Source organism: Streptomyces sp. NPDC101234 (genome assembly GCF_044767525.1).
GTDB lineage: Bacteria > Actinomycetota > Actinomycetes > Streptomycetales > Streptomycetaceae > Streptomyces > Streptomyces sasae.
This window is the reverse complement of record NZ_JBIWOA010000014.1, coordinates 1-223,699: the sequence shown is the minus strand read 5'-3', so window position 1 is coordinate 223,699 and position 223,699 is coordinate 1. Positions and strand designations below refer to the sequence as shown.

The following is a 223,699-nucleotide window of genomic DNA, read 5'->3' as shown; positions in this document are numbered from 1 at the left end:
CCTTGATCGGGTGATCATCCGGTTCGCGGGGGACTCGGGTGACGGTATGCAGCTCACCGGCGACCGGTTCACGTCGGAGACCGCATCCTTCGGCAACGATCTGTCGACCCTGCCGAACTTCCCCGCCGAGATCCGCGCACCCGCCGGGACCCTGCCCGGCGTCTCCTCGTTCCAGTTGCATTTCGCCGACCACGACATCCTCACCCCGGGTGACGCGCCGAACGTGCTGGTCGCGATGAACCCGGCCGCACTGAAGGCGAACATCGGGGATCTGCCGCGCGGCGCGGAGATCATCGTCAACACCGACGAATTCACCAAACGGGCGATGCAGAAGGTCGGCTACGACGGCTCGCCCCTGGAGGACGGGTCACTCGACGGCTACAGCCTCCATCCGGTGCCGCTGACCACACTGACCGTGGAGGCACTGAAGGAATTCGACCTCACCCGCAAAGAGGCCGAGCGCAGCAAGAACATGTTCGCGCTCGGCCTCTTGTCATGGATGTACCACCGGCCGACCGAGGGCACGGAGAAGTTCCTGAAGCAGAAGTTCGCCCGCAAGCCCGAGGTGATGAACGCCAACCTGGCGGCCTTCCGGGCGGGCTGGAACTTCGGCGAGACGACCGAGGACTTCGCCGTTTCCTACGAGATCGCCCCGGCGACCACCGCGTTCCCGGTCGGCACGTACCGGAACATCTCCGGGAACCTGGCGCTGGCCTACGGCCTGGTCGCCGCGTCCCGGCAGGCAGATCTGCCCCTGTTCCTCGGCTCCTACCCGATCACGCCGGCCTCCGACATCCTGCACGAGTTGAGCAAGCACAAGAACTTCGGTGTGCGCACCTTCCAGGCCGAGGACGAGATCGCGGGGATCGGTGCGGCCCTGGGCGCGGCCTTCGGCGGCTCGCTGGCCGTGACGACGACGTCCGGTCCGGGTGTGGCGCTGAAGGCGGAGACGGTCGGGCTCGCCGTCTCGCTGGAGCTGCCGCTGCTGGTCGTCGACATCCAGCGCGGCGGCCCGTCCACGGGTCTGCCGACCAAGACCGAGCAGGCGGATCTGCTGCAGGCGATGTTCGGGCGCAACGGCGAGGCGCCGGTCCCGGTGATCGCGCCGCGGACCCCGGCCGACTGCTTCGACGCGGCGCTGGAGGCGGCGCGGATCGCGCTGACGTACCGGACCCCCGTGATGCTCCTGTCCGACGGGTATCTGGCCAACGGCAGCGAGCCCTGGCGCATCCCGGAGCTGGAGGAGCTCCCGGATCTGCGCGTGCAGTTCGCGAGCGGCCCCAACCACACCCTCGAGGACGGCACCGAGGTCTTCTGGCCGTACAAACGCGACCCGCAGACCCTGGCCCGGCCGTGGGCGGTCCCCGGCACACCCGGTCTCGAACACCGCATCGGCGGGATCGAGAAGCAGGACGGCACGGGCAACATCTCCTACGACCCCGCTAACCACGACTTCATGGTCCGCACCCGGCAGGCCAAGATCGACGGCATCGACGTGCCCGACATCGAGGTCGACGACCCGGACGGGGCGCGGGTCCTGGTGCTGGGCTGGGGCTCGACGTACGGGCCGATCACCGCGGCGGTACGGCGGCTGCGCGGGGCCGGTGAGGCGATCGCGCAGGCGCATCTGCGCCACCTCAACCCCTTCCCGAGGAATCTCGGCAGCGTCCTGGCGGGGTACGACAAGGTGGTGATCCCCGAGATGAACCTCGGTCAGCTCGCCCTGCTCATCCGGGCGAAGTACCTGGTGGACGCGCATTCGTACAACCAGGTCAACGGCATGCCGTTCAAGGCCGAGCAGCTCGCCGCGGCGCTCAAGGAGGCCATCCATGACTGATGCCATGACCGACGCCACCAACCAGCTGCTCCAGCTCGTGCCGAAGGCCGAGGGCAGGCAGTCCATGAAGGACTTCAAGTCCGACCAGGAGGTGCGCTGGTGCCCGGGCTGCGGCGACTACGCGATCCTCGCGGCCGTGCAGGGGTTCATGCCGGAACTGGGGCTGGCGAAGGAGAACATCGTCTTCGTCTCCGGGATCGGCTGCTCCTCCCGCTTCCCGTACTACATGAACACCTACGGGATGCACTCCATCCACGGGCGCGCCCCGGCGATCGCCACCGGGCTGGCGACCAGCAGGCGGGATCTGTCGGTGTGGGTGGTCACCGGTGACGGTGACGCCCTGTCCATCGGCGGCAACCACCTCATCCACGCCCTGCGCCGCAACGTCAACCTGAAGATCCTCCTCTTCAACAACCGCATCTACGGGTTGACGAAGGGGCAGTACTCACCGACCTCCGAGGTCGGGAAAATCACCAAGTCGACACCGATGGGATCGCTGGACGCCCCCTTCAACCCGGTGTCGCTGGCGATCGGCGCGGAGGCGTCCTTCGTCGCCCGCACCATCGACTCCGACCGCAAACACCTGACCGAGGTGCTGCGCCAGGCCGCCGCCCACCCGGGCACGGCCCTGATCGAGATCTACCAGAACTGCAACATCTTCAACGACGGTGCCTTCGACGCGCTCAAGGACAAGCAGACGGCGGAGGAGGCGATGATCCGCCTGGAGCACGGGCAGCCCATCCGCTTCGGCGCCGGCCTCGCCCGCGGTGTCGTACGCGACCGGCTCACCGGCGACCTGAAGGTGGTCGACGTGACACCGGACAACGAGTCCGAGATCGTCGTCCACGACGCCCACTCCCCCTCCCCCACCACGGCGTTCGCGCTGTCCCGGCTGGCGGACCCCGACACCCTGCACAACACGCCCGTCGGCGTCTTCCGCTCGGTGGAACGGCCCGTCTACGACACGCAGATGTCCGAACAGCTCGACACCGCGGTGGAACAGCAGGGCAAGGGCGACCTCGCGGCGCTGCTGGCCGGCGGGGACACCTGGACCGTCGTCGGCTGACCCCGGCAACCACGCGGCAGGGCCCGGACACCACGTCCGGGCCCCGCTTCGCGTTCCGGGCGTGCCCCGTGTCTCAGGCGCGCTTCGCCTCGTCGTAGGCCTCCCGGGCCCGTTCCACGTCCGTCATCCGCCGCTCGGTCCACAGCGCGAGGTCCCGCACCTGACAGGCCGCCTCACGGCCGATGCCGGTGAGGGAGTAGTCGACGCGGGGCGGGATGACCGGCTTGGCGTCGCGGTGGACGAGACCGTCGCGTTCGAGGGTCTGGAGGGTCTGGGTGAGCATCTTCTCGCTGACCCGGCCGATCGCGCGGCGCAGTTCACTGAAGCGGTGGGGGCGGTCGAGCAGCTGGATCAGGACCAGTACGCCCCAGCGGCTGGTGACGTGCTCCAGGACCAGGCGGTACGGGCACATCGCCTCACCGACGACGTAGTTGTTCCACTTCTCGCGCTTGTCGGCCGCCCCGGCATGGGTGTCGGGGCGCTCCTCGACCTCATGGGTACTTACTGGCATGCAAGTACCTTACTTCAAAGTGGGTACTTTCATTCAGTTAGCGCACCTCCTAGGGTTAGTGACATCGGAACCCCACAAGGAGATCGCACACCATGAGCATCGTTGTCACCGGAGCCACCGGACACCTCGGCCGTCACGTCGTGACGCAGTTGCTGGAGAAGGTCCCGGCCGAGCAGATCACCGCCGTCGTGCGCGACGAGACCAAGGCCGCCGACTTCGCCGCGAAGGGCGTGAAGATCGCCGTCGCGAACTACAACGCCCCCGAGACCTTCGACGGCCTGTTCGCCGCCGGCGACAAGGTGCTGCTGATCTCCGGCAACGAGTTCGACAAGGGCCGCCCCGCCCAGCACAAGGTCGTCATCGACGCCGCCAAGGCGGCCGGCGTGGCCCTGCTCGCCTACACCAGCGCCCCGGGCAGCCTGCACGCCTCGCTGGTGGACGACCACCGCGCCACCGAGGAGGCGCTGCTCGCCTCCGGCCTGCCCTACACCCTGCTGCGCAACGGCTGGTACCACGAGAACTACACCGAGAACCTCGCCCCGGTCCTGGAGCACAACGCCGTCGTCGCGGCCGCCGGTGAGGGCCGGGTCTCCTCGGCCTCCCGCGCCGACTACGCGGCCGCCGCGGTCGCCGTGCTGACCGGTGAGGGCCACGAGAACCAGACGTACGAGCTGGGCGGCGACGTCGCCTGGGGCTTCGCCGAGTACGCGGCCGAGATCGCCGCGCAGACCGGCAAGGACATCGCCTACAACTCCGTGCCCGGCGAGGTGCTCCAAGGCATCCTCACCGGCGCCGGCGTCCCCGAGATGTTCGCCGGGATCCTGGTCGAGGTCGACGCGTCGATCGCCAAGGGCGAGCTGGTCGTCGACTCCGGTGACCTCTCCCGGCTGACCGGCCGTCCGACCTCGCCGATCTCCGAGGCCGTCGCCGCCGCGCTCAAGGGCTGACCTGCGCGGACACCCCCACCCCTGTCTGTCATGACCGTATGCCGATACGGCCATGACAGACAGGGGTTCGCGGCGCTACCTTCGTCCCGAAGTGCTGAAACAGGGGACGAGGAGGGCCGATGGCCGACATATCGAAGGTCGAGCAGCGGGCAGGGCTGCTGAACGGCTTCGCGGCCTACGGCATGTGGGGCCTGGTCCCGCTCTTCTGGCCGCTGCTGAAGCCCGCCGGTTCGGTGGAGATCCTGGCCCACCGGATGGTGTGGTCCCTGGCCTTCGTCGCCGTCGCGCTGCTCTTCGTACGACGCTGGGCCTGGGCCGGCGAACTGCTTCGGCAGCCGCGCAGACTGGCTCTGGTGACGGTCGCCGCCGCCGTGATCACCGTCAACTGGGGCGTCTACATCTGGGCCGTGAACGCCGGGCACGTCGTCGAGGCCTCGCTCGGCTACTTCATCAACCCCCTGGTGACCATCGCCATGGGCGTGCTGCTGCTGAAGGAGCGGCTGCGGCCCGCGCAGTGGGCGGCGGTGGGCGTCGGTCTCGCCTCCGTGGTCGTACTGACCGTCGGCTACGGGCAGCCGCCGTGGATCTCCCTCACCCTCGCCTTCTCCTTCGCCACCTACGGACTCGTCAAGAAGAAGGTCAACCTCGGCGGCATCGAGTCACTCGCGGCGGAGACCGCGATCCAGTTCCTGCCCGCGCTCGGCTATCTGCTCTGGCTGACCACCCACGGCGAGTCCAGCTTCCTCGACCACGGCACCGGGCACGCGGCCCTGCTCGCCTCCACCGGCATCGTCACCGCCGTCCCGCTGGTCTGCTTCGGCGCCGCCGCGATCCGCGTCCCGCTCTCCACGCTCGGCCTGCTGCAGTACCTCGCGCCGGTCTTCCAGTTCCTCTGCGGCATCCTCTACTTCCACGAAGCCATGCCCGCTGAGCGCTGGGCCGGTTTCGCGCTGGTCTGGCTCGCCCTCTCCCTGCTCACCTGGGACGCGCTGCGCACCGCCCGCCGGTCGGCGCGTGCCCTGGCGACGGCGCCCGTACCACGTCCGGCCGCGCCCGCCACGGAGACTCCCGCAAGTCAGGTGTGAGGTCCCCGGCCGTCGGCTATAAGTGGGCGGCATGACGCAGACGCCCGCACCCCTGCACTGGAAGCTCGTCATCGACGCCCGCGATCCGCACGCACAGGCCGACTTCTGGGCCGCCGCGCTGCACTACGTGGCCGAGGACAACAGCGTGTTCGTCGAACGCCTGCTGGAGCTGGGCGCGCTGTCCGGCGCGGCCACCGTCGAGTACCACGGCCGTGCCGCCTTCCGTGACCTGATCGCCGTACGGCATCCGGACGATCCGTACGACGAGGAGCGCGGCATGGGCCTCGGGCGGCGGCTGCTGTTCCAGCGGGTGCCTGAGGCCAAGTCCGGCAAGAACCGGCTCCATGTCGACCTGCACGCCGGGGAGGGGCAGCGGGCGGACGAGGTGACACGCCTAGAGGGGCTGGGGGCGGCCGTGGTGCGGCATGTGTCCGAGCCGGCCGGCGCATGGACCGTGATGGCCGACCCGGAGGGCAACGAGTTCTGCGTGCAGTGAGCGCCTAACCGTTCTCGGCCGCGCGGCGGGCGCGTTCCGTGAGGCGGGTCATGCGGGCCCGGGCCGACTCCAGTTCGTCCATGTCACCGGCCGCCGGGCCGTCCTCGGTGGTGAGCTGCGTCCACAGGTCGATCAGGTCGCGGCCGAGCCGCAGCCCGTGCTCCGGGTCGCGCACCGCGCGCCAGGCGGTGGCCGCGCTGCGCACATTGCCGTACGCCCCCTCGCCGTCCCGCGCCTGCCGGCGCTGCCGGGCCAGGTCGAGGGAGAGATGGAAGGCGCGCAGCGGGTCGCCCGCCAGATAGGCGATGTACGCGGTCAGCTCACGCAGGTGCAGCACCTCGGTGTGGCGGTCGCCGAGGACCGCGGACGCCTCGGCGACGGTTCCTTCCGCGAGCTCGGCCGCCGCCTCGATACGGCCCGCCCGGACGGCCTCGTTGATCCGCGCCATCGGCTCGGTGAGCAGCGCGGCCCCCTCCGCCGTCACGGTGACGGGCTCGTCCCCGAGCACCTCCTCGGCGACCGCGTCGAACCCGCGGGCGGGGGTGGGCCTGGGGTCGGGGTCACGGTCGAGGACCGGCTCGTCGGGGGTGACGGGGGCTTGGGCCGGGACTGAGGCCGGAGCCGGGGCCGGGACTGAGGCCGGGATGCTCATGACAGGCGGCGGGCCGAAGACACCGGTGGGCACCTGGACGGTGCCTGGTGCGGGCGGGGCCGGCACGGGCGATACGGGCAGCGGGGCCGGCGGTCCCGGTACGGCCGGGACGGACGAGGCGGGCGGTGCCGGTACGGCCCGCAGGGGGAACGCCGGAGCGGGTTCCTTCGGTTCGGCCGGTGCGGCCATCCGTACCGGGTCACTGGTGAAGGTGCTGGAGCCGTCCAGGTTCACCTGAAGGGAGACGACATAGCCGATGCGGGTGTCGTGGACGGTGGCGAGGACCGGGCGGCCGGTGGTGCGGGCAAGGTGGTGGAGGTGGTTGAGGACCGCGTGCTGGGGTTCCTCACCGGGACCCGTCAGCAGCGGTACGCCGTCCACGGACGCGGCGCGGTCGGCCACCCGGACGTCGACCGGTACCGGGCACCCCGCTTCCTGGACTTCCCGCTGCTCCTTGCTGCTGAGTCGGGACATCGGCCCTCATTCCCCCGGCGTCGCCGTCCGGTCGTACCCGTGCGTACGCCCCAGTCTCTCCGCTCGGCGCGGCTCCCGCGTCACCGCGACGTCACAGCCTCGCACCAGGAACGAAGGAGGGTGAGTCGCAGACCCCCTTGGAGATTTAGTTGCACGCACATATAGTGCATGCGTATTCATTTGCGCACGTCGTTCACCGTGGGGGATTCATGACGCGCCGTTTCCTGTTCGTGCTGGGCAGCGCCCGGACGGACGGCAACACCGAACTCCTGGCCCGCAGAGCCGCCGAGCAACTGCCCGAGGACGTCGAACAGCGGTGGATCAGCCTCGCCGAGTATCCGCTGCCGGACTTCGCCGACCTGCGGCGCGACAGCGACCATGTGCGCGCCCCCTCGCACACCAACGCCGGTCTGCTGCTCGACGCCACGCTCGCGGCGACCGACATCGTGATCGCCTCGCCGGTGTACTGGTACTCGGTCTCCGGCCTCGCCAAGCGCTACCTGGACTACTGGTCGGGCTGGCTGCGCACCCCCGGCGTCGACTTCAAGGCGACCCTGGCCGGGCGCACCCTGTGGGGCGTGGCCGTACTGGCCGACCGCGAGCCGTCGGTCGCCGACCCGTACACCGGCCTCCTGAACAACTCCGCCGCGTACATGGGGATGCGATTCGGCGGGGTGTTGCTGGGCAACGGCAGCGCACGGGGGGACGTACTCAAGGACACCGAGGCGCTGGCGCGGGCCAAGGAGTTCTTCACCCAGGACGCGCCCCTGGCCCGCTTCCCCCACCAGCAGGCCGGCTCCGCTACGCGGTGATGTCCTTCGTCGTGAACCGCGCCCAGGCCGCCGAACCGAACACCGCCGCGTACAGGGCCTGCAGCTCCAGGTTCTTGACCAGGTCGTCCCAGTAGACGGGGTCGCGCATCAGGTCGGCGAAGGACAGCCAGTAGTGGGAGAAGAAATACGGCTGGAGCGCGTGCAGCTGGGGGATCTGGTCGAGGATCTGGACGGTGATGAGCAGACCGACAGTGGTCGCCATCGCCGCGATACCACTGTTGGTGAGGGTGGAGACGAACAGGCCGAGGGCGGCTATGCCCGTCAGGGACGCTGCGACCACCAGGGCGATCAGCAGGGCGCGGCCGAGGCCCTCGGTGAACGAGATCTGGGTGCCCGAGATCGTCGTCAGCCCGCCGAGCGGGAAGAGGAGCGCGCCGACGGCGAGGGCGGAGGCGGCCACCACCAGGGTGGCGAGCAGGCAGAAGGCCATCGTCGTCGCGTACTTGGTGAGCAGCAGGCGGGTGCGGCCCGCGGGGGCGACGAGCAGGTAGCGCAGGGTGCCCGCGTTGGCCTCGCCCGCGATCGCGTCCCCGGCCACCACGCCGACGGCCATCGGCAGGAAGAACGGGAGGGTCGCGGCCAGTGCCGTGAACACCAGGAACAGTCCGTTGTTGGTGATCTGCGAGATGAACGCCGGGCCCCCGCCGCCGCCCCGGCCCGCCTGGCCGTCACCGCTCGTCTCGATCTTCACGGAGATACCGACCAGGATCGGCACCGCCGCCAGCACACCCAGCAGTGCGAGGGTGCGCCAGCGTCGGAGGGTGGTGACCAGTTCGCTGCGCAGCAGACCGAGAGTCCACAGCGGGCTGGGCCGTACGGCCGTTCCTGCTGCTCCTGCCGCTCCTTCTGCGACCGCCACGTCAGCCTGCGACATCGAAGCCCTCCCCGGTCAGCGCCACGAACGCGTCCTCCAGCGAGGCCCGTTCGAGCACGAAGCCCCGGACCCGGACGCCGGCCGCGACGAGCGCCGCGTTCACCTCGGCGAGGTCGCGCTCGGGCGGCTCGCCGGTCACCCGGTCCTCGGCGGCGACGACGTCCGCGACGCCTTGTTCCTTGAGCACCCGGGCCGCCTCCCCGGTGTCCGGGGTGGTGACCACGAGCCGGCCGCGCGCCCCGGCCGCCAGGTCGGCCACCGCGCCCTGGGTGATCAGGCGGCCCTGGGCCATCACGGCCGCGTGGGTGCAGACCTGTTCGATCTCGTCGAGGAGGTGGGAGGAGAGGAAGACGGTGGTGCCGTCCGCGGCCAGCTCCCGCACCAGGGAACGGATCTCCCGCATGCCCTGGGGGTCGAGGCCGTTGGTCGGTTCGTCCAGGACCAGCAGCTTACGGGGCTGGAGCAGTGCGGCGGCCAGGCCCAGGCGCTGCTTCATGCCGAGGGAGTAGGCCCTGGCCTTCTTCGCGGCGGCCGCCGTCAGGCCCACCCTGTCCAGCGCGGTCTCGACGCGGGCGCGCCGGGTGCGCGGGTCGGCGGTCGGGTCGGCGGCGTCGTACCGGAGCAGGTTGTCGCGGCCGGAGAGAAAGCCGTACAGGGCCGGGCCCTCGATGAGGGCGCCGACGTGCGGCAGTACGGCACGGGAGGCGCGCGGCATGGGGCGGCCCAGGACGCGGGCCGTGCCCGAAGTGGGCTCGATCAGGCCCATCAGCATGCGGATGGTGGTGGTCTTGCCGGAGCCGTTGGGGCCGAGGAAGCCGAAGACGCTGCCCGCCGGGACGGTCAGGTCGAGACCGTCCACGGCGAGCTGTCCGCCGCGGTAGCGCTTGGTGAGGCCGCGGGTGTCGATGACGCTCGCGCTCGCCGCTGCGTCGTCCCCGGAGCCCCCGGATTGCTCCGAGTCCCCCGGTTCCTCCGGCTCCCGTTCCGTGGCGGACGGTTGGTCCATCGGCTCCCTCGATTCGTCCTGCGGCAAAGGGTACGTGCGGTACCCGCGCCGCCCTGCGCTACCCCGCGTTCGCCGCCTTGACCAGCGCGGCCTTGTCCACCGCGCCGACGTACACCTTGCCGTTGTCGGTGATCAGGGCGTTGATCAGCCGGGTGGAGAAGACGGTGCCCTTGCCGAACTTGCCGGAGACCGGGTCGCCGAGCGAGCCGAGGATGCCGCTCAGGTCGCCGCTGCCGGAGGCGGAGCCGGTGGGCAGGCCGCCCTTGCTGCCGCTGTCGAGGACGGCTATGGAGTTCCAGCCCTTGCCGAGGACGTCGAAGCCGTCCTTGCCGAGGCCCTTCGCGGAGCCGTGGTCGGGTGCTTCGGAGGGCTTGCCGCCCTTGTCCCACCCATCGGCCTTGCCGTTCCCGCCGGCCTTGCCGGTCTCGTCGCCCTCGGTCACCTTGGCGCCCTTGGGCGGGGTGAACTCGAAGGTCGAAGCTGCCGGCTCGGCGAAGCTGACCTGGGTGTAGCCGGCGTCGATCACGGCCGCACCGCCGCTCGACGGGGTGAGGGTGAACTTCAGCGGGGTGCCGGTCTTGGCGTCCACCGCGATGCTGATCGCGCCGACCGTCGTACCGGACTGCTTGGGCTTGATGACCAGGCGGTAGGCGTCGCGGCCGGCGACCTGGGCGGTGCCGTCGACCGTCACCGAGGTGGTGTCGTCGACCGACTTGAGGATCTCGTCGGCGAAGTCCTTGGGCGTGGCCGGGGGTTCGTGCCGCTCGGCCTTGCCGGAGTCGGCGACGGTGGAGTGGTAGACCTCGTTGGACTTGCTGTCGTAGCCCCACACGTTCGTGCCGTTGTGGATGAGGCTGTACTCGGCGCCGCTCTCCAGCAGCGACACCTTCTGCTTCTCGGGGCCGTCGGCGGCGACGCGCAGCGTGTGCGTGCCGGAGGCCAGCTCGGTGAGCTTGGCCGACGGGTCGGCGGACGAACCGTCGCCGCTGCCCTGCGTCGCGCCGGACAGCAGGCTGCTCTCCAGACCGCCCAGGTCGGGCAGGCCGAGGTCGGTGCTGATCTTCACCGTGCCGGACAGCTGCTGCACGTCCGACTTGGCGATCTTGTTGATGAGTTCCTGAGCGGTGATCTTCGGCAGGTTGGGGTCACCGGAGTCGGCGAGCGCCGGAACCAGGCCGATCGTCGCCGCGGCCACCCCCACTACCGCGACCGGGACGACGTACCGCGCGGCCTTGCGCCGCCGCTCGGCACGCAGCTCGTCGTCGGCCTGCGCGGCCCCCGTGCTGTCGTCGGATTCGTACGGTGCCATGTGTGCCTTACCTCCGTCGTCGGCGGCGGCCGTCCTCGCACGTGTCCCACCCTGAGCCGCCATTCTCACCCGAATCGGTGAGTGGTGGTGATTTCCGTGGTTTCCATCTCACCAAATCCGAGGCTCACAAGCGTCAGACCGGGGAGCCAACTCCACGTACGACTGCGGTATGACACGAGGGTGGAGACGCCCCCTCCGACCCGTAGGGGTCGTGCGGCGAAGGCGCCTCCTGCGGCTCGTCCGTTTGCTCAGTACTGCTGCACGAACACGTAGTCGGCGCGGTACGGAACGGCGGTGACGGCACCCGGGGTGCAGGAACCGGCCGGGGCGACGCCGCCGACGGTGTTCAGGCGCAGGATCTCGCCGGTGTGCGCGAGCAGTCCGTGCTTCTTGCCGGACCGGGTGGCCTTGAGGTCGAGCTCGGGGATGTTGCCGTCACCGTTCGGCGTCTTGGTCAGGACGGCTCCGGTGACCGCACTGCCGTCGGGTGCGTTCCACTGCGGGGTGCCGGAGTTGGGCGCGACGAAGGAGTGCCGGATACCGCCGCCGAGCTTGGCGCTGACGTCACGCTGGGCGAAGGCGTAGCTCCCGTCGGCGGCGGCCTTGCACTCGTAGATCTGCTTGCCCGTGACGACGGAGGCCTGGAAGGCGCCGTCCTTGAGGTCGGAGACGGTGGTGACGGCGTGCAGCTGGCCGCGGACGGCTCCGCCGGGGAACCCGGCGGTGTGCAGGTTGGCGTAGAAGGCACCGGGGTCGGTGGTGAGCTGCTTGAGCAGGGCCTTGTCGGTGACCTTGACGCTGCCGGTGACACTGTGGCCCTTGACCTTCTTCAGCAGCTTCCCGAAGTCGATCTTCACGCCGCCGTTGGTGCCCTTGGCGCCCTGATGGATGTGCAGGTCGGTCGGCCTGCCGGTGCCGCGCCAGGTCACGGCGACGGTCACCTTGTCCCCCTTGACCTGGATGAGCTCCAGCGCCGCGCCGTCCTTGTCCCCGACGGCGGGGCCGCCGGCGACGGGCACCTCGTTTGCGCCGCGCAGGCCGGCGGCGAGAACGACGGAGTCGGTGGAGCTGTGGCCGGCGTAGCTGTGGCCGGTTGCTGCGGATGCCGGGACGGCGACACCGCCGAGAGCGGTCACGGCGATGGCGGCGGCGACGAGGGACCTGCGACGCGTTGCGTTGACGACCATGATTCCGTTTTCTCCCCCTGTGGCAGCCGACGCCCCCTGCGTCGGCCTCTGCGGTGAGATACGGAACAGGTCCCAGATTGGACTCAGTCCAGGAATGTGACGTAGGTCACAAAACGCCCATCGTGTTCCAACTCGGCGAGGCGGGCGGCGGGCGGCGGGCGGCGGGCGGCGGGCGGCGGGCGGCGGGCGGCGGGCGGGATCAGCCTGCCCGGTGCACCACCGCGTCGCACAGTTCCAGGAGCGTCGCCTTCGCGTCGCACTCCGGCAGGGGCGCCAGCGCGGCCCGCGCCTCCTCCGCATAACGGACCGTGTCCCGGCGCGCATGCTCCAGTGCCGGGTGCACCCGCAGCGCCGCCAGGGCCTCCGCGTGCCGCGTGTCGTCCGTGAGGTCGGAGTCCAGCAGCTCGCACAGCGCGATGTCCTCGGCCAGCCCCAGCCGCGCCGCCTGCTCCCGCAGCCGTAGCACCGGAAGCGTGGGGACGCCCTCACGGAGGTCCGTGCCCGGGGTCTTGCCGGACTCGTGGGAGTCGGAGGCGATGTCCAGGACGTCGTCGGCGAGCTGGAAGGCGACGCCGAGTCGTTCGCCGTACTGGGTGAGGACGTCCACGACCGTCTCGTCGGCTCCGGACATCATCGCGCCGAAGCGGCAGGAGACCGCCACCAGCGAGCCGGTCTTGCCGCCTAGCACGTCGAGGTAGTGGTCGACCGGATCCCGGCCGTCCGACGGGCCGGCCGTCTCCAGGATCTGGCCGGTCACCAGCCGTTCGAACGCGAGGGCCTGGACCCGGACCGCCTCGGGCCCGAGGTCGGCGAGGATCTGCGAGGCCCGGGCGAAGAGGAAGTCACCGGTGAGGACGGCGACCGAGTTGCCCCAGCGCGTGTTGGCGCTGTCGACACCACGCCGCACGGAGGCCTCGTCCATGACATCGTCGTGGTACAGCGTGGCCAGGTGGGTGAGCTCGACGACGACGGCCGACGGCACGACGCCCTGCGCGTACGGGTCGCCGAACTGCGCGGCGAGCATCACGAGCAGCGGCCGGAACCGCTTCCCGCCGGCCCGCACGAGGTGCTGCGCGGCCTCCGTGATGAACGGGACCTCACTTTTGGTGGCTTCTAGCAAGCCTTCCTCGACAGCCGTCAATCCGGCCTGGACATCGGCTTCCAGAGCCTGGTCCCGCACGCTCAGCCCGAACGGCCCGACGGTCACGAGGGGTCTCCTGTCTGCTGGTGTCCACTGGCGCTTACACGGTTTGTCGATAGGTCGCTGCCATCACTCAAGTCAGCGTATCCGGTCAGGTTTCGATCACCGATAGCGCCCACGGTTACACCCCGGGCGCTATCGGATCACGACCGGTATGTTTCTGATCATCCGATATGACATGACATCCACTGACTTAACAGGAAGTGCTGATAGTTGTCTCGAACCGAGGCATAGGCCGTGTCCCGATCCGGTACCGGATCCGGCACCGGCACCGGCACCGGCAGGGGCACATGACACCCATCCGCACGTCCTTCCTCTACGGGATCACACACAACGACCTCCGCCCCCATTGGCCGACGGAACCTCGCCCCTACGCGCGCATGGCGCGCACGGACGGAGGAATCCGCATCCGCTCCGCTCCAGCACCTCCCCCGCCGACTCGCCGAGCACCGAGAGCCCCGCGGACGGGAGCACGGCCGCCGAGCGGCCGCCGGCACACCGGTCGCGCATCGGTGGCGCGACAGGACTGCCGGCATCCCCCGGGAAGGCCGCACCCCCTCCGGATTGCGGCGCCGACACCCGAAGCGGTCGAGCCCGTCGAGACGGTCGCCGCAGGCCGGTCCACGGGCGACCGCCATGAGAACGACCCGCACGACGACGGAGGTTCCGCCCTCACGGTGGACTTGCGAGGACGGGCAGCCACCCCGCCCGGCGGCCGTGCGAACGGAGGGGTCGACGAGCCCAGCCCCGAACGTGACCAGAATCACGCACGCATTCGAACTCCCTACACCCTTCCGGACCTTGGCCCCATCAGCCACCCCGAGAGCCGGCGCGGCCGAAGCCGTCGGGCCGGGCGACACGCGCGCGCACCGGAGAGCACGGTGTTCACGGAGGACGCGCTGGAGACGTAAGCGATCGACGAACGGCCATTCGTCACCGATCCGCACCCGAGCGAGGCGACCCACTCATCCCCATTGGTCCGAAATTCACCTTAAAATGACAATTCGGACAATAGGTGAACTCTCCCGCATCGCGGGCCACTTCGACACCCCGAGCGGGGTGACCCGCAGAGGGCGCGACAGGGATGACGGCGGGGCGCTTTTCTGTTGATGTCTGGAAAAACGGATTTCCAGAATCCGTCATGTCTGATTTGCCGTAATTGCGATTTAGTGAAGTGGGTCACGTGGGCCCAATGCCGCAGATATCGCAACTCGCCCCTTTCTTTCCTTCCCCCGTGGGTGAGTTGAGGCTTGGCAGCCGCAAAGGATCAAGCACCCCATACGCCTCAGAGGGAGGTCAATGGGTGTGTTGTGTGATTCCAGGGCTTGTTTCGGACATGTGCTCTCGCATACGTTCCGGCTCGCCGGGCGGACGCCTAATCCTGCCGCCGCCCGTCGTAACCCATCGACGAGTTCATTCGTACGGCAGGAGCGGGGGAACCAGGTAAGTCGCCGGACCGGGCGGCCGACGTCACTGACAGACGTCGTTCCGGAACGGCTAGGGGTGAAGTCGCATCGCCTTCGGGCGGCGCGGCCGGGCACTCCCCGAGCCCGAACCCGACAGCTCACCTCGCAGGCGACGGAGAGGAACTTCGACATGCCTGCTGCCGCCCAGTCCCGCCGCACCCGCATTGCCCGCACGCTCACCGTCGTGGGCACCGGCGCCGCCGTGCTCGCCCTCCCGCTCATGGGTGCGACCGCCGCCTCCGCCACCACCGCAACCTCCGGCACGACGGCCTCGACGACACTCGCCGGGTACCCGAACAACCTCGACGGCTGGATCCGCGAGTCGCTCGCGATCATGGCCGAGAAGCACATCCCCGGCTCCTACAACGGCATCTACCGCAACGTGATCCGCGAGTCGTCCGGCAACCCGCAGGCCATCAACCTCTGGGACTCCAACGCGGCCAAGGGCATCCCGTCCAAGGGCCTGCTCCAGGTGATCGACCCGACCTTCAACGCCTACCACGTGGCGGGCACGTCGTACGACATCTACGACCCGGTCGCGAACATCACCGCCGCCTGCAACTACGCCGCCGCGCGGTACGGCTCGATCGACAACGTCAACGGCGCCTACTGATCGAGGCCGAAGGGCCGCCGACGGCTCACGGCGGCTCGTTCGACGGCTCAATGGCCGTGAACGGCCTTACGGAAACAGTCTTTCGAGGACGACGGCGATGCCGTCGTCCTCGTTCGACAAGGTGATCTCATCGGCCACGGCCTTGAGTTCGGGGTGGGCGTTGGCCATCGCCACCCCGTAGGACGCCCAGTCGAACATGGGGATGTCGTTGGGCATGTCACCGAAGGCAAGGGCCTGTTGGGGGCTCAGCCCCAGCTGGTCGGCGGCCAGTGCGAGCCCGGTCGCCTTGGTCACCCCGCACGGCTGGAGCTCCACGGTTCCCGGCCCCGACATGGTGACCGTCGCCAGTGACCCCACCACCGAGCGCGCGGTCGTCGCCAGTTCGTCGTCGGACAGGGTGTGGTGGCGCAGCAGCACTTTGCTGATGGGCGCGCACCACAGGTCGTCACGCCGGTCGACGCGCAGCGCGGGCAGCGTGGGGTGGGGCATCAGATAGCCCGGCTCGATGAGCGTGAGCCCGTCCACGCCGTCCTGGTCGACGGCCGCGTACACCTGGCCGACCTCGGCCTCGATCTTGCCGAGCGCGGTCTCCGCCAGCTCCCGGTCCAGGGTGACCGACCACAGCAGCCGGTCAGCTCCGGCGTCGTACAGCTGCGCGCCCTGGCCGCAGACCGCGAGTCCCGTGCAGCCGAGGTCGTCGAGAAGCGGGCGCACTCTCGGCGCGGGGCGGCCGGTCACCACAAGGTGCCGGGCGCCGGCCCGGCCGGCCCGCGCGAGCGCCGCGAGCGACCGTTCCGAGAGGGTGTCGTCGCCGCGCAGCAGCGTGCCGTCCAGGTCGGTGGCGATCAGTGAGTACGGGGAGGGAGCGACCATGATCAGAGAATACGGACAGCACGCCCCTGGGACTCACTGTGCGTTTCAGCCTCAAGTGGCGCCCGCTGCTTCGGTGATGGGGATGTTGTCAGTGGGGCGCGTTACGTTTTCGGTGAGTTGATTGCACCGATCTGACGGGGGCGTGCGTGGTGACGGACGAGCGGGAGGACTTCCGGGCGCATCTGCTGGAGGCGGCGACCGGTGTGCTGGAGCGGTTCCCGCAGGAGCTGCGGTCCGAGATCTACGCGCTGTCGTTCCGTATCTGGCGTGTCGACGACGACTACCGCAGACCGTATGTGGCGATCGGCTACAACACCGAGACCCAGTACGAGGCCGAACTGTCTCCCGAGGATCCGGGCGAGGCCCGCTGGAACTACGCGTGCTGGCTCCTCGACGGCTTCGAGATGCTCGGCAACTGTCCCGAGGACCCGGTCGGCGGCACGCTGTACACCGAGGAGGTCCGGCGGCTCGGACTCTGGTTCGACGGGGACGGCGACGACGCCGAACTGGACGTCAGGACCGACCTGTTGGTGCTCCACTTCGCGGACACGTGCATACAGCTGGCCCGGGACCTGCACACCGGGGGCCGGATCGAGAGCGCCCTCGGGCGGCCGCTGCCGGTGGTGGTCTTCGACATGTACCGCCCGGGCTGGGAGGTCGAGGCCACGGAGGCGGCCAATCCGCCCGAGCCGATCGAGGAGTTCGTGGCCTGGCAGCGGGCGGCCGAGGAGGCCTAGGGAAAGCGCAGGGGCCGGGTGGCGGCCCGGCCCGGGGCGTCAGGCGTGGGCTGCCGCCAGGTGCTTGGCCAGGCGCGGTGAGGCGAACTCCGTACCGCACACGAACCGCATCACCGGACCGTACGACGCCGCCGCCGGCAGGCCGGTGAAGTACAGGCCGGGCACGGAGGAGACGTATCCGGCACCGAGTTTCGGGGCGCCGCGGCTGACCGCGACGCGGGTGCGCAGTTCGGGGCCGAGGAAGTCCATCGCCGCAATGTCGACGCGGTAGCCGGTGGCGGCGATGACATGGTCGGCGGTGAGGCGGTCGGTGCCGCCGTCGTGAGTGCGGACGGTGAGGACCGGGGCGCCGTCAAAGATGTCGGCGCCGGTCACGGCGGCGACCTCGTGCACCTGGACCTTGCCTTCGAAGCGGTCGCGCAGCCACCAGGCGCCGAGCGGGCCGAGGACCCGGCGGACCAGGTAGTGGCGGGTCTTTGCCGGGAGGTAGCGGTAGGGGTGCGGGTAGTAGCTGAGCGCCCACAGTGACCAGGCCCGGCCGAACGGCGACTCCGGGCGCAGCTTCGGCTGGTCCCAGGGCGGTGCGCCGAAGGCGACCTTGCCACGCCCGCGCGAGACCACCCGGACCTGGGCGCCCGCCTCGGCCGCCAGGGCTGCCGTCTCCAGCGCGGACTGCCCGGCGCCGACGACGATCAGTTCCCGGCCGGAGAAGCGGGTGAGGTCGTGGTGCTGGGAGCAGTGCGAGACCGGCCCCGCGGGGCCGTCCACCGCCGCCTTGCCGAGCTCCGCGGGGAGGCGGGCGAGACCCGACAGGCCGGTGGCGACGACGACCGCGCGGGCGGTGAACAACTCCCCCGAGTCCAGCTTGAGTTCGAAGCCGGTCGGCTTGTGCCGGCCGACGGAGACCACCCGGACCCGTTCCAGCTCGGGCACCAGCTTCTGCTGGTACCACTCGCCGTAGCCGATGAAGGTCTCCACCGGAATGATGTCCTCGTCGGTCACCAGTCTGCGGATGCCCGCCGCGTCGCAGTAGTCGGCGAGGGTGTGCCCGCGCTGCGGGCAGTCGAGGCTGGAGGCGGCCGGGGTGGACTTCAGGATCATCCCGGCGGGCATGTGGTCGCGCCAGCTGACCATGGGGTCGCCGAAGACCCGGACGGGGATGCCGCGCGCCCTCAGATGGGCGGCGGTGGACAGGCCGAAGGGTCCGGCACCTATGACTGCCACCGGTTCGATCACGAAGTCCCTCCCCAGGACGTGATGCCTACTTCGTGGAGGTGCTGGAGCCGCGGCGGTTGGTGCGCCACAGCTGGTAGAGGTGCTTCGCACCCGGACGCACGAAACGGGCGAGCATCGTGACGAACGGCAGCGGGTCGTCACCCGCGAGCCAGGCCAGCTCGGTCCCGCTCGGCCGCCGCGGCGCGTGCGGTGTCGTATAGCCGCTGCGGCGGTAGGCGAGGAGGGCGGGCAGGTCGATGTTCTCCACGACGTACCGGTGGCCGGCGCGCTGTTCCCCCTCCGGAACGCGGCGCCCGGTCAGGTCCAGGTGCATGGCGCGGACGACGTCCACCCCCGACTCGCTCTCGAAGAGCCGGAACTGGGCGCCCATGCGCGGGTTGAAGTCGAGCAGCTTGTACTGCCCGTCGCGCCGGTCGAAGCGCAGATCGAGGTCGATGATGCCGGTGAAGCCGATCTGTTTGATGAAACGTGCGGCGAGGTCGGCGAGTTCCGGGTTGTCGACGACGTATGCGTTCGCGGTCATGCCCGCGTGCGGCGGCCAGGAACGCACCTTGACGCCGGTGAACAGGGCGCGCGGGGTGGAGTCGGCGTCGAAGTAGGCGTGCACGATCCAGTCCTCGGCCTCCTCCCTCGGCAGGTACTCCTGGAGGATGACACCCGGATGGGTGCCCCAGTCACGGGCGAGCGTGAGCAGACCCTCGCGGGTGGCGATCCGCGTCGTGCCGTTGACGGCGGGCTGTTTGCGCCGGACGAACGCCTCACGGTTCTTGGCCACGATCGGGAAGCGGGCCTTCTCCGCGAAGTCGACGATCTCGTCGTACGACTCCGGGAAGGCCGCCGACGGGCTGGGGATGCCGTGCTCGACGCACAGTTCGTGCAGGCCCTGCTTGCTCGCCAGGCGGCGGGGCAGTTCCGGCTCCACGCGCGGGAAGAGGAAACGGTCGCCGAGCGCGTCCTGATGCTCGGCGATCAGGACGGCGGCCTCCTCGTCGGTGGGGATCAGCACGGTCGGACGGCCGATGCGGCGGCCGATCCGCAGCAGTCCCTCGACCAGGTGATCCGGTTCCTCGGCGCCTGTTGTCGGCCACACGAACGCCCGTTTGAGATAACGGGACGAGGCCGCCGGTGTGTACGGATCCTCCGTGATCGCGTACATGGGAATGCCCAGACGGCCCAGGCTGCGAATCGCGCCGACCCCGCCGTGGTGCAGCGGATAGTCGCCGAATTTGACGATCAGGCCGGGCACGTCGCGGTCCGCCTCGAACGGCACGCTGACGGTGTTCCTGGCCACGGGTCCCCCCACGTGTCCCCCTCTACGGACCGGACCCACCCCGTCCGTGTCCCCCAAAGGACGCTAAGCCGGAATTGCCCCCTCCGACAAGGCCTATTCGGACATTGCGAACTCTTTAGACACTGCCACGACAGCCAACTCACCCGTAACGTGTGGCGCGACCACATGGAACGCCGCGCAACGCCATGGCAATGCCGCCACATGGGCGGCCCTGCGCGGCACGGATGAGAGCGAGGCAGCCACCCCATGCCCCCCTTGCCCCCCTTCGAGGTCCCCGAGGACGACCCCTTCGGCCCGCACAACCTTCCGTATGGCGTGTTCTCGACCTCCGAGAGCACCGACCGGAGGGTCGGCGTCCGCCTCGGCGACCACATCCTCGACGCCGGCGCCGCAGCCCTCTCGCTCGGCTCCCCGTACGCCTCCCTGCTGGCCCGGCCCACCCTCAACCCGCTGCTGGCCGCGGGCCGCACCACCTGGTCGGACGTACGGCGTGCCCTGACCGCCTGGGTGACGGTGCCCGCGCACCGCGAGGCCCTCGAGCCCCTCTTCCACCCGCTGTCGTCGGTGGCCCTGCACCTCCCCTTCGAGGTCGCCGACTACGTCGACTTCTACGCCTCCGAGAACCACGCCCGGAACGCCGGCCGCATCTTCCGCCCCGACGCCGCCGAACCGCTCACCCCCAACTGGAAGCATCTGCCGATCGGCTACCACGGCCGCGCGGGCACGGTCGTGGTGTCGGGCACGGACGTCGTACGGCCGTCGGGGCAGCGCAAGGCGCCCTCGGATCCGGCGCCGGTGTTCGGCCCGTCGGCGCGGCTGGACATCGAGGCCGAGGTCGGCTTCGTCGTGGGCACGCCGTCGCAGCAGGGGCGGCCGGTCGCACTCGGCGACTTCAGGGATCACGTCTTCGGGCTCACGCTCCTGAACGACTGGTCCGCGCGGGACATTCAGGCCTGGGAGTACGTCCCCCTCGGCCCGTTCCTCGGCAAGTCGTTCGCCACCTCGGTCTCGGCGTGGGTCACCCCGCTGGAGGCGCTGGAGGACGCGCGGGTCGCCCCGCCGAAGCGGACCCACCCGCTGCTGCCGTACCTCGACGACTCGGCGGAGGAGCCCTCGGGTTACGACCTGCGGATGTCGATCGCGATCAACGGTGAGGTGGTGTCCGAGCCGCCGTTCTCCACCATGTACTGGACCGCCGCCCAGCAACTCGCCCACATGACCGTCAACGGCGCCTCGCTGCGCACCGGCGACCTGTACGGCTCCGGCACGGTGAGCGGCGCGGAGCCCGGACAGCGCGGGTCGCTGCTGGAGCTGACCTGGAACGGGCGGGATCCCCTCGAACTCCCTAACGGGAAGCGGGCCTACCTGGAGGACGACGACGTGGTGACGCTGTCGGCGTGGGCACCGGGGCCGGGCGGGAGCCGGGTGGGACTCGGCGAGGTCAGCGGGCGGATCGTGGCGGGGTGACGACGGTGGGATCCAGGGCCGAGGAGGTGCACGCGACGGTACGACAGTCGTTGCGGAGGCAGGGACGGGCGAGTTCGCCGGGGCCGGAGGACAAGGGCGCCCGGATCGTCGTCGACACCTGACTCACAGCGCCCCGCGCCGTCATACTGACGGGACACGCACCATGCGATGTGCCCGCACGCGCACCGCGTGATGCGTCGGCGCCCGCACCTTCTGGCGCAACGGCGCATCACCCCGCACCACGCATCGCCCGCACGCCTCTCCGATCAGGAAACGGAGCCCCGGCATGACCGTCTGCCTGCTCCTGCTGAGCGCCGTCGCTCTGACGGCCGCGGTGCCCGCGCCGCGTGCGCTGGTGCGTGCCCTGTGGCCCGAGCGGGAACCGGTGGTCGCGCTGTGGGTGTGGCAGTGTCTGGTCGCGACCGTGCTGATGTGCTGCCTGGCCGCGCTGGTCCTGGGCGCGGCAGCCGTCTTCCACACCGTGCGCGACCGGGTGTTCGCGCCGGCGCCGCCGGCGGTCACCGCCGCGTACGACCTCTCCGTCGCACCCGCCTGGGCGGTCGCCCTCACGGTCCTGCTGGCCTGCGGGGCCGCATGGACGACGGCGATGCTCGCCCGGGAACTGGTCGAGGCCCGGCGGCGCCGCGACCGGACCCGCGCCCACCTGCGTGAGCGGGCACCGGAGCTGCCGGCCGGGCTGCCGGCGACCCGCGGGCCCATGCTGGTACTGGAGGACGAGTACCCGGACGCCTGGTGGATGCCCGGACACCCTCCGCAGCTGGTCGTGACGACGGGGGCGCTGCACCGCCTCACCGACCACCAGCTCGACGCCGTGCTCACCCACGAGCGGGGCCACGCCCGTGCTCACCACAACTGGCTGCTCCACCTGTCCACCGCACTGGCCACCGGCTTTCCGCGCGTGCCGCTCTTCTCCCACTTCTGCGACCAGACCCATCGGCTCGTCGAACTCGCCGCGGACGACACGGCATCCCGGCGCTGCGGCCACCTCACGACCGCACTGGCCCTGATCGAACTGAACCAGCACCGCGGTGTGCTGTCCTGTGCGTCGAGCCGCCGGCTGCTCGGTGAGCGGGTCGACCGACTGCTGGAGCCGCCACCACGACTGCTGCGCCACCAGCGGGCCCTGACGACGACGGTGGCCGCGCTGGTGCCCCTGCTGCCGCTGCTGATCACGTTCGCGCCGGGACTGACGGCGCTCGGCTAGACCCCTCCCGGCTCGCAGGCGGCGGGCCGGAGGGCCGACTGCGTAATTGTTCAACTCCGGTCGAAGGCAGGGGGATAGCCTCGGCACTGCCATCGTCCGACGGGGAGGGGTAGCGGATGCACGGGCAGGAGTGGGCCGAGCACGCGGGGGAGCTGTTCGAAGCGGCGATGTTCGGCGGGGACACCTCTGCGCTGAACCGGTCCGATGATGTGCTGGACGCGGTCGAGGCGCCGCTTTCCATGGCGCGGGGCAAGGTACTGCACGTGCGCTTCCTGAACGACCGCGAAGAGAACAGCCGGGAACTGACCCTGTTCGAACACGCGGCCGAGTTGTACCGGCGGCTGGGCGACGTGTCGGGCGAGGCGGACGCCCTGTTCTGGATCGGCTGCTGGCACCAGGTGGTGAAGGGCGACGGCCCCACCGGCAGGCCGTACTTCGAGCGGTCGTACGCGCTGGCGAAATCCGTCGACGACCGGAGGACGATGTCCTACGCGGTACGCCATCTCGGTTTCGCCGACAAGGACGCGGGCGACTTCGATCAGGCCCGTGAGCGGTTGACCGAGTCGGTGTCGTTGCGCCGGGAGATCGGCTTCAGGCCCGGGGAAGCGGCCGGCCTGGTGGCCCTGGCCTACCTCGCGGCCGAGACCGGGAACCTACCGACGGCACTCCACCACCTCGACGAGGCCCAAGCGGTCGCCGAGAGCTGCGGCGCCAAGGCGGTGTCGGGGTGGATCGAGCAGGCCCGCACGTTCATGCGCTCCTAGCCCCGCCTGCGGGCAAGGCCCCGGCCACGACAACTCGATCGCCACACGGACCGAGCACGAACATCCGAAACCGGCTCCCGTGACAGACCGCGGGGGCGCGGGTGAACAAACCCGCCCCCGGTGGCAGATCTTCCCCGCACCGCCCCGAAGCCCCAGCTCAGCTGCTTGTCCGACGAAGCCTCAAGTGGCGCAACAATCCCGCAACACCCCATTCCCTACCCCATGGGTATGGTTCGAGCCATGCCAGCCGCCGACCGCATCCGAGACCACGCCGGACAGGGCGCCGCCACCACGGTCGCCGCCCACCGGACGCGTCGCCGGCTGCGCGCGGACCAGGCCCGGCAGCTCGCCGACCTCCTGCGCCACCAGATCCTCACCGGCGCCTGCCCGGACGGCACCCTCCCCCACGAAACCAACCTCGCCACCGACTACCGCGCCTCCCGCAACACCGTCCGCCAAGCCCTGGACCTGCTACGGGCCGAAGGTCTGGTGGACCGGCTGCCCGGCGTGGGCACCGTGGTCGTCGCCCGGAAATACCCCCACGGGCTCGACCGTCTGATGGGCCTCGCGGAAACCCTCCACGAACACGGCCAGGTCACCAACGAGGTCCGCACCATGGGCCCCGCCCCGGCGCCCACCCCTGTCGCCGAACGCCTCCGCGTCCCGTCCGGCGCGGACGTCCTCTACATCGAACGCCTGCGCCGCCTGAACGGCCTCCCGCTCTCCCTCGACCTCACCTACGTCCCCCTCGACATCGGCACCGCTCTCCTCGGCGCCGACCTGGAGAACAACGACGTCTTCAGGCTCCTGGAGTCGATCACCGGACAGCCCCTGGGCCACGCCGAGATCACCCTGGAAGCGGTGAACGCGGACGCCCACTCCGCCGCCGTACTCCAAGCCCCACGGGGCGCGGCCGTCCTGATGCTGGAACGACTCACGCACCTCGCCGACGGCCGGCCCGTCGACCTGGAGTTCATCCGCTTCCGCGGCGACCGCATCACCATGAGCGGCCTGCTGCACCGCTCCCTCTGACCTCTGCTGACCCGTTTCCTGGAGACAGCCATGCCCTTGGCGCCCCAGCGGGCCGACGTGCCCGTGACCATCGACGAGTCGAAGTGCATCGACGGCTGCACCCTCTGCGTGGACATGTGCCCGCTGGACTCCCTCGCCATCGACGAGAGCAACGGCAAGGCCTACATGCACGTCGACGAATGCTGGTACTGCGGCCCGTGCGCGGCCCGCTGTCCCACCGGAGCCGTCACGGTCAACATGCCCTATCTGCTCCGGTGAGAGGCCCACAACTCCCATGAAACGCACGGCAATCGCCGCATCCGCAGCTCTCCTCCTGCTGTCCCTGTCCGCCTGCGGCGGCAGCGCCCAGGCAGGGGACGGCAACACGGTCACCATCACCGTCGGCTACCAGTCCAAGACCATCAACACCGTCACGGCAGGCACCCTGCTGTGCTCCCTCGGCTACTTCGAGAAGCAGCTCAACGCCCTCCACGACGGTCACACCTACAAGGTCGACTGGCAGGACTACGCCACGGGCGCCCCGATCACCGCCCAGATGACCGCCGGGAAGATCGACATCGGCTCCATGGGCGACTTCCCACTGCTGCTCAACGCCGCCCGCGGCAGACAGCTCGGCCAGCCGACCCATCTGGTCTCCGTCACCGGCTACAACCTGCGCGGCGGCCTGAACACCGTGGTCACCGCGTCCGACTCCAAGCTCACCTCGCTGGCGGACCTGAAGGGCAAGAAGGTCTCGACGAGCATCGGCTCCGCCGCCGACGGCACCCTCGTCCGCGCCCTCCAGCGTGCCGGCATCGATCCGGACAAGGGCATCTCCAAGCTCAACCAGCAGCCCGCGGTGGGCGCGTCGGCGCTGTCGGCGGGCAGCGTGGACGCACTGTCGCAGTTCGTGGCCTGGCCGGGTCTGCTCGCCTATCAGGGCAAGGCGAAGGCGCTGTACGACGGCGCCCAGCTGAACCTGCCCACCTTCCACGGTGTCACCGCCCGCGAGGCCTTCGCCAAACAGCGGCCCGCCGTCCTGGGGGCCTTCCTCAAGGCGCAGGCGGAGGCCACCGACTACCTGAACGCCCACCCGGTGACAGCTGCCGAGAAGGTCGCCGAGGCCACCGGGCTGCCCGCCGAGGTCGTCTACCTCTACAACGGCGCCCATGGCATCGCCACCTTCGACCCCGCCGTCAAGCCCGCGCTCGTCTCCGCACTCAAGCAGGACGTGTCGGTCCTGAAGGCCGCCAAGCTGACCGGCGATGTCGACGTGGACTCGTTCGTCGACGACCAGTACGTGAAGAGGGCCCTGGGCAGCTCCGGCTACGCCAAGCGGCTCGCCGCCTCGCCGGCGGCGTCCGCGAGCGAGGTGTGGCCCAAGGGGAGCGAGAAGACGACGAGCTTCAGCTCGCCCAAGGAACTGCTCGCGTTCGTCGCCGAGCACACCGGCGACGTGCGCGCCGCGTATGTACCCGACGCCACCACCGGCACGCTCTGGTTCGCCGACAAGGCGGTGTGGGTGGCCGATGGTGGGCAGTTGCTGCCGTTCGTGACTCGGGCGACCGCGCAGGCGTACGTCGGCGCCCACGCCGGCGCGCAAGTCGTCAGCTACGCCGACGCGCTGCGACGGGCGTCGTGAGCCGGTATGTCCTGCGGGTGGCTTCGCTGGCCGCCGCCCTCGGGGCATGGCAGTTGCTGACCAGCCTGAAGGTAGACCTGTGGCTGCGCTTCTCGCAGTTCCCAACGGTCATCGACGTCGCCCGTGCCTTCGCCGGCCGGGTGTCCGGCAGCGACTACTGGACTGACCTCACCGACAGCGTCACCCGCATCCTCACCGGTTTCGCGCTGGCTGCCGTTCTGGGTGTGGCGACAGGCGTGCTCGTGGCCCGCTCGCGCCTCGCCGAGGATCTGCTCGGCCCGGTCCTGGAGGTGATCCGGCCGATCCCGGCGATCGCTCTCGTGCCTGTCGCGATCCTCCTGTTCCCGTCCGATGAACAGGGCATCGTCTTCATCACCTGCACAGCGGCCTTCTTCCCGGTGATGGTCTCCACCCGGCACGCGGTGCGTGCTCTCACCCCCGTGTGGGAGGAGGCGGTGCTCACCATGGGCGGTGGCCGGTGGCGGATCCTGGGGTCGGTCGTGCTGCCGGGGGCGCTGCCGGGCATCTTCGGCGGCCTGTCGGTCGGTATCGGTGTCTCGTGGATCTGTGTGATCTCCGCCGAGATGATCTCCGGCCAGTACGGCGTCGGTTACCGCACCTGGCAGGACTACACGATCGTCAATTACCCGGGGGTGTTCGTCGGGATGGTGACGATCGGTGTGCTCGGCTGGGTCACCTCCACGGCTGTGGAGCTTCTCGGCCGGTGGCTGACCCGGTGGCTGCCCCGCACGTCGTACGTCCCCGGCGGTCGGGCCCGCCCTGTGGTGCCCGGCGTCGCCGCCCCGGTCGCAGTAAGTGCCGAGGGCGAGTCCCAGAAGCAGTCCGATGCCCAGCAGCAGAGCCGCGGTGGCACCGAGCAGGAGGCGCGCGATGAGCATTTCGTCTGAGGTCGCCGCACCGGAGATCGCTCGCGGCGCCCGGCTCACGCTCGGTGAGGCCGTGCTCGGCCGTGCGGACGCGCCGGTGCTGCACGATGTGGTGCTGGACGTGCGGCCGGGCGAGATCCTGACCGTTGTCGGCCCGTCGGGGTGCGGCAAGTCGACGTTGCTGCGGACGTTCGCCGGGCTGTTGTCCCCGTTGGCGGGGTCGGTGGAGCAGGACGGGAGCCCGTTGACGGGGCCGTCGGCCGATCGGGCGCTGGTCTTCCAGGAGGATGCGCTGCTGCCCTGGCGGACGTTGCGCGGCAATGTCGAACTGCCGCTCGCGATCAGGGGAGTTGCGCGTTCCGAGCGTCGTTCCCAGGCCGGGTCCTGGCTGGATCGGGTCGGGCTGGCCGCGCAGGCCGGGCAGTTGCCGCACCGGGTGTCCGGCGGGCAGCGCCAGCGCGCGCAGCTGGCCCGGGCGCTGGCCGGTTCACCGCGGGCGGTGCTCATGGACGAGCCGTTCGGGGCGCTGGACGCCCAGACCCGTTCCGGCATGCAGGACCTGTTGGTGGAGGTGTTGCGCGGTACGGGTGCGACCGTCGTCTTCGTCACCCATGACGTGGACGAGGCGCTCTTCCTCGGCGACCGGGTCGCCCTGCTCGCCGCCGGCCGGGTGGCGTCCGTGCGGGATGTTCCGCGTCCGCGTGAGCGCTGTGCCCTCGACGACCCGGCCCGCGTGGCCCTGCGCCGCGCCGTCCTCTCCTCGCTCGGCATCTGAAAGGCATCCCGGTGACCGCCCCCGCGCCCACTCCCCTGGAGATTCCCGCCCTCGCCGACGCCGAGGAGCTGACCTGCGACGTGCTTGTCGTCGGTGGCGGTACCGCCGGCACCATGGCGGCTCTGACGGCCGCCGAGCGCGGTGCGAACGTGCTGCTTCTGGAGAAGGCCCACGTCCGTCACTCCGGCGCGCTCGCCATGGGTATGGACGGTGTCAACAACGCCGTCGTCCCGGGCCGGGCCGAGCCCGACGACTACGTCGCCGAGATCACCCGTGCCAACGACGGGATCGTCGACCAGTCCACGGTCCGGCAGACGGCAACGCGTGGCTTTGCCATGGTCCAGCGCTTGGAGTCGTACGGGGTCAAGTTCGAGAAGGACGAGCATGGCGCGTACGCGGTCCGCCAGGTGCATCGCTCCGGTTCGTACGTACTGCCGATGCCGGAAGGCAAGGATGTCAAGAAGGTCCTGTACCGGCAGTTGCGGCGTCGTGAGATGCGGGAGCGGATCCGTATCGAGAACCGGGTGATGCCGGTTCGGGTGCTGACGGCGGACGGGCGTGCGATGGGGGCGGCGGGTTTCAACACCCGTACGGGGGCCTTTGTCGTCGTCCGCGCGGGCGCGGTGGTTCTTGCGACCGGTGCGGCCGGGCGGCTGGGGCTGCCCGCCTCCGGGTACCTGTACGGGACGTACGAGAACCCGACCAACGCCGGTGACGGTTACGCCATGGCCTACCACGCGGGTGCGGAGCTGACCGGGATCGAGTGCTTCCAGATCAATCCCCTGATCAAGGACTACAACGGGCCCGCCTGCGCGTACGTCGCCAACCCTTTCGGCGGTTACCAGGTCAACCGGCACGGTGAGCGGTTCGTCGACTCCGACTACTGGTCCGGGCAGATGATGGCCGAGTTCGCCGCCGAGGTCGCCTCCGACCGGGGCCCGGTCTACCTGAAGCTGAGCCATCTGCCCGAGGAGTCGGTCTCCGCCCTGGAGTCGATCCTGCATTCCACCGAGCGGCCCACCCGGGGCACGTTCCACTCCGGGCGGGGGCACGACTACCGGACTCACGACGTCGAGATGCACATCTCCGAGATCGGTCTGTGCGGTGGCCACTCCGCCTCCGGGGTCCGGGTCGACGACCATGCCCGGACGACCGTCCCCCGCCTGTACGCCGCCGGTGATCTGGCCTGTGTCCCGCACAACTACATGATCGGCGCGTTCGTGTTCGGTGACCTGGCGGGTGCGGACGCCGCGCAGTACACGGCGTACGAAGGGGAGTTGCCGGTCGGCCAGGTGCGTGAGGCGCACGAGTTGATCTACCGTCCGCTGCGCAACCCGGACGGCCCGCCGCAGCCCCAGGTGGAGTACAAGCTGCGCCGCTTCGTGAACGACTACGTGGCCCCGCCGAAGTCCGGTGCCCGGCTCTCCCTCGCCCTGGAGTCCTTCGAGCGGATGCGTGACGACATCGCCGCGATGGGTGCCCGGACCCCGCACGAACTGATGCGCTGCGCCGAGGTGAGCTTCATCCGTGACTGTGCGGAGATGGCCGCCCGCGCCTCCCTGGCCCGTACGGAGTCCCGCTGGGGTCTCTATCACGACCGGCTCGATCACCCCGAGCGGGACGACGCCTCCTGGTTCCACCATCTCGATCTGCACAAGTCCCCCTCTGGTGCGATGGAGTTCACGGCTCGTCCCGTGGCTCCTTATCTGGTTCCGGTCGAGGAGTTCACCCCGGTCGGCGGCCCCTCCCGGCATATCGGGGAGGTTCGTCCGCTGGACGTGGCGACGGCGGGTGCTCGTGATGTGCCGCCGGTCGCCGCCGGGCCTGTGACGGCTGTCGTACGGCCCGTCGAGCTCGACCGGACCGAGCCGGCCTCACCCCGTCTGCTGAAGCTCCTCGCCCTCGCCGAGGAGGAGCCCGAACTCTCCGCCCTCGAGCCCTATTTGGCGGACGGAGACCCCGCGGTTCGCCGTACCGCCGTGTCGGTTCTCACGGAGACGGCTCCGGCGGGTACCGGGCAGGCGCTGGCCGGTGCGCTGGCCGACCCCGATGCCGGGGTGCGTTCGGCTGCGGCTGCTTCACTGCGGGAGCTGGTCGAGACGCTTCCGCCCGAACCGGCGCTGCGCGTCGCCCTTGCCGGTGCGCTCGCCGTGGCCGACCCGGTTGTCCGGGCCGCCGCGCTCGACGTGCTGCGGGCGCTGCGTCTGGGCGACGTCGGCCTGTTCGCCGCATCCCTGTCCGATGCCGATCCGGCGGTGCGGATCGAGGCGGTACGGGCGCTGGTCTCGGTGGATGCCGGCGACGCCCTGGCCCGTGCCGTCACCGACCCGTCCCGGGAGGTACGGGTGACGGTGGCGAAGGCCCTGGGGACGGTGGGGACCTCCGGAGCCGCCCTTCAGGAGGACGGCGTCCTGGATGCCCTCGCCGCTCTCACCGCTGACGCCGATGTGCTGGTCCGAGGCGCCGCGTACGAAGCCCTCGCCGGTGTCGGCTGCCCAGCGCCGCTGGCCGGTAGTGCCGTGGCAGCGCTGGCTGACACCGCCTGGCAGGTGCGTGCCGGTGCCGCGAGGGCGCTGGGTGCCGCCGAGGCCGCCGTCGCGGTGCCCGCCCTGGCCATGTCCCTCGCCGACCCGAACGCCGACGTCCGCAAGGCGACCGTCCTCGCCCTGACCCGGCATACCGGCGTCGAGGAGGCCCGCGCGGCCCTGGCCACGGCGACGGCGGACTCGGACGCGGATGTCAGGGCCTATGCGGCGAGGGGGTTGTAGTCGGCTGCCCAGCCGTCCCCCTCATAACCGGTCCTCTATATCCAGTCCTCGGGCTCCGGCTCCGCGTCCATCTCGGGCCAGTGGTCCTCGTCCCCGGACCCTGACGCCGCAGAGGCCGGGGCCGGGGTGTTCAGGGAAGCCAGCACTCCGAGTACGCCTTCCCCGTACGTCATCAGCTTCTTCTCACCGACGCCGCCGACCGTGCCCAGTTCGGCGACCGACTCCGGCCATCGGCTGACGATCTCCCGCAGCGTGGCGTCGTGGAAGATGACGTACGCGGGGACGCCCTGCTCGCGGGCCTGTTCGGCGCGCCAGGCACGGAGTGCCTCGAACGCGGGGAGCAGGTTCTCGGGCAGCTCTGCCACAGCCGCCTTCGTCTTCCCCTTGCCGGAGGACCCTGACGTCCCGGAGGACGCGGACCGCGAGACCGCGGGCTTCTTCGGCTCTTTCCGGAGCGGGACTTCCCGTTCCCTGCGCAGTACCGTCCCGCTGGTCTCGGTGATGACCAGCGTGCCGTACTCGCCCTCGACCGCGAGCAGCCCCTGGGCGAGCAGCTGCCTGACGACGCCTCGCCATTCGCCTTCGTCGAGGTCGGTGCCGATTCCGAAGACGGACAGCTGGTCGTGGTCGAACTGTATGACCTTGCCGGTGCGCTTGCCGAGCAGGATGTCGACGATCTGGACGGCGCCGAACTTCTGGCCGCGCTCGCGCTGCAGGCGCACCACTGTGGAGAGCACCTTCTGGGCGGCGACGGTGCCGTCCCAGGTCTCCGGCGGGGTGAGGCAGGTGTCACAGTTGCCGCAGCCCACCGGGTCGGGGTCCTGGCCGAAGTAGTTCAGCAGCTGTCCGCGCCGGCACTGGGCGGTCTCGCACAGGGCGAGCATGGAGTCGAGGTGGGCCTGGGCACGGCGGCGGAAGGCCTCGTCGCCCTCACCGGTCTGGATGAGTTTGCGCTGTTGTATGACGTCGTTGAGGCCGTAGGCCATCCAGGCGGTGGAGGGCCGGCCGTCGCGGCCGGCGCGGCCGGTCTCCTGGTAGTAGCCCTCGACGGACTTGGGCAGGTCGAGGTGGGCGACGAAGCGGACGTCGGGTTTGTCGATGCCCATGCCGAAGGCGATGGTGGCGACCACGACCAGGCCGTCCTCGCGCAGGAAGCGGGACTGGTGGGCGGCGCGGGTGCCCGCGTCGAGGCCGGCGTGGTAGGGGACGGCCTCGACGCCGTTGCGCGAGAGGAATTCCGCCGTCGACTCGACCGACTTGCGGGACAGGCAGTAGACGATGCCCGCGTCGCCCTCGTGTTCCTGGCGGAGGAAGGTGAGCAGCTGTTTCTTGGGGTCGGCCTTGGGGACGATCCGGTACTGGATGTTGGGCCGGTCGAAGCTGGCCACGAAGTGCCGGGCCGTCGGCATGTGCAGCCGCTGGGTGATCTCCTGGTGGGTGGCGTGGGTGGCGGTGGCCGTGAGCGCGATGCGCGGAACGTCCGGCCAGCGCTCGCCGAGGAGGGAGAGGGCGAGGTAGTCGGGGCGGAAGTCGTGTCCCCACTGGGAGACGCAGTGCGCCTCGTCGATCGCGAAGACGGCGATCTTTCCGCGGGCGAGCAGGTCCAGGGTGGAGTTCAGACGGAGCCGTTCCGGAGCCAGGTAGAGCAGGTCGAGCTCTCCGGCCAGGAACTGGGCTTCGACCACGCGCCGCTCGTCGAAGTCCTGGGTGGAGTTGACGAACCCGGCGTTCACGCCGAGGGCGCGCAGGGCGTCCACCTGGTCCTGCATGAGGGCGATGAGAGGTGAGATCACGACGCCTGTACCGGGTCTGACCAGGGCGGGGATCTGGTAGCACAGCGACTTTCCGCCGCCGGTCGGCATGAGGACGACGGCGTCGCCGCCCGCCACCACATGCTCGATGATCGCTTCCTGCTCGCCCCGGAAGGCGTCGTATCCGAAGACCCGGTGCAGTGTGCCCAGTGCCTCGCTGCCCGCCGGTCCGGGTGGCTGCGGTGCCCCTGGCGTCTCGGTCGTCCCTGCCATCTCGTCGGTCCCGCCCGTCCCGCCCATCGTCGTGTCCCCCGTACGTCGTCCCTCGACCACTGCCTCCACGATAGAGGTCCGGACCGACAGCGCCGGAGTTATCCACAGGCTGCCGTCCGAGCGAGGCGGCTAGGGTGCGGGTCCCCCTCCCGTCCGGCAGGGGGATGCGGGTGCAGCGTCCCCCGTTCGACGGTGTTCACGCGTTCGGCGGTGTCCCCGCGTTCGACGGTGTCCTCAGTCCTTTGGCCGACTCCGCGTGGCGGCCCGGACACGGTGCGGGCCATGCTGCACGGGCGGGACCGGGGAGGCCCGCGTCGTACGGAGGTGCCGCACTCACGGGCCTCTTCCCCCCCCCAAGGAGCACCAGGATGTCTCTCAGGTCCCGCACCGCCGGCGCCGTTCTGGCGCTGGCAGTGCCGTTCGCTCTGGCAGAGGTTCCCGCCGGTGCGGCTCCCGTCCCCGATGTCGACCCTTTCGTGTGGACGGATCTGACCCCGGCGTACACGGCGACGGCGGACTACCGGTACGAGCCGTTCGCGATCACGGACGGGTACACCCGCACCGACGCGTGTGACGCCCAGGCCAGCCAGGGAGGCGCGGGCCATCACTACGTCAGGTCCGCCGATGTCGGCAGCCTCGACCCGGCCGAGCCCGCGGGTCTCCTCTACGAGACGGACACCGGCGGCAACCGCGCCCTGGTCGCGGTGGAGTGGATCGTGCCCGCCGGGACCGGTTCCACCGCGCCGACGTTGTTCGGGCAGACGTTCCAGGGGCCGACGACGGTTCCCGGTGTCATGGGGGCCGTGTACACGCTGCACGCGTGGATCTGGAAGGACAATCCGAGTGGTCTGTTCGCACGGTGGAACCCGACGGTGAAGTGCCCGTAGCCGTGACCGGCACGGTGGCGTGACCGGCACAGTGGCATGTCCGCGGCCCTGAACTGCGCACGTTCATGGCCCTGGGCTGCGGACCCACACGCGTCGGCCCCGGTTCCTCGCGAGGAACCGGGGCCGACGGCGGGACGGACGACTCAGCGCACGAACACGCCCGCCTGGCTCGCCAGGTTCAGGAAGTACTGCGGTGCCACACCGAGCACCAGCGTGACCGCGACGCCCACGCCGATCGCCGCCATGGTCAGCGGTGACGGCACGGCGACCGTGGGGCCCTCGGGCTTCGGCTCGCTGAAGAACATCAGGACGATCACACGGATGTAGAAGAACGCGGCGATCGCCGACGAGATCACACCGATCACGACCAGCGGGGCCGCTCCGCCTTCCGCCGCCGCCTTGAACACGGCGAACTTACCGGCGAAGCCGGAGGTCAGCGGGATGCCGGCGAAGGCCAGCAGGAACACCGCGAAGACGGCCGCGACCAGCGGTGAGCGGCGGCCGAGACCGGCCCACTTGGACAGGTGTGTGGCCTCGCCGCCCGCGTCGCGGACCAGGGTGACCACGGCGAAGGCGCCGATGGTCACGAAGGAGTACGCGGCCAAGTAGAAGAGCACGGACGACACGCCGTCCTTCGAGGTCGCGATGACACCCGCGAGGATGAATCCGGCGTGGGCGATCGACGAGTACGCGAGGAGCCGCTTGATGTCGGTCTGGGTGATCGCGACGATCGCACCGCCGAGCATGGTGATGATCGCGACGCCCCACATGACCGGCCGCCAGTCCCAGCGCATGCCGGGCAGGACGACGTAGAGCAGTCGCAGCAGTGCGCCGAAGGCGGCGACCTTGGTGGCGGCGGCCATGAAGCCGGTCACCGGGGTGGGTGCGCCCTGGTAGACGTCGGGCGTCCACATGTGGAAGGGGACCGCGCCGACCTTGAAGAGCAGGCCCATGACGACCATCGCGGCGCCGATGAGGAGCAGGGCGTCGTTGCCCGTGGTGTTGGCGAGGGCCGGGTCGATGTTGGCGACCCTGCCGTCGACGACCTGGGCGATCGTGGCGTACGACACCGAGCCGGCGTAGCCGTAGAGCAGGGCGATGCCGAACAGGGTGAACGCGGAGGCGAAGGCGCCGAGCAGGAAGTACTTGACGGCGGCTTCCTGCGACATGAGGCGCTTGCGGCGGGCCAGGGCGCACATCAGGTAGAGCGGGAGGGAGAAGACCTCCAGGGCCACGAAGAGCGTCAGCAGGTCGTTGGCCGAGGGGAACACCAGCATGCCCGCGACCGCGAAGAGCAGGAGCGGGAAGACCTCGGTGGTGGTGAAGCCGGCCTTGACGGCGGCCTTCTCGGTGTCGCTGCCGGGGACCGCCGCGGCCTGGGCGGCGAAGGAGTCGACGCGGTTGCCGTGGGCCTCCGGGTCGAGGCGGCGTTCGGCGAAGGTGAACAGGGCGAGGAGGCCGGCCAGCAGGATCGTGCCCTGCAGGAACAGGGACGGTCCGTCGACGGCGATGGCGCCCATGGCGGCGATGTGCGCCTTCGTCGTGCCGTAGCCGTCCGCGGCCAGCGCGACGACCGCCGCGAAGGCCGCGCACAGCGCCACGGCGGAGACGAACACCTGTGCGTAGTAGCGGGATTTGCGGGGGACGAACGCCTCGACCAGGATCCCGACGAGCGCCGCGCCGACGACGATCAGGGTGGGTGACAGCTGTCCGTATTCGATCTTCGGCGTCGGGATCTTCGAGATCGGCTCGGCCGCGGTTGTCCACAGGCTGTGGACGGCTGTTGCGCTCACTTGGCCGCCTCCACCTCGGGCTTGGGGTCGGTCTTGTGTACGTCAGACATGGTCTGTTTGACCGCCGGGTTGACGATGTCCGTGACGGGCTTCGGGTAGACGCCCAGGAAGATCAGCAGAACGATCAGCGGGGCGACCACGACCAGTTCGCGCGCCTTCAGGTCGGGCATCGCGGAGACCTCCGGCTTCACCGGGCCGGTCATCGTCCGCTGGTAGAGGACGAGGGTGTACAGCGCGGCGAGGACGATGCCGAAGGTGGCGACGATCCCGACGGCCGGGTAGCGCGTGAACGTGCCGACCAGGACGAGGAACTCGCTCACGAAGGGTGCGAGACCCGGCAGGGACAGCGTGGCCAGGCCACCGATCAGGAAGGTGCCGGCGAGCACCGGGGCGACCTTCTGCACACCGCCGTAGTCGGCGATGAGCCGGGAGCCGCGCCGGGAGATCAGGAAGCCGGCGACCAGCATCAGCGCGGCCGTGGAGATGCCGTGGTTGACCATGTAGAGGGTGGCGCCGGACTGGCCCTGGCTGGTCATCGCGAAGATGCCCAGGATGATGAAGCCGAAGTGCGAGATCGACGCGTAGGCGACCAGGCGCTTGATGTCGCGCTGGCCCACGGCGAGCAGTGCGCCGTAGATGATGCTGATCAGGGCGAGGACGAGGATGACGGGCGTTGCCCACTTCGACGCCTCCGGGAAGAGCTGGAGGCAGAAGCGGAGCATCGCGAACGTGCCGACCTTGTCGACGACCGCGGTGATGAGGACGGCGACGGGGGCGGTGGACTCCTGCATGGCGTTGGGCAGCCAGGTGTGCAGCGGCCACAGCGGCGCCTTCACCGCGAAGGCGAAGAAGAAGCCGAGGAACAGCCAGCGTTCGGTGCTGGTCGCCATGTGCAGTGAGCCGTTCGCGCGGGCCTGTCCGATCTCCTGGAGGGAGAAGTTCCCGGCGACCACGTAGAGGCCGATCACGGCGGCCAGCATGATGAGGCCGCCGACCAGGTTGTAGAGGAGGAACTTCACCGCGGCGTACGACCGTTGCGTCGACGCCGCTTCCTCGCCCTGCGCGTGGGCGCGGTCGCCGAAGCCGCCGATGAGGAAGTACATCGGGATCAGCATGGCTTCGAAGAAGATGTAGAAGAGGAAGACGTCGGTGGCTTCGAAGGAGATGATCACCATCGCCTCGACAGCCAGGATCAGGGCGAAGAAACCCTGGGTCGGCCGCCACCGCCTGCTGCCGGTCTCCAGGGGGTCGGCGTCGTGCCAGCCCGCCAGGATGATGAACGGGATCAGCAGGGCGGTCAGCGCGAGCAGGGCGACCGCGATGCCGTCGACGCCCAGCTCGTACCTGACCCCGAAGTCCGCGATCCAGGGATGCGATTCGGTGAGCTGGTAGCGGGCGCCGCCCGGGTCGAAGCGGACCAGGACGACGATCGCCAGCACCAGGGTGGCGAGCGAGACCAGCAGCGCGAGCCATTTGGCGGCGGTGCGCCGGGCGGCCGGTACGGCGGCCGTGGCGACCGCCCCGACGGCAGGGAGTGCCGCCGTCGCTGTCAGCAGAGGAAAGGACATCGGTATCAGACCGCCCTCATCAGCAGGGTCGCGGCGACCAGGAGGGCCGCGCCGCCGAACATCGAGACCGCGTACGAGCGTGCGTAGCCGTTCTGGAGCTTGCGCAGCCGGCCGGACAGTCCGCCGAAGCCCGCCGCCGTGCCGTTGACGACGCCGTCGACCAGGGTGTGGTCGACGTACACCAGGGAGCGTGTGAGGTGTTCGCCGCCGCGGACCAGGACGACGTGGTTGAAGTCGTCCTGGAGGAGGTCACGGCGGGCCGCGCGGGTGAGCAGCGAGCCGCGCGGGGCGACGGCCGGGACGGGTCGGCGGCCGTACTGGAGGTAGGCGATGCCGACGCCGATGATCAGGCAGACCATCGTGGCGCCGGTGACGACGCCCGCGCTGATCGGGGAATTGCCCTCGCTGTGGCCGGTGATCGGCTCCAGCCAGTGCAGGAAGCGGTCGCCGATGCTGAAGAAGCCACCGGCGAAGACCGAGCCGACCGCCAGGACGATCATCGGGATGGTCATGACCTTCGGGGACTCGTGCGGGTGCGGCTCATGACCGTGCTCGTCGGGCTGCCAGCGCTTCTCGCCGAAGAACGTCATCAGCATCACGCGCGTCATGTAGAAGGCGGTGATGGCCGCACCGACCAGGGCGCAGGTGCCGAGGATCCAGCCCTCGGTGCCGCCCTTGGCGAACGCCGCCTCGATGATCTTGTCCTTGGAGAAGAAGCCGGACAGACCGGGGAAGCCGATGATGGCGAGGTAGCCGAGGCCGAAGGTGATGAAGGTGACCGGCATGTACGTGCGCAGGCCGCCGTACTTGCGCATGTCGACCTCGTCGTTCATGCCGTGCATGACGGAACCGGCACCGAGGAACAGGCCGGCCTTGAAGAAGCCGTGCGTCACCAGGTGCATGATCGCGAAGACGTAGCCGATCGGGCCGAGGCCGGCCGCGAGGACCATGTAGCCGATCTGCGACATGGTCGAGCCGGCGAGGGCCTTCTTGATGTCGTCCTTCGCGCAACCGACGATCGCACCGAAGAGGAGGGTGACGGCGCCGACCACGGTGACGACGAGTTGTGCGTCCGGGGCGGCGTTGAAGATGGCTCCGGAGCGGACGATGAGGTACACGCCCGCGGTCACCATGGTCGCCGCGTGGATGAGGGCCGAGACCGGGGTCGGGCCCTCCATGGCGTCCCCGAGCCAGGACTGCAGCGGGACCTGGGCGGACTTGCCGCAGGCGGCGAGCAGCAGCATCAGGCCGATCGCGGTGAGCTTGCCCTCGGAGGCGCCGGTCGCGTGAGCGAACACCGGGCCGAAGGCGAACGTCCCGAACGTCGCGAACATCAGCATGATCGCGATCGACAGGCCCATGTCGCCGACACGGTTGACGATGAAGGCCTTCTTCGCCGCCGTCGCCGCGCTGGGCTTGTGCTGCCAGAAGCCGATCAGCAGGTACGAGGCGAGGCCGACGCCCTCCCAGCCGACGTACAGCAGCAGGTAGTTGTCGGCGAGGACGAGCAGCAGCATCGCCGCGAGGAAGAGGTTGAGGTAGCCGAAGAAGCGGCGGCGGCGCTCGTCGTGCTCCATGTACCCGATCGAGTACAGGTGGATGAGCGAGCCGACGCCGGTGATCAGCAGGACGAACGTCATCGACAGCTGGTCGAGGCGGAAGGTGACGTCCGCCTGGAAGCCGCCCACCGGCACCCAGGTGTACAGGTGCTGCATCAGGGTGCGGTGTTCGGGGTTCTTGCCCAGCAGGTCGGCGAAGAGGATCACGCCGAACACGAACGAGGTCGTCGACAGGAGCGTGCCGATCCAGTGGCCCACGCCGTCCAGCCGGCGGCCGCCGACCAGGAGAACGGCCGCTCCGAGCAGGGGCGCCGCGATCAGCAGCGCAATCAAATTCTCCACGATTCAGCGACCCCTTACAGCTTCATCAGGCTGGCGTCGTCGACCGAGGCCGAGTGGCGGGTACGGAACAGCGACACGATGATCGCGAGCCCGACCACGACCTCCGCGGCGGCGACGACCATCGTGAAGAAGGCGATGATCTGGCCGTCGAGATTGCCGTGCATGCGGGAGAAGACGACGAACGCGAGGTTGCAGGCGTTGAGCATGAGCTCGATGCACATGAAGACGACGATCGCGTTCCGTCTGATCAGCACACCGGTGGCGCCGATCGTGAACAACAGGGCGGCGAGATAGAGGTAGTAGACGGGGTTCACTTCGACGCCTCCTCGGACCGCTTGAAGTCCACCGGCTCGATCGGGGTCCGCTCCAGGCGTTCCTCGGCCCGCTGTTCCAGGGCCCGCAGGTCGCTCAGCGCCTCCGCGGACACGTCACGGAGCTGACCGCGGTCGCGGAGCGTCTTGCTGACCGTGAGCTCGGACGGGGTGCCGTCGGGCAGCAGGCCGGCGATGTCCACGGCGTTGTGCCGGGCGTAGACGCCGGGAGCGGGCAGCGGCGGTACGTGCTTGCCCTCGCGGACGCGCTGTTCGGACTGTTCGCGCTGGGTCTTGGGGCGCTCGGTGCGCTCGCGGTGGGTGAGCACCATGGCGCCGACGGCGGCGGTGATGAGCAGGGCGCCGGTGATTTCGAAGGCGAAGACGTACTTGGTGAAGATGAGGGCGGCGAGGCCCTGCACATTGCCGTTGGCGTTGGCCTGGCCGGTGCCGTCGAAGTCCTTGAGGGAGGCGTTGGCGATGCCCGCGAGGAGCAGGACGCCGAAGCCGGCCCCGCAGAGAAGGGCCAGCCAGCGCTGGCCCTTGATGGTTTCCTTCAGGGAGTCGGCGGCGGTCACGCCGACCAGCATCACCACGAAGAGGAACAGCATCATGATCGCGCCGGTGTAGACGACGATCTGCACGATCCCGAGGAAGTAGGCACCGTTGGCGAGGTAGAACACCGCCAGGACGATCATGGTTCCGGCGAGGGAGAGGGCGCTGTGCACGGCCTTCTTCATGAAGACGGTGCTCAGGGCGCCGAGCACGGCGACGGTGCCGAGGACCCAGAACTGGAAGGCCTCACCGGTGGAGGTGGCGTAGGCGGCGAGTTGCGGGCTCATGCCTCCACCTCCTCTTCCTCCGGCGTCTCGCCCTTGGAGACGGCGACCTGGCGTACGGTCCCGGGCGCGGCCTCGGTGACCAGGCCCCGGTAGTAGTCCTGTTCGTCGGTCCCCGGGAAGATCGAGTGGGGCGTGTCGACCATGCCCTCTTCGAGGCCGGCGAGCAGTTGTTCCTTGGTGTAGATGAGGTTGGCGCGGCTGCTGTCGGCCAGTTCGAACTCGTTGGTCATCGTGAGCGCGCGCGTGGGGCACGCCTCGATGCACAGGCCGCACAGGATGCAGCGGGCGTAGTTGATCTGGTAGACGCGGCCGTAGCGCTCGCCCGGCGAGTAACGCTCCTCGTCGGTGTTGTCGGCGCCCTCCACGTAGATGGCGTCCGCGGGGCAGGCCCAGGCGCACAGTTCGCAGCCGACGCACTTCTCCAGGCCGTCCGGATGGCGGTTGAGCTGGTGCCGTCCGTGGAACCGCGGAGCCGTGGTCTTCTTCTGCTCCGGGTACTGCTCGGTCAGCCGCTTCTTGAACATGGCCTTGAAGGTCACGCCGAAGCCGGCCACCGGGTTCTGGAAACCGGGTTTGGTCTCCTTGGGCTCCTCAGCCATCGGACGCCTCCTTTCCATCCGTAGATCCGTCACTGACAGTGTCCGGTCCGCCACTGACAATCAGCTCCCGTTCCCGGCGCGAGCTGCGTCGGGGCACCGGTGGCAGTTCCTGTCCGGGCAGCGGCGGTACGGGGAATCCGCCCGCCATCGGGTCGAATCCGGCCGGCTCCGCGGCGGGCTGCGCGGCCTCCTTGCCCTTGTCGCGGAAGATGTCGGCGACGAAGGACAGGAGCAGCAGGGCGAGGACTCCGCCGCCGACGTAGAGGGCGATGTCGGCGAAGTCGTAGTTCTGGTTGCGCAGGGTCCGTACGGTCGCGACGAGCATCAGCCAGACGACGGAGACCGGGATGAGGACCTTCCAGCCGAGCTTCATCAGCTGGTCGTAGCGCACGCGCGGGAGCGTGCCGCGCAGCCAGATGAAGAAGAACAGGAGCAGCTGGACCTTGATGACGAACCAGAGCAGCGGCCACCAGCCGTGGTTGGCGCCCTCCCAGAAGGCGCTGATCGGCCAGGGGGCGCGCCAGCCGCCGAGGAAGAGGGTGGTCGACACGGCGGAGACGGTGACCATGTTGACGTACTCGGCGAGCATGAACATCGCGAACTTGATCGACGAGTACTCGGTGTTGAAGCCGCCGACGAGGTCGCCCTCGGACTCGGGCATGTCGAAGGGGGCGCGGTTGGTCTCGCCGACCATGGTGACGACGTAGATGATGAAGGAGACCGGCAGCAGCAGGATGTACCAGCGGCCCTGCTGCTGTTCGACGATCGTCGATGTCGACATGGACCCCGAGTAGAGGAACACGGAGGCGAACGCGGCGCCCATGGCGATCTCGTAGGAGATCATCTGTGCGCAGGAGCGGAGGCCGCCGAGGAGCGGGTACGTCGATCCGGAGCTCCAGCCGGCCAGCACGATGCCGTAGATGCCGACGGAGGCGACCGCGAGGATGTAGAGCATCGCGATCGGCAGGTCGGTGAGCTGCATCGTGGTGCGGGTGCCGAAGATGGAGATCTCGTTGTCGGCCGGGCCGAAGGGGATCACCGCGATCGCCATGAAGGCCGGGATGGCCGCGACGATCGGTGCGAGGACGTAGACGACCTTGTCCGCGCGTTTGACGATGACGTCTTCCTTGAGCATCAGTTTGATGCCGTCGGCGAGCGACTGGAGCATGCCCCAGGGGCCGTGCCGGTTGGGGCCGATGCGCAGCTGCATCCAGGCGACGACCTTGCGCTCCCAGACGATGGAGAACAGGACCGTCACCATCAGGAAGGCGAAGCAGAACACCGCCTTGACGACGACCAGCCACCAGGGGTCGCGGCCGAACATCGAGAGGTCTTCTGCGGCAAGGTACGGGCTCATGCCTCCACCTCCTTGGGGGCCTCACCGGCGGTGGCCGCCGGGCCGATGCGGACGAGGGAGCCGGGCAGGGTTCTGGTGTCGGAGGCGACGCCGCCGCCCACGGAGTTCAGCGGGAGCCAGACCACACGGTCGGGCATCTCGGTGATCCGGAGCGGGATTTCGACCGTGCCGGAGCCTGCGGTGACGGCGATGAGGTCGCCGTCGGCGACGCCGGCCTCGGCGGCCGTCGCGGCGGACACGCGCGCGTGGGCCGCGTGCCGGGTGCCGGCCAGGGCCTCGTCGCCCTCCTGGAGGACGCCCTGGTCGAGGAGGAGCCGGTGCCCCGCCAGTACTGCCTCGCCGGCCGCGGGCCTGGGCAGCGACACCGCCGTCTCCGTCGGTTCGGAGGCCTTCGGCCCGTCCCAGGCGCCGAGCCGGTCCAGCTCCGCGCGCGCGGTGCGCAGATCGGGCAGGCCCAGATGGATGTCCATGGCGTCGGCGAGCATCTGCAGCACGCGCGCGTCGGTGGGTGCGAGCCGCCTGGTCATCTGGTCGGGCTTGAGCGCGGCCTCGAACATGCGCGCCCGGCCTTCCCAGTTGAGGAACGTGCCGGCCTTCTCGGCGACGGCGGCGACCGGGAGGACGACGTCGGCGTGCTCGGTGACCTCGCTGGGCCGCAGCTCCAGGGAGACCAGGAAGCCGACGGCTTCGAGTGCCGCACGCGCGCGTGCCGGGTCGGGCAGGTCGGCGACCTCGACGCCGGCGACCACCAGGGCGGACAGTTCGCCCCGGACGGCGGCCTCGACGATCTGGCCGGTGTCGCGGCCGTAGCGGAGCGGGAGTTCGGCCACGCCCCAGACGGCGGCGACCTCTTCACGCGCGCGTGGATCGGTGGCCGGGCGGCCGCCGGGCAGCAGCGACGGCAGCGCGCCCGCCTCGATCGCGCCGCGCTCCCCGGCCCGGCGCGGGATCCACACCAGCCGGGCTCCGGTGGCGGTGGCGGCCCGTACGGCGGCGGTGAGGCCGCCGGCGACCGACGCCAGCCTCTCCCCTACGACGATGACGGCACCGTCGGCGCGCAGTGCCTCGGCGGCCAGGGTGCCGGGCTCCTCCAGGCCGACGCCGCTCGCGAGGGCGTCCAGCCACTCGGTCTCGGTGCCGGGTGCGGCCGGCAGCAGGGTGCCGCCGGTCTTCTCCAGACCGCGCGTGGCGTACGTGGCGAGCGAGAACACCTTCTGCTTGCGTTTGCGCCAGGCCCTGCGCAGCCGCAGGAAGACGCCGGGGGCCTCCTCCTCCGACTCGAACCCGACCAGGAGGACGGCGGGCGCCTTCTCCAGGGAGGTGTAGGTGACGCCCGTACCGTCGAGGTCGCGGCCGCGGCCGGCGATCCGGGCGGCCAGGAAGTCGGCCTCCTCGCTGCTGTGCACGCGCGCGCGGAAGTCGATGTCGTTGGTGTCGAGGGCCACGCGCGCGAACTTGCTGTACGCGTAGGCGTCCTCGACGGTGAGCCGGCCGCCGGTGAGGACGCCCGCCCGGGAGCGGGCGGCGGCCAGGCCCCGCGCGGCGGCGTCGAGGGCCTCCGGCCAGGAGGCGGGTTCGAGGACGCCCTGTGCGCCTCGGACCAGCGGTGTCTCCAGGCGGTCCTTCTGCTGCGCGTACCGGAACGCGAAGCGTCCCTTGTCGCAGATCCACTCCTCGTTGACCTCGGGGTCGTTGGCGGCGAGCCGCCGCATGACCTTGCCGCGCCGGTGGTCGGTGCGGGTGGCGCAGCCGCCCGAGCAGTGCTCGCACACGGACGGCGAGGAGATCAGGTCGAAGGGGCGGGAGCGGAAGCGGTACGCCGCCGAGGTCAGCGCGCCGACCGGGCAGATCTGGATGGTGTTCCCGGAGAAGTACGACTCGAACGGGTCGCCCTCGCCGGTGCCGACCTGCTGGAGCGCGCCGCGTTCCAGGAGTTCGATCATCGGGTCGCCGGCGACCTGGTTGGAGAACCGGGTGCAGCGGGCGCAGAGCACGCACCGTTCGCGGTCGAGGAGCACCTGGGTGGAGATCGGGAGGGGCTTCTCGTAGGTGCGCTTCCTGCCGTCGAAGCGGGACTCGGCGTTGCCGTGCGACATCGCCTGGTTCTGCAGCGGGCACTCGCCGCCCTTGTCGCAGACCGGGCAGTCCAGGGGGTGGTTGATGAGCAGCAGCTCCATCACACCGTGCTGGGCCTTCTCGGCGACGGGCGAGGTGAGGTGAGTCTTCACCACCATTCCGTCCGTACACGTGATCGTGCAGGACGCCATGGGCTTGCGCTGGCCCTCGACCTCGACGATGCACTGGCGGCAGGCGCCGACCGGGTCGAGCAGGGGGTGGTCGCAGAAGCGCGGGATCTCGATGCCGAGTTGTTCGGCGGCGCGGATGACCAGGGTGCCCTTGGGCACGCTGATCTCGGCGCCGTCGATCGTCAGCGTGACGAGGTCCTCCGGCGGGACCGCCGCCGTTCCCCCCGAGGAGGGGGAACTCGTGGTCACGGTCATGCGTTCACCTCCGGGCGGTCCGCCCAGGCCGTCGACTTTGCCGGGTCGAAGGGGCAGCCCCGGCCCGTGATGTGCTGCTCGTACTCCTCGCGGAAGTACTTCAGCGAGGAGAAGATCGGGGACGCTGCGCCGTCACCGAGGGCGCAGAAGGACTTGCCGTTGATGTTGTCGGCGATGTCGTTGAGCTTGTCGAGGTCGGACATGACGCCCTTGCCGGCCTCGATGTCGCGGAGCAACTGCACCAGCCAGTAGGTGCCTTCGCGGCAGGGGGTGCACTTGCCGCAGGACTCGTGGGCGTAGAACTCGGTCCAGCGGGTGACCGCGCGGACGACACAGGTGGTCTCGTCGAAGCACTGCAGGGCCTTGGTGCCCAGCATGGAACCGGCGGCGCCCACCCCTTCGTAGTCGAGGGGGACGTCGAGGTGCTCGTCGGTGAACATGGGCGTCGAGGAGCCGCCGGGCGTCCAGAACTTGAGGCGGTGGCCGGTGCGCATTCCGCCGCTCATGTCGAGGAGCTGGCGCAGGGTGATGCCGAGCGGTGCCTCGTACTGGCCGGGGCTGGCGACATGGCCGCTGAGGGAGTAGAGCGTGAAGCCGGGTGACTTCTCGCTCCCCATCGCCCTGAACCATTCCTTGCCCTTTTGCAGGATGGCGGGAACCGAGGCGATGGACTCGACGTTGTTCACAACAGTCGGGCAGGCATAGAGCCCTTCGACAGCCGGGAAGGGGGGACGGAGCCGCGGTTGACCGCGGCGGCCTTCGAGCGAGTCGAGCAGTGCGGTCTCCTCACCGCAGATGTACGCGCCGGCGCCGGCGTGCACGGTGAGGGTGAGGTCCAGTCCGCTGCCGAGGATGTTCTCGCCGAGGTAGCCGGCCGCGTAGGCCTCGCGCACGGCCTCGTGCAACCGCCGCAGGACGGGGACGACTTCACCCCGCAGATAGATGAAGGCATGCGACGACCGGATGGCGTAGCACGCGATCACGATGCCCTCGATGAGGCTGTGCGGGTTCGCGAAGAGGAGCGGGATGTCCTTGCAGGTCCCGGGCTCCGATTCGTCGGCGTTGACAACCAGATAGTGCGGTTTGCCGTCTCCCTGCGGGATGAACTGCCACTTCATCCCGGTCGGGAACCCTGCGCCGCCGCGGCCGCGCAGCCCGGACTCCTTCACATAGGCGATCAGATCGTCCGGTGACATCGCGAGCGCCTTGCGGAGCCCCTCGTACCCTTCGTGCCTTCGGTAGACGTCCAGCGTCCAGGACCGGTCCTCGTCCCAGAAGGCGGACAGCACGGGTGCGAGCAGCTTCTCGGGGCTGGTGTCCTTGAGGTCGGGTACCACCGTCATCACTCCCCCTCCTCTGCGGACGGCGCGTCCTGGGATCCCTGGGCGCGCGGATGGACCACGCGCGCGGGTGCGGTCTCTCCCTTGGCCAGGCGGAGGCCCACCAGCGATGCCGGTCCCGCGCTGCCGCTCTCCTCGACGGCTCCTGGCCGTTCGTCGGGGAAGCCGGCGAGGATCCGCGCGGTCTCCTTGAAGGTGCACAGTCGCGCCCCGCGGGTGGGCTCGACGTCCCGGCCCGCGCGCAGGTCGTCGACCAGTCGTGTGGCGCTCGCCGGGGTCTGGTTGTCGAAGAACTCCCAGTTGACCATCACGACCGGGGCGAAGTCGCAGGCCGCGTTGCACTCGATGTGCTCCAGGGTGACCTTGCCGTCGTCGGTGGTCCCGCCGTTGCCGACGCCCAGGTGCTCCTGGAGGGTCTCGAAGATCGCGTCACCGCCCATGACCGCGCAGAGGGTGTTGGTGCAGACACCCACCTGGTAGTCGCCGGAGGGCCTGCGGCGGTACATGGTGTAGAAGGTGGCGACGGCGGTGACCTCGGCCGTGGTCAGCTCCAGGATGTCCGCGCAGAACTGCATTCCGGTGCGCGTGACGTGCCCCTCCTCCGACTGCACGAGATGCAGCAGCGGCAGCAGGGCGGACCGGGAGTCGGGGTAGCGCGCGATGACGTCGCGCGCGTCCGCTTCCAGACGGGCCCGGACGTCGTCCGGGTACGCGGGTGCGGGCAGCTCGGGCATGCCCAGGCTGATACCGCGCTCCGAAGAAGAGGTGGTCACCGGTCGACGCCTCCCATCACGGGGTCGATGGACGCGACGGCGACGATGACGTCGGCGACCTGGCCGCCCTCGCACATCGCCGCCATGGCCTGCAGGTTGGTGAAGGACGGGTCGCGGAAGTGGACCCGGTAGGGGCGGGTGCCGCCGTCGGAGACGGCGTGCACACCGAGCTCGCCCTTGGGTGACTCGACGGCCGCGTAGACCTGGCCGGGCGGGACCCGGAAGCCTTCGGTGACGAGTTTGAAGTGGTGGATCAGGGCCTCCATGGAGGTGCCCATGATCTTCTTGATGTGGTCGAGGGAGTTGCCGAGCCCGTCGGGGCCCAGGGCGAGCTGGGCGGGCCAGGCGATCTTCTTGTCGGCGACCATGACCGGGCCGGGCTGCAGCCGGTCCAGGCACTGCTCGACGATCCTGAGCGACTGGCGCATCTCCTCCAGGCGGATCAGGAAACGGCCGTAGGAGTCGCAGGTGTCGGCCGTCGGGACGTCGAAGTCGTACGTCTCGTAGTCGCAGTACGGCTGGGCCTTGCGCAGGTCGTGCGGGAGGCCGGTGGAGCGCAGGATCGGCCCGGTGGCGCCGAGGGCCATGCAGCCGGCCAGGTCGAGGTAGCCGATGTCCTGCATACGGGCCTTGAAGATGGGGTTCCCGGTGGCGAGCTTGTCGTACTCCGGGAGGTTCTTCTTCATCTTCTTCACGAACTCGCGGATCTGGTCGACCGCGCCGGGCGGCAGGTCCTGGGCGAGTCCGCCGGGGCGGATGTACGCGTGGTTCATGCGCAGGCCGGTGATGAGCTCGTAGAGGTCGAGGATCATCTCGCGGTCGCGGAAGCCGTAGATCATGATCGTGGTGGCACCGAGCTCCATGCCGCCGGTGGCGATGCACACCAGGTGGGAGGACATACGGTTCAGCTCCATCAGGAGCACCCGGATGATCTTGGCTCGTTCGGTGATCTGGTCCTCGATGCCGAGGAGTTTCTCGACGGCGAGACAGTAGGCGGTCTCGTTGAAGAACGACGTCAGGTAATCCATGCGGGTCACGAACGTGGTGCCCTGTGTCCACGTGCGGAACTCGATGTTCTTCTCGATGCCGGTGTGGAGGTAGCCGATGCCGCAGCGGGCCTCGGTGACCGTCTCGCCGTCGATCTCCAGGATGAGCCGGAGCACTCCATGGGTGGAGGGGTGCTGAGGCCCCATGTTGACGACGATGCGTTCGTCGTCCGCGCGGGCCGCGGACTGGACGACCTCGTCCCAGTCGCCACCGGTGACCGTGTATACGGTGCCCTCGGTGGTTTCGCGGGCGGCTGCTGACTGCGTGCTCACGAGTACGACCTCCGCTGGTCCGGAGCCGGGATCTGGGCGCCCTTGTACTCGACGGCGATGCCGCCGAGCGGGTAGTCCTTGCGCTGCGGATGGCCCTGCCAGTCGTCCGGCATCATGATCCGCGTCAGGGCCGGGTGACCGTCGAAGACGATCCCGAAGAAGTCGTAGGTCTCGCGCTCGTGCCAGTCGTTGGTCGGATAGACGGAGACCAGGGACGGGATGTGCGGGTCGGCGTCCGGGGCGCTGACCTCCAGGCGGATCAGCCGGTTGTGGGTGATCGAGCGCAGGTGGTAGACGGCGTGCAGCTCGCGGCCCTTGTCGTGGAGGTAGTGGACGCCGCTGACACCGGTGCACAGTTCGAAGCGCAGGGCGGGGTCGTCGCGCAGGGTGCGGGCGACGCGCGGCAGGTGCTCACGCTCGATGTGGAAGGTGATCTCGCCGCGGTCGACGACCGTCTTCTCGATCGCGTTGTCCGGGAGGAGTCCTTGTTCCTCCAGGGCGCCCTCCAGCTCGTCGGCGACCTCGTCGAACCAGCCGCCGTAGGGGCGGGTCGCCGGTCCCGGGAGTCGGACCGAGCGGACGAGGCCGCCGTAGCCGGAGGTGTCGCCGCCGTTGTCGGCGCCGAACATGCCGCGCTGGACGCGGATCTCCTCACCGCCCTGGCCGCGCTGGCCGGGGAGGTTGTCGGCGGCGAGGTCCTTCTCGGGGTTGACCCCGTTGTGGCCGTTCGCGTCGCTCACCGCAGCAGCCCCTTCATCTCGATCGTGGGCAGGGCCTTGAGCGCTGCCTCCTCCGCCTCGCGGGCCGCTTCCTCGGCGTTGACGCCGAGCTTGGAGGACTGGATCTTCTGGTGGAGCTTGAGGATCGCGTCCATCAGCATCTCGGGGCGGGGCGGGCAGCCGGGGAGATAGATGTCCACGGGGACGATGTGGTCGACGCCCTGGACGATCGCGTAGTTGTTGAACATGCCGCCCGAGGACGCGCAGACACCCATGGAGATCACCCACTTGGGATTGGGCATCTGGTCGTAGACCTGCCTGAGCACCGGTGCCATCTTCTGGCTGACCCGGCCGGCGACGATCATGAGGTCGGCCTGGCGGGGTGAGCCGCGGAAGACCTCCATGCCGAAGCGGGCCAGGTCGTAGCGGCCGGCGCCGGTGGTCATCATCTCGATGGCGCAGCAGGCGAGGCCGAAGGTGGCGGGGAAGACGGACGCCTTGCGCACCCAGCCCGCGGCCTGCTCGACGGTGGTCAGCAGGAATCCGCTCGGCAGCTTTTCTTCGAGTCCCATGTCAAAAAGCCCCTCAGTCCCATTCCAGGCCGCCGCGCCGCCATACGTACGCGTAGGCGACGAAGACGGTGAGCACGAAGAGCAACATCTCCACGAGCCCGAAAACACCCAGGGCGTCGAAGGTGACGGCCCAGGGGTAGAGGAAGACGATCTCGATGTCGAAGACGATGAAGAGCATCGCCGTCAGGTAGTACTTGATCGGGAAACGCCCGCCGCCGGCCGGCGTGGGGGTCGGCTCGATTCCGCACTCGTAGGCTTCGAGTTTGGCGCGGTTGTACCGCTTCGGACCGATCAGCGTGGCCATGACCACGGAGAAGATCGCAAAGCCTGCCCCGAGGGCTCCCAGTACGAGGATGGGCGCATACGCGTTCACCGCTCCTCGCTCCTCTCAGTCGGCACTGACTGGTGGCGGTTCGGCTGGACTCACCCGCCTCGTCCGTCGCACGAACCCCGCGCGTCCCGGGCGAAGATCGCGAACATGTGAAGCAGGTCACAAGCCCAACTGCCTCGCATCTTATGCCCGCCGCTCTGTGATCTGCGACACGGGGTATTACACAAGCTTTGTGATCTCCACCACCTGACGATCGATCATGAAGTCGGATGAGTGGTGATCTTCACACGCGAAGCGTTCAGCTGATCACCAGAAGTGACATTTTCGACCGTAGGCGCAGGCCGGAGGGGGTTCGGAGCGGGCATCTCAATATCAAGAGAGTTCCCCTGCATGCAAATTGGCGATGGACGGGGCGCCCTGATAGAGGACCGCATTCACACATCAGAGGGAGGCGTGGGAGGTGGTGTGGACGCGTGCACGCGTTCACGAACTCGGAGGGCTCCGCTTCTGCCCCGATCTCCGCGCGAGACGCACCCCTCCCCGCGACCGTTCCGTGACCTCCGCCACATCGATGAGAGGCGCCTAAGAACGGGGCTTGGCCAACGACCGCAAGCGATGGTAGGTGGCGGGCAATTCGGGCGTAATAGCGAAAGAACGTGATCACAGGCGTGATCACGGACGTCCGCAATGTCCGTTACGGCGTCAATAAGGAACGACACGCGCAGGATTTACGGTCTCGATTGAGCAACTGTGGCGGAGCACACGTTTCTTGTAGATATGAAGGAGCCCCTGATACCGGTTGTTCCCATGTCCCACACCGCTCACATACGCAGCCACCGGAAGCCCCGCCGCAGCGCGACGACAAACATCGCCGTGCGCGCCGGAGTTGCCAGCGGCGTCCTCGGCATGGCAGCGGCGGGCGCGGCCTCGGCGAGTGCCGCCGAACCCGTGACGCAGACGCTCGAACTGCCCATCCTGACGGCCGATGTGGCCACCCAGGTGGCTCAGTCCGCCGACGCCACGCAGCAGGTCGCCGCGAACTACTCGCTCCAGGCCGAGCGCGACGCGGCAGCCGCCACGGCCGCGAAGCAGGCCAAGGCGGACCTCGCCGACGCGCAGAAGAAGGCCGAGGCCAAGAAGAAGGCCGAGGCGGCCCGCAAGGCCGCCGCGGAGCAGGCCACCTCGCGCAGCGCCGAGCGCACCGCTCTCAGCGCCACCTCGGCCGGCTCCAGCACCTCCACGAGCTCGTCCACGGCGACGGGTTCGGCCGCCGCGGTGGTGGCCTTCGTGAAGGCGCAGATCGGCGACGCCTACGTCTCCGGCGGCACGGGCCCCAACTCGTGGGACTGCTCGGGTCTCGTGCAGGCCGCCTTCAAGTCGGTCGGCGTCAGCCTGCCGCGCGTCTCCCAGGACCAGTCGACGCAGGGCACCCAGGTCTCGCTGAGCAACCTGCAGCCCGGCGACATCCTCTACTGGGGCAGCGCCGGCAGCGCGTACCACGTGGCGGTGTACGTGGGCGACGGCATGTTCGTCGGCGCGCAGAACCCCTCCAGCGGCGTCGGGGAGCACCCGCTGTCGTACGACCCGCCGACCGGCGCGGTGCGGGTGCTCTGACCGACCCGATCAATCCCGATCAAACCGGTCAACCCGGATAACTCGGGCACCATGCAAGCACGGTAGGGCCGCAGCCGCTCGGGGGCAGCGGCCCTTCCGGCGTTCCACGGGCCCTCCGGCGCTCCTCGGGGCCCGCCGTGGACTTTTCCGCAGGCCCGCCATGGATGTTTTCCACAGGCCCGCCCGGCACGTTTTCCACAGGCTTCCCACGAAGCCGGTGACTCCTGGGATCCTCGACGCAGGCCGCTCGCACGGAGCGGTCCGAGACCCACGAAGGAGACACCGCGATGCCACGCGTCTTCGTCCAGGGAAACCCCATGGACCACTACCCCCGGCACGCCCCCGAGGCCGGGCGCGGTTCGGTGCGCCGGATCACCGAGACCGGTGAGGACGTCCTGCACAAGCCCTGCCGGGACGTCACCGAGTTCGGACCCGACCTCGCCGCGCTCGTCGACGACATGTTCCTCACCATGTACATCGCCGAGGGAGCCGGCCTCGCGGCCAACCAGGTCGGAGTCGATCTGCGGCTGTTCGTGTACGACTGCCCCGACGACCAGGGTGTCCGTCATGTCGGACACATTGTCAATCCCGTGCTGGAGTCGCAGGATCCGGCCGAGCGCCGGCTGCTCGACGACAGCGAGGGCTGCCTGTCGGTACCGGGTGCCGTCATGGACGTACCGCGACCGGACCGGGCGGTCGTGCACGGACAGGACAAGGAGGGCAATTCGCTCACCATCGAGGGAACGGGGTATTTCGCCCGCTGCCTGGCGCACGAGACCGACCATGTGAACGGACGCGTGTATCTCGACCGGCTCTCCAAGCGGGAGCGGAAGGAAGCTCTGCGGCAGGTGGCGGACCGGCGGGAGGACGTCCACACCCGCCGGGCCGCCAACATCGAGGCGATCGCCGGCATCGAGGCGATCGGCTCCTAGGGGCGGTCAGGCCTTCGGGGTCATCTTGCTGAGCCCGTTGATGATGCGGTCCATCGCGTCGCCGCCGGTCGGGTCGGTGAGGTTCGCCAGGAGCTTCAGGGTGAACTTCATCAGCAGCGGGTGGGTCAGGCCGCGCTGGGCCGCGATCTGCATGACCTTCGGGTTGCCGATGAGCTTCACGAAGCCGCGGCCCAGCGTGTAGTAGCCGCCGTAGGTGTCCTTGAGGACGCGCGGGTAGCGCTGCAGGGCCAGTTCGCGCCCGCTGGGCGTGGCCCGCGCGTGCGCCTGGACGATGACGTCGGCGGCGATCTGGCCGGACTCCATGGCGTAGGCGATGCCCTCGCCGTTGAAGGGGTTCACCAGGCCGCCGGCGTCGCCGACGAGCAGCAGGCCGCGCGTGTAGTGGGGCTGGCGGTTGAAGGCCATGGGGAGGGCGGCACCGCGGATGGGGCCGGTCATGTTCTCGGGGGTGTAGCCCCAGTCCTCGGGCATGGAGGCGCACCAGGCCTTGAGGACCTCGCGCCAGTCCAGTTCCTTGAAGGAGTCGGAGGTGTTCAGGACGCCGAGGCCCACGTTGGAGGTGCCGTCGCCCATGCCGAAGATCCAGCCGTAGCCGGGAAGGAGGCGGTCCTGGGGGCCGCGGCGGTCCCAGAGTTCCAGCCAGGACTCCAGGTAGTCGTCCTCGTGGCGGGGGGAGGTGAAGTAGGTCCGGACGGCCACGCCCATCGGGCGGTCCTCGCGGCGGTGCAGGCCCATCGCGAGGGAGAGCCGGGTGGAGTTGCCGTCGGCGGCCACGACGAGCGGCGCGTGGAAGGTGACCTCTCGCTTCTCCTCGCCGAGCTTGGCGTGCACGCCGGTGATCCGGCCGGTGCGGTCGTCGATGATCGGGGCGCCGACGTTGCAGCGCTCGAACAGGCGGGCGCCGGCCTTCTGCGCCTGGCGGGCGAGCTGTTCGTCGAAGTCGTCGCGCTTGCGGACCAGGCCGTAGTCGGGGAAGGAGGCGAGATCCGGCCAGTCCAGTTGGAGGCGGGTGCCGCCGCCGATGATGCGCAGGCCCTTGTTGCGCAGCCAGCCGGCCTCCTCGGAGATGTCGATGCCCATGGCGACCAGCTGCTTCACCGCGCGCGGGGTGAGTCCGTCGCCGCACACCTTCTCGCGGGGGAACTCCGTCTTCTCCAGCAGCAGTACGTCTAGTCCGGACTTGGCGAGGTGGTACGCCGTCGTGGAGCCGGCTGGCCCCGCGCCGACGACGATGACATCGGCGGTGTTTTCGGAGAGGGGCTCGGTCACGACGGGGGCTCCCCAAGGCTCGAAATCTGCGTGCCGACCGGCACTGGACATGGGCAGTCTATTCAGCGGTACTGATCACCCGGCTGAAGGGCTGCCCCTGTGAACCGAGCTCTCCCCGCGGTACGACTGCGTGTGCCCACGCACGAGGACGCGTTCGCCTGGCATCGGGTCTTCGACGACCCGGAGGTCATGGAGTTCCACGGCGGCAGGTCCGCGGAGCTGTCCGTCTACGAGGAGCTCACCGCCCGCCAGCGCCGGCACGACGCGGAGCTCGGCTTCTGCCTGTGGACGATGGTCGACGACGCCGGGCAGGTCATCGGCTTCACCGGCGCCCAGCCGTGGCCGCACGAGTGGGGGCCCGAGGGCGAGGTCGAGATCGGCTGGCGGATCGCACGGGAGTACTGGGGCAAGGGGTATGCCACGGCGGCAGCGCTGATGACACTGGAGCGGCTGCGAGCGGCGGGCGTGCCGAAGGTGGTGGCGATGGTGCGGCCGGGGAACGAGCGGTCGGTCGCGGTCGCCCGGCGCCTCGGCATGGAGCAGGCGGAGACGTTCCCGCACCCGCGGTTCGCGGAGAACGCGCTCTGCTTCCGGCTCGACCTGCACGACGGCAGCACAGACCGGTGACGCAGACCTGCAACACAGGCCGGTAACGCAGAGTGACGATCTGTTACAGAAAGACACTTGGCGCTTCCGGTCACCGTGCGCCGGGAGTTACCCTTCCAGTACCGCTGGGGGTGACATCTGTGCGTATAACACCCAAAACACCCGAAGTGCGCGTACCACGGCTGGTCGGACTGATGGCCGTGGACGCGCGTGAGACCGCCTACGCGCGAGGGCTGTCCCTCGACGCGCCGGACCGGCCGGACTTCCATCTCGCGGTCGTCGACTACGTCGTACGCCAGTTCCCGCAGCCCGGTGCCGAGGTGCCGCGGGACTCGATGGTGTACGTGTGGTTCGACTTCGGCGAGGGCGAGGGAGGCGGGGGCGTGCGCGAGCCACGCATCCCACGGCCGCCGAAGGGCGGGCTGCAACGGGAGCTGGACCGGCCCGGAGACCGGCCCGGGGACGCCTTCGAGGTGAGCAGCCTGTGAGTTCCCGGCCGGGGCTCAGGCCGCCTTGAAGCCCCGGTGCAGGGCGACGATCCCACCGCTGAGGTTGCGCCAGGCCACCTTCGACCAGCCCGCCTCGCGCAGCCGTCCGGCCAGCGCGGGCTGGTCGGGCCAGGCGCGGATGGACTCGGCGAGATAGACGTAGGCGTCCGGGTTGGAGGAGACCGTGCGGGCCACCGGCGGCAGCGCGCGCATCAGGTACTCGGTGTAGACGGTCCGGAAGGGCGCCCAGGTCGGGTGCGAGAACTCGCAGATCACCACCCGGCCGCCGGGCCGCGTCACCCGGTACATCTCGCGCAGGGCCGCGTCGGTGTCCTGGACGTTGCGCAGTCCGAAGGAGATCGTCACGGCGTCGAAGGTGTCGTCCTTGAACGGCAGCTTCGTCGCGTCCCCGGCGGTGAAGGGCATCCATGCGGTGCGCCGCTTGCCGACCTGGAGCATCCCGAGGGAGAAGTCGCAGGGCACGACGAAGGCGCCGGCCCGGGCGAACGGCTGGGAGGAGGTGCCCGTGCCGGCCGCCAGGTCCAGGATCTTCTGCGCGGGACGTGCGTCGACCGCCTTGGCGACCTCCTTCCGCCAGTGCCGGTCCTGGCCGAGCGACAGCACGTCGTTGGTCAGGTCGTACCGTTCCGCCACGTCGTCGAACATCGAGGCGACTTCGTGCGGCTGCTTGTTCAGGGAGGCGCGGGTCACGCCCGCCATTCTTGCAGCACGCCCTCAGGGAAGAAGCTTGGGCTTCTTCTTCGCGGCCACGTCCTCCACCCAGCCGCACAGCACGACGAAGACCGCGATCAGGATCCAGCCGACGCCGAACATGAACCACTGGCTGTCCAGCGGGAGCCACTTCTCGAACGCGGGCACGTTCCACATCTGGTCGATCAGCGGGACCGCGAGGATCAGCGCGATCTCGTGCCAGAGGTAGATCGTCACCGCGCGCGCGTTGAAGATCGTGACCGTCCGGTCCAGTCGCTTGAACCGGGTCAGCCAGGCGAAGTCGATCCTGAAGTAGGCCTTCGCCCACATCAGCAGCATCACGAACCCGGCCGACCAGAAGGCCTGGGCCAGGGGGTTCTCGTCCAGGTCGTACGTCCCGAAGTCGGCCTGGTGCGAGAAGGCGTACCAGCCGCCGTAGCCGAGCGCGGCGAGCGAGCCCACGACCACCAGGGCCGGCTTCATCCGCTGGAGCACGCCGTCGCGGTGGGCGAAGCCGAGGATCCAGCAGAAGAGGTACGTCGACAGGTCCCACAAGGCGCTGCCGAAGCGGTTGTCCGGGCCCGACCAGACGAAGTTCAGGACCAGGATCGGGGCCAGCGACCCCAGCAGCACCGGGATCGGGGCCTTGCGGAAGACCCACAGCAGGGCCGGGGAGAGAAGGACGAACCAGAGGTACGTCCTCAGGTACCAGAGGATCTCCCAGGCCTGCTCGCCCCACGCGTTGCCCGGCGGGTCGCCGAGCGGCACGACCCAGTAGACGATCTGCCAGCCGGGCAGCCAGTCGTGGATCAGCATCGCCATGACGACGAAGAAACCCCAGAACCAGAACGGGGGCAGCAGGCGGCGCAGGCGGCTCTTCACGACCTTGAGCGCGGGGCGCTCCAGGGACTTCGCCATGAGCGTGCCGGCGAGGCCGAACATGATGCCCATGGAGGGGAACACCATCCCGCACCAGGCCCAGCCGAAGGTGTGGTAGGTGACGACCCTGATGAGGGCGACGGCACGGAGGGTGTCGAAGTACCGGTCGCGTCCGGCGGACCTGGGCTTGGGCTCGGACGGAGGCTGGGACGCGGACTCGGACTCGCACCGCGGGTCGGGGGCGGACCTCGGCTCCTCGACGACGGCCACCGGTTCCCGTACGGGCTCCGGCTCCACCGGCGGGAGCGGGGCGGTCTGCTCGGGCGCCGGGGTGTAGCCGTAGTCGACGTACTGCTGCTGTTGCGGGTACTGCTGCTGTTGCGGATACGGATGCTGCGTGTACTGCTGCTGGCCGCCGTACGGGTTCTGGTCGTAGCCGTAGCCGTGCTGGTACGGGTTCTGCTGGTCCCAGCTCATCAGCCGCTCACCCCCGCCGGGGTGCCGACCTCGCCCGTGCGCTTGAGCTTCTGCCAGCGCAGGCGGCCGCCGGTGAGGGCGGTGATGCAGGAGTGGATGAGGACCAGGTACATCATCTGACGGTAGGCCAGTTGCTGGAGCGGCATCATCAGGAGGTAGCGGTACTGCTCCTTGTCGAGCCGGAACGCGTAGGCCGCGCAGCCGAGTTGGATGCCGAGGACGGCGAGCCAGGCCAGCAGGGCCGCCTCGAAGTCGACGAAGATCATGGAGTAGACCGTGAAGACGTCGATGAGGGGGGCGAAGACCGGGGTGACGATCTGGAAAAGGACCACCAGGGGCATGCCCACTCGGCCGAAGCGGCCCGAAGGACCCTTGTCGGTAAGGGACTTGCGGTGCTTCCAGAGGGCCTGCATGGTGCCGTACGACCAGCGGTAGCGCTGGGACCACAGCTGCTTGAGCGAACCGGGCGCCTCCGTCCAGGCCTTGGCGTGCTCCTGGTAGACGACCCGCCAGCCCGCGCGGTGCATGGCGATGGTGATGTCGGTGTCCTCGGCGAGGGTGTCCTCGCTCATCCCGCCGACCTGGAGCACCGCGTCGCGGCGGAACGCTCCGATCGCACCGGGGATGGTCGGCATGCAGCGCAGCAGGTCGTACATACGGCGGTCCAGGTTGAAGCCCATCACGTACTCGATGTGCTGCCAGGCGCCGATGACCGTGTTGCGGTTGCCGACCTTCGCGTTGCCGGCGACCGCGCCGACCTCGGGGTCGGCGAAGGGCTGCACCAACTGGTGCACCGCGTCCGGCTCGAAGACGGTGTCGCCGTCCATCATGATGACGATGTCGTAACTGGCGTTGCGCACACCGTTGTTGAGGGCGGCCGGCTTGCCCGCGTTCTCCTGGCGGACGACCCGGACGTTGGACATGCCCAGCTTGTCCGCGGCGGCGCGGGCGATCTCCGAGGTGCCGTCCGTCGACCCGTCGTCGACGACGATGATCTCGATCGGGTGGGTGCTCTGCGCCAGTGACTCCAGGGTGTTGGCGATGCACTCCTTCTCGTTGTACGCCGGGACGATCACGCTCACCGGCCGGGTGACCTCGGGCCCCCAGCCGAACCGGCGTTTGTTGCGCTGTCTGTAGTGGCGGCGGGCGATGAGCAGCATCATCCCGAAGCGGCCCATGACGGCGATGCCGACGACCAGCAGCAGGTAGGAGAGGACCGGGAGGGCCCATTCGGCGATCGCGACCGCCACGATGAGGGCCTTGCCCTCGTAGAGGGTCATGCCGGTGGCCGTGCGGTGGGCCGCCTGGAGACGCCGGATGGCGGCGACGGAGCCCTTCCCACCGCTGTTCGGAGCGGTGCCGCTCTCGCCGTTCGGGGCGTTCTCACCGTTCGGGGCGGTGCCGCCGGGCTGGGAACCGGTGCCGGTGCCGGCGGTGCTGCCACCGGCGGCGCCGGTGAGCGTGCCGGCCTCCGTGACCCCGGTACCGGTCGTGCCGGTTGTGCCGGTCGTAGCGCTCGTGCCGTTCGTGCCGCTCGTGCCGTTGCTCGCGGCTGCGGCCTCCCGGTTCGCCGCGCTCCGCTTCTCGACGACGCCGCTGATCGTGGTGAAGGTGTAGCCCTTCGCCTTCATCTTCTTGATGTACTGGGGCAGCGCCTTGATCGTCTGCGAGCGCTCGCCACCGGCGTCGTGGAAGAGCACCGAGGCGCCCTGGTTCTTCTTCGGCGTGGCCCACTTGATGATCTTCGAGACGCCCGGCTTCTTCCAGTCGTCGCTGTCGGTGTCGACGAAGACGCTGGTGTAGCCCTCCTTGCCGAGCTTCTCGTAGACCGGCCAGCTGTAGTTGTCGATGGCGTCCGTCTCGGAGGAGTACGGCGCGCGGAAGAGGGTCGTCGTGATCCCGGCCGCGCCGGCGAGCGCGAGCTGGGTCTGCTGCATCTCGCGGTTGATCCGGGCATCGCTCTGGTACGACAGGTCGACGTGCGTGAAGGTGTGGATGCCGACCTCGTTGCCCTGCTCGACCATCGACTTCACGATGCTCGGGTAGCGCGACACCATGGAGCCGACCAGGAAGAACGTGCCGGGCACGTCGTACTGGTCGAGGATCTTGAGGACCTGCGGGGTCCAGGTCGGGTTCGGGCCGTCGTCGAAGGTGAGCGCGATGGTCTTGGAGGGGACGGAGACGGTGGTCGCCTGGCCGCCCCGGAAGGTCAGGATCGGCCCGCCGTCGAGGATCTTGTCGGGGGCCTTGCTGGCGCTGGCGCCGGTGCGGACCCGGTTGTCGCCGCCGACCTCTGCGCGCAGATAGCCGTCGAGCAGCATCACGCAGGTCAGCGCCAGCAGGAACAGCAGGGCGAGGATGACACGTGGTTTCTGCAGCGCCGCGGCCCGGCCCGCCGCCCGCTCGATGCGGGAGGGGGCGCGCCTGCGGCCGCGCGAGGACGTCGGTGTAGTCATGGGGAGAGGCCTGCGTTTCCGGTCAGTTGGCGGTGGCGGATGCGGAGGCGGACGGGGTGGCAGTGGCCGAGGGCGGTGCCGACGGGCGCCCGCTGGGCGCGCCGATCTGCCGGCCGATGCCGCCCTGCGGGCGTTCGCCGCCGGGGGCGCTGCCCCCGCGTGCGAAGTCGGGGATCAGTGAGGACGGGGTGAGTGAGGTGCCCCAGCCCATGAAGGCGGCGCCGAGCACTCCCGCGTAGGCGAGGCAGACGACGCCGAGAAGGACGCCGACGCGGCGCAGCACCTTGGACCGGCGTCCGGAGGAGTCGACGAAGACGGGCCCCTCGGCAGACCCGTTGCCTTGTTTGCGGCGGCGACCGCGCACGGTGGCGTGGCTTTCGATGGCAGGCTCGGATTGCATTGCACAGACATTAGGGAGTCTTTATGTGACCGCCTTCGGAGTTCATGTGAGGCCCCCATGAGAAACGCCTTAACCTGTCTTTTCACTGAGAGATTCTGTGAACACCTGCGGCGGTCACCGGGTGTGGGAATCTGCCCGAACACCCCTTTTACGACGCACCATTGATCCGATTCACACCCTTCCTTCCATGAGTTTTCTATGTATTCGCTGGACCTTTGAACACCAGGTCCGTGTGAGACGTTTCCCTTTCGAATCAGGCTTTGTTTCGAGGCTGAGACACAAATCACGAGAGCGGGTGCATCTTAATGCGGGGTTTCCTGAGGCCGGCCGCTGGGCTTAGCTGCCTGTTTGCCATGGCAGTGACGGGGTGTTCCTCGGGCTCCGGCGGCACGTCGGACGCGGCGCCCGCGCCGCCCGGGCGGGCCTCGTCCTCACCCACGGCGGCCGACGGATCGAACGGGTCGAGCACGTCGTACGCGCCCTACGTCAGCGCGACGGAGGCCGCCGACACGGACGGCGCGGGCTCGCCGTCGACGTACAACCTGGCCTTCGTGATCGCGAGTGGCAGCAGCTGCACGCCGAAGTGGAACGGGACGGCCGCGATCGGGAGTTCGGTGGTGAAGTCGCGGATCTCCAAGCTGAAGGCGGACGGTGCGACGGTCCGGGTGTCCTTCGGCGGAGCCTCCGGGAAGGAGCTGGCGACGACGTGCTCCAGCGCCTCGAAGCTGGCCGCCGCGTACGGTGCCGCGCTGGACGCCGCGGGCTCCACGCAGGCCGACTTCGACATCGAGGGCGACACGCTGACCGACTCCGACTCGGTCGCTCTGCGGTCACAGGCGATCGCGCAGCTCCAGAAGGAGCGGTCCGGCCTGCAGGTCTCCTTCACGCTGCCCGTGATGCCGTCGGGGCTGGACTCCGACGGCCTCGCGCTGCTGGAGTCCGCGAACAAGTACGACGTACAGGTCTCGACGGTCAACATCATGACCATGAACTACGGCGAGTCGTACGACGGGGACATGGGCGACTACGCGGTCACCGCGGCGAAGGCCACGCAGAAGCAGCTGAAGAAGGTGTTCGGGCTGTCGGACGCGGACGCGTGGGGCGGGATGGCACTGACCTCGATGATCGGGGTGAACGACGTGGACGGGGAGACGTTCTCGCTGTCGGACGCGGCCGATGTGCGTTCGTTCGCCGAGGAGAAGGACATCGCGTGGGTTTCGATGTGGTCGACGTTCCGGGATGTGCAGTGTGCGAGCGGGAGTTCGGGGACGGATGACGCCGCGACCGACTGCAGTGGGGTGAGTCAGAGTTCGGGGGCGTTCGGGAAGGCGTTCGCGGGTTGAGTGTCGTCTGCGGGTGAGTGGGGGTTGATCGCGCCCACGCGGCGGAGCCGCAAATCGATACAGCCCCGTGCCCCTATAGGGGCGCTCACTACCTGCGTCTATGAACAAGGCGCCCGGCGCACACCGTCGCGATGCACTGACCCGCCTCGTCGAACACCGCCAAGTCGGCCCGGCCGGTTTCTACGATCGCCGGCTTCCGGGCCGTCCCCGGGAGTACCGCCACGTCGTTGCGCTCCGCCGCCGCCCGTAGTTCGGGCGAGTCGACGTACTGTGCCAGGACCGCCACCGCCCCCAGCTTCAGCACCGCGTGCACGCGCTCGCGCGGGCTGGGGGCGGCCGGGAGGGGGCCGTCGTGGATGCGGGCGGGGCCCAGGTCGCCCGGCCAGGTGCGGACCCGCGCCCGGGGGAAGCGGGCGCGCAGGTCGTCGTACGGCCCCACCGCGCCGATCCGGTCCCCTCCGACCACCACGGCGCCGTGCTCGACCGGCTCGGCGTCCCAGGTGACGAAGACCCGGTCCGCCGTGTGAATCGTCTCCACGGGCGGGTCAGTTGGTGGTGAGGAGCTTCAACTCCGGGTGCGCCGTGCCGCCTTCGATCGCCGTCGACGAGATGTGGGACATCACCCGCTCGTCGACGGGGTCGTTCGCCGGGTCGTCGTGGACGACGAGGTGCTCGTACGTCGTGGCGCGCTGCGCCGGGACGCGGCCCGCCTTGCGGATCAGGTCGATGATCTCCAGGCGGTTGGAGCGGTGCTTGGCGCCGGCCGAGGAGACGACGTTCTCCTCCAGCATGATCGAGCCGAGGTCGTCCGCGCCGTAGTGGAGGGAGAGCTGGCCGACCTCCTTGCCGGTGGTGAGCCAGGAGCCCTGGATGTGGGCGATGTTGTCCATGAAGATCCGCGCGATCGCGATCATCCGCAGGTACTCGAAGAGCGTGGCCTGCGTGCGGCCCTTCAGGTGGTTGTTCTCGGGCTGGTAGGTGTACGGGATGAAGGCCCGGAAGCCGCCGGTGCGGTCCTGGACGTCCCGGATCATGCGCAGGTGCTCGATGCGTTCGGCGTTGGTCTCGCCGGTGCCCATGAGCATCGTCGACGTGGACTCGACGCCCAGCTTGTGCGCCGTCTCCATGATCTCCAGCCAGCGCTCGCCGCTCTCCTTGAGGGGCGCGATGGCCTTGCGGGGGCGCGCGGGGAGGAGCTCCGCGCCGGCGCCCGCGAAGGAGTCCAGGCCCGCCTCGTGGATGCGGGTGATGGCCTCCTCGACGGAGACGCCGGAGATCCGGGCCATGTGCTCGACCTCGGAGGCGCCGAGGGAGTGGATGACCAGCTGCGGGAACGCGTCCTTGATCGCCTTGAAGTGCTTCTCGTAGTACTCGACGCCGTAGTCCGGGTGGTGGCCGCCCTGGAACATGATCTGGGTGCCGCCCAGCTCGACCGTCTCCGCGCAGCGGCGCAGGATGTCGTCGAGGTCGCGGGTCCAGCCCTTGTCCTTGTCCTTGGGGGCCGCGTAGAACGCGCAGAACTTGCACGCCGTGACGCACACGTTCGTGTAGTTGATGTTCCGCTCGATGATGTACGTCGCGATGTGCTCGGTACCCGCGTACCTGCGGCGGCGTACGGCGTCGGCGGCTGCGCCCAGCGCGTGCAGCGGAGCGTCGCGGTAGAGGTCGAGTGCCTCTTCCGGGGTGATCCGCCCACCGGCAGCGGCACGGTCGAGAACGGACTGAAGGTCGGCCTTCTCGGTCACCGGCGCGTCCCTTTCGTAATGGCTCGTCATGGCTCGGAGTGGCTCGTAATGGCTTGTGGGCGGACCGAACCAGCCTACGCCAGCCCTCCGGACGGCCCGACCTCAGGCTGTGTACGCGCCGGCCAGCAGCCCCGCGAACGCCCCCGCGATCAGGAACGGGCCGAACGCGATCGCCGTCTTGCGCCCGGCCCGCCGTACGACGACGAGCGCACCGCCGTACAGGGCGCCCAGCAGGAAACCGGCGAAGGTACCGAGGAGCACGGTGGGCCAGCCGTACCAGCCGAGGACGGCGCCCGTGCCGAGGGCCAGTTTCACGTCGCCGAAGCCCATGCCGCCGGGGTTGACGAGGAAGAGGACGAAGTAGGCGGCACCGAGGGCGAGGGCCGCGTAGAGGGAGGTGAGCCAGTGACCGGCGTGCTCGGGGAGCAGCGCGGCCACGCCGAGCAGGGCGAGGGCCGCGGCGGCGAAGGGGAGGGTGAGGGGGTCGGGGAGCCGCTGAACGCGGAAGTCCACCACCGCGAGCAGCACGCCGACGGGGGCCAGAAGCAGCCAGACGGCCAGTTCGGGCCGGGTGCCGGCGGCGAGGGCGAGGGCCGCACAGACGAGAGCGGTGGCCAGGGCCAGGGGGGTGGCTCGGGGGGTGCGGGGGGCAGGTGCGGGTTCGCCGTCGGGGGTGGTCGCGCAGGCGCGGCAGTGTGTGCGGCCCAGCCATCCCTCGATGGGATGGCTCGCCGGGCACTCCTTTCGCCACTCCTCCCCCGCCGGTACCGAGAAGCGGTACGCGGCGCGGGGCAGCAGGGCGCCGGCCGCCGTGCCCCAGAGGGCGGCGGCGGCCGGCAGGGCGAGGTCCAGGGCGGTCATCCCGTGGCGGCGGCGCCGTCGCGCCAGGTCGGGAGGAGCTCGTCGAGCAGGGCCTCGGTGCGCGGGGGCAGGCCGCGCGCCCCGCTGCGGGCGATCAGGTCGGCGGCGAGGGCGCGGACCCGGTCCGGGTCGCCGGTGGCGTGGGTGGCCCGCAGCAGCTCGTGCCAGAGGCGCTCGTCGGCCGGGGCGGTCCGCAGCGCCGCGCCGAGCGCCTCGATCGCCTTCTCCGCGCGGTCCTTCTCCAGGTGGAACGCGGACAGGGCGAGACCGATGTCGGCGACCAGCAGCGGAAGCTGGGCGTCGATGATCTCGTGGGTGAGCCAGCGGTAGCGGCCCTCCGCGCGGTCGGCGAGCAGCGGTCCGCGGACGAGGACGAGTGCGTCGGTGAGGAGGCGGCCACGGACCGCGCGGCTCTCGACACCCTTGCCCTGGGTGGCCTCGTGATAGAGGGAGCGCAGGACGTCCAGGTCGGAGACGACCGTCTTGGCGAGCACGAGCCGGCCGGTCCCGTCCGTCCGCAGGCGCGCGCTGCCGTCGGGGTCGGTGCCGAGCCAGCCGCGCAGCCGGTCCAGGAGGGCGTCACGGACGTCCTCCGTCACCCCGCGCGGCCACAGCGCGGACGACAGCACACGCGGGTGCACACCCTCGCGGTGCAGGAGCAGCAGGGCCAGGGCCTCGTGGAGCAGGGCGCTGCGGTCCCCGTCCGGGGTGTCCAGGCCGATGATCTCGTACGGCCCGACGAGCCGCGCGTACACCGCGGGGCGGCCCTGTTCGCTGATGTCCACTAGGAACGGCGGGGTGTTGGTCGGCCCCTCCGGGTCGTGCTCGGGGTCGGCCTCCACGAACAGCTCGACGACCGCGCGCTGTTGCACGGCGGGCAGCAGCTGGGCCTGGAGTTCGAGGCCGAGGAGCGGGGCGAGCAGCCTGCCGTCCGGGGTGACCTCCATCGCCCAGGCGGCGCCGGGCAGGTCGTCGTTCTCGCTGCCGACCATGTAGCCGATGCCCAGCCGGGCGGCGTCGGCGGCGAGTTCGGCGAGCCGCAACGCGTCCTCGGCGGACGGCTGGGTGGCGAGCAGCACCAGGTGCGGGGCCCAACGGGTGTGCTGGACCGGGCCGGTGCGGCCGGTGAGGACCGAGTCGTGCCCGGCGGCGCCCAACGCGCCGCGCCGCTGCCGGGTCTCGGCTGCCATCGTCTCGAACAGCGCCTCCACGTCGTCGAGATGGCGCAGCCGGTTGGGGGCGAGCGGGGTGAGGTCCGCGCCGAAGCCGACGAGGGTGATGGTCATCCGGTCCGACCAGCCGTTGGTGGCGAGTTCGGCGGCGACGGAGGCGAACACGGCGGCCCGGTCGGCCTCCCGGCCGCTCAGCGAGACGATGCCGGGCACGGCCTCCAGGTTGAGCAGCAGCCGCGAGTCGTCCATGGTGCCGAGGCTGACCAGACCGGGGTAGGGCGCGGCCGCGTCGGTGTCCTCGTACTGCTCGGCGTCCGTGCGGGACAGCGTCCAGAACGTCTGGTCCTGGCCCAGCTGCCAGGGCGCCGGGGGTTTACCGGCCGGCTGGGCGAGTTGCAGATGCAGATCGCCGTGGCTGAGCCAGGCCGCGTAGACGACGGGCAGCGAGCGGGACTCTGCGGTCAGGGCGGCGGCCAGGGCGCGAAGCGACCGGTCGAGCAGCCGTACGCCCTCCGGGTCCGCGCCCACCAGCAGCGCGTCCTGCACGTCCTGGGCGTCGCCGGTCGGGGTCGGCGGCTCCATGCCGCGCCGGCCGCCGACGGCACCGAGCGCCGACTGCCACAGGGCCTGCCGGCGCCGGCGGCCGAGGGCGGCGAGCAGGCCGGCGGCGAGCAGGGGGGCTCCGAGGAGGGCCTCGGGCAGACCGAAGGAGTGACCGGAGGAATGAGCGGAGGACTGGCTGGAGGAGTTGGCGCCGGACTCCTGCGCGTGCGTCGCGGGAGTGGCGGTGCCGCCGGCCGCGCGCTGGCTCGGCACGGTGATCTGGGCGGTGGCGCCGTCCTGGTCCGCGTGCTGCCCGCCGCCCTGCTCCTGGTGCTGCTGCTGGTGCTGGGCGATGTCGCCGGTCTTCGCGTAGTCGCCGATCTGCTGCCGGACCTCCGGGGAGACGTGTGCGTCGGGGTTCTCGACGAGTTCGCCGCCGTGCGCGTCGCCGGGCATCTCCATGATCCAGCCGGGGCGGATGAGGCTGGCCTCGGAGAGGCGGGAGCCGTCGGGCTGGATGCGGTCCTTGTTGAGCTCGTAGATCTCCTTGTAGCGGCGGCCGTCGCCGAGGTGGCGTTGCGCTATCTCCCACAGGGAGTCGTGGTGGCGGCCCTCGGGGGGCTGGATCCGGTAGTACTTCGTCGCCCCGTGGGTGGCGGTGGAGCCGTGTTCGGCCTGGGCCGCGACGTGGCTGGCCTGTTCGGCGAGGGCGGCGGCGGTGCTCTTCGCCTGCTCCTGCTGCTGGGCGAGGATGCCGGGGGTCGCCTGGGCGGCGGCGACCGTGCCCTTCTGGTTGCCCTCCAGGCTGTGGCCGAGCTGCGAGAGGCCCGGGGTGAGGCTGGCGGCGGTGGCGCCGACGAGCAGCAGCGCGGCGACGAGCTGCCGTGCGAGCAGCTGGCTGGGGCCGGCGCCGGGGACGCGGCTGGGCAGGCCGACACCGGAGACGGCCGCCTTGACCTCGACCAGCACACAGGCCGTGAACTGGGCCCAGGCCAGCCAGACGACGGCCGTCAGGGCGTTCAGGAACGTCTCGACGCCGATCGGCTGCGACAGCCACTCCATGCTGGGCGCGCTGTGCGGCAGCGGCCAGCCGACCGTCACGGCGAGGGCCCCGGGGACACCGACGACGAGCACGAGCAGCGCGACGAAGGCGAGGAACGCCTTGACGAAGTCCCCGAACGTACGCCGACGTACCCGCACCGGCTGCGGGGTCCGGTTCCGCGGACCCGACGGATTCCCCGTCGGTCTTCCCGTCGAGCTTGATGTGCTGCGTCGCGCCATGGCGGGTGTCCTGGGTCGTCGTGTGTGGAAGGGGTGGGCCGGGGGCGCATCGAGCCTATCGAGGTCCCCTTGACGATCCTATTGACTGGCACCGACACCGTCGAAGGGGGGAGAACGGCGAACGGCCGCCCGGTTTCCGCCGTTTCGTCAATCGAGGCCCAGTTGGCCGGAGTTACCGTCACCGCGCCCACACACCACCCCTCCACACACCCCACACAACCCCCCAGGAGCACCCGAGGGACCGTCACACCCCGCTGATAGCTTCGTTCCCAGCTGCACACATGACGAACTCCGGGGGAGACTCGACCGTGGCCCGCCGTACCCTGCCCCTCACCACACTGACGGCCACCACGGCCCTGCTGCTGACCGCCTGCGGCGGCAGCGGCGGTGACAGCGGTGCCGGGACGGGCGACATCAAAGGCGCGGACACCGGGTCCGGCGGCCCGTCCGCGGCCGCGTCCGCCTCTGCGTCGTCGGCCGCGTCCGGAGTCAAGCGCCCGGCGATCAGCCTGCCGAGCAGTTTCCGGTTGACGTTCGAGAACTGGACGAGCGCCGACGCGGTGAAGCAGGCGGTGCTCGACGACGCCAGGGAAGAACTCAGGGCGGGGTACGCGGCGATCATCGCGGACAACCCCGACAGCACGGCCGTCACCTTCTACGACAGCGCGGGCGTCGCCCCGCAGACCAAGGCGTGGATCAAGACGTACACGGACAAGGACCTCACCGTCATGGGCAGGCTGCCCGTCTTCGGCCCCAAGGCCGTCGTGGGGAGCGGCGGGAGGGGAGCATCCGTCAGCTACTGCACGGACGAGAGCAAGGCGTACACGAAGAACCGGAAGACGGGCAAGGAAACGGGCAGTCCCGCGGGCACGAACCCCTATGTCGTCTACACGGTCTCGATGGCGAAGAACGCCCAGGGCGTCTGGCAGAACACGTCCGTCCACTCGACGCGGGGCGGGTGCTCCCGGTGAGGCCGCACCGGCGCGGCATATCCGTACTCGCCGGCTCGCTCGCCGTGGCCCTGCTCGGCGCCACGCCCGCCGTCGCGATCGGGGACGAGGGCACCGGCACACGTGGCGAGGCCAAGGGCAACCAGCTCTCCGCGTCGGCGGGTCACTCCCGTATCGAGGTCACCCGGATCAGCGGTCCGAGCGGCGGCAGGCTGGGCACCGTCTCGTCCACGGACGTGAACTGGAAGCCGCCGCCGTGCTGGTACGAGCCGGTGTTCACCCCCGCCCAGCTGAAGGACTTCGCCGAGAACGACGGTGTCGGCGACGCCGGTATGCGCGACTGGTGGAGCGGAACGCAGCTCTGGACCGGCCACTTCAAGGACGGCAAGGACTCCGTCACCATCTTCACCGAGCCGCAGAGCGTCGCCGGCTACAAGAACTACAACCTCGGCAAGGACGGCTATTTCTGGCGCGGTGTCGCTCCGGACGGGATCAATTCCATCGAGAACACCGCGCGTTGCAGCAAGCTGATGTTCTGGGTCCCGGCCGGCCAGGTCCCCGACGACCCGGACGCGCCCACCCCCGAGACCCTCGCCGACTACGCCTACAACAGGATCAAGGTGCCCACCACCTCGGTCGAGCTGAAGCCGGCGGCCAGGTCCACCGTCAACCTGCCGACCTGGGCCTGGCTGGACAAGGGCCGCTTCCAGGAGGTCAAGGTCCGCGCCGAGCTGCCCGGCACGGGGCTGTGGGCGGAGACCACCGCCGAGCCCGTCGCCCTGCACCTCGACCCGGGCACGAGTGACGCCGAGACGTTTCCCGCCTCGGGCGACTGCACGATCGGCAACGACGGTTCGATCGGGGCGGAGTACCGGCCCGGCGACGGGGACGAGGACCCGCCGTGCGGCGTTCGCTACCTGCGGGCCACGCACGGCACGCCGTACCGGCTGACGGCCTCCGTCACCTGGCGGATCAGCTGGCGCGGTTCCGACGGCAGCGGCGGCGACCTGCCCGACGGGGTCTTCGGCGAGACCCAGGAGATCACCGTCCAGGAGATCCAGTCCGTCAACCGCTGACGCGGAGCGACGACAGCAGGAAGCGGGTCAGGGCGGACGTGGCGAAGCTGATCGCCGCCACGCCCTCCTGCGCCCGGAGTTCGACGACCGTGCGGGCGTCGCCGTAGGGCCGCACCTGTACGTTGCCGAGCGCGGCCGGGCCCGCCAGGCCCTCCTCCAGCAGGGCTCGTGCGAAGGTCCAGGTGACCTCCTCGCCGTCCAGCGAGATCCACGGCGGGAAGACGAAGTGCACGGCCTGCGGGTCGGCCGAGGTGTAGCGGAGGGTCGCGGGCACCGCCACCTCCTGTTCGTCGGCGGTGAGCAGGCGGGCGCCGGTGGGCTGCTCGAGCGTGATGGGCACGGGTCTTCTCCGGGGGTGCGGTGGGGCCGTCGTAGAAGTGAGAGCAGCCGTCGGCGGCCTCATTACGCGGGAAACGCAAGCAACTTGAGTGACTTGTATCACTTTCTTATGTGCTTGAAACTGTGCTTGAAAGTTTTGCCATCTACCCTGACAAACCCCTTCCCCGCCCCACAGCCGGCAACTGGAGCGTTCCGCCATGCACGACGGTTCCTCTGCAGTGATCAGCACGACCGCCTACGCCCGGATCTACGAGGAACAGCAGCCGCGGCTCGTCGCGTACGCGCGCTCGCTCACCCGTAACACCTGGGTCGCCGAAGATCTCGTCGCCGAGGCGCACTTCCGGGTCTGGCGACGGCTGGCCGAGGGGCACGAGATCGACAACGTGTCCGCGTATCTGACGACGACCGTCCGGCATCTCGCCATCGCCACGGCCAAGGGGGCCCGCGAGACGCCCAGGGACCCGCAGGGCGGCGACGATCCCGCCGAGCCCGGCCGCCACGGCGACGACCCCGCCGAACAGGTCTCCTCCGTCGATCTGCTGGTGCGCGTACTGGCCCAGTTGCCCGAACGGTGGGTCAAGGCCCTCTGGCTGGCCGAGGCCGAGGGACAGCCGCTCGCGCAGATCGGGCCGCAGCTGGGCACCAAGGAGGGTGCCACCGCCGTCCTGCTGCACCGCGCCCGGGAGGGCATGCGACAGGCCTTCCTCGGCACCCAGACCGGCGCCCCGGACGACCCCGCCTGCCAGGTCCATGTGAGCCGGATGCCGGCGTATGTGCGCGGCACCGCGACGGAACGTCAGTCCGACCGGCTGCTCGGTCATGTGGACACCTGCGACGACTGCCGGTCCCGGCTCGCCGCGCTGATGAGCGCCAACGACCGGCTCCCCGCGCTCGTCGGCCCGGCACTGCTGGTGTTCGCGGTCGGCGGTACGGCCGGCAAGTTCCTGCTCACCCTGACCGCGGCCGGGGCCTCGGCCGGCGGCCACGGCAGCGGGCTGCTGCACGGGATACGGCAGGCCACCACCGTCGGCGGGACGAAGACGCCCGTCGCGGTCGCGGCCGGCGCCGTGGTGGCGGGGGCGGCCGCGCTGGTGCTCGTCCTCGGCCCGGGTCAGTCCCCCTCCCTACCGAGCCAGCGAACGCCGGTCGCCGACGCACCGGTGGGCAAGGTGCCGGTGACCGGGCCGGTGGCGCCGGAGGAGTCGCCCGCCACGACGCCGGTGGCGGTGGCCGTCAAGGCCGGGGAGGGCAGCGGCGAAGGAGCGGCCCCGGGTGGTTCCGGGGGTACGGGCGACGGAGTCCGTACGGTCGTGTCGCCGCCGTCGGACGGAGCTCCGGCCACACCGGATCCGGGCGGGACGGCCTCCGGAAGCGGGAACGGGGACGGGGATGGCGGCGGCGGCACCGCTCCGCCCGTGACGGCCGAGCCGTCACCGTCCGAACCGTCGCCGTCCCAGCCCGCGGACCCGGACCCCTCTCCCCCGGCGGAACCCACGCCCCCTGCCCCGTCGGAGGACCCCACGCCCCCCGCCGGGCCGACGGACCCGACTCCCGTGGACACCCCGCCGGCCGACGACCCCACCCCGGCCCCGGTCACCCCGCCCGACGACGACTGCCCGCCCCCGCACGGCGACAACGCCGACAAGGCGAAAGGCAGGACGAACGGCAAGACGAACGGCAAGACGAACGGCGGGAACGACAACGGCAATGCAACCGGCAACCGCGACGGGCGAGTCCCGAAGCAGCGGTAGCAGCCGTCGGGCCGGTGGTGACCGTCAGCCGACCTCGTTCTCGGCGGTCGCCTCACCGTGCACCACGATCGCACCGCCGTAGAACATGCCCGTGAAGACCGGCTCGTAGGTCAACTGGACCTCGACCTGGACCTGTTGGGCATCGGCGGCGGTGCAGTGCGTGCCCGCGATGTCCGCGGTGGACATGTCCATCTCGCGGGCGAAGGTCTTCACCCGGGCGTCGCAGTCCTGGAAGTTGATCGGCGCGGCGCCCTGGTTCTCGTACAGCGCTTCCTTGTCGATGTCCTGGGCCGCGTAACGGGCCGCCTGCTCCGCGATGTCGGCGGCCCGTTCGCGCTTGGAGATGGACAGGCCGCCGTCGATGACGAAGGCGGACAACGACAGGAAGACCAGGGCGAAGATGATGACCGCGCCCGCGCCCGAGCCCCGGTCGTCCATGCGGAGCCGGCGCGCGGCCCACCAGGTGCGTAGCAGTGCGATGCTCACGCCGACCTCCGGAACGGGTCGAGCGGTGAGGAGAAGCTCGCGGAGAGGGTGGTCGGGATGTCCAGGCCCAGCATGGCCAGGCCCCGGACCTCGCAGCTCACCTCGACCGTGAAGATGGTGTCGGGCGCGAAGCCCTCGCTGGTCTGTACGACGGAGACCGGGCCGGAGCAGACGTCCGACAGGTCCGCGTCGGCGGCCTTCTGGGCCTCCGACATGGCCGTGGCGTGGTCCTTCTGGATGGAGCCGGCGCGGGCCGCGTCACGCGCGGCGCCGTCGATCGCGCCCCGCCCGTTGACGAGTTGACCGAAGGCGACCAGGACGAGGATGAAGAGGATCATCACCGGGGCGAGGATGACGACCTCGACGGTCGACAACCCCCGGTCGTCCGGGGTTCTTTCCTGAGCGGAGTACTGCGGGGAGGACATCTAGTTCTTGTCCTCCACGAACCGCTCCACCGGCCCCGACGACTGTGCGTGCACCGTCAGGTCCAGGCCCGGGAACACCGTCGGGATACGGGCCGAGATCTCGACGCCGACCGTGTTCTGTTCCGGCTGGAGCATCTTCACATCGGGCGCCAGCACCAGCTGCGGCCCGAGTTGGCTGATGTAGGAGTCGACCACGTCCTGCGCCTCGCCGCGCCAGGCGCCGGGCTCCGCGTCGGCGGTGGCGCGGGCCTTGCGGGCGCCCGCCTGGGCCGCCGCCTGGGCCACGTGGTCCGCGAAGAAGTACAGCGCGAACTGCACGGTCGCGAAGATCATGAAGAAGAGGACGGGGGTGAGGAACACGAACTCGATGGCCGTCATGCCCGAGTCGCCCGAGTCGCCGCGCGCGGCGGCCGCCCGGCGGCGCACCCAGCCGCGCAGGCCGCTGCCCACAACGCCCACGCTGCCCACGCCGCCCACAGACATCCCCGTCGTCACCCCGTCACCCCCGTCACCCCGTCGTCGTACGTCCGCCCGCTCAGCAGGTCTTGCTCGCGCTGGCGCCCTTGATGCAGTCGCCGACCTTGTTGGCGCCGTCGCTCAGCGCGGCGTTGATGATGGCGGCCACCACACCGACGATCGCGACGACGACCGCGGAGATGATGACCCACTCGACGGCGGAGGCACCGCGGTCCAGTTCGCCGGAGCGGGCCCGCTGCACACGGCCCTGCAGGAAGGTGACCAGGAAGTCCATCGCCGGGATCCCGGTGCTGAAGTTCCGTCGGTTCATGATGACTTGTCCTCTCGATACAGCAGTTGGCGAAGGTTCTCGAATCAGCTCGTCCGGAACACAGAACATCAGCCCACCTGGAACACCCGCATCGCCGCCGGGAAGATCAGGAAAACCAGGAAGCCGGCGCACAGCAGCAGCTGGGCGACGAGCATCGACTGGGACTTCTCGCCCGCGCTGCCCTCGATCTCGGCGAGTTCGCGGTGGCGCATGGTCTCGGCGCGGGAGGCGAGGGACTCACGGACCTTGGCGCCGTCGTCCGCGACCAGGGCGAGGGAGGCGGAGAGGTCCTTGAGCTCCTCCACGCCCAGTTCCTCGCCGAGCGCGCCCAGCGCCTGCCACTGGCTGACGCCGGTGATACGGGCGTCGGCGAGGGCGTTGCGGATGCGCTGGTTGGCCCAGCCGTCGGAGACCTCGGCGGCCGCCATCAGGGCCTCGGGCAGGCCGCGGCCGCCGGCGAGGCTCATCGAGACCAGGTCGAGGTAGGCCCCGATGACCCGCCTCAGGTCCCGGCGCTTGTCGGCCGCGTCCCGTCGTACCTCCAGGTCGGGCAGGAAGAAGAACAGGGCCGCGCAGACCAGGGCCAGCCAGACCGGGATGACCGGGCTGCGGCCGAAGCCCATCGTGTAGACGACGGCGAACAGGAAAGGGCCGAAGATCAGGCCGGCCGCGGCGAGCAGGACCTTGGTCGCCAGGAACTTCTCCCAGCTGCGGTCGAGGACGGCGAGGTCGGCGCGGAGCGAACGCTGTTCCCAGCCCTGCTGCCGGTAGAAGTCGGCGACGCGCTCGCCGACTTCGGCGCGCAGCGAGCCGAACCTGCCGGTCTCCTGCTTCTGCCGGGCGGACTCGTACGCGGCACCGCGCGCCCGCATCGCGTCGATCCGGGCGACCTGGGCGACCGCGCTGCGCTTGGCCGGCATCAGGGCGCGGATCAGGGCGTAGACGCCCAGACCCAGGATCACGCCGACGACGATCGGCATCGTGAGACTCATCGGCGTGCCCCTTCCTCGGTGGGCAGCGTCTGCTGACCGGGCTGCCCCGGCTGTCCGGCCTGTCCCGGCTGTCCGGGCGCGGTGCGGGGCGGCCGTACGAACTGCACGGACGACTGGTCGCGGACCAGGAACCGTTCCGGCGTCTCGATGGTGGACAGCTTGCGCAGCCACCAGAAGCCGAGCGCGAACAGACCGCAGACCAGGGCGAGTACGAGCTGTCCGACGGCGGTGCCGTACGGCGCCACGAACTCGCGGTTGAAGACGGAGAGGCCGAGGACGAACGCGATCGACACGGCGACGACGATCTGCACCGAGCGCCGGGTGGAGGCGCGTTGGGCCATCACGCGCTGGCGCATGTCGACCTCCTCGCGAGCCGACTTGGCCAGCGCGCCCAGTACCTGGCGCAGACCGGGGCCGCGGAGGCGGGCGTTGAGGATGAGCGCGGCCACGATGATGTCGGCCGAGGCGTCGTTGATCTCGTCGGCGAGGTGCTGGAGCGCGTCGGGCAGCGGGGTGCGGGAGCGCAGCCGGTCGACGAGGGCGTCGAGATGCGGCCGCAGGATCGGTGCCGAGGCCCGTGCCGAGGCGGGGATGGCCTGCTCCAGGCCGACCGCTCCGGCGATCGTGTCGCGCAGCGACTCGGTCCAGGAGGCGAGGGCCTCCACCCGCTTCATCGCGGCGCGTTCCTCACCGGCGCCGCCGAACAGCTTGTCCCAGAAGAAGACGAGGACACCGGCGGCGACACCGGCCACCGCCCAGCGGGTCAGCAGCAGTACGGCGAGGCCGATGATGGCCGCGAGGGAACCGCGCCGGCCGGCGAACCGGATGAGCTCGGCGGCCCGTTCGTTGGCCTTCTGCTTCTCGTGGTCGGGCTTGGCGGGCAGGCCGCGGATCGCCAGGACCAGCAGCGCGAGTCCGCCGCCGACGGCGAGTCCGCAGCCGAGGGCGTAGAGGACCGAGGTGGAGAAGAGTCCGCCCATGGAGCCCAGGGAGTCCAGGTTCATGTCACGTCACCCCCAGGACCCGTGCGGCTGGTAGCCGTAGGCCATCAGGTCCTCCAGGCAGGCTATGGGCGCATGCGGTACGACCCGGCCGTCGTGTGCCTCCGCGAACACCTCGCTGGACAGCACCCGGCCGTCGACGCCGTTGACCTCGCGGACGGAGGTGACCATGCGTTGGAGGCGGCCGCCGGTCTGGTAGTTGTTGCGCCGCTGGATGAAGACGACGAAGTTCACCGCGCCCGCGATCAGCATCTGGCTGGCCTCGATGGGCAGCCGCTCGGAGGCCTGGAGCGCGTAGGTGGAAATACGGTTGAACACTTCGCTGGAGCTGTTGGCGTGGATCGTGGACAGCGAACCGTCGTTGCCCTGCGACATCGCGTTCAGCATGGTCACGATCTCGTCGCCGAGGACCTCGCCGACGATGACCCGGGAGGGGTTCATGCGGAGCGACCGGCGGACCAACTCGGCCATGGCGATGGCACCCTGGCCCTCCGAGTTGGGCAACCGCTCCTCGAACGCGACCACGTTGGGGTGCAGGTCGTGGAAGGTGTCGAGCCCGAGCTCCAGCGCCCGTTCGACGGTGATGAGCCGCTCGTGCGGCGGGATCTCATTGGCCAGCGCTCGCAGCAGCGTCGTCTTACCGGCGTTCGTCGCACCCGCGATCATGATGTTCTTGCGGGCGCGGACCGCGCAGGCCATGAAGTGCGCGACCTCGGGCGTCAGTGTGCCGTTGCCGACCAGGTCGGAGATGAAGACCTTGCCCATGCGGGCACGCCGGATGGAGAGCGCGGGGCGCCGGGTCACGTCCATGACGGCCGACAGCCGCGATCCGTCGGGCAGCCGCAGGTCGAGCTGCGGGTTGGCGGAGTCGAACGGGCGGGACGACAGTCCCGAGTACGCACCGAGCACCTGGATGAGCTCGATGAGCTCCTCGTCGGTCTCCGCGACGGGGTCCCCCTTGACCTCCCGTCCGTCGCTGTAGCCGACGAAGACCTGGTCGCTCCCGTTGATGTCGATGTTCTCGACGTCCGGGTTGTCGAGCAGCGGCTGCAGCCGCCCCACGCCGAACAGCGCCGCGTGCACGGCGGCGGCGTACTGCTCCTCGGTCTCCGCGTCGAGCGGGGTGCGCCCGGCGTTGATCTCCGCGCGGGCGTACTCCTCCAGGATCTGGGCTATGACCGCGCGGGCGTACTGCCGTTCGTCCTCGGTGGACATCGGCGTCACACCGGACGCCTGGTCCTGCCGGCGCTGCTCGGCGATCCGGTCGCCGGCGTCCTGCCGGAACCGCTTGACCAACTGGTGGTCGACAGCCGTCATCGGCCGGCCCCCGCGTGGGGCGCCTGCGTCGGTACGGTCCAGGAGGCGCCGTACTGCTGGTGGAGGTCGGCGGTGACCTTGCGGGCCGAGCGGATGAGCAGGGACTTGTCGAGGCGCCCGCGCTTGCGGCCGGCCAACTGGTCGGCTCCGGCCGGGTCGTCGGCGATGGTGCCGACCACGCGGGCACCCGTCTGGGCGTGTACGAGCATGTCGTTGACCTGGTTGACCAGCTTGCCGGAGCTCGACGGGTCGGCGATCAGGACGACACCGATCAGCGGGGTCGCGAGGGCGGCGGCACCGCGCGGACCGCCGTGCAGCTTCTGCGCGAGGGCACCGGCCCGGTCCCGGACCCGGGCGAGCGCCTCGGGTTCGGTGCGCGAGACGAGCAGCACGAGCGCGGCGTGCGGGAACATCTCCACGGCCGGGGTGTCGCCGCTGATCCGTCCGCAGTCGGCGATGACGTCGGCGGGGGTGTTCGGGGAGTCGGCGAGGGCGGCGAAGGCGTGCCCGAGGGTGGGCCACAGCCCCGCGAGACCGGCGGCGTGCTCGGCGATCCCGAGCCCGACCAGCACCTCCAGCCCGCCGCTCAACGGCTGGACATGGTCCCAGAGTTGATCGGGCACGAGTCCACGTCGCGCCGTAGCGGCAATGGACAGCATGCCTGTGTTGGGGTTGAGCGGTCCGCCGTGCGCGGCGGCACTGCGGTAGACGAGGTCGCCGCCGGCCGGGTCGGCCTCGGCGAGCAGGACCCGGCGCGGCCAGACCGCGGCCAGCGCGACGGCCGCGGTGGTGACGCCGGGGGAACCCTTGTCGGCGGCGATTGCGATGAGCGCCATGGGGTGGAGGCCGCCTTCTAGTTGCCGGGTACGAGAACGAGGGCGACCGAGCCGGTCGCGGCGGCCTGGGCCAGCGCGGCGGCGGCGTCACTGTTCACGGTGAGCGTGACGGCCAGGTTGGTGCTGCTGACGAAGTCGCTGCTGCTCTTGCCGTCCGGCACGTAGCTGACCTTGGCCTGACCGACGATCGGGGAGCTGCCCCCGGACGACGAGGTACCCGATGAACTGCCGGTGGTCGTCGAGCCGTTGCTGCTGACGCGGTAGGCGGCGACGACGTCACCCACCTTGAGCCCGGCCGGGTACTGGCCCTCCTTGAGGGAGAGGCCGACGGTGGCCTTGCCTGCGGCGAGCGTGGAACCGCTGCCGAACATCTCGCCGACGGCGACGGCACCGGCGGGGATGGTGCTGACCGCCTTCAGCTTCTTCAGGGCGTCCAACTGGGTCCACTTGATGTAGTGGATGCTGCTGTCGTCCGCGACCAGCACGGAGGTCACGTCGTCCTTGGTCACCGAGGCCCCGGCGGGGATGTCCTGGGTGATCTTGATGACCTCGATCCGGTTGCCGGCCTGCAGCACGAGCGTCGTCGCACCGAGCGCACCGAGCAGGATCAGCAGGACCGCGAGCGCCGCCAGCGCGGGCTTGCGCTCCCGGGGGGCGGTGGGAAGCCGGTCACCGGCCGAAGGCTGAGCCGGACCGGCGGAACGACCGGCGCCCGCCCCCGTACGCTCCTGGATCTTCACGCAACCGCTCCCCGTTACACCCAAGACATGTCTGTCAAGAAATCTGAAACTCTGTCAACGCTTATCAATAATTCGAAAGCGGACACTCCACACCAACCCATCCCGACTCGGCCGAATACTCGGCCGGGGGGTGAGTGTCAAGCGATCGCACCGTATCAGCCGCACATAAGCCCCTCAAGGCGCGCCCGGACTCCTTGACCTCACCGAAATCGTCGTTGCGATCTGCAACGCCGGTGACCTGTGCGACGGTTGGGAATACGGGGACACGGCAGCAGGCCGAACTGTGCGCCGGCGAATCCCGAACTCCCCATCCACGCACGGTCCGCGCTTGCGACCGTCACCACGCGCCCATGAGGCCTGCACGAATTGCTCACGCCGCGCCACCCGCCCCACGCCATGGTCGTCGCCATGGCCGCCGCCGCGGTCGCCGCCCGGAGCACGCGAGGGCCGGCGCCGTCGCCACGGCGGTCGCCGAAGGAACCGTCCGAGTAGGATCACCCGGCCGGGTGAAGGTTCGCTGCCGTGAATGACACAGGGGGACACCAGACCGTGACCGTGCCGCAACGCCATGCCTGGAAGCCGCCCGCGGGCGAGGAACTCGTGGCACGTGCACCGGTGTCCTTCGCAACGGGCGCGGCGCACCGGGTCCAGGGGCGGCGCTGGTTCCGCGACCCCGAACGGCGGGACATACAGAACGAGTTGACGGGCTGGCCGGCAGGCCCGACGTATCGGTTGAGGTCGAGATTCGGGCCCATCGCCTGGGCCGTGCTGACGGCCGCGTTCCTCATCGGGCTCTTCGTGCTGGTCGTGGCCTCAGGAAGTAACACCCCGAGCGGCGGCCCCGGCGGCTCGGACTCCCTCGGCAACAGCGAGGACCCGGAGAACGAGGAGAAGGACTTCCCGGTGCTGTGGGCCGCCCTCGGCACGATCGCCCGTACCCTCCCCTGGGAGCTCGACCCGGCCCGCCGCCCCGACACGGACGTCACGCACCTGGTCGTGACCGACCGCCGGCTGCTGGTGCTCGGCGGGCTGCAGGACCCCAGGGAACCATGGGAGGAAATCCTCTGGGAGACGGACCTGGACACGGTCGCCACGGTCGAGCGGCGCCCGTTCAGCGTCGGCAAGCGGGACTTCAGGATCACCTTCACGGACGGCTCCTGGTGCCGTCTGACTTCCCTGGAGGGTGAGGCCCTGCTCCTCCGGCTGACGGCAGCCTGACCGAAGGAGACGCACCGTGGGCGGATCGGCCAGCCCAGACGCCCGAAGGCAGCCGACTGCCGCGCTGCGAATCGGTGGAGCCGGCAAGGCGTGTCAACAGCTCCGGCGCGCCCTACGGGAGGTGGGCGCCGTCCCCCGCGAGCACGTCGCGGGAGGGGATGGTGGCACTCTGCACTTTCTCTTCACCGTGTCGTGGCGGAACATCGCCGGGGCCCCACGTTCGGTGAGGCGCGGCACAAACGGTGGCTACAGCCGAGCACCTTGCCCATGTCGAGTACCTGGACCTGCCCAGCGGACCGACGGCCATGGATGAGAGCACGCGCGCACCATCCCTATCCAGCCTTTCACCCATCCCACTTCCCCAGATCCACGCCTACCCCCACCCGGATCACAGGCGCATGGCGGTCCTCACACTGAGCGCCACAGCGGTGGAACGACGTGCCCGATACCGTCCGATCCTGCACAACACCGCGGAGCTCACCAGCTGCGAATCGCCCTTGGACGAGGCATAGACAGACCCCCACGCCGGTCTCATAGCCACGTTCACCCCAGCCGGCGGAACACCACCCTCCTGATACCGTCGGCCTGTCGCGCGAACAGCTTGCCGATTCCGTCAAGCCGGCGGCGTACGGGAACAATCAGCCAGCTGTCGGGAGGGTTCACCGCATGGGGGACGAAACGCCTCGCACCGCCTTCGATGATCCGGATACATTGCGCGCGTGGCAGCGTACGCTACGGCGGTCCACCACTGCTCTGACCTTTTGGAGCCTCTCCCTACCGGGTTTCTTCGTGGTGGCCACACTTTTGTGGGAGTCACTGGTCGGCGGGTCACTCCCCGTCTACGTCATCGTTCCGCTGGTCCTTGTGTCGGCTGTTGGAATCGGACTGTCGGAACGCCGCCGGTCACACGTCAAGCAGATGAAGGGCATCCTGTCGGTCTACGCCTGGCAGGACCATGCGCCGCTCAAGAGCGTTCATTCCGGGGACATCGCACACTTTCAACTCCCCGATCCGGATGCCTCAAACCAGAGGGTCAGTGTCGTCGCACTGCGATATGGACTCGGTAAGCAGTGGCGGGCCGCCATGACCGAAGCCCGAGACCAGGGATTCGCGCTCGCCGGAGACCCCCGCTTCGGCATAGTGATCACACCGCGAGGGCAACGCGAGTTGATTGCCGTGCGCCCCAAGCACCCGCCGCTCAGCAGCGGGCGCCCGAATGGAGTGGACGAAGCTTCTTGGCAACAGGCGCAAGCGGCTGGAATCGCCCACTAGCCATCGCTTGCCGAGCGGTCCAGAGAAATCCGATGACAACAAGGTGCGATTCCCATGCCTGAATTCCTGTACACCGCACTCGACGATCAAGATGATGTACTCGACGGAATGTTTCAGGGGCATATCGACGTCAAGGGAAGTTCAGGAAGTGCCACTTCACGGAACCCTCGCCACGCAGACGGCGGCGTGGGGATCATCCTCTTCCCAGCACTGGTCGATCTGCTCGACGGTGTGAGCGAGCTGCTGCAGCGCGGACGCGGCACATTCAAGTGCTCCATAATCGGACTGCCGCTGAAGTTCAAACTCAAGGACGGTCGCATGACGATCAGCCATCGCTGGACGGTCATCGACAATTCACCGCCACAGTCCACGGCCACCGCCATCTGGACGGCGGCTCAGCAACTGACGGGCAGCCTCCTCGGACGTGTCACTGAGCCCACGAGGTACATCGAAAAGACGGCGGACGGCTCCGATCGGTACATCGACTTCCGCGTCCAAGTGAAAGAATCTCTAACGCGGTTCAATGAAGCGAAGGCACAGATCACCTACTAAAAGCAGCCCTAGCAGACAAAATGCCGGGCTTGTATCCCACACCAGTGTCGCCGTAGCCCCCAACCGTGTCCATAAATACGCCGGTGGTATCAAACTTGGCTCCAAAGAACGCGCTGTTGACCGTGGCTTTGGTGATGCTCGTGAGAAATCCCTGAGTAGCGCCCACGACAGCTGCCCCCATAGGGGTTTTCCCGGTCAAGGTCATACCTAGCGCTCCATATTGGCGACGCGTCATGTTCATCACGCTGTTCTTGTACATGGTCTGCCCGATCTTATTGAAGCCCTTACTCACGAGCGAGCCGGTGCCCACACCGATGGCGTTACTGACGGCGTTGCCCAGAGCGTTCTTCTTGACATCCCCCCAGCCACCGTTCAAGGCATCCTTGAGCGTGTTCTTGAACTCCCCCTTGGCGAATGCGAAACCGACCTTTCGGAATCCCTTGAGGTCCTCGCCCATATGCCACAGCTTGATCAGGCGGGCGCAGGCGACCTCCGCCTTCCTGACCTTGATAGCCATACTGATCCCCTTCACAAGTCGGCCGGCTTTCGCCAACATGGCCAACTTGCCCACCACCGGGATACAATCCAGTACCGCAAAGAGAACGTCTCCCCAGCCGGCCTTCCCCTGGGCGAACTTCGCAATCGTGTCGGCCAGTACGATCAAGGCTGCAGCCAGGACGATCAAGGCGAATATCGGACCGCCGAAAAAGAGCAGCAGAATACCGGCGACGGCAACAAAGACCTTGCAGACGGTAACAAAGCCGTCCCAGTTGTCTGCAATCCAGTCCCCGACCTTCTCGTACCACTTCTTGTTGTGAATCCCGGCGTCGGAAGCGCTGTGGATGTCGTGGACGAGCTTCGTCGCGGCCTTGTCCTGGTCCTTGCCAGCGTTCTCCGCCTTGGTCCTCAGCTCCGCCAACTGAGCGTTGAGGCTGTCAACCTGACCCTGCGCCGCCTTCTGATGCTCGTTGGCGTGCTGAGCATCGCGTGTAGCCTTACGGACCTTCTCCGGGTCCGGTGCGGGCGCGCTTTCAGTGGGGTTGTCGAGCTTGTCCTGCGCGGACTTGGCGCTGTTTGCCGCCGTGGTGGCGCCGGCCAGCCGGGACTGCGCCTTGGACAGGTCGCCGCGCAGTATCCGAGCCTTGGCGAGTGCGTGATCCGCCGTGGTCTGGGCGTGTTCCAGGTTCCCTGCGTAGGTCAGCAAGGCGCCTGAGACCAGCTCGTACGAGTCGTGCAGCTTCTGCAGCTGGCCGGGCAGCTTGCCGATCTGCTCCTTGAAGGCATCCATGGCCTTGCCGGCCGACTCCTTGAGGACGGAGTCCTTCGAGGCGGAACGCATGCCCCTGAGTACCGTGGCGACGTCTTCGACGAAAGTCTTGTACCGCTGCCCCTGGAGCTTGACCTCGTGCGGATCGCCGGGCGTCGGGTCGTCATGCAGATCGAGGTTGTGCCAGTCGGTGGGGCGGACCATGGGGCTCAGCTCTCCGTGTCGAGGTCGGCGCGGTAAACGAAGCGGAAGGTGCTGGTGATGAGATCGAAGAGCTCCAGCATGGGCTCGACCAGAGCCAGTTGGGGTGTGCTGGCGCTGATGACGGCGACCTTCGGGTCGCTACCCGGGAAGGGGATGAGGGTCTGCATCATCACGGCGCGGTAGCTGCGGTTGTCGTCGGGGATCTCGATGTCCTCGATGCCTTCGGTACGCGCGGCCTGGCCTGCGTCCGGCAGTTCCACGAGATGCACGCGACGCCATGGGTCCGTGGGTCGGCGGCCGGGCTCGATCGGTGTGAGGACGCCCATGAGCGTGTCGAGTCCGGTCGTGGCGGTCTCGCCCGTGGTCTCGTTCACCGCCGCCCTCACGCTGACCGTGAGGCTGGCGACCATCGGCTCGTCGTCGACGATCTCGCACATGGAGCCGGAGTAGACGACGTTGCTCTTCCGGGCCTCGCGGGCCACCTTCTTCAGGGTCCTGACCAGATCGGCCTGATGCTCGGCCAGTTCAGGCCTCTGCTTGACCCGTTCCGCCACCACTTCACGGATGGAGCGGTTCACGGTGGCCGGATGGACGTCGAATTCGTACCAGGTGCTGGGGACTTGGATGTTGATGCCGATGACGTCCCCCTGGGCCGCTCCGGCGAACGGATTCTCGGCCGTGGGCTGATCAGCAAGGGGAGCCTCAGTGTCCACCCTTGCCCTCCTTCTCGTGCTTGCGAAGCTCGTTGCGGAGATCGGCGTCGAGCTTGGTCATCTGGTCGACGATCCCCTGGGCCATCTTCGCTACGTTCTCAAGGCCGACGTCGATCTCTTTACGGCCGTCCTTCCAGCCGTGCATGAAATCTTCCATCGCGTCAAAAGCCGCGCTCGATCCCAGCTCTCCGTTGCCCAGCTTCCGGTCGACCTGCCCGGTGTCGTCCATGCGTTGCTTGATCGACCGCAGTTGACCGGCCAGGTCGTCGAGCCCGGCGAGGCTCAGGACGAGATCGCCCTTGGACATGTCTGGTATCCCCCAATAACCCAGAATGCGTTGCCGTAGTGCGCCGTCGCTTCTGCAATGCGACCGTCGGAGCCTACTGCTTGTCGCGAGCACGACGACTGCCGGCCACCCTCATTGCAGCACACACGTTACAAGCCGCGACCGTGCCAGATCCGGCCGTGGCGGGGGCCGCAGGGGCGGCACCTAGCACAGGACTATCGCCCCACCTCGCACAGCCGACCGAACGCAAAGTGCGACAAAAAAGCACGGATACTCCCGGCCGGCTACCCCGCTGCCGTTCACCTCGGCGAACCCACGATCACGCGAACCCCACCCACCCACCTGGCGAAGTCTTTACCGTAAGGAAGTTCGATCTTGGGGCACTCCGTCGCGTCCGAGGCCCCGAGGTTTCCGAACTCGAAAGGTACGGCCACCCGCCCGCGCCTACCACGAAAACTCGCCATCACCCGTCGTCAGGGCTCCGCGACGAACGATCCCATGCCCGGCGTCGTGGTGATGAGGCCTTCCCCCCGCAGAGCGGCGGTGGCCTTGCGCACGGTCACACGAGACACCCCGAACTCCTGCTCCAGCTTCACTTCTGAGATAAGTCCGCGCACGGGGTACTCGCCGTTGGCGATCCTCTCCCGGACCACCTCCGCGATCTGCTGCCACTTGGGCCTGGTGGGATCAAATTCGAACACGGCCAGACTGTACGTAGGGGCAGAGCTACACGCATAGCAACCCCTTTAAGTACATAGCTATAGACAGGTATCTACCAGTGCTCTACGGTAGGGAAGAAAAGACCCCCGCGACCGCTGGAACGGCCCGGGGGCATGGCCAACGCTGACAAGGAGCGTCGACATGCACGACCTTATCCCCCGCGCCCTCCAATGGCTCCGCCTCCTCTTCGCCCCCGGCACCGGGAAACGGCGCCGCCGCCCTCCCTTCCCCCACGTCCACCTCACCCTCGTACGCTGCCCTCTCACCGCCGAGCCCCCGCATCTCTCCAGCCACCGGTCGCCGTACGGCCTGGCCGCTCATCTCGACGGGGCCGAGTCCGCCCTCGTCCGTCCCTACCTCACCGCCCACGAGCGTGAGGCCGCTCTCCAGCAGCGCCGCCGCCTTGCCCTCGTACTCGCCGCCGACTTCGGAATCGACCTCGACCAGCACGTGATCGGCGCGCCGGAGGTGGCAGCGTGATGGAACAGGCAGACAGTCGCGCAAGCGGGACCGCAAGCAGCCATCTGCACACCCCAGCAGCCCCCCGCCTCCTTCCCTGGCCCACCCCGGAAGGCAAGCCCTCCTACCTGGTCACGGACAACAGCGGCGGATACCTTTCCCGCCTCGCCGACGACCTGGAGGCCGCCCAGCTCGCAACCAGCACCGACGTCCTCGACCGAGCCCGCCGGGTGCTGGACGACCCGATGTCGCCTTACACCGAGGTCCGCTACGCCGGCATCCGGCTCGCCGAGTGCCTCAATGACACGCTGCGCGTCGCCGAGTCCCGAGGCATGCGCCTGGTCCTACCGGATGACGAGGGGGACCCCGTCCGCTTCTGACCGAGGGTCGGATCGAACCGGAGCCGTACACGTCGGCACACCCTCCGTGCGCCTGCGCGAGATGCACAGCACAGCGATAGCGAAACGGAACTCGCACCTCACGCGCCCTGGGCGGTGCGCACCAACACGCCTGGTGCCGCCGCCCGTTCAGGCACGATCAGGATTCAGGTCACACCTTCGAGCACCCCATACGCCCAGAATTGTCCCCACTCACAGTGAAGTTCGCGCTGGCGAAACCGAGAACCGCCCCGATACCGTCAGACCTCTTGAATGGACTTTTGTCTCACGGGGAGTTCACTGTGAAGCGCCGTACTTTGCCCGCCGCTGCCGCGGTGGCGGCAACCGCAGCACTGCTGTTGACCGCCTGCGGCAGCGGGGACGACAAGGCCAGCGACAACGGCAAGATCGCCGGGTCCGACCAGGGTACGAAGACGCCAACGGCTTCGGCATCCGCTTCGGGCGCACCGGCAGCGGACAAGCCGGACGGCGTGGACGTGTCCCTGCCCAAGGACATGAACCTGGTCTTCGACTGGGACAAGCCGAAGGACAAGAACGAGGCGGCGGCGATGGAGGACGCGGCGAACTACGTCCGCGCCATCTACCAAGGCATCGACAAGCGCACGACGAAGACCGCAGCCGTGACTACCTACTCCACGGGCGATGGACTGCGTTACGCAAAGGCACAGATCAGCAGCAGGCTCGACGGCGACTGGACGGCCATCGGGACCAGGCGTCACTACGACGCCACCACCCGGTCCGCCTCCAACGGCAGTTCGGTGGAGGTCGACTTCTGCGTGGACTCCAGCAAGTTCTACAGCAAAGAGGTCAAGACCGGGAAGGTCCTGAAGAGCGCTCCCAGCATCGCGGACTACGACTTTTTCAAGATCATCATGGTCAAGTTCCCCACAGGCGAGGCCCTATGGCAGGCGTCGAAGGTGTACGTCGAGGCGAAGGCGGCGAAGTGCCAGTGAGCAGGTCACTGCGCACGACCCTCACCACCGGCACGGCCGCCCTGACGTTGGCCTTCGGCGCCCTCGCCCTCGCGGAGCCAGCCCACGCAGCAGAGGAGCCGGGCAACACCACAGGTTCCGACAAGGAACAAACAGGCGGTAGAGACAACTCCGGCATCTACGCCGCCGCCAAAATCCAGTACTCCGGCGCCGTAACCAAGGACGGCAGCACCGGCAACGTAACGTCGTCGGACGTCAACTGGACGCCCCCGCCCTGCTGGTACGCCCCCTACCTCGGTGCCGAGGACTTCAAGAAGAAGATGTCCGGGGAGATCGAGAGCGCCAAGAACACGCCCGGTATGGGCGGCACCGCGGGCGCGGCGATCGGCGAGATGCAGCGCCACTATGAGGACGGGTACGGCTGGACCAACACCCCCGGCTACAAGGACTACAACGTCGAGAACGACGGCAAGGGGATGTTCTGGGCCGCCGTCGAGAATCCCGATGAACCCGACATACTCAAGCGGAGCTCGTGCAACGACCTCCCCTTCTGGGTCGACAACGGCAAGGCCCCGCCGGCCCAGTACGAAGAGGCCGTCAAGCCGGAGATCCTCGCCGCCCTCGCGTACCAGCGCATGCAGCTTCCCGACACCAAGGTGACCCTCGCGCCCGAGGCCACCACCAAAGTGAACCTGCCGACATGGGCCTGGCTCGACAAGGCCGTCTTCGACGAGGTCCAGGCCACGGCGGCCATCAACGTGCCCGGTTTCGGCATCCAGGCCACTACCACTGCGAAGCCCGTCGCCCTCAAGCTCGAACCAGGCACTGCGGATGCCGAGACCTTCCCCGCCTCCGGCGAGTGCGCCATGAACGCCGACAACTCCATCGGCGAGGCCTACGCCAAGGGAGACGCAAACAAAACGCCGCCCTGCGGAATCAGGTACCTGCACTCTTCCGGTGACGGCGTCTTCAAGCTTCGGGCGACGATCACCTGGAAGGTCTCCTGGACGGGTACCGGCGGCGCGGGAGGAGACCTGCCCGACGGCACCTTCGGGACCACTCAGGACATCACCGTTCAGGAAATCCAAGCCGTCAATCGCTGATGCCAAAGAGGCGGCGGCTCTGGGTGACGCGGAGAACTTCGTGCGTGCCATCAACTACGGCGTCGTCCTGCAGGACCCGGAGGACGCCGCGTACAAGTTCTGCTCCACAGTCGGCAGTACGGCTCAGTCCTACGCCAAGACGCAGATCAAGCAGTACCTCGACGGCGGCTGGACCGTCACCGGAGTCCAGCGTTACTCGCGGGGCAAGGTCGACCTGGCTGCCGACGGTCAGCGCGCGTCCGTCTCCTTCTGTGACGACGACTCGAAGTTCTACGGCAAGGAAGTCAAGTCCAAGAGGATCCTCAAGACGAGTCCCAGCGACAAGGACTACTACTACTTCGAGATCGTCATGGCGGCGTCCCTGGAGGCCAAGGGCCTGTGGACCGCGGAGAACGTCAAGGTGCAGACGAAGGCCATTCAGTGCAGGGCGTGAAGCGTCACTGGGTCGGTGTCGCCGGGTTGACGGCTGCCTCGGCATCGACCAGGACGTCAGGGTCCAGCAAACTCAAGCCGTGAATCACCGGCTGGAAGGGAATGCCACCGCAGATGGGCAGGATAAGCCTGACCGAACGGGTACAGAGTCGTCTCGGTGTCCCCGCCGAGTGTGCCGTCTGGTGCAGGATCGGCAAGATCCCCGAACCGCCCACCGAGGTGCACCGGGCGGCCGGATCGGCGCCCCTTCGTCCTGCCTTCATCAGGCCACTCGGCATGCTCGGTGTCGCTCTGGGCGCGCCCGTGCTGTGCGTCATCACGTTGCTGAGTCTCCTCTCCGATGGCGAGGAGGCTCTGAAGCGCATGCTGTCGACCACCGGCGAACAAGAACGGCATCGCGCCGCGAAACTCGATGAGAAGCGCCGAGACGAGGCCATAGTCGATCTCGGTCTCGACAAGACCTTCGACGGCGACTGGAACGGTGCCGCCGGCCAGTTCCTGCTCCGCTGGTACAGCCGCTCGTCACACCACAACCGACTCCTCGTCCTGGCCCAGGACCACATCGTCCTCGCGGCCCCGCCCAAGCGCGTCGCCATTCGGCAGGAGGCGCGGATTCAGGTCGCCACCGTGATTCCGGCCGCGGAAGCGGTGGTCGAGGATCCTTTCGCCGGGCAGTACACGAGCGATCGGCTGCGTATCCGGTTCAACGACGGATCGTGGCTCGCGGTCGTCACCGAGGAGTCCGACAGCGAGGTACACCGGCACGTGGCTGGACGCCCCCGGACGGGCAGCCACCGACGCACCTCCGCCGATTGAGCACATCGCGACGCCATCCCCAACGCGCCCCGTCGGCCCCGCGATACACGCATCCGCGGGGTCGTTCGCGCTGGCGAACCGGAGCCCTTGAAGACAACGTGGGATTCCCTTGACGAATTACTGACTCACGGGGGAGTCCGCTCTTGAACCGCCGCCACCGCCGTTGTCGTCGTCGAGCACTGCCGCACGCGCGCCGCAGCGAAGCACACGCCACGACCACGATGAAGGCCGGGCAGCCGACCGCGGTCGGCTTTCCGGGCGGCGGGACGTCGCATGGCTGACCGACTGGTCGTGGACGGCGGTGCACTCGCCCATTTCATGAAACTCCTGAACAAGTCCAGCAGTTCGCTGAAGGGGCTGCGCAACGCCCTGGCGACGCCACCGTCACGGGCCTGAGCACCACCGCGGTGGAACGACGCGTGCAATACCGCGCGATCCTCCACAACATCGCGGAACTCACCAGCTTCGAATCGCCTTTGAGTGAGGCATAGAACAACCGCACGGCCTCAGAACCATCCATCCCGTTGGCGGAACCCACGGCCCTCAGGTACTCGACCCCGCCCGAAGCCAGCCGAAGAGGCCGCGCGACACAATGCGCGGCCTCTTCAGATGTTCGATTCGGTCTCTTCCTGGGTGTCCGCAGTCGGCCGTTCGACTACGTAGGATCCCTTGCCGCGCACCGTGACGACCAGGCCGCGCTCGCTCAGTTCCTGCCGAGGTCCGCTACGTCGGCATCCGCCTCGCCGACGCGCTGCGCGTGGCCGAGTCCCGCAGCATGCGCTGGGTTGTACCGGACAATGCAGAGCGGGCTCGGCGTCCCCACCGAGCCCGCTGCCTGGTGCAGGATCCGCAGGATCCCCACGCCCTCGCTGCGGTCAGGCGCGAGGCGCGCGACGGTCCTTCCGCTCCTCGAGTTCCTCCGCGCTGACCGGGATGAGCATCGGCTGGCCGGGGGCGCAGAACATCGTCACGACGAACTGGGACTCGGCGTCGGTGAGGGCGTTGCCGTCCTGGTAGTGGATGACGTCGCCGCCCGGCTCCCAGAAGGTCTCGCCGGCCTTGAGGACACGCGCCGGCTCGCCCTCCAGTTCGAAGACCATCGAACCCTTGATGACGTAGCCGTACGCCGGGCCGGAGTGGCGGTGCGGCGGGGCGCCCTCGCAGCCCGGCGGGAGGGTGACGAGGATGGTCATCGCCTCGGCGCCGTCGGGGATCTGCCGTGCGTTGGGCACCGAGCCGATCATGTCGATCTGGGGCGGCGGTGTGGTCGCGTTGGGATTCTCGATGTGGTGCGAGTGGTCGGCGCTCATGGGAAACCTCACCGTTTATAGACGATCAAGAACTTCTTTCGTCATCAAGACAAGATGAAGTCGCAATATGTGACAGCCCTCGTCGCCGGATGGCGACGACGGTCCGCGGCCTGACCACCAGCCGTCGGGATGTGTCGGTCACCGCCTCGCTCCGCCAAACCCGTTTCCCTGAGGCTGGAGCCCGACGCCCAAGATGCAAGACTGCCCCTTCGGGACCGAACGCATGGCGCGACACAGAAGAAAGAAGTGCGAGTGGTCCTGAACGAAACGTCCCCGCAAAACCCGTCGGTGCGATGGCCGACCGCTCCATCGCACCGACGTGAACCGTCCTCATGCCGAGGCGGTGATCAGCCCTTGGCCTGCTTCGCCAGCTGTTCGTCCAGCTGCTCGTACGCTTCCTTGGCCTTCTTCAGGAAGTCCGAGAGGCCGTGCAGGCCCTGGATGGTCTTGGACGCGCCCTTCGTGAACTCCTTCATGGAGTCGTCGTACGCTCCCGAGGCCTTCTGGGTGGTGAAGCCGTTCTCCACCAGGGCGCTGACCCGCTTCTCCACGTTCTTGATCTTGTCCTCAAGCTCGTGCATGTCCTTGATCAGGTCGCCCGCGACCTTCTCCATCTCGGCATAAGTGAGATCCGTGTCTTTGCTGGCCATGACGGCTTCCTCCCGTTCGTGTGGCCGCAGGGCCTTCCCCCGTGGCATCGTTCGCGCGGATCGTGGCCATGACACGGCCGTCCGCACGAGCAAAGATCCTACGGGGGTGACGCGTGGGACCGCACGGCCCTTGTGCGGTGGAACTGTGAACCGTGCAGATCCCGTTGCACCCGGGAAAGAACCTGCGGCTAAGGTCACTTCCACTGTGTTGGGTGCTATCGCTGTGTTGGGGGACGGAACGTGCGCCTGAGTCTGACCGTCGTCGATCCGGTCGGCGGTGCCACCGCCGATGTGGTGCTCGACGCGGATCCCGAGTCCACGGTCGGTGACGTCGCCCGGGAGCTGGCCCGGCAGGTCGGTCCGGGTTTTCCCGACAGCAACGAAGGGGCCCAGGTCATACCCATCGGTGCGCACCGGCAACAGGCCGCCGTCGCCCAGGCCTCCGGACCGCACGCCTATGTCGACGGGTACGCCCTCGACCCCGCCGCCACCGTCGTCGGCTCGCCGCTGCGCGACGGTGTCGTCGTCTCCCTGCACGATCCCGCCGGGTGTCTGCTCGGCGAACCCACCGGTGTCGTGGAGTTCCGGGTCGCCGGCGGCCCGGCCGCGGGTTCCGTGCACCGGCTCGGTGTCGGGCGGTACGACATCGGTACCGGAGCCGCCTCGCACATCCGCGTCGAGGACCCGGAGCTCGCGGCCCGTGCCGCCACCCTCACCATCGCCATCGACGGCACCTGCAAGGTTCAGGTGCACGGAGAAGGCGCGCGGTTGGACGGAGAGGAGTTCAAGGGCGACGGGGACTGGCCGCTCGGGTCCCAACTCGCCCTCGGCAACACGCTGTTCGAGATCGCCGCCTACTCCGCGCCCAACGCCGCCCTCAAGTGGTCCGACGACGGTGCCGGACTCGACTACAACCGGCCCCCTCGACTGCGTCCCGCCGAACGGCAGACGCACTTCTCGCTGCCCAACCCGCCCGGCGACTACGAGGCCCGGCCGCTGCCCTGGCTTATGGCCCTGCTGCCGCTCGTCGGCGCCGTCGTGTCCGTGTTCATGTTCCATCGCTGGTACTACCTGGTGATGGCCGTGATGAGCCCGATCATGCTCTTCGGCAACTACTTCATGGACAAGAAGCACGGCCGGAAGTCCCACGCCAAGCAGCTCAAGGAGTACAAGGAGCACAAGGAGCGGATCGAGGGGGAGGCGCAGGAGGCGCTGGTCGCCGAGCGGTCGGAGCGGCGCGGTGCCGTGCCGGACCCGGCCGCCGTGCTGACGTACGGGACCGGGCCGCGTACCCGGCTCTGGGAGCGGCGGCGCACCGACGCCGACCACCTGCTCGTCCGTTTCGGCACCGGGCGCGTCCCCTCCGAGGTCGAACTCGACGACCCCGAGCAGGACGAGCACAAGCGCAAGGTCCGCTGGTACATCGAGGACGCCCCGGTCGCGCTGTCGCTGCGCGATCTGGGGGTGATCGGGGTCGCCGGGCCGGGGGATTCGGCGCATGCGCTGGGTCGGTGGGCCGTCGCCCAGACCGCCGTGCTGCACAGCCCCATGGACGTGCAGTTCTACGTCCTCACCGACCACGACGCCGGTACCCGCTGGGACTGGGTGCGCTGGCTGCCGCACTCCCGCCCGGGCGGCGGCCAGGACGTGAACGTCCTCATCGGCACCGACTCCGAGACCGTCGCCGCCCGCGTCGGCGAGCTCACCCAGCTCCTCGACGGCCGGCAGAAGGCCCTCCAGCAGGGCGGGCGGAGCAAGACCGACGGGCCCGCGTTCAGTGATCCGGACGTCGTGGTGGTGTGGGACGGGTCGCGGCGGCTGCGGTCCATGCCCGGTGTCGTACGGCTGTTGAAGGAAGGGCCGGGCGTCGCCATCCGCTCCATCTGCCTCGACGAGGAGGAGCGCTTCCTTCCCGGTGAGTGCCAGGGTGTCGTCGTCGCCGAGCCGGTCGCGGTCGAGGGTGCCCCGGCAACGGCCGTTGCGCAGCAGACCGTTGGTGGTTTTCCCTCCTTCCAGGCCTGGCATCCCGACCAGCAGGTCGAGAAACAGGCCCCGCAGGACCTGGAGTTGCGGCTGCGCGTCGAGCAGAGCGGGGCGCTGCGCAAGCGCAACGTACGGCCCGACTTCGTCACCGCCGCCTGGTGCGGCCGGCTCGCCCGCTCCCTCTCCCCGCTCCGGGACATCAGCGGCGAGACCGAGGACTCGGCGCTGCCCGGCTCCAGCCGGCTGCTCGACGTGCTCCAGCTGGAGCCGCCGTCGCGGGATGCCATCGCCGCCCGGTGGCGGATGGGCGGGCAGTCGACCATGGCCGTCATCGGCGAGTCGTACGACGGGCCGTTCGGCATCGATCTGCGGCGCGACGGGCCGCACGGGCTGATCGCCGGTACGACCGGTTCCGGCAAGTCCGAGCTGCTGCAGACCATCGTGGCCGCGCTCGCCGTCGCCAACACCCCCGAGAACATGACCTTCGTCCTCGTCGACTACAAGGGCGGCTCGGCGTTCAAGGACTGTGTGAAGCTGCCGCACACGGTGGGTATGGTCACCGACCTCGACGCCCACCTCGTGGAGCGGGCCCTGGAGTCGCTGGGTGCCGAGCTGAAGCGGCGCGAGCACATCCTGGCCGCCGCCGACGCCAAGGACATCGAGGACTATCAGGATCTGGTCAGGAGGGATCCGTCGCATCCGCCGGTTCCCCGACTGCTCATCGTCATCGACGAGTTCGCGTCCATGGTGCGCGATCTGCCCGACTTCGTCACGGGACTTGTCAATATCGCGCAGCGAGGGCGGTCCCTCGGCATTCATCTGCTGCTCGCCACGCAGCGGCCCTCCGGCGTCGTGTCCCCCGAGATCCGCGCCAACACCAACCTCCGGATCGCGCTGCGCGTGACCGACGCAGGTGAGTCGACCGACGTCATCGACGCGCCCGACGCCGGGCACATCGCGAAGAGCACGCCGGGCCGGGCGTATGTCCGGCTGGGGCATGCCTCGCTGATCCCGTTCCAGTCGGGGCGGGTCGGCGGTCGGCGGCCGGGTGCGGCCGACCCGGCCACGCTCGCGCCCTGGGCCGGGGCGCTGAGCTGGCAGGACCTGGGGCGGGCCGCGCTGCGCAAGCCCAAGTCGGAGGCTCGGGAGGACGACGAGATCACCGACCTGCAGGTGCTCGTCGACGCCGTGCGCGAGGCCAACACCGCGCTCGGCGTCCCGGCCCAGCACTCGCCGTGGCTGCCCGCCCTCGACGACACTCTGCTGCTCGACGACGTCCCGGCCGTGCAGGCGCAGGGCTCGCTGCCCGCCGCCCCGTACGGTGTCGAGGACCTGCCGTCCGAGCAGGCCCGTCGTGCGGTCGCCGTCGACTTCGCGACCTTCGGGCATCTGATCATCGCCGGTGCGCCGCGCACCGGGCGTTCGCAGGTGCTGCGCACCATCGCCGGTTCGCTGGCCCGCACCAACTCCTGTGCCGATGTGCACATGTACGGCATCGACTGCGGCAACGGCGCCCTCAACGCGCTGACCCGGCTGCCGCACTGCGGTGCCGTCGTCGGCCGTAACCAGACCGAGCGCGTGGAGCGCCTCATGGCGCGCCTGTCGGGCGAGTTGAGCCGCCGTCAGGAGCTCCTTGCCGACCGGGGGTTCGCGGACATCGGCGAGCAGCGGGCCGCCGTGCCGCAGGCGGAGCGGCTGCCGCACATCGTGCTGCTCCTCGACCGCTGGGAGGGCTGGCTGCCCACTCTCGGCGAGCTGAACCACGGTGACCTCACCGACAAGATCATGGTGATGATGCGGGAGGGCGCCAGCGTAGGCATCCATCTCGTCCTCACCGGCGACCGGCAGATCCTGGCCGGCCGGATCTCCTCCCTCACCGAGGACAAGTACGGACTGCGGCTCGCGGACCGCGCGGACTTCTCGATGCTGGACATCAACTCCCGCAAGGTTCCGGAGGAGATCCCGCCCGGCCGCGCCTTCCGCAGCGAGACGGCCGCGGAGACGCAGTTCGCGCTGCTCGCCGAGGACACCACCGGTCAGGGGCAGGCCGCCGCGATCGCCGCGATCGGCGAGGCGGCCGATGTCCGGGACGCGCAGGTGCCGCGCTCGCGGCGCCCGTTCCGGGTCGACGTGCTGCCCGGCCGGATCTCCTTCGAGGACGCCTGGGCGATGCGGGATCCGGCCGCCGCCTCGTCCCGGCTGTGGGCGCTGGTCGGTGTCGGTGGCGACGAACTGACCGCTTTCGGGCCGGACCTGTCGCAGGGCGTGCCCGCCTTCGTCATCGGCGGTCCCGCCAAGTCCGGCCGCTCCACGACCCTGTTGGGCTTCGCCCGCTCCTACCTGGCCAACGGCGTGCGGATCGTCGTGGCCGCGCCCCGGCAGTCCCCGCTGCGTGAACTCGACGGCCAGGACGGTGTGGTGAAGGTCTTCACCGGGCGGGACGTGGACGAGGACGAGCTGGAGGAGATCGTGAACACCGCCACCCCGGCGGATCCGATCGTGGTCCTCGTCGACGACGCCGAGGTCCTGGACGACTGCGACGCCGAGGACGTCTTCAAGCGGATCGTCGAGCGTGGCGCCGAGGAGGGGCTCGCCGTCGTCATCGCCGGTGACGAGGACGAGATCTGCGACGGCTTCTCCGGCTGGCAGGTCGACGCCAAGAAGGCCCGCCGGGGCATCCTGCTCTCCCCGCAGGAGTCCGGCTCCGGCGAGCTGATCGGCATCCGGACCACCCGGGCCATGGTGGGCGGGCCGGTCCAGCCCGGCAAGGGCATGCTGCATCTGGGCAGCGGGGAGCACATCACGGTGACCACCCCGCAGTAGCCGTACGGCGGGGGGCCGGACCCCGGAAGGTCCTCAGTCCCCCGTCCTCGACATCACCGCGACCGGATTCCCCTCCGCCGAACTGTCCGACGTGTACACCAGGTCGCCGTGGCTCGGCGTCAGGTACACCGTGTTCCGGCCGGGATCGCAGCCGTCGTGGTTGCCCTCGACGCCCTCCGAGGACGCGACGATCTTCGTGGCCGTCACCGACTGCAGGGTGAGGACGTCCGTGCAGACCCCGCCCAGCTGGTCGGTCTGCCGCAGGCGGCCCAACTCCGCGCCGACCGCCGCCTGTTCGACGGTGACCCGGAAGGTGCCGATGGGCAGGTTGCCGGACAGCGCGGTGGCCGAGCCCTCCCAGGTGCCGAGGTAGGCGGCCGGGACCGCCCCCGGCTTCTTGACCGTCCCCGGCTCCTGGGAGGAGGCGGTGCCACCCGCGCTGTCCGTACCTCCCGCGCCCTCGATGTACGGCTTCACCAGGAACCCCACGCCCACGGTCACCGCCGCCAGCGCCCCGGCCACGGCCAGCGCGACCGTACAGCTCACCCGGCGGCCACGGCCGCCCTCGCCGGGTACGGCGGTCGCCGCGACGCTCACCGACACCTTCCCGGGCGGCACGGCATCCCGCGGCTCCGCCACGGTCGGCGAACCCGACGGCATGGCAGGCGGAGCGGCAGGCGTGGCGGGCGGAGCCACAGGCATGGCAGGCGGGGCCGCAGGCATGGCAGGCACAGCCCCGGAGACCGCAGGCGCAGCCCCGGGAACCGCGGGCGGCACGGTCGGCGGCGGCCCGAACTCCCCCGCCACCGCAGCGCCGGCCACCGCGCCGGCCTCCACCGCGTCGGCCGCGGCAGCACCCACCCCCGAAGCCCCCACGCTCGAAGGCCTCACCCCCGAAGCCCCCACCGAAGGACTGCTGAAACCCACCGGCCCGGACGCGGGTACCGCCCCCTGCGCCCCCTCCGCCGACTCCGCGCCCTGCGCCGCCTCAAGGTTCAGCACCTGTACGGCGCTTCGGCTCACCCTCTCCACCAGCGCCCCCGGCAGCCACCCGCCCGTCACCAGCCGCGCGGCCCCCTGCGGGGCCAGCCGCGCGGCCACCTCCGCCGGGCCCGGCCGGGCCCCCGCCTCCTTCGCGAGGCACGCCTCGGCCACCGATCGCAGCTCACCGCTCAGCGTGCCGAGTTCGGGTTCCTCGTGGACGACCTTGTAGAGCAGGGCGGCGGAGGAGTCGCCGGGGAAGGGCGGTTCGCCGTTCGCCGCGTACGCCAGCACCGCGCCCAGCGAGAACATGTCCGCGGCGCCCGTGACGCCCTTGCCGAGGATCTGCTCGGGGGACATGTAACCCGGCGAGCCGATCGAGACCCCCGAGGAGGTCAGTGACGCCGTACCGTCGATGGCCCGGGCGATGCCGAAGTCGATGAGCAGCGGCCCGTCGAGGGTCAGCAGGACGTTGGACGGCTTCACGTCCCGGTGCACCAGGCCCAGTTCGTGCACCGCCGCCAGCGCCTCCGCAAGGCCCGCGCCCAGCGCCCGTACCGTGTGCGCGGGCAGCGGACCGCCGTCGGTCACGGCGGCCGCGAGGGACGGACCGGCGGCGTAGGCCGTGGCGACCCAGGGCACGGCCGCGTCCGGGTCGGCGTCCAGGACGGGGGCGGTCCAGGCGCCGCCGACCCGTCGGGCCGCCGCCACCTCGCGGCGGAAGCGGGCCCGGAACTCCTCGTCCAGCGCGAAGTGCGGGTGCACGATCTTCACGGCGACGGTCCGGCCGCCGGCCGAACGGCCCAGATAGACCCGGCCCATGCCGCCGGAGCCGAGGCGGCCGAGCAGCCGGTACGGTCCGACGACGGCCGGTTCGTCACCCGCGAGCGGCTGCATGCGCCCTCACCCCCCAGAGAGTCCGGCCCCCTGAAGAGCCCACGCAGCAGAGTAGGGGCTAGGGCGCCAGCAGATCGACCTTCACGTCCGCCGGGAATCCGGTGGTCGGGCCGACCCGTCGTGCGAACTCCGTGACCGCCGCCAGCTGCGGTGCGCCGAAGCTGAAGTCGAGGGTGGTGAAGTACTGGGCCAGGGTCGCCTCGTCGAACGCCTCCCAGCGGGCGGCCTGTTCGGCGACCTTGGCGACCTCCTCCAGGGAGAGGTTGCGGGATTCGAGGAAGGCGCCGTGCACCTCGCGGGTGATCTGCGGCTCGCGCTCCAGGTAGTCCCGGCGCGCCGCCCACACCGCGAAGACGAAGGGGAGGCCCGTCCACTCCTTCCACAGCGCGCCGAGGTCGTGGACCTCCAGGCCGTAGCGGGGGCCGTCCAGCAGGTTGGCGCGCAGGGCCGCGTCGCCGATCAGCACCGCCGCGTCCGCCTCCTGCATCATCAGGCTGAGATCGGGCGGGCAGGTGTAGTAGTCGGGCTGCACGCCGTAGCGGTCGGCGAGCAGCAGCTGGGCGAGGCGGACCGAGGTCCGGGAGGTGGAGCCGAGGGCGACCCGGCGGCCGTCCAGCTGGTCCAGCGGGACCTGCGAGACGATCACGCAGGACATCACCGGGCCGTCGCAGCCGACGGCGATGTCCGGGAAGGCGACCAGGTCGTCGGCGTTGCGCAGGAACTCGACGAGGGTGATGGGCCCGATGTCGAGGTCGCCGCGCACCAGTCGCTCGCTGAGCTTCTCCGGGGTGTCCTTGGTGAGCTCGAAGTCGAGGAGGGTGCCGGTTCTCGCGAGCCCCCAGTAGAGGGGCAGGCAGTTCAGGAACTGGATGTGGCCGACGCGCGGCCGGGTGCGAGAAATGTCCACATCGCGAGACTAGACCCCATGGGGTACGGTGCTGAGACCGCCCCCGCCGTCAGCTCCGCGCAGTCAGCACCGCTGCAGGCACCCCTCAGGGCGTCAACCCACGCTTGAGGCCATTCAAACCTCCGGGTGACATGATCTTGGCCTCTGTTGCTTTCGGCTGCCCACATGCTAGGCTCGCCGCAAGTTGCAGTTTGGTTTCCCTTGCAGTACAGAGCCTGCGGAGCATGTAACCGTGGGCTCTCGTCGTTTTCAGACATATGCAGTTGTGCGGCACTTAGTTTGTTTTCACACTTGCAGGTTCTGGAGCAGGGCGACCCTTTTGAGCCCAAGGAGGGCTTATGGCTACCGGAACCGTGAAGTGGTTCAACGCCGAAAAGGGCTTTGGTTTCATCGCCCAGGAAGGCGGCGGCCCCGACGTCTTCGTCCACTACTCCGCGATCAACGCCAACGGGTTCCGCTCCCTGGAGGAGAACCAGCAGGTGAGCTTCGACGTCACGCAGGGCCCGAAGGGTCCTCAGGCGGAGAACGTCACCCCCGTCTGATCACGGAAATCCCAAGTCTGATCGCAGACTGAGTGCAGTACCCAAGGAGCCCCGCGCCGTCAGGCGACGGGGCTCCTGCCTTTTCTCCGCCGCCTAAATGTGCTGCATGACGAGGACGAACGTGGTGCCGGGCACCAGCGCCTCGTAGGAGTGCGGAACATCCCCGCGGTACGTCAGGTAATCCCCGGGGTTCAATTCGACGGTTTCTCCGCGTGGCCCCGCCTTAACCTGCCCGCCACATACGACAAGGTGCTCGACGGTCCCCGGAATGTGCGGCTCGGACTCGCGCGCCACGCCCGGCTCCATCCGCAGGTGGTAGATGTCCCGGCGGGTGCCGGGCGGGCAGGCCGAGAGCAGGGTGGCGGCGAAGTCGGCCCGTTCCGACGCGACGGTGGGCCCCTGCCCCGCACGGATCACCTGGACGGCGGACACCGGCGGCTCGACCAGCGCGCTGAACGGCACGCCCAGCGCGACCCCCAGCGACCACAGCGTCTCCACGCTCGGGTTGCCGCTGCCGGCCTCCAGCTGGGACAGCGTGGACTTCGCGATACCGGCCCGCTTGGCCAGTTCGGACAGCGAGAGCCCGGCCCGGGCCCGCTCCCGCTTCAGCGAACCGGCGATCCACTCCATCGGGAGCCGGTCGGGTGCCTCGGACATCTGATTCGTTCGCTCCATCGGTACGACCGTTCGCCTTGACGAACACCATCCTGCTTGTTCATTGTAAAGAACATGCGTTCGCCACACCGAACCAGCCCCCGAACCAGTCCCCGAACCGGTCACCAAGCCAGTCCCCGAACCAGTCTCCGAACCGGTCCTCCGCCGAACACCCGCCCCCGCGCCTCCCTCGCCCGGGACAGTTCCCTCGTCTGGCTGGCAAGCGGCGTCGTCGGCGTCTCCTTCGGCGCGGTCAGCGTCGCCGGCGGCCTCCCCGTATGGGTCCCGGTCCTGATGTCCCTCGTCGTCTACGCGGGCTCCGCGCAGTTCAGCGCGGTCGGCGTACTGCTCGCCGGCGGCGGTCCGCTGGCGGCCGCGGCCACCGGACTCCTCCTCAACACCCGTACGGCGGCCTTCAGCCTCGCCGTCGCCGACCTGCTCGGCCCCGGCCGCGCCACCCGCCTGCTCGGCGCGCACCTGGTGACCGACGAGACGGTCGCCTTCGCCCTTGCCCAGCCGGACCCGGCCCGCCGCCGCGCCGCGTTCTGGATCTCGGGGCTCGGCCTGTTCGCCGTATGGAACGCGGGGGTGCTGATCGGCGCCCTCGCCGGCACGGCCCTCGGCGACACCGCCCGTTACGGCCTGGACGCGGCGTTCCCGGCGGTGCTGGTGGCACTGGTCCTGCCGTCCCTCCGCAAGGACGCGGGGGTACGGCGCTCGGCCCTGCTCGGCGCGGCGATCGCCCTCGCGGTGACCCCGGCCGTCCCGGCCGGGGTCCCGGTCCTCCTCGCCCTCCTGGGCCTGTTCGCACATCCGGGGGTACGGCGATGAACGCGACGGTGGTCATGATCCTGGTCCTCTCGCTCGGCACCTACGCCTTCCGCCTGGTGGGCCCGGCGCTGCACGGCCGGGTGGAGATCCCGGCGCGGGTCCAGGAGCTGGCGTCGGCGGGTGCGGTGGTCCTGCTGGTCGCGCTCCTGGCGACCGGCGCGCTGACCGAGAACGGCGGCTTCGCGGGCTGGGCCCGCCCGGCCGGGGTGCTGGTGGGGGGCGTACTGGCGTGGCGCAAGGCGCCGTTCGTGGTGGTGGTCGTGGGCGCGGCGGCGGTCACTGCCGCGCTGCGGGCGGTGGGGCTCGGGTAGGGAGCGTTGTCAGTGACGGCCGTTAGGGTCCGCAGGCATGACCGCCGACTTCCTCACCGCCACCCGTACCTTCTACGACGCGATCGCGTCCGACTACGCCGAGCGCTTCCGCTCGGAGTACGACAAAAGGCCGGTGGAGAGGGCCATGTTGGAGGTGTTCGCCGAGCGGGTGGGTGCGGGCGGCGAGGTGGCCGACCTGGGCTGCGGCCCCGGCCGGGTCACCGGCCGGCTGGCCGGGCTGGGCCTGTCGGTGTTCGGCCTGGACCTGTCCGCGTCGATGCTGGCGATCGCCCGCCGCGAGAATCCCGAACTGCGCTTCGTGCAGGGCTCGATGCTGGAGCTGGAGGTGGCGGACGAGGTGCTGGACGGGGTGCTGTGCTGGTACTCGTCCATCCACACCCCGGACGACCGACTGCCCGACCTGTTCCGGGAGTTCAGGAGGGTGCTGAGGCCGGGCGGGCACCTGCTCCTGGCGTTCCAGGTGGGGGACGTGGCGCGTCGGCACGAGAACCCCTGGGGGCATCGGGTGACGCTGGACTTCCTGCGGCGGCGGCCGGAGGAGATGACGGCACTGCTGGCCGACGCCGGGTTCACGCTCTACTCCAGCACGGTGCGTGAACCGGACCCGGAGCTCAATGAACTGAGCCCGCAGGCCTTTCTCCTGGCCGAGCTCTGACGGGTTGGCATAGACCCGCGACCAGGCGATCAGCCCGTCCTCCCGTGCCCACGGCCAGGTCGGCACCGGGACCGGCACCGGCACCGGCCGAACCGGCCGACCGTTCAACCGGCCGCCCGCCGGCGCAGCACAGTGCGCAGGGAGACGGGCTCGCGGCCGATCAGCTCCGCCAGGGCGGGGTCGACGGTCGCGACCGATATCAGTGGAAACATCTTCACGATAACATCGGCACTAACGATGGAAGCAAGAAAGCGATATCGTTGATATATCGTTGATGCATGGGCTCGGAAGCACGTGACACGGACACCCGGCAGCGCGTCGTCGACGCCGCCATCGGACTGCTGTCGCGGGAGGGGCGGGACGCCGTCACCACCCGGGCGGTCGCGGTCGCCGCGGGGCTGCAGCCCCCGGCCATCTACCGGCTGTTCGGTGACAAGGACGGGCTGCTGGAGGCCGTGGCGGAGCACGGGTTCGCCACGTTCCTCGCCGGCAAGCGGGTCGATCCGGACCCCGAGGACCTGATCGAGGACCTGCGGGGCAGCTGGGACCTCGCGGTCGAGTTCGGGCTGGAGAACCCCGCGCTGTACATGCTGATGTACAGCGACACCTCGCACAGCGGGTCGGCCGCCTTCCGGGCCGGGCTGGAGATCCTGCGGGGGCGGGTGCGGCGGCTCGCCGCCGGCGGGTGGCTGCGGGTCGGCGAGGACCTCGCCGTCGACGTCATCCACGCCACCGCCCGGGGCGCCGTCCTCACCTGGCTGTCCGCGCCCGAGGCCGGCCGCGACCCGGCCCTGCTGAGCACCCTCCGGGAGGCCATGGTCACGGCCGTCACCAGCGAGAAGCCCGCCGTACGGACCACCGGTCCCGCCGGTGCCGCCCGCGCGCTGCGCGCCACCCTCCCCGACCGGACGGCCCTCAGCGGCGCGGAGCAGCACCTGCTGCGGGAGTGGCTGAATCGCCTTGCCGAGGACGCCTAGCGTGCTACGGTTGAGGTGTTGCAGTTGTGGTACCCATGAACCTGTGTGCGCCTGATGGGATTGCTTCTCCTTCAGGCGCATTATCTGTTTTCCGGCATCTCCGGATGGGGCCATTGCCTACAGAAGGAGAAAGTCATGGCACAGGGAACCGTGAAGTGGTTCAACGCCGAAAAGGGTTTCGGCTTCATCGCGCAGGACGGCGGCGGCCCCGACGTCTTCGCCCACTACTCGAACATCGCGACGCAGGGCTTCCGTGAGCTCCAGGAGGGCCAGCGCGTGTCCTTCGACGTCACGCAGGGCCAGAAGGGCCCGCAGGCGGAGAACATCGTCCCCGCCTGATCGCCGGACGCTCATCCGCGCACCGGGGTCCGCACCGTCATGGTGCGGACCCCGGTTTGTGCTGTTTCCAGGAAGGCAGACCACCGCATGTCCCGCAGGCCCCAGAGATCGAACCGGCGCACCTCGTCAGCCCCGCCGCCGTCCACGTCGGCGCCGACGGAGTTCCGGCTGCCGGAGAACACGACGCCCGCGCTTCCCGCCGTCGAGGACTTCGCCGATCTGGACATGCCCGCGGGGCTGCTGAAGACGCTCACCGCGCAGGGCGTGACCACGCCGTTCCCCATCCAGGCCGCCACCCTGCCCAACTCGCTCGCGGGCCGCGACCTGCTGGGCCGGGGACGCACCGGCTCCGGGAAGACCCTCGCGTTCGGGCTGGCGCTGCTGGCCCGTACCGCCGGACTGCGGGCGCAGCCCAGGGCGCCTCTCGCCCTCGTGCTGGTGCCCACGCGTGAACTCGCCCAGCAGGTGACGGACGCGCTGACCCCCTACGCGACCGCCGTGAACCTCCGGCTGGCCACCGTGGTCGGCGGGCTCTCCATCACCAAGCAGGCCGCCACGCTCCGGCGCGGCGTGGAAGTGGTCGTGGCGAGTCCCGGCAGGCTCAACGACCTCGTGGAGCGCGGGGACTGTGTGCTCGACGACGTCCGCATCACGGTGCTGGACGAAGCCGACCAGATGACCGACATGGGCTTCCTGCCGCAGATCACCAAGCTGATCGAGAAGGTACGGCCGGACGGGCAGCGGATGCTCTTCTCGGCCACTCTCGACCGGAACATCGACCGTCTGGTGCAGCGGTTCCTGACCGACCCCGTGGTGCACTCCGTGGACCCGTCCGCGGGAGCGGTGACGACCATGGAGCACCACGTGCTCCACGTCCAGGACGAGACCGACAAGAAGGCCGTCACCACGCGCATCGCGGCCCGGGACGGCCGGGTCATCCTCTTCCTCGACACCAAGAGGTCCGCCGACCGGCTCGCCAAGCGGCTGCTGGCCGTCGGTGTCCGCGCGGCGGCACTGCACGGCGGCCGCTCCCAGCCGCAGCGCACCCGCACCCTGGAGCAGTTCAAGAACAACGAGGTCACCGCGCTGGTGGCGACGAACGTCGCGGCCCGGGGCATACACATCGACGACCTCGACCTCGTCGTGAACGTCGATCCGCCCACCGACCACAAGGACTATCTCCACCGGGGCGGCCGCACGGCCCGTGCCGGGGGCTCCGGCAGCGTGGTCACGCTGGTACTGCCCGACCAGAAGCGGGATGTCAGCCGGCTCATGTCGGACGCGGGCATCCGCCCCCGGACCGCGAGTATCACGTCGAGCGACGCGGAACTGGCCGCCATCACCGGCGCCCGCGAGCCCTCCGGGGTGGCCGTCACCATCGCGATCCCCCAGCAGGCGGCACCGGCGGAGTCCCGGGACGGCAGCACCGGCGCCAAGCCCGGCAGACGCTCCGGCCGCCGCCGCGGAACCGGCGGCAGCCCCGACACGGCGACGGGCCGCCGAGCCGCCAACCGCCGGTCCGGCTCGGGCTCCGGGACGCCGGCGCCCGACGGCACCGCCGCATCCGGCAGGCGTGGCACCAACGGCCGAGCAGCGGCCGACGCCGGATCAGGCGCCCCTGCTGCCGGCCGCCGCGCCACGACCGCCGCTGGCACCGCCAAGGCCGCCCGGGGATCCGGCCGCCGCCCGACGGCCGACGGCACGGGAGGCCCCGCCTCCGACCGCCGCACCACGGCCTCCGGCACAGCCGCCGGCGGGTCCCGACGCCGAACGGCGACCGACGGCACCACCGGTGGTGCCGCCGACAACAACACCCGAGGCCGAGGCAGCGTCCGCCGAACCGGCCGCCGCCCCTCCGCCGCCTGAACCGCACCGAACGGCAGCCGGCGGCACGGAAAACCCCGCCGCCGGCACAGCTGCTTGTGAGCCCGGGCGCCGAACAGCGGCCGCCGCTCCCCCGCCGCCCAGACCGCGCCGAACGGCGCCCGACGGACTCGGGCGCTGCCGGGCGATGCCGGTCGCCGGCCGGGCTGTGTCGGTCGGGCCCGTTCCTGCCGGGGGCGTCGGTCCCGGCGGGGCGTGGTGTGGCGGAGATTCGGTGGGGTGGTTACTTCGTGTAGAGGCTTTCGATCTCTGTTGCGAAGTCCTTCATGATCTCCTCTCGGCGGAGCTTCATCGAGGGGGTCAGATGGCCCGCCTCCTCGGTGAAGTCGACGGGGAGCATGGTGAAGCGGCGGATGGATTCGGGGCGGGAGACCAGTTTGTTGGCCTCGTCGATCGCCCGCTGCAGGATCGCCTGCAACTCGGCGTCGTCCAGGAGGAGTTCCGGCGGCACCGGGTGCTTGCCGTTCATCTGGCGCCAGTGGGTGAGGCCGTCCCGGTCGAGGGTGACCAGGGCGCTGACGTAGGGCAGTCCGTCGCCGACCAGCATCACCTGGGAGATCAGGGGGTGCGAGCGGAGCCAGTTCTCCAGCGGGGCGGGGGCCACCGACTTGCCGCCGGCCGTGATCAGCATCTCCTTCTTGCGGCCGGTGATGGTGAGGTAGCCCTCGTCGTCCAACTCGCCTATGTCGCCGGTGGCGAGCCAGCCGTCCCGGGTCGCCGGGACGACCCCGCCGGCCGCCGGGTCCCAGTAGCCGCGCAGGACGTGGTCACCGGCGACCAGGATCTCTCCGTCGGCGGCTATCCGGACCTTCGTGCCGGGCATCGGCCAGCCCACCGTGCCCAGGCGGGGCTTGAGGGGCGGGGTGCAGGTGGTGGCGGCGGTGGTCTCGGTCAGGCCGTAGCCCTCGTAGATCTCGATGCCGGCTCCGGCGTAGAACGCGGCGAGGCGGCGGCCCAGCGGGGAGCCGCCGCAGATGATGTGGCGGACCTTGCCGCCCATGGCGGTGCGGATACGGCGGTAGACCAGCGGGTCGTAGAAGGAACGGGCGGTCTTCAGGGCGCGTCCGGGACCGCTGCCGGTACCGGTCTGCTTGGCCTCCAGCGCCTCGCCGTAGCGCTGCGCGACCCCGGTGGCCCGGTCGAAGACGCTGACCCGGCCGCCCGACTCCGCCTTGGCCCGCGCGGTGTTGAAGACCTTCTCCAGCATGTAGGGGATGGTGAGCAGACAGGTCGGTTTGAACGCGGCGAGATCCGGGAGCAGGTCCTCGGCCTTGAGGCTCGGGGCGTGCCCGAGGCGGACCCGGGCGCGGATGCAGGCGACCGCCACCATGCGCCCGAAGACATGGGACATGGGGAGGAAGAGGAGGATGGAGACCTCCTCGTCGTTGCGTGCCTTGAAGATCGGGTAGAGGAGTTCGATCGCGTTGTCGACCTCGGCGAAGAAGTTGCCGTGCGAGAGGGCGCAGCCCTTGGGGCGGCCGGTGGTGCCCGAGGTGTAGATGAGGGTGGCCAGGGTTTCGGGGCCCAGCATGCCTCGCCGTACGCCCACTTCGGCGTCCTGGACGTTCGGGCCGGCCTCCGCGAGCCGGTCCACATGTCCCTTCTCCATCACCCACAGGTGCCGCAGGTCGGGCAGCCGGTCGAGTTCGGGGCCGAGTGCGGCGGCCTGCGCGGCGGTCTCGGTGACCAGGGCGACCGCGCCGGAGTCGTGCAGGATCCACCGGGTCTGGAAGACGGACGAGGTGGGGTAGATGGGGACGGTCACCAGGCCGGCCGCCCAGGCGCCGAAGTCGAGGAGCGTCCACTCGTACGTCGTCCGGGCCATGACCGCGATCCGGTCGCCCGGCATCAGCCCCTCCGCGATCAGGCCCTTCGCCACCGCCTGCACCTGCGCCGCGAACCCGCCCGCCGTCACGTCCTCCCAACGGCCCCCGCCGTCCGCCGGTTTACGGCTGAGCACGACCGCGCCGGGATCCCGCTCCGCGTTCTCGAACGGCAGGTCGGCGAGCGACCCGTGCCGTACCGGCGGCGCGAACGGCGGTACGTACGCCTCCCGCACCACCCCGCTCAGCCGCTGCACGAGGGGCTCGACCAGGACCGGCTTGCCGTCGTAGTCCGTGGCGTTGACGGTGACACCGGGGGACACCGGCGGGGCGTTCTGGAAAGAGGAAGTGGACACGGAGCGGCTCCTGGGGCGTGCAGCGGGTGAACTGCTTGCTGCATGACGTACGCGCCTCGCGCACCGAGGCGTTCACCGGGACCGGGCCTCAGAAAGGGGTTACCGGCAGTTAGACAGGAGAGCGTACGGGCCCGCTGTGGCGGGGTTGTGAGGTTTCCGGGTTGGTCCGGGGCCGGGCCTGTGCAATCCCGGAGGTTACGTGAGGGTCTCTCACCTTAGGCCCGACTCCTGAACCTTGACAGCTGTGACGTAGGCTTACCTACGGTAACCTTACTTGAAAGTCAGAAATCGGGCGAGCCTGAGGACGGACATGACGGACCGCTATCTGAGCTTCACCGCCACCGCGCCGGGCCGCTTCCTCACCCGACGACTCGGGCTGCCGCAACCGGCGAAGCTGCTACGGCCGTCGCAAACGCCTTCCCTGCACGGCGGGTTGCTGCATCTCACCGCCGGCAAGTCCGATCTCGACCTGGCTCCGGTGCTCGCCCGTACGGGACGTGCGGCCGACCGCTCGGGCACCCCCGTCGCCGTCGTCCTCGACGCCACCGGGGTGCGGGACATCGACACGCTGGCCGAGGTGCACGCGGCCCTCCGCCCCGTCGTACGGTCCGTCGCCGCGAGCGGGCGGGTGGTGGTGCTGGGCGCTCCGCTCGACCCCGCCGACCATCACCAGGCCGCCGCCCAGCAGGCGTTGGAGGGCTTCACCCGTTCCCTGGGCAAGGAGATAGGGCGGGGCCGGACCGTCAACCTCGTACGGCTCGGCGGGGATGCGGGGGCCGCCGAGTCCACGCTGCGGTTCCTGCTCTCGCCGCGGTCCGCGTACGTCAGCGGACAGGTCGTCGAGGTCGGGGCGGGCGGCTTCACCGTGCCGGACGACTGGGAACGACCGCTCGCGGGGCGCACCGCGCTGGTCACCGGGGCGGCCCGCGGGATCGGGGCCGCCGTCGCCGAGACGCTGGCGCGGGACGGGGCGCGGGTCGTCGTCCTCGATGTGCCGGCCGCGGAGGTGGAGGCGCGTGCGCTGGCCGAGCGGCTGGGCGGAAGTGCGGTGGCGCTGGACATCACCGAGGCGGACGCGGGGGCGCGGATCGCGGATGCGCTGCCGGAGGGGCTGGACGTCCTCGTCCACAACGCGGGGATCACCCGCGACCGGAGGTTGGTCAACATGCCCGCCGAGCGGTGGAGTTCGGTGCTGGAGGTGAATCTCGGGAGTGTGCTGCGCACGACGGACGCGCTGCTGGAGCGTGGTGCGCTGAAGGCCGGTGGACGGATCGTGGGTACGGCGTCCATCGCCGGCATCGCCGGTAACGCGGGGCAGACGAATTACGGGGCGAGCAAGGCGGGGGTGGTGGGACTGGTGCGGTGCCTGGCGCCACGGGCGGCGAGTGAGTTCGGGGTGACCGTGAACGCGGTCGCCCCCGGGTTCATCGAGACGAGGATGACCGCCGCGATTCCCTTGTTCATACGGGAGGCCGGGAGGCGGATGAACTCGCTGGCGCAGGGTGGGGTGCCGGGGGATGTGGCGGAGACGGTGGGGTGGTTGGTGGAGCCGGGGTCGGGAGCCGTGAACGGCCAGGTCGTGCGGGTTTGCGGACAGAGCCTTTTGGGGGCGTAGCGGTTGTTCGGTCGCTGTGGGTGCGTTGTGGCTGGTCGCGCTCACGCGGCGGTAGCCGCATATCGAACAAGGCCGCGCGCCCCTGATGGGGCGCTTCCCTCAACGGTGTCGGAAGGCGAACCCTGTGATCGTCCTCAGTAATGCCCCCTCCCTCGGGCCCCTGCTGGCGCGAGGCGCTCTGCTCTCCCCCTTCAAGAAGCCCTCCCCCGACGCCGACTTCCCCCGCGCCCGGCTCGTGCTTCCCGCCCTCCGGCCCGATCTCCGGAAGCTCGCCGCCTACGAACGCGTCTGCGGTTTCGCCACCGGGGACGACGGGCTGCCCGTCACCTACCCCCATGTCCTCGGGTTTCCGCTGGCCATGCGGCTCATGAGCGGGCGGGACTTTCCGTTGCCGCTGCTGGGACTGGTGCACACCTCCATCGAGATCGTGCGCCACGCCGAACTGCCCGGCGACGCGACGTACGAGATCTCCGTGCACATCGAGAAGTTGAGTCCGCATCGGCGCGGGACCGAGGCCACCGTCGTGACCGAGGTGCGGGTCGCGGACGACATGGTGTGGGAGTCGCGGAGCACCTATCTGGCACGGCACCGGACCGGAACCGCACCTGCGGACGGGCCCCGGGAGCAGGAGCGCGCTCCCCTGCCCGCCGTCGAGGAGTGGAGGATCGCCGGGGACGTCGGGCGGCGGTACGGTGCCGCCTCCGGGGACCGCAACCCCATCCATCTGCACCCGCTGACCGCCCGGCTCTTCGGCTTTCCCCGTGCCATCGCGCACGGCATGTGGACCGTGGCCCGGTGTCTCGCCGCCCACGGTGCGCCCGAACGGGCGCGGGTGACGGCGGAGTTCAGGGCGCCGGTGCTGTTGCCGGGGACGGTGACGTACGCGGAGGACGACGCCGGGCGGTTCGAGTTGCGGGACGGGGACCGTGTGCACGTCGAGGGACGGGTGGAACGGCTCGGCCCGGGGCCGCTCCAGGGCCGCCCGGGTTCAGTACCTCTTCCAGGCGATCAGTGAGTTCTTCTTCCCTCCCGGGTTGTAACCCAGGTCCAGGTAACCGGAGTTGGCGCGGGGGGTGGTGAAGCCGGTCGCCTCCGTGCTGAAGGTCAGGCCGCTGTCGCTCGGGGTGTCGTACTGGATCCACGCGTTGTTGCTCGCGTAGCCGTAGAGCACGATCGCGTGGTACCCGTAGTAGCCCTCCGCGCTCCAGATCGGCAGGTCTCCGCCCTGGATGGCCGCGATGAGCGGGGCGCCCCAGTTCTTGACGTCGACCTGGACGCGCGCGAAGAGCAGCTTGGCGCTGTCAGGGCCAGTTGAGGCCGCACCCGTATCGTCCGCGGGCCACACAGAGAATAAATGACCCCCTTGTCCGCCTCCGACGGCTTTCGCACCACCCTCTCGCGGCGGCCTTTTTACTCAACCATTCCGATACCCGGAGCGTGACATCAGGATTGCTTAACCTCGAAGCCACCTCGGCCAGGCAGGCCCGGACCGCCCGGCTTTCCCAGATTTATTTTCGATGTCAATTCACTGTGGGCGTTCTGTGCGCGGAAAACGCCGCGAAATCAATCAGAAGACACCGTCGGCTGGGACCAGGGACGCCCCTCCATCAGGTTGCCCAGACCCGCCCACGCGAAGTTCATCAGGGTCGCCGCCGCCTGCCTGGCGGTGACTCCGGGGGTCGCGTTGGCCCAGTCGGCGAGGGACTCGGCGGCGCCGACCAACGCCTCGGCGAGCCCCACGACCTCGCGTTCGGGCAGGTCGGGATCGCGGTGCGCCTCGCGCGCGGCCACGACGATCAACTGGGTCACGAACTCCACGATCTCCGTGCGCATCGCCGCCGCCTGGGAGGCGAACCGCTCGCCGTGCGTGCGCGCCTGGAGGTGCAGCACCGACCAGCCGTCGGGATGTTCGGCGGTGTGCGCGAAGAACGCCTGGAGCCCGTCCCAGAGCTGGCGGTCGGCGGGCAGCTCGCGGTGCACGCCGGCCCGGACCGCCTCGGTCAGCGCCTTCGCCTCACGGCGGATGCACGCCGCGAACAGGTCGTCCTTCGAGTTGAGATACAGGTACACCAACGGCTTGGAGACACCGGCGAGTTCGGCGATCTCGTCCATCGACGCGGCCATGTAGCCGCGCTGCCCGAAGGTCCGCACGGCGGCGTCCAGCATCTGCTGCTCACGCACCGCGCGCGGCATCCGCTTGGTCTTCACGGTCCCCATGGAGACCAAGCCTAGTTGGGTCCGCAGGCGCGGGCGTCGCTCAGGAAGAGGTCTGGGCCTGGCCCTGGGTCTGGGCCTCCGCCTCGTCGACCGCGTCGTCCTCCTGGCTGCGGTTGGCCTCGATGTTGGCCTTCATCCGGTCGACCCGCTGCGAGACCTGCACGGAGGCGCGGTCCCGCTCCTTGCGCAGCACGATGAAACTGATCGGCGCGGACAGGACGAGGGAGAGCAGCAGGACCCACAGGAGATTGGAGTCGCCGAAGCCACGCGGGAACGCGCCGGCGTAGACGAGGCCCCAGACGACGAGGAGGCAGCCCGCGAAGATACCGAGGCGCATCAGCGTGTAGCGGAGCATCTCAATCCAGTCTTCCGATGACGAAAAGGGGCACCGTCCAGTGAAGCACGGCACGGGACCGATCTTGCACCGGGGTCAGGTGAGCGGAAACAGCATGGTGATGTCGTCGCGGTCGTCCCCGGGCGCGACCCGGATCGCGCCCGGGACCCGGCCGACCTCCTTGTAGCCGCAGGAGCCGTAGAAGCGTTCCAGGCCGTGACCGCCACGGCAGGTGAGCCGTATCGCGTCTATCCCGTCGAAGCGACGGGCCTCGTCGGCGGCGGCCGCGAGCAGGTCCCGTCCGTACCCGCGCCCCTGGTGCTTCGGATGCACCATCACCGTGTACAGCCACACCCAGTGCGTCATCAGCCGGTGGGTGTTGAAGGAGAAGAAGGCGGTGGCGGCGACGTCACCGGTCTCGTCCTGCCCGACGAGCAGCCGGTTGCGGCCTTCGGCCATGGCCACCATGTGCTTCACCAGCTCCGGACGGATCTCCCCCCGGGTCACGGGCGCGACGAAGCCGACGGCTCCGCCGGCGTTCGAGACGTCCGTCCACAGGTCGAGGACACCGTCGCGGAGGGCGGGGGTGACTGCGGGGTCGAGGGTGAAGGTAAGGGGCATGGCGCGATCGTATCTATTACACGGGGGCGTGTGCGACGACTATTCGCCATGCGGACCAGGGTGCGTTGTCGGGTACGGGTGCATGGGGGCTGATCGCGCAGTTCCCCGCGCCCCTGAAGGGGCGCACTGCCGCGCCCCTTCTTTTAGGGGCGCGGGAAACTGCGCGACAAACCACGACGCGCCCGCACCCGATAACCGGGCCCACTCACACACGCATCGGCTGCGGGGACTCGCGGCGCGCCGGGTCCGGGCCGTCGTACTCGCGGATGATCTCGTAGCGCGTGTTCCGTTCCACCGGGCGGAAGCCCGCGTCGCGGATCAGGTCCAGGAGGTCCTCGCGGGTCAGCTTGTTCGGCGTGCCGTAGTTGTCCGCGTCGTGGGTGATCTTGTACTCGACCACCGAGCCGTCCATGTCGTCCGCACCGTGCTGGAGGGCCAGCTGGGCCGTCTGCACGCCGTGCATGACCCAGAAGACCTTCACGTGCGGAACGTTGTCGAACAACAACCGGGAGACCGCGAAGGTCTTCAGGGCCTCCGCGCCGGTCGCCATCTGGGTGCGGGCCTGGAGGCGGTTGCGGACCTTGCCGTCCTTCATGTCCACGAAGTCGTGCTGGTAGCGGAGCGGGATGAAGACCTGGAAGCCGTTCGTCTCGTCCTGGAGTTCACGCAGGCGCAGGACGTGGTCGACGCGGTGGCGGGGCTCCTCGATGTGGCCGTACAGCATGGTGCTCGGGGTCTTCAGACCCTTCTCGTGCGCCAGGCGGTGGATCCGGGACCAGTCCTCCCAGTGGGTGCGGTGGTCCACGATGTGCTGGCGGACCTCCCAGTCGAAGATCTCCGCACCGCCGCCGGTCAGGGACTCCAGGCCGGCGTCGATCAGCTCGTCGAGGATCTCGGAGGCGGACAGACCGGAGATCGTCTCGAAGTGGTGGATCTCGGTGGCGGTGAACGCCTTCAGCGAGACGTTCGGAAGGGCCGCCTTCAGCTCCCGCAGCGAACGCGGGTAGTAGCGCCACGGCAGGTTCGGGTGCAGGCCGTTGACGATGTGGAGCTCGGTGAGGTTCTCGTTCTCCATCGCCTTCGCGAGCTTCACCGCCTCCTCGATGCGCATCGTGTACGCGTCCTTCTCGCCCGGCTTGCGCTGGAACGAGCAGTAGGCGCAGGACGCCGTGCACACGTTGGTCATGTTGAGGTGGCGGTTGACGTTGAAGTGGACGACATCGCCGTTCTTCCGCGTCCGCACCTCGTGGGCGAGGCCGCCCAGCCAGGCCAGGTCGTCCGACTCGTACAGCGCGATGCCGTCCTCGCGGGACAGCCGCTCGCCGGAGCGGACCTTCTCCTCCAGCTCACGCTTGAGCCCGACGTCCATACCTCAACCTTTCTACGACAGCTCGACCAACCGTACTCCCCCGCCCTTCGGGCGGGAGGTGCCCCCAAACGGCGCTCCGCGCCTAGGACTCTTCGGGCAGCTCACCCACCCGGTTCTCCCACTTCGTGGAGAGAACGATCGTGGTGCGGGTCCGGGACACGCCCTTCGTGCCGGACAGCCTCCGGATGGTCTTCTCCAGCCCGTCGACGTCCGTGGAGCGCACCTTGAGCATGAAGGAGTCGTCGCCGGCGATGAACCAGCAGTCCTCGATCTCCGGCAGGTCCCGCAGCCGCTGTGCCACGTCCTCGTGGTCGGCCGCGTCGGAGAGGGAGATGCCGATCAGGGCGGTTACACCGAGGCCGAGCGAGGCCGCGTCGACGGTCGCGCGGTAGCCGGTGATGACCCCGGCCGCCTCCAGCCGGTTGATGCGGTCGGTGACGCTCGGTCCCGACAGTCCGACGAGGCGCCCCAGCTCCGCGTACGAGGCCCGGCCGTTCTCCCTCAGGGCCTGGATGAGCTGCCTGTCCACGGCGTCCATGCGATCGAAGCCTTCCGCTGAAAGTTCCCGAAGTAGATGAGAGGTACTGCAGAGGTGGTGCCGGTGCTGCCAGTGGTGCCGGTAGTGCCGTTGGTGCCGAGTACTGCTACTTGCTGCCGCCCCCGAGGTCGCCCTCCCAGCGGCGGTAGAGCCGGTGCCCGACGCCCACCGCGTCCAGCGCCCGCCCGGCGACGAAGTCGACGAGGTCCTGGATGTGGGTGGCGCCCGCGTAGAACGCCGGCGAGGTGGGGACGACGACCGCACCCAGGTCGTCCAGGGTGACCAGATGGCGCAGTGTCTGGCCGTTGAGGGGGGTCTCGCGGACGGCGACGACGAGCGGGCGGCGCTCCTTCAGCGTCACACTGGCCGCCCGCTGGAGCAGGTCCTTGGAGAGCCCGAGCGCGACCCCGGCGACGGCCGCGGTGGACGCCGGCACGATCAGCATGCCCTTGGCCGGATACGACCCCGAGGACGGCCCCGCGGCCAGGTCCCCGGCGTTCCAGTACCGCACCCGCGTCAGGTCGGTCTCGAAGGTCCCCGGCTTGCCGTCGGCGCCCCTCGCCAGCCATTCCCCCAGGTCTTCCTGCCAGTGTGCGTCCCGGAAGGAGATCCCGGTCTCGTCCAGCAGGGTGAGCCGTGAGGCCCGGGAGACCACCAGGTCCACGCTCTCCCCGGCCGCCAGCAGGGCGCGCAGCACAGCGGCGGCATACGGCGTACCGGACGCCCCGGACACCCCCACGATCCAAGGCACGCGCTGCGATTCTCCTGCGTTCACACCACGAGCGTACCGGCGCGCCCCATCGTGTTCAGGACGGGGCGGCAGCCTGGGCGCGATCCCCGCGCAGCCGGGGCGCAGTTGACCGTGAACGGATGCATGGGAATCGCCCTCGGATCATCCCCGCCGCGGCGGGGACTTCGGACAACGTAACCCGTGGAGGCCCCCGGGACCGGCCGTCCGATCGCCGCCACTCGAAGGGGCTAAACCGAGAGCCCTCGCACCAGCAGGTCGATCAGGGCGCAGACGAAGAGGCTGATGCCGATGAAACCGTTCGTCGAGAAGAACGCCCGGTTCAGACGGGACAGGTCGTGGGGGCGGACGATCGTGTGTTCGTAGACGAACGCTCCGGCCACGATCAGCAGGCCCAGCCAGAAGAACGCGCCGGCGTGCGTGGCCAGGGCGTACCAGACGAACAGCGCCGTCGTCAGCGCGTGGCACACCCGGGCGCCCCAGATCGCCGCCGGGATGCCGAAGCGGGCCGGGACCGACAGCACGCCGATCTCGCGGTCGGTCTCGACGTCCTGGCAGGCGTAGATCAGGTCGAAGCCGCCGATCCAGATACCGACGGCGAGGCCGAGGATCACCGCGTCCCAGGACCACTCACCGGTGATCGCCAGCCAGCCGCCGATCGGGCCCATGGCCTGGGCGAGGCCGAGGATGGCCTGCGGGAAGTTCGTGAACCGCTTGCCGTAGGGGTAGACGACCATCGGGATCACGGCGACCGGCGCGAGCGCCAGGCAGAGGGGGTTGAGCAGGGCCGCCGAGCCGAGGAAGACCGCCACCGCGATCAGCGCGCCGGTCCAGGCGTGCTTCACGCTCATCGCGCCGGTGACCAGCTCACGGTGGGCCGTGCGCGGGTTCCGGGCGTCGATCTCGCGGTCGATGATCCGGTTCACCGCCATCGCGAAGGTGCGCAGGCCCACCATGCAGATGGTGACCAGGAGCAGCCGTCCCCAGTGGATGTTCCGGTCCAGCTCGAACATCGCGGTCAGCGCTGCGATGTACGCGAAGGGCAGCGCGAAGACCGAGTGCTCGATCATCACCAGGCGGAGGAACGCCTTGGTGCGTCCCGGCTGCGGGAGTGCTGCGGAGGCGGAGCTCACAGGCCGTACTCCTTCCAGCGGCGGTCCACGAGAGCCGCCGTATCCGGGTCCGACAGGACCATGTCCGGCCAGCCCCCGTCCCTGGTGTAGCCCTCCTCGGGCCACTTCTTCGTCGCGTCGATGCCCGCCTTGCCGCCCCAGAACTGCTGGTACGACGCGTGGTCGAGGTGGTCGACGGGGCCTTCCACGATGCTGAGGTCACGGGCGTAGTCGGTGTTGCCGAGGGCCCGCCAGGCGACCTCGTGCAGGTCGTGGACGTCGCAGTCGGAGTCGACGACCACGATCAGCTTGGTGAGCGACATCATGTGCGCCCCCCAGATCGCGTGCATGACCTTCTGCGCGTGCTTCGGGTACTTCTTGTCGATCGAGACGATCGCACAGTTGTGGAAACCGCCGGCCTCGGGGAGGTGGTAGTCCACGATGTCCGGGACGATGATCTTCAGCAGCGGGAGGAAGAAGCGCTCCGTGGCGCGGCCGAGCGGGCCGTCCTCCGTCGGGGGGCGGCCGACGACGATCGACTGGAGCAGCGGCCGCTTCCGCATCGTCACGCAGTCGATGGTCAGCGCCGGGAACGGCTCCTGCGGGGTGTAGAAGCCGGTGTGGTCGCCGAAGGGCCCCTCCGGCAGCATCTCGCCCGGCTCCAGCCAGCCCTCCAGGACGACCTCCGCCTGCGCCGGGACCTGGAGCGGAACGGTCTTGCAGTCGACCATCTCGGTCCGCTTGCCCGCGATGAACCCGGCGAAGAGGTACTCGTCGATGTCACCGGGGAGGGGTGCGGTGGAGGCGTAGGTCACGGCGGGCGGGCAGCCGAAGGCGATCGCGACCGGGAGGCGCTCACCCCGCCGCGCCGCCACCTGGTAGTGGTTGCGGCTGTCCTTGTGGATCTGCCAGTGCATGCCGATGGTGCGCTTGTCGTGGCGCTGCAGCCGGTAGAGGCCCAGGTTCCGGATGCCGGTCTCCGGGTCCTTGGTGTGGGTCAGCCCCAGGTTGAAGAAGGAGCCGCCGTCCTGCGGCCAGGTGAACAGGGCCGGGAGCTGCTCCAGGTCGACCTCGTCACCGTGCAGGACGACCTCCTGCACCGGAGCGTTGTCGGACTTCACCTTCTTCGGCGGTACGTGCGTCATCGCGCCGAGCTTCCCGAACGCCTCGCGCACCCCGACGAACCCGTGCGGCAGCTCGGGGCGCAGCAGCCCGCCGATCTTCTCGGAGATCTCGCCGTACGACTTCAGGCCGAGGGCCTTGAGCAGGCGCCGGTCGGTGCCGAACACGTTCATCGCGAGGGGCATCGACGACCCCTTCACGTTCTCGAAGAGCAGCGCCGGTCCGCCGGACTTCTGGACCCGGTCGACGATCTCCCCGACCTCCAGGTACGGGTCGACCTCGGCCTTGACACGCTTGAGGTCTCCCTCGCGCTCCAGTGCCCTGAGCAGGGAGCGAAGATCGTCGTAAGCCATGTGTCCCAGTATCGGCCACCCGGGGTCCGGGCCCGGTCACCGCCCCCTGCGATACTCGACGGCCGTGACACCTCACCGCCCGTTACCGCTGCTCGCCCTGCTGCTGCTCACGTGCTCGCTCGCCGCCTGTGCACCGCGGCAGGAGACCGGCGGCTCCCCCGCCTCGCCGCTGACCCGCGTCCCGGCCGCCGACCGGAAGACAGCACCCGACCTCACCGGCAGCAGCCTCGACGGCAGGGCGGTACGGCTCGCCGACTACCGGGGCAAGGTCGTCGTCCTGAACGTCTGGGCGTCCTGGTGCGGCCCCTGCCGGGCCGAGGCACCCGAACTCTCCAAGGTGCAGCAGGAGTTGGCCGCCAAGGGCGTCCAGGTGCTCGGCGTGGACACGGATGCGGAGCGGGCCAGGGGGCGGGCGTTCCAGAACGAGCACAAGCTGGTCTATCCGAGCCTGCACGACCCCGCGAGCCGTCAGCTCCTCCGGCTGCCCAGGGGCTACAGGGCGCCGGCGCTGCCGTACACCCTCTTCATCGACCGCGACGGGAAGATCGCCGCGAAGTACGTGAGCCGGCTGACGGGGGCCCAGATCCGCGCCATCACACGGCCACTGCTGGCGGAGCGGGCGTCCGGCTGACGCCCGGCGCGCAATGTCCAGTACTCATTCCCCGCCGCTCGATCCCCGTCACTCAATGCCCGCCGCTCTCAAGGCACTTGGCGCCCTTCCTGATCGGCGCGACCAGGTTGCTCAGGTCCACCAGCAGCGCGTCCGGGCGGGTCGCCGAGTCCGTGACCGAGACCTCCACAGCCGGGCTGCGGCCGTAGGTGACCAGCTTCTTGCGGCCGTCCGTCGCCGACTCCCGCCACACCCAGTCCACCCCGTCCACGCTGACGCACGCGTCCGTCGTGGGGCCCGGCTGGGCGACACCGCAGCGCAGCTCCACCTCCCCGTGGCCCCACACCGCGAGCCCCTCGAAGGTGACCCGGTCGCGGGCGGCGCCGTCGAGGCGGTCGGGGTAGCGGTCGGCGAGCCGCGCGCACGCCGGGTCCCCCGCCAGCGGCCCCTGTGCCAGCCCGAACACCGGTGAGTCCAGTTCGCCCGCCACCAGTACGGCGCCGGCCGTCAGACCGGCCACCGCGACGGCCGTCGCGGCCCAGCGTCTGCGAGACAACCCCCACACCCCCACTGATCCCCTCCCGGCCGAGGGAGACCATCATGCCCGCGCCCCCCGTCGCCGGCAGCGCCCACCCGCTACCCTGGCCGCCATGCTCAGGTATCTGCCCTACCTGCTGGTCCTCGCCCTGTGGATCTACACCTTCGTGGACTGCCTCAACACCCCCGAGGACGAGGTCCGCGGCCTGCCGAAGCTGGCGTGGGTGTTCATCATCCTGCTCTTCGGCGAGGTCCTGGTCGGCCCGGTGGCCTGGCTGATCGCGGGCAGGTCCCGACAGCCGCGTGAGCGGTGGGTCGCGCCGGACGACAACCCCGAGTTCCTGAAGTCGCTCAAGCCGGACGATCCGCGCACCGACTGAACCGGGCGACCGGCCGCACCTCCCGCGCCTTTCCGACGGCCGAGGGCGTTCCGTTCCGTCGGCGCGTCTGCTGATCGGGGTGCAGAACGGCCAGCCACCGGTCGAGAACCTCGACGGCTTCCGGGCTTCGCCTTCCTCGCCGCGCGTTTCGGGGTACGCCTGGACGTCGCCGTCATCCACCACACGCAGTGCGGAACCGGCTTGCTCGCCGACCCCGGATTCCGCCGGTCCTTCGCCGACCTGGCGGGACTGGACGACGCCGCCCTGAAGGCGAAGGCCGTGACGGACCCGGTCGAGACCGTGCGGCACGACGTCGCGAAGCTCCTCGGCAGCCCGCTGATGTCCGACGACGTCGTCGCCTCCGTCTCCGGCCATGTGCTGCGACTGGAGACGGGAACCGTCGAAACGGTCGTCGAGGCCACCACACCGGCTGAAGCACGGAGGGCAACGGCCTTCTAGAGCAGCATCTTGATCTGGGCCGCGCTCAACGCCCGCTGGAACACCTGGACTTGTTTGATGGAGCCGGGGAACCAGTCGGAGGGGCCGGTGCTGCCGGTGGCGCGGCCGATCGTCAGGGGTCCGTGGGCGGCGACGGGGTTGCTGTCGTTGATACCGGCCTCCTGGACTCCCCCGACGTACAGCAGGAGTTGGCCGCGTGCCGCGTCGCAGACGCCGACCAGGTGGGTCCAGACGTCCGGCTTCGGGACGGTGTACGACAGGGCGCGCAGGCCGGGACGGGCGAAGGCCCAGCGGTTCTCGGCGGGCGAGTACTGGAGGTAGAAGCCGCTGACGTCACCGGCGTCCTGGCCGACGGCGGTGGCGAAGAACGACGGCCGCCCGCTCAGGCTCACCCACGCGGAGACGGTGAAGCTACGGCCCTTGCCGGTCCTGAGCACCTGCCCCCGGGTCACGATCTGGCTGGACCCGCCGTCGAAGAGAGCGGCCCCGTCCTTGCCCCGCCCCCAGCCCACCGCGGTCGCGGTGCCGGGGTACTGCCCGGTGTCGTCGGCGGCGACCGTCCCGGAGGTCTCGTCCAGCGGCCAGGCGTCGAGCGGCGAGGGTACGGAGACGCCGCCGGCGGCGGCGTGCGGGCCGGGCTTCCCTCCCCCGCCCCGGTTGACGTAGTGCGCGACCGGTACGGCCGCGACCGCGGCGAAGGCGAGCACTCCCCCGGAGACGAGGAAGGCACGGCGACTCGCACCCGGCTTCGTCCCGGGCCCTGCTCCTGCCCCTGTCTCGGGTCTCGTCTCGTACGGCAGCTGCTGGGCCGTGTCGAGCCGGGTGATCGGGCGGGTCGGGACGGCGGGCGGCGCCACAGTCCGTACCGACTCCCCTGCCGGGTCCTGTGCCAGGTCGGCCCGGGGATCCGGATCCGCGACCGCGACCGGGCCCGAACGCGGGAGGAAGGTGGTGGCGTCGGCCGTGGGGCCGATTCCGGCCAGGATCTCGCGCGGAGTGGGCCGCCGGGCCGGGTCCTTGGCCAGGCAGGCGGCGATGAGGGAGGCGAGGGCCGGATCGGTGACGGCCCCGATGTCGGGTTCGTCGTGGACGACGCGGTAGAGCAGCGCCGGGGTGGGGCCGTTCCCGAAGGGGTTGCCGCCGGTGGCCGCATAGGCGAGGACCGCACCCAGCGAGAACACGTCGCTCGCGCCGGTCACCTCACCGCCCGCGACCTGTTCCGGCGACATGAAACCGGGCGAGCCGACCATCAGCCCGGCCCGTGTGATGGTGGCCGACTCGACACTGCGGGCGATGCCGAAGTCGATGACCCGCGGCCCGTCCTCGGCGAGCAGCACGTTCGACGGCTTGAGGTCGCGGTGGACCAGCCGGGCCGCGTGGACGGAGGTGAGCGCCTCGGCCAGCCCGGCGGCGAGCGCGAGCACGTCGGCGGCGGGCAGCGGCCCCCGCTCGGTCACCGCCTCCTGCAACGAGGGCCCGGCGATATAGCTGGTGACCAGCCACGGCAGCGAGGCGTCCGGATCGGCGTCCACGACCGGCGCCGTGAACGCACCGCTGACCTTGCGCGCGGCCTCCACCTCGCGGCGGAAACGGGACCTGAACTCCGGTTGCCCCGCGACCAGTTCGGCGTGCACGACCTTGACGGCGACGGCCCGCCCACCCGGCGAGCGCCCCAGATAGACGCGGCCCATCCCGCCCGCGCCGAGCCGCCCCAGCAGCTGGTACTCCCCGACGGAGCGCGGATCGCCCGGCTCCAGAGCTGCCACGATCCCTCCCGCGCCACCGGCCTCAGCAGACCCGGTCAGCATAGGACCGGCGGCCCCGCGGGATGGCCAATTCCCGCCCCTGTAGGGCAAGTTGCCCCCTGGTCTGCCCTTTCAGGGCGCCGCGTCGAACCAGGGCGGTGCGGGGGCGTACCGCGACGGCCCTGCGGCTGACCGGCGAGCGCATCGTCGGCCGGCGATGAACCCCCGTCCGTGACGGTGCACACCGTCACGGACGGGGAAGCGGAGGCGGTCAGATGAAGGTCACGTCCCAGTGGACGCCGCCGCGCTTGGGGGTCTCGTAGACGTACTCCAGGGAGATGCGGTCGAGGGTGCCGTACCAGCGGGGGTCGTTGCCGCGCGACGTGCCCTTGTGCTGGGTCGTCTTGATCCACTTGGTGAGGCAGGCGCCCTCGTTACGGGTACGCAGGTCGAGCTTGTATCCCTTGGCGTGAGAGCGGGGGCCGGCACTGTGGCCGGACTCGGTGCCGCCGGTGATGGTGATCGTGCAGCGGCTGGCCTTCTTCAGGGCGATGACACCCTGGATGGTGCGGGCGCGCACACCTTCGAGGGAGGTGTGGCCGACGGGGCGCTTGATGCCGGCGGCGGCGAGCTGCGCGAGGGCCTGCCGATTGGTCAGCCGGGCGTTGCCGACCGGGGTGCTGGTGCCGGCGGAGTGCCACTGCACGGGGTTCGCCTGGGCGGACGCCGGCAGGGCTCCCGGCAGGATCGCGACGCCCGCGAGCGCCGCACCGAGCATCAGGCTCTTGATCGTATTTCGCATGACCCGCTTAACGACCTTGAGCGCGGGCAGGTCACTGGGCCTACGCCCGATCCACCTCAAGGGGGACCCCCGCGACGAAGACCGACCAGACCGAGCGTTCGACGACGATGACCGGGCCGTCGGGGGTCTTGCTGTCACGGATGGGGACGACCGACCTGAACTCGGGCGCGAATTCGCGGCAGTTGCCGCCGTCGTTGCCGCTGTAGCCGCTTTTGATCCATCTGGCTGCGCTGAGCTCGTGCCTGGTCATGGGTGCGCTCGTACCGTGAAAGCCGGATCGAAGCGGGAACGGTCGTCTACGACCCCCGTTCGGACAAGGCCGGCGAACACCGCGGCACCGCGGGCCCGTACGCGCTGCTGCGACCGGTCGGCGGCGGCCGGGAGTGGGAGGCGCGGCCGGAGTCGCTCCGGGCGGCGACGGCCGAGGAGCGGCTGAGTGCGGAGGTGCGGGCCGTCAACCGGCGTTCCAGTACGCCGGGTTACCCGGCCCTGGAAGAACCGGCACCGGAACCGGTGCCCGGCTGTGCCGCCTGCGCGGAGTTCGCGGCGCAGCGGGCGGGCGGGCGGGCGCCGAGGCGCGGTGCGACGCAGGTGCGGCGACCGATGCCTGTGTACTGCTGCGCAGGCATCTGCGGAGCGACCACCGGGGCACCCGACCGCGCCGGACGTTCCGGTTCGTGCCGTATCTGATCACGCAGGACGACACCGCCGAGCCGGAGTACGAGGCGTACTGCGTGTCCGGGGAGGAGGCGGTGTGGGGCGGCGTCGGGGCCGTGCGTGTCGCCGGCGGCCGTGGAGGAGTGGCAGCGCGGGCACACCCGGGACACCCGGCATGTGCGCTACCGCCGCAGCTTCACGGACTACGCCGTCCTGGAGCCGGAGGGCACGCGGCGGTCCTGACGTCGGTCAGCAGGGCCGGTCCGGCAGGTGTTCCTTCGCCCACTCGCCGAGTTCCTTGAGCGAGGGCTCCAGTGCGGCCCCCGCGGCGGTCAGGCGGTAGGCGACCCGCAGCGGCGGCCCTTCGTCGACCTCGCGTACGACGAGTCCCGCGGCGGCGAGTTCGGCGAGGCGGTCGGAGAGCATGCGCTCGCTGATGCCGGGGATGGCGCGGCGCAGGTTGGCGAAGTGCGTCGGCTGGTCCAGCAGGACGGACAGGATCGGGCCGTTCCATCGCTTCCCGAGCACCTGGAAGACGCGCGTGATGCCGGCGTCCACGCCTTTGCACTGTTCCGGGTCATGGGCCTGCTCCAACGCCATGGGATCAGGGTACAGCCCCACCATGGGATGGGGCTGAAAAAAAGTAAGCACCTGTGTTATCTATAGCTGAGTACGAATTCTCAGCCACAAACTTTCTGGAGCCCCCCATGGCCACCCTTCTGCACATCGACTCGTCGCTCCTCCCGGGCCAGGCCTCCGCCTCCCGCGCCGTCACCGACGCCTTCCGCAAGGCGTGGCAGGAGCAGCACCCCGACGGCACGGTGATCTACCGCGACCTGGCGGCGGAGCCGGTGCCGCACATCACCGCGGACGCCCACCTCGCCGGTTTCGTCGACCCCGCCGACCACACCCCCGGGCAGGCGGCCGCCTTCGCGGACCGCGTGAAGCTGATCGAGGAGCTGGAGCAGGCGGACGCGGTGCTCATCGGCGCCCCGATGTACAACTTCACGATCCCGTCGACGCTGAAGGCGTGGCTGGACAACGTGGTGCTGTTCGGCCGCACGATGGGCGAGAACCCCTCCGCCAAGGGCACCCCGGTCACCGTCGTGGCCAGCCGCGGCGGCTCCTACGCGCCGGGCACCCCGCGGGAGCCGTTCGAGTACGTCCAGAACTACCTGTCCGCGGCTCTCGGCGACGGTCTCGGCCTCGACGTCGACTTCATCGTGCCGGAGCTGACCATGGCTCCGCAGAACCCGGCCATGACCGAGCTCGTGCCGCTCTACGAGGCCTCCCGCGAGCGCGCCCTCCAGGAGGCGGCGACCAAGGGCAAGGACCTGGCGGAGCGGCTCGCCGCGTAACCCCGGTCCGGGCCCCGATCAGGCCGTGGATTGGGCCGAACGGCCCAGCGAGGCGTGCGGTTGCGGTGTCGGGCGGGATGTTCTGGGTCACACATCTCCCCGACACCAAGGAGGCTTTCATGCGCATCCGCGTTCTCGCCGCCACCGGCGCCCTCGCCACGGCCCTCGTCCTCACCGGCTCCACCGCCGCCTTCGCGGGCGACGGCGGTGGCGCCGAAGCCCACGGCGCCGCGATCGGCAGCCCGGGCGTACTGTCGGGCAACGTCGTCCAGATCCCGATCGACATCCCGATCAACGTGTGCGGCAACAGCATCGGCGTCATCAGTCTGCTCAGCCCGTCGATCGGGAACCACTGCGTCAACAAGTAACGGACCCGTCGGTTCCTGACGATCCGTTCGAGGGAGCTTCCGGAGGACACCGGCCCTCCGGAGCTCCCCGACCGCGTGCGGGGCGTGCAGGTTGTACGCCGGTGAGCCGTCCGAAGCGGACAGTGCGCCCCTGGGCCGGACCGGGCGCGATCCCGACACTTACCTCGTATGACGACTGCTCCCGCCGGTTCCACCACCAGTGTCGCCCCCGAGTACGGCGACCGGGTCATCGCCGTGGAGGCGGCGGGCTCGGAACCGATCCCCGACGCCGAACGCCACGGCGGCCCGCTCCAGTTGCTGTGGACCTGGGCATCCCCCAACATCGAGTTCGCGACCGTCTACATCGGCGTGATCGCGGTCCTCTTCTTCGGCCTCGACTTCTGGACGGCGACCGCCGCGATCCTGCTGGGCTCCGCGATCGGCGCGGTCACCCAGGGCCTGCTGTCGCTGGACGGGCCCCGGTTCGGTGTCCCCCAGATGGTGATCGGCCGCTTCTCCTTCGGCTTCCTGGGCAACATCCTGCCCTCCGCCGCCAACGGCCTGCTCGCGGGCGTCGGCTGGTTCGCGGTGAACAGCGTGAGCGCGGCCTTCGCCCTGAACACGCTGACCGGACTGCGGCCGCTGCCCGCCCTCCTCCTGGTCGTGGTCGCCGAGATCCTGATCGGCTTCATCGGCCACAATTTCGTGCACACCTTCGAGAAGTACGCGTTCCCGGCGCTCGCGGTGATCTTCCTGCTGGCCGGGGTGTGGACGTTCAAGGACGCCGACCTCGGCGGGGGCGGCTCGGGCGGCGGCATCGGCGGCTTCCTGCTCGCGTTCAGCGCGGCCTGGGGGTACGCGGCGGGCTGGAACCCGTACGCCTCGGACTACTCGCGCTATCTGCCGCGCACGGCGAACAAGGCGAAGACGGTCCTGTGGCCGGCCGTCGGCCTGTTCGTGTCGGTGTCGATCGTCGCCGTCATCGGCGCGGCCTCGGCCACCATCGTCGCCCCGAAGGACGCCACCCCGACGGCGGCCTTCACCGGTCATCTCCCCGGCTGGCTCGGCGACCTGGTGCTGATCGCCATCATGCTCGGCGGGGTCTCCGCGAACGCCCTCAACGTGTACTCCGGCGCGATCTCGATCGCGTCCTTCGGACTGAAACTCCCCACCTGGCTGAGCCGCGGCGCACTGGTCGTGGTGTCGGGCATCGCCGGTACGGCGGCGGCCTGGGCCTCGCTGGACGACGCGGGGGCGGCCTACGAGGGGTTCCTGCTGGTCATCGCGTACTGGGTGGCGCCCTGGCTGGGCGTGGTCCTGGTGGAGCGGTGGCTCCAGGGCCGTACCGCGACGGACCAGGACCTGGCCGCCCGGCTGACCGACCGCTCCTTCACCAACTGGCCGGGCCTCGCCGCCCTGCTGATCGGCGTGGCGGTGTCCGTCCCGCTCTTCTCCAACCAGGAGGACTACGTCGGCTGGGTACCGAAGCACCACCCCTCCTTCGGCGACATCACCCCGGTCGTCGGGTTCGCGGTGAGCGCGCTGCTGTACGCGGCGCTGCGGAAGCGGGCACGCACCTCCTGATCGTCCTATTCGTCGTCCCGCAGCCGGCGCCAGATCCGGCTGCGGTGCAGCAAGAAGAGCGAGCCGACCACGGCGACCATCTGGAGTCCGACGGCGAGCAGCCAGAACTCGTCCCTGGTCTCCAGCCGGTTCGTCAGGAACTCGAAGTTCATGCCGAAGAACCCGGTCAGGAACGACAGCGGCAGGAAGATCACCGACACGATGGCCAGCCGGTTGATCACGCCGTTCTGTTCGCCCGCGACCAGCGAGCCGTAACTGGCGAAGGCCCGGCGGGTGGCGTCCTGGAGGGACTCGATGTCCGCGAGGACCAGGCGCGCCGCGCGCTGGAACTCCTGGGCGAGCCGCTGCCGGTCCTCCGGGAAGTCGCGGCTCATCATCCTGCGGGTGATCACCTCGTCGACCCCCTGGAGGTAGGGCAGCAGCGCGTGGTGCAGGACGGCGGAGTGGCGGCGCAGCTGGGACAGCCGGTAGATCTGCTCGGGACGCCGCCCCTGGAACATGTCGTCCTCCAGCTCCTCGACCTGGAGCAGCGCGTGCACCGCGGCACGGCGGAACGTCGTGAGCGCCTCCTGGAGCAGCAGGAACAGCGTGGCCACGGCGTCGTGGGGCCGTTCCCGCCGCACCTGGGCCGTGATGTCCCGCTCCAGGCCGGCCCGGCGGCCCCAGTGGGCGATCACCAGGAAGCGCTCGGTGGCCAGGACGTGCACATGGACGACCTGTTCGTCACGGACCACCGGCACGACGAACCCGGCGGTGCCGCCCAGGAACTCGGCCCGTGCGGACGCGTCCCTCGTGCCGAACCACTCCAGGTCCTCGTCGTCGAGTCCGAGCCGACGGGTCGGCGGTTCCTCCGCCGGGCCCTCCGCCGGGCTCTCCTCCTCGGGCAGTTCGACACCGAGGATCAGGAACGGATCCGTGGCGAGCCGCCGGCGCGCCTCCGCCACGGAGATCCGCGCGGTGCCCCCGTCCGGCACCGACACCATCGTCACGATCATCGCCTCACCGCCCGTGGCCCACGGTCCCAGCGTGCGGGCGCTCCGCGGCCCCCGCACCCGGGTGCGCTCGTGTGCCGCGCGGTACGACCCCGAACGGGTGAGGTCCCGGTGCCCTCAGGCCACCGTCCGCAGCCCGCCCGCCGCCGCCGTGCCCGTGCCCCGCACCACCCGGTGCGCGCAGGCCGCCGTGAGCAGTTCGCCCAGCAGGTCCGGTTCGTCGATCTCCAGGCCGAGCAGGGACTCGATGCGTTCCAGGCGCTGGTAGAGGGACTGGCGGCCGATGTGGAGGAGGGCGGCCGTGCGGGTCGGGGAGCAGCCGTGGCGCAGATGGGTCTCCAGGGTGCGGACCAGGTCGCTGGGGTGGGCCGCCTCCCAGTCGAGCAGCGGGCCGAGGGTGTGCCGGACGAGGGCGGCGAGGCGTTCGCGGTTGGCGGCGACCCCGCCCCGGGTGAGCTCGCGCTCCAGGGCGAGGGCGCGGGCGGAGGTCACCAGCGGGCCTTCGGGGGCGGCGGGTTCGGCGGGCGGCACGGTCAGCGCGAGTTCGAGGGTGGTCCGGGCCGCGCGCAGCGTCTCGCTCCAGTGCAGCCAGCCGCCGGCCGCCTCGACGGCATGCCCGACGGCGACGGTGAGCCCGGGCCCGGCGACCGCACGGAAGGCCTCCTGGACGGCACGGACGGGGTCCCCGCAGCCGAGGCCCCCACCCGCACCCGCGCCGACACCCGCACCCCTGCCACCCCGCCCGCCGCCGGCACGAGCACCGTCGGCAGAGCCACCCCGCCCGCCCGGCAGCGCGACCAGTGCCAGGACGTCGCCGGGGAACGCCGCCCGCAGCACCGCCGTTCCGCCCAGCAGCCGTACCGCCCGGTCCACCGGTCCGGTCTCCCGTGTCCCGTGCACCGACACCCCGATCAGCCGTGCCCCGGGCCCCGGACGGAACCCGGCGAGCGCTGAGCGGGCCTCCACCTCGGGCTGGTTCAGGGCGGCCCGGTCGGCCAGGTCGGCCAGCAGGGCCGCCGTGTGGTCGTCGCCCCAGGGCCGTAGCACCGACCGCCCGGACAGTCCGCGCGCGACGATCGCCCGGTTCGCGGCCTCGGCGATCCGGACGAAGGGCACCACCCGGTGCAGGGCCAGCAGGGGCAGGCCCAGCCGGCGGGCCTCGTCGGTGACCTCCGTGGGCATGGCCGGCAACGAGCGGCCGACCTCCACCGCGAGCCCGGCGGCGCCGCGCGCGGCCAGCTCCCGGACGTACCGGCGGCGGACCTCGTCACCGGCGTCGGTGAGCCCGAAGCCGTTGGTGAGCAGCAGTTCGCCGCCGTCGAGGAAGTTGGCGCCCTCGTAGACCTCGCTGGAGTGGACCCAGCGCACGGGGCGGTCCAACGCGCTCTCCCCGGCGAGCAGTTCGGGGCGGGCCGCCCGCACCGGATCAAGAGCGAGGACTTCACGGAGGGTGAGTGCGGGCACGGGGACCTCCAGGGTGCCGGTCGCGGCGCTGACATTTCGTCCGGCCGCGGGTTGCCCGGAGGCTACTTTCCGCACGTTGCCCTCGTGTTTCGACCACAGGAGAGTGGAGACATGAAGTCTTTGGATCAGTCGCAAGCCCGCGCCTGGCTCGCCACCGCCGTCGCCGAGGCCCGCGCCGGACTCGCCGAGGGAGGCATCCCGATCGGCGCCACGCTCTACGGCGCCGACGGCGCACCGCTCGGCCGCGGGCACAACCGGCGGGTACAGGACGGCGACCCCTCGATGCACGCGGAGACGGCCGCCTTCCGCGCGGCGGGCCGGCAGCGGACGTACCGGGGCACCACCATGGTGACCACCCTGTCGCCGTGCTGGTACTGCTCCGGACTGGTCCGCCAGTTCGGGATCTCCCGGGTCGTGATCGGCGAGGCGGCCACCTTCCACGGCGGCCACGACTGGCTCGCCGAGCACGGCGTGGAGATCGTCCTGCTGGACGACCCCGAGTGCGTCGCCATGATGCGCGACTTCATCAACGACAACCCGGCCCTGTGGAACGAGGACATCGGTGAGTGACACCAACAGCCCCAGCCCCCGTATCCCCACCGTCGACCTGCGCCCCTGGCTCGACGGTGACGAGGACGGCCGGCGGGAGACCGCCCGTACCGTCGACGCGGCCCTGCGGACCGCCGGCTTCCTGCTCGTCACCGGGCACGGGGTCGAGGACGAGCTGCGCAACGCCGTACGGGAGGCCGCCCGCGCGTTCTTCGCGCTGCCGCCCGAGGTGAAGGCGGCGTACGAGGTGAAGGTCGGCGGGCGCGGCTGGCTGGGCCCGAAGGCAGAGGCCAACGGCTACTCGGAGGGCACCGAGACCCCGCCGGACCTGAAGGAGTCGCTGACCTTCGCGACCCACGAACCCTTCGACGACCCGGCCGTCAACGCCGAGTGGTACGCGCCCAACGTGTGGCCGGCCGAGGTGCCGGAGCTGCGCACGCTCTGCGCGGAGTACCTGGAGCGGATGGCCGGGCTGGAGAAGGAGCTGCTGTCCCTGCTGGGGTACGCGCTCGGGCTCGAACCCGACTTCTTCTCCCGGCACATGGACCATCCGACGTACGGCTTCAACATCAACTGGTATCCGGGCACGGACGTGATCGGCGAGGCCGAGCCCGGCCAGTTCCGGATCGGGCCGCACACCGACTTCGGGACGGTGACCATCCTGGACCGGCAGGCCGGCAAGGGCGGGCTGCAGGTGTACACGGACGACGGCGGCTGGGAGGACGCGCCCTTCGACCCGGCCGCCTTCACCATCAACATCGGTGACCTGATGGCCCGTTGGACCGGCGACCGGTGGCGGTCCGGACGGCACCGGGTGCTGCCGCCGCCCACCGACGCCCCCGCCGAGGAGCTGATGTCCCTCGTCTACTTCGGCGAGTGCACCCCGGGCACGATCGTCGAGTCCGTACCGGCACCGGTCGGACGGGTCGCGTACCCGCCGGTCGACTCCCATGTCTATCTGCGGGAGAAGCTGGACTCCATCACCGTCGGCTGAGCGGCCGTCGCCTGATCGACCGGCGACTGGTCGACCGGCGACTGGTCGACCGGCGACTGGTCGCTTCCGTGTTTGAGCCGCCATCCGTTCCGTTGAAAAGCACGGACACGGCATGTCCCGGCCGGACCGCCGTCCTTCCCTAGTAAAGGGCCCACGGCTCCGTGGGCCCTTCACCGTGATCGGAGACGGCGTGCGCATCACCGACATCCAGCGCTGCGAGGTCCGCCCGGGACGGCTCGTCGAGTGGACGCTCAGCCCGGCGACCGTCGAGACCGCGCGGACGCTGCCGGACGACTCCCGGCCCCCGGCGTACATCCAGGAGTCGCACATCCGCACCGCCAGGTCCGTGCGCGAGGACGGGCTGTCCGTGCCGACCTGGCTCGGTACGGCCTTCGACCTGCCCTTCCGGGCCGACCTCGACACCCTCCAGGAGGCCCTGCGCGCCTGGACGCTGCGGCACGAGACCCTGCGCAGCGGCTTCCGCTGGGCCGGGGACGAGCTGCGCCGGTTCACGCTCGCCCCCCACTCCGTGGCACTGCACCGCGAGGTGGTCGGCGACTTCACCGACGCGGACGCCCTGGTCCGCCACCTCCAGCACCGCTTCGACGCCGTCGCCGACGCCCTGCGCTGGCCCAACCTCATCTACGCGGCCGTCGTCCGCGCCGACTCCACCAGCGTCTATCTGGCCTTCGACCACAGCAATGTCGACGCCTACTCGCTGCAGGCGCTCCCCGCCGAGATCCACGGCCTGTACACGGCCGGGGCCGACTCGGCACACGGGCCGGCGGCCAGCTACGTCGACTTCTGCGAGATGGAGCGGGCGGACGCGGACCGGCTCGACGACGGTCACGACATCGTCGCCCGCTGGCGGGAGTTCATCCGGCGCTGCGAGGGGACGCTGCCGCGCTTCCCCGTCGACCTCGGCGTGCGCCCCGGCGACCCGCTGCCCCCGCAGAAGATGCTGTGCGAGCCGCTCGTCGACGCGGCGACGGCCGCCGCCTTCGAGGCGTACTGCCGGCCCTACGGCGGCAGCCTCGTCGGCCTGCTCGCCGCCACCAGCCTGATCGTCGGGGAGATCGGCGGGCAGTCCGTGTACCGCACGGTCGTGCCGTTCCACACCCGGATGAAGTCCCGCTGGTCGGAGTCGGTCGGCTGGTACGTCGGCGGCGCGCCCCTGGAGGTCCCGGTGGCCGCCGACCTCCCGGCCGCGCTGCGCTCCGTACGCGCCGGGCTCCAGACGGCCCGGCCGCTCGCCCGGATACCGCTGGCCCGGGTGCTGCAGCTGCTCGGCACCGACTTCCGGCCCACCTCGCCCGACCTGTACTCGATCGTCTCCTACGTCGACACCCGAGGCGTCCCGGGATCCGAACGGTGGGCCGAGCTGAAGACGTACGGACTGCTCCGGGTGTCGTACGGCGACCAGCTCTGCGCATGGGTGCAACGGCTGCACGAGGGGCTGTGGTTCGCGAGCCGCTTCCCGGACACCGACATCGCGTACAAGAACCTGCGGCTGTACGTCGAGCGGCTGCGCGACGTCATCACCTCTGTCCCTGCGGCCGTTCCGGGGCCCGTTTCGTAACCATACGGACATCACTCGATCTGGCCCGAAGCAACTCCCTCTTCCTACACTGGCGTTGAGGGGGAGATGCCTTGCACAGACGGTTGCACGGGCGTGGGGCGCTGTTCGACGTCGAGCCGGCCGGGCTCGTTCCGAGAATCGTCGGGTTACGGCCGTACCAGCACCGTGCCCATCCCCTCGAACACCCCGGCGAGCTGCCCTTCGTGGTGCTGACCGGGGCACGGGGACTCGGCAAGAGCGCGGTGCTCGGCGAGTTACGGGAGGCCTACAAGGGCCACACCCCGGTCGCCCTGGTCGACTGCGCGGAGGCGCAGTTCGCGGGGCCGCCCGCCGAGCGGCCCGCCGAGTCCTGGTCGCCGGTCGCGCAGGCGCTGCTGGTCGTCGCCGAGCAGCTGGCGGAACCGGTGACCGGGGCCGGGCGGATCACGTTCCCGCGCCTCATGTCGGGGCTGGTCGCGGTGGCCGCCGGCGGCTGGCGCGACGCCGACTCGGAGCGGATCCGGCGCGAGGTGGAGCGGATCCTGCTGTTGAACGAGAGCGGCTCGTGGATCAGCGGGTTCGCGGGGCGCTGGGCCGGAAAGGTCACGGCGAAGGTGGTCGCCGCCGCGACCGGCACCGGCCCGCTGGTCTCCGGGGCCATCGAGGCCACCCTGGAGTCGATCGCCGAGGGCTTCACCAGCCGCAGGCACCAGAAGGCCTCCGTCTGGTACCGGACCTATCCCAACGCGGGCGGCCACGCCCAGCGCGGACTGATGCTCCTCTCCGGGCACTTCCGCGCGGGCGGCACCTCCCGCGAGCACGCCGAGCGCTATCTCGTACGGGCCTTCCTCGCCGACCTGACGGAGGCGTACGCGGGCGTGCTGCCGCGTATGCAGCGCCTGGGCCGCCCGCTGGTGCTGGTCGACAACGTGCAGACCGGGCCGGGTCCGGGGCTGGTGGAGGCGGTGCTGCGGGACCGTGCCGACGGGGTCGCCGACCAGGTGGCGTTCGTCGCCGGGCTGCGCGGCGACGGCCGGGAGCTGCTGCGGGGCGGGGTACGGCGGGAGCTGGCCGAGGTCGCCCGGCGCAGCGAATGGACGCCGGACCCGGCCGTGCCGTCCTCACGGGCGCTGCTGGTCGCGCTCCGGCCGCTCTCCCCCGATGACACCCTGCACCTGGTCGCCGCCCCGGCCGCACCCCAACTCCCGCACGCCGTACACCGATTGACCGGCGGGAATCCGCTGGGCATCGCCCTGCTCGCGGAGGCGGCCGCGCAGCACCCGGACCGGACCGGCTCACTGGGCGAGCTGCTCACGGCCGAGGTACGGCTGGCCGAGGACGGTCCCGCCGCCCCCGTGTACGTCCAGCTCCTCGACCGGCTGGTCCCGAAGGACCGCCTCGACGAACTGACCGTCCTCGCCGCCGCCCACGACCACGACTCGGCGTGCGCGCTGGCCGCCGCGCTCCTCCCGGAGGACTTCGGCCCGGCGGACGTACGGGCGCTGCAGAGCCGGCTCGTCCGCGAGGGCCTGCCGGTCGTGCCGGGCCAGTTCGTGGGCGACCCCTTCGTCCGGACCCTGCTGCTGCTGCGGCTCCATCTGCGGGACGCCGACCACGGCGGCTGGCGCACCGCGCACGAGACGCTGATCGCGCACTACGCGGAACACCTGGGCACCGACCGGCTCGCCCGCTTCCGGCTGCACCACGAACTGGCCCTGGGCCGGACCGAGTCCGCGGTCGCGCACCTGCGCGACGGCTTCGCGCTGCTGGACGCCCGCAGCTGGCTGGACACCCTGCGCTTCATCGCCTCGGCGCCCTACTTCCACGCCCATGACGCCGAGGGCCACGACTTCACCGGCCACGGCGACCGGCGGACGGCGGTGGCACTGGGCCGCACGGACGCGCGGCAACGGGTGCCGGGCGGCGTGGACGCCGTACTCCAGCTGCGGGTACGGCGGTTGCTGCACGCGGTGTGGCAGCTCGCCGATCCGCTGGTCCTGCCCGACCCGCGGGTGGCCGACCGGCTGCGCTTCGAACTGGAGCAGCTGTCCAACCTGCGGCCGGCCGGCAACGCGCTGCTGTGGCGGGCCTCCCGGGACTGGCCGGCGGCGGCGCTCGCGGGACGGCCGCCGGCGGATCCGGACGACGACGAGGGTGACGACGAGCGGAGCGGGGTGGCGTGATGGCGCGGCGGGGCGTGGGCACGTGGTTACGTGAGGGCGTCTGGGAGATCCCGCTGCGCCGGTATCTGGCCCTGCTGGTCACGATGGGGCTGCTGGCCGGCCTGTTCTTCGGGGTCCGCGCCCTCACCCACGACGACCGCTCCTGCGCGCCCGGGGTGGCCCGGCCGGAGGGCAGCGACGAGTGCGTGGGCGTGGCGACGACGGCGTACGACTTCGGGCATCCGCAGCTGCGGGCCACCGTGCGGGCCATCGCCAAGGAGAACGCCCGCCTGAAGGCGGGGAGTTATGTGACGGTGGCGGTGATGCTGCCGTACACCTCGACGGCGGCGGCGAACCTCGCAGACATCCAGCACGAGCTCCAGGGCGCCTATCTGGCCCAGTACCAGGCCAACCACGCTTCCAACGGACAGTCCCCACAGATCCGGCTGGTGATGGCCAACCCCGGGGCGACCAGCCAGTACTGGCAGCAGATGGTCGCGCAGCTCGCGAAGATGACCGGGGGCACGGACCGGCTGCGGGCGGTGTCCGGGGTCGGGCAGAGCACCGACAACAACAAGAAGGCCGTCAAGGAGCTGACCCGGCTGGGGATTCCGGTGGTGGGGTCGTCGATCACGGCGGACGACCTGGCCAACGGGCAGGGTGGCAAGGACCCTTACCCGGGGCTGGCCAGGGTCTCCCCCACCAACACCGACGAGGCCCATGCCCTCGCCTCCTTCGCCAAGGTCAACGCGGGCCGGGCGCTGCTGGTGTACGACAAGCCCGGCGACCCGTACACGCGAACGCTCCAGACGTCGTTCGCGGCGCTGATCAAGGGGTCGCCGTACGAGTCCCAGCCGTTCACCCCGCCGGCCGACCGCAGTCAGGAGGGGACGACCGCGAACACGTTCCGGCAGATCACCAACCTGATCTGCGACACCTCGCGGACGACCGACACGATTCTCTTCGCCGGCCGGCACACCCAGTTGGGGCAGTTCATCAACGCGCTGGGCGGACGGGGTTGCCAGGACCGGAAGTTCACGGTGCTGACGGGGGACGAGGGGTCGTATCTGACGGGTGAGAAGAACCTGGACCGCGATGCGCTGCGGCACAACCTGGCGGTCCGGTACACCGCCCTCGCCCATCCGGACGCGTGGGGGAAGAACAGTCCGAGGACGGGGGGTTCCACGGCCGACACGGAGACGCTCACGCAGCTGCTGCAGAGCGCGGCGAAGTCGCCGGTGGGGCCGATCGGGTCCTACGCCCTGGAGGACGGGCAGCTGATCATCGCCTACGACGCGATGCGGCTCGCGGTGCACGGGATCCGCGAGGCGGTGCCGGAGGGGAAGTCCGTGCCGGCGTTGGCCGATGTGGGGTTGCAGTGGCCTCAGGTGAAGGGGTCGCTGCGGGTGGACGGGGCGAGTGGGTGGATCTGCCTCGATGTGCACGGGAATCCGTACGACAAGGCGGTGCCGATCGTGGAGTTGCGGCCGGGGGGTGGGTCGAGGTTCGTGACCATCGCGTGGCCGGAGGGGAAGCCGCCCAGTGCGGAGTGTCTGCCGCCGTCTTAGGGTGCGGGCCCGGTGGGGGCTGAGCGCCCAAGCGGCGGAGCCGCAAATTGACACAGCCCCGCGCCCCTGAAAACTCGGCGCTTCGCGCCTTGTCTTCATGCCACGGATGCGACCAGACGTTCGAATCGGTGCCGCCAGTCCCGCTCCGTCGCCGTCTCCCCCGGGAACTCGTGCGTGAAGCGCAGGATGCTCGCCGTCTCGCCGTCCGGCTCCAGGTGGAAGCGGATTCTGCCGCCGGGGTCGACCGTGTACTCGGCCATGCGGTCGACGTCCCATGCCGTGATCGTGCCGGTGCCCAGGTCGCCGAGGGTGATCGTGCCGCCCAGTCTCGGTTGCAGGACGTCCGCGGGGGTGAACCAGGTGGCCAGGCCCTCCGGGGTGGAGAGGCTGGGCCAGACCTGGTCCATCGGCCTCGGCAGTCGTATCAGCAGCTGAAGGACGGCCATGGGACCAGTGTGGCCCCTGGACGGGTCAGACGCCCGCGTAGGAGTGCTTGCCGGTGACGAAGATGTTGACGCCGTAGTAGTTGAAGAGCCAGCAGCCGAAGGCGATCATCGCCAGGTAGGCGGCCTTGCGGCCCTTCCAGCCGGCGGTGGCGCGGGCGTGCAGGTAGCAGGCGTAGGCGACCCAGGTGATGAAGGACCAGGTCTCCTTGGGGTCCCAGTTCCAGTAGCGGCCCCAGGCGCTGCCCGCCCAGATCGCGCCCGCGATGATCGTGAAGGTCCACAGCGGGAAGACGGCCGCGTTGACGCGGTAGGCGAACTTGTCGAGGGACGCCGAGGCGGGCAGGCGCTCCAGGACCGAGGTGGCGAAGTTGCCGGGCTTGCCGCCGTTCTCCAGCTTGCTCTCGTACGAGTCCTTGAACAGGTAGAGGATCGTGGCGACCGCGCCCACGTAGAAGACCGCGCCGCAGAAGATGGCCGTCGAGACGTGGATGTAGAGCCAGTACGAGTGCAGGGCCGGGACCAGCGGCTCGCTCGCCGTGTAGAGGACGGTGACCGCGAGGCCGAGGTCGAGCAGGACCGAGGTGATCAGGAAGAGGCCGAGCCAGCGGACGTTCTTCTTCAGGGCCAGCAGGGCCAGGTAGACGGCGACCGCGACCGTGGAGAACGTGATGTTGAACTCGTACATGTTGCCCCACGGCGCCCGCTGCACGGAGGCCGCGCGGGTGGCCACACCCGCCAGCTCCACGAGGAAGGCGAGGACCGTGAGGGAGATCGCGATCCGGCCGTAGAGGTCGCCCTGCTCGTCGCCGCCGTGCGCGCCGGGACCGTCCGGGACGTCCCGCGCGCCCGCCGCGGACCGCACGACGACCTGCGGACGCTCCAGTACGGCGGTGCCGCCGGCCTTCTTGACCGTGACGGCGGGCGCCTTCTTCGCCGCCGTGTCGGTGGTGAGCGCGTTGGCGGTGCGCGCGACCCGGCTGCGGCTGCCGAGCAGCCACTCGAAGATGTAGGCGAAGAAGGCCAGCGTGTAGACGGCCATCGAGGAGTAGATGAGCGTGTTGCTCATGCTCGCGAGATGCTCGTTGGTCGCGGCGAGCGTGGTCACGGCTGGGGAAGTCATCGCTTCTCAGGCCCTTCGGCAGGTACGACTTCGGGGTTGGGGGAGGTGACGGATTCGTCGTCTTCGGCGTCGGGGGCCCCTGGCGCCTGGTCGTAGAGGATTCCCGCGAGGTCGCCCAGTTCCTCCGGCACCTTCGCGGACTCGCTGCGGCCCAGCCCGGCCATCTCGACGACGGTGACGCCGTCGGGGCCCGGTACCGCGCGCACCCAGACGCGGCGGCGCTGGATGAACAGCGAGGCGGCGAGGCCGAAGATCGCGGCGATCGCGCCGGCCAGCGCCCAGCTGCTGCCGGGCTCCTGGACGATCTCGAAGCCGGCCCATTCCTTGACGTCCTTCTCGAACGTCACGGACCCGGCGCCGTTCGGCAGCTGCATGGTCTGGCCGGGCTTCAGGTTGTCCCGGAGCTGGGCGCCCTTGGAGTCCTTGAACTCCTTCATATGGGTCTTGTCCAGCTGGTACACGCTCTGCGGGATGCCCGAGTCGATGCCGAGGTCGCCGTGGTACGGCGTGAGGTTCAGCACCGGGTTCTGCAGCGACGGGAAGGCGGAGAGCACCGAGGAGCCGCCGCCGTAGGTCGGCAGGAAGAACAGGGAGATGCCGAGCTGTTCGCTGGTGCCCTGGGCGTTCTTGTAGCCGTCCAGCACCTTCACCACACCCTGGGAGGTGATGTTGGCGTCGAGCGGGAGCAGCGGGACCGCGTCGCGGTAGACGATGTCGCCCTTGCCGTCGCGGACCGTGATGACGGGCGCGTAGCCGTGGCTGACGAGGTAGACCTTGGCACCGTCGATCTGCAGCGGCTCGTTGACCTTGATGGTGGTCCGCGTCGACTTGCCGTAGGCGCCCTTGCTGTAGTCGATGTCCGCGTCGAAGGTGACCGGCGTGCCCTTGCTGGGGCCGCTGGTCTGGTAGCTGGCGCTGAAGTTCCTCAGGTTGAAGCTGAACGGCACCAGGTCGTCGGTGCTGAACATGGAGCCGGACTTGAAGTCGTCGTACTGGCTGAGGGTGTTGGCGAACCCGTCGCCCTCGACGACCAGCTTGGTGCCGTCCGACTTGTACATCTGGCCGGAGGCGAAGGCGACCAGCAGCACGATCAGCGCGATGTGGAAGATCAGGTTGCCGAACTCGCGGACGTAGCCCTTCTCGGCGGCGACCGCGTTCCCGGCGATGTGGGAGCGGAAGCGGCGCTTCTTCAGCAGCCTGAGGGCGGCCTCGCGGACCTCCTCGGGCGCCGCGGTCGTCCGCCAGGTCGTGTACGCGGGGAGGCGGTCGAGGCGCTTGGGGGCGCCCGGCGGGCGGCCGCGCAGCTGGCCCACGAACTGCCAGGCGCGGGGCACGATGCAGCCGATGAGGGAGACGAACAGCAGGATGTAGATCGCCGAGAACCACACCGAGCTGTAGACGTGGAACAGGCCGAGCTTGTCGTAGACCGGCGACAGCGTCTTGTGGGCCTTGCGGAAGTCGGCGACCTTGGAGATGTCGGCGCCGGTCTGCGGGATCAGCGAGCCGGGGATCGCGCCCAGCGACAGCAGCAGGAGCAGCAGCAGCGCGACCCGCATCGAGGTGAGCTGCCGCCAGAACCAGCGGGCCCAGCCGATCACCCCGAGGCCGGGGACGATCGACGGTTCCTCGACGGGGGCGGTGGAGAGCTGGGAGCCCGCCTCGCCGAGTTCCCGCCGGTCCTGCTCGGTGTTGTCGGTTTCGGTCTTGCTCATGGATCAGATCCCCACAGTGAAGCCGGCGGACCAGGACTGCATGTCCTGTACGAGGCGGTCCCAGGCACCCGTCAGGAGCAGCAGACCGGTCACGATCATCATCGTGCCGCCGATCCGCATCACCCAGACGTAGTGCCGCTTGACCCAGCCGAACGCGCCGAGCGCCTTGCGGAAGGCGACCGCCGCGACCACGAAGGGCACGCCGAGCCCCAGGCAGTAGGCGACGGTCAGTATGGCACCGCGGCCCGCGCTCGACTGCTGGGAGGAGAGGGCGAGCACGGAGGCGAGGGTCGGGCCGATGCACGGGGTCCAGCCGATACCGAACAGCGCGCCGAGCAGCGGAGCCCCGGCCAGTCCGGCGGCGGGCTTGCGGTGGAAGCGGAACTCGCGCTGGGTCATCCAGGGCATCAGGCCCATGAAGAAGATCCCCATGAGGATCATGAGGACGCCCAGCACCTTGGAGAGCACAGGGCTGTTGGCCTGGAGCGTGTCCCCGAAGTAGCCGAACAGGGCCCCGCTGGAGACGAAGACGGCGGTGAAGCCGAGGACGAAGAGGGAGGCACCGGCGACCATCCGGCCGCGCCGGGCCTCGCCCAGGTCGGTGCCGGTGACCCCGGTGACGTACGAGAGGTAGCCGGGGACCAGGGGCAGGACGCACGGGGAGAAGAAGGAGACGAGGCCGCCGAGCAGGGCGACGGGCAGGGCGACCAGCAGCGCGCCGTGCAGCACGGTCTGGTTCGGGTCGGTCCCCGCGGCGAGCGTGGTGAGCGCGCTCACGTCACTTCTCCGCGAGGACCGGGTCGATCATCTCGCGCAGCCGGTCCTCGCTGAGCGGGGACAGCGAGCGTGCGGCGATCTTCCCTTCCCGGTCGAAGACCAGGGTGGAGGGCACCGTCTGGAGGTTGAGGGTGCCCTTCTTGAAGCGCAGCAGCATCCGGCCCGTCGGGTCGTACAGGCTCGGATAGGTGACGCCCTGCTGCTTCTCGAAGGCGACCGCGTTCTGGACGCTGGTGTCGCGGGTGTTGATGCCCACGAACTGCACGCCCTTGGCGCCCAGGTCCTGGTAGACCTTCTCGAAGTTCGGCGCCTCGGCACGGCAGGGGGCACACCAGGAGCCCCAGACGTTCACCACGACGACCTTGCCCTTGTAGTCGGCGACGTCGAGCTGCTTGCCGTCGACGGTCTTGCCGGACAGGTCGGGTGCCGCGGCCCGCTCCCCCTTCTTCGCGGTGGAGATGCCGTCCGAGCCCATGACGAAGTTGGTGTCACCACCGCCGCCGGAGGTGCCGCCGTTGCCGCACGCGGACAGGGTCAGGGCCGCCGCGGCGGCCGTGGCGCCGAGCAGGACGGCGCGGCTACGGGTACTCATGTGAAAAGTTTCGCATGCCCGTTCTGGGGATCTTGCGCACCCCCCTCGGTCCGGGAAAGGTCCAGGAAAGGTCCGGGAATGCCGCCTTTCAGGCCGCGGCGCCCTGCTTGAGGAAGGTGTTCCAGCCGCCCGCCGGCCGCTGCCCGACGTCCAGCGTGCGCAGCTTCGCCAGCACCGCCGGCTTCTGTACGTCCATCCAGTCCACGAACTGCCGGAAGGAGACCAGCCGGACGTCGGCGCCCTTCTCCTTCTCCTGGGCGATGTGCTTGAAGGCCGCCTCGACGGAGTCCATGTAGATGCCGCCGTTCCAGTGCTCGAAGTGGTTGCCTATGAAGAACGGCGCCCGGTTCGTCGTATATGCACGCTCGAATCCCGCTATGTACGCACCTGTCGACTGCTTCCGCCAGCCCGGGTAGTTGTAGGCGGGGGCCTTCGTCGAGTTGACCGACTGGTTGGCGAGCATGTTGTAGTCCATGGAGAGGACCTCGAAGCGGCGGCCGGGGAACGGCACCTGCTGCAACGGCAGATCCCAGACGCCGAGCTTCTTGTTCGGCCACACCTGGCGGCCGCCGGGCGAGGAGGCGTCGTAACGCCAGCCGAGCGAGCGGGCGGTGGGGAGCAGGTTGTTCTGGCCGAGGAGGCAGGGGGTGCGGCCGCCGACCAGTTCCCGGTCGTAGTCGAAGGGGAGGGAGGGCAGGTCGGTCCAGCCGGTGTTGGTCCGCCACTCCTTCACGAACGCCTTGGCCTGCCGGATCTCGCTGCGCCACTGGGCCGGCGTCCAGTTGCCGACGGTGCCGTGGCCGGAGCAGAAGTGCCCGTTGAAGTGGGTGCCTATCTCGTGGCCTTCGAGCCAGGCGCGGCGGACGTTGGTGAGCGTCGACTTGATGTGCTCGTCGGTGAGGTAGCCGATGTCGGAGGCACCCCGCGGGTTGTTCGGGGGCTCGTAGAGCCGCTTCTTCGACTCGGGCAGCAGGTACAGCCCCGAGAGGAAGAAGGTCATCGACGCGCCGTGCTCCTTGGCCAGGTCCAGGAAGCGCGGGAAGAGGCCGTTGCCGACCTCGCCGGCGCCGTCCCAGCTGAAGATCACGAACTGCGGCGGGGTCTGGCCGGGCTCCAGCGGCTCGGGGGCGGCGGGCTGGTGGGGCTGTTTGCCGCTGCGGGAGGTGGAGCCGTCGCCGAGGGGGTGGGCGGTGACGGTCGGCTTACTGCTTGACGGCTTGCCGGCACCCTTGGCATGGGCTCCGTCGGACGGTGTGGCGGTGCCGCAGCCGGCCAGGCCGACTCCGGCCGCGGCCCCCGCACCGATGCCGAGCATTCCCCTTCGGGTGAAGGTCCCCATGGTTCCCCGATTCGTCACGTTCTCTGGTGGTCACCCAGTCAGAGGGCGTGACGATCGGATGGGTTCCTAGGCTTGTCAGATAAGCAGCAGGAACAGGCCGGAACTGGCTGAAGTTCCGCAACTCGCTTGCGACTCAGGCGCCGAAGGCCTTGTCCTTGCCCTTCACGGGCTTGGCACCGGCGCGGAGATGGGCCGGCACCAGGTCGATGGCGGGCTCGCTGTAGCCGACGGAGACGATCTTGTCCCCCTGGTAGGTGAACGTCGTCAGGGAGGCGAGCGTGCACTGGCGCTTGCGCGGGTCGTGCCAGAGCCGGCGGTTCTCGACGTAGGACCGCAGGATCCAGATCGGCAGCTGATGGCTGACCAGCACGGCCTCGTGACCGCGCGCCTGGTCCCTGGCCGTGTCCAGCGCGCCCTTCATCCGAACGACCTGGTCGACGTACGGCTCGCCCCAGGACGGCTTGAACGGGTTGACGAGGTACTTCCAGTTGGCGGGGTTCTTCAGCGCCCCGTCACCGACACCGAAGGTCTTGCCCTGGAAGATGTTCTCGGCCTCGATGAGCCGCTCGTCGGTGCCGAGGCCGAGCCCGTGCGCCTTGGCGATCGGGGTCGCGGTCTCCTGCGCGCGCTCCAGCGGGGAGGCGACGACATGGGTGACGTCCCGCGCGGAGAGGTGCTCGGCGACCCGGTCGGCCATCTGCCGGCCGAGCTCGGAGAGGTGGTAGCCGGGAAGTCTGCCGTAGAGCACCCCCTCCGGGTTGGCGACCTCCCCGTGCCGCATCACATGGACGACGGTGATGTCCTGGCTCTTCTCAGTCATGCTGCCGTGGCCTCCGCGGCCGCTCGGGCCGCCGCCGGGAGGGCGTCGGCGATCTTCTGAATGGCCCGCTCGTCGTGGGCCGTGGAGACGAACCAGGACTCGAAGGACGACGGCGGCAGGTAGACGCCGTTCGCGAGGAGAGAGTGGAAGAACGCGGTGAAGCGGAAGGACTCCTGCTTCTTGGCGTCCTCGTAGTTCCGCACCGGGCGGTTGGTGAAGAAGACGGAGAACATGTTGGAGGCGGTCTGCAGCTGGTGCGCGACGCCCTCCTTGCTCAGCGCCTCGCCGACGAGCCCCTGGATCTGCTCGGAGACGGCGTTGACCTTGTCGTACGCCGCGTCGTCGAGCAGCCGCAGCTGGGCCAGGCCGGCGGCGGTGGCGACAGGGTTCCCGGAGAGGGTGCCGGCCTGGTAGACGGGCCCGGCGGGCGCGAGGTGCGCCATGACGTCCGCCCGGCCGCCGAAGGCCGCCGCCGGGAACCCGCCGCCCATCACCTTCCCGAAGGTCATCAGGTCGGGTACGACCCCGTCCACCCCGAACCATCCGGCCCGGCTGGTCCGGAACCCGGTCATCACCTCGTCGGAGATGTAGAGGGCGCCGTTCTCACGGCAGGCGTTCTTGAGCCCCTGGTTGAACCCGGGCTCCGGCGGCACGACCCCCATGTTCCCGGGCGAGGCCTCGGTGATCACACAGGCGATCTCCCCGGGGTGCCGGTGGAAGGCCTCCTGCACGGCTTCGAGGTCGTTGTACGGCAGCACGATCGTGTCCCCGGCCTGGGCGCCGGTGACACCGGGGGTGTCGGGCAGCGCGAAGGTGGCGACGCCGGACCCGGCGGCGGCCAGCAGGCTGTCGACATGCCCGTGGTAGCACCCGGCGAACTTGATCACCTTGGTGCGCCGGGTGAAGCCGCGGGCGAGCCGGATGGCGCTCATGGTGGCCTCGGTGCCGCTGCTGACGAGCCGCACCTGCTCCAGGGGCGCGATCCGGGCGACCATCTCCTCCGCGAGGGCGACCTCGCCCTCGCCGGGCGTACCGAAGGAGGTACCGCGGGAGACGGCGTCCTGGACGGCGGCGATGACCTCGGGGTGGGAGTGGCCGAGGATCATGGGCCCCCAGGAGCACACGAGGTCGACGTACTCGCGCCCGTCGGCGTCGGTGAGGTAGGCCCCCTTGCCGGAGACCATGAAACGGGGGGTGCCGCCGACGGCACGGAAGGCGCGCACCGGCGAGTTCACGCCCCCGGGCGTGACGGCGGAGGCGCGGTCGAAGAGCGCCTGTGAGACGGGCGCGTCGTAGGGATAGGGCGTTTCGCTCTGGGCACTCATGACGTGCGCTTCTCCGACTTCTCGGACTCCGGTTGCTGGGTGACCTTCTCAGGGTAGGCGCAGCGGGGCGTGTCCCGGTCGGGGCCACCCTTCTCCTCGCAGTGCCTGAGGCATCCGTGCGGTATCTGCGAGACTGTGACCCGATACACGCAGCTCATCCGGTCCGTCGGCGGCCGGACGCTGTAAAGATCCTGCGGACTGATGTTTCGACGCACGTTTCGGCGGGCGGCCGTGGGGGAGGTCACTGACACGATGATCGGGTTGCGCGGCGGGGGCCACGCGTCCTAGAAAAGCAGTCGGGTGGAGATATGCATCGCGGTGGCGGACTGGGCGAGGGGACTGACGACCTGGGTCCTCGACGTGCCCGGCAGGGGAAGCACCGGCGCGACGCGGAGGAAGCGGCCGAAGCAGCACGTCATGAACAGAGCGGCGTACCGAGTGAGTCCGAGCGGCGCGACCGACGTATCGATCAGTGGGACCAGCGCGACCAGCGGGCCCGGCGGATCGATCGCGGAACCGACCGTCTCGAGACCGGTAGCAGGAATGGTGGTCGGGTGGGGGTGACGTACAAATACTTCGGCGCACCGGACGGCGCGACCGCGGCCCGTGTCCCGATCTCGATGCGTCCCGAGGAACTCGGCGGCGACGAGCTCGGGATGAACGGCATGTTCACCAAGATCAAGCCGGAGACGATGGCCGCGATGGTGCTGACGGGCATCGAAGGCGTGCCGCTGCACAAGGTGCCGCCGCTGGAGCTGGTCGTCCTGCACCCGGACTACGCGGTCGTGAAACTCCCCATGACGGTCGTCGACCCGCTGCGTGGCATAGGCGAGGAGGCGGTCGGCGCGGCGGCCTTCATCTGGTCGACGGTCCCGGACCGGGGCGGCCCGAGGGACGCGTTCAACGTGTACCAGCTGCTGCACGAGTGGCAGGACTTCAGCCACCGGCTGCATGAGGCCGGGCACCAGCCGTACTGCCTGGTGTGGCCCTGATCTGGGGTTTCCTGCGGAGCGGGCGAGGTCTTCGGGCCTCGCCCTTTTTGGTGCCGGAGAGCGGCCGCCGGGCGGGGCACCGTTGTCTTCCGCCTCGGTCTCCTCATCGATCGCCTTGTGGGAGCGGGCGCGGGAGGCAGACGAGCAGGAGAGCGGCCGTCGCGAGGAACGTGGCCAGACCCGCGCCGAGCGTGAGGGCGGCCATGGCCGGGACGGAGGTGAGCGATCCCGTCCCGAACACCGGCCACAGCGCGTCGCGGAACGCCGTCGCCGCACTGATCGCGACGCATCCGGCGACCAGCGACGCCTCGGCGACACGGCGGCGCCGGGTGCGCGGCGGACGGGCGACGAATCCGGCGACCGCGTTGCCGATCACGCAGAAGGCGAGGTAGGAGGTCGCCGCGACGGTCAGGAACCAGGCGGTGAGCAGCGGATCCGTCCAGCCTTCGCCGATGGCCTGGGCGCCGGTCACGGCCAGCGCCGCGAGTGTGCTCAGTACGACGAAGACCGTCATCGCGTGGCGGCGCACCCAGACCGCGCTCTCCGGTCCGACCCGGCGCCGCAGCACGGGAACCCTCCGGCACAGGTGGACGGCGTCGTCGAGCCAGTCGTGCCGCCGGCCGCGGGACGCGCCGTGCCGCCGGCTTTCCCGCACCAGCGACACGGCCACCGCCACGGTGAGTACGGAGCCGGCGACGAGTCCGCCGATCAGCACCCGGATCCACGTCCCCGCGAGCGAGGAAGGGGTCCGGGCGGCGGCCGCGGCCCACTCGGTCGCCAGCGTGAGTCCGACCAGCGTGATCATCGCGCCCGCCGCGCGCACCGTCTGCCGTGCCCGGTCCGCGCTGCCGGGCGCCCGCCACACGAGCAGCCGTAACGCGATCACCAGCGCGAGCATCGGCACCGCGAACCGGGTCAGGGAGACCACCACGTCATACGGGTCGTCCTGCCACGGGCTGACCGCCCTGACCGTCTTGTCCTGGGTCTCCAGCACCGTCAACGCCTCGAAGACACCGGCGACACCGAGGCTCGCCCGGACCACGGCCGCCGAAGCCCGGCCGTTCCCCTCATCGGGTTCCATGGGTTCCATGGGCTGTTATAGTACGCGTCTCGTACTACGTGACAAGTAGTATCGAAGCTCGTATCATCCGAAGCCGGTGGCAAGGAGGCCCATGCACAGCAACGACGCCCAGATGCTCGTACTCACCGTCCTCGCGGACGGCCCGCTGCACGGCTACGCCATCAACACCGCGATCGAGGAGCTCACCGGCAGCAGGCTCGGCCCCGGCAGCCTCTACGGAGCCCTGTCCCGGCTGGAGGCGCGTGAGCTGATCCGGCCCGCGGACGAGGCGGCCGAAGCCCAGGAGCGCCACCGCACCATGCGGATCACCGACACGGGCCGCGATCAACTGCGCGTCGAACTCCAGCAGATGGCCCGTATCTCCGCCGCCGGCCTGCGTGCGCTGGGGATCGCCCCGGCATGAGCGCGGCCACGCTCCTGACCCGGCTCTACCCACCGGCCGTGCGCGAGCGCTGGGGCGAGGACATCATTCACGAGGTGTCCGCGTCGGGAATCCGGTCCTGGCCCGACACCCTCGCGGGGGCCGCGCGACTCTGGCTCCACCCCGCCGACTGGCCCGAGACGTTCACCGGCCAGACCCGCCGCGTCCTGACCGTCGCCCTCTTCGCGCTCGCCGCGGTCACCGGGCTGCTGCTGCGCTCGGCCGAACCCTCCGCCGCCCTGACGGCCGGCATCCGCCATCCCGCCGCCGGCCTGTGGCTCGTCCCGCTCCTGCTCGGCATCGGCCTCGCCGCACCGCTGCCACCGCTGAGCCGCGAGGCACTGCGCCGCGTGACCGCCGCGGCGGTCCGCACCCTGGCCGCCCCGGCCATCGCGGTCGCGGCCATGTGCCTGACCGCGTGGAGCGGTGCCGCCGAACACCTCACAGGCTTCGCCGACGCCGCCATGGTCCTCTCCTACTGGCTCACGCTCGGCTTCGTCGCGTTCCGTCTGTGCACCCTCGTGGCCCATGTCGCCCGGACCGCCGCCCTGCCGACGACGCGCCGGCTGTCGACGGCCCTGCTGTGCGTCGGAACAGGACTGGCCCTCGCCGCGAGCCAGAACCTCCTCGCCGTCGTCCGCACCGCTCCCCACCCGGGCTCCGTCTCCGAAACCCTGGCACTGGGTCTCCTGGCCGCCACGGCCATCAGCACCGGCCGCGATCTGCGGCGCAAGCGGGTATAGGCCCCGGCGTGGCCGGTGCTCCGCGATCGCCAGGTGACCAGCACCGCCGAACCCCTGACGACCGCTGCCCCAGGAGTTGCCGATGACCGTCGTATCCCCGAAGGTCGTTGTCGTCGTGCCGACCTACAACGAGCGGGACAACCTGCCCGTCCTGGCCGGCCTGCTCGCGGACCTGCCGGTGCCGAACCTGCACCTGCTCGTGGTCGACGACAACTCACCCGACGGCACGGGCGAGGTCGCCGACGGACTCGCCGCCCGGTCACCGGACACGGTCGGCGTGCTGCACCGCACCGCCAAGGACGGACTCGGCCGCGCCTACCTGGCCGGAATGACCCGTGCGCTGGACGACGGCGCCGACGTCGTGCTCCAGATGGACGCCGATCTCTCGCATCCGGCCTCGGCGATCCCGAGCATGGTCGACACGCTGCTGACGACGGACGCCGCCGTCGTCCTCGGCTCCCGCTATGTGGCCGGCGGCTCGACCGCCACCGACTGGCCGTGGCACCGCAAGGCCCTGTCCGCCTGGGCCAACCTCTACGTCAACGCGATCCTGCACCTGCACGTGAAGGACGCCACCGCCGGCTTCAAGGCATGGCGGTCCGAGACGCTGCGCGCGATCGACCTGCCGTCGGTCCACAGCAACGGGTACTCCTTCCAGGTCGAGATGAACCACCGCACCGTCAGACGGGGGTTGACCATCCGCGAAGTGCCGATCCGGTTCGAGGAGCGCATTCAGGGGACATCGAAGATGAGCCTGGCCGTACAACTCGAATCCGCACTCACCCCATGGAGGCTGCGCTTCGGCAGGACCCGGCCGGACGATTCGCCCGCCCCGCGGCGGCCGTCGGCTCGGGGGCATTCCTAGATGCGCTGCGAGGTGCCACCGAGAAACCTTCAGCTCCCCTGGCCTCACGGGCCTCACGGGCCTCACCGGGTGTGAAACGGCCCGCTCGCTCTCACTCGGTGTCGTAGCGGCGACGCGCGCGTCCTCGATCTCTTCATGGTGGTCCGTGACCCACTGGGCGAACGCGTGGACCGTGGCGCGCAGGCTCTCGCCGAGCGGAGTGAGCTGGTATTCGACGCGTGGGGGCACCTCGGCGTAGACGGTGCGCGTGACGACTTCGTCGCGTTCCAGGTGGCGCAGGGTGAGTGTGAGCATGCGCTGGGAGACGCCCGGGACCCGCTGGTGCAGGGTGCCGAAGCGGAGGGGGCCGTTGCCGAGGATGCCGATGACCAGGACCGACCACTTGTCGCCGATCCGGTCCAGGGTCTCCCGGAAGCCGCGGCCGTTGTCGGGCCAGGTCTCGCAGGGGTGCGGGGCCGGTGTGACGTCGTCGGTTTCGGCGGTGTGCTTTGCGTACATCGATGTGCCTTTTGTGAGGTTCTCGACCCGCGATGCCGACAATCTCCTGGGCATCACCGGCTCCCTGGCGGCCGAGGGCATCACCGCCCGCGCCTACCCTGCCGACGTCACCGACGCCAAGGGCCTGACCAGTGCCCTGGAGAGGGCCGCCGCCGAACTCGGGCGGATCGGCGTGCTCGCCTACAGCCCGGCTCCCACCTTCCTCAGCCAGGCCGGCCAGGTGCCCGACCCGAAGGCGCTGGGGTTCACCCCCGCGGCCGAGACCACCCCGGATTCCGTGCGCCCCATGTTCGACATGCTCGTCGCCGGTGCCCTCACCGCGACGGCCGCGGTTCTCCCGGCGATGCGCGAGGCCGGTGACGGCGCCCTGCTGTTCACCACCGGCACCACCGCCCTCACCCCGCTCCCGGGCATGGGCGACTCCGGCATCGCCCTGGCCGGTCTCCGTTCCTGGGCCCAGGGTCTGCACAACGACCTCGCCGACGAGGGCGTCTACGTCGGCCACCTGTCCATCGGCGTGCCGATCATCCCCGGCTCCGGCGAGGGCGACCCCGATTCCCTCGCCGACCGCTGGTACCGGCTCGCTCGGGAACGCCGCACCTTCGAGACCACCGTCGGCATCTGACCGCCGGTGATTCGACACCCGGCCCGCGGCGGGCAGCAGTCCTGGACGGACGCTTCCGGGTCAGCGGATGCGGGCCACTCCCGTGTAGATGCCGGCGTCCGGTTCCGGGGTCGGGGGTGGGGTGGAGCCGGGCCACCGGGTCGCCGTGACCAGGCCGGGGGGCACCAGGTCCATGCCGTCGAAGAAGCGCTCCACCTCCGCGCGCGGGTGGAGGGCCAGTTGGATGCCGCCCTTGGCGTACTCGGCGACGACCAGTTCGACGAGTTCCGGGAACAGGTCGGACGCGGCGTGCGACAGGATCAGACAGCTGCCCGACGGCAGGGTGCCGACCAGGTTGCGGACGATGCCGTGGGCGTCCTGCTCGTCGGTGATGAAGTGCATCAGGGCGATGAGGGAGAGAGCGACCGGGCGGTCGAAGTCCAGGACGTGCCGGGCGTGCCGGACGATCGCCTCCGGGTCGCGGACGTCCGCCTGGATGTAGTCGGTCGCTCCCTCGGCGCTGCCGACCAGCAGCGCCTCGGCGTGACGCAGGACGATCGGGTCGTTGTCGGTGTAGACGACCCTGGCCGACGGCACGACGTTCTGCACGATCTGATGGAGGTTCGGCTCGGCGGGTATCCCGGTGCCTATGTCCAGGAACTGGTCGATGCCCTGGGTGGCGAGCCATGCGGCCGCCCGGTGCATGAACTCCCGGTTCTGCCGGGCGGCGTTCCTCGCCTCGGGCGGCAGCTTCTCGACGACCGCCTCGTCGGCCGGGTAGTTGTCCTTGCCGCCGAGCAGCCAGTCGTAGACCCGCGCGGGGTGTGCCCTGCCGGTGTCGACCGGCGGAGACGGCTGCGGGTTCGTCGTCATGGCAACTCCATCGCACCGGTGGGAGATCCGGAGACCGGAAGATACGGACCGAGGTCGCGGTGATCGCAGTCGGGTATCTCATCTGCCTTGCGTACAGGTGGACTTGGACGCCAGAGCGGGGCGGGGCGGGTGAGGTCACCCGCCCTGCCCCGCTACCGGGAGTTCACACCGTGGCCCGGCTCCATCCGCACCGCTGAGCGAGGAGGATGTCCGCCGATCCGGACACCCTCCTTGCTCCCGGTTCCGGCCCGGAGCCCGCGCTAGCTGGTGTAGCCGGTCACGGTGCCGATCCAGGTGATGAAGTCACCCGGGTCCTCGTCGGCGCCGTGGGCGGCGTCCCAGTACATGGAGGAGTTGACGGTGTCCCCGAGGTTCTCCAGGCTCAGGGCCAGGTTGCCGACGATCGTCAGCGCGGTGTCGCTGTCCTTGGTACCGGTGCGGATCCACCAGTACTTGGCCCGGTCGTCGTTGCTCTGGCCGATGAAGTACATCGGGTTCATCATTTCGAGCTTGGCGGGGATGTCGCTGTCGAGTGACGAGCCGCCGCTGCCGCTGGTGTCGTTGGCCAGGCTGTAGTCGGTGAAGTGCCGCGCCTCGGTGGTGTCGAGGCCGAACTCGTTGTTCTCGGCCGCCGACAGGTCGAAGGCGTCGAAGGCCGGGATGCTCTTGGTGCGGGTCCCCACGTGGTCGAGGTAGTCGGACCAGGTGAACGTGGCCGCCGAACCGTCCCAGGTGATGAAGGTGTTGGAGGACAGGTAGGTGGTCCGGTCGTCGTCCGACAGGTCCGTCAGGTAGCTGGTGGCGGCCGGTTCGAGGTAGGTCGCCAGCAGGTAGTCGTCGAGGTTGTCCGTCGTGATGGTGCCGTAGTCGTCCGCCGTCAGACCGAGTGAGGACTGGTACGTCTTGAACAGGGCGATCAGGTCCGCGGAGGTGGTCTGGTCGACCTCGGAGCCGCTGCTGGCCGCATTGGTGCCCCAGTTCCACTCGTAGGCGCCGTCGGCGTTCTCCAGGTCGGTGATGGGGCACCAGGCACCGGTCGCGTAGACCGTGTCGGTGGCGTCGGCCGCGCCGAGGTCGCTCAGGTAGTCGTCGTAGAGCGAGCTGCCGCCGGAGGCCCCCAGCAGGGCCGACAGGGCTCCGCCGGCGCTGGTGCCGGCGGTGACGATCTTGTCGGTGTCGCCCGGGATGGTGCCCGCGTTGTAACGGACGTACCGGATCGCGGCCTTGAGGTCCACGATCGCCGCCGGTGCGGTGCCGTAGTAGTCGCCGCTGGAGTCCACCAGGGTCCGGCCCCGCGCGCCCGGCTCCACCGCGACGTACCCGGCCGCGATCGCCAGCTGCGCCCGGCTGCTGCTCACGGCCGTGTTGGACGACACCGAGGAGGGGAGGTAGCCGCCGACCGAGTTGGCGAACAGGATCGGGGCGTCGGTGGCGTCCACGGTGGTGCCGTCGATCGACACCGGGACGCTGACGGTCAGGCTCTGGTAGGTCTCGTCCACCGGGTCGGTGACGTAGGTGATCGCGCTCCAGAAGTGGTAGGTGACCTCCTTGTCGCCGTCGTCGGTGGAGATCGTCGTCGTGATCTCGGTGTACGCGTCGGGGTCGAAGGTCAGGGAGCTGGACGACGAGTCGGACGACGTGGTCGCACCGAACGCGTGCGTGCCGACGACGAGTCCGGCCGCCGGTACGGCGACGGCGGCCGCGGCGATTCCCTTGATCAGGGACCGGCGCTTCATCTTGTGCTTCATTTCCTGTCTCCTTCGCATGGCGCAGCGGTGTCCGGACCGCCGTCGATGGGGTTACACCTGCAATGGATCGCAGCGCACACCCGTCCCGGCCGACCGGCTCGGGGCGCATGGAGATCAAGGGGCTGCTTCGCTGACGGGAGCGTTGATGCGGGTGCCTGGAGCGTTCTGGAAGTGCTTCACATGGCGCTTATCTCGATCTCGGGAGCGAACGTATTTCACGGTCCACAATATCGTCAACAATTTCGTGGACTTCACCGTGAACCCATAGACACCAAAAGGGACCCATAGAGACGGGTCCCGAGTCTGAGATTTCCTGGGTGTTCCCGGGAATTCCTGAGAAACCAAAAAATGCCCGTCCTCCCGAAGAGGACGGGCACTCTCGGTCTGCGCTCAGTCCGAGTTGGGCCGGGCCAGGCCGTGGTCGTACGCGAAGATCACCGCCTGGATGCGGTCGCGGGCGCCGATCTTGGCCAGGACGCGGCCCACGTGGGTCTTGACGGTGGACTCGGACACCACGAACCGGGTGGCGATCTCGCCGTTGGTCCAGCCCTTGCCGATGGCGACGAGGATCTCGCGCTCGCGCTCGGTGAGGGAGCCCAGCCTCGGGTCCCGCACGGAGTCCCCGGGGTGGGCCGGGACGTAGCGGGTGAACTCGTCGAGGATGCGGCGGGTGAGGGCGGGTGCGATGACCGCGTCCCCGGCGGCCACGGCCCGGATGCCGGCGAGGAGTTCCTCGGGGCGCACGTCCTTGAGGAGGAAGCCGCTGGCCCCGGCGCGCAGGGCCGCGTGGACGTACTCGTCGAGGTCGAAGGTGGTGAGCACGAGGACACGCGAACGGTCGCCGGCGGCGACGATACGGCGGGTGGCCTCGATGCCGTCCATGCCGGGCATCCGTACGTCCATCAGGACGACGTCGGGGCGCAGTTCGGCGGTCTTGCGGACGGCCTCGGCGCCATGGGCGGCCTCGCCGACGACGTCGGTCTCGGGGACGGAGTCCAGGAGGATGCGGAAGCCGTAGCGTTGCAGCGGCTGGTCGTCCACGACGAGCACGGTGGTCACCGGACATCTCCCTGGGGGGTCAGGTCGAGGACGGCCTCGACGCTCCAGCCTCCGCCGCTCGCCGGTCCGGCGCTGACGGTCCCGCCGTAGAGGGCCGCCCGTTCCCGCATACCCACCAGGCCATGTCCTTCCTCGTGCGGTCCCGGCGGCGCGGCCGGGCCGGTGTCCCGGACCCGGATGGTCAGCCGGGTGTCCCTCTCCACGACCGCCAGGTGCACACGGGCATCGGGGTCGGCGTGCTTCAGGGTGTTGGTGAGGGCTTCCTGGACGATCCGGTACGTCGTCAGCTGCACCCCGCTGTCCAGGGCGTCCACGTCTCCGGAGGTCCGGTAGACGATCTCCAGCCCGGCGGCGCGCACATTGGCGCACAGGGCGTCGATGTCCGCGATACCGGGCTGCGGACTGAGTTCGGGCCCGCCCGGGGAGGCGCCCGCCGTCTCGCGCAGCACACCGAGCACGCGCCGCAGCTCGCCGAGGGCCTGCCGGCCGGTGTCGCCGATGAGCTGGAGGGCCTCCTTGCCGCGTTCGGGTGCGAGGTCGCTCGCGTAGGCGCCGGCGTCGGCGAGGGTGATGATGACGGAGAGGTTGTGGCCGACGATGTCGTGCATCTCGCGGGCGACCCGGGTGCGTTCGGTGGCGGCGGCGAGCCTGCTGCGCTGGTCGCGTTCTATCTCCAGCCGGGCGGCGCGCTCCCGCAGTCCGGCGAGCTGGGCCCGGCGGATACGGACCACCAGGCCCAGCGCCAGGGCCGCGGTCGCCGTGCTCAGCAGGAAGAACAGCGTGTCCCAGACCGACACGGCCACGGACGCCCGTACGGCGACCAGCACCAGGGCGGCCGCCGTGGCGGCGCAGGCCCACGGCAGCTGCCGGAGCCGTCCGTGCAGGGCCAGGCTGTACAGCGCGACGAACAGGGCGACGTCCGCGCGCAGCGCCGCGCCGAGGGACCACTGCAGGACGAACACCGCGGCGACGGCCGCGAAGGCCGCCGCGGGCCTGCGCCGCCGCCACAGCAGGGGCAGCACCAGGCCCGCCTGCAGGGCGAGCATGCCCGCGAGGGGCAGCCGGGCGAAGGCGAACCAGAAGGGGTGACTGCCGTGCCGGTCGCCGTCCCGGTCGCCGGGACCGCCATGGACCAGGTCGGGCAGGCAGAACATCAGGAAGACCAGGAGCACGACCGCGGTGTCCAGCACCCACGGATGTGTCCGGTCGGCCTGCCGCAACCGCCGGCCGCCCCGGGAGAGCCGGGCGACCAGCGGTCCCATCCCGCTGAGGTCATCGGTGGTCACGGACGTCACCTGTCCATGGTGCGGCAGAGGTCAGACGTCACTGCGCGCGAGCCGGTACGCCGCGCCGCCCAGGGCCAGCACCGTCCAGCCGAGGAAGACCAGCAGTCCGGCACCGGGCGACAGGGTGGTGCTGTCGTGGGTCAGGGCGAACATCGACTCGCCCGCGTTGCTCGGCAGGTAGGGGCTGATGTTGTCCTGCCAGGAGCTGGGCAGCAGGGAGATCAGTCCGGGGACCAGCATCAGGGAGGCGACCAGCACCGAGATGCCGCCGGCCACCGACCGCAGCAGGGCGCCCAGCGCGGTACCGATGACGCCGACCAGGCCGAGGTAGAGTCCGGCGCCCAGCAGGCTGCGCACGACACCGGCGTGCGTCAGGCCCATGGCCGCGGCCGTACCCGAGACGATCCGGCTTCCGAACAGGAAGGCCACGAACGCCCCCAGTGTCCCGACCGCCAGGGCGACCAGGCCGAACACCGCCGCCTTGGACCACAGCACGGGCAGCCGGCGGGGCACCGCCGCGAGCGTGGAGCGGATCATGCCGGTCGAGTACTCCCCCGCCGTGACCAGCACGCCGAGCACACCCAGGGCCAGCTGGGCGAAGTTCGTACCGAAGAGGGACAGGCTCACGGCCGTCGCGGTGGCGAAGTCCCGGTCCCGGTGCGGGGAGCCGATGCCGGACTTGTAGTGGTTCGCGGCGATGAGTCCGAAGGCGACGAGGAACAGCAGGCCGAGGCCCAGGGTGATCCAGGTCGAGCGCAGGGACCACAGCTTGGCCCACTCGGAGGACAGCACACGCCGTCCGGTCACCCGGTAGGCGGGGCGGGCGGGGGCGGTCCGGGTCTCTTCCGTGGTCGCGGTGAGGGTGGTCATGCGGGGCTCCCGACGGTCTCAAGGGTCTCGACGGTCGTGGAGCCGTGGTACTCCACGGAGTCCCTGGTCAGGTCCATGAACGCCTCCTCCAGGGACACCGTCCGCGAGGTCAGTTCGAACAGGGGGATCCCGTGCTCGGCCGCCTTCAGCCCGATCTGGCGGGCGGTCAGCCCGGTCACCTGCAGTTCCTCGGAGCCGACGCGTCCCGTGACGTCGACGCCCGGCCCGGCCAGCACGTCCCGGAGCCGTGCCGGGTCCTCGGTCGCGACCTTCACCGTGTCACCGCCGGCCTCGCGGATGAGGTCCCCGACGGTCGTGTCGGCCAGCAGCCGTCCCCGCCCCACGACGATCAGGTGGTCCGCCACCAGGGCCATCTCGCTCATCAGGTGCGAGGACACGAACACCGTGCGGCCCTCGTCGGCGAGCGCCTTGAGCAGGTTGCGTATCCACAGCACGCCCTCCGGGTCCAGCCCGTTGACCGGCTCGTCCAGCATCACCGTCTGCGGATCGCCGAGGAGCGCCGCCGCGATGCCCAGCCGCTGACCCATACCGAGGGAGAAGGCACCGGCCCGCTTATTGGCCACGCTGTCCAGACCGGCGAGGCCGATGACCTCGTCGACCCGGCGGCGCGGAATGCCGTGGGTCAGCGCGAGGGCCCTGAGGTGGTTGTAGGCCGAACGGCCCGGGTGGATCGACTTCGCCTCCAGGAGGGCGCCGACCTCCTGGAGCGGTGCCCGGTGCTGGGCGTAGTGGCGGCCGTTGACGGTGACGGAGCCGCTCGTCGGGGCGTCGAGCCCGACGATCATGCGCATGGTCGTGGACTTTCCCGCGCCGTTGGGCCCCAGGAAGCCGGTCACCGTGCCCGGCTTCACGGCGAAGTCCAGCCCGTCGACGGCCGTCTTCTCGCCGTATCTCTTGGTCAACTGCCGTGCGTCGATCATGGGCGCTGTCCCTGTCTGCCGGTGGCACCGTCGGTTCCGGCGCCTCACAACCACGCTAAGAGCCGGATCACCCGGATCCCTCGTACCGGAAGGCCGACCTGCGCCCGGCACGTCGTACCGCGGTACTACGACCACACGGCTACCGGCGGCGCATGGAAAACACACAGGCTCCACGGCGTCCGCGGCAGGCGTCCGGCGGCCGATCGCAAGGCCCCCAGCGCCCTCACCCACCCCCACCAGCGGATCTACTACATGTTGTAAGAATCTACCTACTACATGTTGTAGAGTGCGGCCGCCCACTCCACCTGCGGAGGAAACGAGCCCATGCCTTACCTCGGAAGTTCGGTGCATCTGCGCGCCCTGGCGACCGCCGCCCTGCGCCCCGAGCCGGTGCCGCCGACAGTGCGGGCCGAACGGGTGGCGCCGACAGCGCGCGCCGAGCGGGTGGCGATCGTCTCGGCGAGCATCGGTGCCGGTCACGACGGCGCCGCCGCCGAACTGGACCGCCGGCTCGCGGCCCGGGGCCTCACCGTCGACCGGTTCGATCTGCTGGACCTGCTGCCGGCCCGCATCGGACGGCTCGTCCGGGACGGCTACCACCGCATGCTCGTCCAGGCTCCCTGGGCCTACCAGCGGATCTACCGCAGCACCGAACGCGCGGGGGGCGGCGGGCCGTTGGCGAGGGCGCTGCTGCGCACCGCGGAACAGCGCATGCTCGGCGCGCTGCGTCCCGGCACCGGTGCGGTCGTCTCCACCTACCCGGGTGCCAGCCGTGTGCTGGGCGGCCTGCGCCTCGACGGACGGCTCGCCGTGCCCGTCCTCACCTACCTCACCGACTTCTCCGTGCACCCGCTGTGGGTGGCCGACGGCGTGGACGTCCACCTCGCCGCCCACGCCGTGCCCGCCGCCCAGGCCCGGGCCGCCGGGGCGCGGGACGTCCGGGTGTGCGGACCGGTGGTGAACCCGCGCTTCCGTCCCGGTACCGAGCCGGAGCGGGCGGCGGCCCGGACCCGCTTCGGGCTTCCGGCGAACGCCCCGCTGGCCCTGCTGGTCGCGGGTTCGTGGGGCGTCGGACCGGTCCGGCAGGTCGCCATGGAACTGCGTGACTGCGGCGCCGCCGTCCCGGTCGTCGTCTGCGGCCGCAACACGGCGCTGGCCGAACGGCTGCGCGCCGACGGCATCGAGCACGCCTTCGGCTGGGTCGACGACATGCCCGCCCTCCTGCACGCCGCCGACGTCCTGGTCCAGAACGCGGGCGGGCTCAGCTCCCTGGAGGCGTTCGCCGCGGGGCTGCCCGTCGCGAGCTACCGGTGCATACCGGGCCACGGGCTGACCAACGCCGCCGCCCTGGAGGAGGCCGGCGCCGCGGTCTGGATCCGCGAACCGGCCCGGCTGAAGGCCGCGCTCCACGACCTGATCGACGGCCCGCCCGGACTGCGCCAACGCACGGCCGGGCTCGGCCTGTTCGCCGCCGAGCCCGAAGGCGGACCCGCCGCGGAGATCGCGCGCGTCCACGCCGCGGGCCCACCACCACCGCCGCCGCCCCACACCCCCGTCCGACGCCGCCGCCTCGCCACCCGCCGGCTGGTCGCCACCACCGCAGCGGCAGGCGCCGTCTGGGCGAGCGCGGTCGGCACGGGGATCGCGACGGCGTACGACGGCCCGGACGTGCTGCACGCCATCGGACACGGACTCGACCTGGAAGACACCGCCCCGGACCGGGCCCCCGGCGCGGAAGGCCACCACTCGTGAGCACCGCCCGGCTGGTCCGCACCGCTGCCGCCGTCACCCTGCCCGTCCTCGCGGCCGCCCACGCCGCACCGGTGATCTCCACCCTGGGGCCACTGCGCAACCGGACCATGCCCCGCCTCGCGGGCCGCGGCCGCCCGGATCACATCGCCCTCACCTTCGACGACGGACCCGACCCCCTCTCCACCCCGTTCTTCCTGCGCCTCCTCGCCGAGCGCCGGGTGCACGCGACCTTCTTCCTGCTCGGGCGGGAGGCACGGCGCTCGCCCGGCCTGGTCCGCGAGATCGCCGCGGCGGGCCACGAGATCGCCATCCACGGCTGGCTGCACCGCCCGCTGCTGCTGCGCGGCCCGCGCGCCACCTACGACGACCTGGCCCGTGCCCGCGACACCGTCGCCGGCATCACGGGCCGCCGGCCCACCCTGTTCCGGCCCCCGTACGGCGTGATGTCGACCGCGGCCCACCTCACCGCCCGCCGCCTCGCCCTCACTCCGGTGCTGTGGACCAGCTGGGGCGAGGACTGGACCGCCCGCGCCACACCGGAATCGGTCCACCGCACGGTCACGTCGGACCTGGACGGCGGTGGCACGGTCCTGCTCCACGACTCCGACTGCACATCCGCCCCGGCCGCCTGGCGCTCGGCCCTCGGCGCCCTCCCCCGCATCCTGGACACCTGTGAACAGCGGGGCTACGAGGTCGGCCCCCTGCGGGACCACGGCTGGCCCCGCCCGGCCTGAGGCGCCGAGCCGCACGGACCCCGGCGGCCACCCGGCGCGGGCGGCCCCCGAGAGCGGCCGCCCCGGGACGAACCGGAACCGCCGGGGCGGACCCGCGCGGAGCGCACGGCCGTCGTGCGGCCAGTCGGGCCGGTGCGCAGGGCCGCAGTGCGGTCAGCCGGTGCGATGCCCACGGCCGCAGTGTGGTCAGCCGGTCATCGCCTGTCGGACCAGTGCCGTGTCCACGAACTGTTCGAAACGGACGATCAGGCCGCCGCGCACGACGAAGTGGTGGGCGACGCGGACGTCGATCGCCTTCCCGGTGGCCTTGTTGACGGCCGTGTAGCGGGCCAGGACGACGACGTTCTCGCCGTCGACGACATAGCTGTCGTCGTGCGCGGTCCAGCCGTCCCAGTCCCGGCCGAGCCTCTCCATCACCTGGGAGGTGACGCCTTCGGGCGTGCGGTAGGTGCCGGCCAGCGGGAAACCGGCCATCTCCGTCCACTCCACGTCGGGGGCGAGGGTGGCCCGCAGGGCGTCCAGGTCACCGGCCGCCGAGGCCAGGTACTGACGTCGTACGACGTCGGCGGGGGCGGTGGAGTCGGCGAACTCGGCCTGCTTCAGCCCCACTTCATCTCCCCCTTGGCGACCTTCGCACCGATCTGGGCGGCGATCTGCATGCCGTTGCCGGGGTAGCGGGCCACCAGCGCCTCGGTGAGCGCGGCACCGTCCGCGGCCTTGCCCAGCTCCTCCTCGAACGCGACCAGGTACTCGCGGGTGGCGGTCACGGCGGAGACGTCGGCCGGAGTGCCGGGCAGCCGGTGTCCGGGGACGACCAGGTCCGGCTCCAGGGCCGCCATCTCGTCGAGCAGCCCGAGCCAGGCGGAACGGTCCTCGGGGGTGGGGGTGTCGGCGACCCACACGTGCTCCTGCTGGAAGAGCAGGACGCCACCGAGGATCGCGCGCCGCTCGGCCTGCCACAGGTAGTGCCGGTCGGGCAGCTCGGCCGGGCCGCCCCTGAGCTCGAAGCGATGCCCTTCCAGGGCGAGTTCGCCGGTGAGCGGCTGGAGGTCGACCAGCCGCGTGGGGAGGTTCGGGCCGAGGGCCGCCCATGCCTTGAGCTTGCCCTCGTAGGAGTGCCGGATGTGCTCGATGGTGATCGGGGTGGCGACGAACCGGGCGTCGGGGAAGGCGTCGGCGAGGACTTCGGCGCCGAAGTAGAAGTCGGGGTCGCCGTGGCTGACGAAGACGGTGGTCAGCTTCTTGCCCGAGTCGAGGACCGCGGCGGCGAGGCGGTGGCCGTCGGCGCGGGTGAAACCGGCGTCGACGAGCAGGGCCTCGTGCTCGCCCGTGACCAGGGTGGCCGTCTTGTTCCTGACCCCCGCGGGGAAGTCGAGATCGAGGACCGTGAAGGAGAGGGCGGGGCTGCTCATGAGGTGCTCCTGAAGAGAAGGGCGAGCGATTCACCTGACAGAACAGTAACTGACGAGTCAGATATTTCCTCGCGCGTGTGACCCGCACCACAACCCCCTCCGGACTCAGGGCAGCCGGGGCAGCACATCCCGCGCCGCATGGCTCAGGATCCGCAGATCCTCGGCGAACCGGTCACGGTCCTCCGGCGGCAGCGGCGCCAGGAAGAGGCGGCGGATGTTCTCCACATGCACACGGGTAGCGGCGACGGCGGTCTCCGCACCCTTGGGCGTCAGCCGTACGAGCCGTCCGCGCCGGTCGCCGGGATCCTCGGTCCGCTCGACCAGCCCGGCCGCCTCCATCCGGTCCACCAGGCGCGTCACACCCCCCGTGGTCAGCACCTGCTCCTGCGCGACGGCCCGCATCGACAGCCCCGGCTCACCGGCACGCCCCAGGATGAGCAGCACCTCGTACATGAGGTGGCTGATCCCGCACTCCTGCTCCAGGGACCGCCCGACGATGTACTCCAGCCGGTTCGCGGCCCCCTGCAGCCGCCCGAAGGCCAGCACCAGCGGGTTGTTCGCGGCCTCCTGCGGTGTCGAGATCTCCGCCTGCTCGTCCACGGCCCCGGGACCCCTCTCGTCGTACCCGCACCCCATGCCGTCCGATCATCCCCGAGCGGGGCCCGACCGGCTAACGTATGGAGTCACAGTCGTTGCAAAACAGGGCAATTCACCCTGCCCGCTCCTCCCGTGAGGCGGCCCGTCATGAGCCTGAGCATCCGCAACCAGATCCCCGGCACCGTCACCGCCGTCACCCCGGGCGAGGTGATGGCGACCGTGAAGGTGCGCCTGGACGGCGGGCAGGACCTCACGGCCGCGATCACCCTGGAGGCGGTCGAGGACCTGGGGCTCGCCGCGGGCTCGGCCGTACGCGCGATGGTGAAGTCCACGGAGGTCGCGCTCGCCACCGGCCGCGTGGCGGGCGTCTCCATCCGCAACCAACTGCCCGGCACGGTCAGCGAGGTGGCCACCGGCGGAGCGATGGCCACGGTCAAGATCGCGGTCGACGGGGCAGAACTGACGGCGGCGATCACCAAGGACGCGGCCACCGACCTCGGCCTGACCGCGGGTTCACCGGTCGTGGCACTGATCAAGTCGACGGAGGTCTCGCTGGCCACGGCCTGACCGGGAGCCGACGGCCCCTACTCGCCGCGCTGCCGACGGATCCGTGCCGCCACCTCGTTCTCCTCCGTCTCCCACCAGGGGCGGACACGGTCGGCGGTGGAGGCGGAGGCGGAGGTGGAACCGGCGGGGGCGGGAGACGGGACCGCGGAGGCGGGGGCGGCGGCAGTGGCGGCGACTTGCTGGTCCAGGTGACGGTCCAGGGCCGCCGTCTGGATCCGTTCCGCCCTCGCCCACTGGTACAGGATCGTCAGCAGGAAGGGCAGGGCGACCAGCTCGGCGATGCTCAGCATCGCGCCGCCGCCGATCTGCTGGTCCTGCCGCACGTCGGGGGACCAGGACGGATGGTGGTGCAGATACCAGGCGCCGGCGATCAGCGTGCCGTGCGTCATCACGACCACACCCGGGACCGCGTCGATCACGCCGTCCAGGAAGACCAGGCCCGCCCGGACCGGGTGGGTGCACCAGGCCGGCAGGGTCTCCTCACGCGTCAGCACCGGTACGACGAACAGCGAGCCCGCCACCAGCAGGTGCAGGTACATCAGTTCGTGCAGCCAGCCCACCCGCAGCGCGGTGGCGAAGTACGGGGTGAAGTAGATCGTCAGCTCGGTGGCCAGCACCAGCGCCGTGCTCACCAGGGGGAAGGTCAGGAGGCGGATCAGGCGGCCGGTCATCGCCCGGCGGAGCCGCGCCGCCGCGGGCTCCGGCAGCGCCTGCACCGCGAGCCGGAGCGGGTCGCCCAGGGCGAGACCGAGCGGGGCCACCAGGTCGAGCAGGATGTTCTGTACGGCCGCGGGCCAGAAGACGACATGGTCGTAGACGGCGAGGGCGGACATCGTCGCCACGACCAGCGTGCCCAGGCCGAGCAGCATGAAGGCGGCGGTGCGCAGCGGTGACCAGGGCTCGCCCTTGCGGCGCAGCCGCAGCACCCCCCAGCCGTACAGCCCGCCCAGGGCAACGACCAGCAGCAGCGCCGGCACGTCCGGCTGCCACGACGTCAGCAGCCGGCCCGTGGTCAGCTCGGCCATCCGGCTCACGGCTCACCCTCCTTCGGTCCGGGACGAATCGGTCAGGTCACGTCCACTGCGCGACGCTATACCCGGCCCGCCCCGGCCTCGCACCGGGGTCGCGTGGACAACCCCCGGGATCGTCGGCACGTCCACCGGACGGGGGAACACCCTGATCACCGCGGAGGTCACCGGAGCTGCCGCGTCACAGTTCTGTGCCGAGCCAAGGTGATCCTTCTCCACTTTCGCTGACCCGTACTTAAAGTGATCAACTCACAGAGGTCGTCTTCATCACGGGGGAACGAATGAGGGAACGATCCGGCATGCCCTGGCGCATACCGGCGCGGCCCGGCGCCGCGCTGCTCGCCGCCGTCGGGATCGTCGCCGGGGTACTGGTCGGCGCACCCGGACTGGAGTCGGTGCCGGGGTGCGGGGCGTCGGGGGACGCCTACCCGTCACAGACCGCGGAGGACTGGGTGTCGTACGCCGATCACGTCGTCGTCGCCAGTCCGACGGGGGAGCGGGAGACCAACCGGCGCACCTACCAGAAGGGGTCGGTCGCGTACGCGACGGACCGGCTGGTGAGCTTCCGTACCGACAGCCGGCTGTGGTCGCGTACCGCACCCCGGCACGCCCTCGACACCGGCTTCGACATGGTCGCCCCCGGCTGGCAGGTCTACCGGTCCAGCGGCACCCGTGTCGCCCAGATGGCCACCGACGCGCCACGCCTGGAGGTCGGCCACACCTATCTGCTCGCCCTGCGGTGGCAGGAGAGCGGGTGGGTGGTCCTCGGCGAGGGCGGGGCCGTGCCGTTCGACGACCACACCGGCGACCAGGGCGAGTGGTGCGGGCGGGTGCTGAGCAAGGAGGACGTCGCCGAGGGCGAGCGCTTCTCCCGGCACGACGACCACAGTCTGGAAAAGGCGGTACTGGGCCAGGACGAGCAGGCCGTCAAGCGCACCCTGGAGCGCACGAGCCGCAAGTAAGTTCGCCCCTTCGGACCCTCCAGTACACAGGCACCCACATCTCCCCCACTGAAATGGCATGAGCAGTTCACCTGTTCTCCACATGTGAAGCTCTGGAGCGCAAGGAATCGGCCATTGACTCTGCGGCGCGGCACCCCGATTCGGAGCCGTGTTGGGGAGAAACGCTTCCGTATAGGGGGGGCACAGTGGTGTCCGCGCTCGAGGGTTCCGCCGGGGCGGAATCCGAAAGACCCGTGCCCAGGCGGCTGTCGACCGCCCGGGGGCTCGGGGACCGGATCTTCCGGTACCAGTTGACCGCCACGGGCGGCATCGTCCTCGCCATCATGGCCGCCGTAGGGCTGTTCCTGCTGCTCCGGGCCGGGCAGGCGCTGCGGACCCGGGGCGTCTGGGCCTTCCTCACCACCGCCGAATGGCAGCCGGACGTCCACCGGTTCGGCATCGCGGCCGTGCTCACGGGCACGCTGCTCATCGCCGCCGTGGCCGTCACGATCAGCGTGCCGCTGGCCGTCGGCACCGCGCTGTTCATCTCGGACGTGGCACCGCGGGGACTGCGCCGCACGCTCGTCACCATGGTCGACCTGATGGCCGCCGTGCCGTCCGTGGTCTACGGCCTGTGGGGGCTGTTCTTCCTCCAGGAGCACGTCATCGGGCTGTCCCGGTGGCTGTCGGACTGGTTCGGATGGATCCCCTTCCTGCACGTCGACGGCACCCAGCCGGGCGAACCGCTCGCCTCCCAGAGCGTCTACACCGCCTCCACCTTCGTCGCCGGGATCGTCGTCGCGCTGATGGTCGCGCCGATCCAGTGCTCGGTGATGCGCGAGGTGTTCGCCCAGGCACCGGCCGGTGAACGGGAGGGCGCCTACGCGCTCGGCGCCACCCGCTGGGGCATGATCCGCGCGGTCGTGCTGCCGTACGGCATGGGCGGGATCATCGGCGGCACCATGCTGGGCCTCGGCCGTGCCCTCGGCGAGACCATCGCGGTCTACCTGATCATCTCGCCGGTCTTCACCATCCAGCCGCACATCCTGCAGACCGGCTCGAACTCCGTCTCCTCCCTGATCGCCCTGCACTACGGCGATGCCTCCACGTTCGGCATGTCGGCGCTGATGGCCGCGGGCCTCGCGCTGTTCCTGCTCACCCTGGCGGTCAACTTCACCGCCTCCTCGATCGTGGCCCGGTCACGGTCCGGCGCACAGAGCGAGGCGTGACGATGACCGTCGTAGACCTTGAGAAGGACGTCCCGAAGGACGTCCCCCAGGACGCTCCGGCGCCCGTCGCCGAGGCCGAGACCCCCGACGTACCCCGCCGGATCGGCGGGCTCACCCGCTCGGGCGTGCTGTCCCTGTTCGGCGCCGCCGCCTCCGGCCTCTGCACGGCCATCCTGCTCTTCGGCGAACTCGCCCCGTTCTCGGGCGCATTGGGGTTCTTCGTCACCGCCTACCTTTCATTCCTAGGTATCTACGCGGTGTTGACAGGCCTTGAGGAGGACGGACAGGCCGTACGGGACCGATTGATGACCGTCGTCCTGTGGACCGCGGGCGGGCTGATGTTCTGCGCGCTCGCGATGGTCGTCGGCTTCACCGCGTGGCGCGGCCGCGAGGCCCTGCCGCACGGCAACTTCTTCACCCAGGACATGCAGGCGGCGGGCCCCCTCGACCCGCTGTCCAACGGCGGTATCGCGCACGCCATGCTCGGCACGCTCATCATGATCACCATCGCGCTGGCGATCACGGTCCCGCTGGGCCTGGCCTGCGCGGTGTACCTCAACCAGATCCCCGGCCGCTTCTCCCGGTTCGTCCGCACGATCGTCGAGGCGATGACCGCGCTGCCCTCGATCGTGGCCGGCCTGATGGTGTACGCCGTCTGGATCCTCGGCCTCGGCATGCAGAAGTCGGGTCTGGCGGCGGGCTTCGCGATCAGCGTGATGATGCTGCCGATCGTGATCCGCGCGTCGGACGTGGTGCTGCGCCTCGTGCCCGGCACGCTCACCGAGGCGTCCGAGGCGCTGGGCGCCCCGCGCTGGCGGACGGTCTGGCACGTGGTCCTCCCCACCGCCCGCTCGGGCCTCGCGACCGCCGTCATCCTCGGCACCGCGCGCGGCATCGGCGAGACCTCCCCGGTCCTGCTCACCGCGGGCTTCACGGCGGCGCTCAACGCCGACCCGACGAGCGGCCCGATGATCTCCCTCCCGCTGGCCGTCTTCAACTTCGTCAAGTCACCCGAACCGACGATGATCGCCCGCGGCTTCGGCGCGGCGGCGGTCCTGATGGCCCTGGTCCTGGTCCTCTTCGCGATCGCCCGCGTGATCGGCGGCCGCGGCCCCGGCCACCAGAACAAGCGCCAGGCGAAGAGGGCGGCACGCGCTTCGCGCAGGGACGCGCAGAGGTTCGCCGAACTTCACACGCCGGGCCTCCAGCTCTTCGAGACCGGTGACAGCAACGAACCCAGGGGCGCGGGACTCCATCAACCAGCGGCTCCGCCGCGGAGCGCGCCCAGCCACGACGAGCCCGCACCCACCGACGGCGAACAGCCCCCGTCCTCCACAGGAGACGTGCACTGATGTCCAGCCCTGTCATCAACGCCCTCAGACGGCTGGGCATCCTGGCCGTGCTTCTCAGCATCCTCAGCCCCCTCACCGTCCTCGGCATCGCACAGAGCGCGTCCGCGGACAGCTACACCCCCATCGCCGGCGCCGGCTCCACCTGGGCCGAGAACGCCGTCGACGAATGGCGCCGCGCCGTCAACCAGTACGGCATGCGCATCAGCTACGCCGGCAACGGTTCCTCCGACGGCCGCCGCCAGTTCCTGTCCGGCACCGTCGACTTCGCCGTCTCCGACATCCCGTTCCAGACGAACCCCACCGACGGCAGCGCGGCCGAACGCCCCGCGTCCGGCTCCTACGCCTATATGCCGATCGTGGCCGGCGGCACCGTCTTCATGTACCACCTCACCGTCAACGGCAAGCGGGTCACCAACCTGCGCCTCTCCGGCGACGTGGTCACCAAGATCTTCACCGGGGCCGTCAAGACCTGGGACGACCCGGTGATCAAGGCCGACAACCCCGGCATCCAGCTGCCGCACCGCACCATCGTCCCGGTGGTCCGCTCCGACGGCTCCGGCTCCACCGCCCAGTTCACGATGTGGATGGCGAACCAGCACACGTCGCTGTGGAACGCCTACTGCGCCAAGGTCGGCCGCTCGGGGGCGTGCGGGCAGACGTCGTACTACCCGACCGTCTCCGGCATGATCGCCCAGTCCGGTGACCTCGGTGTCGCCGGTTACATCGCCCAGAGCTACGGCGAGGGCGCGATCGGGTACGTCAACTACTCGTACGCGCTCAACGCGCACTACCCGGTCGCCAAGGTCCTGAACCACGCGGGCTACTACACCGAGCCCACCCCGCAGAACGTGGCGGTCTCGCTGCTCAAGGCGAAGATCAACACCAACAAGAGCTCGTCCGACTACCTCACCCAGCAGCTCGACGGCGTCTACAACGACACCGACAAGCGCAACTACCCGCTGTCCAGCTACTCGTACATGATCCTGCCGCTGAAGGTGCAGGGCACCTTCACCGCGGCCAAGGGCAAGACGCTCGGCGCGTTCTCGTACTACTTCATGTGCCAGGGGCAGCAACAGGCCCCGAAGCTCGGCTACTCGCCGCTGCCCATCAACCTGGTGCAGGCCGGCTTCGACCAGATCCGCCGGATCCCGGGTGTGCAGACGCAGAACATCAACATCAAGAACTGCAACAACCCGACCTTCACCGCGAGCGGCCAGAACAAGCTGGCGCAGACCGCGCCCTACCCGGCCGCCTGTGACAAGAAGGGCGCAGCGCCCTGCACCAGCGGCAGCGGCGGTGCCACGACGGGTTCGGGCAGCGGCAGCGGCGGCTCCGGCACCGGCGGTACCTCGGGCGGCACCGGCGGCACGGACGCCTCGACCGGCGGCTCCGGCGGCAGCGCCCAGCCCTCCGTCGACCCCGACACCGGCCAGACCATCAGCCCCGGCGGCGGCACGGGCACCAGCACGAGCGCCGGCGGCACCGGTACGGCAGCCGACAACACCGTCGCCCTCGCCCAGCCCGTCGCCGTGGCCACCGCGCACGGCTGGAGCGGCACCCAGACGCTGATGCTGCTGGCCGCGCTCCTGGTGTTCGGCCTGCTCCTGCTGCCCTCGCTGGTCTCCCGCCTGGTCGGCAGCAAGAGCGACGACCGCTCGAACGACGGGAGTTCGCGATGAGACGGGCCCGGATCCGCAACGCGCTGATACGCCTCCTCGCCGGCGCCACGGTCGGTGCCCTCGCCGGACTCGCGGTCGCCCAGACCGCGCCGACCGCCAGCGCGGCCACCGGCGACGACTCCGCCGTGACCGTCTCCGGACGCGGTGAGTTCAAGGACATGAAGTTCACGGTCATCCAGACCAGGAACCTCACCAGCCAGGCCGTCACGGTGAGCTGGAGCGGCGGTACCCCGACCACCTTCGCGGGCACGCAGTTCAACACCGACTTCGTGCAGATCATGCAGTGCTGGGGCGACGACGACGGCACGGTCCCGTCCAACCCGGGACCGGCGCGCACCCAGTGCCAGTACGGTGCCTCCCCGACCACCAGCCGCACCAGCTGGCCGGGCAACAGCCTGGACGACACCCGGCAGGTCTTCTACAACGCCGACCCGACCAACTACGGCCAGGACAACCGGTACGGCGCCGCCAACCCGAACGCCGGCGGCGAGGTCCCCTTCAAGTCGGTAGACGGCACCACGATCACCACGAACACCCAGAACAACCAGTTCTACAGCTACAACACCACCAACGAGATCGACTTCGGCCGCACCGGCGCCGACGGCTCCGGCAAGGAGTTCTTCGAGGTCCAGACCGCCAACGAGGCGCCCCACCTCGGCTGCGGCATCCCCGTCGCCACGGACGGCGTGACCAAGCCCCGCTCCTGCTGGCTGGTGATCGTCCCGCAGGGCCATCTCGACCTGGACGGCAAGCCGTACGCGGACAAGAGCCAGGTCAACGCGGGCTCCCCGGTCTCCTCCACCAACTGGAAGAACCGGATCGCGGTCAAGCTGGACTTCAACAGCGTCGGCAACAACTGCGCCCTCGGCGCCGACGAACGCCCGACCACCGGCAGCGAGCTGGCGGCGGACGCGATGACCAGCTGGCAGGCCCAGCTCTGCTCGGTCGGCAAGGTGTTCGGCTACACCGAGCTCGGTGAGCCGGACACCCGGTCCCGGCTGATCGCGGACGGCACCTCCGGTCTCGCGTTCACCACCCGGAAGCTGGGCGCCGACACGGGCACGACAGCGCCCTCGGGTACGACGACGTACGCGCCGGTCGCACTCTCCGGAGCCGTCATCGGCTTCACGATCGAGCGCAGATCCGCGTCCGGGGCACCGGAATCCGTCGAGAAACTCAACGGCACCAAGATCGAGTCCATCAAGCTGAACGCCCGCCTGGTCGCCAAGCTGCTCACCGAGTCCTACCGCAGCTCCACCTGGGGTTCGGTCCTCAACGGCACGGCCGCCAAGGGGTACGGCTGGGCGAGGAAGAACCCGGCCGGGCTCGCCTCGGACCCGGAGTTCCAGGCGCTGAACCCGGAGTTCGCGTACCTGTCGGTCGCCGAGACCCCGGCCACCGACACCGACCTGATGACCTCGCTCGGCCACTCCGACACCGCCCGTGCGATCTGGCAGTGGATCTACGCCGACAAGGACGCCCGTCAGTTCCTGGCCGGAGTCCCCGACGACGACGGCATGCGGGTCAACCCGTACTACAGCACCAACGCGGACCTGAACCCGATGGGCATCGCCTTCGACCCGTCGAACACCGACGAATACCCGAAGAGCGACCCCTGGTGCACGGTCCCGCCCGGCTCGGACGCACCGGCCACCAACAAGCAGTGCATGATCGACTTCCACCCCTACGTGGAGGACATGCACGCCGGCGCCCTGCACACCCGCCGCGCCGACACCCTGTGGAAGTCCACCTGGGACGCGCTGGCCACCCCGCCGGTGTACAAGAGCTCCGGCCCGCAGATCGTCGGTTCGCGCTTCGTCATCACGATCACGGACGCGGCCTCCGCCGCCCGTTACGGCCTCCAGACGGCCGAGCTGAAGAACTCCGCGGGCAAGTACGTGGCCCCGACCGCGGCCGGCCTGACCGCGGCCGCCGCGACCGCCACCGGCTCCGGCGTCGCCGAGATCACCCCGGCGAACGCCACGGCGAAGGGCGCCTACCCGCTGGCCGAGCTGGTGTACGCGGCGGTCCGGCCCGGCGAGGTGACCAAGGCGGCCCGCCAGGACTACGCGGCCCTGCTGCGCTACGCCTCGGCCACCGGCCAGACCCCGGGTGCCGACCCGGGCCGCCTGCCCGAGGGCTACGCCCCGCTCTCCACGAAGCTGCGCGCCCAGACCGTCAAGGCGGCGAACGCGCTCCTCGACTACACCGGCCCGACCTCCGCGGGCGGCGGCACCGGTTCGGCCGACGGCGGCGGCGCCTCCACGAGCGGCGGCGGTGCCCCGGGTACCACCGGGGACACCGGTGGCACGGCGGGCGGCGCCGGTACGGGTGCCGGAGCCGGCGGCGCCAGTGCCGCGCCCAGCGCCAAGCCGTCGTTCGACGGCGGCAAGGCGCTGCAGACCACCGCGGCCGGCAACACCCCGGCCGACCCCGCGAATCCGCTCCGCTATGCGGTGCCGGTCGGTGCCGCGCTCGGGGCGGTCGCCGGAGTGGGCGCCCCCTTCGCGGGCGGCAACCGGCTCCGACTGCCGCTGCGCCTCCCGCTGCCCGGCGGGCGGACCGTGACCGTCGTACCCGAACTACCGGAGCTGTCGCGGCGGCTGCGGCGACTGCTCCCGTAACCCCCGAGCGCCTCGCGGCGCTCCCCCGGACCGGAGCGCCACCCGGTGCTCCCGCAGACGGCCGCCCGCCCCGAAAGGCAGTCGGGGCGGACGGCCCGTACCACCCTGCCAGATCCTCTGGCAACACCCCAGCTAGCAAGCTCTCGTCAGGAGACTCTCGATGCGCAGACTGCGCTCTCAAGCGGCGTTCGTCGCCGCTGCCGTGGTGGCCGGTGGCATCGCCCTCGCCACTCCGGCGGTCGCCGACCCGGACGCCGGATTCCGCCAGCTGGTCGGCGTGGGTTCGGACACGACCCAGGACGTCCTCAACGCCCTGGCCGGTGACACCATCAACGGCACCAGCTACTCCGCCACCGCCGTGAAGTCGACGAACGGCGCGGGCATCGCGTCGTACGACGCGATCCAGCCCGGCACCGGCGCCACCGGCACGAAGATCACCACCCGCTCCGGCGGCACGACCTTCCTGCGCCCGAACGGCTCCGGCGCCGGCCGCACCGCCCTGAGCGAGTCGCTGACCGGCGACCTGGACTCCTCCGGTGCCTCGGTCAAGGGCCAGGTCGACTTCGCCCGCTCCTCCGGCGGTCCGTCCAACTCCGGCAGCGCGCTCACCTACATCCCGATGGCGCGTGACGCGGTCGGCGTCGCGGTCAAGGGCTCGGCTCTCGACACCCTGACCGTGAGTCAGCTGCACGACATCTACACGGGCACGCTGACCGTGGTGAACGGCCAGACCGTGCACCCGAAGATCCCGCAGACCAGCTCCGGCACCCGCAAGTTCTTCCTGAACGCGATCGGCGTCACCAACGACACGCTCTCCGCGAACGTCGCGGTCGTCCAGGAGAACCAGGCCAACTCGGCCCTCACCGAGGACGGCGCGCTCGTCCCGTTCTCCGTCGGTTCCTGGATCGCCCAGGTCAACGGCGTCTCCCCCGACTACAGCCAGACGGCGGCCGCCGCCGGCGGTCACCTGGCCTCCGTCCAGCTGCCGGGCGACACGGGCGCCACCAGCCCGGTCACCACGGTCAACGGCAAGGTGACGCCGGTCAACGCCTACTACGAGAACTCGACGTTCGGCCGTGACGTGTACAACGTCGTGCCGAGCCGGGCCATCGACCCGACCAGCATCTTCTTCGACAAGGACCTGTACGACGTCTTCGTCACCAGCGGCAGCCACACGGCGCAGCTGGCGTCGGACGCCGCCGAGGCGGTCATCGCCAAGTTCGGCTTCGTCAACGAGTCCTACAACGGCTCCGTCTCCGTGGCCAAGCACGCCAAGCTCGGCGGCCTGGAGGAGTCCAGCTCCTTCGACAGCTCGGTGCCGAACGCGCCCGCCCTGAAGACCACGGTCGGCGACGCGAGCCTCAACCTCAGCTGGACGCCGAGCAGCACCGTCCCGGCCATGCCGGTCACCGACTACCGGGTCACGCTGTTCGACGCGGACGGCGGCGTCGTCGCCACGAAGGACGTCGCGACCACCACCACGTCGGCCTCCTTCACCGGCCTGGCCACGGGCACATACACCACCCAGGTCACCGCCAACAACGTCAACGGCACGGGTGCGGCCGCGACCTGGACCGGCGCGGTCCAGTACAAGAGCACCACGACCGCGACGGCCGCCACCACCGCCTACGGCAAGGTCCCGAAGGTCGTCGTCGCCGTCGCCGGCTCGCACGGCGTCACCGCGGCCGGCAAGGTCACCGTCAAGGAGGGCGCCACCACCCTCGGCACCGGCACCCTGGACGCGTCCGGCAAGGTCACCATCGGCCTGTCGAACCACCTCAAGGTCGCCACGCACTCCCTGACGGTGTCCTACGGCGGCAGCACCAAGCTGAACGCGTCCTCGGCGACCGTCTCCCTGAAGATCACCAAGGCGACGGCGTCCGTGGCCTCCTCGGCGCCCACCTCGGTGAGCCACACCGCCAAGGCCAAGGTCACCGTCAAGGTCACCGCGTCCGGCACCACCCCGACCGGCACCGTCCGTATCTACGAGGGCTCCAAGGTCATCGCCACCGGCACCCTGAGCGGCGGCAAGGTCGTCGTCACCCTGCCGAAGCTGGCCAAGGGCAAGCACACCCTGCACGCCTTCTACGTCGGTTCCTCGACCGTGAACTCGAAGGCCGGCGCCAACTTCACCATCAAGTCCACCTGACCGGCTGACAGGCCCGCCGGGAGCCTCGTACGGCTCCCGGCGGCCCTCATCTACCTTCCCGAAGGAGGCGGGCCGCCGTGACCGTCGCCGTACCCACTCCGAAAGCTCTGGCTCCGGCCGTGCCGCGCAGGCCCGTCCGCAGCCTCACCTTCGTCCGCCACCTCTCACGCGGCGGACTGCTCAGCCTCGCCGCCCTGCTGCTCGGCATCACCGTGCAGCTGCTGGTGGTCAGCGGCGCCCAGCAACACTCCGCACAGCACGCCGACTTCGACCAGCTGCGCGAGCAACTCGCCCTCGGCACCGCCCCGGTGGCCCAGACCGGCCAGGACGGCAAGCTGCTGGCCCCGGGCACGCCGGTCGCGCTCATCGACGTACCGAAGCTGGGCCTGAGCCAGGTCGTCCTGGAGGGCACCGACTCCTCCGTGATGACGGACGGCCCCGGGCACCGCCGGGACACCCCGATGCCCGGCCAGGCCGGCACCAGCGTGCTGATGGGCCGCGCGGCGGCGTACGGCGGCCCGTTCGGCAAGCTCTCCCAGCTCGCCACCGGCGACACGTTCACCGTGGTCACCGGGCAGGGCAAGGCCAGGTTCCAGGTCATCGACGTACGACGGGCCGGGGACCCGGCGCCGACCGCGCTCGCCGCCGGCAAGAGCCGGATCGTCCTGATCACCGCGACGGGCCCGAAGTTCATGCCCTCGGGCATCCTGCGCGTGGACGCCGACATGGTCTCCGCGCCGTTCCAGACCCCGTCGGCCGTGATCCGGGCCGGCACGCTGCCGTCGTCCGAGGAGCCGCTGGCCCGCCCCTCCGGGGTGCCGTGGCCGCTGGTGATGTGGCTGCAGGCGCTGCTGCTCTGCGCCGTGGCCGCCGTCTGGACGTGGCACCGCTGGGGCCGCCACCAGACCTGGATCGTCTTCGCCCCGGTCGTCGCGGTGCTCGGCCTCCAGGTCGCGACGCGCACCACCGAACTGCTGCCGAACCTGCTGTGACCGAGGTGACTGAAATGACCGAGACAGTTGAGATGACCGACACCGTCGTACTGCCCGCCGCCACGGTGGACGGCCCCGCTCCCGCCACCCTCGAAGCCCGTGCCGTCTCCGCGTGGTTCGGCTCCCACCAGGTGCTCAGCCGGGTGTCGCTGACCATGCCCGCGGGCGAGGTGACCGCGCTGATCGGCCCGTCCGGCTGCGGCAAGTCGACGTTCCTGCGCACCCTGAACCGGATGCACGAGATGATCCCGTCGGCCCAGTTCGGCGGCGAGGTGCTGTTCGAGGGCGAGGACATCTACGACGCGTCCTGGCGGCTGACCGACGCCCGCCGCAGGATCGGCATGGTCTTCCAGAAGCCGAACCCGTTCCCGGCGATGTCGATCTACGACAACGTGGTGGCGGGCCTGAAGCTGACCGGCACCAAGGCGGGCCGCCGGGAGAAGGACGAGCTGGTCGAGGAGTCCCTGACCCGCGCGGGTCTGTGGAAGGAGGTCCGCGACCGGCTCCGGCAGCCCGGCGGCGCCCTCTCCGGCGGCCAGCAGCAGCGTCTGTGCATCGCGCGGGCGCTGGCCGTCCGCCCCCGGGTGCTGCTCATGGACGAGCCGTGCTCGGCCCTGGACCCCACCTCCACCCGCCGTGTGGAGGAGACGATCCACGACCTGGCCGGCCAGGTGACGATCGTGATCGTCACCCACAACATGCAGCAGGCCCACCGAGTCTCGCAGCAGTGCGCGTTCTTCCTGGCCGAGCAGGGCACCCCGGGTGGCATCGTCGAGCACGGCGCCACCGAGGACGTCTTCGGCTCCCCGCAGGACCAGCGGACGGCGGACTACGTGGCGGGCCGGTTCGGCTGAGTCCCGCCGAGCGGGCTCAGCAGTACGGCGGCTGGTTGGTCAGCGAGGAGGCGACCCGCATCCAGACGCCGAACTGGCGGTAGAGGGCGGGGAGCGGCCCCCGGGCCTGGACGGTACGGCTGTCGACCGCCGTCACTCCGGGGATGCCGAGGAGCACGGCGGGGACCGAGGCGGACTGCCAGCGCACGGCGAGGGCCGACTCCCCCTCGGGCGCGGCGGGCCGCTTCGGCACGGGCGAGAGCGCCCCGGTGACGGCCTCCTCGATCGCCCGGCGGGCCTCCTCGGCGGGACGCAGCTCCGCGGCGAACCGGTCCCGGGCGTACTTCACGGGGACGGTGGCGACCGATTCGTCCCATGCCGTCATCTCGGCGCACGCCGCGTCGTCACCCGTGAGGGCCACGACGGGGACGCCGAGCGCGGCAGCGGTGGCGTGCGCGAGCCCGATCTCGCCGGCGGGCCTGCCGTCCAGCCAGATGTCCTCGATCTCGTGGCCCATGAAGCTGTGGCTGAGGACGCCGAGGGCACCGGCCCGGGAGTGATAGCCGACGCAAATCGCCGCGTCGTACTCCGCCGTGAGGCCCTCCAGCATGAGCATCTTCTTCGGCTTGCCGCGCACCAGCCGGGCGGCGGGGTGCAGGGCCTCGGGGAGCAGGTTCCGCATCGGCCCGTGGGCGTCGTTGACGAGCACCTCGGTGGCCCCGGCGGCCACCGCCCCGCGTATCGCCGCGTTCACGTCCTCGGCCATCATCGACCGGCCGCGCTCATAATCCCGCCCGCCGGGCTGTACGTCGTCCCTGTCGACGAGCCCGGTGATGCCTTCCATATCCACGCTGATGTAAATACGCACGTCCTGAGGCTATCCGGACCCTACGTATTGTAGGTTCCCCATCGGCCACGGCGGCCCGTCAGCTCACGGGGGTACTCATGCAGGGCACGGACACACAGGAGGCGCGGCGCAGCCTCGCCCCCACGGTGGCGGTGCTGGTGGCGAGCCTGCTGGTCGCGGCGGTGGGCGTGTACGAGCTGTCCGGCTTCGGTCTCCAGGCCCTGGACCGGCGTCCGCACCTGTTCAGCGACGGGCTGGCCACGGGCGGGGTGATCGTCGCGGCGGTGCTGGCGGGCGCGGCGATCGGCAACCTGGCGTGGATGCTGGTGGCGCGCCGGCGGGCCGAGCGGGAACGGTCGTAGGCCGAACGGGAGCGGCCGTAAGCCGAACGGGTGATCTCGAACCGACCGGATGATCTCGAAGCCGACCGGAAATGATCGTAAGCCGAGCGCGAGGGTCGCGTAAGGACCGCCCTCGCTTTCACACCTTTTTCCGTACCACGAGGGATCTCGCCCGCGCCTCCCACAGCTAACCTACAGGCTGTAGGGTCAGCCCCTCTGTCATCCCGCCGCCGTTCCGGCTGCCGTCCCCGCTGTCATCGTCCCCCGTCCCCCGTCCCCAAGGTGACCGGTCACCATGCCCCCACAGCCGTCGACCCTGAACCCCCCGCGGGCCTCCGCCGCCCGCCGCGCCCCCGGCACCGACCGCGGCGGCGCACTGCGCAGACGAGCCGCCGACGCCACCGTCTGGTACCTGCGCGTGATCGCCGTACTGAACATAGCGGCAGTGCTGTCCCTCCCGTTCCGCGAAGAGGTCGACGAACACAACAACGGCCGTATCACTCTGCACCTCCACCGGCAGCACGCGCACCACTCCGGCCAGTTCTTCACGCCGTACCTGGCGACCGCGGGCCTGGTCTCGGCCGCCCTCGCGATCTTCTTCGTCCTGGTGATGCGGCGCCGCAAGCGCGCGGCCTGGGTGGTCAACATCGCGCTGTCCACCCCGCTCTTCGCGCTCTACGTCCTCGCGCTCACCCAGCACGAGTACCGCGCCCATGTCTTCAACTGGGTCTCGGCGGCCGTGACCGGCCTCTTCGTGGCCGCGCTGCTGATCAGCCGCCGGGAGTTCAACGCGGTCGGCGACCCGTCCAACCCGAAGACGGCCGTGGCGGTGGCCGCGGGCGGTGTCCTGGTCACGGGCGGCCTGGGCACCCTACTCGTCCACGCGACGAACAAGCTCCCCGGCGCCACCCTCCCCGACGAGATCGCGTACACCCTCCTGCGGGGTGTCAGCGTCGGCCCGCTCGCCGACCACGTCACCGCGGTCCACGCCCCGCGCTGGACCGACATCATCATCAACATCCTGCTCGCGGCCGCCTTCTGCCTGGTCCTGTACGCCGGCTTCCGCTCCCCGCGCGGCCGCCGTCTGCTCAGCCCGGAGGACGAGACCCGGCTGCACGAGCTGCTGGACAAGCACGGCGCCCGTGACTCCCTGGGCTACTTCGCCCTGCGCCGCGACAAGGCGGCGATCTTCTCCCCGACCGGCAAGGCCGCGGTCACCTACCGGGTCGTCGGCGGCGTCAGCCTCGCCTCGGGCGACCCGATCGGCGACCCGGAGGCCTGGCCCGGCGCGATCGACGCCTGGCTGACGGAGGCGCAGCGCCACGCGTGGACCCCCGCCGTCATGGGCGCGAGCGAGGAGGCGGGCACGGTCTACGCCCGCCACGGCCTGGACGCCCTGGAACTGGGCGACGAGGCGATCGTCGACATCGCCGACTTCACCCTCGAAGGCCGTGCGATGCGGGTCGTCCGCCAGGCCCACAACCGGGTCCGCCGGGCCGGCTACACGGTCCGTGTCCGCCGCCACGAGGACATCCCGGACGACGAGATGGCCAAGCTCATGGAGAAGGCCGACCACTGGCGCGACGGCGCCACCGAGCGCGGCTTCTCCATGGCGCTCGGCCGCCTCGGCGACCCGGCGGACGGCCGCTGCATGATGCTGGAGTGCCGGGACGCGGACGACACCCCCCGCGCCCTCCTCAGCTTCGTGCCCTGGGGCGAGCACGGCCTCTCCCTGGACCTGATGCGCCGCGACCGCGACTCCGAGAACGGCCTGATGGAGTTCATGGTCGTGGAACTCCTCCTCCAGGCGGCCGAGTTGAAGATCGACCGGGTCTCCCTGAACTTCGCGATGTTCCGCTCGGTCTTCGAACGCGGCTCCCGCCTCGGCGCCGGCCCGGTCCTGCGCCTGTGGCACTGGATCCTGACGTTCTTCTCCCGCTGGTGGCAGATCGAGTCCCTGTACCGCGCGAACGCGAAGTACCGCCCGGTGTGGGAGCCCCGCTACCTGCTCTTCGCGAGGAGCAGCGACATCCCGCGGATCGGCCTGGCGAGCGCCCGGGCGGAGGGATTCCTCACGGTTCCCTGGGGGGCGTGAGAAGGGCCGGGGTTTTCCGGCCCCGGCCCCGCGCTGTTCGTGACGTCACCGCCCCGGCCCTTCACCGGTGGCGCGGCGGAAGGCCGCCTCGACGTCCCGGAAGACCACCAGGAAGTCGTCGGCCACCTCCGCACATCCGCCGAGGCGTGTGCCGACGCCCGCCGCACCAGCACCGCCAGCACGTCCCACGCCCGCATCTCCTCAAGAGCTTCGGCGAGCCGCCGATAGGTGTCGTAGGCGTCCTCGTCCGCGTCGTCGGCGTCGAGCAGGTCCCGGACGATGTCCGCGAGGTGCTCGGCGACGACCCGTCCGGGAGTCCGCACAGCGACCTCGCGCGCCTGCCCGCACCACCGGTGGGAGAGGCACAGGTCCATGACCTGGCGCAGCAGCGGCCCGTCGAGGTACTGCGGGTGGCCGCGCAGGATCTCCAGCGCCTCAAAGCGGTAGGGGCTGCCGCGTCCGAGCGCCCCCGCCAGCGCCCGCTCGGCGGAGCCCGCGCCGTGGAGCAGGTCGTACTGCGTCCGGCGCAGCGCGGACGCGGCCTCCTCGACCCGCTCCCAGTCGCTCCGGCGGATCCTCAGGCCGTCGTCGTCCGGGTTCATCCCCTGCCCGCTCGTTTCCACGGCACCCCCTGGTCGGCTTCTGCCCAGCCCCTTCGGCTCGAAGGCGCCCCCGGGCGGCACACCGCCTACTCGCCCCCCACCGTCCGCAGCACCGTCACCACCAGCGTCCGGGCCACCGCCACCACCTCCGCCACCGACACCCGCTCCTGCGCGCTGTGCGCCACCCGGACGTCCCCCGGCCCGTACTGCAGCGTCGGGATCCCGGCCCCCGCGTACAGCCGCAGATCGCTGCCGTACGGCGCCCCGCGCTCGCGGGGCCGGGACGACCAGCCGTTGGCGTCCGCGCAGGCGTCCCGCACCACGCCCCGCAGCGGATGGCCTTCCTGGAGCCGCCCGCTCGCGAACTGCCCGCCCGGCCAGGTCACCGTCGCCGGATGCGCGCGCAGCCACGGGTCGGCGGCGCACACCTCGGCCACGCACCGCTCCAGCCCGGCCCGCGCCTCGGCCGGGTCCTCGTCCAGCCGGACGCCCAGCCGCCCCTCGGCGGTCAGCAGGTCCGGGACGCTGCTGGCCCAGTCCCCGGCACGCAGGGTCCCGACCGAGAGGGCGTACGGGATCGGGTACTCGGCCATCAGGGGAGAGGGCGCGTGGTTGCGGGCGTTCTCCAGTTCCGCCAGCGCCCGGTGGATCGCCAGGTATCCGTCGATCGCGCTCACGCCCGCGTCCCGGGAGCTGGCGTGCGCCGCCTTGCCCGGCACGGACAGCCGGAAGGTCAGCGCCCCCGCGTTGGCCGTGATCAGCGTTCCCGCCGTCGGCTCGGTGATCACACAGGCGTCGCCGGTGTGCCCGCGCCGCAGGGTCCCGAAGGCGCCGAGCCCGCCGTCCTCCTCCCCCACCACGAAGTGCACCGCCACCCGCCCCCGCAGCCGCACCCCGGCCGCCCGGACCGCGGCCAGGGCGGCGAGGTGCGCCACCAGGCCCGCCTTCATGTCACACGCCCCGCGCCCGTGTACGACGTCGCCGGTCACCCGCGGCACGAACGGATCGCCCTCCCAGGCGGCCCGGTCCCCAGGCGGAACCACGTCCACATGCCCCTGGAGGATCAGCGTGGGCCCGTCCCCCTCGCCGGTCCGCCCCACCAGTCCCCACGCCTCGTCCCGCGCCGCCTCCATCCCCGGGAACTCCGGGTCGGCCAGCAGGGCGGGCAGATCCATCGACCACAGGTCCACGTCGAGGCCCAGCCGCTCCAGCCGCCCGGCCAGCAGGTGCTGGAGCTCCGACTCCGCCGGGCTCCCGGTCACGCTCGGGACGGCCATCAGCTCCAGCAAGGTCCTGCCGACGGCCGCCTCGTCGACGCACGCGAGCGCCGCGGCCTCCTGATCGGTCAGCATGGCATCCTCCCCAAGGTCACCCGGTGCCCCGATCATCACCCGACCCCGGCCGCCCCGAACAGGTACCCGCGCATTCCCACCCGCTCGCACACCGCGATCGCGGCCGGGTTGCCGGCCGGAGAGGGCGGGGACGGCCACGGCGGTCGCGGTGCCGTACCGGAAGACGCGGGCGCGGGGCCGGCCGGTGGCCCAGAGCACGTGGTTCACATCGGCGGAGGGCCCGCCGGCGGCCCGGAGCACGTGGTTCACGCGCGCGGGAAGCCGCCTCCCACGATCCCGCCGCCCACCGTGAAGCCGATCACCGAGCCGCCGCCCTCCCGCCGGAAGGCGAAGGGGGTGCCGCCGTGGGCCATGGCGACCTCGCGGACGATGGAGAGGCCGAGGCCGGAGCCGGGGAGGGACCGGGCGTCGGCGGCGCGGTAGAAGCGGTCGAAGATACGGATCAGGTCGCCGTCGGCGATACCGGGACCGCGGTCCAGGACCTCGACGCGGACCGTGCCCGGCCGGGCGGGGCCGGTGACGCTGATCTCGATGGGCGCCTTGCCGCCGCGGTCGAACTTGGCGGCGTTCTCGACGAGGTTGGAGATGGCCCGCTGCAGCATCCCGGGGCGGCCGTCGGTGCTCGTGTCGCCGCTGTAGCGGACCCTGATCTCACGCCCGGTACGACGGCGGGCCAGCCCCGCCACGTCCTCCGCGATGTCGGCCAGGTCCACCTGCTGCGGGGGCTCCGTGTCGGACTGCCCGGCCGCGAGGTCGACCAGTTCGTTGACCAGGTCGGTCAGCTCGCGCGCCTCCTGGCCGAGGTCGGCGACGAGTTCGTCCCGGGTGGCGGGCGGCAGCTCGTCGATACGGCGCAGGAGGGAGATGTTCGTACGCAGGGAGGTCAGCGGGGTGCGGAGTTCGTGCCCGGCGTCCTGGACGAGCCGCCGCTGGTCCTCCTCCGACTGGGCGAGGCGGCCGAGCATCCGGTCGAAGGCGCGGCCGAGCCGGCCCACCTCGTCGAGCCCGGTGACCGGGACCTCGATGCCCAGCTGCCGGGTGCGGGCCACGTCCTCCGCGGCCGAGGTGAGGATCACCAGCCGCCGGGTGATCCGGCGGGCCAGCCACCAGCCGAACAGCCCGGCGGCGACCACGACCGCCGCCATCAGCGCCAGGGTGCGCTGCTGGAGCGCCTTCAGCAGGTCCTCGGTGTCGCTGAACTCCTGCGCCACCTGCACCGCGCCCCGCCCGTCGCCGAGCGCGACCGTGGCGATCCGGAACAGGTCGTCGCCGACCCGGACGTCCTTGTGCTGGACCGTCCTCCCGGCGTGCCTGGCCATGGCGGCCGCCCGGTCCGCGACGGTGACGGGGAGCACCGGGTCGCCGTGGTCGACGATCTGGCCCTGCGCGCCGAGCACCTGGACGTCGGTACGGGCCGGGCGGACCAGATCATGTCCGGGCCGGGAGGAGGAGAAGTCGTCCGGCACCATCTTGTGCGTCTTCACCTCGTCCTGGACGTCGGAGACGACCTGCGTGAACACCGACTGCTGGTCGACACGGACCAGGCGGGCGGCGGCGTTGTAGGACAGGATGCCGACGACGATCGTGACGGCGGCGGTGACCGCCGCGAAGGAGACGACGAAGGTGGTGCGCAGGGAGACCAGTTTGGGCCGGCGCTGGGCCAGCACCCGCCTGAGCCGCTCCAGCCGCCCGAGGCGGCCCACTCAGTCCTCCCGCAGCACGTAACCCACGCCACGGACGGTGTGGATCAGCTGCGGGGCGCCCGGCTCGTCGAGCTTGCGGCGCAGGTAACCGACGTAGACGGCGAGGTTCTTGGAGCCGGGTCCGAAGTCGTAGCCCCAGATCCGGTCGTAGATGGTGGAGTGGTCGAGGACGATTCCCGCGTTCCGGGCGAGCAGTTCAAGGAGCTCGAACTCGGTACGGGTCAGCTCCAGCTCGCGCCGGCCGCGCCAGGCCCGGCGGGCCTGGAGGTCCATACGCAGTCCGGCGGCCTCGACCTGGCGGTCGGAGACCTGCGGTTCCCGGCCGGGGTCGGTGGCCACGGAGCCGCCGCCGCTGCCGCCGCCGGTGGTCACCGGGGAGGTACGGCGCAGCAGCGCGCGGAGCCGGGCGAAGACCTCTTCGACGTCGAAGGGCTTCACGACGTAGTCGTCGGCGCCGGCGTCCAGCCCGGCGATCCGGTCGGCGGTCTCGACGAGCGCGGTCAGCATCAGGATGGGGGTGCGGTCGCCCTCCGCGCGCAGGACGCGGCAGACCTGGAGACCGTCGATCCCGGGCATCATCACGTCGAGGACGAGGACGTCGGGCTTGTCGCGGTGGGCATGCGCCAAGGCTTCCACGCCGTCCGCGACCGCCGTCACCTCATAACCCTCCAGGGTGAGGGCACGCTCGAGGGCGTGGCGGATGGCGCGGTCGTCTTCGGCGAGCAGCACAGTCTGGGGCACGGACCCAGTCTGCCAAGGCCTCCGGCGGTTCCGCCGTGGTGAGCGGGCCTACGATCACCCTTTTTACCTGCCTCTCACCGTCACAGAGGCAACCGGGCGGTCGAATTTCGGCTGCCGCCCGGTGGGGGACGGGCGCGCAGTCCGGTTGATTTTCGGCTGCCGCCCGGGTAGGGCTGGGCGCCCCCACGCGGCGGAGCCGCATATCGATACGGCCTCGCGCCCCTTACGGGGCGCTGAGCCTCGCCAGCTGCTCCGCGAACGGGATCACCGCCACGTCGTCGGGCTTCTGCGGCTTCGTCGCCGCCAGCCCCGACATCAGCCGTGCCAGCTCCTCCGCCGCCCGCTCGATGCGGTCCTCCAGGCCCTCCGCGCCCCAGTCCTCCGACGCCGCGTACACGCCCGTCGGTACGACCACGGCCCGCAGGTACGCGAACATCGGCCGCAGCGCGTGCTCCAGCACCAGCGAGTGCCGGGCCGTACCGCCGGTCGCCGCGACGAGTACCGGCTTGCCGACCAGCGCCTCCTTGTCGAGCACGTCGAAGAACGACTTGAACAGCCCGCTGTACGACGCCGTGAACACCGGCGTCACGGCGATCAGGCCGTCCGCCTCCGCCACCGCCTCCAGGGCGGCCGCGAGCTTGCGCCCCGGAAACCCGTTGGTGAAGTTGTGCGCGATCTCGACGGCGAGGTCGCGCAGCTCCACGACCTCGACCTGCACCTCGGTCTCCCGCCCCACCGCGGCGGCCAGCCGGTCCGCCAGCAGCCGCGTGGACGACGGCACGCTCAGCCCCGCCGACACGACGACGAGCCTCATGCCCGGTCCTCCTTCGTCTCCGTCTTCTCGGCAGCGGCGGCGGCCAGCAGCGACGCGTGCGTCGGCGCCTCGGGAACGTCCGCCGGACGGCCGTTCGCGAACTCCTTGCGCAGCACCGGCACGACCTCCTCGCCCAGCATGTCGAGCTGCTCCAGGACCGTCTTCAGCGGCAGCCCCGCGTGGTCGACGAGGAACAGCTGACGCTGGTAGTCGCCGGCGTACTCGCGGAAGGCCAGCGTCTTCTCGATGACCTGCTCGGGCGTGCCGACGGTCAGCGGGGTCTGGTCGGTGAAGTCCTCCAGGGAGGGCCCGTGGCCGTAGACCGGCGCGTTGTCGAAATACGGCCGGAACTCGCGCACCGCGTCCTGCGAGTTCTTCCGCATGAACACCTGGCCGCCGAGACCGACGATCGCCTGCTCGGGCGTGCCGTGCCCGTAGTGGGCGTACCGGGCCCGGTACAGCTCGACCATCCGCTTGGTGTGGTCGGCGGGCCAGAAGATGTTGTTGTGGAAGAAGCCGTCGCCGTAGTAGGCGGCCTGCTCGGCGATCTCGGGCGAGCGGATGGAGCCGTGCCAGACGAACGGCGCTATCCCGTCCAGCGGGCGCGGGGTGGAGGTGAAGCCCTGCAGCGGGCTGCGGAACTTGCCCTCCCAGTTCACGACGTCCTCGCGCCACAGCCGGTGCAGCAGGGCGTAGTTCTCGATGGCGAGGTTGATGCCCTGCCGGATGTCCTGCCCGAACCAGGGGTAGACCGGGCCGGTGTTGCCGCGGCCCATCATCAGGTCCACCCGGCCGTCGGCCAGGTGCTGGAGCATCGCGAAGTCCTCGGCGATCTTCACCGGGTCGTTGGTGGTGATGAGGGTCGTGGAGGTGGAGAGGATCAGCTTCTCCGTCTGCGCGGCGACGTAACCGAGCATGGTCGTCGGCGACGACGGCACGAACGGCGGGTTGTGGTGCTCGCCGGTCGCGAACACGTCCAGCCCGACCTCCTCGGCCTTCAGCGCGATCGCCACCATCGCCTTGATGCGCTCCCGCTCGGACGGCGTCCGCCCCGTCGTGGGGTCCGGCGTGACATCGCCGACCGTGAAGATCCCGAACTGCATGCTCGCTCACCCTCCAGGTTGTTTACGATTCAACTATACCCACAGAACGAGACCCCCCGTCCACCTATTCCCTACGCCCACAGCGCCCCGTAAGGGGCGCGGGGAACTGCACCAAAGCACCACCACCGCTGCCGACCCGGCGCCCACCCCCCCGGACCACGGCCGCCACCCCCCTCGTCAGCCCGTCCCCGAAGCCGTCGGCGTCCCGCTCGGCGTCCCCGTACGCGAAGCCCCGCGCCTCGGCTTCCGCCAAAGCCACCCCCTCGCGCACGGCGCAGCAGCCGGCACCCGCCACCGGCCCCGTCGGCAAACGCACCATCACCCTGGTCAACCGCCTCAGCCAGACCATCTGGCCGGCCATCGCCGCCGACCCCAAACACCCAGTGGCGGCCACGGGTTGGGGGCTCAAACCCGGGCAGAGCCTGAGCTTCGCCATCCCCGACCACTGGGACGTCCGCCTCTGGGCCCGCACCGGCTGCTCCTTCGACGCCGCCGGCAACGGCAGCTGCCTGAGCGGCGGCTGCGGGACATTCCAGTGCGGCTCGACCTGGGGCGAATTCCCCTCCACCCTCGCCGAGTTCAACCTGAACGCCTGGAACGGCACGGACTTCTACGACGTCAGCCAGGTCGAGGGCTACAACCTGCCGATGTGGATCAACATCTCCCACACCACGACCACCGACCCGGTCAGCTCCGCGGGCTGCTACAAGGGCACCTGCACCACGAACGTCGACTGCCCCAAGGCGATGCAGGCCCTCTCCGGCGGCCAGGAGATCGGCTGCAAACCGCCGTGCGCGGCGTTCGGCGGCGACACCTACTGCTGCCGCGGCGCCTGGCCGGGACGCGACAACTGCATCCCCTCCACATGGCCCGTCGACTACACCCAGGTCTTCAAACGCGCCGCACCCTACGCTTACTCCTACGCCTTCGACGACGGCGCGACGATGCCCTGCAAGGGCGCCTGCTACTACCGGATCACCTTCGGAACGACCAACGGCACCACCTGACGCCGGCCCTCGGGGTGCCGCGTTCACCCGGACGGCCCGCCCACGAGGCCGCGCCGTCCGGGGACCACGACGCTGGAATCCCGGGCGTCGCCCGACGCCCCCGCGCCGAAGGACCGGCATGCACATACCCCGTGAGTCCCGCCGCACCGTCCACATCGCCCGCTGGGGCGCTGCACTTCTGGCCCTGTCGGGAGCCACCTCCGTCCTGGTACCCGACACCGCACAGGCCGGTGGCCCGAGCGGCGATCCCGGCCGGGCGAAGCCCACCATCGTGCTCGTGCACGGCGCCTTCGCCGACGCGTCGAGCTGGAACGGTGTCGTCGAACGGCTCCAGCAGAACGGCTACACGGTGGCCGCACCGGCCAACCCGCTCCGCGGCGTCGCCCAGGACTCGGCCTACCTGGCGAGTTTCCTGAAGTCCATCAAGGGGCCGATCGTCCTGGCCGGCCATTCCTACGGCGGCGAGGTCATCTCCCAGGCCGCCGTCGGCAACGACAACGTCAAGGCCCTCGTCTACATCAACGCGATCATGCCCGACGCGGGAGAGTCCCAGGCCGTCCTCGCCTCGAAGTTCGCCCCCGCCCCGCTCACCCAGGCACTCAGGCAGGTGCCCTTCCGCAACGCCGACGGCACCACCGGCACGGACGTGTACATCCAGCCGGACCGGCTGCGCCAGGTCTTCGCCGCGGACCTGCCCGCCGGCCAGACCGCCGTCATGGCAGCCACCCAGCGTCCGATCGCGATGTCGGCGTTCGCGGACAAGCTCACCGGCGCCGCCTGGCGGACCAAACCCGTGTACGCCCTCGTCGGCAGGCAGGACAAGGCGATCAACCCCAGCCTGGAACTGTTCGAGGCGAAACGGGCCAACGCCCGCAAGACCGTCGAGATCGACTCCTCGCACGTGTCCCTCGTCTCCCACCCCCAGGCGGTCAAGGACCTGATCACCCAGGCCGCCGAGGACTACATGTGGGGCCCGACGCAGAAGTCCTGACCGGCCACGTCCCGACCGGCCCCGGCTCCGCTCAGAAGACGTACGGGTCCCCGGTCGCCAGCACCAGCACCCGCTGCGTGTCGTTCGTACGGTCGTGGTCCACCACGCCCCCGCTCCAGGCCACGTCCACCGACAGCGTCACCTCCGACGGCCGCTCCCGCAGCCGTACCGGAACCACCAGCTGCTCGCCGGGCTCGTCCACGGCCAGCGGCCCGGTGCCGCACACCACCTCCCGGTCACCGGTCCGCGCACACCCGGCGGGCAGCCGCTGCGCGTCCGCCAGCGCCGCCGACCAGCGCAGCCGCACACTCGCACCGGACAGGGCGTCCGGCCCGTGATCACGGGGGCTCAACCGCACCTCCATCAGGCCCCCGCCCAGCACGGCGGAACCGTGCACCTCGAGATCGGCCTCCCCGGCCCAGGCGGTACCGCCCGACCCCAGCACCAGCGCACCCGCCGCCACCGCACCGACCACCGCAAGCCCGTATCGCCGCATCCGCATCCGCATCGCCACGCCATCCGTCCCGTCCGACCCCGAGTCCGACATGCATACGGATGTATGCCACCCGGCCCCCATCCCAGGCACCTCCCAACAGGTGACACGGGCCCGACGTGACACCCTGCGAGCATGCTCATCCTCCGCTCCGCCGCCCTCTTCGTCGTCGCCGCCCTCTTCGAGATCGGCGGCGCCTGGCTGGTCTGGCAGGGCGTACGGGAACACCGGGGCTGGCTCTGGATCGCCGGCGGCATCCTCTCCCTGGGCGCGTACGGATTCGTCGCCACGTTCCAGCCGGACGCCCACTTCGGCCGCATCCTGGCGGCCTACGGCGGCATCTTCGTGGCCGGCTCGATCCTGTGGGGCGCCGTCGCCGACGGCTACCGCCCGGACCGCTGGGACATCACGGGAGCGGCGATCTGCCTGGCGGGAATGGCAGTGATCATGTGGGCACCAAGAAACTGACGGCCAGGCCCCCTACCCAGGGGCACCGCGCCACTGACGGCCAGGCCCCCTACCCAGGGGCACCGCGCCACTGACGGCCAGGCCCCCTACCCAGGGGCGCGGGGCTGTGTTCAATATCCGGCTCCGCCGCGTGGGCGCGACAAGCCCCCACCGGGCCCGCAGCCGCCGAACCACCGAAACCACCCCCCACCTATCCTTGCCACAGACAAGCCCGCACACGCACACCCCGCCGAGGAGCACACCCCCATGGCCCCCTCCCGCATCGCGGTAGTCACCGGCGCGAGCAGCGGCATCGGCGCCGCCACTGCCGCCAAGCTCGCCGCAGCCGGCTACCGCGTCGTCCTCACCGCCCGCAGGGCGGACCGCATCGAGGCGCTGGCCAAGGAGCTCACCGAGGCGGGCCACCAGGCCACGGCCTACCCGCTGGACGTGACCGACCGCGAGGCGGTCGACGAGTTCGCCACGGCCTTCAAGGCGATCTCCGTCCTCGTCAACAACGCCGGCGGAGCCCTCGGCGCCGACCCGGTGGCCACCGGCGACCCCGCCGACTGGCGCACGATGTACGAGACGAACGTCATCGGCACCCTGAACCTCACCCAGGCCCTGCTCCCCAAGCTGGAGGCGAGCGGCGACGGCACGGTGGTCGTCGTCTCCTCCACCGCGGGACTCGGCACCTACGAGGGCGGCGCCGGCTACGTCGCCGCGAAGCACGGCGCCCACGTCCTCGCCGAGACCCTCCGTCTGGAGATCGTCGGCAAGCCGGTGCGCGTGATCGAGATCGCCCCCGGCATGGTCAAGACGGACGAGTTCGCACTGACCCGCTTCGGCGGCGACACGGACAAGGCGGCGAAGGTCTACGCGGGCGTGGCCGAACCCCTCACCGCCGACGACGTGGCCGACACCATCACCTGGACGGTCACCCGCCCCAGCCACGTCAACATCGACCTCCTGGTCGTCCGCCCCCGCGCCCAGGCCTCCAACACCAAGGTCCACCGGGAACTCTGATGCCGGACAAGGACCCGGCCGAGGACCCGACGGAGGCCCTGGAAAACGACCTGGAAAAGGCCCGCCTGAAACAGGAGACCAAGAACGAACGCCAGGTCTGGTACTTCCTGGGCTACTTCCTCTTCGGCATCCACATCATCGCGTTCGTGATGATCTACGCGGTACGGCACGCGAAATAGCCGGCACGAACCGAGCGAGCCGATGGGCGCAGCCATATGCGCCGCGCCCATCACCGCTCTAGCCCTTCACACAGACGACCTGCTTCAGCTTCGCCACGACCTCGACCAAGTCCCGCTGCTGGTCGATGACCTGGTCGATCGACTTGTAGGCGCCGGGGATCTCATCCACGACCCCGGAGTCCTTTCGGCACTCCACGCCCCGCGTCTGCTCTTCCAGGTCCTTGGTCGAAAAGCGCCGCTTGGCCGCGTTCCGGCTCATCCGCCGACCCGCGCCGTGCGAGGCCGAGTTGAAGGACTTCTCATTGCCAAGGCCCTTCACGATGTACGACCCGGTGCCCATGGAGCCGGGAATGATGCCGTACTGCCCGGCTCGGGCACTGATCGCACCCTTGCGGGTCACCAGCAGGTCAACGCCCTCGTACCGCTCGCGGCTCACGTAGTTGTGGTGGCAGCTCACTTCGGGTTCGAAGGTGACCTTGGCCTTCTTGAACTCCTTGCGGATCACGCCCTTGAGGAGGGCCATCATGATCGACCGGTTGTACTTCGCGTACTCCTGAGCCCAGTAGAGATCGTGCTCGTACGCCATCATCTGCGGGGTGTCAGCGACGAAGACGGCGAGGTCGCGGTCGACCAGGCCCTGGTTGTGCGGGAGCTTCTGGGCCACGCCGATGTGGTGCTCGGCGAGTTCCTTGCCGATGTTCCGGGAACCGGAGTGAAGCATGAGCCAGACGGAATCATCTTCACTTATGCAAACTTCTGCAAAGTGGTTGCCCGAGCCAAGTGTCCCCATTTGAGCGGCCGCTCGGCCCCTGCGGAAGTGGACCGCCTCCGCCACCCCGTCGAACCGCCCCCAGAACTCCCCCCACCCGGCCGCGGCCAGCCCATGGAAGTCCCCCGGCTCGACCGGCTCCGCGTGCATCCCCCGCCCCACCGGAATCGCCTGCTCGATCTTCGACCGCAGCCGCGACAGATCCCCCGGCAGATCATTCGCCGTGAGCGACGTCTTCACCGCCGACATCCCGCACCCGATGTCCACCCCCACCGCCGCCGGGCAGACCGCACCCTGCATCGCGATGACGGACCCGACCGTCGCGCCCTTGCCGTAGTGGACGTCCGGCATGACCGCCAGGCCCTTGATCCACGGCAGCGTCGCGACGTTGCGCAGCTGCTGGAGGGCCACGTCCTCGACGGTCGCCGGGTCGGTCCACATCCGGATCGGTACCTTCGCCCCCGGTATCTCCACGTACGACATGTCTTCCTCATTCCCCCGCGAAACGTGACAAAAAGATTTAGCGCATCAGAATGCAAATGTGATGCCAAGAGCACCCAAATCAGACATGGGACCGGCGTTCACAGCAGTGCGTGCGATACACATTGTCTCCAGGGGGCGCCCCGCTGCGGCAAGCGATTAACCAGCGGGGACACTGGAGCAGGACCGAGCGACCCAGTGAACGGAAAGGAGCCTGACCGTGCAGCGGAAGGCGCACGTAGCCGGCACCGCCGCTCTCCTCGCGGCTCTGCTGGCCGGCTGCACGAGCGGTTCCAGCGGCGGGGACGACGCCGGCGACAAGAACGCCGACACCGGCACCTCCACCGCCGCCGCCCAGCCGGGCAAGTACCGCAACCTCCCCGAGGCCTGCGGTGCGGTCAGCTACGACACCCTCGACTCCCTGCTCCCCGGCATCGCCCAGATCACCGACGCGGACCAGCAGGAGAAGGCCTACGAGGGCGAGGCCACGCTCACCTACGACACCGACCGCAAGGTCGGCTGCCGCTGGAAGGTCGAGTCCACCGACGCCACGGACCGGCTGCACGTCGACTTCGAGCGCGTGGTGTCGTACGACAACGCGATCAGCGACGACAGCGAGGCGCAGACCATCTACACGCGGCTGGAGACGGTGGCCGACATCCCCGCCGAGTCCGCGTCCCCGAGCCCGACGGAGTCGGAGTCGGAGTCGCCGAGCGGGGCGGCGGGGTCCGGGTCGCCGTCGCCAACCCCGTCCGCCTCCGCGTCCACGTCCACGTCCGCCGATGCCTCAGGCTCCGCGTCCTCCTCGGCGTCCGCCGACGCCTCCACCTCCGCCTCCTCCGCCTCCTCCTCCGCTTCCTCCTCGGCCTCCCCCTCCACCCCCTCGGCCGACCTCCAGCCCCGTGTCCTCACCGATCTCGGTGACGAGGGCTATATCGACGACCAGCTCAGCGGCTCCGCCTCGACTTCCGAACAGCGGACCGTGACTGTGGTGTTCCGCACGTCCAACGTCGTGGTGACCATCCAGTACGAGGAGCAGCCGATGGCCACCGGGACCGTCCCGGACAGCAAGGAAATGCAGGACAGGGCCCAGAAACTGGCGGCCCAACTGGCCGAGGCGCTCAACGGCTGAGGGTGCGGACACGCCCTCTCCACCCGGCCCGCAAAGCACGTGAACCGAAACCGCACAGCTCCCTCACCGCGTACCGTGGCCCCTCGGACCCGATCAGACCGCAGGAACCCCGAACGTATGAGTGAAGGAACCATGCAGCGAGTAGCAGTCCAGCGAAACGACCAGCGCGCCCGGAACGAGCGGAACGCACAGCGACGGGCAGGGCGCCTGCGCCGCGGCCTCGTCTGCGCGGCCGCCGTCCCCGCGGTGGCCCTGTTCGCGGCCGCCTGCTCCTCGGGCTCCGGCGACTCCGCGAAGGATGTCGGTGGCGGCTCGAACCCGGCCACCGCCCCCGCCGGATCCACCACGGCTCCCTCTTCTTCGACCGTTCAGGCGGCCAAGTACCAGACGCTGCCCAAGCCGTGCGCGGCGCTGTCGAAGAAGACGCTCACCCAGCTCGTGCCGAAGGGTGTGACGTCCGGCAAGGACGGCGCTTCGGACGACACGGCGACGCGGAGCAGCTGCTCCTGGAGCAGTCTGGACAACAACGGCGTGAAGGGTTCCCAGTTCCGCTGGCTGAACATCTCCTTCCTCCGTTTCGACTCGGACGCCGGCCGCGGTACCGGTGACAAGCAGGCCGAGGCGTACTACACCACGCAGCTGCAGGACGCCCAGTCCGTGTCCGGTGCCAAGAACACCAAGTCGGTGCCGGTGACCGGGGCCGGTGACCAGGCGACCGTGGTGCGCTACGACCTGAAGAAGAAGGAAGGCGCCTTCAAGCAGCAGACGGTCGTGGCCCGGGTCGCGAACGTGGTGGTCACCGTCGACTACAACGGCGCGGGTCTGGCCGGCGAGAAGACGCCGGATGCCGACACGCTCACGAAGGCCGCGGAGGCGGCCGCCAAGGAGGCGGTGGCGGCGGTCGCGACGGGCGGCAACGGGTCGGCGCCTGCTACGAGTTCACCTGCGGCGACGCCGTCGAAGTCGGCCTCCGGGTCGCCCTCCGCGTCCGCGTCGCCTTCGAAGTCGTCAGCCAAGAAGGGCTGACCGGCAACACGGGCGCCGCACACATGTGCCACCCTGTTGCGCGCAACAACACGCAAGGGGAGGGGAGTACGGGTGGCCGCGCCAATGCAGCTGACTCGGATGCACCGCATTCTCATCGGCGTGGTCGTGTCCGGCGCGATGATCATCGCCGGTATCGGCTTCACCGGTTCGTACGCGGCCGTCCGTGAGCTGGCCATCAAGAAGGGCTTCGGGAACTTCTCCTATGTCTTCCCGATCGGCATCGACGCGGGTATCTGCGTCCTGCTCGCCCTGGACCTGTTGCTGACCTGGATCCGCATCCCCTTCCCGCTGCTGCGGCAGACGGCCTGGCTGCTGACCGCCGCGACGATCGCGTTCAACGGCGCGGCGGCCTGGCCGGACCCGCTGGGCGTGGGCATGCACGCGGTGATCCCGATCCTGTTCGTGGTCGCCGTCGAGGCGGCCCGGCACGCGATCGGCCGTATCGCCGACATCACGGCGGACAAGCACATGGACGGGGTCCGCCTCACCCGCTGGCTGCTCTCACCGGTCCCGACGTTCCTTCTCTGGCGCCGTATGAAGCTGTGGGAGCTCCGCTCCTACGACCAGGTGATCAAGCTGGAGCAGGAACGTCTCGTCTATCAGGCTCGGCTGCGTTCCCGCTTCGGCCGGGCGTGGCGGAGGAAGGCTCCGGTGGAGTCCCTGATGCCGCTGCGGCTGGCTCGCTACGGCGTCCCGCTGGCGGAGACGGCTCCGGAGGGTCTGGCGGCGGCGGGGATAGAGGTCCCGGTGCTGCTGCCGGCTCCCGTGTCCGCCGCCGTGTCCGCCGCCGTGGCGGCTCCGCAGGGCGCGCAGCGCGCCGAGCTGATCCCCGCCCCGCGCACCGAGCAGCCCGCGGACGTGCCCCAGCAGGCGTCCGAGGAGGAGACGAACCCCTGGCTGCAGGCCAGGGACCCCCAGCAGATCGAGTACCAGGGCGGTTACGACCCGACGTACGACCCTCGGTACGCCGCCTGGCTGGCACAGCAGCAGCAGTACCAGCAGGAGCAACAGCAGTACCAGCAGCAGTTCCCTCAGGACCAGTTCCCCCAGGACCAGTTCCCGCAGGACCAGTTCCCGCAGGACCAGCAGCCCCTCCCTGAGGAGTCCCTGTCGGAGACGACCGGCAGCTTCCCCATCCCCTCCGGTCCGGGCCGGACCCGCGAGCTGGGTGAGGGCGGCGGCCCGCCGGAGCCGAACGAAGAAGACTTCTACCTGGTCTTCAAGAAGTCGATAGACGGCGGTTACCCCAGCTCCAGCCAGTTCAGGGGCGACGTGGAGGCCACCTTCGGCACCACGCTCCCGCAGCGCGAGGCCGACCGCATGGTCAACCGCTTCACCAACCGCCACACGGCAGAGCTGCAGGACGACCACATCGCCTGACAGGCACAGTGAAAGGGGCCCTCCCAGGCGGAGGGCCCCTTCTTCATACCGGTTTCATGCCGGCTTCGTGTCGGGCTACTCCCCGAGCAGGCGCCGTACCCGCTCCTGCCCCACGGCGAGGAGCAGCGTGGGCAGTCGCGGCCCCGTGTCCCGGCCGACGAGCAGGTGGTACAGCAGTGCGAAGAACGTGCGCTGGGCCGTCTTGATCTCGGCCGGCAGTTCCTTGGGGGTCGCGTCGGCGGAGAATCCGGCCTGCACCTTGGGCACGCCGTACACGAGGTGGGTCAGTCCGTCGAGCGACCAGTGCTCGGCGAGGCCGTCGAGGAGCAGTCGTACGGATTGCTGGGAGGCCTCGTCGAGGGACTTCAGCAGTTCGGCGTCCGGCTCCTCGCGGACGATGGTGCGCTGGTCGGCGGGCACCTGGGTGTTGATCCAGGCCTCGGCCTTGTCGTAGCGCGGCCGGGCCTCGTCCACCGAGCCCAGCGGGTTGGCGGGGTCCAGTTCGCTGAGGATGCGCAGCGCCTGGTCCTCGTGTCCGGCGGTGATGTCGGCGACGGAGGCGAGCGTGCGGTACGGCAGCGGTCGCGGCGTGTGCGGCAGCTCGCCGCCTGCCGTGCGCACCGCGCGGGAGTGCGCGGCGACGTCACCGGGGAGCGCGGAGCCGTCGGCGACCTTGGCGTCGAGCTTGTCCCACTCGTCGTAGAGCCGCTGGATCTCCTGGTCGAAGGCGATCTTGAAGGACTGGTTGGGGCGGCGGCGGGCGTACAGCCAGCGCAGGATCTGCGGTTCCATGATCTTCAGCGCGTCGGCCGGGGTGGGTACCCCGCCCCGCGACGAGGACATCTTGGCCATGCCGCTGATGCCGACGAAGGCGTACATGGGCCCGATGGGCTGCTTGCCGCCGAAGATCCCGACGATCTGCCCGCCGACCTGGAACGAGGAGCCCGGCGAGGAGTGGTCGACACCGCTCGGCTCGAAGATGACGCCCTCGTAGGCCCACCGCATCGGCCAGTCGACCTTCCAGACCAGCTTGCCGCGGTTGAACTCGGTCAGCCGGACGGTCTCGGAGAAGCCGCACTCGTTGCAGGTGTAGGTGAGCTCGGTGGTGTCGTCGTCGTACGCCGTGACGGTGGTCAGGTCCTTGCCGCAGCCGCCGCAGTACGGCTTGTACGGGAAGTACCCGGCGGAGCCGGAGGAGCCGTCGTCCTCGGCGGCCGCGCCCGAGCCCTCCTCGGCCTCCAGCTCGGCCTCGTCGACGGCCTTCTGCTGGGGCTTCTTGCCGGCCTTCGGCTTGGTCCGGTACTGGGCGAGGATCGCGTCGATGTCACCGCGGTGCTTCATGGCGTGCAGGATCTGCTCGCGGTAGACACCGGAGGTGTACTGGGCGGTCTGGCTGATCCCGTCGAACTCCACGCCGAGCTCGGCGAGCGACTCGGTCATCGCGGCCTTGAAGTGCTCGGCCCAGTTCGGGTACGCGGAGCCCGCCGGGGCGGGCACGGAGGTGAGGGGCTTGCCGATGTGCTCGGCCCAGGTCCCGTCGATGCCGGCGATACCGGCGGGCACCTTGCGGTACCGGTCGTAGTCGTCCCAGGAGATCAGGTGCCGGACCTGGTGGCCGCGCCGCCGGACCTCGTCGGCGACCAGGTGCGGGGTCATGACCTCGCGCAGGTTGCCGAGGTGGATCGGTCCCGACGGCGAGAGCCCGGACGCGACGACGACCGGTTTGCCCGGGGCCTGACGCTCCGATTCCTCGATGACCTCATCCGCGAAACGGGAGACCCAGTCGGTGGTCTCGGTGCTCTGACCCACGATCGGCACGTCCTTCTTTCTGACATGGGGCAGCCGGTACGGTCGCACGGCTGACCGCTCCATTGTCCCAGGCGCCGCCGCCTCAACGAAAACGGCTTTACGAGAGCGCCGTAAGAGATGAGCTGTAAGAGATGAGGGGCCGTATCGGCACGCGGTTCCCCCTGCGGCCGCAAAAACCCCTTTACCCCCCGTGAAATACTGGACGCGTCTACCTGAACCCACGAGGAGAACGGCTCCCACCCCATGGCCTCGGTCACGTCCCTCAGCGACTCCGTCAACCAGCAGCTCACCGACGCCCTCGCCGCCGCCCTGCCGGCAGCCGACGGAGTCGACCCCCTGCTGCGACGCAGCGACCGGGCGGACTACCAGGCGAACGGGATCCTGGCGCTCGCCAAGAAGGCCAAGGCCAACCCCAGAGAGCTGGCGACGCAGGTCGTCTCGCACATCACCACGGGTGCGGACCTGATCCAGGACGTCGAGGTCTCCGGCCCCGGCTTCCTCAACATCACCCTCGCCGACAAGGCGATCACCGAGAACCTGGCCGCGCGGTACGCGGACGGCGACCGTCTCGGTGTGGCGCCCAAGGAGCACCCGGGCATCTCGGTCGTCGACTACGCCCAGCCGAACGTGGCCAAGGAGATGCACGTCGGCCACCTGCGGTCCGCGGTGATCGGCGACGCCCTGCGCGGCATGCTCGACTTCACCGGCGAGAAGACGATCGGCCGGCACCACATCGGTGACTGGGGCACCCAGTTCGGCATGCTCATCCAGTACCTGATCGAGAACCCGGACGAGCTGTCCGCGGAGACCGACACGGACGGCGAGCAGGCCATGTCGAACCTGAACCGGGTCTACAAGGCGTCCCGGGCGGTCTTCGACGCGGACGAGGACTTCAAGGAGCGGGCCCGGAAGCGGGTGGTCGCCCTCCAGTCCGGCGACAAGGAGACCCTGGACCTGTGGCAGCGGTTCGTGGACGAGTCGAAGGTCTACTTCTACTCGGTCTTCGAGAAGCTGGACATGGAGATCCGCGACGACGAGATCGTGGGCGAGTCGGCGTACAACGACGGCATGCCCGAGACCGCCCGGCTCCTGGAGGAGATGGGCGTAGCGGTCCGCTCGGAGGGTGCGCTCGTCGTGTTCTTCGACGAGATCCGGGGCAAGGACGACCAGCCGGTGCCGCTGATCGTGCAGAAGGCGGACGGCGGCTTCGGCTACGCGGCCTCCGACCTGACGGCGATCCGCAACCGGGTCCAGGACCTGCACGCCACGTCCCTGATCTACGTCGTGGACGTCCGCCAGTCGCTGCACTTCAAGATGGTCTTCGAGACGGCGCGGCGGGCGGGCTGGCTCACCGACGACGTCACCGCGCACAACATGGGCTACGGCACGGTGCTGGGCGCGGACGGCAAGCCGTTCAAGACGCGTGAGGGCGAGACGGTACGGCTGGAGGACCTGCTGGACGAGGCGGTGCAGCGGGCCGCCGAGGTCGTCCGGGAGAAGGCGCAGGACCTCACGGAGGAGGAGATCCGGGAGCGGGCCCAGCAGGTCGGCATCGGTGCCGTGAAGTACGCGGACCTGTCGACGTCGCCCAGCCGGGACTACAAGTTCGACCTGGACCAGATGGTCTCGCTGAACGGCGACACGTCCGTGTACCTCCAGTACGCGTACGCCCGTATCCAGTCGATCCTCCGCAAGGCGGGAGAGGTACGGCCCGCCGCCCACCCGGCGCTGGAACTGCACGTGGCGGAGCGGGCGCTGGGCCTGCACCTGGACGCGTTCGGCGACACGGTCTTCGAGGCGGCGGCGGAGTACGCCCCGCACAAGCTGGCCGCGTACCTGTACCAGCTGGCGTCGCTGTACACGTCGTTCTACGACAAGTGCCCGGTCCTCAAGGCCGACACCCCGGCCCAGGTGGAGAACCGCCTGTTCCTGTGCGACATGACGGCCCGCACCCTCCACCAGGGCATGTCCCTGCTGGGCATCAGGACGCCCGAGAAGCTCTGAGCAGCGTCCTCACCGTGACAACGGCCTGTGTCCGGTCCTCCCCCGAGGACCGGACACAGGCCGTTGTACGGATGGTGCGGGTATGACGGCTGTCAGGCGGCGAAGCGCTTGAAGGCGGCGCGGGTGCCCGAGCCGGCGATGCCGTCGATGTCACCGGTGTAGCCGTAGTCGGCCTTCAGCAGGCGCTGGAGCGCCTTGATCGTGTTGGTGCCGGGGTCGCCGTCGATGTCACCGGTGTAGCCCCAGTAGGTCTTGAGGCAGCGCTGGAACGCCTTCCAGCTGTTGGGGCCGAGCTGGCCGTCGATGCCGTCGGTGTAGCCCCAGTACTCCGCCAGGAAGTTCTGCACGTTCTTGGCCTCGGCGGTGGTCAGGCCGAAGTTCTCGTAGGAGGCCAGGGTGGCGGCCTGCACGCTCACCGCCGGCTGCGAGACCGGCGCGGCGAAGCTGGTGCCCGCGGTCGCCAGGGATCCGGCGGCGAGGCCGGCGACGGCGGTGATTCCGACGAGGGTCCGGACAACAACGTTCGGTCGCATGCGTTCCTCTTTCAGGTCGTGGGTGGGCGTCCGGTCCGTTCGGCGAGCCGGTGCCGCAACCACGGTGCGGCCCGCCCGGACGGCTCCGCCACGGTTGTCGCCGAAGTGGCGGCCTCCTGGGACGTCACCCCCTCTGACCTGCACCGACACCCTCCCGCGGGACGGAGTGGCGGGACGGCCGTACAGGGGTGGCCATGCTCATGCAGAATGCGTCGGAGCGGGGGGCCGCTGACCACGGTTCATGACCGCATCGGGGGGAACATGTCGCGCTGGAAAGCACTGCCAGCTGAACTGGATCCGCGCGTACGGCAGTTGGTGGTGCGCTTACGCCGGCTGAAGGACCACAGCGGGCTGAGCATGCGGCAGCTCGCCGCGCGGACGGGGTACAGCCCCAAGTCGTGGGAACGGTATCTGGGCGGCCGGTCGCTGCCGCCCGGGGAGGCCGTGGAGGCACTGGCCCGGATCGGCGGAGACGATCCGACCCGCCTGCTGACACTGCGCGAGGTGGCGGCGGAGGCCTGGGAGAACGGCAAGGACCGCGGGAGCACCGCCGCGCCGGCCGACACACCGGCGCCCGGGCCCGAGCCCGGGCCTGAGCCCGAGCCGGTGTCGCCGTCGCCGTCGCCGTCGGCCGATCCCGCCGCTGAGATACGGCTCTCCGTGCGGTCGTTGCGGATCGTGCTCATGGCCGGGGCGGTGGTCCTGGTGCTGGCGGTGTCGTCGGCCGTGCTGATGACCTTGCGGCTCACCGGGCACTCCGGCGCCGACGACGGCCGGACGCCGCGGACGGCTCCGCTCGCCGCGTCGACACCGGTCACGACACCCTCGTACAGCTGCCGTCTGCAGCGGGTCGACGGCGTCTGGTACGCGGGCAACAGCCGGACCCGGGACGCCACCGTGGGGTACGGCCAGGCGGGGCCGGACGTCGCGGAGGTGCAGTGCCTGCTGCGCCGGGCGGGCGTTTCGCCGGGCGGTATCGACGGCATGTTCGGCCCGCTGACGCGGGGCGCGGTGGTGCGGTTCCAGAAGCGGGCGGGGCTGATCGGGGACGGCATCGTGGGCCCGCGCACCTGGAAGGCGCTGCGGGGATGACCCCTGAGCGGACCCGGCTGGCCGCCTCGCTGAGGGAGTTGAGAGCCCGCACCGGCCTGAGCCTGGCGGCCCTCGCGACGAAGACGGCGTTCAGCAAGTCGTCCTGGGAGCGCTATCTCAACGGCAAGTCCCTGCCCCCGCGCCAGGCGGTCCAGGAACTGTGCCGGCTGGCCGGCGAGCCGGACGGGCGCTGCCTGGCGCTTTGGGAGATCGCGGAGTCGGAGTGGAGCGGCCGGGGGAAGGAGCCGGCGGCGGCTCCACCTTCGGCGACGCCATCCCCTACGGCTACTACGACTACGGGTACGGGCCCGGCCACGGGTACGCCTACGGATACAGGCACGACTACGGGGGCATCGGCTGCCGCAGCGCCTGCGCCCGCCTCCCGCCTCGCCGGGCACCGGAGTGTCGTCGCCGTGGCGGTGCTGGCGTCGGTGTGTGCCATGGCTGTGGGCGTGTTGGCGGTGGCGGTCGCGCTGCTGCGGCCGTACGCCGAGGGCGCTTCGCGAGCGTCCGAACAGGCGCCCCGGTACCAGGGCTCTTCCCCGTCCGACCCGCGCTGCCGGGGCGCGGCCTGCGAGGGCCGGGACCCGATGGGCATGCGGTGCGCCGCCTCCCCCGTCACGCTGGCCACCCGTCACACGGCCGGCGACGCCTGGCTGGAGGTGCGCTACAGCAAGGAGTGCGGGGCGAGTTGGGCGCGGATGTGGGGAACGCGGGTCGGTGACCGGCTGGAGGTGACGGCGGCCGGCCGGGCGCACGGCGCCGAGATCAGGACGGCCGCCGACGCGGACGCGTTCGTGTACACCCCGATGACGGTGACCGCCCCCGGAACCGCGATCCGGATCTGCTTCCGCCCTGCGGGGGCCGGCGGGCAGGAGTGCTTCACCTCGGTGACGCGGTGACGGCGGGGGGCGCGTAGGACATCGCCGTCGCCGGGTTGTCAGAGGCTGCCTCTACAGTCATCGCCATGGCGACACTTCCCAACCCGCTGCCCAAGCTGGCGACCGATCCGAGCGGTCGTTCCCTGGGGCTCCAACTCCCGCCCGGGAGACTGCTGGACGACACGCTCGACGGGCCGTGGCACGAGCCGTTGCTGTGGTACGCCGGGCAGCCCGCCGGGCCCGGGACCTGGGCCGCGCTGGGCGCGCCGGCCGCCCGTGCGGGGCTGCTGCCGGTGCTGATCGACGTGGCGGACGTCGACGACTGGGACTTCGCGCCCGGGGAGACCTCGTACCCCGGGGACCACGACGCCGACGAGGTGCTGGAGGACGCCTGGGAGGAGGACCCGCCGGAGGGCGAGGAGTGGCCGGGGCTGGCCCCCGCGCCGGTGCTGGTCGCCGACCCGGACGCGCGGGCCGCCGATGTCGCCGACGCGCTGAGCCAGGGTCGGCCCTGGCTGAAGGAGCCGCATCTGGCGCTGGTGTCGGCCCGGCGCAGCGCGGACATACCGGCGGCGATCGGCTGGAGCGGGCCGGTGAACCACGAGGAGGACGTGGCCCGGCTGTGCGCGGTGCTGCGTTCCTGGGAGGACCGGTTCGGCATACGTGTGGTGGCGCTCGGCCTCGACCACCTCGCCGTCTCCGTGGCCGCCCCGCCCACCGACCTCGACGCGGCGGAGGGGGTCGCCGCCGAGCACTTCGCGTTCTGCCCGTACGCGGTGCTGCCCGGCGCCGACGACACCCTCTCGTCGTACGCCGAGCAGTTGGTCGGCGAGCGGCTGTGGCACTTCTGGTGGGACTGAACTCCCTCAGCCGTTGAGGCTCTTGGCGAGCCGGCGCAGGCCCTCGGCGATCTCCTGCGGGGTCTGGGTCACGAAGCACAGGCGCAGGGTCGAGCGGTCGGGGTCGGCGGCGTAGAAGGGTTCGCCGGGGACGTAGGCGACATCGTGGTCCACCGCCCGGCGGAGCAGGGCGGTGGTGTCGTACGACTCCGGGAGCCGGGCCCAGAGGAACATGCCGCCCTCGGGCCGGTCCCAGGCGGAGCCGGCCGGGAGGGCGTCGGGCAGGCCGGCGAGCATGGCGTCGCGGCGTTCGCCGTACACCGTGCGGACCTTGGCGACATGGCCGTCCAGGACGTCCAGGTAGCGGGCCGCGGCGAGCTGGTTGACGGTGGGGGTGTGCAGGTCGGCCGCCTGTTTGGCGACCGCGCAGGCGCGGCGCAGTGCGGCCGGGGCGCGGAGCCAGCCGAGGCGCAGGCCGGGGGCCATCACCTTGGAGAAGGAGCCGAGCAGGACCGTGCGGTCCTCGGCGCCGGGGAAGGACGCGATCCAGGGGACGCGCTCGCCGTCGTAGCGGAGTTCGCCGTAGGGGTCGTCCTCGACGATCCACAGGCCGTGCCGGGCGGCGGCCGTGGCGACGGCGGCGCGGCGGGCGGCGGGCATGGTGCGGCCGGTGGGGTTCTGGAAGGTCGGGACGAGGTAGAGGAGTTTGGGCCGTTCGGCGCGGATCAGCTCCTGGAGGGCGGCCGGGTCGACGCCGTCCGCGTCGCAGGGGACGGGCAGCACCCGCGCCCCGGCGAGCCCGAACACCTGAAGTGCCGCGAGATAGCAGGGGCTTTCGACGAGGACCGTGTCCCCGGGGTCGATGAGCGCGCTCGCAATGAGGGAGAGGGCCTGCTGGGAGCCGGTGGTGATCAGGAGGTCGTCGGCCTCGGTGGGCAGGCCCTGGGCATGGATGCGTGCCGCGAGTCCCTGCCGGAGCGCCGGCTCGCCCTCCGTCGTGGAGTACTGCAGCGCCCGTTCCGGTATCTCCTCCAGGACCGTCCGGAAGGCGGCCGCGATGCCCTCCCGGTCGAAGAGTTCGGGGGCCGGCAGCCCGCCCGCGAAGTTGATCATCTCGGGGCGTGCGGTCACCGCGAGGATCTCCCGGACGGGCGAACCGCCGACGGTTCGGGCACGGGCCGCGAGCGGCGGCAGGGCGGCGGGGGAACTGGTGACGGTCATGGACGGCTCCTGGGGCTGATCCTCGTCTTGGCGGGAGCCTAGAGAGGTACATGCCGCCTACACCTGTCATTTCGCGATGCGGACAAAGTGCGGGCAGGGGCGGCTCAAGAACCCCTGCCCAGGTGCTCGAACGTCCCGTCCCGCCGTCCCACGGGCTGGTGTCCGTGCAGGTCAGGTGGGTGGGTCGGGTTCACGCGTCCCGAATCCGCCGTGCGCTCTGGCGGCCGGGACGGGTCGGCCCACAGGCTGAGGGCACATCGAGATCGCCGACAGCACCGACGGCGCCGACCACGCCGAGACCGTCAAGGGAGCCCTCGTATGTCCGCCACGCACCCCGCCCCGTCCCCCGGCCGTCGCCGTTTCCTGGCGGCGGCCGCCCTGACGCTGGTCGCCGTGACGGCGCTCAGCGGATGCCGGGACGGTCAGGGCGTACGTGACGAGGGCCCGTCCGCCGCCTCCATGTCTCAGCCCGCCGACGACGCGGTCCGCCAGGCCTCGCCGCCCAGCGGGAACTCGTAGACGGGCCGCCCGTTGTCGCCGCTCGTGCGGAACGGCCGCCCCTTGTCGTCGATCCGCAGCGTCCCGGACCGCGCCCCGCTGGACCAGGACAGCTCCAGGTACCAGCCCACGGAGTACGCCGAGGCGTCGGCTCTGACATGGATGACCTCGGGGTCCGAATCGCTCACCTTGAACGGGAAGTCCCGGTGCCCCGCCGCCGGCACGAGCGTCGGCCGCACCCCGTCCAGGGCGACGGTGAAGAAACGGGCGGGTGTGTTCTCGCCGCAGCCGACGCCCGGGGTTCCCATCGCGTAGTCGTTCCAGGCGAGCGGTGAACCCCGTTCCACCGTGCGCACCGCGAGGCTCTCCAGCACCACCGGCTCCGAGCCGGTGCCCTTCAGGGTCAGCGTGACGTACTGCTCGCCCGCGGAGACCGCCTGGTGCGCGGACACCCACGCGGTCGCGTCCGACTCCACGGGCGGCGGCGCCACCGCGGCCGGGGCCCGGTCGATCAGATAGCGCTGGGAGCAGGGGCTCTCCCAGGTGTAGGGCTGGGTGGTGACGGTGAACGGGGGCGGCGCGGTGTCGGTGGCCGAGGAGGACCGCGAGGACGACGACGAGGTGCCCGGTGGCGGCACCGCGGAGGTGTGCGGTGCGCCGGTCGCCTGGGTGGCGGCGCCCGCGTTCTTGTCGTCGGTCCCGCCGGAGGACAGCCGTACGGCGAGCGCGGTGGCGCCGAGCAGTACGACGACCGCGATCCCGGCGAGGAGAGCGCGCCGCGGGACACGGCGACGACGCGGCTCCGCGACGGGCTCGCCGTCCGACTCCCCCAGCACCGCCCCGGCCGCCCGCTCCGACGGGCCCAACGGCTCCGGCGGCTCCGGCAGTTCTGCCGCGACCGCCCCGGCGACGCCGGCCGCCTCGGTCACCTCGGCCGGCTTCGCCGCTCCGGCCGGCTTCGCCGCCTTCTCCGACGCGTCCGTCTTCCGTCGCCGCCCCGCGTCCGCCAGTACCCACCGCCGGTGCAGCTCGACGAGTTCCTCGGGGCGGGCCTTGCAGAGCCGGGCGAGGCGTTCCACCGGGGCGTAGTCCGCCGGTACGGCGTCCCCGTTGCAGTAGCGGTGCAGGGTCGACGTACTCATGTGCAGCCGTTTGGCGAGCGTGCCGTAGCTCAGCCCCGAGCGGTCCTTCAGCTCCCGCAGCAGCTCCGCGAAACCGCTCCCCGCCGTGCCGTCCGACACCGTTCCTCCGTCCCCCCGCATCCCATTCACCCGTTCCAGGGAAGGGCTGTTCTACCAGGTCAGAGCCGGTGCGACCGTTCCAGTGTCCCTGATCGTCCGGCGGCTGTGGCGGACGGGACGGAGCGGCCCACAGGCTGTGGCCATCCAAGCACGCCACCACTCGAAAGAGGATTCGCCCATGCGTACCGCCCGCCGTGTCCGTCTGCTCGCCGCCACCGGTGCCGCCGTCGCCGCCCTCGCCCTCTCGGCCTGTCAGAACGGCACGGGCACCAAGGACGAGGGCACGTCCGGGTCGGCGAACAGCACGTCGGCCTCGTCGACCCCGAAGACGTCGGGGGACTCCACCGGCGCCGCTTCCTCCGGCTCCTCGGGCTCCTCCGGCTCCTCCGGCTCGAACGCGTCCGGGACCGGCTCGACGGGGTCGGGCACCGGCGGGTCGACGCCCGCGCCCGCCGGCAACTCGGCCGCGAAGAAGCCGGGCAGCGGCGGCGGGAGCGGCACCACGGCCCGGGTCCTCTGCGACGGCTCCAACACCAAGGTCACCGCCCAGCCGGCCTCCCGCCCGCTGAACCACATGCTGCTCACGGTCACCAACACCGGCAGCAAGCTCTGCGACCTGACCTACTACCCCGTCGTCCGCTTCGACGAGATGCAGTGGGTGCCGCAGCCCGACGAGGACACCCACCCGCAGGCGGTCGTCTCCCTCGCGCCGGGCGAGTCCGGGTACGCGAGTGTGCTGCTGTCCGCGGCCGACGGCAGCGGCGACGGCGGCACCACCGGCCACAAGCTGACGATCGCCTTCCAGGGCAGGACGCCGAACAGCAGCGGCGGGGCCTCGGCGACCCCGTCGCTGCCGGCGAAGGGCGTGTACTACGACAGCTCGCTGCGGGTGACGTACTGGCAGCAGAGCCGGGACGACATCAACGGCTGGTGAGCGGGGCTCAGGCCTTGGCGGCGACACCCGCGTAGACGTTGATGTCGGCGTCGGTGACGTCGTTGATGTCGGCGTACCGGGACCGGTCGATGTCGTCGAGTTCGGCCAGCAGGGCGGGGTCGGGCTGCTCGGGGACGGGGGCCGCGTGGTCGGGGTGCCAGTGGTGGACGGGGACCACGCCCGGGTCGGCGAGGCCGAGGGAGTTCTCCGCGAAGAAGCGCTCCACGTCGGCCCTGGACCGCAGCACGAAGGTCAGCCCCCGCTCGGTGTACGACCGCTGGACCCCGCCGATCTTCTCGGGGTTGAGGTCCTCGGTGAGGTGGCTGATGACCAGTCGGCTGCCGGAGGGCAGCGCCTCGACGAGCTCGCTGACGATCGGGTACGCCACCTCGTCCTCGATGAAGTGCAGGATCGCCACCAGGAACAGGGCCATCGGCTGGCCGAAGTCCAGTGTCTTGGCGGCCTGTTCGAGTATCTCCGCCGGGTTCTCGAAGTCGGCGTCGATGTAGTCGGTACGGCCGTCGGGCCCGCTGGTGAGCAGAGCGCGGGCGTGGGCGAGGACGATCGGGTCGTTGTCCACGTAGACGACCCGGGAGTCGGGGAGGATGCGCTGGGCGATCTGGTGGACGTTCTCCGCGGTGGGCAGCCCGGTGCCGATGTCGAGGAACTGGTGGATGCCGTCCACCTCGGCCAGCCGGGTCACGGCACGGCGCAGGAAGTCGCGGTTGTGCCGGACGTCGAGGTAGCCACGCGGGTTGGTGGCGAGGGCGGCGGCAGCGGCGGCGCGGTCGGCGGGGTAGTTGTCCTTGCCGCCGAGGAAGACGTCGTAGATCCGGGCCGGGTGCGGCCTGGTGTTGTCGAACCTCTTTCTCAGCTCGGCGGGATCCTGGCTGAGGGCGTCACCGGACATGGGCGTCTCCCGGACGGTCGGCGAAGGGCGAAGTCGGTCAACAACCTAACGCCATCGGCGACTTGAAAGTGCCCCCGACCGGATCCCACCGGCCGGGGGCACCGTACGTCCGTTATCGGCCGAGCATCCGGGCGGCCTCGACGGCCCAGTAGGTGAGGATGTTCTGCGCGCCGGCCCGCTTGATGCCGGTCAGCGTCTCCAGGATGGCCCGGTCGCGGTCGATCCAGCCCTTCTCGGCGGCGGCCTCGACCATCGAGTACTCACCGGAGATCTGGTAGGCGGCGACCGGTACGTCCACGGAGTCGGCGACCCGCGCGAGGATGTCGAGGTAGGGTCCGGCCGGCTTGACCATCACCATGTCGGCGCCCTCCTCCAGGTCCAGGGCCAGCTCGCGCATCGACTCGCGTGCGTTGGCGGGGTCCTGCTGGTAGGTCTTGCGGTCCCCCTTGAGGGACGAGCCGACGGCCTCCCGGAAGGGGCCGTAGAAGGCGGAGGCGTACTTGGCGGTGTAGGCGAGGATCGCGACGTCCTCCCGCCCGATCTGGTCGAGGGCGTCACGGATGACGCCGATCTGCCCGTCCATCATCCCGCTGGGGCCCACGACATGGGCTCCGGCGTCGGCCTGGACCTGGGCCATCTCGGCGTACCGCTCCAGGGTGGCGTCGTTGTCGACGCGCCCTTCCGAGTCCAGCACCCCGCAGTGTCCGTGGTCGATGGTCTCGTCGAGGCAGACGTCGGACATCACGAGCAGGTCGTCGCCGACCTCGGCGCGCACGTCCCGCAGCGCGACCTGGAGGATCCCGTCCGGGTCGGTGCCGGGGGTGCCGAGGGCGTCCTTCTTGCTCTCTTCCGGCACGCCGAACAGCATGATCCCGGAGATCCCGGCCTCGACGGCCTCCGCGGCGGCCTTCTTCAGACTGTCCCGGGTGTGCTGAACGACGCCGGGCATGGCGGCGATCGGCACGGGCTCGGCGATGCCCTCGCGGACGAACGCCGGGAGGATGAAGTCCGCGGGGTGCAGGCGGGTCTCGGCGACCATGCGCCGCATGACGGGGGAGGTCCGCAGCCGACGCGGCCGCGTGCCGGGGAAGGATCCGTACTTCGTCATGCTCCCTACGCTACGCCCGTCACATGGGCGCGCTTGCCGACGCGGCGTCGGCGCCCCCGCCCCTGCGGAGGCGCCGGCCGGGGTCACACCTCCAGCTGGCTCTCCAGCTTCTTCAGGCTGTGGCGGGCCAGGGCCAGGTTGCTGCGGGACCGGTCCAGCGCGAGGTAGAGGAAGAGCGAGCCGCCGACGGCGGTCAGGGGGCGGATCAGGTGGTACTGGCCGCCGAGCGTGATGAGGATGTCCTCGATCTCGTCGTCGAGGCCGATGGACTTCAGGGTGCGCTGCTTGGCCCGTACGACCTCGGTGTTCCCGGCCGCGGCCAGCTCCAGGTCCAGGTGCGGTCCGCCGCCCAGCACGCCGAGGGACATGCCGCTTTCGTAGTCGACGAGGGCGACTCCGAGGGCCCCGTCGATGCTCATGGCTTCCTTGAGCGCTGTCTCGATGTTCACGCTGGTGCCCTCGATTTCCTTACGTGGGTCAACTCGGACGCCAACAGAGCGGTACGGGTTCACTCCCGAGCTTTTGGAGTCCGAATAAGTGTCATCTTTGGCCAGTGTTGCTGCAGTTGGCAATAAAGTAACTCTGCGACCGAGCGTCCGGAGGGGGAACTCATGGCTTTGCTCGACACCGTCCTGAGCGATGCCGGGAGCACACCCGGCGTCAGCGCCCTGGCCCTCCTGGACGGCGTGACCGGCCTGTCCTACGCCGAGTACGGCGACACGAGCGCCGCCCAGGATGCCCAGGAGACCGCCCACTTGGTGACCACCCGCCTCAACCAAGCCGGTTTCGAGGGGGAGTTGGAGACCATCGTCATCACGACGACCACCCACCACCATGTGACGACCCGGGTCGACCGCGAGGGCGATCCGCTCCTCCTCTTCGCCCTGGTGGACCGGCACCGTACGAACATCACCTGGGCGCTGCGCGACCTGGCCGAGCGCACGAACCGACTGCTCGCATGACCGAGGAGACCCCGGCCCCCCGCAACATCCCCGCCCTGCTGTCCGCCCTGCACACAGAGAAACGGTCCTGCACCGTGCTGGTCTCGGGCACCCCGGGCGGTGTCATCCACGTCCGGGACGGCCTGGTCGTGGGCATGGAGACGCCCGGCGCCCCCGGCGTAGAGGTGCTCCTGCTCAAGTCGCGCCGGGTCGCCGAGGAGGACTGGGCGGCCGTACGCGCCACCGGCACCGACCCCGCGCGGCTGGCCCGGGAGCTGGTCGCCCAAGGCCTGCTGGGCGCCACGGAGCTGGAGATCACCGGCCAGGCGGCCCTGTTCGACGCGGCCTTCGCCCTGGCCCTGACCAGCCCGGACGGCTGGGAGGTGACCGCTCCCCGCCCCCTGCTCGAAACGGAGGCCGCGGTGCCGCCCGCCCGCCTGGTCACCGAGAACACCCGCCGTATCCGCCTGCTGGCGAACGAACGGGGCGCCACGGCCCGCTTCGCCCGCGACCGCCTGGAACCGGCACCGGAGGCCCGCGACCCGCAACGCGTCGCCCGGCTCTCGCCCCGCCACCGCACCGTCCTGACCGCCGCCGACGGCCGCAGAACCCCCCGGGACATCGCCTTCACCCTGGGCCGCGGCCTGTTCGCCGTGATGCTGGACCTCCGCGACCTGCTGGCCCTGGGCCTCCTCCAGCCCCCGTCCGCCACCACGGCAGGCCGCCCCAGCACGGCTCTCCGCACCCCACCCCACCCCCACCCCGACACGGCAACACCGCACCCCCCGACGACCCCACTCCCCCGCCGCAAGCGCTAGTCCGGGAGAGGCCGGCCGCCTCCGCACCACGAGCACGACAGGAAGAAGCCACCATGAGCGACCCCGTGCAGGACATCCTCGCCTCGTTGCGCGACCGGGTGATGGGCGTCTCCGAGACCGTACTGGCCACCGTCGACGGCCTGGTGGTGGCCGCCGACGCCGACAAGACCCACCCCGAGTCCATGGCCGCGGTGGCCGCGGCCGCCCTCTCCCTGGGCAACCGCCTCGCCGACCAGGGCGCCACGGGAACCCTCCGCCAGATGACGGCCCAGTGCAGCGCGGGCCACGTCATCGTCACAGCGGTGGGCACCCGGGCCCTCCTGGCAGTGGTCACGGACGAGGGCATCGACGGCCTGGCCTTCGACCGCGAGATCCCGACAGTGGTCGCAGACCTGAACAAGATCCTGGACAACGACACGGCGTAGCCAGGGGTCAGCCGTGCGCACAGGGATGTGGGCGGCGGTGTCCCCACGCAGTCGACGTCGAGGCACCGCCCGAGGACAGGGCACCCGCCCCTGCCGGAACGCACCAGCACAGCCCTTGTCGTCAGGGGAAGTCCGGGCACTCCTCGGCGAAGCCCTGCGAGACGGGCCGCCATATGCCGTGTTCCTCGCGCGCGCTCAGTCGATCCGCTTCCTGCGCGGTCTCGATCAGCTGAGCGGTGGTCAGGGGGACGGCCGCCGCGAAGACCCGCCCGACGTGGTGGCAGTGCAGCACCGGGCGGAGTTCCTCCGAGTACGGTTCATCGGCGACCGCGAAGAGATCGGTCAGGGTCCAGCCCAGCGGACCCGCTACGGCGGACAGCTGCTGCCGGCGGTGCGGACTCGGGTCCCAGCGCCACACCATCCCGTACAGCGTGCTGAGGGACAGCCCCATGAACGGCAGTTCGCGGATGCCGAAGCCGCGGTTTTGGATCAGTGCGCCGAGCACGGCGGCGAACCTGGTCCCGGCGGGACGCGGACTCGGCCACGCCGGCCGGACGAAGGGTTCCGGTGCGGCGACGCGGGGCAGTGAGCGGACGAATGCCTCCAGCGAGGCGAGCTGCGAGTGGTCGCAGTAACTGACGCGGTAGGCGAACTGCCTCATGACCCTGGCGTCACGCTCCGGGGGAAGGAGTTCCGCCGGCACCGGCCGGCCCGCGACCACGAGAAGGTCGGCGACCGGTATGTCGAGTTCGGCGGCGAGTTCGGTGAGTCGCTGCGGGGCGGTGTCGGTTCCGCTCGCGGCGAGGCCGCTCAGGATGGTGGCCCGTTCCATGCGAGGAAGGTAGCGGGCCGGCTCCCGGAAGGTCAGGCGACCGATGCCCTGAAGGGATCAGTGGGGATGATCTCCGCCTGGTCGAAGAGCTGCTCCAGCGCCTCGTGTCCGTGATGCCTGCGGAACTCGATCTCGGCGGCCGTCACAGGCAGGGTCCACAGGATGCGGGCATGGCCCCCTGGAACCGGACAGTGTTCGAGGTCGGGTCCGTGGAGGTAGGGCAGACTGATCAGCAGGTGGTCACAGGTCGAACCCGGCACCCACGGTTCACCGATCGGCATGCTGTGCTCCAGATCGAGCCGATGCCCTCCGCAGTGGTAGTAGGCGATCATCGCCATCAGCTCGATGAACCGCCGGTCGCGGACGTGGGCGGTCATGACGAATTCAAGACCGTGACCGTCCTTCCCCAGCGCGGCCCAGCACCCGGCGGTCACATAGGCCCAGCTGTCGCTGCGGGGGCCGGGCCCCACAACGAGAACGCGCAGGGCGGGCACCACCTCTCGCCGGCCCGGCCCGAGGTCGTGGTCGACGGCCTCCACAAAGTGCCCCGCGAAGAACGCCCGGACATGTGACTCAACAGCCTCCGCAGCCGGCCGCCTCACATCGATCACCCCGCGATCGTCCCATACCGCGCGACGGTCCCCTGAGGCTCACTCATGCGCGTGGCCCGCACCCCACGTCAGGGGAACGGGCCACGCGCTCTCAGCTCACTCAGGTGGTACGCCGCCGCCGGGCCCCCGGCCGCCGTTCGCTCGGCCGTGTCACCGGGTCCCCGGCCTCCAGCGCGCTCGCGCGGCGCCGCAGGCCGAACTCGGCCAGGGCCTCCGCGAGCTTGCCCACGGACGGCTCCGGAGCCATCACGTCCACCCGCAGCCCGTGCTCCTCGGCCGTCTTGGCCGTGGCCGGACCGATGCACGCGATGACCGTCACGTTGTGCGGCTTCCCGGCGATGCCCACCAGGTTCCGCACGGTCGAGGACGACGTGAAGAGGACCGCGTCGAAGCCGCCGCCCTTGATCGCCTCGCGGGTCTCCGCCGGCGGCGGCGACGCCCGCACGGTGCGGTACGCCGTGACGTCGTCGACCTCCCAGCCCAGCTCGATCAGCCCGGCGACCAGCGTCTCCGTGGCGATGTCGGCACGCGGCAGGAAGACGCGGTCGATCGGGTCGAAGACCGGGTCGTAGGGCGGCCAGTCCTCCAGCAGACCCGCGGCCGACTGCTCGCCGCTCGGCATCAGGTCCGGCTTCACGCCGAAGGCGACCAGCGCCTTGGCGGTCTGCTCGCCGACCGCCGCGACCTTGATGCCCGCGAAGGCGCGCGCGTCCAGGCCGTACTCCTCGAACTTCTCCCGGACCGCCTTGACGGCGTTGACCGAGGTGAAGGCGATCCACTCGTACCGTCCGGTGACGAGCCCCTTGACCGCGCGCTCCATCTGCTGGGGCGTGCGGGGCGGCTCGACGGCGATCGTCGGGACCTCGTGGGGCACGGCGCCGTACGACCGCAGCTGGTCGGAGAGGGACACCGCCTGCTCCTTGGTGCGCGGCACGAGCACCTTCCAGCCGAACAGCGGCTTGGACTCGAACCACGACAGCTGGTCGCGCTGCGCGACGGAGGACCGCTCGCCGACCACGGCTATCACCGGCCTGCCGCCGTCCGGCGAGGGCAGCACCTTCGCCTGCTTCAGCGTCTGCGCGATGGTGCCGAGGGTGGCGGTCCAGGTCCGCTGGCGGGTCGTCGTACCGGCGACGGTGACCGTCAGCGGGGTGTCCGGCTTGCGGCCCGCGGCGACCAGCTCACCGGCGGCCGCGGCCACCGAGTCGAGCGAGGTCGACACGACGACCGTGCCGTCCGAGGCTCCGACCTCGGTCCAGCACCGGTCGGAGGCCGTCCGGGCGTCCACGAAGCGGACGTCGGCGCCCTGCGCGTCGCGCAGCGGCACACCGGCGTACGCGGGCACGCCCACGGCCGCCGCGACACCCGGCACGACCTCGAAGGGCACACCGGCGGCTGCGCAGGCGAGCATTTCCTCGGTCGCGTACGTATCTAGTCCCGGGTCCCCGGACACCGCACGGACGACCCGCCTGCCACCCCGCGCGGCCTCCATGACAAGATGAGCCGCATCCCGCGCGGGCGGGAGGGAAGCGGTCGTTGACGCGCCGTCAACAACCGTGAGTTGAGGCGTGCCTGTGCCCTTGTACGGGTCCGACGCGGAATCCGGACTCGTGGGTACGACGGAGACGCCCTGCCTGGCGTGGGCCCTGATCACGTCGAGCACGTCGTGCTCGGCGACCAGGACGTCCGCGCTGGACAGTGCCTCCACGGCACGCAAGGTCAGCAGTCCCGGATCCCCGGGTCCGGCACCCAGGAAGGTGACGTGCCCGTGATCGAGGCCGGCGGGAAGGTTGGTGGGGCTCACTGTGCTCGCTCCCCCATCAGACCGGCCGCGCCCTGGGCAAGCATCTCGGCGGCGAGTTCGCGACCGAGCGCCGTCGCCTGGTCGTATGTCTCGGGCACGGGACCGGTGGTGGACAACTGCACCATCCGTGTGCCGTCGGTCGTGCCGACGACTCCACGCAGGCGCATTTCCTTGACAATCTGCCCGTCGGCCAGAAGGTCGGCCAGCGCGCCCACAGGGGCGGAGCAGCCGGCCTCCAGGGCGGCGAGCAGTGATCGCTCGGCGGTCACGGCGATCCGTGTGAACGGGTCGTCGAGTTCCCCGAGCGCGGCAACCAGCGACGCGTTGTCCGCGACGCACTCGATCGCCAGTGCCCCCTGGCCGGGGGCGGGCAGAACCGTGTCGACCGACAGGAAGTCGGTCACCTCGTCGATGCGGCCGATGCGGCTGAGGCCGGCCGCGGCCAGCACCACCGCGTCGAGCTCGCCGTCGCGCACATATCCGATCCGGGTGTCGACGTTCCCCCGGATCGGGACGGTCTCGATGTCGAGCCCGTGGCTGCGGGCGTACGCGTTCAGCTGCGCCGTCCGGCGCGGTGAACCGGTGCCGATGCGCGCCCCGCGCGGCAGGTCGGTGAACTTCAGCGCGTCCCGGGCGACGATCACGTCCCTCGGGTCCTCGCGCAGCGGTACGGCGGCCAGCGCCAGCTCTTCGGGCTGGGTGGTCGGGAGGTCCTTGAGCGAGTGAACCGCGAAGTCGACCTCGCCGCGCAGCAGCGCGTCCCGCAGGGTGGTCACGAAGACCCCCGTGCCGCCGATCTGCGCGAGGTGCTCGCGGGAGGTGTCGCCGTAGGTGGTGATCTCGACGAGCTCGACAGGCCGTCCGGTCACCTGGCTCACGGCCTCGGCCACTTGCCCGGACTGGGCCATGGCGAGTCTGGATCGCCTGGTCCCCAGTCGCAGTGGATTGTCACTCATGCCGGTCGGTCCTTCTTGTCTGTGCTGTCCACGGCCCGGGAGACGGCGGCGACCGTCTCGGGGTCGAGGTCGAACAGGGTGCGCAGCGCGTCCGCGTACCCGGCGCCGCCGGGCTCGGCCGCGAGCTGCTTGACCCGTACGGTCGGCGCGTGCAGCAGCTTGTCGACGACCCGGTGCACGGCCTGCCGGATCTCCCCGCGCTGGCGTTCGTCCAGGTCGGGAAGGCGTCCGTCGAGCCGAGCGATCTCACCGGCCACCACATCGGCGGCCATGGTGCGCAGGGCGACCACGGTCGGCGTGATGTGCGCGGCCCGCTGCGCCGCCCCGAACGCGGCCACCTCGTCCGAAACGATACGGCGGACCTGGTCCACGTCGGCGGCCATCGGGGCGTCGGCCGACGCCTCCGCCAGCGACTCGATGTCGACCAGGCGCACACCGGCCAGCCGGTGCACGGCCGCGTCGATGTCGCGGGGCATGGCGAGGTCGAGGAGGAAGAGCGCGGGGGCGGGACGTACGAACCCGGCGACCGGCTCCGGCCTGCGCCGCTCGGGGATCCGGCCGACACGGGCGGCGGCCCTGGCGAGCGCCCCGATCAGCTCGGCCTCGGCCTCGACTGCGGCTTCGAGGGTCTCGGCCGTACGACGGCCGGTCTCCCGGATGTCCACGGTCCCGTTGTCCACCCAGGCCGCGTGCTGTTCCAGCTCGGCGGCGGCCATCCCGGCGACCGCGGCCTCGCCCATCACGGAGAAACCGCTCTGTGCGGCGGTGAGGTCGAGCGGGCAGTTCTCGTCGGTGCCGAGGCTGGTGGCGGGCAGCGGCCTCGGGGTCGCCGGCAGGTCCGCGTCGATCTCGGCGACGGGCGCACCGGTCCGTCCCCCGATCGCCGCCGCGATCACCTCGGCGGTGAGGACCAGCCCCGTCGCCCCGGTACAGGAGACGGCGATGTCGGCACGTGTCAGCTCGCCCGGCACCGAGTCCATCGGTACCGCGCGGGCCGTCACGTGCGTGTCGTCGCCCTCGTTCAGGATCTGTACGAGCCGCTCCGCGCGGTCCGGCGTCCGGTTGGCCACGACGATCTCCGTGACCCCCGCCCGGGCGAGCGTCGCGGCGGCCAGCGAGGACATCGAACCGGCGCCGATGACCAGCGCCTTCTTGCCCTTGGCCCAGCTCTGCACATCGCCGCCGGCGGCGAGCTGCTCAAGGCCGAAGGTGACCAGGGACTGTCCGGCCCGGTCGATCCCGGTCTCGGAGTGGGCGCGCTTGCCGACCCGCAGCCCCTGCTGGAACAGGTCGTTCATCAGCCGCCCGGCGCTGTGCAGCTCCTGCGCCTTGGCGAGCGAGTCCTTTATCTGGCCGAGGATCTGCCCCTCGCCGACGACCATCGAGTCCAGCCCGCAGGCCACCGAGAACAGATGGTGGACGGCCCGGTCCTCGTAGTGCACGTAGAGATACGGGGTGAGCTCGTCGAGCCCTACTCCGCTGTGCTGGGCGAGCAGCGTGGACAGCTCGGCGACCCCGGCGTGGAACTTGTCGACGTCGGCGTAGAGCTCGATGCGGTTGCAGGTGGCGAGCACCGCGGCCTCGGTGGCCGGTTCGGCGGCGACCGTGTCCTGGACCAGCTTGATCTGGGCGTCCGCGCCGAGCGCGGCCCGTTCCAGAACGCTGACCGGGGCGCTGCGGTGGCTCAGCCCGACGACGAGGAGACTCATGCCGGCATCACGGCGGGTACGTCCCCGTCGGGTCCCTGCTCGTCGGAGTCGCGGTGCGGGGCGGCGGGCGCGGCCGTGCCCTCGTGCTCCTCGCCGGCCTTGCGCTGCTCGTGGAAGGCGAGGATCTGCAGCTCGATGGAGAGGTCGACCTTGCGCACGTCGACGCCGTCCGGGACGGTCAGCACGGTCGGCGCGAAGTTCAGGATGGAGGTCACCCCGGCGGCCACCAGCCGGTCGCAGACGGGCTGGGCGGCACCGGCGGGGGTGGCGATGACGCCGATGCTGACCCCGTTGTCCTGGATGATCTTCTCCAGGTCGTCGGTGTGCTGCACGGGAATGCCCGCCACGGGCTTTCCGGCCATCGCGGGATCGGCGTCGATCAGCGCGGCGACCCGGAAACCACGCGAGGCGAACCCGCCGTAGTTGGCCAGGGCGGCGCCGAGGTTACCGATACCGACGATCACAACCGGCCAGTCCTGCGTGAGGCCCAGCTCACGGGAGATCTGGTAGACGAGATACTCGACGTCGTAGCCGACACCGCGCGTTCCGTAAGAACCCAGGTAAGAGAAGTCCTTGCGCAGCTTGGCGGAGTTGACCCCCGCGGCCGCGGCCAGCTCTTCGGAGGAGACCGTGGGTACCGAGCGCTCCGACAGTGCGGTCAGAGCACGGAGGTACAGCGGAAGCCTGGCGACAGTGGCCTCGGGGATACCTCGGCTGCGGGTCGCCGGTCGGTGAGTTCGGCCAGTTGCCACGGTGCTCCAACGTGTTGAGCGGGGCTGCGGACGGTCACACGTACCCAGACCGCCCCGTCGACAGCAGGCTATGTCTTTGTGAACGCGTGCACAAAGATGGTGTCCGTTTTGCCCGGCCAACGTGACCGGGGTCACGCACCCTCGGCGCAGTCGCAGGGAACCGGCGCATACACGCTCACGCTCCACCTCGGATGGGGGCAAAACCGTACACACTCCTTACAAATCCCGCCCCCGAGACCAAGCCGCCGTCGATCCTAAGCGACTTTCCGGCCTGTTTGGACTAGTCGGTCAGTGCCTTGCGGAGGCGCTCTTCGTTCACGCGCCAGAAGGTGTGCTGTTCACCGTCGACGAGTACGACCGGGATCTGCTCCCAGTACTGCTCGTGCAGGTGCGGATCCTGGGCGATGTCCTTCTGCTCCCAGGGAACGCCGAGGTCACCGCACACCTTCTCGACCACGACCTGTGCGTCATCACACAGATGACAGCCCGGCTTACGGATGAGGGTGACCAATTGCGCACGAGGCGCGGGCGCCTTCCGGCCAAAGAGGGGACTCATGACGTCCATTGTCCCGCCCCCGGCAGGGCATGTCCGCCGCCTTCTGCACGGCTTGCTCGCCCTGCTCCCGCACGGCTTCCTCACCTTGTTTAACGGCCCTGTCGCGGAGAGTTCACACCCAACCAACTCCCGTGACTCCGGAACCACCGAACAGACTGGCTATGCTCACGACATGGCCGCTCTCGGATGGCTCACTCCCCGTAGGCGCTCCGCCACGGCGCGGAGCGTGTTGGCAGGCGAGGCCTCGGCGGAGGCTGCGCGCAAGAACCAGGAAGCGTCGGCATCGGCGCCGGCTCCGGCCGGAGAGGCCGAGGAACCGGAGTTCCCGGTGCTCGGCGACGACAAGGCCGCCGCGTTCTTCGACCTGGACAACACGGTGATGCAGGGCGCCGCGATCTTCCACTTCGGCCGGGGGCTCTACAAGCGGAAGTTCTTCGAGACCCGCGACCTGGCCAGGTTCGCCTGGCAGCAGGCGTGGTTCCGGCTGGCCGGCGTCGAGGACCCCGAGCACATGCAGGACGCCCGCGACTCGGCGCTGTCGATCGTCAAGGGCCACCGGGTCGCCGAGCTCGAGACCATCGGCGAGGAGATCTACGACGAGTACATGGCCGAGCGCATCTGGCCCGGCACCCGGGCCCTCGCCCAGGCCCACCTGGACGCGGGCCAGAAGGTGTGGCTGGTCACGGCCGCGCCGGTGGAGATCGCCGGGGTGATCGCCCGCCGGCTGGGCCTGACCGGAGCGCTGGGCACGGTGGCGGAGTCGGTGGACGGCGTCTACACCGGCAAGCTCGTCGGCGAGCCCCTGCACGGCCCGGCGAAGGCGGAGGCGGTACGCGCCCTGGCCGCGGCCGAGGGCCTCGACCTCTCCCGCTGCGCGGCCTACAGCGACTCCCACAACGACATCCCGATGCTGTCGCTGGTCGGTCACCCGTATGCCATCAACCCGGACACGAAGCTGCGCAAGCACGCGCGCGAGATGGACTGGCGGCTCCGCGACTACCGGACGGGCCGGAAGGCCGCGAAGGTGGGGATCCCGGCGGCTGCCGGAGTCGGCGCGGTCGCCGGTGGCACGGCGGCGGCGATCGCCTTGAGTCGACGGCGGCGGTAGCAGGGCGACCGACGCGGGCTCTCGCCGTAGGGCTGCGGGTCGTACACCGGCTGCGGCCGAGTAGGGGTTGCTCGCACCCACACGGCGGAGCCGCACATCGACAACGCCCCGCGCCCCTCACGGGGCGCTTCACAACCGTGTCTTTTTTCGGCTGCGCCCCTCCGCGCGCCCGAATTATCGCGCGCCCGCCCCAACACGCCCTCGACTCCGCCTGAACACGCACCTTTCTGATCAAGAATCGGTCACTCTGCGGCACTTGAACCATCTCAAATCGGTTAGAGAAGCGACGCAATCGATGATTTGAGCAACTCGGTGTAGCAGTGCCTGCACGAAGCGTTATTCTCCTCAGACGCAAACCGGTACCCCTCCGTCGCTACGACGGGTGAACGGTTCCGCACTGCACGTGATGAAAGCTCTGCCTCTGGGAGTCCCGTGTACCCACACGTCGGGGTTGACGCCTCGGGCCTGGCTACGCTGCGCGCAACAGTCGCGACGGTCAAAGAGACGCTGCGCGGCCTCGTCCCCACCGCCGCGTACGCCGTCCCCGCCTTCGCCACGGCCGCCCCCGTGGGCCCGTGCTACGCACTGGCCGACGGCGGCGCCGCCGTCGGCAGACGCGGCCGTACGACCGGCGGCTCCACCACCACCCGCCGCCCGGCCGCGGACAGCGACAGCGCCCGGATGATGGATCTCGTGGAGCGCGCCCAGGCCGGCGAGGCCGACGCCTTCGGCCGCCTCTACGACCAGTACAGCGACACCGTGTACCGCTACATCTACTACCGGGTCGGCGGCAAGGCGACCGCCGAGGACCTGACCAGCGAGACGTTCCTGCGCGCGCTGCGCAGGATCGGCACCTTCACCTGGCAGGGCCGCGACTTCGGCGCCTGGCTGGTCACGATCGCCCGCAACCTGGTCGCCGACCACTTCAAGTCGAGCCGCTTCCGCCTGGAGGTGACCACCGGCGAGATGCTCGACGCCAACGAGGTCGAGCGCTCCCCGGAGGACTCCGTCCTGGAGTCCCTCTCCAACGCGGCACTGCTCGATGCCGTACGACGCCTGAACCCCCAGCAGCAGGAGTGCGTGACGCTCCGCTTCCTCCAGGGTCTCTCGGTGGCCGAGACCGCCCGGGTGATGGGCAAGAACGAAGGCGCCATCAAGACCCTCCAGTACCGGGCCGTGCGCACCCTCGCCCGGCTCCTCCCGGACGACGCACGCTGACACGGGCACCCTGGGCGATCGTCAACTCACGTTACGTGAAAGCGTGTTGCTATTCTCAGCCGATCACCGGCCGTCCGTAACCCAAGTGCCGAGCCGCTCGTTGTGCGGGATACAGGCTCCCTGTGGTCACGTCCAGCAAGACCCTGATCACACGATCGTGTGGATTGGTCGAGGGCGTGCAACCCTCAGGACCCCCTGGGGAGTCGACCGTCATGACGAGAGGAGGTGCCGCCAGTGATCGCGAACGTATCGGCACACCGGCGGGCGAACGCCTTCGCCCAGGCTCTGGAGGAGCAGCCCGACCGGGATCCGGCGGCCGAGCCGTCCGAGGGACCGGCGGGCGATCCACCGGCCGCAGCGGACCGGGCCGAACGGACCGAGCACGGCGAGCTGTTGGCCCTGGCCACAGGGCTGGCCGCACTGCCCAAGCCGGAGCTCGACCCGGAGGTCAAGGTCGTCCAGCGGGCCCGGCTGGTGGCCGCGATGGAGGCCATGCTGGCGGAGGGCACCCTGGGCGGGGCGGCGGACACGTCTGTGCCCGGACAGAGGTCGGGCAGGTCCAAGGGCGCGCATCGGGCGAGCCCGCTGGGCAAGCTGCGACCGCGTTCCCGGCTCACCAAGGGGCTCGCCGCGGGCGGCCTGAGCGTCGGCGTGGCCGCCGGAGCCTTCGGCGGAGTCGCCGCCGCCAGCTCCGACGCCCTGCCCGGCGATTCGCTGTACGGCCTCAAACGGGGCATCGAGGACTTCAGGCTCAACTATCTGACCGACGGCGACGACCAGCGCGGCCAGACCTACCTCGACCAGGCCTCGACCCGGTTGATGGAGGCCCGCCGGCTGATGGACCGGGGCCGGGGCGGCCACCTCGACCACGAGTCGATCGGTGAGATCCGCCGCACCCTGTCCGGAATGCAGCAGGACGTCACCGAGGGCCACCGCCTGCTCCACGCGGCGTACGAGCGCGATCCGAACTCCCTGGGCCCCATCCAGGCCCTGTCCACCTTCGCCCAGTCCCACCGCGAGGCCTGGGGCGCTCTGAGCGCCACGCTCCCGCCCCAGCTGGGGGACGTCAGCCAGCAGGTGTCGTCGGTCTTCGCCGCCATAGACGAAGAGGTGGCCCCGCTGCAGTCACTGCTCCCCCAGCCGCCCCAGAGCACCGGGAGCGGCTCCGGCAGGCAGGGCTCCGGCACGGCGTCCACCGGCTCCTCCGGCAGCCACCGGTCGACGGCGCCGTCGTCCTCCGGCAGCTCGTCCTCGGGCCACGAGTCAGGCACCGGCAGCCCCAGCGGCTCGGCCTCCGGCAGCGCCGACGACGGTCTGATCGGCGGCACCACGGGCGGCCTCCTCGACCCCCCGAAGACCGGCACGAGCAGCCCGTCCCCGTCGAAGAGCGCATCCAGCGAACCGGACGTGACCTTGCCCCCGCTGCTGCCGGGTCTGCTGCCGGGCTTGGGCATCGACAGCGAGAACACGAGCAACTAGCCAACAAGGATGTTCCCCGTGCCCCCAAGGCGGCGCAGCCGCCGTCTGGGGGCACGGGGCTGTTTCAATTTGCGGCTCCACCGCGTGGGCGCGACCAGCCCCCACTCACCCGCACCCGAAACTCAACACATCGCGTCTCAGAAAAAGACCGACCGCCGCTGCACAAGCAACTTGTACAGCGTGTGCTGGATCTGCTCCCGCACCTGATCCGTCAGGTTGAACATCAGCATCGGATCCTCGGCCGCCTCCGGCGGATAGCCCTCCGTGGCAATCGGTTCCCCGAACTGGATCGTCCACTTCGTCGGCAGCGGCACCGCCCCCAACGGCCCCAGCCAGGGAAACGTCGGCGTCAACGGGAAGTACGGAATCCCGAGCACCCGAGCCAGCGTCTTCGCGTTGCCGATCATCGGATAGATCTCCTCGGCTCCCACGATGGAGCAGGGAATGATCGGCGCCCCCTTCCGCAGCGCGGTGGACACGAACCCACCCCGCCCGAACCGCTGCAGCTTGTACCGCTCGCCGAACGGCTTCCCGATGCCCTTGAACCCCTCCGGCATCACCCCGACCAGCTCGCCCTGCCCCAGCAGCCGTTCCGCGTCCTCCGCGCACGCGAGGGTGTGCCCCAGCTTCCGCGCCAGCTCGTTGACGACCGGCAGCACGAAGACCAGGTCCGCCGCGAGCAGCCTGAGGTGACGATTCGCCGGATGGTGGTCGTGCACGGCGACCTGCATCATCAGCCCGTCCAGCGGCAGCGTCCCGGAGTGGTTGGCGACGATCAGCGCACCGCCCTCGGCCGGGATGTTCTCGATGCCCTTCACGTCGACCCGGAAGTATTTCTCGTACACCGGCCGCAGCAGCGACATCAGGACCTGGTCGGTCAGCTCCGCGTCGTAGCCGAAGTCGTCGACCTCGTAGTCCCCGGTCAACCGCCGCCGCAGAAACGCGAGACCGCGCGCCACGCGCTGCTCCAGGCCGGCGTCGTCGTGCGGCTGCTCCGCGCCCGTCTCAGGGCTCTCCCGGGTCACATGCACATCTTCCTGCGCGGGGATCCGCCCGGCGAGAGGCTGGACCTCACGTACCGTCCCCGCATCACGCGCCATCGCCTGCTCGCCGCCGCCCTTGCGCCGGCTCCCCGCACCCCGGCGCCGCGTCGGCCGCTGCGCGGCAGCCCCGCGGGACCGGTCGTCGTCGAACGGAATGACCTTGGCGTCCGCCATCGTTGTTGCGCTCCTCAGTTGGCGCTCTGGGTCGGAGGATTCGTCGCGGTCCGCGCCGGCGTCCGCCCGCCGCTCAGGACGGGCAGCGCGGCGATCCGGTCGACGGCCGTGGCCACCGCCTGCGGCGGCAGCAGTCCCGGGGTCTGGGCGCGCACGAAGTCCGCGAACGTCTCCGCCGTCGTGTACTTCGGCTTGAATCCCAGCGTCTCGCGCATCTGGTCGGTGGACACCACCCGGCCGTGTGTCAGCAGCCGGATCTGTTCGGGCGAGAAGTCGCTCATGCCGAGCGTCCGCACCAGGGACCCGGCCCAGGTGACCGCCGGCAGCAGCAACGGCACGGTGGGCCGCCCCAGCCGCCGCGAGCACTGCGAGAGCAGCAGCACACCGTCACCGGCGATATTGAACGTGCCGCTGTTCAGCGTCCCCCGCTCCGGCTCGTGCGAGGCGATCCGCAGTACCTCGATGACATCGTCCTCGTGCACGAACTGCAGCCGCGGGTCGTACCCGAGGACGGTGGGCAGCACGGGCAGCGAGAAATAGGAGACGAGCGGGGTGTCGGCGGTCGGCCCGAGAATATTGGCGAACCGCAGCACGCACACGGCCACATCGGGCCGCCGGCGCGCAAACCCCCGCACATACCCCTCCACCTCCACCGCGTCCTTGGCGAACCCGCCGCTGGGCAGCGATTTCGGCGGCGTCGTCTCCGTGAACACGGCCGGATCCTTCGGCGCGGAGCCGTACACATTCGTACTGGACTTGATCACCAGCCGCTTCACGTTCGGCGACTTCTGACAGGCGCCGAGCAGTTGCATGGTGCCGATGACGTTGGTCTCTTTGACGGTGGCCCGGCTTCCGCTGCCGAGCGGTGTTCCGGTCACGTCCATGTGGACGACGGTGTCGGCACCGCTCTCGGCGAGAACCCGCGCGATGCTCGGCTGCCGGATATCGGTCTGGATGAAGTCCGCCCCGCCCAGATGGTGCTCCGGCGCCACCGCGTCCACGGCGACGACCCGGTCCACCTCGGGGTCACGCTGAATGCGTCGTACGAACCGGCCCCCGAGCTGACGGGCCACTCCGGTCACGAGCACGACCTTCCCCAAGATCAGCGCCTTTCTTCCGTGTTCCCGTATGCGGGCCAACTTAGCGGGTCGATGTTGCGCTGGCATGACCCCCAGCAGGCCACACCGCACCACTGCGGCCGGAAAACGCACGTGGCCCCCCACCGTACTGGTGGGGGGCCACACACAAGCTCTCGCGGCTCGTGCCGTAATTACTTCTTGTTACGACGCTGAACGCGCGTGCGCTTGAGCAGCTTGCGGTGCTTCTTCTTGGCCATCCGCTTGCGCCGCTTCTTGATAACAGAGCCCACGACTACCCTCGCTCACTTCTCATCACTCGGTGCTGGGCGCCATGGGCCCATACGACCTACGAGGGGCTAGCCTACCCGTCCGAGCGCTGAGGTCGTAATCGAGGTGCTCCGGGTATCCCGAAAGGGTCGTCAGGCGGTCTCCACCCCCACATAGCTCTCGCGAAGGTACTCGTGTACCGCTTGCTCGGGGACGCGGAAGGACCGCCCCACCCGGATCGCGGGCAGATGACCGCTGTGCACCAGCCGGTACACGGTCATCTTCGACACTCGCATCACCGCGGCAACCTCCGCCACGGTAAGGAACACAACCTCGTTGAGAGGCCTCTGGTCTGCAGCCATGTCACACCCGAACCTTCCGCACTCGACGGGCCACCGGCTTCCCCTTCCGGTGACTCTTCGTCGTTGCGTGCTCACTCCCCAATGTAGGGGCGGGTGATGCGAGTGGGGAAGAGGTGCACCCATCGGCGGCCTACTGTGACAGACACGCCCGATTGAGTACGTAGCGGGTAAGCGGCGTGTAGTAATCAGACCGCACGCCGTCATCAACCGGAACGGCGACGGACACGGTCCCCTCGGCCTCCCCCACAAAGACCGCGGGGTCATCCGTATCCGCAAGACCAATGGCCTCAAACCCGAGCTGACCTGCACCGCAGACCCAGCCATGGTCCCCGACCACGAGCTCGGGCAACGGCCCGCCGCGCCCCGCCGCGGCATCCAGCGCCACCCGAACCGGCAGCGGCGAATGCGTGTGCGCACCCGGCGCACAACCGGGGCGTTCACGGCCCACTTCTCTCATGAACCCGATGCCTCGTACGTAATCGAGGTTGCACGTACGTAGACCGAACCGGGTCGTTATGTCGACACAGCGACCCTGCGCAGGGGTGAGGACCTCACATCCTGCCGCCGACAACGCGTCCGCGAGACCGGCGTAGAAACCGATCAGCCGATGCGGATGCCCGGTCCCGAACAGCACAGGCGCACGACGCCGGGCCACGTCCCCCACCCGCTCGGCGAAGGCGTCCAGCGCGGCCACCGTGCGTCCGGGATCGATCACATCATGCCCTGAAACACACCGCGGATCGTCCGAAACCCCACACTTGGCAGCCATCAACCGAACCAACTCCGCTTCCCCCCACCCCTCTTGCGGATCGATCCCGATCAACACCCGAGGATCCCGAGCGGCGAACAGCCGATAACTCCGAAGACTCCGCTCCCGGGAGGTGGCCACCACCCCGGCAAGCCGAACAGCCACCAGATACGCACGAAGCTCACCAGCACTCAACACGGCTGAGATGCTGACGGACAAAGCCCCGGAAGACCCCGAAAACAAGACAACACCCCACGGTTGGCCCAACACCCGGCCGCACCAGCCACACCCCAGCCCGCCCGGCGCCCAGCCACACCTCACACCCCAACCACACCCCAGCCCGCCCGGCGCCCAGCCACACCTCACACCCCAACCACACCCCAGCCCGTCCGGCGTTTGAGGACGAGGCCGTTCAGGCCGAAGCGGGGGTCCGGGGGCGGCAGCCCCCGAAGACGGGGTCGAAGGGGCAGCGCCCCTGGAGGATGGGACGGGTAGGGGCGGCGGGGGCGAGAAAACCCCTACGCCAGCAGCCCCCGCAGCGGGAACACCGCCCGCCGCGTGGCCAGCACCGCCTGGTCCAGGCGATCGGCCGGGTCGTACCCCGACTCCCACGACGCCCACCCCACCGGCCACCGACCGTCCGTCATCCGCCCCGGCCCCAACTGCCGAGTCCGCGCGAACACTTCCTGCCGCCACCCCTCGGGAACCAGCGTCTCGGGCTCGATCTCCCGCCCCGCCGCGATCCCCACCAGATGCGTCCAGGACCGGGGCACGACATCCACCACCTCGTAGCCACCCCCACCCAGCGCGACCCACTTCCCCCCGGCGTACTCGTGCGCCAGCTCATGACACGCCACCTGCGCGGCCCGCTGCGCGTCCAGCGACACGGCGAGATGCGCCAACGGATCCTCGAAGTGCGTGTCGGCACCGTGCTGGCTGACCAGCACCTGCGGCCGGAAGTCGGCGACAAGCTCCGGCACGACCGCATGGAACGCCCGCAACCACCCCGCGTCCCCGGTCCCCGCCGGCAACGCCACGTTCACCGCGGACCCCTCCCCCGCCCCGGCCCCGACCTCCTGCGGCCACCCGGTCTGCGGGAACAACGTACGGGGATGCTCGTGCAGCGAGATCGTCAGAACCCGCGGGTCCTCCCAGAACGCGGCTTGCACCCCGTCCCCGTGGTGCACGTCCACATCCACATAGGCGACCCGCTCGGCACCGAGCTCCAGCAGCCGCGCGATGGCGAGCGAGGCGTCGTTGTAGATGCAGAACCCGGAAGCCGCCCCGGGCATCGCATGGTGCAGCCCGCCCGAGAAGTTCACGGCGTGATCGGCATCCCCCCGCCACACCGCCTCGGCCGCCGCCACCGACTGCCCGGCGATCAGCGCGGACACCTCGTGCATCCCGGCGAAGGCGGGATCGTCCACCGTGCCCAGCCCGTACGACTGGTCGGCCGCCGCAGGGTCCGCCGAGGCCGCCTTCACGGCCTCGATGTAGTCCTCCCGGTGCACCAGCCGCAGCGTCGACTCCCCGGCCGGCTTCGCCGCGACGACCTCCACCGCCCGGTCCAGCCCGAAGGCGCCGACCAGACTCCGGGTCAACGCCAGCCGGACCGGATCCATCGGATGGCCCGGACCGAAGTCATAGCCCGTTACTTGCTCGTCCCACATCAGCTGTGCGCGGCCGCTCATGCCCGCCACCGTATCGGTCCGAGCTGGTCGCGAACGAACGGGCGTACACCAACGTCACCAGCACCAACACCATCGGCACCAGCATCGCCCCGCGATAGCTCCACGCGTCGCCAAGAGCGCCCACCAACGGCGAACCGATCAGGAACCCGACGTAGTTGAAGATGTTCAGCCGGGCGATGGCCGCGTCCGAAGCCCCCGGGAAGAGCCGCCCCGCCGCCGCGAAGGTCTGCGGCACCAGCACGCACAAGCCCAGCCCCAGCAGAGTGAACCCGGCCATCCCGACCCACGCCCCGGGCGCCACCGCCACCACCACGAACCCCGCGGCCGCCACCAGCGCCCCGAGCCGTACGACGGTGACGGCCCCGAACCGCCGTACCCCGAAGTCCCCGATCGCCCGCCCGACCAGCGTGGTCACCATGTACACGTTGTACGGCACGGTGGCGAGCTGCTCACTGCTCCCCAGCACGTCCTTCAGGTACTTCGCACTCCAGTTGGAGACCGTCGAGTCCCCGATATAGGCGAAGGACATCACCAGACACAACGGCAGCAGCAGCTTGAAGACGACACCGCTCCCACCCACGGCCGACTCCCCGCCCTCCACCGGCGCGGGCTCGCCGTCCACGTACCACCGGCTCCCCACCAGAGCCGCGGGCAGCAGCACCGCGACGACCGGCAGATACGACACCCACAGCGCGAGATGCCAGTGCGCCCCCACCCAGGCCAGCGAGGCCCCCAGAATCCCGCCCAGGCTGTACGCGGCGTGGAAGCTCAGCATGATGCTGCGCCCGTAGGTCCGCTGCAGACTCACCCCGAGCATGTTCATCGACGCGTCCAGCGCCCCGACGGCCAGGCCGAACACCGCGAGCGACACCGCCAGCTCGGCCATCTGTCCGCCGGCCCCGACCCCCAGGAGCGCCAGCATCACCACGGGCTGGGACCAGCGCAGCAGTCGGCTGGGCCGTATTCGCTTCACCAGCTGCTCGGTGGTGACACTGCCGACGCCGGCCAGGATGGGCACGGCGGCGAGAAAGACCGGCAGCAGCGCGTCGGAGACGCCGTACCGGTCCTGGATCGCGGGAATGCGCGTCACCAGCAGCGCGAAGGTGGCGCCCTGGGTGAAGAAGCTGAACGCCAACGAGGCCCTACCGCGCCGCAGCACATCTGTCATGGCGGCGAGCGTAGGGCCCCGGCGTACTCGTGGGTAGATCCGGCCAAAGATGAATTTCCTTCAGCTTTACTTTCCTGCCGCTCAGGCGGCGATCGCGAGCTCCTGTTCCTGCTCCTGCGCGGCTTCCCGGCGCTTCACCTCGTCGGTGATCAGGTGGGCCATCGGCTCGGCGGCGGCACCACCGCAGACCACCATCCCGAGGGTGATGGCGACGACCATGAAGACCGAGCCCAGCCAGACCATGGTGTCCACGGGGATCGTGTAGGCGCCGACGACCCTGGCCACGCACTCCGCCGACAGCACCAGACCCCAGATCACGGAGAAGACCCGCTCCTTGCGCAGGAACTCCGCCGACCCGGCCGCGGTCCCGGCCGCCAGCCGCTCCCAGGCGGCCTCCCGGGCCGTGTCCCCCTTCACCAGGAAGGGCTTCAGCCCCGCCGTCATCATCGGCTTCCCCAGCGCCACGGACACCAGGATCCCGATCCCGACCGTGCTGCTGACCGCACCGTCCTTGGCGAGCATCAGCCGCGGGTCACCGGAGACGAAGCTCAGCGCCAGTCCGACCACGTTCACGGCGAGGATCAGCGCCGCCAGCCCGTTGACCCGACGCTCCTTCACCACACTCCAGACCGTCCGCACGGCCGGCACCACACTGCTCCAGGCGAGCGCCGCGAAGGTGCTCATCCCGAAGGCCCCCTTGAAGAAGTAGTACGACCCGAGGGGCACCGCCACATCCACGATCAGCGGCCGGAGGTTCTCCAGCACGCTGGGCTGCTGCTTGCTCTGGGACCCGGTGTTCGTCGTCTTCGTCATGCCCTCAGCTTCGCGTCCGGGCGGGGTCCCCCAGTAGAAACGAACGTCCGGAGCTCGGCATGACAATTGTCAGCCCCGCCGTGCTGCCCTCGGTCATTCCAGCAGGTCAGCCAACTGCCCAAAGTCGGAAAAGAGTCGGGTGGCATCCGAAAGCCGGTCAGCCGGCGTCATCGCAGTGAACCCGTACACGTCCATCCCGGCCGCGACAGCCGCCTGCACCCCCAGCGGACTGTCCTCCACGACGGCGCAACGCCCCGGCGCGACCCCCATCCGCTCGGCCGCGTACAGGAAGAGATCCGGCGCCGGCTTCCCCCGCCCCACATCCTGCGAACTGAAGACCCGCGACTCGTCGAACCACCGGTCCAGCCCGGTCGTCCGGTGCCCCACCCGAATCCGCTCATGACTCCCGGACGACGCCACGCAGTACGGCACCCCGTCCGCCGCCAGCCGCTCCAGCACCTCCGCCGCCCCGGCAACGGGCTTCAACTCCCGCTCGAAGGCCGCGAACACCCGCGCATGGAAGACATCGTCGAAGTCGTCCGGCAGCCGCTTCCCCGTGCGCTCCTGGACGAGCTCATGGACCCGGTGCATCGCGGACCCCATGTAGTCGCGCATGGAGTCCTCGTAGGAGGTCGGGAGCCCCAGCTCGGTGAGATAAGCGGCCAGGAGCCGGTTGGAGATGGGCTCGCTGTCGACGAGGACGCCGTCGTTGTCGAAGATAACCAGGTCGTATCGCATACCACCGAGCCTAAACGCAGAAAACCCCCGCATCTTTCGATGCGGGGGTTTTCCCAATATTTGTTCGGCGGCGTCCTACTCTCCCACAGGGTCCCCCCTGCAGTACCA

General features: G+C 70.4%; 219 protein-coding genes, 1 pseudogene and 1 riboswitch (1 of these 221 cut by a window edge). Of the genes and pseudogenes, 98 read left to right on the top strand and 122 right to left on the bottom strand.

What is annotated here, in order from left to right:
- Together ACIRR9_RS26185 and ACIRR9_RS26180 are read left to right on the top strand one after the other, a co-directional pair.
- Positions 1–1,837: the 3' portion of a 2-oxoacid:acceptor oxidoreductase subunit alpha gene (locus ACIRR9_RS26185; RefSeq protein ID WP_403756239.1), read on the top strand. Its footprint begins 92 nt before the window's first position; the window shows 1,837 of its 1,929 coding nt (coding positions 93–1,929); its start codon lies off the left edge, out of view; its stop codon occupies positions 1,835–1,837.
- Positions 1,838–1,841: 4 nt separating this feature from the next.
- Positions 1,842–2,903 carry a 2-oxoacid:ferredoxin oxidoreductase subunit beta gene (locus tag ACIRR9_RS26180; RefSeq protein ID WP_403756373.1) on the top strand — a complete coding sequence of 354 codons (1,062 nt, stop codon included), beginning with the start codon at positions 1,842–1,844 and terminating at the stop codon, positions 2,901–2,903.
- A gap of 73 nt (positions 2,904–2,976) precedes the next feature.
- On the opposite strand, the gene ACIRR9_RS26175 is transcribed toward ACIRR9_RS26180, so the two are convergent.
- The gene (locus ACIRR9_RS26175) at positions 2,977–3,315 is read right to left on the bottom strand and encodes a winged helix-turn-helix transcriptional regulator (protein ID WP_403756370.1); all 339 of its coding nucleotides are present in this window, start codon (positions 3,313–3,315) and stop codon (positions 2,977–2,979) included.
- A gap of 191 nt (positions 3,316–3,506) precedes the next feature.
- Between ACIRR9_RS26175 and ACIRR9_RS26170 the strand changes: the two genes are divergently transcribed.
- The 3 genes from ACIRR9_RS26170 (at position 3,507) to ACIRR9_RS26160 (ending at position 5,942) form a co-directional block, all read left to right on the top strand.
- Positions 3,507–4,361, top strand: coding sequence for an SDR family oxidoreductase (locus ACIRR9_RS26170; protein WP_403756236.1), 855 nt, complete (start codon positions 3,507–3,509; stop codon positions 4,359–4,361).
- Positions 4,362–4,480: 119 nt separating this feature from the next.
- Positions 4,481–5,446, top strand: coding sequence for an EamA family transporter RarD (gene rarD, locus ACIRR9_RS26165; RefSeq protein WP_403756233.1), 966 nt, complete (start codon positions 4,481–4,483; stop codon positions 5,444–5,446).
- Positions 5,447–5,477: 31 nt separating this feature from the next.
- Positions 5,478–5,942: a VOC family protein gene (locus tag ACIRR9_RS26160; protein WP_403756230.1), complete on the top strand. Its 465-nt coding sequence runs from the start codon at positions 5,478–5,480 to the stop codon at positions 5,940–5,942.
- A gap of 4 nt (positions 5,943–5,946) precedes the next feature.
- Here ACIRR9_RS26160 and ACIRR9_RS26155 read toward each other — a convergent pair whose 3' ends face one another.
- Positions 5,947–7,068, bottom strand: a complete 1,122-nt coding sequence (locus ACIRR9_RS26155; protein ID WP_403756228.1) for a tetratricopeptide repeat protein — start codon at positions 7,066–7,068, stop codon at positions 5,947–5,949.
- Positions 7,069–7,277: 209 nt separating this feature from the next.
- Between ACIRR9_RS26155 and ACIRR9_RS26150 the strand changes: the two genes are divergently transcribed.
- Positions 7,278–7,880, top strand: coding sequence for a flavodoxin family protein (locus ACIRR9_RS26150; protein WP_403756225.1), 603 nt, complete (start codon positions 7,278–7,280; stop codon positions 7,878–7,880).
- Here ACIRR9_RS26150 and ACIRR9_RS26145 read toward each other — a convergent pair.
- The 5 genes from ACIRR9_RS26145 to ACIRR9_RS26125 all read right to left on the bottom strand — a co-directional run bounded on the left by ACIRR9_RS26145 (position 7,870) and on the right by ACIRR9_RS26125 (position 13,484).
- A complete protein-coding gene (locus ACIRR9_RS26145) occupies positions 7,870–8,775 on the bottom strand; it encodes an ABC transporter permease (RefSeq protein ID WP_403756223.1) in 906 nt (301 codons plus the stop codon). The genes ACIRR9_RS26150 and ACIRR9_RS26145 overlap by 11 nt on opposite strands.
- The gene (locus tag ACIRR9_RS26140; RefSeq protein ID WP_403756220.1) at positions 8,762–9,781 is read right to left on the bottom strand and encodes an ABC transporter ATP-binding protein; all 1,020 of its coding nucleotides are present in this window, start codon (positions 9,779–9,781) and stop codon (positions 8,762–8,764) included. The genes ACIRR9_RS26145 and ACIRR9_RS26140 overlap by 14 nt, the downstream gene beginning before the upstream one ends.
- Positions 9,782–9,839: 58 nt before the next feature.
- Positions 9,840–11,090: an outer membrane lipoprotein carrier protein LolA gene (locus tag ACIRR9_RS26135; RefSeq protein ID WP_403756218.1), complete on the bottom strand. Its 1,251-nt coding sequence runs from the start codon at positions 11,088–11,090 to the stop codon at positions 9,840–9,842.
- 248 nt (positions 11,091–11,338) lie between these two features.
- The gene (locus ACIRR9_RS26130) at positions 11,339–12,277 is read right to left on the bottom strand and encodes a CHRD domain-containing protein (protein ID WP_403756215.1); all 939 of its coding nucleotides are present in this window, start codon (positions 12,275–12,277) and stop codon (positions 11,339–11,341) included.
- A gap of 199 nt (positions 12,278–12,476) precedes the next feature.
- Complete coding sequence (locus tag ACIRR9_RS26125) at positions 12,477–13,484, bottom strand: polyprenyl synthetase family protein (RefSeq protein WP_403756212.1); 1,008 nt, start codon at positions 13,482–13,484, stop codon at positions 12,477–12,479.
- A gap of 1,389 nt (positions 13,485–14,873) precedes the next feature.
- A riboswitch (cyclic di-AMP (ydaO/yuaA leader) is annotated at positions 14,874–15,069 on the top strand.
- Between the two features lie 5 nt (positions 15,070–15,074).
- On the opposite strand from ACIRR9_RS26125, the gene ACIRR9_RS26120 reads away from it, so the two are divergent.
- Positions 15,075–15,557 carry a transglycosylase SLT domain-containing protein gene (locus ACIRR9_RS26120; RefSeq protein WP_403756209.1) on the top strand — a complete coding sequence of 161 codons (483 nt, stop codon included), beginning with the start codon at positions 15,075–15,077 and terminating at the stop codon, positions 15,555–15,557.
- Between the two features lie 66 nt (positions 15,558–15,623).
- Here ACIRR9_RS26120 and ACIRR9_RS26115 read toward each other — a convergent pair whose 3' ends face one another.
- On the bottom strand, positions 15,624–16,430 hold the full coding sequence (locus tag ACIRR9_RS26115) for an HAD family hydrolase (protein WP_403756206.1): 807 nt from the start codon (positions 16,428–16,430) through the stop codon (positions 15,624–15,626).
- A 146-nt stretch (positions 16,431–16,576) separates the two neighbouring features.
- Between ACIRR9_RS26115 and ACIRR9_RS26110 the strand changes: the two genes are divergently transcribed.
- A complete protein-coding gene (locus ACIRR9_RS26110; RefSeq protein ID WP_403756203.1) occupies positions 16,577–17,167 on the top strand; it encodes a hypothetical protein in 591 nt (196 codons plus the stop codon).
- A 39-nt stretch (positions 17,168–17,206) separates the two neighbouring features.
- On the opposite strand, the gene ACIRR9_RS26105 is transcribed toward ACIRR9_RS26110, so the two are convergent.
- Together ACIRR9_RS26105 and ACIRR9_RS26100 are read right to left on the bottom strand one after the other, a co-directional pair.
- Positions 17,207–18,403: an FAD-dependent oxidoreductase gene (locus ACIRR9_RS26105; protein ID WP_403756201.1), complete on the bottom strand. Its 1,197-nt coding sequence runs from the start codon at positions 18,401–18,403 to the stop codon at positions 17,207–17,209.
- Between the two features lie 25 nt (positions 18,404–18,428).
- On the bottom strand, positions 18,429–19,673 hold the full coding sequence (locus ACIRR9_RS26100) for an ATP-grasp domain-containing protein (RefSeq protein WP_123981528.1): 1,245 nt from the start codon (positions 19,671–19,673) through the stop codon (positions 18,429–18,431).
- Between the two features lie 276 nt (positions 19,674–19,949).
- Between ACIRR9_RS26100 and fahA the strand changes: the two genes are divergently transcribed.
- The 10 genes from fahA to ACIRR9_RS26050 all read left to right on the top strand — a co-directional run bounded on the left by fahA (position 19,950) and on the right by ACIRR9_RS26050 (position 30,233).
- The gene (fahA, locus tag ACIRR9_RS26095) at positions 19,950–21,161 is read left to right on the top strand and encodes a fumarylacetoacetase (RefSeq protein ID WP_403756367.1); all 1,212 of its coding nucleotides are present in this window, start codon (positions 19,950–19,952) and stop codon (positions 21,159–21,161) included.
- Positions 21,158–21,283, top strand: coding sequence for a hypothetical protein (locus ACIRR9_RS26090; protein WP_403756198.1), 126 nt, complete (start codon positions 21,158–21,160; stop codon positions 21,281–21,283). The genes fahA and ACIRR9_RS26090 overlap by 4 nt, the downstream gene beginning before the upstream one ends.
- Before the next feature lie 164 nt (positions 21,284–21,447).
- The gene (locus ACIRR9_RS26085; protein ID WP_403756195.1) at positions 21,448–22,386 is read left to right on the top strand and encodes a M56 family metallopeptidase; all 939 of its coding nucleotides are present in this window, start codon (positions 21,448–21,450) and stop codon (positions 22,384–22,386) included.
- Positions 22,387–22,502: 116 nt separating this feature from the next.
- Positions 22,503–23,150: a tetratricopeptide repeat protein gene (locus ACIRR9_RS26080; RefSeq protein ID WP_403756192.1), complete on the top strand. Its 648-nt coding sequence runs from the start codon at positions 22,503–22,505 to the stop codon at positions 23,148–23,150.
- Positions 23,151–23,390: 240 nt separating this feature from the next.
- Positions 23,391–24,182, top strand: a complete 792-nt coding sequence (locus ACIRR9_RS26075) for a GntR family transcriptional regulator (RefSeq protein WP_365335865.1) — start codon at positions 23,391–23,393, stop codon at positions 24,180–24,182.
- 30 nt (positions 24,183–24,212) lie between these two features.
- Positions 24,213–24,440, top strand: coding sequence for a ferredoxin family protein (locus ACIRR9_RS26070; RefSeq protein WP_010986276.1), 228 nt, complete (start codon positions 24,213–24,215; stop codon positions 24,438–24,440).
- 16 nt (positions 24,441–24,456) lie between these two features.
- Positions 24,457–25,803: an ABC transporter substrate-binding protein gene (locus ACIRR9_RS26065; protein WP_403756187.1), complete on the top strand. Its 1,347-nt coding sequence runs from the start codon at positions 24,457–24,459 to the stop codon at positions 25,801–25,803.
- Entirely contained in the window at positions 25,800–26,711 is a 912-nt protein-coding gene (locus tag ACIRR9_RS26060; RefSeq protein ID WP_403756184.1) for an ABC transporter permease, read from the top strand. Before ACIRR9_RS26065 ends, ACIRR9_RS26060 begins: the two co-directional genes overlap by 4 nt.
- Positions 26,695–27,465 (top strand): ABC transporter ATP-binding protein, encoded by a 771-nt coding sequence (locus tag ACIRR9_RS26055; RefSeq protein ID WP_403756181.1) that lies wholly within the window; start codon positions 26,695–26,697, stop codon positions 27,463–27,465. Before ACIRR9_RS26060 ends, ACIRR9_RS26055 begins: the two co-directional genes overlap by 17 nt.
- 11 nt (positions 27,466–27,476) lie before the next feature.
- Positions 27,477–30,233 carry a fumarate reductase/succinate dehydrogenase flavoprotein subunit gene (locus ACIRR9_RS26050; RefSeq protein WP_403756178.1) on the top strand — a complete coding sequence of 919 codons (2,757 nt, stop codon included), beginning with the start codon at positions 27,477–27,479 and terminating at the stop codon, positions 30,231–30,233.
- Positions 30,234–30,268: 35 nt separating this feature from the next.
- Here the strand turns inward: ACIRR9_RS26050 and recQ are convergent, their stop codons facing one another.
- Positions 30,269–32,284, bottom strand: a complete 2,016-nt coding sequence (gene recQ, locus ACIRR9_RS26045) for a DNA helicase RecQ (RefSeq protein ID WP_403756365.1) — start codon at positions 32,282–32,284, stop codon at positions 30,269–30,271.
- 341 nt (positions 32,285–32,625) lie between these two features.
- Between recQ and ACIRR9_RS26040 the strand changes: the two genes are divergently transcribed.
- Complete coding sequence (locus ACIRR9_RS26040; protein WP_403756175.1) at positions 32,626–33,144, top strand: hypothetical protein; 519 nt, start codon at positions 32,626–32,628, stop codon at positions 33,142–33,144.
- Between the two features lie 143 nt (positions 33,145–33,287).
- Here the strand turns inward: ACIRR9_RS26040 and nuoN are convergent, their stop codons facing one another.
- The 14 genes from nuoN to ACIRR9_RS25970 are packed head-to-tail and all read right to left on the bottom strand — an operon-like array spanning position 33,288 to position 49,112.
- A complete protein-coding gene (gene nuoN, locus ACIRR9_RS26035) occupies positions 33,288–34,937 on the bottom strand; it encodes an NADH-quinone oxidoreductase subunit NuoN (RefSeq protein WP_403756172.1) in 1,650 nt (549 codons plus the stop codon).
- Positions 34,934–36,505 (bottom strand): NADH-quinone oxidoreductase subunit M, encoded by a 1,572-nt coding sequence (locus ACIRR9_RS26030; protein ID WP_403756169.1) that lies wholly within the window; start codon positions 36,503–36,505, stop codon positions 34,934–34,936. The genes nuoN and ACIRR9_RS26030 overlap by 4 nt, the downstream gene beginning before the upstream one ends.
- 5 nt (positions 36,506–36,510) lie before the next feature.
- Entirely contained in the window at positions 36,511–38,406 is a 1,896-nt protein-coding gene (gene nuoL / locus ACIRR9_RS26025; RefSeq protein WP_403756166.1) for an NADH-quinone oxidoreductase subunit L, read from the bottom strand.
- Between the two features lie 14 nt (positions 38,407–38,420).
- Positions 38,421–38,720 carry an NADH-quinone oxidoreductase subunit NuoK gene (gene nuoK / locus ACIRR9_RS26020; protein WP_046726439.1) on the bottom strand — a complete coding sequence of 100 codons (300 nt, stop codon included), beginning with the start codon at positions 38,718–38,720 and terminating at the stop codon, positions 38,421–38,423.
- Positions 38,717–39,559, bottom strand: a complete 843-nt coding sequence (locus tag ACIRR9_RS26015; protein ID WP_403756163.1) for an NADH-quinone oxidoreductase subunit J — start codon at positions 39,557–39,559, stop codon at positions 38,717–38,719. The genes nuoK and ACIRR9_RS26015 overlap by 4 nt, the downstream gene beginning before the upstream one ends.
- Complete coding sequence (gene nuoI / locus ACIRR9_RS26010; protein WP_365335856.1) at positions 39,556–40,158, bottom strand: NADH-quinone oxidoreductase subunit NuoI; 603 nt, start codon at positions 40,156–40,158, stop codon at positions 39,556–39,558. The genes ACIRR9_RS26015 and nuoI overlap by 4 nt, the downstream gene beginning before the upstream one ends.
- Positions 40,151–41,515, bottom strand: a complete 1,365-nt coding sequence (gene nuoH, locus ACIRR9_RS26005; protein ID WP_365335855.1) for an NADH-quinone oxidoreductase subunit NuoH — start codon at positions 41,513–41,515, stop codon at positions 40,151–40,153. The genes nuoI and nuoH overlap by 8 nt, the downstream gene beginning before the upstream one ends.
- Positions 41,512–44,016: an NADH-quinone oxidoreductase subunit G gene (locus ACIRR9_RS26000; protein ID WP_403756158.1), complete on the bottom strand. Its 2,505-nt coding sequence runs from the start codon at positions 44,014–44,016 to the stop codon at positions 41,512–41,514. The genes nuoH and ACIRR9_RS26000 overlap by 4 nt, the downstream gene beginning before the upstream one ends.
- Positions 44,013–45,359 (bottom strand): NADH-quinone oxidoreductase subunit NuoF, encoded by a 1,347-nt coding sequence (nuoF, locus tag ACIRR9_RS25995; RefSeq protein WP_384558982.1) that lies wholly within the window; start codon positions 45,357–45,359, stop codon positions 44,013–44,015. The genes ACIRR9_RS26000 and nuoF overlap by 4 nt, the downstream gene beginning before the upstream one ends.
- On the bottom strand, positions 45,359–46,129 hold the full coding sequence (nuoE, locus tag ACIRR9_RS25990; protein ID WP_403756155.1) for an NADH-quinone oxidoreductase subunit NuoE: 771 nt from the start codon (positions 46,127–46,129) through the stop codon (positions 45,359–45,361). Before nuoE ends, nuoF begins: the two co-directional genes overlap by 1 nt.
- Positions 46,126–47,448, bottom strand: a complete 1,323-nt coding sequence (locus ACIRR9_RS25985; protein WP_403756152.1) for an NADH-quinone oxidoreductase subunit D — start codon at positions 47,446–47,448, stop codon at positions 46,126–46,128. Before ACIRR9_RS25985 ends, nuoE begins: the two co-directional genes overlap by 4 nt.
- Complete coding sequence (locus ACIRR9_RS25980; protein WP_123974921.1) at positions 47,445–48,188, bottom strand: NADH-quinone oxidoreductase subunit C; 744 nt, start codon at positions 48,186–48,188, stop codon at positions 47,445–47,447. The genes ACIRR9_RS25985 and ACIRR9_RS25980 overlap by 4 nt, the downstream gene beginning before the upstream one ends.
- Positions 48,185–48,739 carry an NADH-quinone oxidoreductase subunit B family protein gene (locus ACIRR9_RS25975; RefSeq protein WP_007383964.1) on the bottom strand — a complete coding sequence of 185 codons (555 nt, stop codon included), beginning with the start codon at positions 48,737–48,739 and terminating at the stop codon, positions 48,185–48,187. The genes ACIRR9_RS25980 and ACIRR9_RS25975 overlap by 4 nt, the downstream gene beginning before the upstream one ends.
- A gap of 13 nt (positions 48,740–48,752) precedes the next feature.
- Positions 48,753–49,112, bottom strand: coding sequence for an NADH-quinone oxidoreductase subunit A (locus ACIRR9_RS25970; RefSeq protein ID WP_007383963.1), 360 nt, complete (start codon positions 49,110–49,112; stop codon positions 48,753–48,755).
- Between the two features lie 765 nt (positions 49,113–49,877).
- On the opposite strand from ACIRR9_RS25970, the gene ACIRR9_RS25965 reads away from it, so the two are divergent.
- Together ACIRR9_RS25965 and def are read left to right on the top strand one after the other, a co-directional pair.
- Positions 49,878–50,684: a C40 family peptidase gene (locus ACIRR9_RS25965; protein ID WP_123974923.1), complete on the top strand. Its 807-nt coding sequence runs from the start codon at positions 49,878–49,880 to the stop codon at positions 50,682–50,684.
- Positions 50,685–50,971: 287 nt separating this feature from the next.
- Positions 50,972–51,616 carry a peptide deformylase gene (def, locus tag ACIRR9_RS25960; protein WP_403756148.1) on the top strand — a complete coding sequence of 215 codons (645 nt, stop codon included), beginning with the start codon at positions 50,972–50,974 and terminating at the stop codon, positions 51,614–51,616.
- 6 nt (positions 51,617–51,622) lie between these two features.
- On the opposite strand, the gene ACIRR9_RS25955 is transcribed toward def, so the two are convergent.
- The gene (locus ACIRR9_RS25955) at positions 51,623–52,957 is read right to left on the bottom strand and encodes a geranylgeranyl reductase family protein (RefSeq protein WP_403756145.1); all 1,335 of its coding nucleotides are present in this window, start codon (positions 52,955–52,957) and stop codon (positions 51,623–51,625) included.
- A gap of 48 nt (positions 52,958–53,005) precedes the next feature.
- Here ACIRR9_RS25955 and ACIRR9_RS25950 point away from each other — a divergent pair, with 48 nt between their 5' ends.
- Together ACIRR9_RS25950 and ACIRR9_RS25945 are read left to right on the top strand one after the other, a co-directional pair.
- On the top strand, positions 53,006–53,533 hold the full coding sequence (locus ACIRR9_RS25950) for a GNAT family N-acetyltransferase (protein ID WP_403756143.1): 528 nt from the start codon (positions 53,006–53,008) through the stop codon (positions 53,531–53,533).
- A 146-nt stretch (positions 53,534–53,679) separates the two neighbouring features.
- Positions 53,680–54,000, top strand: coding sequence for a PASTA domain-containing protein (locus ACIRR9_RS25945; protein WP_365335845.1), 321 nt, complete (start codon positions 53,680–53,682; stop codon positions 53,998–54,000).
- A gap of 15 nt (positions 54,001–54,015) precedes the next feature.
- Here the strand turns inward: ACIRR9_RS25945 and ACIRR9_RS25940 are convergent, their stop codons facing one another.
- The 4 genes from ACIRR9_RS25940 to ACIRR9_RS25925 are packed head-to-tail and all read right to left on the bottom strand — an operon-like array spanning position 54,016 to position 58,923.
- Positions 54,016–54,711 carry a demethylmenaquinone methyltransferase gene (locus ACIRR9_RS25940; protein ID WP_403756140.1) on the bottom strand — a complete coding sequence of 232 codons (696 nt, stop codon included), beginning with the start codon at positions 54,709–54,711 and terminating at the stop codon, positions 54,016–54,018.
- Between the two features lie 24 nt (positions 54,712–54,735).
- Positions 54,736–56,067: an acyltransferase gene (locus ACIRR9_RS25935; protein WP_403756137.1), complete on the bottom strand. Its 1,332-nt coding sequence runs from the start codon at positions 56,065–56,067 to the stop codon at positions 54,736–54,738.
- Entirely contained in the window at positions 56,067–58,523 is a 2,457-nt protein-coding gene (locus ACIRR9_RS25930; RefSeq protein WP_403756134.1) for a bifunctional polysaccharide deacetylase/glycosyltransferase family 2 protein, read from the bottom strand. Before ACIRR9_RS25930 ends, ACIRR9_RS25935 begins: the two co-directional genes overlap by 1 nt.
- A 22-nt stretch (positions 58,524–58,545) precedes the next feature.
- Positions 58,546–58,923 (bottom strand): hypothetical protein, encoded by a 378-nt coding sequence (locus ACIRR9_RS25925; RefSeq protein WP_316773683.1) that lies wholly within the window; start codon positions 58,921–58,923, stop codon positions 58,546–58,548.
- Positions 58,924–59,228: 305 nt separating this feature from the next.
- Between ACIRR9_RS25925 and ACIRR9_RS25920 the strand changes: the two genes are divergently transcribed.
- Positions 59,229–60,266, top strand: coding sequence for a chitinase (locus tag ACIRR9_RS25920; protein ID WP_403756131.1), 1,038 nt, complete (start codon positions 59,229–59,231; stop codon positions 60,264–60,266).
- A gap of 88 nt (positions 60,267–60,354) precedes the next feature.
- Here ACIRR9_RS25920 and ACIRR9_RS25915 read toward each other — a convergent pair whose 3' ends face one another.
- The 4 genes from ACIRR9_RS25915 to ACIRR9_RS25900 all read right to left on the bottom strand — a co-directional run bounded on the left by ACIRR9_RS25915 (position 60,355) and on the right by ACIRR9_RS25900 (position 65,868).
- Positions 60,355–60,804 carry an imidazolonepropionase-like domain-containing protein gene (locus ACIRR9_RS25915; RefSeq protein WP_403756128.1) on the bottom strand — a complete coding sequence of 150 codons (450 nt, stop codon included), beginning with the start codon at positions 60,802–60,804 and terminating at the stop codon, positions 60,355–60,357.
- Positions 60,805–60,811: 7 nt separating this feature from the next.
- Positions 60,812–62,011, bottom strand: coding sequence for a cyclic dehypoxanthinyl futalosine synthase (gene mqnC / locus ACIRR9_RS25910; protein ID WP_403756362.1), 1,200 nt, complete (start codon positions 62,009–62,011; stop codon positions 60,812–60,814).
- A gap of 102 nt (positions 62,012–62,113) precedes the next feature.
- Positions 62,114–62,872, bottom strand: coding sequence for a prepilin peptidase (locus ACIRR9_RS25905; protein WP_403756125.1), 759 nt, complete (start codon positions 62,870–62,872; stop codon positions 62,114–62,116).
- Entirely contained in the window at positions 62,869–65,868 is a 3,000-nt protein-coding gene (locus ACIRR9_RS25900) for a BTAD domain-containing putative transcriptional regulator (protein ID WP_403756122.1), read from the bottom strand. Before ACIRR9_RS25900 ends, ACIRR9_RS25905 begins: the two co-directional genes overlap by 4 nt.
- A gap of 281 nt (positions 65,869–66,149) precedes the next feature.
- Between ACIRR9_RS25900 and ACIRR9_RS25895 the strand changes: the two genes are divergently transcribed.
- Positions 66,150–66,839 (top strand): hypothetical protein, encoded by a 690-nt coding sequence (locus tag ACIRR9_RS25895; RefSeq protein WP_403756119.1) that lies wholly within the window; start codon positions 66,150–66,152, stop codon positions 66,837–66,839.
- Positions 66,836–67,894 (top strand): hypothetical protein, encoded by a 1,059-nt coding sequence (locus ACIRR9_RS25890; protein ID WP_403756116.1) that lies wholly within the window; start codon positions 66,836–66,838, stop codon positions 67,892–67,894. The genes ACIRR9_RS25895 and ACIRR9_RS25890 overlap by 4 nt, the downstream gene beginning before the upstream one ends.
- Here the strand turns inward: ACIRR9_RS25890 and ACIRR9_RS25885 are convergent.
- On the bottom strand, positions 67,884–68,234 hold the full coding sequence (locus ACIRR9_RS25885) for an SsgA family sporulation/cell division regulator (RefSeq protein ID WP_403756114.1): 351 nt from the start codon (positions 68,232–68,234) through the stop codon (positions 67,884–67,886). The genes ACIRR9_RS25890 and ACIRR9_RS25885 overlap by 11 nt on opposite strands.
- A 217-nt stretch (positions 68,235–68,451) precedes the next feature.
- Between ACIRR9_RS25885 and ACIRR9_RS25880 the strand changes: the two genes are divergently transcribed.
- Positions 68,452–69,984, top strand: coding sequence for a sigma-70 family RNA polymerase sigma factor (locus ACIRR9_RS25880; RefSeq protein WP_403756111.1), 1,533 nt, complete (start codon positions 68,452–68,454; stop codon positions 69,982–69,984).
- A gap of 24 nt (positions 69,985–70,008) precedes the next feature.
- On the opposite strand, the gene ACIRR9_RS25875 is transcribed toward ACIRR9_RS25880, so the two are convergent.
- The 9 genes from ACIRR9_RS25875 to ACIRR9_RS25835 all read right to left on the bottom strand — a co-directional run bounded on the left by ACIRR9_RS25875 (position 70,009) and on the right by ACIRR9_RS25835 (position 76,568).
- Positions 70,009–70,422, bottom strand: coding sequence for a pilus assembly protein TadG-related protein (locus ACIRR9_RS25875; RefSeq protein ID WP_123981536.1), 414 nt, complete (start codon positions 70,420–70,422; stop codon positions 70,009–70,011).
- A 44-nt stretch (positions 70,423–70,466) separates the two neighbouring features.
- On the bottom strand, positions 70,467–70,895 hold the full coding sequence (locus ACIRR9_RS25870) for a TadE/TadG family type IV pilus assembly protein (protein ID WP_403756109.1): 429 nt from the start codon (positions 70,893–70,895) through the stop codon (positions 70,467–70,469).
- Positions 70,896–71,378 carry a TadE family protein gene (locus ACIRR9_RS25865; protein WP_403254796.1) on the bottom strand — a complete coding sequence of 161 codons (483 nt, stop codon included), beginning with the start codon at positions 71,376–71,378 and terminating at the stop codon, positions 70,896–70,898.
- Positions 71,379–71,430: 52 nt separating this feature from the next.
- Positions 71,431–71,682, bottom strand: coding sequence for a hypothetical protein (locus ACIRR9_RS25860; protein ID WP_316773704.1), 252 nt, complete (start codon positions 71,680–71,682; stop codon positions 71,431–71,433).
- Positions 71,683–71,750: 68 nt separating this feature from the next.
- Positions 71,751–72,674, bottom strand: coding sequence for a type II secretion system F family protein (locus ACIRR9_RS25855; RefSeq protein ID WP_403756105.1), 924 nt, complete (start codon positions 72,672–72,674; stop codon positions 71,751–71,753).
- The gene (locus ACIRR9_RS25850) at positions 72,671–73,654 is read right to left on the bottom strand and encodes a type II secretion system F family protein (RefSeq protein ID WP_403254843.1); all 984 of its coding nucleotides are present in this window, start codon (positions 73,652–73,654) and stop codon (positions 72,671–72,673) included. Before ACIRR9_RS25850 ends, ACIRR9_RS25855 begins: the two co-directional genes overlap by 4 nt.
- Before the next feature lie 30 nt (positions 73,655–73,684).
- A complete protein-coding gene (locus ACIRR9_RS25845; RefSeq protein ID WP_316773709.1) occupies positions 73,685–74,992 on the bottom strand; it encodes an ATPase, T2SS/T4P/T4SS family in 1,308 nt (435 codons plus the stop codon).
- Positions 74,989–75,828 (bottom strand): hypothetical protein, encoded by an 840-nt coding sequence (locus tag ACIRR9_RS25840; protein WP_403756102.1) that lies wholly within the window; start codon positions 75,826–75,828, stop codon positions 74,989–74,991. Before ACIRR9_RS25840 ends, ACIRR9_RS25845 begins: the two co-directional genes overlap by 4 nt.
- A gap of 17 nt (positions 75,829–75,845) precedes the next feature.
- Positions 75,846–76,568: a hypothetical protein gene (locus ACIRR9_RS25835; protein WP_403756100.1), complete on the bottom strand. Its 723-nt coding sequence runs from the start codon at positions 76,566–76,568 to the stop codon at positions 75,846–75,848.
- Positions 76,569–77,090: 522 nt separating this feature from the next.
- Here ACIRR9_RS25835 and ACIRR9_RS25830 point away from each other — a divergent pair.
- The 3 genes from ACIRR9_RS25830 (at position 77,091) to ACIRR9_RS25820 (ending at position 79,610) form a co-directional block, all read left to right on the top strand.
- A complete protein-coding gene (locus ACIRR9_RS25830; protein WP_403756097.1) occupies positions 77,091–77,786 on the top strand; it encodes a hypothetical protein in 696 nt (231 codons plus the stop codon).
- A gap of 666 nt (positions 77,787–78,452) precedes the next feature.
- Positions 78,453–79,058: a hypothetical protein gene (locus tag ACIRR9_RS25825; RefSeq protein ID WP_403756094.1), complete on the top strand. Its 606-nt coding sequence runs from the start codon at positions 78,453–78,455 to the stop codon at positions 79,056–79,058.
- A 54-nt stretch (positions 79,059–79,112) separates the two neighbouring features.
- Positions 79,113–79,610, top strand: a complete 498-nt coding sequence (locus ACIRR9_RS25820) for a hypothetical protein (RefSeq protein ID WP_403756091.1) — start codon at positions 79,113–79,115, stop codon at positions 79,608–79,610.
- Here the strand turns inward: ACIRR9_RS25820 and ACIRR9_RS25815 are convergent.
- The 4 genes from ACIRR9_RS25815 to ACIRR9_RS25800 all read right to left on the bottom strand — a co-directional run bounded on the left by ACIRR9_RS25815 (position 79,600) and on the right by ACIRR9_RS25800 (position 82,781).
- Positions 79,600–81,081, bottom strand: coding sequence for a putative T7SS-secreted protein (locus tag ACIRR9_RS25815; RefSeq protein ID WP_403756088.1), 1,482 nt, complete (start codon positions 81,079–81,081; stop codon positions 79,600–79,602). The genes ACIRR9_RS25820 and ACIRR9_RS25815 overlap by 11 nt on opposite strands.
- Positions 81,082–81,086: 5 nt before the next feature.
- On the bottom strand, positions 81,087–81,794 hold the full coding sequence (locus ACIRR9_RS25810) for a hypothetical protein (RefSeq protein ID WP_403756085.1): 708 nt from the start codon (positions 81,792–81,794) through the stop codon (positions 81,087–81,089).
- Positions 81,784–82,101, bottom strand: a complete 318-nt coding sequence (locus tag ACIRR9_RS25805; protein WP_403756082.1) for a hypothetical protein — start codon at positions 82,099–82,101, stop codon at positions 81,784–81,786. The genes ACIRR9_RS25810 and ACIRR9_RS25805 overlap by 11 nt, the downstream gene beginning before the upstream one ends.
- Before the next feature lie 452 nt (positions 82,102–82,553).
- Positions 82,554–82,781, bottom strand: coding sequence for a GntR family transcriptional regulator (locus tag ACIRR9_RS25800; protein WP_403756079.1), 228 nt, complete (start codon positions 82,779–82,781; stop codon positions 82,554–82,556).
- Between the two features lie 160 nt (positions 82,782–82,941).
- Here ACIRR9_RS25800 and ACIRR9_RS25795 point away from each other — a divergent pair, with 160 nt between their 5' ends.
- From ACIRR9_RS25795 to ACIRR9_RS25765, 7 genes are all read left to right on the top strand, one after another.
- Entirely contained in the window at positions 82,942–83,280 is a 339-nt protein-coding gene (locus tag ACIRR9_RS25795) for a hypothetical protein (protein ID WP_403756076.1), read from the top strand.
- Positions 83,280–83,639 carry a hypothetical protein gene (locus ACIRR9_RS25790; RefSeq protein ID WP_403756074.1) on the top strand — a complete coding sequence of 120 codons (360 nt, stop codon included), beginning with the start codon at positions 83,280–83,282 and terminating at the stop codon, positions 83,637–83,639. Before ACIRR9_RS25795 ends, ACIRR9_RS25790 begins: the two co-directional genes overlap by 1 nt.
- A 299-nt stretch (positions 83,640–83,938) precedes the next feature.
- The gene (locus ACIRR9_RS25785) at positions 83,939–84,610 is read left to right on the top strand and encodes a hypothetical protein (RefSeq protein WP_403756072.1); all 672 of its coding nucleotides are present in this window, start codon (positions 83,939–83,941) and stop codon (positions 84,608–84,610) included.
- Positions 84,601–85,692, top strand: a complete 1,092-nt coding sequence (locus ACIRR9_RS25780) for a hypothetical protein (RefSeq protein WP_403756069.1) — start codon at positions 84,601–84,603, stop codon at positions 85,690–85,692. The genes ACIRR9_RS25785 and ACIRR9_RS25780 overlap by 10 nt, the downstream gene beginning before the upstream one ends.
- Before the next feature lie 40 nt (positions 85,693–85,732).
- Positions 85,733–86,125: a hypothetical protein gene (locus tag ACIRR9_RS25775; protein ID WP_403756066.1), complete on the top strand. Its 393-nt coding sequence runs from the start codon at positions 85,733–85,735 to the stop codon at positions 86,123–86,125.
- Positions 86,126–86,427: 302 nt separating this feature from the next.
- Entirely contained in the window at positions 86,428–86,940 is a 513-nt protein-coding gene (locus ACIRR9_RS25770) for a hypothetical protein (protein ID WP_403756063.1), read from the top strand.
- 273 nt (positions 86,941–87,213) lie between these two features.
- Positions 87,214–87,336, top strand: coding sequence for a hypothetical protein (locus ACIRR9_RS25765; RefSeq protein ID WP_403756060.1), 123 nt, complete (start codon positions 87,214–87,216; stop codon positions 87,334–87,336).
- A gap of 479 nt (positions 87,337–87,815) precedes the next feature.
- Here the strand turns inward: ACIRR9_RS25765 and ACIRR9_RS25760 are convergent, their stop codons facing one another.
- Entirely contained in the window at positions 87,816–88,184 is a 369-nt protein-coding gene (locus tag ACIRR9_RS25760) for a cupin domain-containing protein (protein WP_403756358.1), read from the bottom strand.
- Positions 88,185–88,597: 413 nt separating this feature from the next.
- Positions 88,598–88,900: a WXG100 family type VII secretion target gene (locus ACIRR9_RS25755; protein WP_123975012.1), complete on the bottom strand. Its 303-nt coding sequence runs from the start codon at positions 88,898–88,900 to the stop codon at positions 88,598–88,600.
- Between the two features lie 240 nt (positions 88,901–89,140).
- Here ACIRR9_RS25755 and ACIRR9_RS25750 point away from each other — a divergent pair, with 240 nt between their 5' ends.
- Positions 89,141–93,706, top strand: a complete 4,566-nt coding sequence (locus ACIRR9_RS25750) for an FtsK/SpoIIIE domain-containing protein (RefSeq protein WP_403756057.1) — start codon at positions 89,141–89,143, stop codon at positions 93,704–93,706.
- A 33-nt stretch (positions 93,707–93,739) separates the two neighbouring features.
- On the opposite strand, the gene ACIRR9_RS25745 is transcribed toward ACIRR9_RS25750, so the two are convergent.
- Together ACIRR9_RS25745 and ACIRR9_RS25740 are read right to left on the bottom strand one after the other, a co-directional pair.
- On the bottom strand, positions 93,740–95,584 hold the full coding sequence (locus ACIRR9_RS25745; protein WP_403756054.1) for a serine/threonine-protein kinase: 1,845 nt from the start codon (positions 95,582–95,584) through the stop codon (positions 93,740–93,742).
- Positions 95,585–95,642: 58 nt separating this feature from the next.
- Positions 95,643–96,491, bottom strand: a complete 849-nt coding sequence (locus tag ACIRR9_RS25740; protein ID WP_403756051.1) for a menaquinone biosynthetic enzyme MqnA/MqnD family protein — start codon at positions 96,489–96,491, stop codon at positions 95,643–95,645.
- Positions 96,492–96,829: 338 nt separating this feature from the next.
- On the opposite strand from ACIRR9_RS25740, the gene ACIRR9_RS25735 reads away from it, so the two are divergent.
- Positions 96,830–97,033: a cold-shock protein gene (locus ACIRR9_RS25735; protein ID WP_007490911.1), complete on the top strand. Its 204-nt coding sequence runs from the start codon at positions 96,830–96,832 to the stop codon at positions 97,031–97,033.
- 93 nt (positions 97,034–97,126) lie between these two features.
- Here the strand turns inward: ACIRR9_RS25735 and ACIRR9_RS25730 are convergent, their stop codons facing one another.
- The gene (locus tag ACIRR9_RS25730) at positions 97,127–97,690 is read right to left on the bottom strand and encodes a helix-turn-helix domain-containing protein (RefSeq protein ID WP_403756048.1); all 564 of its coding nucleotides are present in this window, start codon (positions 97,688–97,690) and stop codon (positions 97,127–97,129) included.
- A gap of 72 nt (positions 97,691–97,762) precedes the next feature.
- Here ACIRR9_RS25730 and ACIRR9_RS25725 point away from each other — a divergent pair, with 72 nt between their 5' ends.
- The 6 genes from ACIRR9_RS25725 (at position 97,763) to ACIRR9_RS25700 (ending at position 102,687) form a co-directional block, all read left to right on the top strand.
- Positions 97,763–98,518 (top strand): AzlC family ABC transporter permease, encoded by a 756-nt coding sequence (locus tag ACIRR9_RS25725; RefSeq protein WP_403756045.1) that lies wholly within the window; start codon positions 97,763–97,765, stop codon positions 98,516–98,518.
- A complete protein-coding gene (locus ACIRR9_RS25720) occupies positions 98,515–98,829 on the top strand; it encodes an AzlD domain-containing protein (protein ID WP_403756043.1) in 315 nt (104 codons plus the stop codon). Before ACIRR9_RS25725 ends, ACIRR9_RS25720 begins: the two co-directional genes overlap by 4 nt.
- A 37-nt stretch (positions 98,830–98,866) precedes the next feature.
- A complete protein-coding gene (locus ACIRR9_RS25715; RefSeq protein ID WP_403756040.1) occupies positions 98,867–99,505 on the top strand; it encodes a class I SAM-dependent methyltransferase in 639 nt (212 codons plus the stop codon).
- A 278-nt stretch (positions 99,506–99,783) separates the two neighbouring features.
- Positions 99,784–100,482 carry a TetR/AcrR family transcriptional regulator gene (locus tag ACIRR9_RS25710; RefSeq protein WP_403756037.1) on the top strand — a complete coding sequence of 233 codons (699 nt, stop codon included), beginning with the start codon at positions 99,784–99,786 and terminating at the stop codon, positions 100,480–100,482.
- A gap of 135 nt (positions 100,483–100,617) precedes the next feature.
- Positions 100,618–100,821: a cold-shock protein gene (locus ACIRR9_RS25705; RefSeq protein ID WP_031161015.1), complete on the top strand. Its 204-nt coding sequence runs from the start codon at positions 100,618–100,620 to the stop codon at positions 100,819–100,821.
- 87 nt (positions 100,822–100,908) lie between these two features.
- Complete coding sequence (locus ACIRR9_RS25700) at positions 100,909–102,687, top strand: DEAD/DEAH box helicase (RefSeq protein WP_403756033.1); 1,779 nt, start codon at positions 100,909–100,911, stop codon at positions 102,685–102,687.
- Between the two features lie 241 nt (positions 102,688–102,928).
- Here ACIRR9_RS25700 and ACIRR9_RS25695 read toward each other — a convergent pair whose 3' ends face one another.
- Positions 102,929–104,851, bottom strand: coding sequence for an AMP-dependent synthetase/ligase (locus ACIRR9_RS25695; protein WP_403756355.1), 1,923 nt, complete (start codon positions 104,849–104,851; stop codon positions 102,929–102,931).
- 343 nt (positions 104,852–105,194) lie between these two features.
- Here ACIRR9_RS25695 and ACIRR9_RS25690 point away from each other — a divergent pair, with 343 nt between their 5' ends.
- Together ACIRR9_RS25690 and ACIRR9_RS25685 are read left to right on the top strand one after the other, a co-directional pair.
- Positions 105,195–106,499 carry a 3-oxoacyl-ACP reductase gene (locus tag ACIRR9_RS25690; protein WP_403756030.1) on the top strand — a complete coding sequence of 435 codons (1,305 nt, stop codon included), beginning with the start codon at positions 105,195–105,197 and terminating at the stop codon, positions 106,497–106,499.
- A gap of 85 nt (positions 106,500–106,584) precedes the next feature.
- Positions 106,585–107,514: a MaoC/PaaZ C-terminal domain-containing protein gene (locus ACIRR9_RS25685; protein ID WP_403756027.1), complete on the top strand. Its 930-nt coding sequence runs from the start codon at positions 106,585–106,587 to the stop codon at positions 107,512–107,514.
- Here ACIRR9_RS25685 and ACIRR9_RS25680 read toward each other — a convergent pair.
- The 9 genes from ACIRR9_RS25680 to ACIRR9_RS25640 all read right to left on the bottom strand — a co-directional run bounded on the left by ACIRR9_RS25680 (position 107,488) and on the right by ACIRR9_RS25640 (position 114,913).
- Complete coding sequence (locus tag ACIRR9_RS25680) at positions 107,488–107,844, bottom strand: hypothetical protein (RefSeq protein ID WP_403756024.1); 357 nt, start codon at positions 107,842–107,844, stop codon at positions 107,488–107,490. The genes ACIRR9_RS25685 and ACIRR9_RS25680 overlap by 27 nt on opposite strands.
- Positions 107,845–108,062: 218 nt before the next feature.
- Entirely contained in the window at positions 108,063–108,716 is a 654-nt protein-coding gene (locus tag ACIRR9_RS25675) for a TetR/AcrR family transcriptional regulator (RefSeq protein ID WP_123975047.1), read from the bottom strand.
- Between the two features lie 40 nt (positions 108,717–108,756).
- On the bottom strand, positions 108,757–109,071 hold the full coding sequence (locus ACIRR9_RS25670) for a DUF4229 domain-containing protein (RefSeq protein WP_403756021.1): 315 nt from the start codon (positions 109,069–109,071) through the stop codon (positions 108,757–108,759).
- A 75-nt stretch (positions 109,072–109,146) separates the two neighbouring features.
- Complete coding sequence (locus ACIRR9_RS25665) at positions 109,147–109,671, bottom strand: GNAT family N-acetyltransferase (RefSeq protein WP_403756019.1); 525 nt, start codon at positions 109,669–109,671, stop codon at positions 109,147–109,149.
- Between the two features lie 205 nt (positions 109,672–109,876).
- Positions 109,877–111,040, bottom strand: a complete 1,164-nt coding sequence (gene mqnE / locus ACIRR9_RS25660; protein WP_365335783.1) for an aminofutalosine synthase MqnE — start codon at positions 111,038–111,040, stop codon at positions 109,877–109,879.
- A gap of 82 nt (positions 111,041–111,122) precedes the next feature.
- Positions 111,123–111,578 (bottom strand): Lrp/AsnC family transcriptional regulator, encoded by a 456-nt coding sequence (locus ACIRR9_RS25655; protein ID WP_403756015.1) that lies wholly within the window; start codon positions 111,576–111,578, stop codon positions 111,123–111,125.
- Between the two features lie 106 nt (positions 111,579–111,684).
- A complete protein-coding gene (locus ACIRR9_RS25650; protein WP_403756012.1) occupies positions 111,685–112,329 on the bottom strand; it encodes a UbiX family flavin prenyltransferase in 645 nt (214 codons plus the stop codon).
- 227 nt (positions 112,330–112,556) lie between these two features.
- On the bottom strand, positions 112,557–113,459 hold the full coding sequence (mqnP, locus tag ACIRR9_RS25645; protein WP_403756009.1) for a menaquinone biosynthesis prenyltransferase MqnP: 903 nt from the start codon (positions 113,457–113,459) through the stop codon (positions 112,557–112,559).
- Positions 113,456–114,913: a menaquinone biosynthesis decarboxylase gene (locus ACIRR9_RS25640; protein ID WP_123975060.1), complete on the bottom strand. Its 1,458-nt coding sequence runs from the start codon at positions 114,911–114,913 to the stop codon at positions 113,456–113,458. Before ACIRR9_RS25640 ends, mqnP begins: the two co-directional genes overlap by 4 nt.
- A 64-nt stretch (positions 114,914–114,977) precedes the next feature.
- On the opposite strand from ACIRR9_RS25640, the gene ACIRR9_RS25635 reads away from it, so the two are divergent.
- On the top strand, positions 114,978–115,544 hold the full coding sequence (locus ACIRR9_RS25635; RefSeq protein ID WP_403756005.1) for a TlpA family protein disulfide reductase: 567 nt from the start codon (positions 114,978–114,980) through the stop codon (positions 115,542–115,544).
- Positions 115,545–115,596: 52 nt separating this feature from the next.
- Here ACIRR9_RS25635 and ACIRR9_RS25630 read toward each other — a convergent pair whose 3' ends face one another.
- A complete protein-coding gene (locus tag ACIRR9_RS25630) occupies positions 115,597–116,079 on the bottom strand; it encodes a DUF3515 family protein (RefSeq protein ID WP_403756002.1) in 483 nt (160 codons plus the stop codon).
- A 94-nt stretch (positions 116,080–116,173) separates the two neighbouring features.
- Between ACIRR9_RS25630 and ACIRR9_RS25625 the strand changes: the two genes are divergently transcribed.
- The gene (locus ACIRR9_RS25625) at positions 116,174–116,440 is read left to right on the top strand and encodes a PLD nuclease N-terminal domain-containing protein (protein ID WP_403755999.1); all 267 of its coding nucleotides are present in this window, start codon (positions 116,174–116,176) and stop codon (positions 116,438–116,440) included.
- Between the two features lie 201 nt (positions 116,441–116,641).
- Positions 116,642–116,899, top strand: a complete 258-nt coding sequence (locus ACIRR9_RS25620; protein WP_403755996.1) for a hypothetical protein — start codon at positions 116,642–116,644, stop codon at positions 116,897–116,899.
- Here the strand turns inward: ACIRR9_RS25620 and ACIRR9_RS25615 are convergent.
- The 3 genes from ACIRR9_RS25615 to ACIRR9_RS25605 form a co-directional block, all read right to left on the bottom strand.
- A complete protein-coding gene (locus ACIRR9_RS25615) occupies positions 116,896–118,665 on the bottom strand; it encodes a protein kinase (protein ID WP_403755993.1) in 1,770 nt (589 codons plus the stop codon). The genes ACIRR9_RS25620 and ACIRR9_RS25615 overlap by 4 nt on opposite strands.
- A gap of 250 nt (positions 118,666–118,915) precedes the next feature.
- Positions 118,916–119,446, bottom strand: coding sequence for a hypothetical protein (locus ACIRR9_RS25610; protein ID WP_403755990.1), 531 nt, complete (start codon positions 119,444–119,446; stop codon positions 118,916–118,918).
- A 40-nt stretch (positions 119,447–119,486) separates the two neighbouring features.
- A complete protein-coding gene (locus ACIRR9_RS25605; RefSeq protein ID WP_403755987.1) occupies positions 119,487–119,696 on the bottom strand; it encodes a DUF397 domain-containing protein in 210 nt (69 codons plus the stop codon).
- A gap of 2 nt (positions 119,697–119,698) precedes the next feature.
- On the opposite strand from ACIRR9_RS25605, the gene ACIRR9_RS25600 reads away from it, so the two are divergent.
- Positions 119,699–120,136, top strand: a complete 438-nt coding sequence (locus tag ACIRR9_RS25600; protein WP_403755984.1) for a hypothetical protein — start codon at positions 119,699–119,701, stop codon at positions 120,134–120,136.
- Between the two features lie 87 nt (positions 120,137–120,223).
- Positions 120,224–120,346, top strand: a complete 123-nt coding sequence (locus ACIRR9_RS25595; protein WP_403755981.1) for a hypothetical protein — start codon at positions 120,224–120,226, stop codon at positions 120,344–120,346.
- A 6-nt stretch (positions 120,347–120,352) separates the two neighbouring features.
- Here the strand turns inward: ACIRR9_RS25595 and ACIRR9_RS25590 are convergent, their stop codons facing one another.
- Positions 120,353–120,703 (bottom strand): helix-turn-helix domain-containing protein, encoded by a 351-nt coding sequence (locus tag ACIRR9_RS25590; protein ID WP_365335757.1) that lies wholly within the window; start codon positions 120,701–120,703, stop codon positions 120,353–120,355.
- A 107-nt stretch (positions 120,704–120,810) separates the two neighbouring features.
- Here ACIRR9_RS25590 and ACIRR9_RS25585 point away from each other — a divergent pair, with 107 nt between their 5' ends.
- From ACIRR9_RS25585 to ACIRR9_RS25575, 3 genes are all read left to right on the top strand, one after another.
- Positions 120,811–121,461: an NAD(P)H-dependent oxidoreductase gene (locus tag ACIRR9_RS25585; RefSeq protein ID WP_365335754.1), complete on the top strand. Its 651-nt coding sequence runs from the start codon at positions 120,811–120,813 to the stop codon at positions 121,459–121,461.
- Between the two features lie 119 nt (positions 121,462–121,580).
- Positions 121,581–121,829: a chaplin gene (locus ACIRR9_RS25580; protein ID WP_403755977.1), complete on the top strand. Its 249-nt coding sequence runs from the start codon at positions 121,581–121,583 to the stop codon at positions 121,827–121,829.
- A gap of 168 nt (positions 121,830–121,997) precedes the next feature.
- On the top strand, positions 121,998–123,392 hold the full coding sequence (locus ACIRR9_RS25575) for a purine-cytosine permease family protein (protein ID WP_403755974.1): 1,395 nt from the start codon (positions 121,998–122,000) through the stop codon (positions 123,390–123,392).
- 5 nt (positions 123,393–123,397) lie between these two features.
- Here ACIRR9_RS25575 and ACIRR9_RS25570 read toward each other — a convergent pair whose 3' ends face one another.
- Entirely contained in the window at positions 123,398–124,387 is a 990-nt protein-coding gene (locus ACIRR9_RS25570) for a CorA family divalent cation transporter (RefSeq protein WP_403755971.1), read from the bottom strand.
- Between the two features lie 114 nt (positions 124,388–124,501).
- Positions 124,502–125,848, bottom strand: a complete 1,347-nt coding sequence (locus ACIRR9_RS25565) for a PucR family transcriptional regulator (protein ID WP_403755968.1) — start codon at positions 125,846–125,848, stop codon at positions 124,502–124,504.
- A 111-nt stretch (positions 125,849–125,959) separates the two neighbouring features.
- Between ACIRR9_RS25565 and ACIRR9_RS25560 the strand changes: the two genes are divergently transcribed.
- The 5 genes from ACIRR9_RS25560 to ACIRR9_RS25540 all read left to right on the top strand — a co-directional run bounded on the left by ACIRR9_RS25560 (position 125,960) and on the right by ACIRR9_RS25540 (position 132,679).
- A complete protein-coding gene (locus ACIRR9_RS25560; RefSeq protein WP_403755965.1) occupies positions 125,960–126,418 on the top strand; it encodes a nucleoside deaminase in 459 nt (152 codons plus the stop codon).
- Positions 126,411–127,391, top strand: a complete 981-nt coding sequence (locus ACIRR9_RS25555) for an isopenicillin N synthase family dioxygenase (protein ID WP_403755962.1) — start codon at positions 126,411–126,413, stop codon at positions 127,389–127,391. The genes ACIRR9_RS25560 and ACIRR9_RS25555 overlap by 8 nt, the downstream gene beginning before the upstream one ends.
- 190 nt (positions 127,392–127,581) lie before the next feature.
- Positions 127,582–128,970: a condensation domain-containing protein gene (locus ACIRR9_RS25550; RefSeq protein ID WP_403755959.1), complete on the top strand. Its 1,389-nt coding sequence runs from the start codon at positions 127,582–127,584 to the stop codon at positions 128,968–128,970.
- 71 nt (positions 128,971–129,041) lie between these two features.
- A complete protein-coding gene (locus tag ACIRR9_RS25545) occupies positions 129,042–131,132 on the top strand; it encodes a hypothetical protein (protein ID WP_403755956.1) in 2,091 nt (696 codons plus the stop codon).
- Positions 131,132–132,679, top strand: coding sequence for an ABC transporter substrate-binding protein (locus tag ACIRR9_RS25540; protein WP_403755953.1), 1,548 nt, complete (start codon positions 131,132–131,134; stop codon positions 132,677–132,679). Before ACIRR9_RS25545 ends, ACIRR9_RS25540 begins: the two co-directional genes overlap by 1 nt.
- Before the next feature lie 95 nt (positions 132,680–132,774).
- Here ACIRR9_RS25540 and ACIRR9_RS25535 read toward each other — a convergent pair whose 3' ends face one another.
- The 8 genes from ACIRR9_RS25535 to hemL form a co-directional block, all read right to left on the bottom strand.
- Positions 132,775–133,125 (bottom strand): hypothetical protein, encoded by a 351-nt coding sequence (locus ACIRR9_RS25535; RefSeq protein WP_403755950.1) that lies wholly within the window; start codon positions 133,123–133,125, stop codon positions 132,775–132,777.
- 25 nt (positions 133,126–133,150) lie between these two features.
- Positions 133,151–134,245 carry a c-type cytochrome biogenesis protein CcsB gene (gene ccsB, locus ACIRR9_RS25530; RefSeq protein ID WP_403755947.1) on the bottom strand — a complete coding sequence of 365 codons (1,095 nt, stop codon included), beginning with the start codon at positions 134,243–134,245 and terminating at the stop codon, positions 133,151–133,153.
- Positions 134,242–135,957 carry a cytochrome c biogenesis protein ResB gene (locus tag ACIRR9_RS25525; RefSeq protein ID WP_403755944.1) on the bottom strand — a complete coding sequence of 572 codons (1,716 nt, stop codon included), beginning with the start codon at positions 135,955–135,957 and terminating at the stop codon, positions 134,242–134,244. Before ACIRR9_RS25525 ends, ccsB begins: the two co-directional genes overlap by 4 nt.
- Positions 135,958–135,960: 3 nt before the next feature.
- Positions 135,961–136,734: a cytochrome c biogenesis CcdA family protein gene (locus ACIRR9_RS25520; RefSeq protein WP_123975100.1), complete on the bottom strand. Its 774-nt coding sequence runs from the start codon at positions 136,732–136,734 to the stop codon at positions 135,961–135,963.
- Position 136,735: 1 nt separating this feature from the next.
- Entirely contained in the window at positions 136,736–137,326 is a 591-nt protein-coding gene (locus ACIRR9_RS25515) for a TlpA family protein disulfide reductase (protein ID WP_403755940.1), read from the bottom strand.
- 88 nt (positions 137,327–137,414) lie between these two features.
- Positions 137,415–138,665, bottom strand: a complete 1,251-nt coding sequence (locus tag ACIRR9_RS25510; protein WP_403755937.1) for a hypothetical protein — start codon at positions 138,663–138,665, stop codon at positions 137,415–137,417.
- A 133-nt stretch (positions 138,666–138,798) separates the two neighbouring features.
- Positions 138,799–139,485: a histidine phosphatase family protein gene (locus ACIRR9_RS25505; RefSeq protein WP_403755934.1), complete on the bottom strand. Its 687-nt coding sequence runs from the start codon at positions 139,483–139,485 to the stop codon at positions 138,799–138,801.
- Positions 139,482–140,810 (bottom strand): glutamate-1-semialdehyde 2,1-aminomutase, encoded by a 1,329-nt coding sequence (gene hemL, locus ACIRR9_RS25500; RefSeq protein WP_365335724.1) that lies wholly within the window; start codon positions 140,808–140,810, stop codon positions 139,482–139,484. Before hemL ends, ACIRR9_RS25505 begins: the two co-directional genes overlap by 4 nt.
- Positions 140,811–141,118: 308 nt before the next feature.
- Between hemL and ACIRR9_RS25495 the strand changes: the two genes are divergently transcribed.
- The gene (locus ACIRR9_RS25495; protein ID WP_365335722.1) at positions 141,119–141,802 is read left to right on the top strand and encodes a hypothetical protein; all 684 of its coding nucleotides are present in this window, start codon (positions 141,119–141,121) and stop codon (positions 141,800–141,802) included.
- A gap of 103 nt (positions 141,803–141,905) precedes the next feature.
- On the opposite strand, the gene ACIRR9_RS25490 is transcribed toward ACIRR9_RS25495, so the two are convergent.
- The gene (locus tag ACIRR9_RS25490) at positions 141,906–142,892 is read right to left on the bottom strand and encodes a hypothetical protein (protein WP_403755930.1); all 987 of its coding nucleotides are present in this window, start codon (positions 142,890–142,892) and stop codon (positions 141,906–141,908) included.
- Between the two features lie 82 nt (positions 142,893–142,974).
- On the opposite strand from ACIRR9_RS25490, the gene ACIRR9_RS25485 reads away from it, so the two are divergent.
- The 3 genes from ACIRR9_RS25485 (at position 142,975) to ACIRR9_RS25475 (ending at position 144,912) form a co-directional block, all read left to right on the top strand.
- Positions 142,975–143,286, top strand: a complete 312-nt coding sequence (locus ACIRR9_RS25485; RefSeq protein ID WP_403755927.1) for a helix-turn-helix transcriptional regulator — start codon at positions 142,975–142,977, stop codon at positions 143,284–143,286.
- Positions 143,283–144,047, top strand: coding sequence for a hypothetical protein (locus ACIRR9_RS25480; protein WP_403755925.1), 765 nt, complete (start codon positions 143,283–143,285; stop codon positions 144,045–144,047). Before ACIRR9_RS25485 ends, ACIRR9_RS25480 begins: the two co-directional genes overlap by 4 nt.
- An 82-nt stretch (positions 144,048–144,129) precedes the next feature.
- Complete coding sequence (locus ACIRR9_RS25475) at positions 144,130–144,912, top strand: polyprenol monophosphomannose synthase (RefSeq protein WP_403755922.1); 783 nt, start codon at positions 144,130–144,132, stop codon at positions 144,910–144,912.
- A gap of 189 nt (positions 144,913–145,101) precedes the next feature.
- Here the strand turns inward: ACIRR9_RS25475 and ACIRR9_RS25470 are convergent.
- Positions 145,102–145,410 (bottom strand): annotated as a pseudogene (locus ACIRR9_RS25470) (winged helix-turn-helix transcriptional regulator); the annotation flags it as partial.
- Positions 145,411–145,423: 13 nt separating this feature from the next.
- Here ACIRR9_RS25470 and ACIRR9_RS25465 point away from each other — a divergent pair.
- The gene (locus tag ACIRR9_RS25465) at positions 145,424–146,035 is read left to right on the top strand and encodes an SDR family NAD(P)-dependent oxidoreductase (RefSeq protein ID WP_403755919.1); all 612 of its coding nucleotides are present in this window, start codon (positions 145,424–145,426) and stop codon (positions 146,033–146,035) included.
- Positions 146,036–146,095: 60 nt separating this feature from the next.
- On the opposite strand, the gene ACIRR9_RS25460 is transcribed toward ACIRR9_RS25465, so the two are convergent.
- The 6 genes from ACIRR9_RS25460 to ACIRR9_RS25435 form a co-directional block, all read right to left on the bottom strand.
- A complete protein-coding gene (locus ACIRR9_RS25460; RefSeq protein ID WP_403755917.1) occupies positions 146,096–146,887 on the bottom strand; it encodes an SAM-dependent methyltransferase in 792 nt (263 codons plus the stop codon).
- A 260-nt stretch (positions 146,888–147,147) separates the two neighbouring features.
- Positions 147,148–148,635 carry a subtype B tannase gene (locus ACIRR9_RS25455; protein ID WP_403755915.1) on the bottom strand — a complete coding sequence of 496 codons (1,488 nt, stop codon included), beginning with the start codon at positions 148,633–148,635 and terminating at the stop codon, positions 147,148–147,150.
- Between the two features lie 390 nt (positions 148,636–149,025).
- A complete protein-coding gene (locus tag ACIRR9_RS25450) occupies positions 149,026–149,694 on the bottom strand; it encodes a response regulator transcription factor (RefSeq protein ID WP_365335705.1) in 669 nt (222 codons plus the stop codon).
- Positions 149,691–150,980, bottom strand: a complete 1,290-nt coding sequence (locus ACIRR9_RS25445; protein WP_403755913.1) for a sensor histidine kinase — start codon at positions 150,978–150,980, stop codon at positions 149,691–149,693. Before ACIRR9_RS25445 ends, ACIRR9_RS25450 begins: the two co-directional genes overlap by 4 nt.
- Positions 150,981–151,010: 30 nt before the next feature.
- A complete protein-coding gene (locus ACIRR9_RS25440) occupies positions 151,011–151,850 on the bottom strand; it encodes an ABC transporter permease (protein ID WP_403755911.1) in 840 nt (279 codons plus the stop codon).
- Entirely contained in the window at positions 151,847–152,791 is a 945-nt protein-coding gene (locus ACIRR9_RS25435; RefSeq protein ID WP_403755908.1) for an ATP-binding cassette domain-containing protein, read from the bottom strand. Before ACIRR9_RS25435 ends, ACIRR9_RS25440 begins: the two co-directional genes overlap by 4 nt.
- Before the next feature lie 324 nt (positions 152,792–153,115).
- Between ACIRR9_RS25435 and ACIRR9_RS25430 the strand changes: the two genes are divergently transcribed.
- Together ACIRR9_RS25430 and ACIRR9_RS25425 are read left to right on the top strand one after the other, a co-directional pair.
- Positions 153,116–154,543 carry a glycosyltransferase gene (locus ACIRR9_RS25430; protein WP_403755905.1) on the top strand — a complete coding sequence of 476 codons (1,428 nt, stop codon included), beginning with the start codon at positions 153,116–153,118 and terminating at the stop codon, positions 154,541–154,543.
- The gene (locus ACIRR9_RS25425) at positions 154,540–155,277 is read left to right on the top strand and encodes a polysaccharide deacetylase family protein (RefSeq protein WP_403755902.1); all 738 of its coding nucleotides are present in this window, start codon (positions 154,540–154,542) and stop codon (positions 155,275–155,277) included. Before ACIRR9_RS25430 ends, ACIRR9_RS25425 begins: the two co-directional genes overlap by 4 nt.
- A 186-nt stretch (positions 155,278–155,463) precedes the next feature.
- Here the strand turns inward: ACIRR9_RS25425 and ACIRR9_RS25420 are convergent, their stop codons facing one another.
- The 3 genes from ACIRR9_RS25420 to ACIRR9_RS25410 form a co-directional block, all read right to left on the bottom strand.
- On the bottom strand, positions 155,464–155,886 hold the full coding sequence (locus ACIRR9_RS25420) for a nuclear transport factor 2 family protein (RefSeq protein ID WP_403755899.1): 423 nt from the start codon (positions 155,884–155,886) through the stop codon (positions 155,464–155,466).
- A complete protein-coding gene (locus tag ACIRR9_RS25415) occupies positions 155,877–156,689 on the bottom strand; it encodes an MBL fold metallo-hydrolase (protein ID WP_403755896.1) in 813 nt (270 codons plus the stop codon). Before ACIRR9_RS25415 ends, ACIRR9_RS25420 begins: the two co-directional genes overlap by 10 nt.
- 105 nt (positions 156,690–156,794) lie before the next feature.
- Positions 156,795–157,289, bottom strand: coding sequence for a MarR family transcriptional regulator (locus tag ACIRR9_RS25410; RefSeq protein WP_316773852.1), 495 nt, complete (start codon positions 157,287–157,289; stop codon positions 156,795–156,797).
- Positions 157,290–157,433: 144 nt separating this feature from the next.
- Here ACIRR9_RS25410 and ACIRR9_RS25405 point away from each other — a divergent pair, with 144 nt between their 5' ends.
- Positions 157,434–157,853, top strand: a complete 420-nt coding sequence (locus ACIRR9_RS25405) for a TOBE domain-containing protein (protein ID WP_365335686.1) — start codon at positions 157,434–157,436, stop codon at positions 157,851–157,853.
- Between the two features lie 17 nt (positions 157,854–157,870).
- On the opposite strand, the gene ACIRR9_RS25400 is transcribed toward ACIRR9_RS25405, so the two are convergent.
- Positions 157,871–158,878: a cytochrome c oxidase assembly protein gene (locus ACIRR9_RS25400; RefSeq protein ID WP_403756352.1), complete on the bottom strand. Its 1,008-nt coding sequence runs from the start codon at positions 158,876–158,878 to the stop codon at positions 157,871–157,873.
- A 302-nt stretch (positions 158,879–159,180) separates the two neighbouring features.
- On the opposite strand from ACIRR9_RS25400, the gene ACIRR9_RS25395 reads away from it, so the two are divergent.
- The 8 genes from ACIRR9_RS25395 (at position 159,181) to pstB (ending at position 170,701) form a co-directional block, all read left to right on the top strand.
- Positions 159,181–159,843, top strand: a complete 663-nt coding sequence (locus ACIRR9_RS25395) for a hypothetical protein (RefSeq protein ID WP_403755892.1) — start codon at positions 159,181–159,183, stop codon at positions 159,841–159,843.
- 233 nt (positions 159,844–160,076) lie between these two features.
- Positions 160,077–161,051, top strand: coding sequence for a phosphate ABC transporter permease subunit PstC (gene pstC / locus ACIRR9_RS25390; protein ID WP_260328020.1), 975 nt, complete (start codon positions 160,077–160,079; stop codon positions 161,049–161,051).
- Positions 161,052–161,053: 2 nt separating this feature from the next.
- Positions 161,054–162,403, top strand: coding sequence for a phosphate ABC transporter permease PstA (gene pstA / locus ACIRR9_RS25385; RefSeq protein WP_403755888.1), 1,350 nt, complete (start codon positions 161,054–161,056; stop codon positions 162,401–162,403).
- Entirely contained in the window at positions 162,403–164,082 is a 1,680-nt protein-coding gene (locus ACIRR9_RS25380; RefSeq protein ID WP_403755885.1) for a substrate-binding domain-containing protein, read from the top strand. Before pstA ends, ACIRR9_RS25380 begins: the two co-directional genes overlap by 1 nt.
- Positions 164,079–166,706 carry a hypothetical protein gene (locus ACIRR9_RS25375; RefSeq protein ID WP_403755882.1) on the top strand — a complete coding sequence of 876 codons (2,628 nt, stop codon included), beginning with the start codon at positions 164,079–164,081 and terminating at the stop codon, positions 166,704–166,706. The genes ACIRR9_RS25380 and ACIRR9_RS25375 overlap by 4 nt, the downstream gene beginning before the upstream one ends.
- Positions 166,707–166,866: 160 nt before the next feature.
- Positions 166,867–168,855 (top strand): Ig-like domain repeat protein, encoded by a 1,989-nt coding sequence (locus ACIRR9_RS25370; RefSeq protein ID WP_403755879.1) that lies wholly within the window; start codon positions 166,867–166,869, stop codon positions 168,853–168,855.
- 77 nt (positions 168,856–168,932) lie between these two features.
- A complete protein-coding gene (locus ACIRR9_RS25365) occupies positions 168,933–169,847 on the top strand; it encodes a sortase (RefSeq protein ID WP_403755876.1) in 915 nt (304 codons plus the stop codon).
- 32 nt (positions 169,848–169,879) lie between these two features.
- Complete coding sequence (gene pstB, locus ACIRR9_RS25360) at positions 169,880–170,701, top strand: phosphate ABC transporter ATP-binding protein PstB (RefSeq protein WP_403254838.1); 822 nt, start codon at positions 169,880–169,882, stop codon at positions 170,699–170,701.
- Positions 170,702–170,717: 16 nt separating this feature from the next.
- Here pstB and ACIRR9_RS25355 read toward each other — a convergent pair whose 3' ends face one another.
- Positions 170,718–171,548: a M55 family metallopeptidase gene (locus ACIRR9_RS25355; RefSeq protein ID WP_403755873.1), complete on the bottom strand. Its 831-nt coding sequence runs from the start codon at positions 171,546–171,548 to the stop codon at positions 170,718–170,720.
- A 77-nt stretch (positions 171,549–171,625) separates the two neighbouring features.
- Here ACIRR9_RS25355 and ACIRR9_RS25350 point away from each other — a divergent pair, with 77 nt between their 5' ends.
- Positions 171,626–171,889: a hypothetical protein gene (locus tag ACIRR9_RS25350; RefSeq protein ID WP_123975150.1), complete on the top strand. Its 264-nt coding sequence runs from the start codon at positions 171,626–171,628 to the stop codon at positions 171,887–171,889.
- Positions 171,890–172,163: 274 nt separating this feature from the next.
- On the top strand, positions 172,164–173,963 hold the full coding sequence (locus ACIRR9_RS25345) for a phosphatidylglycerol lysyltransferase domain-containing protein (protein WP_403755870.1): 1,800 nt from the start codon (positions 172,164–172,166) through the stop codon (positions 173,961–173,963).
- Here the strand turns inward: ACIRR9_RS25345 and ACIRR9_RS25340 are convergent.
- The 6 genes from ACIRR9_RS25340 to ACIRR9_RS25315 all read right to left on the bottom strand — a co-directional run bounded on the left by ACIRR9_RS25340 (position 173,870) and on the right by ACIRR9_RS25315 (position 180,278).
- Entirely contained in the window at positions 173,870–174,586 is a 717-nt protein-coding gene (locus ACIRR9_RS25340) for a hypothetical protein (protein ID WP_403755867.1), read from the bottom strand. The genes ACIRR9_RS25345 and ACIRR9_RS25340 overlap by 94 nt on opposite strands.
- Before the next feature lie 65 nt (positions 174,587–174,651).
- Positions 174,652–175,917, bottom strand: a complete 1,266-nt coding sequence (locus ACIRR9_RS25335; protein WP_403755864.1) for an ArgE/DapE family deacylase — start codon at positions 175,915–175,917, stop codon at positions 174,652–174,654.
- 245 nt (positions 175,918–176,162) lie between these two features.
- Positions 176,163–177,602, bottom strand: coding sequence for a HAMP domain-containing sensor histidine kinase (locus tag ACIRR9_RS25330; RefSeq protein WP_365335906.1), 1,440 nt, complete (start codon positions 177,600–177,602; stop codon positions 176,163–176,165).
- Positions 177,603–177,620: 18 nt separating this feature from the next.
- Positions 177,621–178,361 carry a response regulator transcription factor gene (locus ACIRR9_RS25325; RefSeq protein WP_365335647.1) on the bottom strand — a complete coding sequence of 247 codons (741 nt, stop codon included), beginning with the start codon at positions 178,359–178,361 and terminating at the stop codon, positions 177,621–177,623.
- Between the two features lie 223 nt (positions 178,362–178,584).
- Positions 178,585–179,175 (bottom strand): CE1759 family FMN reductase, encoded by a 591-nt coding sequence (locus tag ACIRR9_RS25320; protein WP_403755861.1) that lies wholly within the window; start codon positions 179,173–179,175, stop codon positions 178,585–178,587.
- Positions 179,172–180,278, bottom strand: a complete 1,107-nt coding sequence (locus tag ACIRR9_RS25315) for an LLM class flavin-dependent oxidoreductase (protein WP_403755859.1) — start codon at positions 180,276–180,278, stop codon at positions 179,172–179,174. The genes ACIRR9_RS25320 and ACIRR9_RS25315 overlap by 4 nt, the downstream gene beginning before the upstream one ends.
- A 35-nt stretch (positions 180,279–180,313) precedes the next feature.
- Between ACIRR9_RS25315 and ACIRR9_RS25310 the strand changes: the two genes are divergently transcribed.
- Positions 180,314–181,285, top strand: a complete 972-nt coding sequence (locus ACIRR9_RS25310) for a thaumatin family protein (protein WP_403756349.1) — start codon at positions 180,314–180,316, stop codon at positions 181,283–181,285.
- Between the two features lie 118 nt (positions 181,286–181,403).
- Entirely contained in the window at positions 181,404–182,276 is an 873-nt protein-coding gene (locus tag ACIRR9_RS25305; RefSeq protein ID WP_403755856.1) for an alpha/beta fold hydrolase, read from the top strand.
- Positions 182,277–182,307: 31 nt separating this feature from the next.
- On the opposite strand, the gene ACIRR9_RS25300 is transcribed toward ACIRR9_RS25305, so the two are convergent.
- Positions 182,308–182,823, bottom strand: a complete 516-nt coding sequence (locus ACIRR9_RS25300) for a hypothetical protein (protein WP_403755853.1) — start codon at positions 182,821–182,823, stop codon at positions 182,308–182,310.
- Positions 182,824–182,904: 81 nt separating this feature from the next.
- Here ACIRR9_RS25300 and ACIRR9_RS25295 point away from each other — a divergent pair, with 81 nt between their 5' ends.
- The 3 genes from ACIRR9_RS25295 to ACIRR9_RS25285 all read left to right on the top strand — a co-directional run bounded on the left by ACIRR9_RS25295 (position 182,905) and on the right by ACIRR9_RS25285 (position 184,421).
- Entirely contained in the window at positions 182,905–183,237 is a 333-nt protein-coding gene (locus ACIRR9_RS25295) for a YnfA family protein (protein WP_123975164.1), read from the top strand.
- Positions 183,238–183,483: 246 nt separating this feature from the next.
- The gene (locus ACIRR9_RS25290) at positions 183,484–184,242 is read left to right on the top strand and encodes an SDR family NAD(P)-dependent oxidoreductase (RefSeq protein ID WP_385684288.1); all 759 of its coding nucleotides are present in this window, start codon (positions 183,484–183,486) and stop codon (positions 184,240–184,242) included.
- Positions 184,242–184,421, top strand: coding sequence for a hypothetical protein (locus ACIRR9_RS25285; RefSeq protein ID WP_403755849.1), 180 nt, complete (start codon positions 184,242–184,244; stop codon positions 184,419–184,421). Before ACIRR9_RS25290 ends, ACIRR9_RS25285 begins: the two co-directional genes overlap by 1 nt.
- A gap of 58 nt (positions 184,422–184,479) precedes the next feature.
- On the opposite strand, the gene ACIRR9_RS25280 is transcribed toward ACIRR9_RS25285, so the two are convergent.
- The gene (locus ACIRR9_RS25280; protein ID WP_403755846.1) at positions 184,480–185,673 is read right to left on the bottom strand and encodes an RtcB family protein; all 1,194 of its coding nucleotides are present in this window, start codon (positions 185,671–185,673) and stop codon (positions 184,480–184,482) included.
- A gap of 217 nt (positions 185,674–185,890) precedes the next feature.
- Here ACIRR9_RS25280 and ACIRR9_RS25275 point away from each other — a divergent pair, with 217 nt between their 5' ends.
- From ACIRR9_RS25275 to ACIRR9_RS25265, 3 genes are all read left to right on the top strand, one after another.
- Positions 185,891–186,802, top strand: a complete 912-nt coding sequence (locus ACIRR9_RS25275) for a DUF3558 domain-containing protein (protein WP_403755843.1) — start codon at positions 185,891–185,893, stop codon at positions 186,800–186,802.
- 132 nt (positions 186,803–186,934) lie between these two features.
- Positions 186,935–187,828 carry a DUF3558 domain-containing protein gene (locus ACIRR9_RS25270; protein WP_403755840.1) on the top strand — a complete coding sequence of 298 codons (894 nt, stop codon included), beginning with the start codon at positions 186,935–186,937 and terminating at the stop codon, positions 187,826–187,828.
- Positions 187,829–187,927: 99 nt separating this feature from the next.
- On the top strand, positions 187,928–189,229 hold the full coding sequence (locus ACIRR9_RS25265; RefSeq protein ID WP_403755838.1) for a DUF2637 domain-containing protein: 1,302 nt from the start codon (positions 187,928–187,930) through the stop codon (positions 189,227–189,229).
- A 75-nt stretch (positions 189,230–189,304) separates the two neighbouring features.
- Here ACIRR9_RS25265 and lysS read toward each other — a convergent pair whose 3' ends face one another.
- Positions 189,305–191,047: a lysine--tRNA ligase gene (lysS, locus tag ACIRR9_RS25260; protein ID WP_403756346.1), complete on the bottom strand. Its 1,743-nt coding sequence runs from the start codon at positions 191,045–191,047 to the stop codon at positions 189,305–189,307.
- 234 nt (positions 191,048–191,281) lie between these two features.
- Here lysS and argS point away from each other — a divergent pair, with 234 nt between their 5' ends.
- The gene (argS, locus tag ACIRR9_RS25255; protein WP_403755835.1) at positions 191,282–193,042 is read left to right on the top strand and encodes an arginine--tRNA ligase; all 1,761 of its coding nucleotides are present in this window, start codon (positions 191,282–191,284) and stop codon (positions 193,040–193,042) included.
- Positions 193,043–193,134: 92 nt separating this feature from the next.
- Here the strand turns inward: argS and ACIRR9_RS25250 are convergent, their stop codons facing one another.
- Positions 193,135–193,575: a peptidoglycan-binding protein gene (locus tag ACIRR9_RS25250; protein ID WP_403755832.1), complete on the bottom strand. Its 441-nt coding sequence runs from the start codon at positions 193,573–193,575 to the stop codon at positions 193,135–193,137.
- A 261-nt stretch (positions 193,576–193,836) separates the two neighbouring features.
- On the opposite strand from ACIRR9_RS25250, the gene ACIRR9_RS25245 reads away from it, so the two are divergent.
- The 3 genes from ACIRR9_RS25245 (at position 193,837) to ACIRR9_RS25235 (ending at position 196,408) form a co-directional block, all read left to right on the top strand.
- Entirely contained in the window at positions 193,837–194,667 is an 831-nt protein-coding gene (locus ACIRR9_RS25245) for a peptidoglycan-binding protein (RefSeq protein ID WP_403755829.1), read from the top strand.
- Positions 194,664–195,569 carry a DUF2690 domain-containing protein gene (locus tag ACIRR9_RS25240; RefSeq protein WP_403755826.1) on the top strand — a complete coding sequence of 302 codons (906 nt, stop codon included), beginning with the start codon at positions 194,664–194,666 and terminating at the stop codon, positions 195,567–195,569. The genes ACIRR9_RS25245 and ACIRR9_RS25240 overlap by 4 nt, the downstream gene beginning before the upstream one ends.
- A gap of 65 nt (positions 195,570–195,634) precedes the next feature.
- A complete protein-coding gene (locus ACIRR9_RS25235; RefSeq protein WP_403755823.1) occupies positions 195,635–196,408 on the top strand; it encodes a DUF4253 domain-containing protein in 774 nt (257 codons plus the stop codon).
- A 6-nt stretch (positions 196,409–196,414) separates the two neighbouring features.
- Here the strand turns inward: ACIRR9_RS25235 and ACIRR9_RS25230 are convergent, their stop codons facing one another.
- The gene (locus ACIRR9_RS25230; protein WP_403755820.1) at positions 196,415–197,608 is read right to left on the bottom strand and encodes a PLP-dependent aminotransferase family protein; all 1,194 of its coding nucleotides are present in this window, start codon (positions 197,606–197,608) and stop codon (positions 196,415–196,417) included.
- Between the two features lie 318 nt (positions 197,609–197,926).
- On the opposite strand from ACIRR9_RS25230, the gene ACIRR9_RS25225 reads away from it, so the two are divergent.
- The gene (locus tag ACIRR9_RS25225) at positions 197,927–198,127 is read left to right on the top strand and encodes a hypothetical protein (protein ID WP_403755817.1); all 201 of its coding nucleotides are present in this window, start codon (positions 197,927–197,929) and stop codon (positions 198,125–198,127) included.
- On the opposite strand, the gene ACIRR9_RS25220 is transcribed toward ACIRR9_RS25225, so the two are convergent.
- On the bottom strand, positions 198,073–199,347 hold the full coding sequence (locus ACIRR9_RS25220) for a helix-turn-helix domain-containing protein (RefSeq protein ID WP_403755814.1): 1,275 nt from the start codon (positions 199,345–199,347) through the stop codon (positions 198,073–198,075). The genes ACIRR9_RS25225 and ACIRR9_RS25220 overlap by 55 nt on opposite strands.
- Before the next feature lie 178 nt (positions 199,348–199,525).
- Between ACIRR9_RS25220 and ACIRR9_RS25215 the strand changes: the two genes are divergently transcribed.
- Positions 199,526–200,281, top strand: a complete 756-nt coding sequence (locus tag ACIRR9_RS25215; RefSeq protein ID WP_403755811.1) for a DUF4232 domain-containing protein — start codon at positions 199,526–199,528, stop codon at positions 200,279–200,281.
- 7 nt (positions 200,282–200,288) lie between these two features.
- On the opposite strand, the gene ACIRR9_RS25210 is transcribed toward ACIRR9_RS25215, so the two are convergent.
- The 3 genes from ACIRR9_RS25210 to ACIRR9_RS25200 form a co-directional block, all read right to left on the bottom strand.
- Positions 200,289–201,191 carry an SAM-dependent methyltransferase gene (locus ACIRR9_RS25210; RefSeq protein WP_403755808.1) on the bottom strand — a complete coding sequence of 301 codons (903 nt, stop codon included), beginning with the start codon at positions 201,189–201,191 and terminating at the stop codon, positions 200,289–200,291.
- A gap of 112 nt (positions 201,192–201,303) precedes the next feature.
- On the bottom strand, positions 201,304–202,299 hold the full coding sequence (gene hemB / locus ACIRR9_RS25205; RefSeq protein WP_365335601.1) for a porphobilinogen synthase: 996 nt from the start codon (positions 202,297–202,299) through the stop codon (positions 201,304–201,306).
- A gap of 83 nt (positions 202,300–202,382) precedes the next feature.
- Positions 202,383–202,748: a hypothetical protein gene (locus ACIRR9_RS25200; protein WP_365335599.1), complete on the bottom strand. Its 366-nt coding sequence runs from the start codon at positions 202,746–202,748 to the stop codon at positions 202,383–202,385.
- A gap of 162 nt (positions 202,749–202,910) precedes the next feature.
- On the opposite strand from ACIRR9_RS25200, the gene ACIRR9_RS25195 reads away from it, so the two are divergent.
- The 3 genes from ACIRR9_RS25195 to ACIRR9_RS25185 are packed head-to-tail and all read left to right on the top strand — an operon-like array spanning position 202,911 to position 204,483.
- Positions 202,911–203,261, top strand: a complete 351-nt coding sequence (locus ACIRR9_RS25195) for a hypothetical protein (RefSeq protein ID WP_403755804.1) — start codon at positions 202,911–202,913, stop codon at positions 203,259–203,261.
- Entirely contained in the window at positions 203,258–204,058 is an 801-nt protein-coding gene (locus tag ACIRR9_RS25190; RefSeq protein WP_365335595.1) for a hypothetical protein, read from the top strand. The genes ACIRR9_RS25195 and ACIRR9_RS25190 overlap by 4 nt, the downstream gene beginning before the upstream one ends.
- 53 nt (positions 204,059–204,111) lie before the next feature.
- Positions 204,112–204,483, top strand: a complete 372-nt coding sequence (locus ACIRR9_RS25185; protein WP_365335593.1) for a roadblock/LC7 domain-containing protein — start codon at positions 204,112–204,114, stop codon at positions 204,481–204,483.
- A gap of 121 nt (positions 204,484–204,604) precedes the next feature.
- On the opposite strand, the gene ACIRR9_RS25180 is transcribed toward ACIRR9_RS25185, so the two are convergent.
- From ACIRR9_RS25180 to ACIRR9_RS25150, 7 genes are all read right to left on the bottom strand, one after another.
- Positions 204,605–205,315, bottom strand: a complete 711-nt coding sequence (locus ACIRR9_RS25180; RefSeq protein ID WP_403755800.1) for a hypothetical protein — start codon at positions 205,313–205,315, stop codon at positions 204,605–204,607.
- A gap of 32 nt (positions 205,316–205,347) precedes the next feature.
- Entirely contained in the window at positions 205,348–205,926 is a 579-nt protein-coding gene (locus ACIRR9_RS25175; protein WP_403755797.1) for a suppressor of fused domain protein, read from the bottom strand.
- 100 nt (positions 205,927–206,026) lie between these two features.
- Positions 206,027–207,730, bottom strand: a complete 1,704-nt coding sequence (locus tag ACIRR9_RS25170; RefSeq protein ID WP_365335585.1) for a bifunctional uroporphyrinogen-III C-methyltransferase/uroporphyrinogen-III synthase — start codon at positions 207,728–207,730, stop codon at positions 206,027–206,029.
- Entirely contained in the window at positions 207,727–208,686 is a 960-nt protein-coding gene (gene hemC, locus ACIRR9_RS25165; protein WP_403755793.1) for a hydroxymethylbilane synthase, read from the bottom strand. Before hemC ends, ACIRR9_RS25170 begins: the two co-directional genes overlap by 4 nt.
- Positions 208,683–210,395 (bottom strand): glutamyl-tRNA reductase, encoded by a 1,713-nt coding sequence (locus tag ACIRR9_RS25160; protein WP_403755790.1) that lies wholly within the window; start codon positions 210,393–210,395, stop codon positions 208,683–208,685. The genes hemC and ACIRR9_RS25160 overlap by 4 nt, the downstream gene beginning before the upstream one ends.
- Positions 210,392–211,147, bottom strand: a complete 756-nt coding sequence (locus ACIRR9_RS25155; RefSeq protein ID WP_403755787.1) for a redox-sensing transcriptional repressor Rex — start codon at positions 211,145–211,147, stop codon at positions 210,392–210,394. Before ACIRR9_RS25155 ends, ACIRR9_RS25160 begins: the two co-directional genes overlap by 4 nt.
- A gap of 280 nt (positions 211,148–211,427) precedes the next feature.
- Complete coding sequence (locus ACIRR9_RS25150) at positions 211,428–211,703, bottom strand: glutaredoxin family protein (RefSeq protein ID WP_365335578.1); 276 nt, start codon at positions 211,701–211,703, stop codon at positions 211,428–211,430.
- 172 nt (positions 211,704–211,875) lie between these two features.
- On the opposite strand from ACIRR9_RS25150, the gene ACIRR9_RS25145 reads away from it, so the two are divergent.
- The 3 genes from ACIRR9_RS25145 (at position 211,876) to ACIRR9_RS25135 (ending at position 215,508) form a co-directional block, all read left to right on the top strand.
- Positions 211,876–212,811, top strand: coding sequence for an HAD-IB family hydrolase (locus tag ACIRR9_RS25145; RefSeq protein WP_365335576.1), 936 nt, complete (start codon positions 211,876–211,878; stop codon positions 212,809–212,811).
- Between the two features lie 432 nt (positions 212,812–213,243).
- Entirely contained in the window at positions 213,244–214,029 is a 786-nt protein-coding gene (locus tag ACIRR9_RS25140) for an ECF subfamily RNA polymerase sigma factor, BldN family (protein WP_403755782.1), read from the top strand.
- 234 nt (positions 214,030–214,263) lie between these two features.
- Positions 214,264–215,508 (top strand): DUF5667 domain-containing protein, encoded by a 1,245-nt coding sequence (locus ACIRR9_RS25135; RefSeq protein ID WP_403755779.1) that lies wholly within the window; start codon positions 214,264–214,266, stop codon positions 215,506–215,508.
- 137 nt (positions 215,509–215,645) lie between these two features.
- Here ACIRR9_RS25135 and ACIRR9_RS25130 read toward each other — a convergent pair whose 3' ends face one another.
- From ACIRR9_RS25130 to ACIRR9_RS25090, 9 genes are all read right to left on the bottom strand, one after another.
- Positions 215,646–216,725 carry a lysophospholipid acyltransferase family protein gene (locus ACIRR9_RS25130; RefSeq protein WP_403755776.1) on the bottom strand — a complete coding sequence of 360 codons (1,080 nt, stop codon included), beginning with the start codon at positions 216,723–216,725 and terminating at the stop codon, positions 215,646–215,648.
- Between the two features lie 14 nt (positions 216,726–216,739).
- On the bottom strand, positions 216,740–217,825 hold the full coding sequence (locus tag ACIRR9_RS25125; protein WP_403755773.1) for an NAD-dependent epimerase/dehydratase family protein: 1,086 nt from the start codon (positions 217,823–217,825) through the stop codon (positions 216,740–216,742).
- 170 nt (positions 217,826–217,995) lie between these two features.
- On the bottom strand, positions 217,996–218,094 hold the full coding sequence (locus ACIRR9_RS25120; protein ID WP_003948845.1) for a 30S ribosomal protein bS22: 99 nt from the start codon (positions 218,092–218,094) through the stop codon (positions 217,996–217,998).
- Positions 218,095–218,223: 129 nt separating this feature from the next.
- On the bottom strand, positions 218,224–218,433 hold the full coding sequence (locus ACIRR9_RS25115; RefSeq protein ID WP_123975194.1) for a helix-turn-helix domain-containing protein: 210 nt from the start codon (positions 218,431–218,433) through the stop codon (positions 218,224–218,226).
- Positions 218,434–218,563: 130 nt separating this feature from the next.
- Positions 218,564–219,379: a phosphatase gene (locus ACIRR9_RS25110; RefSeq protein WP_403755769.1), complete on the bottom strand. Its 816-nt coding sequence runs from the start codon at positions 219,377–219,379 to the stop codon at positions 218,564–218,566.
- 320 nt (positions 219,380–219,699) lie between these two features.
- Entirely contained in the window at positions 219,700–220,872 is a 1,173-nt protein-coding gene (locus ACIRR9_RS25105; protein ID WP_365335566.1) for an acetoin utilization protein AcuC, read from the bottom strand.
- On the bottom strand, positions 220,823–222,040 hold the full coding sequence (locus ACIRR9_RS25100) for an MFS transporter (RefSeq protein WP_403755765.1): 1,218 nt from the start codon (positions 222,038–222,040) through the stop codon (positions 220,823–220,825). Before ACIRR9_RS25100 ends, ACIRR9_RS25105 begins: the two co-directional genes overlap by 50 nt.
- A gap of 81 nt (positions 222,041–222,121) precedes the next feature.
- The gene (locus ACIRR9_RS25095; RefSeq protein ID WP_403755762.1) at positions 222,122–222,853 is read right to left on the bottom strand and encodes a VC0807 family protein; all 732 of its coding nucleotides are present in this window, start codon (positions 222,851–222,853) and stop codon (positions 222,122–222,124) included.
- Between the two features lie 93 nt (positions 222,854–222,946).
- Positions 222,947–223,591 (bottom strand): HAD family hydrolase, encoded by a 645-nt coding sequence (locus ACIRR9_RS25090; RefSeq protein ID WP_403755759.1) that lies wholly within the window; start codon positions 223,589–223,591, stop codon positions 222,947–222,949.
- Positions 223,592–223,699: the final 108 nt, after the last annotated feature.

Bases quoted from the DNA above. Each gene is read 5' to 3' on its own strand.
- ACIRR9_RS26030 (WP_403756169.1), bottom strand. From the start codon at position 36,505: ATGTCCTTTCCTCTGCTGACAGCGACGGCGGCACTCCCTGCCGTCGGG.
- ACIRR9_RS25820 (WP_403756091.1), top strand. From the start codon at position 79,113: ATGCCTGAATTCCTGTACACCGCACTCGACGATCAAGATGATGTACTC.
- ACIRR9_RS25115 (WP_123975194.1), bottom strand. From the start codon at position 218,433: ATGGCTGCAGACCAGAGGCCTCTCAACGAGGTTGTGTTCCTTACCGTG.
- ACIRR9_RS25765 (WP_403756060.1), top strand. From the start codon at position 87,214: ATGGCTGACCGACTGGTCGTGGACGGCGGTGCACTCGCCCATTTCATG.
- ACIRR9_RS26000 (WP_403756158.1), bottom strand. From the start codon at position 44,016: ATGACCGTGACCACGAGTTCCCCCTCCTCGGGGGGAACGGCGGCGGTC.
- ACIRR9_RS25270 (WP_403755840.1), top strand. From the start codon at position 186,935: ATGCAGCGAGTAGCAGTCCAGCGAAACGACCAGCGCGCCCGGAACGAG.
- ACIRR9_RS25320 (WP_403755861.1), bottom strand. From the start codon at position 179,175: ATGAGGCTCGTCGTCGTGTCGGCGGGGCTGAGCGTGCCGTCGTCCACG.
- ACIRR9_RS26055 (WP_403756181.1), top strand. From the start codon at position 26,695: ATGAGCATTTCGTCTGAGGTCGCCGCACCGGAGATCGCTCGCGGCGCC.
- ACIRR9_RS26065 (WP_403756187.1), top strand. From the start codon at position 24,457: ATGAAACGCACGGCAATCGCCGCATCCGCAGCTCTCCTCCTGCTGTCC.
- ACIRR9_RS25920 (WP_403756131.1), top strand. From the start codon at position 59,229: ATGCGGGGTTTCCTGAGGCCGGCCGCTGGGCTTAGCTGCCTGTTTGCC.
- ACIRR9_RS25875 (WP_123981536.1), bottom strand. From the start codon at position 70,422: ATGGACGACCGGGGCTCGGGCGCGGGCGCGGTCATCATCTTCGCCCTG.
- ACIRR9_RS25415 (WP_403755896.1), bottom strand. From the start codon at position 156,689: ATGAGCAGCCCCGCCCTCTCCTTCACGGTCCTCGATCTCGACTTCCCC.
- ACIRR9_RS25485 (WP_403755927.1), top strand. From the start codon at position 142,975: ATGCACAGCAACGACGCCCAGATGCTCGTACTCACCGTCCTCGCGGAC.
- ACIRR9_RS25855 (WP_403756105.1), bottom strand. From the start codon at position 72,674: ATGAGTCTCACGATGCCGATCGTCGTCGGCGTGATCCTGGGTCTGGGC.
- nuoH (WP_365335855.1), bottom strand. From the start codon at position 41,515: ATGAGCCCGTACCTTGCCGCAGAAGACCTCTCGATGTTCGGCCGCGAC.
- ACIRR9_RS25895 (WP_403756119.1), top strand. From the start codon at position 66,150: ATGACGAACTCCGGGGGAGACTCGACCGTGGCCCGCCGTACCCTGCCC.
- ACIRR9_RS25655 (WP_403756015.1), bottom strand. From the start codon at position 111,578: ATGGACGCCGTGGACAGGCAGCTCATCCAGGCCCTGAGGGAGAACGGC.
- ACIRR9_RS25375 (WP_403755882.1), top strand. From the start codon at position 164,079: ATGAGACGGGCCCGGATCCGCAACGCGCTGATACGCCTCCTCGCCGGC.
- ACIRR9_RS25210 (WP_403755808.1), bottom strand. From the start codon at position 201,191: ATGTCCGGTGACGCCCTCAGCCAGGATCCCGCCGAGCTGAGAAAGAGG.
- ACIRR9_RS26170 (WP_403756236.1), top strand. From the start codon at position 3,507: ATGAGCATCGTTGTCACCGGAGCCACCGGACACCTCGGCCGTCACGTC.
- ACIRR9_RS25845 (WP_316773709.1), bottom strand. From the start codon at position 74,992: ATGACGGCTGTCGACCACCAGTTGGTCAAGCGGTTCCGGCAGGACGCC.
- ACIRR9_RS26120 (WP_403756209.1), top strand. From the start codon at position 15,075: ATGCCTGCTGCCGCCCAGTCCCGCCGCACCCGCATTGCCCGCACGCTC.
- ACIRR9_RS25150 (WP_365335578.1), bottom strand. From the start codon at position 211,703: ATGAGTCCCCTCTTTGGCCGGAAGGCGCCCGCGCCTCGTGCGCAATTG.
- ACIRR9_RS26135 (WP_403756218.1), bottom strand. From the start codon at position 11,090: ATGGCACCGTACGAATCCGACGACAGCACGGGGGCCGCGCAGGCCGAC.
- ACIRR9_RS25190 (WP_365335595.1), top strand. From the start codon at position 203,258: ATGACCGAGGAGACCCCGGCCCCCCGCAACATCCCCGCCCTGCTGTCC.
- ACIRR9_RS25840 (WP_403756102.1), bottom strand. From the start codon at position 75,828: ATGGCGCTCATCGCAATCGCCGCCGACAAGGGTTCCCCCGGCGTCACC.
- nuoI (WP_365335856.1), bottom strand. From the start codon at position 40,158: ATGGCTGAGGAGCCCAAGGAGACCAAACCCGGTTTCCAGAACCCGGTG.
- ACIRR9_RS25505 (WP_403755934.1), bottom strand. From the start codon at position 139,485: ATGACTGAGAAGAGCCAGGACATCACCGTCGTCCATGTGATGCGGCAC.
- ACIRR9_RS25570 (WP_403755971.1), bottom strand. From the start codon at position 124,387: ATGATCGTGACGATGGTGTCGGTGCCGGACGGGGGCACCGCGCGGATC.
- recQ (WP_403756365.1), bottom strand. From the start codon at position 32,284: ATGGGCGGGACGGGCGGGACCGACGAGATGGCAGGGACGACCGAGACG.
- ACIRR9_RS25265 (WP_403755838.1), top strand. From the start codon at position 187,928: ATGCACCGCATTCTCATCGGCGTGGTCGTGTCCGGCGCGATGATCATC.
- ACIRR9_RS26080 (WP_403756192.1), top strand. From the start codon at position 22,503: ATGCACGGGCAGGAGTGGGCCGAGCACGCGGGGGAGCTGTTCGAAGCG.
- ACIRR9_RS25195 (WP_403755804.1), top strand. From the start codon at position 202,911: ATGGCTTTGCTCGACACCGTCCTGAGCGATGCCGGGAGCACACCCGGC.
- mqnE (WP_365335783.1), bottom strand. From the start codon at position 111,040: ATGGACGTCGGGCTCAAGCGTGAGCTGGAGGAGAAGGTCCGCTCCGGC.
- ACIRR9_RS25400 (WP_403756352.1), bottom strand. From the start codon at position 158,878: ATGGCCGAGCTGACCACGGGCCGGCTGCTGACGTCGTGGCAGCCGGAC.
- ACIRR9_RS25815 (WP_403756088.1), bottom strand. From the start codon at position 81,081: ATGGTCCGCCCCACCGACTGGCACAACCTCGATCTGCATGACGACCCG.
- ACIRR9_RS25935 (WP_403756137.1), bottom strand. From the start codon at position 56,067: ATGAGCTGGGACCAGCAGAACCCGTACCAGCACGGCTACGGCTACGAC.
- ACIRR9_RS25100 (WP_403755765.1), bottom strand. From the start codon at position 222,040: ATGACAGATGTGCTGCGGCGCGGTAGGGCCTCGTTGGCGTTCAGCTTC.
- ACIRR9_RS25090 (WP_403755759.1), bottom strand. From the start codon at position 223,591: ATGCGATACGACCTGGTTATCTTCGACAACGACGGCGTCCTCGTCGAC.
- ACIRR9_RS25900 (WP_403756122.1), bottom strand. From the start codon at position 65,868: ATGGCGCGACGCAGCACATCAAGCTCGACGGGAAGACCGACGGGGAAT.
- ACIRR9_RS25710 (WP_403756037.1), top strand. From the start codon at position 99,784: ATGGGCTCGGAAGCACGTGACACGGACACCCGGCAGCGCGTCGTCGAC.
- ccsB (WP_403755947.1), bottom strand. From the start codon at position 134,245: ATGACTTCCCCAGCCGTGACCACGCTCGCCGCGACCAACGAGCATCTC.
- ACIRR9_RS25495 (WP_365335722.1), top strand. From the start codon at position 141,119: ATGCATCGCGGTGGCGGACTGGGCGAGGGGACTGACGACCTGGGTCCT.
- ACIRR9_RS25715 (WP_403756040.1), top strand. From the start codon at position 98,867: ATGACCGCCGACTTCCTCACCGCCACCCGTACCTTCTACGACGCGATC.
- ACIRR9_RS25335 (WP_403755864.1), bottom strand. From the start codon at position 175,917: ATGCTGACCGATCAGGAGGCCGCGGCGCTCGCGTGCGTCGACGAGGCG.
- ACIRR9_RS25670 (WP_403756021.1), bottom strand. From the start codon at position 109,071: ATGCTCCGCTACACGCTGATGCGCCTCGGTATCTTCGCGGGCTGCCTC.
- ACIRR9_RS25535 (WP_403755950.1), bottom strand. From the start codon at position 133,125: ATGGCCGTCCTTCAGCTGCTGATACGACTGCCGAGGCCGATGGACCAG.
- ACIRR9_RS25460 (WP_403755917.1), bottom strand. From the start codon at position 146,887: ATGACGACGAACCCGCAGCCGTCTCCGCCGGTCGACACCGGCAGGGCA.
- ACIRR9_RS25235 (WP_403755823.1), top strand. From the start codon at position 195,635: ATGGCGACACTTCCCAACCCGCTGCCCAAGCTGGCGACCGATCCGAGC.
- ACIRR9_RS25295 (WP_123975164.1), top strand. From the start codon at position 182,905: ATGCTCATCCTCCGCTCCGCCGCCCTCTTCGTCGTCGCCGCCCTCTTC.
- ACIRR9_RS25095 (WP_403755762.1), bottom strand. From the start codon at position 222,853: ATGACGAAGACGACGAACACCGGGTCCCAGAGCAAGCAGCAGCCCAGC.
- ACIRR9_RS25285 (WP_403755849.1), top strand. From the start codon at position 184,242: ATGCCGGACAAGGACCCGGCCGAGGACCCGACGGAGGCCCTGGAAAAC.
- ACIRR9_RS25405 (WP_365335686.1), top strand. From the start codon at position 157,434: ATGAGCCTGAGCATCCGCAACCAGATCCCCGGCACCGTCACCGCCGTC.
- ACIRR9_RS25575 (WP_403755974.1), top strand. From the start codon at position 121,998: ATGACGACTGCTCCCGCCGGTTCCACCACCAGTGTCGCCCCCGAGTAC.
- ACIRR9_RS25560 (WP_403755965.1), top strand. From the start codon at position 125,960: ATGAAGTCTTTGGATCAGTCGCAAGCCCGCGCCTGGCTCGCCACCGCC.
- ACIRR9_RS25625 (WP_403755999.1), top strand. From the start codon at position 116,174: ATGCTCAGGTATCTGCCCTACCTGCTGGTCCTCGCCCTGTGGATCTAC.
- ACIRR9_RS25380 (WP_403755885.1), top strand. From the start codon at position 162,403: ATGTCCAGCCCTGTCATCAACGCCCTCAGACGGCTGGGCATCCTGGCC.
- ACIRR9_RS26175 (WP_403756370.1), bottom strand. From the start codon at position 3,315: ATGTGCCCGTACCGCCTGGTCCTGGAGCACGTCACCAGCCGCTGGGGC.
- ACIRR9_RS26155 (WP_403756228.1), bottom strand. From the start codon at position 7,068: ATGTCCCGACTCAGCAGCAAGGAGCAGCGGGAAGTCCAGGAAGCGGGG.
- ACIRR9_RS25440 (WP_403755911.1), bottom strand. From the start codon at position 151,850: ATGACCACCCTCACCGCGACCACGGAAGAGACCCGGACCGCCCCCGCC.
- ACIRR9_RS25690 (WP_403756030.1), top strand. From the start codon at position 105,195: ATGACGGACCGCTATCTGAGCTTCACCGCCACCGCGCCGGGCCGCTTC.
- ACIRR9_RS25240 (WP_403755826.1), top strand. From the start codon at position 194,664: ATGACCCCTGAGCGGACCCGGCTGGCCGCCTCGCTGAGGGAGTTGAGA.
- ACIRR9_RS25685 (WP_403756027.1), top strand. From the start codon at position 106,585: ATGGGGCGCTTCCCTCAACGGTGTCGGAAGGCGAACCCTGTGATCGTC.
- ACIRR9_RS25870 (WP_403756109.1), bottom strand. From the start codon at position 70,895: ATGTCCTCCCCGCAGTACTCCGCTCAGGAAAGAACCCCGGACGACCGG.
- ACIRR9_RS25280 (WP_403755846.1), bottom strand. From the start codon at position 185,673: ATGTCGTACGTGGAGATACCGGGGGCGAAGGTACCGATCCGGATGTGG.
- ACIRR9_RS25490 (WP_403755930.1), bottom strand. From the start codon at position 142,892: ATGGAACCCATGGAACCCGATGAGGGGAACGGCCGGGCTTCGGCGGCC.
- ACIRR9_RS25640 (WP_123975060.1), bottom strand. From the start codon at position 114,913: ATGGCTTACGACGATCTTCGCTCCCTGCTCAGGGCACTGGAGCGCGAG.
- ACIRR9_RS25430 (WP_403755905.1), top strand. From the start codon at position 153,116: ATGCCTTACCTCGGAAGTTCGGTGCATCTGCGCGCCCTGGCGACCGCC.
- ACIRR9_RS25720 (WP_403756043.1), top strand. From the start codon at position 98,515: ATGAACGCGACGGTGGTCATGATCCTGGTCCTCTCGCTCGGCACCTAC.
- ACIRR9_RS25395 (WP_403755892.1), top strand. From the start codon at position 159,181: ATGCCCTGGCGCATACCGGCGCGGCCCGGCGCCGCGCTGCTCGCCGCC.
- ACIRR9_RS25605 (WP_403755987.1), bottom strand. From the start codon at position 119,696: ATGACCAGGCACGAGCTCAGCGCAGCCAGATGGATCAAAAGCGGCTAC.
- ACIRR9_RS25290 (WP_385684288.1), top strand. From the start codon at position 183,484: ATGGCCCCCTCCCGCATCGCGGTAGTCACCGGCGCGAGCAGCGGCATC.
- ACIRR9_RS25435 (WP_403755908.1), bottom strand. From the start codon at position 152,791: ATGATCGACGCACGGCAGTTGACCAAGAGATACGGCGAGAAGACGGCC.
- ACIRR9_RS25300 (WP_403755853.1), bottom strand. From the start codon at position 182,823: ATGTCGGACTCGGGGTCGGACGGGACGGATGGCGTGGCGATGCGGATG.
- ACIRR9_RS25305 (WP_403755856.1), top strand. From the start codon at position 181,404: ATGCACATACCCCGTGAGTCCCGCCGCACCGTCCACATCGCCCGCTGG.
- ACIRR9_RS25795 (WP_403756076.1), top strand. From the start codon at position 82,942: ATGCACGACCTTATCCCCCGCGCCCTCCAATGGCTCCGCCTCCTCTTC.
- ACIRR9_RS25225 (WP_403755817.1), top strand. From the start codon at position 197,927: ATGTCCGCCACGCACCCCGCCCCGTCCCCCGGCCGTCGCCGTTTCCTG.
- ACIRR9_RS25610 (WP_403755990.1), bottom strand. From the start codon at position 119,446: ATGCGAAATACGATCAAGAGCCTGATGCTCGGTGCGGCGCTCGCGGGC.
- ACIRR9_RS25480 (WP_403755925.1), top strand. From the start codon at position 143,283: ATGAGCGCGGCCACGCTCCTGACCCGGCTCTACCCACCGGCCGTGCGC.
- ACIRR9_RS26140 (WP_403756220.1), bottom strand. From the start codon at position 9,781: ATGGACCAACCGTCCGCCACGGAACGGGAGCCGGAGGAACCGGGGGAC.
- ACIRR9_RS26070 (WP_010986276.1), top strand. From the start codon at position 24,213: ATGCCCTTGGCGCCCCAGCGGGCCGACGTGCCCGTGACCATCGACGAG.
- pstA (WP_403755888.1), top strand. From the start codon at position 161,054: ATGACCGTCGTAGACCTTGAGAAGGACGTCCCGAAGGACGTCCCCCAG.
- ACIRR9_RS25515 (WP_403755940.1), bottom strand. From the start codon at position 137,326: ATGAGTACCCGTAGCCGCGCCGTCCTGCTCGGCGCCACGGCCGCCGCG.
- ACIRR9_RS25745 (WP_403756054.1), bottom strand. From the start codon at position 95,584: ATGCAGCCGCTCGCGGGTGACGAACCGGCCGTCGTCGGACCGTACCGG.
- nuoF (WP_384558982.1), bottom strand. From the start codon at position 45,359: ATGACGGTGGTACCCGACCTCAAGGACACCAGCCCCGAGAAGCTGCTC.
- ACIRR9_RS25525 (WP_403755944.1), bottom strand. From the start codon at position 135,957: ATGAGCAAGACCGAAACCGACAACACCGAGCAGGACCGGCGGGAACTC.
- ACIRR9_RS25215 (WP_403755811.1), top strand. From the start codon at position 199,526: ATGCGTACCGCCCGCCGTGTCCGTCTGCTCGCCGCCACCGGTGCCGCC.
- ACIRR9_RS26145 (WP_403756223.1), bottom strand. From the start codon at position 8,775: ATGTCGCAGGCTGACGTGGCGGTCGCAGAAGGAGCGGCAGGAGCAGCA.
- ACIRR9_RS25315 (WP_403755859.1), bottom strand. From the start codon at position 180,278: ATGCAGTTCGGGATCTTCACGGTCGGCGATGTCACGCCGGACCCCACG.
- ACIRR9_RS25805 (WP_403756082.1), bottom strand. From the start codon at position 82,101: ATGTCCAAGGGCGATCTCGTCCTGAGCCTCGCCGGGCTCGACGACCTG.
- ACIRR9_RS26015 (WP_403756163.1), bottom strand. From the start codon at position 39,559: ATGAGCCCGCAACTCGCCGCCTACGCCACCTCCACCGGTGAGGCCTTC.
- ACIRR9_RS25370 (WP_403755879.1), top strand. From the start codon at position 166,867: ATGCGCAGACTGCGCTCTCAAGCGGCGTTCGTCGCCGCTGCCGTGGTG.
- ACIRR9_RS25965 (WP_123974923.1), top strand. From the start codon at position 49,878: ATGTCCCACACCGCTCACATACGCAGCCACCGGAAGCCCCGCCGCAGC.
- hemB (WP_365335601.1), bottom strand. From the start codon at position 202,299: ATGACGAAGTACGGATCCTTCCCCGGCACGCGGCCGCGTCGGCTGCGG.
- ACIRR9_RS25180 (WP_403755800.1), bottom strand. From the start codon at position 205,315: ATGGAACGGGCCACCATCCTGAGCGGCCTCGCCGCGAGCGGAACCGAC.
- ACIRR9_RS25725 (WP_403756045.1), top strand. From the start codon at position 97,763: ATGCGTTCGCCACACCGAACCAGCCCCCGAACCAGTCCCCGAACCGGT.
- ACIRR9_RS25955 (WP_403756145.1), bottom strand. From the start codon at position 52,957: ATGTCCAGTGCCGGTCGGCACGCAGATTTCGAGCCTTGGGGAGCCCCC.
- def (WP_403756148.1), top strand. From the start codon at position 50,972: ATGCCACGCGTCTTCGTCCAGGGAAACCCCATGGACCACTACCCCCGG.
- ACIRR9_RS26150 (WP_403756225.1), top strand. From the start codon at position 7,278: ATGACGCGCCGTTTCCTGTTCGTGCTGGGCAGCGCCCGGACGGACGGC.
- ACIRR9_RS25925 (WP_316773683.1), bottom strand. From the start codon at position 58,923: ATGCAATCCGAGCCTGCCATCGAAAGCCACGCCACCGTGCGCGGTCGC.
- ACIRR9_RS25860 (WP_316773704.1), bottom strand. From the start codon at position 71,682: ATGAACCGACGGAACTTCAGCACCGGGATCCCGGCGATGGACTTCCTG.
- ACIRR9_RS25790 (WP_403756074.1), top strand. From the start codon at position 83,280: ATGGAACAGGCAGACAGTCGCGCAAGCGGGACCGCAAGCAGCCATCTG.
- ACIRR9_RS25675 (WP_123975047.1), bottom strand. From the start codon at position 108,716: ATGGGGACCGTGAAGACCAAGCGGATGCCGCGCGCGGTGCGTGAGCAG.
- hemL (WP_365335724.1), bottom strand. From the start codon at position 140,810: ATGAGTGCCCAGAGCGAAACGCCCTATCCCTACGACGCGCCCGTCTCA.
- ACIRR9_RS25700 (WP_403756033.1), top strand. From the start codon at position 100,909: ATGTCCCGCAGGCCCCAGAGATCGAACCGGCGCACCTCGTCAGCCCCG.
- ACIRR9_RS25580 (WP_403755977.1), top strand. From the start codon at position 121,581: ATGCGCATCCGCGTTCTCGCCGCCACCGGCGCCCTCGCCACGGCCCTC.
- ACIRR9_RS25455 (WP_403755915.1), bottom strand. From the start codon at position 148,635: ATGAAGCACAAGATGAAGCGCCGGTCCCTGATCAAGGGAATCGCCGCG.
- argS (WP_403755835.1), top strand. From the start codon at position 191,282: ATGGCCTCGGTCACGTCCCTCAGCGACTCCGTCAACCAGCAGCTCACC.
- ACIRR9_RS25730 (WP_403756048.1), bottom strand. From the start codon at position 97,690: ATGTCCGAGGCACCCGACCGGCTCCCGATGGAGTGGATCGCCGGTTCG.
- ACIRR9_RS25665 (WP_403756019.1), bottom strand. From the start codon at position 109,671: ATGCCCCTTACCTTCACCCTCGACCCCGCAGTCACCCCCGCCCTCCGC.
- ACIRR9_RS25345 (WP_403755870.1), top strand. From the start codon at position 172,164: ATGCCCCCACAGCCGTCGACCCTGAACCCCCCGCGGGCCTCCGCCGCC.
- ACIRR9_RS25930 (WP_403756134.1), bottom strand. From the start codon at position 58,523: ATGACTACACCGACGTCCTCGCGCGGCCGCAGGCGCGCCCCCTCCCGC.
- ACIRR9_RS25735 (WP_007490911.1), top strand. From the start codon at position 96,830: ATGGCTACCGGAACCGTGAAGTGGTTCAACGCCGAAAAGGGCTTTGGT.
- ACIRR9_RS25540 (WP_403755953.1), top strand. From the start codon at position 131,132: ATGGCGCGGCGGGGCGTGGGCACGTGGTTACGTGAGGGCGTCTGGGAG.
- ACIRR9_RS25850 (WP_403254843.1), bottom strand. From the start codon at position 73,654: ATGGGCGGACTCTTCTCCACCTCGGTCCTCTACGCCCTCGGCTGCGGA.
- ACIRR9_RS25350 (WP_123975150.1), top strand. From the start codon at position 171,626: ATGCAGGGCACGGACACACAGGAGGCGCGGCGCAGCCTCGCCCCCACG.
- ACIRR9_RS25160 (WP_403755790.1), bottom strand. From the start codon at position 210,395: ATGAGTCTCCTCGTCGTCGGGCTGAGCCACCGCAGCGCCCCGGTCAGC.
- hemC (WP_403755793.1), bottom strand. From the start codon at position 208,686: ATGAGTGACAATCCACTGCGACTGGGGACCAGGCGATCCAGACTCGCC.
- ACIRR9_RS25585 (WP_365335754.1), top strand. From the start codon at position 120,811: ATGGCCACCCTTCTGCACATCGACTCGTCGCTCCTCCCGGGCCAGGCC.
- ACIRR9_RS26040 (WP_403756175.1), top strand. From the start codon at position 32,626: ATGTCTCTCAGGTCCCGCACCGCCGGCGCCGTTCTGGCGCTGGCAGTG.
- ACIRR9_RS25230 (WP_403755820.1), bottom strand. From the start codon at position 197,608: ATGACCGTCACCAGTTCCCCCGCCGCCCTGCCGCCGCTCGCGGCCCGT.
- rarD (WP_403756233.1), top strand. From the start codon at position 4,481: ATGGCCGACATATCGAAGGTCGAGCAGCGGGCAGGGCTGCTGAACGGC.
- ACIRR9_RS25105 (WP_365335566.1), bottom strand. From the start codon at position 220,872: ATGAGCGGCCGCGCACAGCTGATGTGGGACGAGCAAGTAACGGGCTAT.
- ACIRR9_RS25825 (WP_403756094.1), top strand. From the start codon at position 78,453: ATGGGGGACGAAACGCCTCGCACCGCCTTCGATGATCCGGATACATTG.
- ACIRR9_RS25250 (WP_403755832.1), bottom strand. From the start codon at position 193,575: ATGCGACCGAACGTTGTTGTCCGGACCCTCGTCGGAATCACCGCCGTC.
- ACIRR9_RS25245 (WP_403755829.1), top strand. From the start codon at position 193,837: ATGTCGCGCTGGAAAGCACTGCCAGCTGAACTGGATCCGCGCGTACGG.
- ACIRR9_RS26130 (WP_403756215.1), bottom strand. From the start codon at position 12,277: ATGGTCGTCAACGCAACGCGTCGCAGGTCCCTCGTCGCCGCCGCCATC.
- ACIRR9_RS25865 (WP_403254796.1), bottom strand. From the start codon at position 71,378: ATGTCTGTGGGCGGCGTGGGCAGCGTGGGCGTTGTGGGCAGCGGCCTG.
- ACIRR9_RS25975 (WP_007383964.1), bottom strand. From the start codon at position 48,739: ATGGGACTCGAAGAAAAGCTGCCGAGCGGATTCCTGCTGACCACCGTC.
- ACIRR9_RS25905 (WP_403756125.1), bottom strand. From the start codon at position 62,872: ATGACCGCCCTGGACCTCGCCCTGCCGGCCGCCGCCGCCCTCTGGGGC.
- ACIRR9_RS26085 (WP_403756195.1), top strand. From the start codon at position 21,448: ATGACCGTCTGCCTGCTCCTGCTGAGCGCCGTCGCTCTGACGGCCGCG.
- ACIRR9_RS25475 (WP_403755922.1), top strand. From the start codon at position 144,130: ATGACCGTCGTATCCCCGAAGGTCGTTGTCGTCGTGCCGACCTACAAC.
- ACIRR9_RS25760 (WP_403756358.1), bottom strand. From the start codon at position 88,184: ATGATCGGCTCGGTGCCCAACGCACGGCAGATCCCCGACGGCGCCGAG.
- ACIRR9_RS25185 (WP_365335593.1), top strand. From the start codon at position 204,112: ATGAGCGACCCCGTGCAGGACATCCTCGCCTCGTTGCGCGACCGGGTG.
- ACIRR9_RS25145 (WP_365335576.1), top strand. From the start codon at position 211,876: ATGGCCGCTCTCGGATGGCTCACTCCCCGTAGGCGCTCCGCCACGGCG.
- ACIRR9_RS25130 (WP_403755776.1), bottom strand. From the start codon at position 216,725: ATGGCGGACGCCAAGGTCATTCCGTTCGACGACGACCGGTCCCGCGGG.
- ACIRR9_RS26115 (WP_403756206.1), bottom strand. From the start codon at position 16,430: ATGGTCGCTCCCTCCCCGTACTCACTGATCGCCACCGACCTGGACGGC.
- ACIRR9_RS26180 (WP_403756373.1), top strand. From the start codon at position 1,842: ATGACCGACGCCACCAACCAGCTGCTCCAGCTCGTGCCGAAGGCCGAG.
- ACIRR9_RS25755 (WP_123975012.1), bottom strand. From the start codon at position 88,900: ATGGCCAGCAAAGACACGGATCTCACTTATGCCGAGATGGAGAAGGTC.
- ACIRR9_RS26160 (WP_403756230.1), top strand. From the start codon at position 5,478: ATGACGCAGACGCCCGCACCCCTGCACTGGAAGCTCGTCATCGACGCC.
- ACIRR9_RS25510 (WP_403755937.1), bottom strand. From the start codon at position 138,665: ATGGGGACCTTCACCCGAAGGGGAATGCTCGGCATCGGTGCGGGGGCC.
- ACIRR9_RS25590 (WP_365335757.1), bottom strand. From the start codon at position 120,703: ATGGCGTTGGAGCAGGCCCATGACCCGGAACAGTGCAAAGGCGTGGAC.
- ACIRR9_RS25705 (WP_031161015.1), top strand. From the start codon at position 100,618: ATGGCACAGGGAACCGTGAAGTGGTTCAACGCCGAAAAGGGTTTCGGC.
- pstB (WP_403254838.1), top strand. From the start codon at position 169,880: ATGACCGACACCGTCGTACTGCCCGCCGCCACGGTGGACGGCCCCGCT.
- ACIRR9_RS26075 (WP_365335865.1), top strand. From the start codon at position 23,391: ATGCCAGCCGCCGACCGCATCCGAGACCACGCCGGACAGGGCGCCGCC.